The 230,686-nt window shown below is 45.4% G+C and carries 191 protein-coding genes (2 of these 191 only partly in view); 38 read left to right on the plus strand and 153 right to left on the minus strand.

The window, feature by feature from the left end:
* The 5 genes from MHH56_RS26390 to MHH56_RS26410 form a co-directional block, all read right to left on the minus strand.
* Window positions 1–765 carry the 5' portion of an ABC transporter substrate-binding protein gene (locus tag MHH56_RS26390; protein ID WP_339204609.1) on the minus strand. 627 nt of this gene lie to the left of the window's left edge, so the window shows 765 of its 1,392 coding nt (coding positions 1–765); the start codon lies at window positions 763–765; the stop codon falls past the left edge of the window.
* A gap of 293 nt (window positions 766–1,058) precedes the next feature.
* Window positions 1,059–2,141, minus strand: coding sequence for a LacI family DNA-binding transcriptional regulator (locus MHH56_RS26395; RefSeq protein WP_339204610.1), 1,083 nt, complete (start codon window positions 2,139–2,141; stop codon window positions 1,059–1,061).
* A gap of 335 nt (window positions 2,142–2,476) precedes the next feature.
* The gene (locus MHH56_RS26400; RefSeq protein ID WP_076268936.1) at window positions 2,477–4,096 is read right to left on the minus strand and encodes an ATP-binding cassette domain-containing protein; all 1,620 of its coding nucleotides are present in this window, start codon (window positions 4,094–4,096) and stop codon (window positions 2,477–2,479) included.
* A 248-nt stretch (window positions 4,097–4,344) separates the two neighbouring features.
* Window positions 4,345–5,412, minus strand: a complete 1,068-nt coding sequence (locus MHH56_RS26405; RefSeq protein WP_339204612.1) for a Gfo/Idh/MocA family oxidoreductase — start codon at window positions 5,410–5,412, stop codon at window positions 4,345–4,347.
* A gap of 169 nt (window positions 5,413–5,581) precedes the next feature.
* Entirely contained in the window at window positions 5,582–6,688 is a 1,107-nt protein-coding gene (locus tag MHH56_RS26410) for an MBL fold metallo-hydrolase (RefSeq protein ID WP_339204613.1), read from the minus strand.
* Between the two features lie 288 nt (window positions 6,689–6,976).
* Between MHH56_RS26410 and MHH56_RS26415 the strand changes: the two genes are divergently transcribed.
* Window positions 6,977–8,131 carry a virulence factor gene (locus MHH56_RS26415; protein WP_339204614.1) on the plus strand — a complete coding sequence of 385 codons (1,155 nt, stop codon included), beginning with the start codon at window positions 6,977–6,979 and terminating at the stop codon, window positions 8,129–8,131.
* A 90-nt stretch (window positions 8,132–8,221) separates the two neighbouring features.
* Here the strand turns inward: MHH56_RS26415 and MHH56_RS26420 are convergent, their stop codons facing one another.
* From MHH56_RS26420 to MHH56_RS26440, 5 genes are all read right to left on the minus strand, one after another.
* Window positions 8,222–9,406, minus strand: a complete 1,185-nt coding sequence (locus MHH56_RS26420) for a transglutaminase domain-containing protein (protein WP_339204615.1) — start codon at window positions 9,404–9,406, stop codon at window positions 8,222–8,224.
* A gap of 180 nt (window positions 9,407–9,586) precedes the next feature.
* Window positions 9,587–10,564 (minus strand): alpha/beta fold hydrolase, encoded by a 978-nt coding sequence (locus MHH56_RS26425; RefSeq protein WP_339204616.1) that lies wholly within the window; start codon window positions 10,562–10,564, stop codon window positions 9,587–9,589.
* 17 nt (window positions 10,565–10,581) lie between these two features.
* Entirely contained in the window at window positions 10,582–11,214 is a 633-nt protein-coding gene (locus tag MHH56_RS26430; RefSeq protein WP_076268942.1) for a bifunctional 4-hydroxy-2-oxoglutarate aldolase/2-dehydro-3-deoxy-phosphogluconate aldolase, read from the minus strand.
* A 28-nt stretch (window positions 11,215–11,242) separates the two neighbouring features.
* Window positions 11,243–12,484 (minus strand): A/G-specific adenine glycosylase, encoded by a 1,242-nt coding sequence (gene mutY / locus MHH56_RS26435; RefSeq protein ID WP_339204618.1) that lies wholly within the window; start codon window positions 12,482–12,484, stop codon window positions 11,243–11,245.
* Window positions 12,484–13,362, minus strand: coding sequence for an AraC family transcriptional regulator (locus tag MHH56_RS26440; protein ID WP_076268944.1), 879 nt, complete (start codon window positions 13,360–13,362; stop codon window positions 12,484–12,486). Before MHH56_RS26440 ends, mutY begins: the two co-directional genes overlap by 1 nt.
* 169 nt (window positions 13,363–13,531) lie before the next feature.
* Between MHH56_RS26440 and MHH56_RS26445 the strand changes: the two genes are divergently transcribed.
* Window positions 13,532–13,879 (plus strand): cytochrome c, encoded by a 348-nt coding sequence (locus MHH56_RS26445; protein ID WP_339204619.1) that lies wholly within the window; start codon window positions 13,532–13,534, stop codon window positions 13,877–13,879.
* A gap of 77 nt (window positions 13,880–13,956) precedes the next feature.
* Here the strand turns inward: MHH56_RS26445 and MHH56_RS26450 are convergent, their stop codons facing one another.
* The 5 genes from MHH56_RS26450 to MHH56_RS26470 all read right to left on the minus strand — a co-directional run bounded on the left by MHH56_RS26450 (window position 13,957) and on the right by MHH56_RS26470 (window position 19,686).
* Window positions 13,957–14,184, minus strand: a complete 228-nt coding sequence (locus MHH56_RS26450) for a hypothetical protein (RefSeq protein WP_076268946.1) — start codon at window positions 14,182–14,184, stop codon at window positions 13,957–13,959.
* Between the two features lie 61 nt (window positions 14,185–14,245).
* Window positions 14,246–14,644: a holo-ACP synthase gene (gene acpS, locus MHH56_RS26455; RefSeq protein WP_339204620.1), complete on the minus strand. Its 399-nt coding sequence runs from the start codon at window positions 14,642–14,644 to the stop codon at window positions 14,246–14,248.
* Window positions 14,645–14,740: 96 nt separating this feature from the next.
* Window positions 14,741–16,819 (minus strand): copper resistance protein CopC, encoded by a 2,079-nt coding sequence (locus MHH56_RS26460; protein ID WP_339204622.1) that lies wholly within the window; start codon window positions 16,817–16,819, stop codon window positions 14,741–14,743.
* 9 nt (window positions 16,820–16,828) lie between these two features.
* Complete coding sequence (locus tag MHH56_RS26465; RefSeq protein ID WP_339204624.1) at window positions 16,829–17,890, minus strand: DUF4198 domain-containing protein; 1,062 nt, start codon at window positions 17,888–17,890, stop codon at window positions 16,829–16,831.
* Between the two features lie 164 nt (window positions 17,891–18,054).
* Window positions 18,055–19,686 carry a hypothetical protein gene (locus tag MHH56_RS26470; protein ID WP_339204625.1) on the minus strand — a complete coding sequence of 544 codons (1,632 nt, stop codon included), beginning with the start codon at window positions 19,684–19,686 and terminating at the stop codon, window positions 18,055–18,057.
* A gap of 211 nt (window positions 19,687–19,897) precedes the next feature.
* On the opposite strand from MHH56_RS26470, the gene MHH56_RS26475 reads away from it, so the two are divergent.
* Window positions 19,898–20,815 carry an amidoligase family protein gene (locus MHH56_RS26475; RefSeq protein WP_339204626.1) on the plus strand — a complete coding sequence of 306 codons (918 nt, stop codon included), beginning with the start codon at window positions 19,898–19,900 and terminating at the stop codon, window positions 20,813–20,815.
* A gap of 40 nt (window positions 20,816–20,855) precedes the next feature.
* Here MHH56_RS26475 and MHH56_RS26480 read toward each other — a convergent pair whose 3' ends face one another.
* From MHH56_RS26480 to MHH56_RS26520, 9 genes are all read right to left on the minus strand, one after another.
* Window positions 20,856–21,236, minus strand: coding sequence for a DUF2809 domain-containing protein (locus MHH56_RS26480; protein WP_339204627.1), 381 nt, complete (start codon window positions 21,234–21,236; stop codon window positions 20,856–20,858).
* A gap of 7 nt (window positions 21,237–21,243) precedes the next feature.
* On the minus strand, window positions 21,244–22,083 hold the full coding sequence (locus MHH56_RS26485; RefSeq protein ID WP_339204628.1) for a hypothetical protein: 840 nt from the start codon (window positions 22,081–22,083) through the stop codon (window positions 21,244–21,246).
* A 175-nt stretch (window positions 22,084–22,258) separates the two neighbouring features.
* Window positions 22,259–23,068, minus strand: a complete 810-nt coding sequence (gene nadE, locus MHH56_RS26490) for an ammonia-dependent NAD(+) synthetase (RefSeq protein WP_339204629.1) — start codon at window positions 23,066–23,068, stop codon at window positions 22,259–22,261.
* A 14-nt stretch (window positions 23,069–23,082) separates the two neighbouring features.
* Window positions 23,083–23,517, minus strand: coding sequence for a BrxA/BrxB family bacilliredoxin (locus tag MHH56_RS26495; RefSeq protein ID WP_076268955.1), 435 nt, complete (start codon window positions 23,515–23,517; stop codon window positions 23,083–23,085).
* Between the two features lie 102 nt (window positions 23,518–23,619).
* The gene (locus MHH56_RS26500) at window positions 23,620–23,997 is read right to left on the minus strand and encodes a DUF3905 domain-containing protein (protein WP_339204630.1); all 378 of its coding nucleotides are present in this window, start codon (window positions 23,995–23,997) and stop codon (window positions 23,620–23,622) included.
* A gap of 15 nt (window positions 23,998–24,012) precedes the next feature.
* The gene (locus MHH56_RS26505; protein WP_339204631.1) at window positions 24,013–24,153 is read right to left on the minus strand and encodes a hypothetical protein; all 141 of its coding nucleotides are present in this window, start codon (window positions 24,151–24,153) and stop codon (window positions 24,013–24,015) included.
* A gap of 81 nt (window positions 24,154–24,234) precedes the next feature.
* Window positions 24,235–24,687 carry a GNAT family N-acetyltransferase gene (locus tag MHH56_RS26510; protein WP_339209739.1) on the minus strand — a complete coding sequence of 151 codons (453 nt, stop codon included), beginning with the start codon at window positions 24,685–24,687 and terminating at the stop codon, window positions 24,235–24,237.
* A 24-nt stretch (window positions 24,688–24,711) separates the two neighbouring features.
* Window positions 24,712–26,397: an ATP-binding protein gene (locus MHH56_RS26515; RefSeq protein ID WP_339204632.1), complete on the minus strand. Its 1,686-nt coding sequence runs from the start codon at window positions 26,395–26,397 to the stop codon at window positions 24,712–24,714.
* Between the two features lie 111 nt (window positions 26,398–26,508).
* Window positions 26,509–27,345, minus strand: a complete 837-nt coding sequence (locus MHH56_RS26520; RefSeq protein ID WP_339204633.1) for a lysophospholipase — start codon at window positions 27,343–27,345, stop codon at window positions 26,509–26,511.
* Window positions 27,346–27,407: 62 nt separating this feature from the next.
* On the opposite strand from MHH56_RS26520, the gene MHH56_RS26525 reads away from it, so the two are divergent.
* Window positions 27,408–28,664, plus strand: a complete 1,257-nt coding sequence (locus MHH56_RS26525; RefSeq protein WP_339204634.1) for an NAD(P)/FAD-dependent oxidoreductase — start codon at window positions 27,408–27,410, stop codon at window positions 28,662–28,664.
* 77 nt (window positions 28,665–28,741) lie between these two features.
* On the opposite strand, the gene MHH56_RS26530 is transcribed toward MHH56_RS26525, so the two are convergent.
* Window positions 28,742–29,152, minus strand: a complete 411-nt coding sequence (locus MHH56_RS26530; RefSeq protein ID WP_339204635.1) for a hypothetical protein — start codon at window positions 29,150–29,152, stop codon at window positions 28,742–28,744.
* A 181-nt stretch (window positions 29,153–29,333) separates the two neighbouring features.
* Between MHH56_RS26530 and MHH56_RS26535 the strand changes: the two genes are divergently transcribed.
* Window positions 29,334–30,239, plus strand: coding sequence for a helix-turn-helix domain-containing protein (locus MHH56_RS26535; protein WP_339204636.1), 906 nt, complete (start codon window positions 29,334–29,336; stop codon window positions 30,237–30,239).
* Between the two features lie 129 nt (window positions 30,240–30,368).
* Here MHH56_RS26535 and MHH56_RS26540 read toward each other — a convergent pair whose 3' ends face one another.
* From MHH56_RS26540 to xylA, 4 genes are all read right to left on the minus strand, one after another.
* Entirely contained in the window at window positions 30,369–30,893 is a 525-nt protein-coding gene (locus MHH56_RS26540; protein WP_339204637.1) for a methyl-accepting chemotaxis protein, read from the minus strand.
* Complete coding sequence (locus MHH56_RS26545) at window positions 30,844–31,305, minus strand: methyl-accepting chemotaxis protein (RefSeq protein WP_339204638.1); 462 nt, start codon at window positions 31,303–31,305, stop codon at window positions 30,844–30,846. Before MHH56_RS26545 ends, MHH56_RS26540 begins: the two co-directional genes overlap by 50 nt.
* Window positions 31,306–31,389: 84 nt before the next feature.
* Complete coding sequence (gene xylB, locus MHH56_RS26550; protein ID WP_339204639.1) at window positions 31,390–32,886, minus strand: xylulokinase; 1,497 nt, start codon at window positions 32,884–32,886, stop codon at window positions 31,390–31,392.
* A gap of 19 nt (window positions 32,887–32,905) precedes the next feature.
* Window positions 32,906–34,219 carry a xylose isomerase gene (gene xylA, locus MHH56_RS26555; RefSeq protein WP_076268964.1) on the minus strand — a complete coding sequence of 438 codons (1,314 nt, stop codon included), beginning with the start codon at window positions 34,217–34,219 and terminating at the stop codon, window positions 32,906–32,908.
* A 231-nt stretch (window positions 34,220–34,450) separates the two neighbouring features.
* On the opposite strand from xylA, the gene MHH56_RS26560 reads away from it, so the two are divergent.
* Together MHH56_RS26560 and MHH56_RS26565 are read left to right on the plus strand one after the other, a co-directional pair.
* Window positions 34,451–35,617 carry an ROK family transcriptional regulator gene (locus MHH56_RS26560; protein ID WP_339204640.1) on the plus strand — a complete coding sequence of 389 codons (1,167 nt, stop codon included), beginning with the start codon at window positions 34,451–34,453 and terminating at the stop codon, window positions 35,615–35,617.
* Between the two features lie 432 nt (window positions 35,618–36,049).
* A complete protein-coding gene (locus MHH56_RS26565) occupies window positions 36,050–37,798 on the plus strand; it encodes a sugar-binding domain-containing protein (protein ID WP_339204641.1) in 1,749 nt (582 codons plus the stop codon).
* Between the two features lie 97 nt (window positions 37,799–37,895).
* Here the strand turns inward: MHH56_RS26565 and MHH56_RS26570 are convergent, their stop codons facing one another.
* The 6 genes from MHH56_RS26570 to MHH56_RS26595 form a co-directional block, all read right to left on the minus strand.
* Entirely contained in the window at window positions 37,896–44,189 is a 6,294-nt protein-coding gene (locus tag MHH56_RS26570; protein WP_339204642.1) for a CARDB domain-containing protein, read from the minus strand.
* A gap of 266 nt (window positions 44,190–44,455) precedes the next feature.
* Window positions 44,456–45,436, minus strand: coding sequence for an S-layer homology domain-containing protein (locus tag MHH56_RS26575; protein WP_339204644.1), 981 nt, complete (start codon window positions 45,434–45,436; stop codon window positions 44,456–44,458).
* Window positions 45,437–45,766: 330 nt separating this feature from the next.
* Window positions 45,767–47,011, minus strand: a complete 1,245-nt coding sequence (locus MHH56_RS26580; RefSeq protein ID WP_339204645.1) for an MFS transporter — start codon at window positions 47,009–47,011, stop codon at window positions 45,767–45,769.
* A 34-nt stretch (window positions 47,012–47,045) separates the two neighbouring features.
* Window positions 47,046–48,407: a DUF2087 domain-containing protein gene (locus MHH56_RS26585; protein ID WP_339204647.1), complete on the minus strand. Its 1,362-nt coding sequence runs from the start codon at window positions 48,405–48,407 to the stop codon at window positions 47,046–47,048.
* A 144-nt stretch (window positions 48,408–48,551) separates the two neighbouring features.
* Window positions 48,552–49,778 (minus strand): MFS transporter, encoded by a 1,227-nt coding sequence (locus MHH56_RS26590; protein ID WP_339204648.1) that lies wholly within the window; start codon window positions 49,776–49,778, stop codon window positions 48,552–48,554.
* 70 nt (window positions 49,779–49,848) lie between these two features.
* A complete protein-coding gene (locus MHH56_RS26595; protein WP_339204650.1) occupies window positions 49,849–50,946 on the minus strand; it encodes a lactonase family protein in 1,098 nt (365 codons plus the stop codon).
* A 167-nt stretch (window positions 50,947–51,113) separates the two neighbouring features.
* On the opposite strand from MHH56_RS26595, the gene MHH56_RS26600 reads away from it, so the two are divergent.
* The 4 genes from MHH56_RS26600 to MHH56_RS26615 all read left to right on the plus strand — a co-directional run bounded on the left by MHH56_RS26600 (window position 51,114) and on the right by MHH56_RS26615 (window position 53,968).
* Window positions 51,114–51,476, plus strand: a complete 363-nt coding sequence (locus MHH56_RS26600) for a LytTR family transcriptional regulator DNA-binding domain-containing protein (protein ID WP_339204652.1) — start codon at window positions 51,114–51,116, stop codon at window positions 51,474–51,476.
* Between the two features lie 144 nt (window positions 51,477–51,620).
* Window positions 51,621–52,619: an aldose 1-epimerase gene (locus MHH56_RS26605; protein ID WP_339204653.1), complete on the plus strand. Its 999-nt coding sequence runs from the start codon at window positions 51,621–51,623 to the stop codon at window positions 52,617–52,619.
* Between the two features lie 177 nt (window positions 52,620–52,796).
* Window positions 52,797–53,282, plus strand: a complete 486-nt coding sequence (locus tag MHH56_RS26610; protein ID WP_339204654.1) for a hypothetical protein — start codon at window positions 52,797–52,799, stop codon at window positions 53,280–53,282.
* Complete coding sequence (locus MHH56_RS26615; RefSeq protein WP_076268977.1) at window positions 53,279–53,968, plus strand: AIM24 family protein; 690 nt, start codon at window positions 53,279–53,281, stop codon at window positions 53,966–53,968. The genes MHH56_RS26610 and MHH56_RS26615 overlap by 4 nt, the downstream gene beginning before the upstream one ends.
* Before the next feature lie 50 nt (window positions 53,969–54,018).
* On the opposite strand, the gene MHH56_RS26620 is transcribed toward MHH56_RS26615, so the two are convergent.
* From MHH56_RS26620 to MHH56_RS26645, 6 genes are all read right to left on the minus strand, one after another.
* Window positions 54,019–57,126, minus strand: coding sequence for a glycoside hydrolase family 2 TIM barrel-domain containing protein (locus MHH56_RS26620; protein ID WP_339209740.1), 3,108 nt, complete (start codon window positions 57,124–57,126; stop codon window positions 54,019–54,021).
* 220 nt (window positions 57,127–57,346) lie between these two features.
* Window positions 57,347–59,209, minus strand: coding sequence for an ABC transporter ATP-binding protein (locus MHH56_RS26625; RefSeq protein ID WP_339204656.1), 1,863 nt, complete (start codon window positions 59,207–59,209; stop codon window positions 57,347–57,349).
* A gap of 83 nt (window positions 59,210–59,292) precedes the next feature.
* Window positions 59,293–60,057 (minus strand): helix-turn-helix domain-containing protein, encoded by a 765-nt coding sequence (locus MHH56_RS26630; RefSeq protein WP_339204658.1) that lies wholly within the window; start codon window positions 60,055–60,057, stop codon window positions 59,293–59,295.
* Between the two features lie 81 nt (window positions 60,058–60,138).
* Window positions 60,139–60,969 (minus strand): carbohydrate ABC transporter permease, encoded by an 831-nt coding sequence (locus tag MHH56_RS26635; RefSeq protein ID WP_339204659.1) that lies wholly within the window; start codon window positions 60,967–60,969, stop codon window positions 60,139–60,141.
* 3 nt (window positions 60,970–60,972) lie between these two features.
* Window positions 60,973–61,863 carry a sugar ABC transporter permease gene (locus MHH56_RS26640; protein WP_076268981.1) on the minus strand — a complete coding sequence of 297 codons (891 nt, stop codon included), beginning with the start codon at window positions 61,861–61,863 and terminating at the stop codon, window positions 60,973–60,975.
* 86 nt (window positions 61,864–61,949) lie between these two features.
* Complete coding sequence (locus MHH56_RS26645; RefSeq protein WP_339204660.1) at window positions 61,950–63,263, minus strand: extracellular solute-binding protein; 1,314 nt, start codon at window positions 63,261–63,263, stop codon at window positions 61,950–61,952.
* A gap of 315 nt (window positions 63,264–63,578) precedes the next feature.
* On the opposite strand from MHH56_RS26645, the gene MHH56_RS26650 reads away from it, so the two are divergent.
* Genes MHH56_RS26650 through MHH56_RS26660 form a run of 3 tightly spaced genes read left to right on the plus strand, consistent with a single transcriptional unit; the run spans window position 63,579 to window position 66,945 of the window.
* On the plus strand, window positions 63,579–64,553 hold the full coding sequence (locus tag MHH56_RS26650) for a 1,4-beta-xylanase (RefSeq protein ID WP_339204662.1): 975 nt from the start codon (window positions 63,579–63,581) through the stop codon (window positions 64,551–64,553).
* A complete protein-coding gene (locus MHH56_RS26655; RefSeq protein ID WP_339204663.1) occupies window positions 64,550–65,761 on the plus strand; it encodes an AGE family epimerase/isomerase in 1,212 nt (403 codons plus the stop codon). The genes MHH56_RS26650 and MHH56_RS26655 overlap by 4 nt, the downstream gene beginning before the upstream one ends.
* A 14-nt stretch (window positions 65,762–65,775) precedes the next feature.
* Window positions 65,776–66,945, plus strand: coding sequence for a glycosidase (locus tag MHH56_RS26660; protein WP_339204664.1), 1,170 nt, complete (start codon window positions 65,776–65,778; stop codon window positions 66,943–66,945).
* Between the two features lie 110 nt (window positions 66,946–67,055).
* Here the strand turns inward: MHH56_RS26660 and MHH56_RS26665 are convergent, their stop codons facing one another.
* Together MHH56_RS26665 and MHH56_RS26670 are read right to left on the minus strand one after the other, a co-directional pair.
* On the minus strand, window positions 67,056–68,375 hold the full coding sequence (locus tag MHH56_RS26665; protein WP_339204665.1) for a DUF4179 domain-containing protein: 1,320 nt from the start codon (window positions 68,373–68,375) through the stop codon (window positions 67,056–67,058).
* Entirely contained in the window at window positions 68,302–68,904 is a 603-nt protein-coding gene (locus tag MHH56_RS26670) for a sigma-70 family RNA polymerase sigma factor (protein ID WP_339204666.1), read from the minus strand. The genes MHH56_RS26665 and MHH56_RS26670 overlap by 74 nt, the downstream gene beginning before the upstream one ends.
* A 406-nt stretch (window positions 68,905–69,310) precedes the next feature.
* Here MHH56_RS26670 and MHH56_RS26675 point away from each other — a divergent pair, with 406 nt between their 5' ends.
* Complete coding sequence (locus tag MHH56_RS26675) at window positions 69,311–69,823, plus strand: acyl-CoA thioesterase (RefSeq protein WP_076269129.1); 513 nt, start codon at window positions 69,311–69,313, stop codon at window positions 69,821–69,823.
* A 16-nt stretch (window positions 69,824–69,839) separates the two neighbouring features.
* Here the strand turns inward: MHH56_RS26675 and MHH56_RS26680 are convergent, their stop codons facing one another.
* The 11 genes from MHH56_RS26680 to MHH56_RS26730 all read right to left on the minus strand — a co-directional run bounded on the left by MHH56_RS26680 (window position 69,840) and on the right by MHH56_RS26730 (window position 88,342).
* The gene (locus MHH56_RS26680; RefSeq protein ID WP_339204667.1) at window positions 69,840–71,039 is read right to left on the minus strand and encodes a benzoate/H(+) symporter BenE family transporter; all 1,200 of its coding nucleotides are present in this window, start codon (window positions 71,037–71,039) and stop codon (window positions 69,840–69,842) included.
* 1,716 nt (window positions 71,040–72,755) lie between these two features.
* Complete coding sequence (locus tag MHH56_RS26685) at window positions 72,756–74,942, minus strand: hypothetical protein (RefSeq protein WP_339204668.1); 2,187 nt, start codon at window positions 74,940–74,942, stop codon at window positions 72,756–72,758.
* 15 nt (window positions 74,943–74,957) lie between these two features.
* The gene (locus MHH56_RS26690; RefSeq protein WP_339204669.1) at window positions 74,958–76,634 is read right to left on the minus strand and encodes an extracellular solute-binding protein; all 1,677 of its coding nucleotides are present in this window, start codon (window positions 76,632–76,634) and stop codon (window positions 74,958–74,960) included.
* Between the two features lie 54 nt (window positions 76,635–76,688).
* Complete coding sequence (locus MHH56_RS26695) at window positions 76,689–77,585, minus strand: carbohydrate ABC transporter permease (RefSeq protein ID WP_339204670.1); 897 nt, start codon at window positions 77,583–77,585, stop codon at window positions 76,689–76,691.
* A gap of 13 nt (window positions 77,586–77,598) precedes the next feature.
* A complete protein-coding gene (locus MHH56_RS26700; protein ID WP_076268992.1) occupies window positions 77,599–78,510 on the minus strand; it encodes an ABC transporter permease subunit in 912 nt (303 codons plus the stop codon).
* Between the two features lie 5 nt (window positions 78,511–78,515).
* A complete protein-coding gene (locus MHH56_RS26705; RefSeq protein ID WP_339204671.1) occupies window positions 78,516–81,590 on the minus strand; it encodes an alpha-mannosidase in 3,075 nt (1,024 codons plus the stop codon).
* A 256-nt stretch (window positions 81,591–81,846) separates the two neighbouring features.
* On the minus strand, window positions 81,847–83,004 hold the full coding sequence (locus MHH56_RS26710) for a GntR family transcriptional regulator (protein ID WP_339204672.1): 1,158 nt from the start codon (window positions 83,002–83,004) through the stop codon (window positions 81,847–81,849).
* Window positions 83,005–83,316: 312 nt separating this feature from the next.
* Window positions 83,317–84,390, minus strand: a complete 1,074-nt coding sequence (locus MHH56_RS26715; RefSeq protein WP_339204673.1) for a LacI family DNA-binding transcriptional regulator — start codon at window positions 84,388–84,390, stop codon at window positions 83,317–83,319.
* Between the two features lie 12 nt (window positions 84,391–84,402).
* Entirely contained in the window at window positions 84,403–85,692 is a 1,290-nt protein-coding gene (locus tag MHH56_RS26720) for an ABC transporter substrate-binding protein (protein ID WP_339204674.1), read from the minus strand.
* A gap of 17 nt (window positions 85,693–85,709) precedes the next feature.
* Window positions 85,710–87,560 carry a sensor histidine kinase gene (locus MHH56_RS26725; protein WP_339204675.1) on the minus strand — a complete coding sequence of 617 codons (1,851 nt, stop codon included), beginning with the start codon at window positions 87,558–87,560 and terminating at the stop codon, window positions 85,710–85,712.
* A gap of 20 nt (window positions 87,561–87,580) precedes the next feature.
* The gene (locus MHH56_RS26730; RefSeq protein ID WP_339204676.1) at window positions 87,581–88,342 is read right to left on the minus strand and encodes an SDR family oxidoreductase; all 762 of its coding nucleotides are present in this window, start codon (window positions 88,340–88,342) and stop codon (window positions 87,581–87,583) included.
* A gap of 290 nt (window positions 88,343–88,632) precedes the next feature.
* Between MHH56_RS26730 and MHH56_RS26735 the strand changes: the two genes are divergently transcribed.
* The gene (locus MHH56_RS26735; RefSeq protein WP_339204677.1) at window positions 88,633–89,565 is read left to right on the plus strand and encodes an ArsR family transcriptional regulator; all 933 of its coding nucleotides are present in this window, start codon (window positions 88,633–88,635) and stop codon (window positions 89,563–89,565) included.
* Between the two features lie 92 nt (window positions 89,566–89,657).
* Here MHH56_RS26735 and MHH56_RS26740 read toward each other — a convergent pair whose 3' ends face one another.
* The 7 genes from MHH56_RS26740 to MHH56_RS26770 form a co-directional block, all read right to left on the minus strand.
* Window positions 89,658–94,067 carry a DUF4855 domain-containing protein gene (locus MHH56_RS26740; RefSeq protein WP_339204678.1) on the minus strand — a complete coding sequence of 1,470 codons (4,410 nt, stop codon included), beginning with the start codon at window positions 94,065–94,067 and terminating at the stop codon, window positions 89,658–89,660.
* 870 nt (window positions 94,068–94,937) lie between these two features.
* On the minus strand, window positions 94,938–96,212 hold the full coding sequence (locus tag MHH56_RS26745) for a Gfo/Idh/MocA family oxidoreductase (RefSeq protein ID WP_339204679.1): 1,275 nt from the start codon (window positions 96,210–96,212) through the stop codon (window positions 94,938–94,940).
* Between the two features lie 89 nt (window positions 96,213–96,301).
* Window positions 96,302–97,993, minus strand: coding sequence for a response regulator (locus MHH56_RS26750; protein ID WP_339204680.1), 1,692 nt, complete (start codon window positions 97,991–97,993; stop codon window positions 96,302–96,304).
* Between the two features lie 13 nt (window positions 97,994–98,006).
* A complete protein-coding gene (locus MHH56_RS26755) occupies window positions 98,007–99,740 on the minus strand; it encodes a histidine kinase (protein WP_339204682.1) in 1,734 nt (577 codons plus the stop codon).
* A 39-nt stretch (window positions 99,741–99,779) separates the two neighbouring features.
* On the minus strand, window positions 99,780–100,664 hold the full coding sequence (locus MHH56_RS26760) for a carbohydrate ABC transporter permease (protein ID WP_076269004.1): 885 nt from the start codon (window positions 100,662–100,664) through the stop codon (window positions 99,780–99,782).
* Window positions 100,665–100,697: 33 nt separating this feature from the next.
* Window positions 100,698–101,603, minus strand: coding sequence for an ABC transporter permease subunit (locus MHH56_RS26765; protein ID WP_339204685.1), 906 nt, complete (start codon window positions 101,601–101,603; stop codon window positions 100,698–100,700).
* Window positions 101,604–101,679: 76 nt separating this feature from the next.
* The gene (locus MHH56_RS26770; RefSeq protein ID WP_339204686.1) at window positions 101,680–103,320 is read right to left on the minus strand and encodes an extracellular solute-binding protein; all 1,641 of its coding nucleotides are present in this window, start codon (window positions 103,318–103,320) and stop codon (window positions 101,680–101,682) included.
* 376 nt (window positions 103,321–103,696) lie between these two features.
* On the opposite strand from MHH56_RS26770, the gene argH reads away from it, so the two are divergent.
* The 7 genes from argH to MHH56_RS26805 all read left to right on the plus strand — a co-directional run bounded on the left by argH (window position 103,697) and on the right by MHH56_RS26805 (window position 111,669).
* Window positions 103,697–105,208: an argininosuccinate lyase gene (gene argH / locus MHH56_RS26775; protein WP_339204688.1), complete on the plus strand. Its 1,512-nt coding sequence runs from the start codon at window positions 103,697–103,699 to the stop codon at window positions 105,206–105,208.
* 13 nt (window positions 105,209–105,221) lie between these two features.
* Window positions 105,222–106,190, plus strand: coding sequence for an amidohydrolase family protein (locus tag MHH56_RS26780; RefSeq protein WP_339204689.1), 969 nt, complete (start codon window positions 105,222–105,224; stop codon window positions 106,188–106,190).
* A 34-nt stretch (window positions 106,191–106,224) separates the two neighbouring features.
* Window positions 106,225–107,574, plus strand: coding sequence for an extracellular solute-binding protein (locus MHH56_RS26785; RefSeq protein WP_256710943.1), 1,350 nt, complete (start codon window positions 106,225–106,227; stop codon window positions 107,572–107,574).
* A 63-nt stretch (window positions 107,575–107,637) separates the two neighbouring features.
* Complete coding sequence (locus MHH56_RS26790; protein WP_339204690.1) at window positions 107,638–108,570, plus strand: sugar ABC transporter permease; 933 nt, start codon at window positions 107,638–107,640, stop codon at window positions 108,568–108,570.
* A 15-nt stretch (window positions 108,571–108,585) separates the two neighbouring features.
* Complete coding sequence (locus MHH56_RS26795; protein ID WP_339204692.1) at window positions 108,586–109,449, plus strand: carbohydrate ABC transporter permease; 864 nt, start codon at window positions 108,586–108,588, stop codon at window positions 109,447–109,449.
* 16 nt (window positions 109,450–109,465) lie between these two features.
* Window positions 109,466–110,776 carry an LLM class flavin-dependent oxidoreductase gene (locus MHH56_RS26800; RefSeq protein ID WP_339204693.1) on the plus strand — a complete coding sequence of 437 codons (1,311 nt, stop codon included), beginning with the start codon at window positions 109,466–109,468 and terminating at the stop codon, window positions 110,774–110,776.
* Window positions 110,777–110,787: 11 nt separating this feature from the next.
* Window positions 110,788–111,669 (plus strand): rhodanese-like domain-containing protein, encoded by an 882-nt coding sequence (locus MHH56_RS26805; RefSeq protein WP_339204694.1) that lies wholly within the window; start codon window positions 110,788–110,790, stop codon window positions 111,667–111,669.
* 69 nt (window positions 111,670–111,738) lie between these two features.
* Here the strand turns inward: MHH56_RS26805 and MHH56_RS26810 are convergent, their stop codons facing one another.
* The 13 genes from MHH56_RS26810 to nfsA form a co-directional block, all read right to left on the minus strand.
* On the minus strand, window positions 111,739–112,626 hold the full coding sequence (locus MHH56_RS26810; protein WP_339204695.1) for an ABC transporter ATP-binding protein: 888 nt from the start codon (window positions 112,624–112,626) through the stop codon (window positions 111,739–111,741).
* A 3-nt stretch (window positions 112,627–112,629) separates the two neighbouring features.
* Window positions 112,630–115,521, minus strand: coding sequence for an ABC transporter permease (locus tag MHH56_RS26815; RefSeq protein WP_339204696.1), 2,892 nt, complete (start codon window positions 115,519–115,521; stop codon window positions 112,630–112,632).
* An 81-nt stretch (window positions 115,522–115,602) separates the two neighbouring features.
* Complete coding sequence (locus MHH56_RS26820) at window positions 115,603–116,628, minus strand: biotin/lipoyl-binding protein (RefSeq protein ID WP_339204697.1); 1,026 nt, start codon at window positions 116,626–116,628, stop codon at window positions 115,603–115,605.
* The gene (locus tag MHH56_RS26825) at window positions 116,612–117,304 is read right to left on the minus strand and encodes an ABC transporter ATP-binding protein (protein ID WP_339204699.1); all 693 of its coding nucleotides are present in this window, start codon (window positions 117,302–117,304) and stop codon (window positions 116,612–116,614) included. Before MHH56_RS26825 ends, MHH56_RS26820 begins: the two co-directional genes overlap by 17 nt.
* Before the next feature lie 135 nt (window positions 117,305–117,439).
* Window positions 117,440–118,372, minus strand: coding sequence for an AEC family transporter (locus MHH56_RS26830; protein WP_339204700.1), 933 nt, complete (start codon window positions 118,370–118,372; stop codon window positions 117,440–117,442).
* Between the two features lie 1,124 nt (window positions 118,373–119,496).
* Window positions 119,497–120,441 (minus strand): cysteine synthase A, encoded by a 945-nt coding sequence (cysK, locus tag MHH56_RS26835; protein ID WP_339204702.1) that lies wholly within the window; start codon window positions 120,439–120,441, stop codon window positions 119,497–119,499.
* A 73-nt stretch (window positions 120,442–120,514) separates the two neighbouring features.
* Complete coding sequence (locus MHH56_RS26840; protein WP_339204703.1) at window positions 120,515–122,398, minus strand: ABC transporter ATP-binding protein; 1,884 nt, start codon at window positions 122,396–122,398, stop codon at window positions 120,515–120,517.
* On the minus strand, window positions 122,373–124,136 hold the full coding sequence (locus MHH56_RS26845) for an ABC transporter ATP-binding protein (RefSeq protein ID WP_339204704.1): 1,764 nt from the start codon (window positions 124,134–124,136) through the stop codon (window positions 122,373–122,375). The genes MHH56_RS26840 and MHH56_RS26845 overlap by 26 nt, the downstream gene beginning before the upstream one ends.
* Before the next feature lie 27 nt (window positions 124,137–124,163).
* Window positions 124,164–126,005 (minus strand): ABC transporter ATP-binding protein, encoded by a 1,842-nt coding sequence (locus tag MHH56_RS26850; protein WP_339204705.1) that lies wholly within the window; start codon window positions 126,003–126,005, stop codon window positions 124,164–124,166.
* Entirely contained in the window at window positions 126,002–126,592 is a 591-nt protein-coding gene (locus MHH56_RS26855) for a PadR family transcriptional regulator (RefSeq protein ID WP_339204706.1), read from the minus strand. Before MHH56_RS26855 ends, MHH56_RS26850 begins: the two co-directional genes overlap by 4 nt.
* 149 nt (window positions 126,593–126,741) lie before the next feature.
* Window positions 126,742–127,716, minus strand: a complete 975-nt coding sequence (locus MHH56_RS26860) for an aldo/keto reductase family protein (RefSeq protein WP_339204707.1) — start codon at window positions 127,714–127,716, stop codon at window positions 126,742–126,744.
* Window positions 127,717–127,797: 81 nt separating this feature from the next.
* Window positions 127,798–129,156: an LLM class flavin-dependent oxidoreductase gene (locus MHH56_RS26865; RefSeq protein WP_339204708.1), complete on the minus strand. Its 1,359-nt coding sequence runs from the start codon at window positions 129,154–129,156 to the stop codon at window positions 127,798–127,800.
* 405 nt (window positions 129,157–129,561) lie between these two features.
* On the minus strand, window positions 129,562–130,314 hold the full coding sequence (gene nfsA / locus MHH56_RS26870) for an oxygen-insensitive NADPH nitroreductase (RefSeq protein ID WP_339204709.1): 753 nt from the start codon (window positions 130,312–130,314) through the stop codon (window positions 129,562–129,564).
* A 287-nt stretch (window positions 130,315–130,601) separates the two neighbouring features.
* Between nfsA and MHH56_RS26875 the strand changes: the two genes are divergently transcribed.
* Window positions 130,602–131,726 (plus strand): NAD(P)-binding domain-containing protein, encoded by a 1,125-nt coding sequence (locus MHH56_RS26875; protein ID WP_339204711.1) that lies wholly within the window; start codon window positions 130,602–130,604, stop codon window positions 131,724–131,726.
* A 136-nt stretch (window positions 131,727–131,862) separates the two neighbouring features.
* Here the strand turns inward: MHH56_RS26875 and MHH56_RS26880 are convergent, their stop codons facing one another.
* The 22 genes from MHH56_RS26880 to MHH56_RS26985 form a co-directional block, all read right to left on the minus strand.
* Window positions 131,863–133,248: an extracellular solute-binding protein gene (locus MHH56_RS26880; protein ID WP_339204712.1), complete on the minus strand. Its 1,386-nt coding sequence runs from the start codon at window positions 133,246–133,248 to the stop codon at window positions 131,863–131,865.
* A 73-nt stretch (window positions 133,249–133,321) separates the two neighbouring features.
* Complete coding sequence (locus MHH56_RS26885) at window positions 133,322–134,644, minus strand: LLM class flavin-dependent oxidoreductase (RefSeq protein ID WP_076269023.1); 1,323 nt, start codon at window positions 134,642–134,644, stop codon at window positions 133,322–133,324.
* A gap of 25 nt (window positions 134,645–134,669) precedes the next feature.
* On the minus strand, window positions 134,670–136,040 hold the full coding sequence (locus MHH56_RS26890) for an extracellular solute-binding protein (RefSeq protein WP_076269024.1): 1,371 nt from the start codon (window positions 136,038–136,040) through the stop codon (window positions 134,670–134,672).
* A 28-nt stretch (window positions 136,041–136,068) separates the two neighbouring features.
* Complete coding sequence (locus MHH56_RS26895; RefSeq protein ID WP_339204713.1) at window positions 136,069–137,385, minus strand: LLM class flavin-dependent oxidoreductase; 1,317 nt, start codon at window positions 137,383–137,385, stop codon at window positions 136,069–136,071.
* A complete protein-coding gene (locus MHH56_RS26900) occupies window positions 137,385–138,719 on the minus strand; it encodes an LLM class flavin-dependent oxidoreductase (RefSeq protein ID WP_339204714.1) in 1,335 nt (444 codons plus the stop codon). Before MHH56_RS26900 ends, MHH56_RS26895 begins: the two co-directional genes overlap by 1 nt.
* 199 nt (window positions 138,720–138,918) lie before the next feature.
* A complete protein-coding gene (locus MHH56_RS26905) occupies window positions 138,919–139,893 on the minus strand; it encodes a carbohydrate ABC transporter permease (protein ID WP_339204716.1) in 975 nt (324 codons plus the stop codon).
* Window positions 139,894–139,916: 23 nt separating this feature from the next.
* On the minus strand, window positions 139,917–140,783 hold the full coding sequence (locus MHH56_RS26910; protein ID WP_076269028.1) for a sugar ABC transporter permease: 867 nt from the start codon (window positions 140,781–140,783) through the stop codon (window positions 139,917–139,919).
* Complete coding sequence (locus MHH56_RS26915) at window positions 140,780–143,050, minus strand: DUF5696 domain-containing protein (protein ID WP_339204717.1); 2,271 nt, start codon at window positions 143,048–143,050, stop codon at window positions 140,780–140,782. The genes MHH56_RS26910 and MHH56_RS26915 overlap by 4 nt, the downstream gene beginning before the upstream one ends.
* The gene (locus MHH56_RS26920; RefSeq protein WP_339204718.1) at window positions 143,047–145,200 is read right to left on the minus strand and encodes an SMP-30/gluconolactonase/LRE family protein; all 2,154 of its coding nucleotides are present in this window, start codon (window positions 145,198–145,200) and stop codon (window positions 143,047–143,049) included. Before MHH56_RS26920 ends, MHH56_RS26915 begins: the two co-directional genes overlap by 4 nt.
* A 12-nt stretch (window positions 145,201–145,212) precedes the next feature.
* Complete coding sequence (locus MHH56_RS26925) at window positions 145,213–146,016, minus strand: carbohydrate ABC transporter permease (protein WP_339204719.1); 804 nt, start codon at window positions 146,014–146,016, stop codon at window positions 145,213–145,215.
* Between the two features lie 48 nt (window positions 146,017–146,064).
* Window positions 146,065–146,994, minus strand: coding sequence for a sugar ABC transporter permease (locus tag MHH56_RS26930; RefSeq protein ID WP_339204720.1), 930 nt, complete (start codon window positions 146,992–146,994; stop codon window positions 146,065–146,067).
* Window positions 146,951–149,905: an extracellular solute-binding protein gene (locus MHH56_RS26935; RefSeq protein ID WP_339204721.1), complete on the minus strand. Its 2,955-nt coding sequence runs from the start codon at window positions 149,903–149,905 to the stop codon at window positions 146,951–146,953. The genes MHH56_RS26930 and MHH56_RS26935 overlap by 44 nt, the downstream gene beginning before the upstream one ends.
* A 36-nt stretch (window positions 149,906–149,941) precedes the next feature.
* Window positions 149,942–151,051 (minus strand): sn-glycerol-3-phosphate ABC transporter ATP-binding protein UgpC, encoded by a 1,110-nt coding sequence (gene ugpC, locus MHH56_RS26940; RefSeq protein ID WP_339204722.1) that lies wholly within the window; start codon window positions 151,049–151,051, stop codon window positions 149,942–149,944.
* Window positions 151,052–151,149: 98 nt separating this feature from the next.
* The gene (locus MHH56_RS26945) at window positions 151,150–152,118 is read right to left on the minus strand and encodes an aldo/keto reductase (RefSeq protein ID WP_339204723.1); all 969 of its coding nucleotides are present in this window, start codon (window positions 152,116–152,118) and stop codon (window positions 151,150–151,152) included.
* Between the two features lie 95 nt (window positions 152,119–152,213).
* Window positions 152,214–152,522, minus strand: a complete 309-nt coding sequence (locus MHH56_RS26950; protein ID WP_339204725.1) for a hypothetical protein — start codon at window positions 152,520–152,522, stop codon at window positions 152,214–152,216.
* A gap of 25 nt (window positions 152,523–152,547) precedes the next feature.
* Window positions 152,548–152,730: a YezD family protein gene (locus MHH56_RS26955; protein WP_076269036.1), complete on the minus strand. Its 183-nt coding sequence runs from the start codon at window positions 152,728–152,730 to the stop codon at window positions 152,548–152,550.
* Between the two features lie 104 nt (window positions 152,731–152,834).
* Entirely contained in the window at window positions 152,835–153,620 is a 786-nt protein-coding gene (locus tag MHH56_RS26960) for a nitroreductase family protein (RefSeq protein WP_339204726.1), read from the minus strand.
* A 737-nt stretch (window positions 153,621–154,357) separates the two neighbouring features.
* Window positions 154,358–154,885: a nucleoside-triphosphatase gene (locus MHH56_RS26965; RefSeq protein ID WP_339204727.1), complete on the minus strand. Its 528-nt coding sequence runs from the start codon at window positions 154,883–154,885 to the stop codon at window positions 154,358–154,360.
* A 1-nt stretch (window position 154,886) separates the two neighbouring features.
* Window positions 154,887–155,303, minus strand: coding sequence for a hypothetical protein (locus MHH56_RS26970; RefSeq protein WP_076269040.1), 417 nt, complete (start codon window positions 155,301–155,303; stop codon window positions 154,887–154,889).
* A 177-nt stretch (window positions 155,304–155,480) separates the two neighbouring features.
* Window positions 155,481–156,536 (minus strand): phosphotransferase, encoded by a 1,056-nt coding sequence (locus MHH56_RS26975; RefSeq protein ID WP_339204728.1) that lies wholly within the window; start codon window positions 156,534–156,536, stop codon window positions 155,481–155,483.
* A gap of 299 nt (window positions 156,537–156,835) precedes the next feature.
* The gene (locus MHH56_RS26980) at window positions 156,836–158,317 is read right to left on the minus strand and encodes a methyl-accepting chemotaxis protein (protein ID WP_076269042.1); all 1,482 of its coding nucleotides are present in this window, start codon (window positions 158,315–158,317) and stop codon (window positions 156,836–156,838) included.
* A gap of 42 nt (window positions 158,318–158,359) precedes the next feature.
* Window positions 158,360–158,941, minus strand: coding sequence for a hypothetical protein (locus MHH56_RS26985; protein ID WP_339204729.1), 582 nt, complete (start codon window positions 158,939–158,941; stop codon window positions 158,360–158,362).
* 419 nt (window positions 158,942–159,360) lie between these two features.
* Here MHH56_RS26985 and MHH56_RS26990 point away from each other — a divergent pair, with 419 nt between their 5' ends.
* Window positions 159,361–159,717: a YtxH domain-containing protein gene (locus MHH56_RS26990; protein ID WP_339204730.1), complete on the plus strand. Its 357-nt coding sequence runs from the start codon at window positions 159,361–159,363 to the stop codon at window positions 159,715–159,717.
* 4 nt (window positions 159,718–159,721) lie between these two features.
* Window positions 159,722–159,862 carry a hypothetical protein gene (locus MHH56_RS26995; protein ID WP_339204731.1) on the plus strand — a complete coding sequence of 47 codons (141 nt, stop codon included), beginning with the start codon at window positions 159,722–159,724 and terminating at the stop codon, window positions 159,860–159,862.
* A gap of 80 nt (window positions 159,863–159,942) precedes the next feature.
* Here MHH56_RS26995 and MHH56_RS27000 read toward each other — a convergent pair whose 3' ends face one another.
* The 3 genes from MHH56_RS27000 to MHH56_RS27010 are packed head-to-tail and all read right to left on the minus strand — an operon-like array spanning window position 159,943 to window position 161,632.
* Window positions 159,943–160,725, minus strand: coding sequence for a sigma-70 family RNA polymerase sigma factor (locus tag MHH56_RS27000; RefSeq protein WP_339204732.1), 783 nt, complete (start codon window positions 160,723–160,725; stop codon window positions 159,943–159,945).
* Entirely contained in the window at window positions 160,722–161,162 is a 441-nt protein-coding gene (gene rsbW, locus MHH56_RS27005) for an anti-sigma B factor RsbW (RefSeq protein ID WP_339204733.1), read from the minus strand. The genes MHH56_RS27000 and rsbW (MHH56_RS27005) overlap by 4 nt, the downstream gene beginning before the upstream one ends.
* Window positions 161,163–161,200: 38 nt before the next feature.
* Complete coding sequence (locus MHH56_RS27010) at window positions 161,201–161,632, minus strand: DUF948 domain-containing protein (RefSeq protein ID WP_076269047.1); 432 nt, start codon at window positions 161,630–161,632, stop codon at window positions 161,201–161,203.
* A 162-nt stretch (window positions 161,633–161,794) separates the two neighbouring features.
* On the opposite strand from MHH56_RS27010, the gene MHH56_RS27015 reads away from it, so the two are divergent.
* Both MHH56_RS27015 and MHH56_RS27020 read left to right on the plus strand, forming a co-directional pair.
* Window positions 161,795–164,545 carry a response regulator gene (locus MHH56_RS27015; protein ID WP_339204734.1) on the plus strand — a complete coding sequence of 917 codons (2,751 nt, stop codon included), beginning with the start codon at window positions 161,795–161,797 and terminating at the stop codon, window positions 164,543–164,545.
* Entirely contained in the window at window positions 164,542–165,408 is an 867-nt protein-coding gene (locus MHH56_RS27020) for a protein-glutamate O-methyltransferase CheR (protein ID WP_339204735.1), read from the plus strand. The genes MHH56_RS27015 and MHH56_RS27020 overlap by 4 nt, the downstream gene beginning before the upstream one ends.
* Before the next feature lie 99 nt (window positions 165,409–165,507).
* Here the strand turns inward: MHH56_RS27020 and MHH56_RS27025 are convergent, their stop codons facing one another.
* The 11 genes from MHH56_RS27025 to MHH56_RS27075 all read right to left on the minus strand — a co-directional run bounded on the left by MHH56_RS27025 (window position 165,508) and on the right by MHH56_RS27075 (window position 172,729).
* Window positions 165,508–165,759 (minus strand): hypothetical protein, encoded by a 252-nt coding sequence (locus tag MHH56_RS27025; RefSeq protein WP_339204736.1) that lies wholly within the window; start codon window positions 165,757–165,759, stop codon window positions 165,508–165,510.
* Between the two features lie 12 nt (window positions 165,760–165,771).
* On the minus strand, window positions 165,772–167,046 hold the full coding sequence (locus MHH56_RS27030) for a hypothetical protein (RefSeq protein WP_339204737.1): 1,275 nt from the start codon (window positions 167,044–167,046) through the stop codon (window positions 165,772–165,774).
* Between the two features lie 11 nt (window positions 167,047–167,057).
* On the minus strand, window positions 167,058–167,900 hold the full coding sequence (locus MHH56_RS27035) for a hypothetical protein (protein ID WP_339204738.1): 843 nt from the start codon (window positions 167,898–167,900) through the stop codon (window positions 167,058–167,060).
* Window positions 167,897–168,586 carry an ABC transporter ATP-binding protein gene (locus MHH56_RS27040; RefSeq protein ID WP_339204739.1) on the minus strand — a complete coding sequence of 230 codons (690 nt, stop codon included), beginning with the start codon at window positions 168,584–168,586 and terminating at the stop codon, window positions 167,897–167,899. The genes MHH56_RS27035 and MHH56_RS27040 overlap by 4 nt, the downstream gene beginning before the upstream one ends.
* The gene (locus MHH56_RS27045; protein WP_076269054.1) at window positions 168,579–168,980 is read right to left on the minus strand and encodes a GntR family transcriptional regulator; all 402 of its coding nucleotides are present in this window, start codon (window positions 168,978–168,980) and stop codon (window positions 168,579–168,581) included. The genes MHH56_RS27040 and MHH56_RS27045 overlap by 8 nt, the downstream gene beginning before the upstream one ends.
* Before the next feature lie 189 nt (window positions 168,981–169,169).
* Complete coding sequence (gene rsbW, locus MHH56_RS27050) at window positions 169,170–169,604, minus strand: anti-sigma B factor RsbW (RefSeq protein ID WP_339204740.1); 435 nt, start codon at window positions 169,602–169,604, stop codon at window positions 169,170–169,172.
* A complete protein-coding gene (locus tag MHH56_RS27055; protein WP_339204741.1) occupies window positions 169,601–169,951 on the minus strand; it encodes an STAS domain-containing protein in 351 nt (116 codons plus the stop codon). The genes rsbW (MHH56_RS27050) and MHH56_RS27055 overlap by 4 nt, the downstream gene beginning before the upstream one ends.
* 59 nt (window positions 169,952–170,010) lie before the next feature.
* A complete protein-coding gene (locus tag MHH56_RS27060) occupies window positions 170,011–170,625 on the minus strand; it encodes a hypothetical protein (RefSeq protein WP_339204742.1) in 615 nt (204 codons plus the stop codon).
* A 129-nt stretch (window positions 170,626–170,754) separates the two neighbouring features.
* On the minus strand, window positions 170,755–171,891 hold the full coding sequence (locus MHH56_RS27065) for a fused response regulator/phosphatase (protein WP_339204743.1): 1,137 nt from the start codon (window positions 171,889–171,891) through the stop codon (window positions 170,755–170,757).
* Window positions 171,892–172,092: 201 nt separating this feature from the next.
* Window positions 172,093–172,491, minus strand: coding sequence for a general stress protein (locus MHH56_RS27070; protein ID WP_339204744.1), 399 nt, complete (start codon window positions 172,489–172,491; stop codon window positions 172,093–172,095).
* Window positions 172,492–172,564: 73 nt separating this feature from the next.
* A complete protein-coding gene (locus MHH56_RS27075; protein ID WP_076269061.1) occupies window positions 172,565–172,729 on the minus strand; it encodes a DUF1328 domain-containing protein in 165 nt (54 codons plus the stop codon).
* 234 nt (window positions 172,730–172,963) lie between these two features.
* On the opposite strand from MHH56_RS27075, the gene MHH56_RS27080 reads away from it, so the two are divergent.
* From MHH56_RS27080 to MHH56_RS27100, 5 genes are all read left to right on the plus strand, one after another.
* Complete coding sequence (locus MHH56_RS27080; RefSeq protein WP_339204745.1) at window positions 172,964–173,845, plus strand: alpha/beta hydrolase; 882 nt, start codon at window positions 172,964–172,966, stop codon at window positions 173,843–173,845.
* Window positions 173,846–173,956: 111 nt separating this feature from the next.
* Window positions 173,957–174,100, plus strand: coding sequence for a hypothetical protein (locus MHH56_RS27085; RefSeq protein WP_339204746.1), 144 nt, complete (start codon window positions 173,957–173,959; stop codon window positions 174,098–174,100).
* A gap of 167 nt (window positions 174,101–174,267) precedes the next feature.
* On the plus strand, window positions 174,268–174,945 hold the full coding sequence (locus MHH56_RS27090; RefSeq protein WP_339204747.1) for a GntR family transcriptional regulator: 678 nt from the start codon (window positions 174,268–174,270) through the stop codon (window positions 174,943–174,945).
* A gap of 19 nt (window positions 174,946–174,964) precedes the next feature.
* Entirely contained in the window at window positions 174,965–176,056 is a 1,092-nt protein-coding gene (uxuA, locus tag MHH56_RS27095) for a mannonate dehydratase (RefSeq protein WP_339204748.1), read from the plus strand.
* On the plus strand, window positions 176,053–176,907 hold the full coding sequence (locus tag MHH56_RS27100) for an SDR family oxidoreductase (RefSeq protein ID WP_339204749.1): 855 nt from the start codon (window positions 176,053–176,055) through the stop codon (window positions 176,905–176,907). The genes uxuA and MHH56_RS27100 overlap by 4 nt, the downstream gene beginning before the upstream one ends.
* A 107-nt stretch (window positions 176,908–177,014) precedes the next feature.
* Here the strand turns inward: MHH56_RS27100 and MHH56_RS27105 are convergent, their stop codons facing one another.
* From MHH56_RS27105 to MHH56_RS27210, 22 genes are all read right to left on the minus strand, one after another.
* Complete coding sequence (locus MHH56_RS27105) at window positions 177,015–177,302, minus strand: 4a-hydroxytetrahydrobiopterin dehydratase (RefSeq protein ID WP_339204750.1); 288 nt, start codon at window positions 177,300–177,302, stop codon at window positions 177,015–177,017.
* Window positions 177,303–177,491: 189 nt separating this feature from the next.
* Entirely contained in the window at window positions 177,492–178,253 is a 762-nt protein-coding gene (locus MHH56_RS27110; RefSeq protein WP_339204751.1) for an IucA/IucC family C-terminal-domain containing protein, read from the minus strand.
* Between the two features lie 37 nt (window positions 178,254–178,290).
* Window positions 178,291–179,304 (minus strand): iron-siderophore ABC transporter substrate-binding protein, encoded by a 1,014-nt coding sequence (locus MHH56_RS27115; RefSeq protein ID WP_339204752.1) that lies wholly within the window; start codon window positions 179,302–179,304, stop codon window positions 178,291–178,293.
* 226 nt (window positions 179,305–179,530) lie between these two features.
* Window positions 179,531–181,312, minus strand: a complete 1,782-nt coding sequence (locus MHH56_RS27120) for an AraC family transcriptional regulator (protein ID WP_339204753.1) — start codon at window positions 181,310–181,312, stop codon at window positions 179,531–179,533.
* A 178-nt stretch (window positions 181,313–181,490) separates the two neighbouring features.
* Window positions 181,491–181,715: a helix-turn-helix transcriptional regulator gene (locus tag MHH56_RS27125; protein WP_339204754.1), complete on the minus strand. Its 225-nt coding sequence runs from the start codon at window positions 181,713–181,715 to the stop codon at window positions 181,491–181,493.
* A gap of 122 nt (window positions 181,716–181,837) precedes the next feature.
* Window positions 181,838–183,166: an LLM class flavin-dependent oxidoreductase gene (locus MHH56_RS27130; RefSeq protein WP_339204755.1), complete on the minus strand. Its 1,329-nt coding sequence runs from the start codon at window positions 183,164–183,166 to the stop codon at window positions 181,838–181,840.
* 63 nt (window positions 183,167–183,229) lie between these two features.
* Window positions 183,230–183,766, minus strand: coding sequence for a GNAT family N-acetyltransferase (locus tag MHH56_RS27135; RefSeq protein ID WP_339204756.1), 537 nt, complete (start codon window positions 183,764–183,766; stop codon window positions 183,230–183,232).
* 63 nt (window positions 183,767–183,829) lie between these two features.
* On the minus strand, window positions 183,830–184,309 hold the full coding sequence (locus MHH56_RS27140; RefSeq protein ID WP_076269073.1) for a DinB family protein: 480 nt from the start codon (window positions 184,307–184,309) through the stop codon (window positions 183,830–183,832).
* Between the two features lie 37 nt (window positions 184,310–184,346).
* Entirely contained in the window at window positions 184,347–185,504 is a 1,158-nt protein-coding gene (solA, locus tag MHH56_RS27145) for an N-methyl-L-tryptophan oxidase (RefSeq protein ID WP_339204757.1), read from the minus strand.
* Complete coding sequence (locus MHH56_RS27150) at window positions 185,467–186,657, minus strand: amidohydrolase (RefSeq protein ID WP_339204758.1); 1,191 nt, start codon at window positions 186,655–186,657, stop codon at window positions 185,467–185,469. The genes solA and MHH56_RS27150 overlap by 38 nt, the downstream gene beginning before the upstream one ends.
* Window positions 186,654–187,664 carry an LLM class flavin-dependent oxidoreductase gene (locus MHH56_RS27155; protein WP_076269075.1) on the minus strand — a complete coding sequence of 337 codons (1,011 nt, stop codon included), beginning with the start codon at window positions 187,662–187,664 and terminating at the stop codon, window positions 186,654–186,656. The genes MHH56_RS27150 and MHH56_RS27155 overlap by 4 nt, the downstream gene beginning before the upstream one ends.
* A gap of 21 nt (window positions 187,665–187,685) precedes the next feature.
* On the minus strand, window positions 187,686–188,438 hold the full coding sequence (locus tag MHH56_RS27160; protein ID WP_076269076.1) for an amino acid ABC transporter ATP-binding protein: 753 nt from the start codon (window positions 188,436–188,438) through the stop codon (window positions 187,686–187,688).
* A complete protein-coding gene (locus tag MHH56_RS27165) occupies window positions 188,435–189,145 on the minus strand; it encodes an amino acid ABC transporter permease (RefSeq protein WP_339204759.1) in 711 nt (236 codons plus the stop codon). The genes MHH56_RS27160 and MHH56_RS27165 overlap by 4 nt, the downstream gene beginning before the upstream one ends.
* On the minus strand, window positions 189,135–189,923 hold the full coding sequence (locus MHH56_RS27170; protein ID WP_076269078.1) for an amino acid ABC transporter permease: 789 nt from the start codon (window positions 189,921–189,923) through the stop codon (window positions 189,135–189,137). Before MHH56_RS27170 ends, MHH56_RS27165 begins: the two co-directional genes overlap by 11 nt.
* Window positions 189,924–189,950: 27 nt before the next feature.
* Complete coding sequence (locus MHH56_RS27175) at window positions 189,951–190,787, minus strand: transporter substrate-binding domain-containing protein (protein WP_339204760.1); 837 nt, start codon at window positions 190,785–190,787, stop codon at window positions 189,951–189,953.
* 102 nt (window positions 190,788–190,889) lie between these two features.
* Window positions 190,890–191,015, minus strand: coding sequence for a hypothetical protein (locus MHH56_RS27180; RefSeq protein ID WP_339204761.1), 126 nt, complete (start codon window positions 191,013–191,015; stop codon window positions 190,890–190,892).
* A gap of 64 nt (window positions 191,016–191,079) precedes the next feature.
* Window positions 191,080–191,991, minus strand: a complete 912-nt coding sequence (locus tag MHH56_RS27185) for a LysR family transcriptional regulator (protein WP_339209741.1) — start codon at window positions 191,989–191,991, stop codon at window positions 191,080–191,082.
* Between the two features lie 164 nt (window positions 191,992–192,155).
* On the minus strand, window positions 192,156–192,689 hold the full coding sequence (locus MHH56_RS27190) for a TQO small subunit DoxD (protein ID WP_339204762.1): 534 nt from the start codon (window positions 192,687–192,689) through the stop codon (window positions 192,156–192,158).
* A 25-nt stretch (window positions 192,690–192,714) separates the two neighbouring features.
* Window positions 192,715–193,629: an L-lactate dehydrogenase gene (locus tag MHH56_RS27195; RefSeq protein WP_339204763.1), complete on the minus strand. Its 915-nt coding sequence runs from the start codon at window positions 193,627–193,629 to the stop codon at window positions 192,715–192,717.
* Between the two features lie 2 nt (window positions 193,630–193,631).
* Window positions 193,632–194,414: a formate/nitrite transporter family protein gene (locus MHH56_RS27200; protein ID WP_076269082.1), complete on the minus strand. Its 783-nt coding sequence runs from the start codon at window positions 194,412–194,414 to the stop codon at window positions 193,632–193,634.
* Window positions 194,415–194,914: 500 nt separating this feature from the next.
* Window positions 194,915–195,202 carry a HesB/YadR/YfhF family protein gene (locus MHH56_RS27205; RefSeq protein ID WP_076269083.1) on the minus strand — a complete coding sequence of 96 codons (288 nt, stop codon included), beginning with the start codon at window positions 195,200–195,202 and terminating at the stop codon, window positions 194,915–194,917.
* Window positions 195,203–195,364: 162 nt separating this feature from the next.
* Window positions 195,365–196,303 (minus strand): VanW family protein, encoded by a 939-nt coding sequence (locus tag MHH56_RS27210; RefSeq protein WP_339204765.1) that lies wholly within the window; start codon window positions 196,301–196,303, stop codon window positions 195,365–195,367.
* Between the two features lie 144 nt (window positions 196,304–196,447).
* Here MHH56_RS27210 and MHH56_RS27215 point away from each other — a divergent pair, with 144 nt between their 5' ends.
* A complete protein-coding gene (locus MHH56_RS27215) occupies window positions 196,448–197,617 on the plus strand; it encodes a hypothetical protein (RefSeq protein ID WP_339204766.1) in 1,170 nt (389 codons plus the stop codon).
* Window positions 197,618–197,690: 73 nt separating this feature from the next.
* Here MHH56_RS27215 and MHH56_RS27220 read toward each other — a convergent pair whose 3' ends face one another.
* Window positions 197,691–204,578, minus strand: coding sequence for an S-layer homology domain-containing protein (locus MHH56_RS27220; protein ID WP_339204767.1), 6,888 nt, complete (start codon window positions 204,576–204,578; stop codon window positions 197,691–197,693).
* A 707-nt stretch (window positions 204,579–205,285) separates the two neighbouring features.
* On the opposite strand from MHH56_RS27220, the gene MHH56_RS27225 reads away from it, so the two are divergent.
* A complete protein-coding gene (locus MHH56_RS27225) occupies window positions 205,286–205,642 on the plus strand; it encodes a helix-turn-helix transcriptional regulator (protein WP_076269086.1) in 357 nt (118 codons plus the stop codon).
* A gap of 55 nt (window positions 205,643–205,697) precedes the next feature.
* Here the strand turns inward: MHH56_RS27225 and MHH56_RS27230 are convergent, their stop codons facing one another.
* The 20 genes from MHH56_RS27230 to MHH56_RS27325 all read right to left on the minus strand — a co-directional run bounded on the left by MHH56_RS27230 (window position 205,698) and on the right by MHH56_RS27325 (window position 228,615).
* Complete coding sequence (locus MHH56_RS27230; protein ID WP_339204769.1) at window positions 205,698–206,561, minus strand: hypothetical protein; 864 nt, start codon at window positions 206,559–206,561, stop codon at window positions 205,698–205,700.
* Window positions 206,562–206,646: 85 nt separating this feature from the next.
* Window positions 206,647–209,889, minus strand: a complete 3,243-nt coding sequence (locus MHH56_RS27235) for a hypothetical protein (RefSeq protein WP_339204770.1) — start codon at window positions 209,887–209,889, stop codon at window positions 206,647–206,649.
* A 28-nt stretch (window positions 209,890–209,917) separates the two neighbouring features.
* On the minus strand, window positions 209,918–211,258 hold the full coding sequence (locus tag MHH56_RS27240) for a UDP-glucose/GDP-mannose dehydrogenase family protein (RefSeq protein ID WP_076269089.1): 1,341 nt from the start codon (window positions 211,256–211,258) through the stop codon (window positions 209,918–209,920).
* A 29-nt stretch (window positions 211,259–211,287) separates the two neighbouring features.
* Window positions 211,288–212,655, minus strand: coding sequence for a sugar phosphate nucleotidyltransferase (locus MHH56_RS27245; RefSeq protein ID WP_339204771.1), 1,368 nt, complete (start codon window positions 212,653–212,655; stop codon window positions 211,288–211,290).
* A 73-nt stretch (window positions 212,656–212,728) separates the two neighbouring features.
* Window positions 212,729–213,682, minus strand: a complete 954-nt coding sequence (locus MHH56_RS27250; protein ID WP_076269091.1) for a polysaccharide pyruvyl transferase family protein — start codon at window positions 213,680–213,682, stop codon at window positions 212,729–212,731.
* A gap of 1 nt (window position 213,683) precedes the next feature.
* Window positions 213,684–215,036 carry an oligosaccharide flippase family protein gene (locus MHH56_RS27255; protein WP_339204772.1) on the minus strand — a complete coding sequence of 451 codons (1,353 nt, stop codon included), beginning with the start codon at window positions 215,034–215,036 and terminating at the stop codon, window positions 213,684–213,686.
* 9 nt (window positions 215,037–215,045) lie between these two features.
* The gene (locus MHH56_RS27260) at window positions 215,046–215,945 is read right to left on the minus strand and encodes a glycosyltransferase (protein WP_339204773.1); all 900 of its coding nucleotides are present in this window, start codon (window positions 215,943–215,945) and stop codon (window positions 215,046–215,048) included.
* A gap of 3 nt (window positions 215,946–215,948) precedes the next feature.
* Window positions 215,949–216,980: a glycosyltransferase family 4 protein gene (locus MHH56_RS27265; RefSeq protein WP_339204774.1), complete on the minus strand. Its 1,032-nt coding sequence runs from the start codon at window positions 216,978–216,980 to the stop codon at window positions 215,949–215,951.
* Between the two features lie 15 nt (window positions 216,981–216,995).
* Window positions 216,996–217,568, minus strand: coding sequence for a DapH/DapD/GlmU-related protein (locus tag MHH56_RS27270; RefSeq protein WP_339204775.1), 573 nt, complete (start codon window positions 217,566–217,568; stop codon window positions 216,996–216,998).
* Window positions 217,565–218,698, minus strand: coding sequence for a glycosyltransferase (locus MHH56_RS27275; protein ID WP_339204776.1), 1,134 nt, complete (start codon window positions 218,696–218,698; stop codon window positions 217,565–217,567). The genes MHH56_RS27270 and MHH56_RS27275 overlap by 4 nt, the downstream gene beginning before the upstream one ends.
* A gap of 1 nt (window position 218,699) precedes the next feature.
* Complete coding sequence (locus MHH56_RS27280; RefSeq protein ID WP_339204777.1) at window positions 218,700–219,869, minus strand: glycosyltransferase family 4 protein; 1,170 nt, start codon at window positions 219,867–219,869, stop codon at window positions 218,700–218,702.
* Complete coding sequence (locus tag MHH56_RS27285) at window positions 219,866–221,251, minus strand: hypothetical protein (RefSeq protein ID WP_339204778.1); 1,386 nt, start codon at window positions 221,249–221,251, stop codon at window positions 219,866–219,868. Before MHH56_RS27285 ends, MHH56_RS27280 begins: the two co-directional genes overlap by 4 nt.
* A 21-nt stretch (window positions 221,252–221,272) precedes the next feature.
* The gene (locus tag MHH56_RS27290) at window positions 221,273–222,388 is read right to left on the minus strand and encodes a glycosyltransferase family 4 protein (protein WP_339204779.1); all 1,116 of its coding nucleotides are present in this window, start codon (window positions 222,386–222,388) and stop codon (window positions 221,273–221,275) included.
* 134 nt (window positions 222,389–222,522) lie between these two features.
* Window positions 222,523–223,212: a sugar transferase gene (locus MHH56_RS27295; RefSeq protein ID WP_076269100.1), complete on the minus strand. Its 690-nt coding sequence runs from the start codon at window positions 223,210–223,212 to the stop codon at window positions 222,523–222,525.
* On the minus strand, window positions 223,209–224,117 hold the full coding sequence (galU, locus tag MHH56_RS27300) for a UTP--glucose-1-phosphate uridylyltransferase GalU (protein ID WP_076269101.1): 909 nt from the start codon (window positions 224,115–224,117) through the stop codon (window positions 223,209–223,211). The genes MHH56_RS27295 and galU overlap by 4 nt, the downstream gene beginning before the upstream one ends.
* A gap of 189 nt (window positions 224,118–224,306) precedes the next feature.
* Window positions 224,307–224,999: a CpsD/CapB family tyrosine-protein kinase gene (locus MHH56_RS27305; RefSeq protein ID WP_339204780.1), complete on the minus strand. Its 693-nt coding sequence runs from the start codon at window positions 224,997–224,999 to the stop codon at window positions 224,307–224,309.
* The gene (locus MHH56_RS27310) at window positions 224,980–225,735 is read right to left on the minus strand and encodes a Wzz/FepE/Etk N-terminal domain-containing protein (RefSeq protein ID WP_339204781.1); all 756 of its coding nucleotides are present in this window, start codon (window positions 225,733–225,735) and stop codon (window positions 224,980–224,982) included. Before MHH56_RS27310 ends, MHH56_RS27305 begins: the two co-directional genes overlap by 20 nt.
* A gap of 163 nt (window positions 225,736–225,898) precedes the next feature.
* Window positions 225,899–226,183: a hypothetical protein gene (locus MHH56_RS27315; protein WP_339204782.1), complete on the minus strand. Its 285-nt coding sequence runs from the start codon at window positions 226,181–226,183 to the stop codon at window positions 225,899–225,901.
* A gap of 862 nt (window positions 226,184–227,045) precedes the next feature.
* Window positions 227,046–228,095, minus strand: a complete 1,050-nt coding sequence (locus MHH56_RS27320; RefSeq protein ID WP_076269105.1) for a M42 family metallopeptidase — start codon at window positions 228,093–228,095, stop codon at window positions 227,046–227,048.
* A 43-nt stretch (window positions 228,096–228,138) separates the two neighbouring features.
* Entirely contained in the window at window positions 228,139–228,615 is a 477-nt protein-coding gene (locus MHH56_RS27325; protein ID WP_339204783.1) for an effector binding domain-containing protein, read from the minus strand.
* Window positions 228,616–228,779: 164 nt separating this feature from the next.
* On the opposite strand from MHH56_RS27325, the gene MHH56_RS27330 reads away from it, so the two are divergent.
* The 3 genes in view from MHH56_RS27330 to MHH56_RS27340 are tightly spaced (at most 1 nt apart) and all read left to right on the plus strand, a layout consistent with a single transcriptional unit that may run on beyond the window.
* Window positions 228,780–229,373 (plus strand): bifunctional transcriptional activator/DNA repair enzyme AdaA, encoded by a 594-nt coding sequence (locus tag MHH56_RS27330; protein WP_339204784.1) that lies wholly within the window; start codon window positions 228,780–228,782, stop codon window positions 229,371–229,373.
* Window positions 229,357–229,872, plus strand: a complete 516-nt coding sequence (locus tag MHH56_RS27335) for a methylated-DNA--[protein]-cysteine S-methyltransferase (RefSeq protein ID WP_339204785.1) — start codon at window positions 229,357–229,359, stop codon at window positions 229,870–229,872. The genes MHH56_RS27330 and MHH56_RS27335 overlap by 17 nt, the downstream gene beginning before the upstream one ends.
* 1 nt (window position 229,873) lies before the next feature.
* Window positions 229,874–230,686, plus strand: partial view of a radical SAM protein gene (locus tag MHH56_RS27340; RefSeq protein WP_339204786.1) — the 5' portion only. Its footprint extends 6 nt past the window's final position; 813 of the gene's 819 nt are visible here — the first part of the coding sequence; its start codon is at window positions 229,874–229,876; its stop codon lies off the right edge, out of view.

Below are 230,686 nucleotides of genomic sequence, written 5' to 3' on the forward strand. Positions count from 1 at the left end.
ATAATTTTCAGGCGTAGTCGTGCGGAGCATAATATCCTCCATCCAGTCTGTAGCCGGCCAGCCAGTCGCTGTACCGCTCTCGATGCCGATGCTCCAAGCTGGATCGCCGTCTTTCGCGATTTGATCAGTCAGCGCCATAAGCTCTGTCCATGTTTTTGGAACGGTATAACCTGCTTCTGCAAATGCTTTTTTGTTGTACCACACTAAGCTTTTTACGCTGCTGCGTGCCCAGATGCCGGACATTACGTCTCCGCTAGTACCTTTCATCGTAGCCATGTCAAGCCAGCTTTGGTTGTATTGTTTCTTCAAATACTCATCGCTAAGGAATGATTTTACATCAATTACCTTACCAGTATTCACAAAGCCCTTCAGCAAACCCGGCTGCGGGAAATCCGCAATATCAGGAGCGTTTCCGCCGTTTACACGTACCGAAATCGTTGCTTCGAACTCTTTAGAGCCTTCATACGCGATGTCGATTCCAGTCTTATCTTCGAACGCTTTAATGCTTTCGTTAAATTTCACTTCATCCGCATCCGTAAACGGACCGAACATCGTAACCTTTTTACCTTTAAAATCGCCATTTAATGCTTTAGCCAGCGCGCTGTCGCCCGCTCCTGCTCCTGCATTCGTTCCGCCCTCTGCTGGCTTCTCTGTCGGCTGGTTCGTTGTATTATTATTTTTCCCTCCGCAAGCCGTAATCGTCATCACAAGCGCTAGCGTTAGAATAAAGACAGTCGATGCTTTTTTTGTTTTTCTCGTGTACATAGACCTCATCCTTTCATGTTTAAGTAATCAGTAATTAAATTACACTTACTCGGCCCTTTTGAAACGTTAAATTAACGTCAGATAACAAGTTGTTGCCTCACCTCCTTTAAAGTGCCAATGTAGGTTGTTTTTATGCTCAATAGGTATCGAAAACAAAATCTTCTAAATAGATAACGCTTCCATTGCTCTGAAAAGCTTTTCAGAGAGGAGTTAAAGCGAACGACCAAAGCCAAAATGTAGAGGCAAAGCCGTTTCACTATTAATATTCGAATCTAAGTATTATCGTTTCACACCTATGATGAATAGGACTTGGTTGACTCCCGTACAATTAAATGATGTGGAAGCTTTTCTCTGAGCACTTCAACTTTCCCCGTTGTAATCAGCTCATGCAGCTTCTCAACGGATCGATACCCAATATCATAGGTTGGCTGGTCTATCGTCGTTAGCTTAGGTATAAACATATGAGCCATTCGGATATTGTCAAAACCTACGACAGACATTTGCTCAGGTACGGATTTGCCATTGTCGCGCAAATATGAAATCGCACCCATCGCGAATTCATCCGAAGCTGCAAAAACGGCCGTCAAATCGGGACAACGAGTGAACAGTCGTTCAGCTGCATCATAAGCATGCTCAAATCGATGTATAGCAAATTCAATGCAATTCTCGTTTTCTGAGAGGTTATATTCCTGAAGCACCTTCTTAAAGCCCGTATATCGCGGCTCACCGGAGATTGTGATTCCTAAAGGAAAACCAATCATACCTATGCGGCAATGTCCTGCTTCAATTAAATGTTTGACCGCATCATACGCACCCTGCTCATCATCAATATCAACAGAAGGAATATCATACTCCGGAGCATTGGTAGAAGCTAGAACGAATGGCAGACGATAGCGCTGCATCTCCTCGTAATATTCTTCATGCAATGAATCACTTGTAAATATGATGCCATCTACCTGCTTCTCAAAAAAGCTTTGCACATAAGCGATCGTCCGCTGCTTGTCGCGGTCTGTATTACAGATCATCAGACTATGGTTCAGCATAACAGCCGCATCCTGCATTCCGCGTATTAAGCCGGCATAATACGGATTTTCTATATCCGGAATCATAACGCCAAGCGTGTCTGATTTTTTGTAAATCAAACCTCTGGCAAATCCATTCGGCTGGTATTGAAGTTCCTCAATAGCTTCCAGCACCTTGATACGTTTCTCTTCCACTACGGTTTCCGGCGCATTCATGACCCGGGATACGGTGCTTATGGACACGTTAGCGTATTTTGCTACATCGCGTATAGTCGATTTCATAATGGCACGCCTTTCTTGATGAGTAAGAATGATGTAACATGCGCTAGTTTGAATTTTATTATAATGAGTCATGTTTCACATTTATGAAAGTGCTTACTGAAAAGCTTTTCTGAAAACCTTTTCAAACGTAGTATAACTCCCTTTTACGCATAAATCAACCAAAAAATTTTCAAGTTTGTCCATCTTATTTTATGCCAATAGTTGCACAACTTTAGATAAGGCTGCTCCCGAGCTTAACGGTATTTTCTACTAATGAAAATAATAACGTGGCCATTGAGGCTTCATATCTGTATATTGTGAGCAAATGAAATGACATCTAGACTTGAGAATTTTATTCGGTTCTCCATATAGACAAAAAAAGCGTCAATCAGCGAGACTATCCTCACTAATTGACGCTCTATAGTAAATTAAACAGCGTACATACGTTCACGAAGCGCTTTAACCTCAGCACTTTCAAGGTACTCGTCATAAGTCATCATCCGGTCGATTACACCGTTCGGCGTAATTTCAACGATGCGGTTAGCGATCGTTTGTACGAACTGATGGTCATGCGAAGTGAACAAAATCGTACAATCCGTATCTGTCAGACCATTATTCAAAGCCGTAATGGATTCAAGATCCAAGTGATTCGTTGGCTCATCCAAAATAAATACGTTCGCGCCCTCAAGCATCATCTTGGAGAGCATGCAGCGAACTTTCTCGCCTCCGGACAACACGCTTGCTTTCTTCATTGCATCATCGCCCGAGAAGAGCATACGGCCAAGGAATCCGCGAATAAAGGTTTCATCCGGATCTTTTGAATATTGACGAAGCCATTCCACAAGGTTCAAATCAACACCATCAAAATATGGTGAGTTGTCTTTCGGGAAATAAGCCTGCGATGTTGTTACACCCCATGAGTAGCTGCCAGCATCTGCTTCAACTTCACCAACAAGCAATTGGAAAAGCAAAGTCTTAGGCAAGCTGTTCGGTCCAACAAATGCAACTTTATCGCCTTTATTAAGAGCGATCGTCAGATTGTCGATCACTTTCTCGCCGTCGATCGTTTTGGTCAAGCCATCAACAAGCAGGAGCTGCTTGCCCGCTTCACGCTCACCTTTGAAGAGGATAAACGGATATTTACGGTTAGATGGACGAATATCATCAAGCGAAATTTTCTCAAGAAGCTTCTGTCTCGAAGTTGCTTGTTTCGCTTTCGATTTGTTCGCACTAAAGCGTTGAATAAACGCCTGCAATTCCTTGATCTTATCTTCCTTCTTCTTGTTCTCACCGCGCATCAACTGCAAAGCAAGTTGGCTTGATTCGTACCAGAAGTCATAGTTGCCGACATACATTTGGATTTTACCAAAGTCGATATCCGCAATATGTGTACATACCGTATTCAGGAAGTGCCTGTCATGGCTGACTACGACAACAGTTCCTTGGTAATCGGCAAGGAAATCTTCCAACCAGCGAATGGACTCAATGTCCAAGTGGTTGGTAGGCTCATCGAGCAATAGAATGTTCGGTGTGCCAAACAATGCTTGAGCCAGCAATACGCGGACTTTCTCATTGCCGCTTAGCTCAGCCATTTTCTTATCATGCAGGTCAGGAGTAATACCAAGTCCATTTAGCATCTCTGCTGCTTCAGACTCAGCTTCCCAGCCGTTCATGTCTGCGAAGTCAGCTTCAAGCTCACCTGCACGCATGCCGTCTTCATCAGTGAAGTCTGCTTTTGCATACAAAGCGTCCTTCTCCTTCATTACTTCATAAAGACGCTTGTGACCCATCATTACCGTCTCAAGTACAACGGACTCGTCATATTCATAATGGTTCTGCTTTAGAACGGCTAGCCGTTCACCCGGCGTTATATGCACTTCTCCGTGCGATTGCTCAACTTCACCGGATAATATTTTCAAAAAGGTCGATTTACCCGCGCCGTTAGCGCCGATCAAGCCATAACAGTTGCCTGGCGTGAACTTAATGCTAACATCTTCAAAAAGCGCCCGCTTCCCGTAACGGAGCGTTATGCCACTTGTACTAATCATTCGTTTAATCCCGTCCTTCACTACAAAATCACTTTATCTTGATCTATTATACCACAGTATGCAAGGAAACCGAACCTTCTTTTGCCTTTGCCTTAGCATTTGGATAGACAATCCAGCAACGAGGATTACTTTTAATTCATCGATCTCACGATAAAAAAACCTTCCTCCATGCGACTTTGATACAGTTGTCGCATTAAGGAAGGTTTTTATCAATACACTATGAAGCAGTGATGTCTTTTTTTAAAAGATTAATCCCACTTCAGCTTAACTTCATTGCCCGTGCGGGATGATTCATATATTGCGTCAAGAATACGGTTATTTGTGTAGCCCGAAAGTGCAGACGTAATCGGCTGCCTGCCTTCGCGAATGCAATCGACAAAATGGCGGCTCATTAGAATCCGATCCTCTTCGCCCTCTAGCGGATTGATGTCGCTTTCAACGACTTCATTGTTCTCATGCGTAACATACTTCCCATTATTGCCAATGATCGCTACGCCGCCCTCTGTTCCCATCAAATGAATGAACGGGTCTTCCGGCAGGAAGGCTGAATGTGCTGCCCAGCTTACCTCAAGCGACAAGGTTGCTCCATTATCAAGTTTAATAAGCGCCGAGGCAAGGTCCTCAACGTCATAGTACCCGTCCCAATTTGGCGTACCCCATGTTCCTGTACCAAGACGGTTAGGACCAAATTCTGCATAAGTCGAGCCGTATACGGAAACAGGCTTCGGATTGCCCATGAGATAAAGCGAAAGATCGAGCATATGAACTCCGATGTCAATAAGCGGGCCGCCGCCTGCTTGGTCTTTGCGAGTGAACCATGAGCCCCAGCCGGGAATGCCCTTTTTGCGGAACCAGCCTGCTTTTGCATTATAGATATGGCCTACATCGCCGTTATCAATTCGCTGCTTAAGTGCGCGGCTTAGTCCAGTCCAGCGCATTTGATGCGACATCATTAGTATTTTACCTGATTTCTCAGCTTCCTCTACGATTAGCCGCGCTGCTTCGGAATCAATGGCCATCGGTTTCTCCAGTAGAACATGCTTGCCTTGCTTTAGTGCTTCAATAGCAAGCTCGGCATGAAATTGGTTAGGCACACCAATAACAACTGCATCGATCGATGAGTCTTCAAGCAGCGATTGCGGACTTGGATGAACCGTTTCAATACCGTACTCAGCAGCACGCTGCTCAGCAAGCGGAAGGTAAGCGTCCGTTACAGCAACAACATCGATACCTTCGACTTTATTGAATGTCTGCATATGTATACTACCGATTGCACCTGCACCGATAACGCCTAGACGAATGTTTGCATGAATCATTCCTTGCTCCTCCTTATAGGTACCTTGCTTCGTAAGATAAGCTTAGATTTGCGCAAGCAAACCTAAGCTCCCTAAAATTATTCCACTATGCATACTTATACTTAGCAAGTATAACGGTTTCGTTTACCGTCGTCATTGCTCGAATTTGGCAAACCTTTGTCCTCGTTTGTTATTTCCCGGACATACGCCATGTCTCGCCATGCGGCAGAACTAGAATTCGCTCGTCAGAAATACATCGTTTTCTGCGTTCAGCCTCCAAGCGATCGAGCGCTTCACGAGGCGTATCATCCGCAAGCTTAAACGCACCATAGTGCATAGGAATAAACCACTTGGCATCCAAATCATCGAAGGCTTGGAGCGCTTGCTCCGGCGTAATATGCTGCGGCGCCATGAACCATTCCGGTTCATACGCTCCAATCGGCAATAACGCTACATCAACCGGGAAGCGGCGGCCGATCTCCTTGAAGCCTTGAAAATAACCGCTGTCCCCCGCGAAATAAATAGTCGGAAAATCAGATATGACTGGCCGCTCGACGGAAGCTGTACCGCTAAAAAACGGACAACTCCGAGCAGCTGCCGGCTCGGACGCGCTTGCGATTTGCGCTCGCGACTCTGCAGCTGATTCCATTCCGTCACCGGCCTCAAAAGTATCACGAACATGGCTTACAAGCTTCTCGCTGCGTGATGCTGGACGCTCAATGACAAAGCCTCCCCAATGCGAGCTATTCGTATCCCATGGATTTCGGCGAGTCGAATGCTGTGATGGCACAAAAGTGAATTTCACGCCGTTATACATAACGGATTCCCACCAGTGCAGCTCCTTAATTCTAAGAAAGCCCTTCTTGCGAAGCTTGGCACCTAGTCCTGCAGGCACAAGCAATTGTCTAGCGCCAACCAGTCTGCGCAGCGAATTTATATTTAAATGATCATAATGAGAATGCGATATAAGCACGATATCAATAGGCGGAACGTCCTCTACCTTGATACCCGGCGCTGAAAGTCTTTTTTGAAATGCCATTTGAGTCGACCACACAGGGTCTGTAATAATGTTCAATCCGCCGAACTGAATAAAAAAAGTGGAATGCCCTACCCAAGTAATAGAAGGCCATTTTCGGTTATTCTCCAAGTATGCGATGTCAGGTTCAACATTCGGAACGGTGAATGAATAATCTTTCATTCTCAGCTTGCGAATGCGTTCCTGACGCCATCTTTTGAACTGCTTCATTGAAGTGTGCTGCTCGATAGGATCTATATTAGCAAATCGTTTTAACTTCAACCGTCCATCCCTCCTTCGCATTCATTTCTTGTTTTATTAAGATACCAAGCCAGCGGTACTCAATGCAAATATGTTATTTATGCGAAATCATCCACGCACTCGTATGACAGTCTATCCAGAAATGTGAATTAGAGACAATCTCTCGTTTCATCGTTCGCATCCTAACATAAAATCAGTTACACTTGGTTATAAAGCATTTACACATAAGATTACGCTTTCGACGCAGCATTTGTTACATAAATGAAGCAGATGAGCGTCTAAATATCAATTAGCCCAGGAGGTTTCCTTATGAAACTAATTTCAATAGAACCAACGCCGAGTCCCAATTCCATGAAGCTGAACGTCGATGAGATGCTCCCTCGCGGACGCAGACTCACCTACAAAACGAGTGAAGCAAGCGACGCTCCTGAGCTGCTTCAGCAGCTTTTGCAAATAAACGGAGTGAAAAGCTTATTCCGTACAGCTGACTTTATTGCGCTTGACCGCAAGCCTGGAGCAGATTGGGCAGCTATACTCGCTGAAGCAGGACAATTGCTGCAGAAGGTTGCTGATGGCGACAACGGCGAGAGCAGCGGGAAAGGACCTTCAACTAGCTTTGGCGAAGCGCAGGTGCTCGTTCAAATGTATCGCGGCATTCCGATGCAGGTGCGCGTAAGAATGGGAGACATAGAGGCACGTTCAGCGCTACCGCCACAGTTTGGCGAGGCGGTTAACCTTGCCGCTGGCTCTGGCATGATTCGCGAGCGCAAGCTGGAGGTGTTTGGCGTTCGCTACGGAGAGCCTGAGGAAATTGCAGCTGAAATTGTACGCGAGCTGGAAGCTTCCTATTCGAGTGAGAGATTGGACACTCTTGTGCAAGCAGCTATTGAGCAAGGGAATGCTGGTGCTGAAGGAGAAGCTCCAGCTGTCGTAAGGCCAGCTCCGCTAACTTTTGAACAAGCGCAAGAGCAGTTCGCCTCACCGGATTGGCAGGTTCGTTACGCAGCATTGGAGAGATACGTTTCCGCTATAGAAGGTTTGCCTCTGCTTGCACAAGCGATAAAGGATGAGAACACATCCATTCGTCGTCTTGCCGTTATCTATCTTGGCGATCTGCGAGCGCCTGAAGCGCTGCCGTATTTGTTTATGGCGCTGCGTGATTCCTCAACTTCCGTTAGAAGGACGGCTGGCGACACGCTGTCTGATCTTGGTGATCCCGCTGCGGTTGGACCGATGATTGAATCGCTCCGTGACAAAAACAAGCTTGTCCGCTGGCGCGCGGCACGCTTCCTCTATGAAGCAGGAGATGAATCTGCGATCGATGCGCTGCGCGAAGCTGCTAACGATAATGAATTTGAAATTCAGCTTCAAGCCAAAATGGCGCTTGAACGTATTGAACGCGGTGAAGAAGCAGCCGGCTCTGTATGGCAGCAAATGACCGCGGCGAGAAAAAATGAGCAATAATTGATTTACTCCAATAGGAAAGGGGGTGCAGAGATGCACCCCCTTTCCTATTGGAACAAAATGAGGTGCAGCCCACTGCACCTCATCCTATTATTTCGTATATTCCAGCTGAAGATTAACAAGAAGTGATTGATCGCCAGCATAAGGCTCATAGCTTGCCCGATAACCGACTGCTACGTTTATACGTTTGAAGGCAGCCTTTAAAGCTGCTGGGAATTGATCACCTTGCTCATATCTGAATGACAAGCTCCCTGCCTTGGAATCAAGCGCCGATTGTATAACTTGATTCAGCTGCGCTGAGCTTGATACCGTATATTCTGGTTCTAGCCAGTGCAAGCCAAGTGCGATCTTCAGCCTGCTGAAGCGGCTGCGCTCCGCCTTTCCCCCTTGCTTCTCCAGCTCACGAATCGTATCCGCATAGGAGACGTTTGCAGCAGGATAAGTTCTAGTCCACTGGTGATCAACGCGCAGTTCCTCATCCGTTCTCAAATAATAGTTATAACGAATCGTACTCTCGCTTGGCGAAACTTTTTGTGCCGTGATTTGGCTGCCTGCTGATGCTGCTGCGACCGGATCATCCCAGGTTAGATCCAAATGGTACCAAACACCGTCTACCTGCACCATATTCCATGCATGCTCGCCCGTATTCACAGTACCCTCTGCGATTAAAACTGTCAGTCCCGCTTGTTTCAGCATTTTATAGCCTAGCAATGAGTATCCTTGACACACGGTTTCTCCGAGTGTCACCGCATCATAAGCAGTGTAATGCTTCAATGTTTTATCATACTCCACATTGCTGACGACCCAGTCGTGAATGGCTTTTATTTTCTCATGCTCATTCATACCCGGCTCTATTATAGATTGGAGCGCTTTTGCAACGGTGCGATCTACAACTGCCGTTTGTTCCAGTGTCTCGCGGTATCTGGCTTCCAGAGCAACCGTCGATTTATTTCCCCAGCTGCGAATGGTGTAGATGTAGGATTCAAGAATGTAGGCTGAATAATCATCATGCTTTAAAGCAGCACGAATGACCTCTGTCATTTTCTTCGATAGTTCCTGCTTGTCCCCCGTGTATGTCACTGAAAACCGCTCGGACCTGGCTTTAAAATGTTTAGCAAGCTCGAGCTCCAAGCGCTCTATCTTATTCGTTTCATCCAAGGCGGCCACCTCCTCCGACTCTGCTGCCGCCGGAAATAAATCCAGCTTGAGGTCAAGACAAAATGCAGCTACTACGATAACGACAACCACCAACAATTTAGAAGCTACTCTACGCATTCGAACCTCCTTAACAATAAGTGAAAGAAAGCAACCATTTATCGGAAACTTCTTCACATTTATATTTTCAACTATAAGGGATGCCCGCTTATAAGCTAGCAGCCTTGTAATCAAACTGTAATATTTCTCTCATCTTGGTTTCATCTTATGCTTATATAATAAATTCATGACCCCCCTTTATTATATATTCTCTCTTGAAGCCTGCAGCCTCGTGCCGCGGGCTTCCTTTTTGATAGAAGCATATTCCATGGATTCCAGCAAAAAAGGGATAACCTTCTCCCAAAAGCTAGAATCTTGCTCGGAAGTGCTATGTCCTTTGGTCGATACGAACAGTGTTTTTATCAGATGATCTGGCAATTGCTCTTTCAGCTGCTTCAGATCCTCCGCACTAATAAACTCATCACCATTCGAATGAATCATCATAATCGGTGTACGGCCAATGTCGGAGCTGCCGGCATGTTTAGCTATTACAGCAGGAATGCTGGCCTCTTTAAACTGCGACCACGATATGCGTGAACGAATAAGCCATATCATCGGAATCAGATAGGCTAACGGGAAAAGCGGCAGTTTTTTGCGTCGCAATTCCGATTTCATCATCGTATCGAAATGGACGGGCATTGAATCCGTTACGACCGCTCTCACCTTCATGCCTTGATCAAGCGCAAGCAGCGCTCCAAATCCGCCAAGGGAATGACCTAGTATGGCAATTCGGTCTGGATCCATACCTGGCAAATTTTTGGCTGTATCAAGAGCAGCGAGCACATCATCCCGAAACATGAGCGCGGAAGGCGCAGAAATCGAATCGCTGTTGCCGTGGCTGCGCGCATCATACATCAATATAGCGAACCCTGCTTCATAAATCGGACGCGTATACCTAAGCACTCTCGTCCGATTCGATCCCCAGCCATGCGCTATAATAATAAGAGGCGCAAGTCCGTCCTTTAACAAGTCGTTGGAAGCAGGCTGAAGCAGCCAGCCTTCCAGCTTAGAGCCATGATTAGTGAACGTTAAGGATTGCCACTGCGTGTCGACAATGGGAGTCTCCGCATTCATAATCTTTCGAGGCTTCTGGCTGCGCGCACCCATTTGCCAGATTAGCGCAGCAAGCAGCAAAACAATAATAAAGAAGATGATAACGATCCATAAGACAACGTCCATGAGATAACCTCCTTGCTCTATAACTTGCTTACGATATCTACGAATTGCCGTGCTCGCTCCGTTACTTGAGCGAATTTCCCTTCGCGAACCCATTCCAAATTAACGAGCTTGCTGCCCATTCCAACAGCATTTGCTCCTGCCTTAAAGTAATCTGCAATATTATGTAAATCCACTCCACCAGTAGCAATCATCGGAATATCGTTTAAAGGTCCGCGAATTTCCTGCAAGTAACCTATGCCGAGCGTGCCCATTGGAAAAATTTTCACAGCATCCGCTCCTGCCTTCCAAGCTTTCACAATTTCAGTCGGTGTCATAACACCGGGCCATACAGAGAGGCCGTGCTCGCGGCCATATGCAATAACTTCCTCATCTAGGTTAGGCGATATGAGATATTGGGCACCTGCCGCCACAGCCTCCTTAGCAAGGTCTACATCTGTTACTGTGCCGGCACCTACTGCAGCCTTTCCATCAAACTTCGAACGCCAACGCTCTATCATAGCCGCTGCTCCGCCCGTGTTCATCGTAATTTCCATCATATGAATGCCGCCGTCTATTAAAGCCTGCGCTGTATCGTCTGCATGCCGATCTTCAATTCCTCGTAAAATGGCTACGATTTTGTGCTGCAAGAGCAGCTCCAGCATATTGCTCATTTGCTTCTCCTCCGACTCTTATATTCATTTATTCCCAAAATTGCTTTAAAATGCGCAAAAATAAATTCGGAAACGGCAGCGTGTCCATATCTTCCTTTGAAATCCATCGGTAAGTGCTCGGCTGATCATTATGCTCCTCAGTAGAATCATCTATTGCTGCCGCTTTTTGATTCACTTCATAAGAGGACGCTGCCTCCGCAGCAATAGCTGCGTTGTCCGATGCAGCTGCGATGTCTGCGTCTACAGCTGAATAAGATATTTCACCCAAATCGGCTAAATAAAAACGCATTTTCCAATGAATATGACTAAAAATATGATCAGCATCTGTAAACCAGCTGCGCGGACGAATAAGAAGTCCCGTGTCCTCATCAAGCATGCGGCTGATCATCTCGGCGAGCTCGCCCTGCTCCTTCGGAGCTGTTTCATCCAGCCAGTTCACCTTATCCGGCGGCAGCAGCAAATGAGGAAGCTCCCACATTTGGGCGAGAAGGCCTGTAGCTGGACGCTGCCTTACGAGCACTTTGCCGGCATTTTCCCCGCTGCCAACAACGATCACTGCCGCCCTAAACTCTGGACGAGGAGGCTTAGCCTTTGTCTTAATCGGCAATTCCATCTCTCTGCCTGCTAGTCTCGCCTCACAATGCTCCATTACAGGGCAAGGCAAACAGCTTGGCGATTTTGGCGTACACACGAGAGCACCCAGCTCCATCAGCGCTTGATTGAAGTCGCCAGCGGCGCCTTCTGGAATAAGCGAAGCAGCCAGCTTCTCAATGCCTACTCGCGTAGAAGCTTTTGCGATATCATCCTCCAAGCAAAAATATCGCGAGAGCACACGCATCACATTACCATCAACTGCCGGCTCTGGACGATTAAATGCGATGCTCATAATAGCCCCGCTAGTATAAGGGCCAACGCCCTTTAATCCAGCAACGGATACTTTATCATCTGGGACGATTCCCCCATATCGCTCAACGACCTCTTTGGCACCTGCTTGCAAATTGCGGGCACGCGAGTAGTAGCCGAGACCCTCCCAGCTTTTGAGCACTTCCTCCTCAGGAGCTTCAGCAAGCGCTCGTACTGTGGGGAATTTACTCATAAATTGGTTGTAATATGGAATGACAGTGTCTACCCTCGTCTGCTGCAGCATAATTTCGGATACCCATACCCGATAAGGATCTTTATTAATCCTCCATGGCAAATCGCGTTTGATAAGCCGATACCAATTTAGCAGCTCTGTACTAAAATACGTCTTTACATCTATTTCTCCCATTAGCTTTTCTCCTCGTTCATTCTTGTTGTAAGCGTCTTTCGATTGGTTCCGGTATTTTTTCCAATCCGTCTATACTGAACCGGCGTGATGCCTGTATATCTTTTGAACAGCCGTGATAAATAATGATTTTGCATGCCAACCTGCTTCGCAACAACGGCTACAGGAAGCTCCGTTTCCATAAGCAGCTGCTTAGCGATCGCGATGCGGCGATTCGTCACATATTGGATCGGCGAACAGCCCATGATGTTTTTGAAGGATGTAATGAAATAGTTTGGATGAAGAAAAGCAAACTTAGCTAGCTCTTCAATTTGTATATTCTGATGCAAATTTGCTTCAATATAGGCGAGCACTTCATTCCATTTTACCTCAAAATCCGATTGCTGGAATGTTGTTCTCTGCACATGGCTTTCTTCTAAATAATAGGCAAGCAGCTCCAGCAGCACCGACTTTAACCGCAGCTCTCGTGTAATCGATTTACGATGCTGATATTCGTTCATTTTTATAAAAAGGTTTTTCATCATTTCTTTGTCTTTCACATAAACAAATGGCGGAAGCTGCAGCGCATTAATAACTTGAAAATCGCTAAGCTCCAAACGGAAATGGCACCAATAAAGCCCAAGCTTCTCATTTCCCTCTGTACCAAAAGATTGTTTTGTACCCGCTGGCAAAAAATAAAGAGTACCCGGCTGTACGAAATAGGTGTCATTTTGTATGTTAAGCCGGGCTTCTCCCTTGACTGTATAACCGAAACGGAAAAAATCCGGCTCGGTTTTTTGCTCGAACCAGCCCGGTTCAAATTCGTTATAGGCAGTCATAATAACCTCGGCTTGAATGTTGTTCAACTGATTTTGCAAAATACTTTCTATTGTCGGTTTCATGAATTCTCCTATAAGTAAAACTGAGATATAATAGTTATATCTTCTCTCTAGTGGTTAACATCTTCTCTATTATACGAACTAACGATTCAAATTCATATGGAAGTCTTATGAATATCCTAAACAAGACCGAATCTTCCATAATAAAGAATAAACGAAAGGATTGCTATATATGAATCGGAACCGAGGTTTTTCTATTGCAACAACATTCTTTATAGCCGTGTTACTGCTGGCAGGCTGTGGAAGCAAAGAAAACAGCTCTCCTGAGAAAACCAACGCGCTGATTGGGCCGGAAGAAGTTATTTCGGTTTATAAGGCCAATTGCGTCAGCTGTCACGGAACCGGGCTTCAAGGCAGAGTAGGCCCGGCAACAAATCTCCAAAAAGTTGGAGAGCGCATGAGTGCTGCTGATATTACGAAACAGATTGAAGAGGGCGAAGGCTCGATGCCTGCTTTTAAAGAGCGTCTGACTGCTGAAGAAATTGCTGGGCTCTCTAATTGGTTGGCAAGCAAAAAATAACAAAGGCTTAGCGAAAAAAAAGGATGCCTGAGCAGATTATGCTGCTCAAGCATCCTTTTTTTCTTGTTCATGTTCGCTTAATAGCCGATATGATGGCCGTTTATTTTTGGAGAGCTCATGAAATGAAGTGCCGCTTGGCCGGCGTAGGTCCAATGCGTTTCACCCATTTGGGGATGCATCGGAAATAAATCACCCTGTACAAGCACTAGATCTCCGCCCCAATCGTCTGAATACAACCCGTCGAATTCAACCCATTGTCCGGTTTTAAACCGACGCTTCGTTTTTTGCAGCCGCTGCTCCTTCATTGTCGACATCCCCTCTCGACTAGCTAACTTGGTATATTACATTCCAAGTATAGGCAAAAGGTTACTCCGATATCCGTTCCGCAACAGCAAAAGCTGAAGCAAGCTTTCGTTCATGCGTAATCGTAACATGAATTCGAACAGCCTCTCTGCTAAAGCCTAGGCGATTCCAAGCTGCCACCGTTAAGTTGCACTCGGGTTTGCCACAGCTTCCTCGCAAAATTTCGATGTCTGTGAATCCTAATATATTCCCTATTCCACAGCCAAAAGCTTTCACAACCGCTTCCTTCGCAGCGAAACGTCCAGCCGTGAACTGATAAAGCCGCTCCCCTGTATACTCCGAAGCCAGCTCTCGCTCGCCCGCAGACAGCACCCGCTCCAAAAACCTTCTTCCTGTGCGGCCATCCACTATTTTCGCGATTCTTGTAATATCTGATAAATCATGTCCGATGCCGATGATCATGCTAACACCCGCCTTTTCCCTGATGGTGAGATTAGCAGAAGCATGAAGCGAAGTCAAGCATGGACATGCCTTTCCCTCTTCATTTTGCCGTAACAACTATTCCGTTAACGAGTCGCCTATCGCTCGCTCATAATGAAAGTTGTTTCCTTTTTCGTCTTTTACATCAACCGTAATTAACCCTTTTTTCTGATCATCGATAAACTCACCTGATGAACGATACGTATATTTCGTAAAGCCTGGAAATTCAAACATCTCTTCCCCCATCGGCTGCAATTCCAGCGGAATCACAATGTTGTTTCCTTGCTCGGTTTCCTTTTCCGCTTCTGCTTGATTCGAGTCTGTCTTAACAGCTACTTCCGCGGATAAAGGCGTTCCCTGATCTTCAGGAAGCCACAAATCAAGGCGTACAGCCTGATCCCCAGTCTGATCATTCTCCGAAATACGCAAACTCATATGCGCCTGCTCACCCATCACATGCCAATAGATCGGTTCAGCCAGCTTCGACTCCACGCGTGCTTCCGGCGGAGAAGTTGTAGATAACCAGCCTGCCAGCACGAATAGAGCAACAGCAAGCAGCATCTCAATTCGGATGCCAACCAGCAACCCTCTTGCGGCGCTCGCTTTCGCGATTTGCGGCATGAATACAAGCTTATGAAGTGCTGCAATGACGACGACAAGCAGCATGAGAATGGTTTTGGCGAGGATTAGCTTGCCATACGCTGTAGTGAACAATTGTCCCCATTCTGAGAGCCTAGCAGCCGAAAGCCATATTCCGCTAATCAAAATAACGATCATGCTTGGCAGCGCCCACTTTGCGAAACGCACAGCCGCTTGGTTCAAGCGCTCCACGGCATTTCTATGGAAAGTTAATGATAGCAAACCCGCAAGGCCACCAAACCATATTGCGGCAGCAGACATATGGATTGTATGGGTCACTATTCCAAATACGACATCGGTTAAAGCAGCATTCGCATGGCCTGTGAGCGGGAAGCTCACTATCAATGCCGCTGCAGCTATCCATTTAATCATATTCGCCCATCGTCTCTCCCGAATAGGGGCAAATGCGAGAAGAAGTGCGATTAAAGCAAGCCCAACTCTTAACGTCGCTATCTTTCCAATCATTGTTCCATTAGCTAGTGCATAGATGGATACACCGCCGAATTGGTCTGCAAGCATCGACAAGCGAAGCAAGCCGGAAACCAGCCAAATAAGCGCTGCGGCTCCCATCACTAGTCTCTCGGCTCGGACGGAGAAACCAAAGGGTGCCTTTGATTCTTCATCTCTCCAGATGACATATCGGAAAAACAATATTCCAGCGAGAATAACAGCCGTCAAAATATCGAGTATGCGCATCAGCACCATGAAGCCTTGGCCACCCGCATGATCGTGCTCGGCCTCTCCTGCGCTGCTGTCGCCGCTGTGATTGCTATGGCTGCTGTGATCAGTAGCCGTATCCTGTTCGATCTGCGGAGCAGCATTATCATCTTCCACAGCATCCGCATCAACATCTTTTGTATTTGTATTTGTATTTATATCCGGCTCTGCTGTCTCCACCTCTTCACTGCTTGAAATCGTGGGAAACGGGGGAGCGGCCGTCCCTTCACTGACTTCTATAGACTCAGCAGTCGGAGTGGGCGATGCAGATGGCGTAGGCGTTATATCCGGCTTCTTTGTAGGCTTAGGTTTAATTGTGGGCTCTGGACTCTTTGTAATTACTGGCTTGTCAGTCGCTTTTGCTTCATTTCCAGAGCTGTTCCCTGTATTACCAGCAGAAGCACCATCCAGTGAAACCGTATCATCCGGTTTCACAGCCTCAAGCTTCACGCCTACCGCAAATTTAAAGGAACCGTCTGTTATATGAGAATCAAGCGATAACACCTGCCAGCTTACTTCATAAATGCCCTTATCCAGCTTAGGAATGGTATAAACAAGCGTAAGATCATCATCACTGCTTAACTTGCCAGTTATGTCAGTGCCGCTACTGCTTTTTAGTGAAATATTACTTAGCTTCGTATCGATTTTCTCTGTAAATTTTATTCGAATGGCAGGCGGAGCTTCCGCCAGCTCCGCATCCCCATAAGGTGTCGATTGCGCAATATAGGCATGCGCCGAGACGAAGCTCGGCAGGCATGCCCATATTATTACTATTGCAAATATCAATCTTATTTTTTTCATCTGCAATCCTTATTTCGTGTAAATGGCGACAGCTGCTTGATTACCGCCTACGGCAGGGAAGTATTCAACAGAAGCACCAGCTTCCTCAGCTGCGGAACGAAGGGTTACTGCACCTGTGCCTTTATATGCTGCGTCTACGTATTGCTTAATGAACGCTGCATCTACTTTTGTCGTACCATTTGAAACGGTCAAACTGCTTACAGCTACTACGTTTCCGTTTACGTAAACATGTGGTTTAGCAGACACGGCGCTGCCTGGGAGCTTCACTGATTTATTTTGAACCGTGAAAGTCATTGTAGCTTCGTAATTTGTTGCGCTGTATTCGCCTTCCTTAGCTTCCGTAGTGCTTGGCTTCGCACGTACTAAGTAATAATCGGCAGCACCCGTCGTAAATGAAACCACGCCCTTATCATCGGTCTTCAGCTCCACTGCTTCAGAATTGCTGCGACGAATAATATCAACGGCTGTATTAGTAAGCGGTTTGCCCTTTAGAAGCAGCTCAATCGACACTTTTTCACCCGGTGTAACTGCAGCAGGATTGAACAGAGGGATGAGCTCCGCTCTATCCGGGCTTACTTCCTTAGAGAAACCTGTAAGTGCTTTAACCCGATCAATGACAGGAATATCGCTAATCGCTACGAATGATTTGGCACTGCGCAGCGTACGAGTAGCAGCGTCTGCACCTTTGTACACGCTGTCTGCTTCGGTTGATATAATATACGCGCCTGGAACATTTGATTTAAAAGACGCAACAAAGAAATTATTTAGCGCTGGCGTTGTTTCCGTAGCCGGTTCTCCAGTGTAGAAACGAGTGCCTGTAATATCTGACTTCTGCCCAGCCGGCGTAGTCACATATACTTTTGAAGTGCTGCCCCACTGTCCTTCCAACCGATAGCTCTTGTGCTCGTTGGAGTGGTTTCCATACATAAGCTCAACATAGGAAACTTGACCAGGCGCTACGATTGGTGCACTCGTCTGAGACCAACCGTCATGCGCGAATACTGGAGCCGCCGCTCCTAGTGTCAACATAGCTGCCAGTGCGACACCTGCGATTTTTTTCTTAAGCTTCATAAAAATACCCCCATCGATTTGGATTCACTGTCCAAATTGTATCAATGGGGGAGCTGTATCACATGACTCGTTAGAGCTATATAGTGGTGAACGATATGTGAATCATGACTATGCAATTATAGAGAGTGAAGCTTTCCTTCCGTCTGGAACGATACGCAACTCGTTTAAGTTCTATATTCACTAAAATCAACTGAAAGGCCATTGATTAATTTCTCACTGCTGCCTTCTCCATCAACATTTAGCTCAAGTACGCTCTTATCATGGCTCACATACTTCACACTAAGCCTTTCCTCAGCAGACCAAGCTGGCCTATTGTTTTTTGCCTGTTCCACAAATGCTTCATAGCTGCTTATGCCATTATTCAACGCATCGTTATGGCTGATTACTTCGACAATTACGCCGTTTTCTGAGCCTTTGCTTGTCACGATAGAGCGATCCGAACGATGTTCCAGATCATAAGGCTGCATGACATAAACCGCCAAAAACACATCCTCTGTCTGACCAACAAGCATGCCCGGCTCTTGCAGCCAATCCATACATGGCAATAACCCGATAATCGTATTGTCTTTGTCAGAAGGAATCGGATATAAAGCCATTATTGTGTTTTTGTAATAGAGAACTTCCGTAAATTCGGTTTGATGCCGCAAATCTTCAACCGCATTCGCCTCTGCCGGATGGAAGAAGTAGAGTTGATTCACGCTGTTTTGCAGTCCCAATGGCAAAGAAATATCCCAGCGATGCTGCTCATTGTCAAACTCCGAGAAGCGCTCCCACATTCCGCCCGCTGCAAAATCCGATGTAATGTAGGCATAGCTGTGAAGCATGCTTGCTCCTTCATCCGTTAGCTTCGTAATTGCCTTTTTCACCTCAGTTGGCTCACTGCGATTAAGCGCCGTACGACGAGCTGTTTCAGGCGCCTCATAAAATAAAAATCCTGCATACTCCGTCCGTGGCATTTGCTCTGGAAGCTCGAAATCACCGAATTGCACATAATCATGCAGAACGTTGCTATCAAGCGGGATGTCATGCTTCTGACCGCGGCAATGAGCACCGACAAAGGCCCCTTTCAAATAGAATGCAGCTCGCTCATTCCAAAGAAAATCAAGCATATCGGCGAGTTCTTGTTTAATGGCTGCGTCCTCTATTTCGTACCAAGCACATGTGAATGCCTGCACCCAATGCCAGAACCAAGGCAAGCTGTTGTATTCGGACATGCCATACTTGCGAATATGGGCTAATGTAAGCTGAAGATTGCTGCGACCATCCTCCAGCAAATCAGCATCGGCAAACATTTGTCCAAAAATCAGCTTTGCAGCTGTATATTTTGCATCGTGATGACCAAATACATTTTTATGATGGTAGAAGCCGCTTCGATAAATATGGATAAGAGCAGTATCAAATGCTTGGATTAGCTGTTCATTAAAAAACGTCCTATAGCGTCTCGCAAAAAATGCCATCAAGCTCCCCATCAGCTCTACGGGCAACGTATTTGGCTTGGAGTCCTTCGGAACATCCTCTAGTCTAAGCGGCCAATGTCCATAAGTATCGCTTTCTACATCCTGATCTTGCAGCGCAAGCACCTCTAGAAGCACAGATTCCGCAGTTCGTTTAGCAGCCTCTCTCTCAAACGGCAGTTGTTCTGAGTTATCAACTGCAGCTGCAAGCAAATAGGAAGCATAATAAAAGTTATCGCGTAAATCGTGGTGGAACCATAAACCGCTGCTTAATAATGGCTGGTTATGGGCTGCAATTGCTATTTTTTGAATAGTCTCTTTTTGCTTAGCTGTGAAGCTCATTATACGAATCTCCTCAATATTACCTTTTTTCTTCTAATCATATATAATTTGAATAATAAGTGATACCTCTTCATTATTTTTTGAGTTCAAAACTACAATCATTTTTTCGAATAAGGAGGACATTTTATGTTCAGAAAAAAAATCCCTCGTTAATCTCGTGGTCCGCCTCGTCTCCTCTCTTTACATGATGAAGCTTATATAAATGGAGAGGATGATGGCAATGTGGCCAAAAATCGTTGATTGGAAAGAGCTGCGTTTTGGCGTGGAAATTGAGTTTGTAGGCGGAAATCCAGAAAGCTTGGAGCTGCTGCCTGGTTGGGTTATTTCTTTGGATGAGCGGCAAATTGATGCACAAGGTATGGAATCAGGCAGTGAGCTAAAGCCGCCTCCGATCTTGTGGGAAGACCGTGAGCAAATTCAGATCATGTTAAGCAGGCTGAGGGAACAAGGAGCAACAGCTAATTGGAGCTGCGGACTCCATGTTCATATTGGTCTCGAACCGTGGGGAGAAGATGCTGTCCTCCCGCTTATAGACGCCGCACTGGAATATCAACAAACGATCCAAGCGTTATTGAATACGAGCGAGCACCGACTGCTGTTCTGCCCGCCCGTTACTCCGGACATGCGTGAGAGCTATATTGCAAATCCAAGCGATGAAGCCGTTCTCCATGAAGGACGTCCGCAATCTCATCGTTGTGGAATAAACACAGCGGCTTGGTTTGATATAGGCACGGTGGAAATTCGTTATGCAAATGGCTCAGTGAATGATGAAGAAATTCTCCGTACCATTGAGCTGTGCTTGCGATTCGTAGCAGCGAAAGGTGCCGGCCGTAAGCTTTCAACCGATCCCCTAAAAATGGCTCTTGAGCTTGAAGCACCTATTGATGGTTATCCTTCTGATTTACCACCGCCACAATGGTATCAAGAAAGGTGCTGGCTGGAGGAAGCTCTCATTCCCATCTTGACGCCGCTGGCGGCAGAACTTGTACCGGGTGGAGAAATTCATCATATCGTACCTGTTCAAGATGGTATTATGGTTGCTATTGAGAAATCTGGAGAACACCTATTTAAATTTGTGCTAAAGCCTTCTGCCCAGAGCTGGACAGTTGTACGTCAAGTTGAATCATAAATCAAAAACCCTTCCGCCGCGTTTCGGTGGAAGGGTCTTCTTATTTTTTTAAAATAAAATATCGATCAACAATTATGGCAAACATAATGCCTATGCTGTACCTGATCAAATCCACGGTCAAAAAACCGCTCCCGAGCACTAAAGCTCCAATAAACGTCCTGCGAATCTCATTAATCCAATCCACCTGGTAGAGCTGACTAAACTCGATGCCAAAACAAAAGATGAGGCTAGCGCCAGCAGCCCAAAACAAGTTTTTGTGCACCCCTATGGTACGGAAGCCATAATAAATCATGCATGCCCAAAGCGCATCGCCAAAATGCTCTGCAACAAACCCAGGCAGCGAATCTGCAAAGCTCCTTGAACTGTAGCCAAGCACCATCGTTATAACAACCGCAATCGCGTATCGTATTCTCGGTTTCATTTGATAATCACCTGCTTAAACGATTTTGCAGATCGATTTGGATTTGGCTGTGGATCTTGTCCCAGTCCAAGCTGCTTTTATTAAACAGCATTTTATCGATCGGCAACTCGTTTAGTATCGCTAATTCATAGGCCTTTCGCAGCTCAAGCACCTCGAGAAGACCTTGAGTTCCATTAAGCCCTCTACTTTTGCCGTAGCCCTGCTCCGTGTAATACCAAGTAATAAAGTTTAGCCATTCTGTTGGCCGTTCAGCAATTATTGCAGGAAATGCATGTTTAAAGTCATCCTGATACAAATAGAGCAATACCGGATTTAGCTGCTTAATCAAGCGATTCAGTTCATGAATATAGGTCGATATTTCAACCTCGGAACAATTGTCTCGTACAAGCATGACGGTTAAAGGATTTTGCAAAAAACAGCATTCCAGTATGTATACTTCATCCCCGTTAATAGCCTGTCTCGAAAGATCGCTCCACTTTTCAATAATGAGTTGCTGATGCCTCTCCAAAGGGAGGTTATATACATCATAATCCCCGAAATATTCACTATTAATCGAATCTGTTTCCTTTAGCAGCTTCCCGTAATATACGATATATCCGTCCGCCTTAGTCTCGGAATGCTTAATGATTAACTGCTGTTGTTCCGTATATTTTTGCAGCATTTGCTTATATTGTTCTTCTGTAAAATAAGCCGCGAAATCATAATCGGCCGGGTGCTCCAAATCCCCCTCCAAAAACAAGCGATTGGCAATATTCTGTTCATCTAATAGCTGCTTCACAAAACGTGCCGTACTCGTTTTCCCTGATCCGGGCAATCCTTCAACAAGGATTAACTTCGTATTATTCATGGCATTCAGCTCCTTTCACAACTACTATATTCTATCTTCCAGCCGTTTCTCCTCCATCATTGGCGTGCGCTTAGCTAATCAAATGCTGCTCCACTGCAACAAAAAAAGACTGTCCCCTGCCGAATTCTCGGTTCAAGGGACAGTCTTTTTACTGCTCGAAGCTTAAAGCAGCTCATTAAATACCCGGAATCGGGGAGCGCTTATGCTCGGTTTTCAAATATTGCTTTTCAAGCTTCTCGCGAGCCTCGTCGCTAATGGACTTGCCTTCGAGATAGTCGCTGTTATCACCATAAGTGATGCCTAGCTCGCCCTCGTCGGTTTGTCCGTCCCATAGGCCTGCCGTTGGCGCTTTGTCGAGCACGCTTTGCGGTACGCCGATATGGGAGGCCAGCTCACGAACCTGCCGTTTATTAAGCGTACTAAGCGGAGTAACATCAACCGCTCCGTCGCCCCATTTCGTGTAAAAGCCTGTAATCGCTTCAGATGCATGATCTGTACCAACGACTAACAGATTAAGGTCGAATGCAAGCGCGTATTGCATAACCATCCGCGTTCTCGCTTTCACGTTGCCTTTGCCGCCGCGACTCAAATGACGCGGAATGCCTAACGACTTAAAGCTATGCTCCACTTCAATCGCGATTTCATCCACAGCTTCTTCAATATTCGTCTCCGCGCGGTGCTTTAGCTGGAACGCTTCCGCTACTGCATAACTATCCGCAATATCGGATTGCTCGCCATAAGGCTGAAATACTCCAAGCGTCATATACTCGCGGCCTGTTTCAGCGCTAAGCTCATCTGTTGCCCGCTTGCAAAGACCCGCTGCGACTGCGCTGTCAATTCCGCCGCTAATCGCAATAAGCAAACCCGTTGTTCCCGAGTTCGTTACGTATTCCTTCAAGAAATCAACCCGTTTGCGAATTTCCTGCTCCGGATCGATTTGCGGCTTAACGCCAAGTCTTTGAATAATGGATTGTTGTAAGCTCATAGTTACCTTCCTAATTAGCGGCAAAACCGATCGAAAGCGTCTGTCAGATCGGCTGCAATGTCCGATGCGGAACGATTTTCGATCTGGTGGCGCTCGATAAAGTGTACTAGCTCTCCATCCTTCAACAAAGCGATTGAAGGGGAAGATGGCGGATATGGAGCGAAAAACTCACGAGCTTTTGCTGTTGCTTCTTTATCTTGTCCTGCAAATACAGTGTATAAATGATCAGGAGTAATATCGTGTTGAAGCGCATCAGCCACGCCTGGACGACATTGGCCTGCTGCACATCCGCAAACGGAATTGATAACAACAAGCGCCGTACCTTTTGCATTTGGCAATTTTTCTTCTACTTCTTCAGGTGTGCGAAGCTCCTGAATACCAATTCGAGTAAGATCGTCTCTCATAGGCTGCACCATATCTAACATGTATCGTTCGAATGACATCGACATCGAAACACACTCCTTTAATTACTTTATTTTAGCTACTATTATACCTTCCGTAGTCAAAATAAAGCAACCGGAGCGCTCGCACTCCGGCTGTTCTTTTTCAGCTTAAACAGGAGCGTCTTTCGGCTTGTCCAAACCAAATGCCGCATTTTTGTCAGGATGAGTAAATATGCCTCCTTGCGGCTGAAGGCCCTCCTCAAAAATATCCCGATTTTCAGCGGTTAGAAAACCTACATCCTTAAAAGGATGCACCCATTCATCGCCAGCCATCACAGCTGGATCTGTTTCCTCGCTCCACTGCGACAATGGTGAATCCGGAGACTCATATTCATGATCGCCTATAACGATGCCGTGTGAGTTCACAAACGGCGTACGGCTTCCTCGCCCTTCGCGAAACTGAGGCAGAAATTCGATTTCAAAAGGATCTAATGCGGGATCATCTTTAAGTATTTCATCTTCATTCTTGTGCTCATGATCTGGCATATGAACACCTCCGCGCTAAATTGAAGGACGATTAGGTCCATCAAGCTTTTTGTCAAAACCAGCGGATTCGGGTGATTTGCTGTCAGCAGCCGTATTATTCTTTGCCTGCTTCGCTTGCTCAGCCGAACGATCTTTTTCCTCATTATGCTGCGTCATTGTGAGCGCTCCTCTCGTCATAAAATGTAACCGCAATTGCCGGTTATCTTTCAGAGGTAGTATGCTCAGCTGGCGCTTTCCTTATAAATCCTGAGATAAACGAACCATATCAACAACCTGTATTCCGTTCTCATAAATCGCTTCCGGATAATGTCTAATAAAGAAGTCTCGGTCAATACTCGTCATTCGAAAGCCGCATTTCTGATACAATGCAAGCTGGCTGACCCCTGAATTGCCCGTTCCAATTTCAATCGTTTTGTAGCCTAGAAGCTTTGCATATGAAATCGCATAAAGTACCATTTGCTTCCCAAACCCTTGGCCTTGCTTTGACTCCGCTACTGCTACATTTACGATCTCGATCGTCTCGGGCCTTGTTGGCAGCAGTACAAGTACTGCAATAATTTCATTGCTTATAACACCTACAAAAACTTCCCCGCGTTTTATGTATTCTTCTACGAGCTTAATCGAAGGATCTGCTAACAAGAGCAGTTCCATTGGGGGTTGTTCGTTTGCTAACAACTTACGCATTTCCATTTCCACTCTAATTTGCTCCTTCATTCAACTCGCGCGTTCCTCCGGCACTGTGAAAGTAACGATAAACGCTGTACCTTCACCTTCCTTCGACTCAACGTCAATCCGGCCATTATGGCGCTCAGCGATGCTTAGGCATAACGGCAGGCCAAGCCCTGTTCCTTGCGTCTTCGTCGAGAAAAAAGGCTCGAACAAATGCTGCATTTGCTCTGGAGGTATACCGACACCCTGATCGGCAATCCGCAGCTCAATTTTATTTCCATTATTACGAGTACTAATATGTAATGAGCCCTTATTGCCCATAGCTTCCATTCCGTTACGGGCAATATTAAGAAATAGCTGCTTAATTTCTCTGTCGTTCATCATAATTAAAGGTATATCTTCGCAAAGGCTCACTTCAATAGATTGGCCTCGCAAATTCGCATCCGCACTAAGCAGAGGTATAAGTTCATTAACAACATCATGCAGGGAAGTCAGCTCCATGGCTAGTTCCCTATTTTGAGCAAGCGATAGAAAATCACTAATAATCATATTCGCACGATCCAGCTCATCGATCACAATCTGAAAGTATTCCTCTTGATTTTTTGGACTGCGCTCCTGAATCAATTGGACAAAGCCGCGAATAACCGCCATCGGATTGCGTATTTCATGAGTGATGCTTGCAGCCATTTGACCTACCAGGCTTAATCGTTCCATTCGCCCAACCTCACTCTGAAGTTGACGAAGCTCCGTTACATCCTGAACGATAAGTGATGCGCCTGCATTTTCAGCATTAACCGATGTACGCATCGAAATCGTCGACAAGAGCAGCATTTTATCGCCGCTAACGTACGGAACGAGTGTGTTCTTCCTGCCGTTTAACGCCTGAGAAAGCAGCTTTATGCAGACATCCCCATGTCCATCCTGAAAAATAAGCGGGAAGGAGACGCCAAGCAAGTCCTTCACTTCCGAATCCTTTGAAGGCAGGCTGAGAACTGTTTTGGCTATATCATTAAAATGTGTGATTTTGCCTTCTCGATCAACAATGACTACCCCAAATGAAGTCTCATCTATAAATTGCTGAAGCTTCTCCACTTCATTGCTATAATTAACCGACATTCGTTTCACTTCATCATAGAGCTGCTGCTTCTCCTTAACATTTTCGATCATAAAGATAGAGAGCCAAGTTGCCATTAAAGATGCACAAACAGAGATCAACTGCACGTAAATCATCACATTCGACCACCAAATACCATTAAATAACATAATTCCAGTAACGGAAATAATGTAGTATAGGATCAAAATGGACATGATCACTAAGCCCCTGCGTTTTTTCTGTTCTTTGCCTAAAACAGAAGTACGCTGGAAAGATGGAATCGCATACAACATCAGCGGGACAAAACCAATGACAAAAATGATAAAGTTAATGACTTCCAAGCTGCCTTCGAGCATAGATACTCTTACTACAATGTAGATGACGGTTAAGACGGCTAATGTTGGCACGCCTCCATAGAGAGACCCTATTACATAAGGAATGAGACGAAAATCGACTTCATAACCTAATAAATCAGGAGCAGTCACCATACACAACACCATCGATCCACCGCAAAAAAGGCTCATAAAAATAGGTATTCCCTTCCATCTTTGGTCTTTGTCATACCAAAGCTGAAAGGCGAAAACAGGCAATAAGGACACAATGAATTGTAAGAGCAATTCCTTTAACACAGACGTCACGTCCGATCCCCCTACTACGCTCTGAATCTATTCCATATTATGTTTTTTACGTGAAATAGCTTACTATTTGAAACAATCTATTAATCCGATTAAAACATAAAATACATCTATTTACAATTGTTCTTCCAGCCAAAAAACTAGCTCTTGAACAGCCTCTTTCCCCTCCACGTCATTGTGCAACTCGTGATACCCGCCATCCCAGCGTCTAAAATAACATTGGTCTCCGATTCGCTCAGCAACAAGCGCGCTTGCTTCAAAGGATGTTACGCGATCAGAAGTGCCATGCATAAGCAGCAGTGGAACCTGCAGACTGGATGCATGAGCGATCGCCCACTCGCCGGCAGCGGTAATCTCCATATACGTTTGGAGAGTAATTTTGGTATGACATAACGGATCTTCCACGATAGGCGCAGCAAGGTCATAGCCAGGACGAAATAAATCGGCAGGATTTAAGCCTGTTGATTGGTGCATCTTCGGGACAACCGCTGCCAATTTGCGTCCAAACCACTCCACAGCTGGATGCGGTTTGAATGCTAGCCGAAGCCAAGGGCTTGTCAGTATGAGTCCACGAATTGGAGGCTGAAGTCGCAGCGCACAATTAAGCGCCACATTGCCGCCCATACTGTGGCCGTATAAGAAGATCGGCGTTCCCGGGTGCCGTTTGCCAGCCTCTTCAATCATAAGCGCTGCATCGCTTACAGCTGCGCCAAGTGAATGCAGATGCCCCCGTTTGCCTGAAGAGCGGCCATGGCCTTGCTGATCCAGCGCTATAAGTACAAAGCCAGCAGCAGTAAGCTGAGCAGCTACATGTCCATAACGATCGCCATGCTCCCCCATCCCGTGTACGAGACAGACGACAGCTTTTGTCTCTCTCGTTTCTGACGTCCATTCCCGCAAAAATATTTGCGACCCCTTAGCTCCAGTTATGACCCATTCATCTCGCAGCATTCAAACGCCGCCTTTCTTTTGTGGTATTATAATACTACTAATAATATAGCAGGTGGAAAGCGATGCAATATGATGCAATTGTAATTGGTGGAGGCTCCGCAGGACTAATGGCGGGTATTGCTGCAAGCAAGGAAGGCGCTAAAGTGCTTCTCCTAGACAAAGGCGATAAATTAGGACGCAAACTAGGCATATCCGGCGGCGGCCGATGCAATGTAACGAATAATAAAGAACTGGATGAGCTGATCAAGCATATTCCCGGTAATGGGCGTTTTCTTCACAGTACCTTCTCCAATTTCAATAACAAGGATATTATCGCCTTTTTTGAGAACCTTGGCATTGCTTTAAAGGAAGAGGATAACGGGCGCATGTTCCCCGTATCAGATAGAGCTAAAACGGTCGTAGATACGCTTGTTAACCAGGTACGCAAACAAGGTGTCAAAATCATACTGAACGCTCCTGTCGATCATATCATGTATGACAATGGAAGGGTCACAGGCGTGCGTACAAAAGCTGGTGAAACATTCCGTGCCCGCAGTGTCATTGTAGCTTCCGGCGGCAAGTCCGTGCCCCAAACCGGCTCAACCGGCGACGGTTATGCATGGGCAGAAAAAGCCGGGCATACGATAACTGAGCTTTTTCCAACTGAGGTTCCGCTTACGTCAAATGAGCCCTTCATTGTAAGCAAGGAGCTGCAAGGGCTATCTCTGAGAGACGTTGCACTGTCGGTTTGGAACCCGAAAGGGAAGCAGATTATTGAGCATCAAGGCGATATGCTATTTACGCATTTCGGTATTTCCGGACCGATTGTGCTAAGATGCAGTCAATTTGTAGTGAAAGCTCTTAAGCAATTTAAGACGGGCAATATTGAGGTTGCGATTGACTTAGTGCCTGATAAAAGCAAAGACGAGGTCTATAAGGAAACACTGAAACTCTCCGAGCTTGAACCGAAAAAAACGATTAAAAATGTTCTTAAAGGTTATTTGCCGGAAAAAATGATACCAATCTTGCTTCAAAAGGCGGGTTTGCCGGATAGCCTTACTTATGACAATATTCCAAAACAGGACTGGATAGCCCTTTCGCTGCTGATCAAACATTTTCCGATTAGAGTGTATGGCTCTTTATCCATTGAAGATGCTTTCGTAACCGGCGGAGGCATTCAGTTAAAGGAAATCGATCCAAAGACGATGCAATCCAAGCTCATGAGCGGCTTGTTTTTTTGCGGAGAAATATTGGATATTCATGGCTACACCGGAGGCTACAACATTACTGCGGCTTTCTCCACAGGCTATACGGCAGGACTTCATGCTGTCATTCAGTAAGGATATAAAAAGGCTGTCAAACGTCGTTAAACGTTGAGACAGCCTTTTTTTATTGCAATTATGTACGTGAAGTACGGCTAAATTCGAACATCTCCTGAAAAATGATCATACGTCCCGGGATCAGGAAGAAATTCCTCAGAATAATCCGCAGCTTCATCCCGATTGTGCAGCTCCTCAGCGTCATTGCCTTGTCCACCCTCTGTAGCCCAGTCCTCATTCACAAGATGTGCCGGAATTGCAATCGCATCATGCGAGTATGCAGTGCCGGTAACTGCATCCTCATCGATACTTGCTTGCTCGACGAGCTGACCGCCATGTGATTGTGCAATTTCGAGTGCTGAAGTTAGATCGCTTCCTTCTAAATGAACATGCATGCTGCTTCCTTCATGAAGAACCGTCTCATATCCGAGCTCCCTCAGCGTCTCGCAAGCAAGAGCCGCACTTTGAGCATCGTTAAAATCAAACAATAAGGCTGAGTTCGTAGACAATAGCGATCATCCTTTCTAACGTTTTGTTTAACATGCCCTATTCATACAAAATCATGTAAAAAAAGAATACGGCAAGGCGTCATGATATATAATTACAAATAACTATTTTATTATGTTATGTTTTGTGACATAATCATTACATAAGTGTGCAGCTAGGCTATTGATAAGGAGGATGTCATCGATGAACCATTTATTTTATTTACTTTCAGATCCTATGCTTATCGTCGAGTGGGACGAATCCCGTTGGTCTATTGTAGACGTCAATCAAGCTTTTGCAGCTTTTTCCGGTTTTAAGAAATCAGATCTTATGCTCCTCGATCCATCTACTATTATATCGACGGATGAGACAACTCTCTCCTTTGATGAAGCCGTACATCAACTTGCTGATGAGCAAGCCCTATCACCGCTTCTTGAATGCAAGCTTGTCACGAAGTCATCGACTCCTGCAGATATACGTTTGTCCTGCCGCAAGCTCCAACTCGAAGACCGCATTGTTTATGTCATCATTTGCAAGGATTTACGGGAAGCCAAATGGATTGACGAATATATTTTGCATCATAAAATAATGGTATCTGCCGTTGTGAATGAGCGCTATAACATTATGAGCTTTAAGCATTATTATGCTCCTGTACAGCAGCCCTCCTCTTCCTATTTGAACAAATCCATATTTGAGCTTGTTCCAGACCATGAACGAAGCAAGCTTAAGAGGGTATTAGAATATGCGAAAAACAACCGAACGGCTGAATCCGTGGACTTTCATCTTAAGCTTGGGGATCGTTGCTATAATGCTGATGCGGTTGTTCAGCCGTTTTACAATGGCAATCGGACGTTAAAAAACTTTGTTGTCATATTAACCAGCCTTCATATGAATAATCAGGATGAGGACCCCTCCTATAAGCTTCGTATGCTTATGCTCAGTAAAAATATATCCGTCACTTCACTCGCTCAGTCAACGCTTATCTCTCTTACGACCATTTCCAAAATTCGCAATGGGAAAATAAAAAAGCCCCAGCGTCTAACGGCAGAATTGATCGCCGGAGAGTTGGGTGTTAGACCCGAAATGATATGGAGCAGCTATAAACGATAATAGCTGCTCCACGTTTTATTTAAAGCTTGAATTTTTGAGCCACTTCGTTCATTTCCATTGCAATTACACGCAAGCCGTTAGCTGCAGAAACTTCGCCGGCAATTGCGGAGGTTCTAGAGGCAATTCCTGTCATTTGGGAAATGGATGAATTGACCTCCCGTGCACTTGCTGCAGCTGCTCCGAGGAGGATACTGCCTCCTGAATTTTTTCAAGCACATCTCTTGAAGCATGTGCGATTTGAATGAATGCATCTCCTGTATCTGTTATACTTGCCAGTCCTTCTATCGATTCAGCTTCACTCATTCTCATAGCCTTCACGGCAGTTTCTGTATCATTCTGAATTTCATTGATCAAATCCTGAATTTTCACAACAGATTCCGCTGACTGTGTAGAGAGCTTGCGCACTTCTTCCGCTACAACCGCGAAGCCCCTTCCATGCTCTCCCGCTCTTACCGCCTCAATCGCGGCGTTCAGCGCCAGCAGATTTGTCTGCTTTGAAATATTTCCAATCAGCTCAGATATGGTTCCAATATTTCGGGTGTGCGCTGCGAGCTGCTGTACACCGAGAGCCATTTCTTCTGAGGCGTGACTTATTTCTAGAAAGCTATGCAGCTGCTCCTGCGAACCTGCGGCTACCTCTCGAAAACTGTTCATTGCATGCTGCGCTGAGTTGCGATTTTGCTCTGAAATAGCCAGCATCTCTTCTGATGAAGCGGTTATGTTCATCCAAAGCATGCTGTACACTCGTAATGGCAGAACGAAGAGAGGCAAGCATTTCAGCGGAAGCACTGACCATTTCTCCAATTTCATCACGATTTTTCACTTTCGGGACGATAGCGGATAAATTTCCTTGGGCTACCTCTGAAAGGAATTGCGCCGTTTTCTGAATCGGAATGGAGATCGCTCTGCGAACGTACCAGATAAGAAATCCGACAAGTACCGTTGCCGCTGCAAGACCGCTAATGATCTCAATGTTGTTCTGTTTATGTATATCCCCGCTAACGTTTACCGCTCTCTCTGCTCCTTCACGATAGAATGTTAGTTTAAATGTTTTAATAAAAGGCATTTTTCTGAATCACTGGTCCAAAAAAAAAAAAGAAAGGACCGTCACCCTCAAATCGAGGATAACAGTCCCTTCTATTGTATACGACTAGCCGCGATAAGGCGCTAGCGCCTCATTCAAGCCTTTTGTTTGCTCATAAACCTGCTGGTACACTTTGAAAATGCCTGCATAAGCAGCAACCGCTTCAGGCTGCGGCGAATACGAATCTGCATGCTTAACGAATTTATTCGCACAGGACTCCAAGCTGTCGAACCAGCCTGCACCATATGCAGCAAGCATCGCAGCGCCTAAACCAGGTCCTTGCTCATTCTCTAATGCGACAACCCTTGCATTGAAAATATCAGCCTGCATTTGCAGCCATACTGGGTTTTGCGCGCCGCCGCCGATCGAAATGATCGTATCGACCGTCTTGCCGGCGCTTCTAAACATATCGACTGACTCATTAAGCGAGAAAGTAATGCCTTCCATCACCGCACGAGCAAAATGAATGCGTTCATGTGAGCCGTCAACGCCGATAAAGCTTGCACGAATGAGCGGATCCGCATGTGGGGTGCGTTCGCCAACGAGATATGGCGTGAACACCAATCCGCCAGCTCCCGGCTTCACTGCACCTACACCTTCGAGCAATTGATCAAAGGATTCATTCGGAGCGAATGTTTTCTTAAACCAGCTCAAGCTGTAGCCAGCAGCAAGCGTAACTCCCATTGCATAAAAGGAGTCCTCTTTGCCGTGATTAAAGAAATGCACCTTGCCTGCAAAATCCTTCGTCTTATCATTCTCATAAGAGAGAATAACACCGGAAGTACCAATGCTGCAAAGCGTTAAACCTTCGGATAAAATACCTGAGCCAATCGCCCCGCATGCATTATCCGCTCCACCCGCGAACACCTTCGTCGTGCTTGGCAGCCCTGTGCTGTCAGCATACAGCGGCAGCAGCGTACCTACGAGTCCATGCGACTCAACAAGCGGTGGACAAAGTTCGGCCGGGATTCCAAACGCTTCAAGCACTTCTTCGCTCCATGCTTTGCCAGCCACATCAAGAAGAAGCGTTCCCGCCGCATCGGAGTAATCCATATGAAGCTCGCCTGTTAAGCGGTAGCGAAGATAATCCTTCGGCAGAAGGAACAGCTTTGCCTTTGCGAAGGCATCCGGCTCGTTCTCGCGAACCCATAAAATCTTAGGAAGCGTAAAGCCCTCCAAAGCTGGATTGCGAGTAATGCTAAGCAGCTTGTCTCCAAGCGTGCGTTCAATTTCACGGCATTGCGCCGTTGTACGCGTATCATTCCATAAGATAGCGTTGCGAACAGGATTTCCTTCACCGTCCAGCAGTACAAGTCCGTGCATTTGGCCGGAGAAGCTAATCCCTTCAATTGACTGGGCATCGATGCCTGCTGTTGATGTCAATTCACGCAAAGCCTCAACTGTACCTTCTACCCAATCATCTGCCCGCTGCTCGCTCCACCCGGAGTAAGCATGAAACAGCGGGTAGCTGCGGGAGACTTCCCCAGCTACCGTGCCATCACGGTCAACAAGCAGCACTTTAACGGCGCTCGTTCCTAAATCTATACCGATTACATAGCTCATTTGTCAGAGTCCTCCCGACTTAAACGCTGAAAATAACTTCGCTCAAGATAAGGCGGATTCGTTCTTGACGTCCGGACTCATTTTTAATTGGATTGTTTTGAAGCGCATATTGCTCAAGTGAAGCAAGCGTTGCTTTGCCGGAAACGATATCCGCGCCGATGCCTTCTTTAAAGCTGCGGTAACGGTTGTCAACGATGTTGTCGAGAATTTTCTCTTCCGTCAATTTGGCAGCTGCTTTCAAGCCCCAAGCGAAGCTGTCCATACCAGCGATGTGAGCAAGGAACAGATCATCCGTTTCGAATGATGCACGGCGAACCTTCGCATCGAAGTTAACGCCGCCGCGGCCAATGCCGCCAGCTTTCAATACTTCAAACATCGTTAGTGTAGTTGAATATAGATCGGTTGGGAATTCATCTGTATCCCAGCCAAGAAGAAGGTCGCCTTGGTTCGCATCAAGCGATCCAAGCATGCCGTTGATTGCAGCCGTACGAATCTCGTGCTCGAACGTATGGCCTGCAAGCGTAGCATGGTTCGCTTCAAGGTTAAGTTTGAAATGATCCTTCAAGCCGTATTTTTGCAAGAACGAAATCGTTGTTGCTGCGTCATAGTCGTACTGATGTTTAGTTGGCTCTTTTGGTTTCGGCTCGATCAGGAATTGCGCGTCGAAGCCAATTTCCTTCGCGTAAGCGATTGCCATATGATACAAGCGTGCTAGGTTATCAAGCTCAAAGCCCATGTCCGTGTTAAGAAGTGTTTCGTAACCTTCGCGGCCGCCCCAGAAAACATAGTTTTCCGCACCAAGCTCTTTACCCACTTCAAGACCTTTTTTCAGCTGCGCACCAGCATAAGCATAAACGTCAGCATTGCAAGTTGTGCCAGCGCCATGAACAAAGCGCGGATTCGTGAACATATTAACAGTGTTCCAAAGCAGCTTTTTACCGGAGGATTTCATATTGTCCTTCAATAAAGCTACGATAACATCAAGATTTTTGTTCGTTTCTTGCAGCGTTTCGCCTTCAGGTGCAATGTCCACATCGTGGAAAGCAAAGAAAGGAATATTCAATTTAGTCATGAATTCAAAGTTAGCTTCAACACGCGCTTTCGAGCGGTCAAGGCCTGTATATTGATCCCAGCCGCGAACCATAGTAGCTGATCCGAAAGGGTCCGAACCATTCGCATTAAATGTATGCCAGTAAGCAACTGCGAAGCGAAGATGCTCTTCCATCGTTTTGCCCATAATAACTTGGTTTGGATCGTAATGTTTGAATGCAAGCGGATTGTCTGAGCCCTTACCTTCAAATTGGATTGTGTTAATATTTTTAAAATAAGTCATCGTAATCAAAATCCTCCTTCATGGATTAGAAGTTTATGATAGTGCTTACATAAAGAATAACATGCCTCCACTTAGTTTGTCTATTAAACAAACTAAGTTTTTGTGTTAAAATAAATGCAGTACTTATTAGGCTTAGATGTCTCAAAATCCGCATCCCCATCTAGTAGGCTCTAGATTAGGCTTTTCATGATACAATAATAAATATTTTTATTTGGACGGAGGCACTCTTTTTTGAAAAGGAAACCAACAGGCGACTTAGCGCTCATCAAAAAAATAAATACAGCCATCGTGCTTGAAGCGGTGCTTGGTTATGCCCCGCTCTCTCGAGCTCAAATATCGGAGTTGACCGGATTAAACAAGGCGACTGTTTCCAGTCTCGTTCAGGATTTGATCGACACCCATCTCGTCGTTGAGAATGGTCCCGGACTATCCAGCGGCGGGCGCAAACCTGTCATGCTGCTCTTTAATGGTACGGCCGGTTATGCTGTCGGCATCGATCTTGGTGTCAATTATATTCGCGGCCTGCTCGTAGACCTCGAAGGCAATGTGATTGCCGAGCAGCAGCGCAGTCTGAAGCAGCAGGATGCTGATCATGTCATTGGGCAGTTAATTTCATGTATTGAGCTGCTTATTAATGATGCGCCAGAGAGCTCATACGGGATTGTCGGAATCGGCGTCGGCGTACCAGGTATCGTGGATGACAATGGCACGATTCTTTTTGCACCAAACTTAAAATGGCGACAAGTTGAGCTGCAGCAGCAGCTCGAAGAGCGCTTCAATCTTCCAGTTACGATAGACAATGAAGCAAATGCGGGTGCGCAAGGAGAGCAGAAATACGGCGCAGGACAAGGCATCGCTAACCAAATTTATGTCAGCGTCGGAATCGGTATTGGAACAGGCATTATTTTGAACAAGGAATTATATAAGGGCGCGTCAGGATTCTCGGGTGAGCTCGGCCATCTCTCGATTGAGTATGACGGCAAACCTTGCAGCTGCGGCAATCGTGGCTGTTGGGAGTTATATGCTTCGGAGAATGCTTTGCTTGAGAGTACAGCATCGTTAGGCTTTGAGAACTTGGAAGATCTGCTGCTTGCTGCAACAGCTGGAGATGAACGCGTTATCGCGCATATACGCTCGATTGGCGATTATTTAGGCGCAGGCATTGCTAATATCGTCAACGTATTTAATCCTGACGTTGTCATTATTGGCAACCGTATGAGCCGTGCTGCTCAGTGGCTGGAGCCAGCCGTACAAGCTGCCGTCGATCAGCGCACACTATCGTATCATCGCGAACGTATGCGAATCTTGTTTGCAGAGCTTCAAGAGCAGTCAGCTGTACGCGGCGCGGCATATTACGCGATTAGCACGTTTTTCACGAAGATTAAGAGCGGGCAGTAGCATCGTTATGCATTGCTGAACATTGTTTTTTTCTCATGGCCTGCAGCAGACTAACTCTGATGCAGGCTTTTTTTAACAGGACAGCATTACAATAATATTCACCCGGCTTGATCAGCTCCTTTTCGCCCCTCTTTATTTCTCTTTGCACGATACATCTTGGAAAATATGAAGTGCTCACATTTAGGTTTAGTACGGCTACTTAGGTTATTGTATGGCTGTAACTTTGATCAGTATTTTTAATCAGTTAATAGCTTCGATTTAATACCATCTTCTTTTAAATTGGTGTTTTAAATAAGCAATTTATTAATTTAAAAGTTAATTATAAAAGATTTAAATTAATTATTCATTGACAATTCGGTCTAATATTCATTAAAATCAATAATATAAGAACTTATTATTAACTTTTAAATTAACATAATGGAGGAATGAAAAATGGAACAGCAGCAAATCCCTCGCCCTGAATACCCAAGACCCCAGTTCACTCGAAATTCATGGCTCAATTTAAATGGTGAATGGCAATTCGAAATGGATCCTGGAAAAAGCGGTATCTCGCGCGGATTAAACCAAGACGAGCAAAAGCTAACTCAACGCATCATCGTCCCCTTTTGTCCAGAGAGCCGGCTGTCAGGCATTGGGCATACTGATTTCATTCCAGCCGTTTGGTACAAACGAAGCTTCAAGCTTCCTGACAACTGGAACGGCGGACATACAATATTGCATTTTGGAGCGGTAGACTACGAGGCTCAGGTGTGGGTTAATGGCAAGCATGTAGGCAAGCATCGAGGCGGTTACAGTTCTTTCTCATTCAATATTACAGATGCCCTCCAGCAAGGTGAAAATATGGTTACCGTATATGCCGAGGATGATACTCGCTCTGGCTTACAACCGCGCGGCAAGCAGAGCGGTACCTACCATTCACAAGGCTGCGACTATACCCGCACGACTGGCATATGGCAAACAGTTTGGCTTGAGCATGTGTCTGAAACATATATAGAATCTTGCCGTTTCGTTCCAGACCCGGAGAATAGCTGCCTGCATGTGACTGCCAAGCTGTCTGGCAACACAAAAGATGTACAGTTCCGATGTAATGCGCTGCTCGATGGCCTGTCCGTAGGAAAACAAACGGCAAACGCCGGCTCGATGTCCGTTTCATTAACGCTGCCCCTCTCTAAAATCAAATTATGGAACACCGATTCACCTGTTCTTTATGATCTTGAGCTTGAACTCATTCGAGATGGCGAAGTATTGGACTCAGCTTCTTCATATTTTGGTTTGCGTTCCATTCAATTGGATGGTAAGGCGTTCCGTATTAATGGCAAATCCGTATTCCAACGGCTCGTTCTTGATCAAGGCTTCTATCCTGAAGGCATTTATACAGCACCTACTGACGATGATTTAAAACAAGATATTGAAATGTCGCTCGCACTTGGTTTCAACGGTGCAAGATTGCATGAGAAAATGTTCGAGCCTAGATTCCTATATTGGGCAGATAAGCTTGGATATTTGGTTTGGGGAGAGCATGCTAACTGGGGTCTCGATATATCAACAGCTGCCAGCCTTGCTCAATTTCTACCGGAATGGATTGAGGGTGTGGAACGAGACTTTAACCATCCAAGCTTGATCGGATGGTGCCCATTTAATGAAACATGGGACTCATCGCGCGGCACTCGTCAAGATAATGACGTACTTCGCGTCGTTTATGAGACGACTAAAGCTATTGATCCAACGCGTCCGGTCATCGATACAAGCGGCAACTTCCATGTTGTAACGGACATTTTTGACGTCCACGATTATGATCAGAATCCTGTTACATTCAGGGAACGTTATCAGCCGCTTGCCGAGAAAGGCGAGGCGTGGGTTTCCTTCCCCGATAGACAAAGCTATAACGGCCAACCTTATTTCGTCAGTGAGTATGGCGGAATTTGGTGGAATCCTAACCAGTCCGATGAGAAAAGCTGGGGCTACGGGGATCGTCCACAAAGTGTCGAGCAATTTATTGAAAGATATGACGGCTTGACCAGTACTCTTCTTGAGAATCCTAATATGTTCGGGTTCTGTTATACACAGCTTTATGACGTGGAACAAGAAGTGAATGGGCTTTATACTTACGATCGACAACCGAAGTTTGATGTTGAACGAATTAAAGCGATCAACAGCAAAAAAGCCGCTATCGAGGATTAGTGCTCATTAGTCTCAAACATAAAACAGGCATGCTGCGATGGCAGCATGCCTGTTTTTATTGCTTTTCTACTTACAATTGACCTAATAACCCGCTCCATTATTGAACGCGATGTACGCCAACAATATCTAATGTTTGTCCATCGATCGTTATGTCTACTGATTTCGTTTTCACTGTGCCATTATTGTAGTAAGCAGAAAATGTGAATGTTAAGGTGCCTTTAGCAAGCTTTGTGAATGATGCATCCCAAAGCTCACCCTTCCAGTTGGTTTGCCCTGCGTTTAATGCGGTTAGAGACGTTTCGTAAGTATGCATATGCACCTCTACCCGATCCGCTTTTGTAGCCGTACCTGTAATGGTCGTATCTGCCTCCAGTATAAATTTCTCTCCCGCCCAAAATATCGAATAACCGCGCGGCGAATTCTCATCTCCTGATTGTTTTAAATTAAAAGCCTTACGATGCTGATCCCATAGCTCAGTATGCCGTACATAAGCATTGACATGTAGCGGCAGCACCTGCAACGTTTTGGTTACGCTAACCGGCTCAGCTATACCGTCGCTAACCGTTAGCTTCATACTCCAAAGCCCTACCGTTGTTAACCTCAGTGAAGGCCCTTTTACCGGATAGTTTGGACCATTAACGGTATAGAAATAGCTGTTCTTCACGCCGAGCGGACTTGTCAGCTCATAAGCAATCGTAAGCGTATTGCCATCAGCATCTGTCACATTCGATAGAAACGTTGTCATATCTCCTTCATATACAGGTTTGGGCGTCCAATCAAAGTCAGCCGTCGGAGGTCGATTGGTAACGAAATAAATATATTCATAATGCCCTTCATTGCCGGCAACGTCATAATCGATTATGGTAAGGCGATATGCTTGTCCAGAAATCAACCCAGCAACTTTGTATGATTGCTTAGAAAGTGCTAAAGGAATGCTGTATTCTATTTTACCGTCACCATTTAAATCAATATTCGTCACACTGCCGCTCGCGTTCACTTTTTGCAAATAGAAAGTGCGAGCAGCATGTCCCGAGGAAGGCTCGGCATCATAGAAGGTATTGAACTGAACCGTTACGGCCGTAGGTTCAACAGTAAGCTGTTCATTCACATCTGCAGGTTTAACCGTATCGACAAAGAAAAACCCGTTGCTTGAATACGGTCCCCATATATAGCTGTCGTTCGCTCTCGCTCTCCAGTAATGCAGCCCCTCAGCTAACGCAGGTGTTGTGTAATTATCAGCAGCCAAAGCTGAGTTTGTGTCCACTACCATAACACCGCTTGATGCTTTGAACACCTCATAGTCTATCGCTTTAATGGGGTGGTTCTCTGGATCAATCGTAAACGCGTGCAGCTGTGGGCGATTTGAGTTTGTATAAATAGGATTATTAGCATCTAGCCCGTTAAACGAAAGTAAATAGGTTTGCGGCGGGAGATCCAGCACAAAATATTTAATATTGCTTAAATTAGACCATACCCCTACTGAGTAAACCTGCCCTTGCACCTTAACGACGCGACCTGGAACGATGCTTTCCGCAAGCATAGGATACGTAAGTGCATTTCCTTCATGCTCAATATACAAGGCCGTTTCATTGTTATCGACATAGGTTAGTGTTAAACGATAACTTTCTTGCGGATCATTCTCCTTGTCATAATACGTCCATCGAATCGTCGGTTCTTTAATCAGCACCGTCGGTGTTGTTGGAGTCGTTCCAGCAGGTACCGTAATGGTCATAACAGGCTTCGTTTGGTTAACTGGCGGTATTCCGTCCTTATAGACTATCGATTGCCCCCAATAAGACCATGCTCCGTGTATATCTCGAACTTGCTCCTGTACAATCAGCTCCACTCCAGGGCGATTATAGTACTCCCGTTTCCCGACTGTCCATGTGCTTTGATCAGCCCATCGTGTACGGAATAACTTGTCTGATAAAATATGAGCAATATCAGGATCATAAGAGGTATCAAATGTTTCATAATCTAGTGCTTCACCTTCTGCAAAAACCTTGCCTGTAAACCTAACATCCGGCTGTGCGACCGGTCGTCGATGTACATAAAGCAGCTTTTTCACTGGCTCTGACCATTTGCTATAAGCAGAAAGACCAGGATTGTCTTTAGCACGGAAGGTGATTTCATATACCCCAGGTTTCTCTAGCTCGTTTATGGTTGATCCATACGTTTTTCCGCTATAAATGCTCAACCCTTCTGGATTTTCAAAGAAGTTTGGATTATGGCTGTAGCTCCACTCTTCTGCTCCCATTGGATCTTTTTCAACGTCATTGAATAGTTTCTCATAAGAGATCGGATCATTGACGAGAACAGAATCATAGGTTTGTTCGATGTAAGTGTCACCATAGTTCGTTTTCTTTACATTAGAGAATACAGCGTTGGATTGCCCAAGTGACATTAATCCCGCGTAGCCTCTTGTATACGTACCATCGGCAACCTCTAGTACTTTCGCATAATTCACATATACACGCTGAATGCCATTAACCGATTCTACTTTAATCGGATACGTGTTAAATGCAGTTCGTGTCATTGGTGTAGATTGCAATAATCTTTTCGCACCATTGACTACACGGAATAGCGACAGGGTGTTCTTGCTCCACTCCATTGCATACATATTTTTCTCATTCTGAATCTGAAAAGCAGCTCCGATAACCTTGTCGTTTCTTATATCACTTACATTTGCATGAAATTCTAAGGCGTAGTTTTTCATAGCACTTCCAACATCATAGAGCAGTCCGCCCCAATCGTCACTCGTAATTTCAACGGTATTTGCATCTATTTCCTTTAATGTTCCATTAGCGTTAGCTGAAACAAACGGCATGACATTTTTATCGTAAAAAACATAAATGGAGCCATCCGGTAAAATAGGTGTTGATGATGATCCTGATAGCTTTTGATTATTTCCTGGTTCTGCTCCGGAATATGGCGTCTGGGCAATGACACTATTGGTTGTTGCGTTATACAACGTGGCCCATATTTTTTTAGGTGCATCGGGATCACCCCAAGAGGTTCCCACAGGCATAAACACTGGATAAATAATCTGATCGTATTGATTGATAAATATTTTACCAAGGTTTGCACCATAATCTACACCTTGAAAACCGCCGTGTTGGTCTCCATAGTAATTAAAAAATGCATTATACGATTCGTGCGTTCTGCCTTGGGAATACGTCAATAAATTGGAAAAAACGATTGGATTTGCATTGGGTGCTACATCTGAATAACCTAATGGATGTGAACTTTCGTAACTGACAATCCTTCTTCCAAAAGCGCTCTTAAATATTTCTTCACCGTAATAGTTAGTACCGCTCTCAATTGCCTCAAACATAGTAGTACCTGTTTTACTGCTACCCATGGACACATAATTTACATAGACAAATCTTTTTGAATCAGATATGGAAGCCGCAGATAGTCCAATTGCACCCCCTACAGTAACGTTACGAGTTACACCATTTTTTTTCACTTGTACAACGAGACCTCTCACTCCTCCTAATCCAGAAGAATAGCGATCTTCAAAGTTATACGTAACGTACGTATCTCCGTTATCATCTTCGGTCAAGTTAATGTTTGAAATAAATCCACGATCCAAGTTCTCCCCTGGTGCTTCCCACACTAAGCTTTTCGTTTTTAAGGAGTATTTGAAAATTCGCAATTGATTATTGTAATTATAATTATATTGCTCAGGCACATCATACGAGAATTTACTAGCCACATACATATATTCGCCATCAGATGATATTTGGACAAGAGCCGGTCCAATTCCGCTGCCTAGTCCGCTAGGTGATGTTAAACTAGATTGCAAATTAATCGAATCAAGATATACACCATTTTTATCGTACCTCGCAATGACCGCTAAATACGGGTTGGCTGCATTTTGTCTTCTATCTGCAAAGTAAAATGTTTCATCTCCGCCAATTTCCATAAGTGTGAAATTGCTAGGTGTATCAAAATTAACCGTCCTCAAAAGCTCACCTGTAATTGAATTTCGTTCATAAAATGTATAGGGATAGTTAGGCAAGCTATAATTCTGACTATAAGAATATAGACGATTCCCACCGAAAACCTTGTTAAATATTATTTCTGAATTTGGCACACTCCAAGTGGGTTTAGCAACAATATCAGCAGCAAGCTGATATTTTGTTCGTGAGTTCGCTCCATTTCCTGAGTTCGGGTATCCAACTGAAAAGTTTGCGTACACTCCATTTTTTGTCGATAGTGTAGTAGCATCCGCTTTCCATGCCGCTTTTTGGGCATTTCCGCCTTTGTATGGCGTCTTAACCGTCCACGAACGGAAAATCGATTGTGTTGAGTAGTTCGTAACTGGTGGGCCGCTGTCTTCTCCCTGTCCTGGCTGCTGTGTAGTTCCAAACACGTTGAAGTTTGCAGACGGCTTGTAGTTCAGAATATCAGTAATGGCAATGCCCGAACTACCTTTTAACCCATAGTCTTCTGTCACGGTAGCACGATACTGCCTCTTCCCTACTTTAGAGTAATTGAGCGAATGCGTTGTTTTAAAAACTCCATTATATAAGGGTTTCCACGCTTCTTCCTCAAAGTTTCCATCACCATCTTGGTCATATCGCTCTTCGAGAAAAAGATGATTTAGAATATCGCCGTCAGGACTCTCTGCATCGATATAAAGCATGAATCCGTTACCTCGATATGATTCTTCAGGTGCTAGCACTTCGACTGTAGGTGGTGCATCAGGAATAACCTCCATAATTAAATCATCCCAATCACTAGCTCTTCCAGTCGTGTCATAAACCTTTCCTTCGATACTATATTCGCCTAAATTAGCAGGCGTTACGGTGAACCAACCATTTGTATAGGCTGCATCTCCTACTTTTTTATAGCGCATCTCCGACTTGCTAAAATCTATTTTTTCGCCTCTATCCTCTAATGGTGTATACGAGTTTAAAAGATTGTAAGGTCGCTCTAAAGGCCTTCCTTGTATCACACGCGTTATTCCCGATACGATGGCTACTGGTTTGGGATCGACAACCCGAAGCAATGCAGTATCCTTTTGCGATCCGCCAAATCCATCGGTTACGGTAATTTCAGCCGTATAAAACCCAGGATTTGAATAAGTCTTGTACAAAAACTCAAAGTCTGTATTATTTGGTAGTACTGCGCTCAAGTTGTTCGTGAATGTCCATGTGTAGCCGTTCAGTCCTTTTGACCGATTTATAAGCGAGGACTTTTCCCCTGCAATAATACTAGGAGGATCAAATTCTATATCCGCTTTCAAATCAGGCTTAGGTGTAGGTGTTGGCTCAGGAGTTGGCGTAGGGCTTGTGCTTGGATTTGGCGTTGCTTTATTTGCCACGTTTATTATCAGCTGCGCCCACTCCGAAACTTTTTTTGCGCTATTGGTGACACGCAGCTCAATTATGTATTTCCCTTCAGCAGCAAAATCTTTTGCTGTTGGTTTTGTTGCAATCGTTTTACCTGTTGGGTTTTTATATTTCCAATCTCGAATGGTGATAGATTCCTTGCCTGGCGAATAGGAGAGTTTGTCATCAAGCTTCGGCTCTGTTGCCGGCTTCATGGTTATTTCGGGGGTTGTTCGATGGTCTCCCTCTTTATGAGAGATGATAGCTATTGGAGTAGTGGGTTCGTTCTTTTTGTTGAATGCAATTTTAAAATCTTTGGTATTGTTATTTTCGTTTGATTCGATGACGGCTTCACCAAAATCAGTCTTCGCTGTGAAGGTCTTAATTCCGCTTGATGTAGAGGATACATTGACGGTAACTGTTTTGGTTTGTCCGGGTGGTATGTTTGAAATGATTTCTGATTTAATTGTTGTCCCAACTATACCTACCGTAAATGCTCCGCTACTTAACGTTTTACTTTTATTCTCTGAAGTAATTTTAATTGGTATAGAGTCGCCAACCCATGCATCTGCCGGATTGACTATTGCGCTAATGATAAGATCAGGTTTTGAGGGCGGTGGCGGAAGCGGTTCAGCTGGAATAGTAAAGATTTCATACCACCACGAATCATCAGGCTGCCATATATTCCACATTTGAACGACACCAGGAGAAAATTTTGTTCGAGCTTGCTGTATTATGACATAGTCTAAGAGTGTATCCCCCGTCCAGCTCGTTCCTTTTAATTTATTGTAACTTTCTAAAAATGTTTTTGAATGACCATACGGATCTATTATTTCTTTCATCCATTGTGCTGCATCAGGATTACTATTAAGCACTGTCGATTCCCTTATATTTTTTGATTTTCCTACACTAGTGTCCCATGGTGTCTTTACCCAATTCTTCGCCACACTTTTGGTTGCATTTGAATCACTTTCAAACATCCAGTTTCGATATAGATTTCCTTCATAATCCCAACCAAGATAACGAGATTGTCCCTTTTTTTCATCTTGCACTAATTTGTCAACATCTGATGGACAACCATAAACTATAACACTTGAACCAATGTTGGATTGATTTAATAAAAATTTTTCGTTTAAAGCACCTTTAGAGTTTTTCAACGGTATATTATAAAAATCAATATATTCTTGCGCCAAATCGCTATATTTAGCTGGTGCTGGACAATTCGTAGCTGCACTAACATGTAGAGGGAATGAAGTTATGAAAACCACAAAACATAAAGCTATGATAAGTAAATTCTTAACGACTTTCATTATAAAACTCACCCACCAATCCAAAAGGATACCCCTGTATCATCTGAACCTTTATATACAACAAAACTTCTTCCATCGTAAGTCGTTTCTATTTCATCCGTAGCGTCCCCGGCTTTAGAACTATCCACTTTAAGATAGTTACTATAGGCTTTTTCAAATGATATAGGATAATAATATTTTAAAATATCTTTGACAAATTCTTTTACATCCGCTGAACTTTCAAAAGTGTTAAGTGTAGTTCTTTTTAATTCAGCCTTATATTCAATTGTCACTTTATTATCTTGAAATGTATCCGTTCCTTTAAGGTTAATTAGAATGGTTTGATTTCTACCATAAGTCGTATTCCCCTTAAAACTAGGTAAACTCTGAATCAATGTATTCAACTCTTCCTTCGTCTTCGGATAAGCCACCGGCTTCCCATTCTTCGCCATCAACGTATTCAGAATCATCACCACTGCCTCAGCACGAGTTGCATTCTTCTCTCCGCCCATCGAACCATCAGGATAACCCTTCATAATCTCCAGTTTTTTTGCCACAGCCAAATAACCTGACTTTACGCCTTCGGCATCTTTGCCTAGCGCACGGATCGTCATACGCGCGATCTCTTCTCGCGTAATCATACGATTTGGATCAAATGTATTTTCAGGATAGTCGCCAACCTTAATAATCGATTGTTTTAAACCCGTAGCAATATAAGTTCGGAACCAACCCGTATCATCAACAAAAGGCGTATCTGTATCTTCCACTTTCACCTTCATCGCCATCGCAATCGACTTCAAAAACTCTGCACGCGTCATGTTCGCATTTGGCTTAAATGTTTTTGCATCATAACCATTAATCCATCCTTGGTTAATAGCCGTCGCAATTTCATCCTTTGCCCAATGCGTTTTTGTATCTGTAAAAGCAACTGCTGCCGCAGCTGTCTCCGTATTTATCAGAAACGTCACCAATAACGTAATTGCGAGCAAGATTTGTCCTATTTTCCGCATATTTAACCACTCCATTTATTAGGATGATAAAAATTCACCAGCGATAAAAAAACATTTTTAACACATTTTTTTACAGCAGCTTCATAATCATTCTTCTTGCCTGTCTCTTTCCCCTTCTTTTCTTATCCCCTTTCCCTCCACTATTTCCCGTATTTCGACAACATTCCTTCCCCCATCAGCAGGCAACTCTCCCAAGAAACACTGCTGAAGCAACGCAAAAAAAGCACGCCCCTCCCTCTACCGAGGGAATAAGCGTGCTTCGCTATCCTACATATCAACTACAGCAAATGTTACTTCACACCGGAGAATCTGTCAATAACCCGCAGCCAACTAAGAACTAGACTGAACAACAAGCGGTTTATGCTTGAACAACGGAACAAGGAGCAGCATTCCCAAAAACATAATCGATCCTGCGACGCAATAAATGCCGACGAGCGGAAACACCGTTTTGAGCTGTCCGGCAACAAGCGTCATAATAACCATCATCCCCATAAACATCGGGGTAAGCACGCCATTGACCCGTCCCGTATAGGACTCCTCCGAATATTGCAAAATCATTGTGCTAATACCGATTTGAATCATCGGGAAGCCTAAACCGCTAATAAATTGCAGCACTAATGTAATGGGTATGCTTGTTGATAAGCCTACACCAATCATACAAAGCGAGCTCATTAATAGGCCAATTGCGAGCAGCTTTTGCGGAGCTACTTTTTTGGCTATAACCATGACAGCCCCGCCGCCAACCAGCATCGCTATCCCGTTAACCATCAGAATATATTGCAAAAACTCCTTAGGCTGACCCAGACGTTCAAGCACGATGAACAAGCCAAGCGTCTGGGCAATTCCTACTGCCGTACCCGCTAGTGCAAACGTACCTCCAAGTGCTTTCAAGACTGGACTGCGCCATACATACTTGAATCCATCCTTGAACTCTTTCCAGAAATGCTTCTCCAATGCAGCGTCTGTTTTCTCCACTTCACGATCACGCGGAATTCTGAACAAAACGACAGCGGAGAGCAAGAACGCTACGCCCATGACTCCAATGGAAACTTCGATGCCGAACTTTTGATACGATATGACACCAAGTGACGGACCAAGCACCATGAATATCGCCATAAGCGATTGGAACATCGCCATCGCCGATTGCAATTGCTCTGCCGGAATATGCTGCTTAAACAGCTTCATCGCAGAGGGCTGTGAAAATTGTGATAGGATTGCCGATACAAACGTTGCAAAATACACCATATGCCATGAACCGTAAAGCAATGTAATCAGTACAACAAACACAGATAACGCTGATAAAAAGTCACACCAAATCATCGTGAGCCGCGGCTTCCAGCGATCTGCAAACGTTCCTCCGATGAACGAGAACACGAAAATCGGTAAAAATTCCACGAAGCCCATCAAACTAATCGCAAACGGGTCCTCGTTCGTCTTGTCTGTCACATACATTAGAATAGCGAAGTTCCTTACCCAAATTCCAATTTGAAGCAATACGTTTGAAAATATAATCGTTTGAAAAAACTTGTTTCGAAGCAAACTTTCTCCCGCTCCTGTTACTTCTTTAGCAGACATTTCAATCAGCACTCTCCCTCAACCAAAAAATGATTTATTTCTCCACCTTCTCGGCAGGGCCATGATAACCCTTTTCACCATAAGGCTGCAGCTTCTCGGCCCATAGCTCCTTTAAATCGTTGACTTCTCTGTTGTATTGCCGCACCATGTCAACGGGCTGACGGCCTTCCGGGTCCAATACGTCTTTATAATCATAACGAATCTTTTGTTCCAATTTAACGGTCTCTAGAACGAGAAAAGAAAAGTTTTCGCCGCCAAATTGCTTCCATTCCTTCTGTAGCTCCTTATTCGCATGACCATTCATATTCAGTACAAACTGCTCTTTTCCCCAAAGGGCATCTAAATTAGTGGAGCTTCCTAAATAAATTTTTCCGTTCACATTATTTTTGATCTGAAAAACACCCATCTGCCGCTCACGCTCTTGATATTCAGCTGTCAGCTGCTTCCTCTTTGCCTTATCCATTTTTGGTTCACCCTTTCGTTCTTCCTCTTGCTCCTGCACTTTGGCCTGAGCTTTCTGTTTATCCGTTTTTCCTTGCTTGCCTTTAGCAGATTTCTTTTGGGCTGTCATTTGCTCAACCTGCTCGGTCGACCCACTCTGTTCAAGCTCATTTTTCTTAATTCCTGAACCCTTCACCCAATACACTTTGCCATCATCTTTACGATCCAAGTAGCCATAATCGATCAGATAGCGGCGCAGTGTTGCATAATCTTCTTCCCAAAAAGAAATTAACCGCTCATTCACTTCTTTCTCTGTATAGCGGACTCCGCTTTTGAAATAAGAGGCAATATGACGCAGCACTGCTACTTTACGTTTCTCCTTGCGCGGAAATGAGGCGAGTGGACCTTCAGGACCATCTGGAAAATATTGCTTCAAAAGATCTGCGTATTCATCCTCTGTAATTGCATAACGTTCATCGATTTGTGTAGCCGTCCGATGTACAGGCACGAATCGCGGAGCAGCAGTGTTGCCATGGTCCATCATTTCAATAATCGCGAGCAGCAGCTTTGCTTGCTTGGCCTTTTCCTTCAGCACGAAACGATGATTTCGAATGGTCGAAGCGCTGCCTATACCAGTACGGCTCATCATCTCGTTGTCAGTCAGCTGATCGGCAAAACCTTGAATAAGCTCCTTCTGCAAGTCGGTCAGACCCGTCTGCCGCTTATCCAGCTCAAGTAAATAATCAAGCATGGAGCCATGCTCCTGCTGCACATGATAGGCTGCATATTTACGCGCCTCATACCAGCGTCCAGACTGCTCATCCCGAAAAATCTCTCCATCCTCAAAGCTTTCTCCGCAAATGAGGCAATAATAAAATCCTTCCGCTTCCTCATATACATAACCTTGCTTCAGTTCTTCTAGCGACGCCGACCAAAATCGTTCCTCAGTAACCATTTATCTAAACACCTCTCAATAACGTTTGCTTATTTTATAAACATTATATAATTATGTTTGGTTTTTATCAAATATTATTTTCAACAAAAAAAGTCGCCTTAAGAAAATATCCTTAAAGCGACTATTCTGTCATTCCTATTCGAGTTACACCGATTCTTTCCTATCCTTTGGCAGCATAAGCGCCAGCAAACCCATTAGCGGTAACACGCTGCAAGCGACCATAACAAAACTGAGTGAACGGGCGTCCGCCAAATATCCGAGAACAACCGCACCAAGTCCACCCATTCCAAAAGCAAGACCCGTTATAAGCCCTGAAGCCGTGCCTACCTTGCTGGGCATTAGCTCCTGCGCGTACACGACGCTGACCGAGAAGCCCGATTGCAAAACAAAACCAAGCACTACGATTACTGGATATACCCAGGCTAGAGGCAGATGCGGCAGAATGAGAGCGAATGGTGCTGCACCTAGAATGGAAATCAGCATCATTTTTTTGCGTCCGATCCGATCCGCCAATATGCCACCAAGAAAGGTACCAGCAACACCAGCTGCCATAAATAGAAACAATGGAATCTGTGCTTGCTTAATCGTCAGATGATAGGCTTCCACCACATAAAACTGATAAAAGTTACCGATCGCTGCAGCATACCAGGATCGTGCAAATACGATCACGAACAAGATAGCAAGTGCAAACGCAACAACCTTGGGTGCAAGAGCGGGCTTCGCGCTGCCTGCCGCTTTGCGCTGCATTTTGCCATCATGTACAGCTAACTGCGTCTTATACCAAGGAACGACTTTCGTCAAAATAATAATGGCTGTAGCAGCAAGCAATGTCCCCCATATAGCACCCTTCTGTCCAAACGGCAGGAAGATCAGCATCGTCATCAACGGGCCGAGCATTTGACCAAAATTACCGCCAACCTGATAGATCGACTGGGAGAAAGCTCTGCGATTGCCTGCGGCCAAATGCACAACCCGAGAGCCCTCCGGATGGAACACGGCTGAGCCAAGCCCCACAAACACAACCGCGAGCAGCACCAAGTAGAAGTTCGATGCGAAGGCTAAGCCAACCATCCCGAGCATGCTGGCACACATCCCGACAGGAAGCATCCAAGGCGCGGGTCTCTTATCCGAGATCAAGCCCACAACAGGCTGCATAACGGATGAAGTCATATTGAGCGTAAAAGCAATCCAGCCGATTTGTGCCAAGCTTAACCGTAGAGATTGCTCCAATACGGGAAACAGCGCGGATACAACCGACTGCATCATATCATTCATGAGATGAACGGAGCTGATGCAAATGAGTATCGAGTATACAGTAGCTGATTTTATCGCTTCTTTATTGATTTTTCTCGTTTCTTGCTGTGCAGACATGTTTAGTAGGACCTGCCTTTCTTAACGAAAAACACTCGTTCCCCTCAACGAAACGAGCAGCAAGCATGAACTAAGCTATTGCAAACTTCATGCACACAGGACTAGGCAGCTCTAGCTCCGAATCCAGCTTGGACAGCAGCCCACTTTCCGCATTTACTGAGAATACAGTAATATTGCCTGTCTTCTGATGAGCAACGAGTAAATGATCGCCGCTTGGCGTAAGGACAAAATTTCGCGGTGACTCTCCGCCGCAATCGATATGCTGAATAAGCGAGAGCTGTCCGTTTCCTTGATCCACTGCAAATACAGCAATACTATTATGACCACGGTTAGAGCTGTACAAAAAGCGTCCCGAAACTCCTAAATGAATATCCGCTGAATCGTTATATCCATTGTAGTCCGCTGGCAATGCTGATATCACCTGGTTTGCTGTTAATGCGCCCAGTTCCGCATCCACATCAAATTGTGTAATCGTCGAATCCAGCTCATTCATCACGTAGCCTGTTTTTAAATGAGGATGGAAAATCAAGTGACGTGGACCAGCACCACGGTGGACCTTGCTAATCCCATGAGGAATAAGCGAGCGCCGTTCCTCATCATAGCGATAAATAACGATCGCATCGATACCCAAATCGACTGCACATACATAAGAAGAACCAAACGGAATGATGCAATGAGCATGCGGTGCATCCTGCCTTGCTGCGTTTGGTCCGAGCTCACCAGCATTTTGCTGAACAGATGTTGCCGCCTCCAGCCCGCCATCAGCCTTAATCGGTAATAATGCAACGTTTCCGCCTGTATAATTGGCAGCTAAGAGCACCTGCCCCGCTTTGTCCGTGCTAATGTAGCAAGGATGAGCGCCATATGTAAGCAAGCGGTTGCCTGTAGGTTTCAGCAAGCCCGTTGCTTTATCAATCTCAAACGAAGCGACTGAGCCACCGCTGGCATCACCGGTTACTTCAGTTTCACTAGCCGCATATAAGCTGCCGCCATTTGGATTTAAAGTCAAATAAGAAGCGTTTTCGAGCCCGCTAAGATGCTGCAATATCGTTAACTCACCTGTCGTTTCGTCAAACGCACACACATGAATCGTTGATTCCTCCGCTGTTCCATATGACCCGATATAAAGGATATTTATGGGTGTCGGTTGTTCCTTTAAATTGCTCATTTTTTACCCTGCCTCTCTGACTTTTTGGCTTTACAGTGACCATAGCATAAGCGGCTTCATCAAACAATGTCTTTTTTTTATAAAAGACTTCACAAATACTATTGTGACATGTTACAATGTAAGCGCTAACAAATTCAGCGATTCACATTTCTAAAGGGGGAATTGAGATGATGAATGTTGTAATGAGCGAACGGAATGTGTATGAGGATTTCGATTTGGAGACGGACGTGCTCTATTTCAAGCTCGGTATGCAAGGACTCGTTAGCTTCCATGGCAGAAACTATAATATAAAGAGACGAATGACTGCCGAACAGATTAGCCAGTTGACTAACGAACACAGCTTCTATCAAGTCAGCTCTAATTGCTACATCAATATCGGAAAAATCAAGACGATTGATGCTGGTACGATTTATTTTGACTCCGAAATAACAGACTCTAAGCAAGTAACCGTAAATCGCCGCAAGCAATTCGTCATCCAACAGCTGTTTTCACAGCGTGCTTCAAACAAAGAATATCGGATAACAAAATAGTTGTACATACAACCGCCCCATTTTTCGCTATTATCGGAATAGGGCGGTTGTTTGTTGTCTACTGTCCTGCTATTCTAAAGTTGAATATTATTATATTTTTCGCACAAATGAAGTCAATTATTAATCACTTTTAGGAGGACTACCATGTCTACGCAAGGACAAGCATTTGAAAAATTATTTCATGATGAGCAAGCTGTATGGCTGCAATGGGGCGCATATGAAGCAGCTGTATTGCCAGCAGTTGGTGCCAATCTTATTGCGTTTCGCGATAAAGCAAACAACTATACCTTCCTTCGCGAACCATCCCTAGAGGAAATGGATAGCTTCAGAGAGAATCCGGGCATTCACGGCATCCCAGTTCTGTTCCCTCCAAACCGTTATGAAGATGGTACTTTTACATGGAACGGCAGAACGTATAACTTTCCAGTTAACGAAGCAAAAACGGGCAACCATTTGCACGGATTTTTCCATACAGCAGCTTGGAGTGTCGAGGATTTTGGGACAAACAAAACGGAAAGCTACGTATCGCTCAAAATTTCAATCGATGAAAGCCACCCGATCTACACGTATTTGCCGCATCGCTTCACCATTAAACTTCGTTATGCATTAAATGATACTGGTCTACTGCAGCATGTATCGGTACATAATGAAGGAACGGACGCTATGCCTTGCTTGATCGCTTTCCATACAACGATCAATGCTCCGTTCGCAGCGAATAGTACAGCAGATGATTACCGCTTCACGCTAACAACCGGCAAACGCTGGGAGCTTAACGAGCGTATGCTGCCAACAGGCAATTACCAGACGCTAGTTGCAGACGAGGAAGCCATGAAAACAACAGGCATCTCCCCATTCTGGGAGCCGATGGATAATCACTACACAACCGAGCCGCAAAATGGCCGCAACGCGATGGAGCTGACCGATACACGCAATGGCGTAACATTAGTCTACGATATTGGAACGGCTTACAAGCAGTGGATGATTTGGAACAACAACGCTACGCCAGGCTTCTTCTGTCCGGAGCCGCAGCTGAATCTCGTCAATGCGCCAAATGTGAACTTGCCAGCTGAGCAAATCGGGCTTGTCTCACTTGAGCCGGGCGGCATTTGGGAAGAAACGAGCCGCTTGTACGTTAGAAAATAGGAACTGATCAAAGGATAGCAGCCATTGCGCTGCTATCTTTTTTTTTATGTAGAAATTGATTTTTAACGAAGCCGAATCATTTTTTCCATCCAAATACAGGACAGGAGTGACTATTGTCGAGAAAGGCTGTAAAATGTAAGCATCAGCCCCTCTTATGTCGAAAACTGAAGGGAGAATATGATGCGGCAATCATTATGGAAAGCACTTGTCATTACAAGCTTCTTATCCTTTATTCTCATCATCATTCCACAACCAACTGTCCACGCAGGTTTAATTGATCGAATCAAAGACATTTACAATACACCTGAGAAAATAAGCGAGCTTCAGCAGCAGTATATTGAAGCCACAGAAGCACTTGCTGAGCAGCAGCAGCAGCTTGAGGAATCCGCAAAGGCTGCGGCAGAATATGCGCTTAAGCAAAAGGAACTGCTTGAACAAAACAATCAGCTTATCGCGCAAAATGCCGAGCTGCAAGCCGAGATGGATCGCATGAAGCAGGACAAACAATCGTTTATAAGCAAGCTTATTAATACTGTCATTATAATCGCAGCTGTTTTTGTTGCTTATATCGTATCCCTGAGAGTTTGGCGTTATGTCGTATGGCGCAAGCAGCGCAGCACAAGCAGTAGAGACAGCAAAGGCAGCAGAGGAATTAGCGGATGAAAATAACCGTTCCTGCCCAAGTCGGCCATGTGCATCTCACCCTTGATACTGCGGACAAGCTTCATGTTCTGCATCCAAAATCAATCATCGCCTTCCAAGGCGATCCGCAAAATCGCGAGGATCGTTTCATGGATTTGGCTGGCATGTATCGCAAGAAACGCTGGATTCGCTCCCTTATTTCTGGACCGGCCGAATTCATTGTCGGCTTGCCTGCAGGCTGCTCGCTCGAAACGCTGCACATCGATGAGAAAAGCGACTTGCTGTTCGATTTCAGGCATATTATCTTTTTCTCGGACGGCATGAAGCTAAAGTCTGTCGTGCAGAAGCTCAAAAACGCATGGATTACGAAGGAATTTGTGCGAATGCGATTTTCCGGACCAGGCTTGCTCGGAATCATTACCGCTGGAGATGTGAAATCCATTCAGCTCCATCCGGATCGTCCTTTGTATGTTGAGACTGGAGCACTCGTCGCATATCCAGAGCATGCTTCCATCCAGCTGTCCGTTTACGGCAACAAGCTCGCAAGCCAGCATATGAATGTGCAGTGGGAAATTCGCGGCACCGGTCCAGTACTTATCCAAACAGGCTCCCGCGATGCCGAACTGGAGGAGCAGCTGCAAAACGGCGGCTTTATCAAAAGAATTCTTCGCGAAGTGCTGCCGTTTGGCGGCATCTATATCAAATAAAACAGAGGCCAGCCGACCGTCAGCAGACGGAAGACAAGCCTCTTTTTATTTTATATCCCTTTAATCGAAAACTGATGGGAGAATGCTTGGTTCGCAAACAGAATGTATTCCTTCTCCGGAAGCTGTCCCCAGCTATCATGTCCGCCCACGCCGGTTTGCTTATGGTTGACGCGCACGACTGTTTTGTTGCTTGGTGGCAGCAGATGAATATGATCATGCGCCTCCAGCTCCAATGGCGTATAAGGCAGTACATTTAGTTCAAAATGCGGCGCGCCCTTCAGCACGAGACCCTCGCCCTTTGCATTCGTAACCGCAGCATGGCGAACGTCCATCTTATTGCCGCATTCCTGTGGCCTGATATACGATACGAGCTGATCCTGAACGCTGCCAGCGTAAAGCCCAAGCTTGCCTCCCGTTTGGCGATCCCAATACGTCTCGTCTGGACCTTTGCCATACCAGCTTACTTGATCAAATGATGCTGGCATCTGGAAGAGCATGCCGATTTCCGGAATTTCCGGTAAATCTGCCCCAGGCTGCAGCTTCTCGTATATATTGATCTCACCATCTGCACTTACTTTGTAAATTAACGACAGCATGGATTCCGTTGTAGTAGGCAAGCTATACTGCACATTAATTGTTACACTGCTTGCCTCAAGCTCCCAAGTCATCGCTTGCAGAACGCGCTCTGTCCCCGCTTCTCGCCATGTTGCACAGCGTATATGCTGCTGATTGCCGCGATCATTATCCGTGTAGGCACGCCAGAAGTTCGGAGTCAATCCTTGCAATAACCGCTCTGAGCCATTCCACACATAGGAAGTAAGGCTGCCATTTGCTAGATCAAATTGCGCAGTGAAGCATTCACCGCTTACAATCACCGCCGCTGCCGACTGTTCAGCATGAACAGCAGGCTTAGCTTGTACAAGACCAATAATCGGCTCAATAGGCGCAGGCAGCACAAATTGCTCAAACGCGATTTCATGACCCGCTTCTGCCCAGAGGGTTTGCTCCTTCAGCAGCAGCTGTACCGTTAATACAGCCTCTTCCGAAATGGAAGAAAGCTTAGGCAGCGTGTAAGGAATCGTTAACGTTTCCTCACTCTCAGGTTGTGCGGCCGCTTCTACCGTGCCTGCTTCCACAGAAACACCGTTAATCACTACTTGCCAAGCAAGTGTAAAGCTATTTAAAGCGCTGAATAAATGACGATTGGTCACCTTAATGGTGCCATTCTTCAGATCAATCGCTTCAAACTTGGCATTTTGGTATACCTTCTTCACCTCTTGAAGCTTAGGCGACACTGTACGATCTGCGAAAATAAGGCCGTTGCCGCAGAAATTGCCATCATGCGGCGATTCGCCAAAGTCGCCTCCATACATCATTTTCACTGTGCCGCTCTCGTCTGTTACTCGGATGGCCTGATCGATCCAATCCCATATGAAGCCGCCCTGCAACACAGGATACTTCTCAAAAACCTCCCAATACACATGCAAGCCCCCGCAGGAATTGCCCATCGCATGACTGTACTCGCATAAAATATAAGGTTTTTTCGGATTGCTTCGCGCATACTGTTCAACGCCCTGAGGACTCGTATACATATGGCTCTCGATATCAGAAGCTGCATCCGATTCGCGGTAGTGAAACACTCCCTCATAATGAACGACGCGCGACGGATCAGCTTCACGTAAAAAATCATGCATTTTTACGAAATTGTCTCCGCCAAATGCTTCATTTCCAAGCGACCAGATGACGATAGACGCATGGTTTTTGTCTCTTTGCATCATCGAATTGCAGCGATCGAGCACAGCCCCTGTCCATTCCGGTCTGCTTCCTGGCACAGTCTCGCCAAGCTCCTTCTGTCCATAAGTCCAAGAACCATGCGTTTCCAGATTCGTCTCGTCAATGACATACAGCCCATATTCATCACAAAGCCTGTACCAGAGCGAGTTGTTCGGATAATGTGAAGTGCGGACGGCATTGATATTATATTGCTTCATGAGTTCAATATCTTTGCGCATATCCGCTTCATTAATCGCACGGCCTGTATCGCATGAAAATTCGTGGCGATTTACCCCTTTGAACATGATCCGGCGTCCATTGATTTGCATCAGGCCATCTTTAATCTCAAACTTGCGGAAACCGACCTTGCAGCTTATCGCTTCAAGCAGCGTGCCGTCCTCTGATTTCAAGCTAAGTATCAACGTATATAAATTCGGCTGCTCAGCACTCCATTTGAGCGGATTTGAAACAGCGGCGCGCAGTTGAACAGAAGTAAGATCCTCGCCTTCCACCTGCGTTTGGATCGTCAGCGGGCTTGGAAATACGGCAGCTCGATTCACATCATATAGCGCTGCCTCTAGCGTTATTTCGCCAATTGGCCTTAAAAAATAGTTAAGCAGCTTCGCATCAACAATCAGATCTGCGTCAAGGCACTGCTCATCAAGCTCTGTATGTACAAAATAGTCATAGATATGTGCCTCTGGAGTGGAGTACAAGTAGACATCTCGGAAAATACCGCTCATTCGCCAAAAATCTTGATCCTCCAGCCAGCTTGCGTCGCTCCAACGATAAACCTCTACGGCCAGCTTATTCTCACCGACTGCAAGGTAAGGGGTTAGATCGAACTCGGAGGGTGTAAACGTATCTTGGCTAAAACCAACAAGCTCTCCGTTCAGCCATACATAGAAAGCCGACTCCACACCTTGGAAACTGATAAATACAGGTTTACCATCCCACTCGGAAGGTACTGTAAAAGTACGAGCATATGAACCAACTGGATTATATGCAGTAGGGGCAAACGGCGGCTTTATGTCCTCGTTGCCATCCCAAGGATATCTAACATTCGTATATTGCGGATAATCATAGCCCTGCAGCTGCCAATGCGCGGGAACCGTAATGCTGTCCCACTGGCTATGATCATAATCAGCTTTATAAAAGTTGGCGATTCGTGATTCGGCATTCTCTGCAAATGCAAATTTCCACTGGCCGTTCAGCGACAAATAATTCGAAGACTTGTTATGATCGCCATCCCATGCCTCCTCTATCGTATCGAAGGGCATTAACGAAGCATGCGCATCCATACGGTTCAAACGATAAATCTCAGGGTTATTGTTCCACTCCGGGTAACCGTTGGCCGGCGGCGAATATACTAGCTTTTTTCGCATAAAATCAAGCACCTCATCACTATTAATGGATATGATATTCACATTATAAGGCATTGCTATTTCTCATATCATAAAACAATTTTCATATCTTCTATAAAAATATGAACATTACGATACAAACGGCGCTCGTGATTGGAAGCGTAAAGCCAAAAAAAAAGCTGACCGGGGTAAAAACACCCGATCAGCCTTAACCGCCATTTCAGAAGCAGACCTGCCTCTTCTAGAGCTGCAGCTGCTTCAAATTATAAAACTCGCCTTTGCTTGCCATCAGCTCATCGAAAGTGCCTACCTCAACAATACGTCCATGCTTCATGACGACAATACGATCTGCATCACGAATCGTCGACAGGCGGTGAGCGACAATAAATGTCGTGCGGCCTTTAATCAGCTCCTGCATCGCCTTCTGAACATGAAATTCTGACTCGTTGTCGAGTGCTGAGGTGGCTTCATCCAAAATAATAATTTTTGGCTCGCGTACAAGCGCACGTGCAATCGCAATCCGCTGACGCTGCCCGCCAGACAGCTTGCCGCCATGTTCGCCAACCATTGTGTCGAGGCCATCCGGCAGCTGCCCGATAAACTCGGATAGGTTAGCCATCTCAACAACACGATTCACTTGCTCATCAGTAATGTCGCGAAGGCCATACGTAATATTGTCTCGAATCGTACCTGAGAACAAAATATTCGTTTGCGGCACGACCGCCAAATGCTTGCGATAGCTGCGTAGATCAATGTCCGCCAAATCAATGCCGTCCATCAGCACTTTCCCGCCCGTTGGCTGCAGGAAGCCGATAACTAGATTGAGCACTGTTGATTTGCCTGCGCCGGATGCGCCAACAAATGCAATACATTCCCCTGCTTCAACTTCGAGGGTAACATCCTCAAGCACATGATGTTCACTGCCCGGATATGAAAGCTCTACACCCTCGAAAGAAAATTCGCCTCGTACATCGGCAACTTTTCTTTTGCCGCTATTATTTTCAATATCGGTCGATACCAAAATCTCTTTAATGGAATGAATCGATTCAAGACCTTTTGCAATTTGCGGATAAATGTTAATGAGACCAGTAACGGAAGCCAAAATCATCGCAAAAAAACCTTGGTACATAACGACGTCGCCAACCTGAATTTGCCCATTGTAAGCTAAGTATGCCGTGAAAATTAAACAAAGCACCTGGAAAATTTGAAACGTCACCCAGTTTGTTGAGCCAAAATACGCCTCCACCAAATCCAGCCGATACCCTTTGCCTTGAATGTTGTTCAGTGTCTGGTCAATACGTGCGATCTCTACCTTCTCCAAGCCGTGTGCGCGCGTAATCGGAATCATCTCGACCATCTCTGACACGCGAGAGGACATTTGTTCTATTTCTTTACGGAATTCCTTGTTCGATTTACGGATTTTGCGCCTAAAAATCGTTACGATCGTTATGGACATTGGAATGGTCAGTATAAAAAACAACGACACAATCCAGCTGCTGTTCAGCGTTATAATAAACGATACGATAATGTTAACGACAGCCGGCGCCAAAGCAATCATGAACTGCTTTGACATCATCTCAACCGCTTCGACATCGCGCAGCACTTTCGATTGCAGCTTGCCCGCAGGCAGTTCCCTGTGTTGATTAATGGACAACTGCTGCAGCTTGCGCACAAGCGCGCTGCGAAGTCCCGCTTCTACATATCTTACCGCACGGCTCAAAAAAGAAATGTAAGCAGCATGGGTTGGTATGTTCTGCAGGATGACGATCAAAATAATAACAAAGTTAATCCAAATGCCGCTTAGCGGATATTTTGCTGGATTCGTCGCAATGTTGATAATATTAGCTGTTACAATTGGCAGCACATAAATTGGCGCGCTTTTGATGAACAAAAATAATAATGAAATCAATAGATTGGCAAAGTTGCCTTTGTATAATGACAATAAAAACTTCAACGGGCTGGCATTTTCCTCTAGTGCCGCGTTTTCAAATGTGCTCGCTAGTCCCTTTGCAGCACCAAGCTGAGTTTTTACAACCCTCTCTGACATTTCTCTCTCCATCCTTCTGCAGCTCTGCATGCTGTCCAACCATTCTAAATCCGGCAAGCTACCGCATCATCTTACGCTCATTCCACCTTCCTGTAAATGTGCGATATTGCACTTCTTATATTCAATTTTGTTCTTCAATGCTAGTGGTGCTTAGCTTTATAATCCTTTGGCGTTTCACCGACCATTTTCTTAAAAAGCTTGTTAAAGTAAACAGGATCACTATAGCCGACCAGCTGTGATATTTCGTAATTTTTCAAATTTGGATGATCGCTCAAAAACTGCTTTGCCTTCTCTATTCGAATGTCGATCAAATAGTCTGTCAGCGTCATGCCCGTCTCCTGCTTAAATAAGCGGCTCAAATAATTGGCGCTCATGCCGACGGTGTCAGCGATACGCTCCATTTCGAAGTTTTTGCCGTATTCTTGCTCCAAAATCGTTTTCATTTGCTCAATAACATGATGCTCTTTTTCCTTCGAGATCGTCTCTTGTGCTGGAGCAGATACCGTTGATTCCGATGTTTGCCCGTTTTCGCTGCGCTCCTGCTCAATCTTAACCAGTATGTCGTACAAGTTCGCCTTGTCCACCGGCTTGAGCAAATAATCCCGCACGCCCGAGCGAAGAGCCTTGCGCGCATATTCAAATTCACTAAATCCGCTGAGCACAATCGTATCAATCGACTTATCGCGCAAGTGCTCAATAAGGCGCAAACCGTCCATCATCGGCATCTTTATATCGGTAATCAGCACATCCAGCTCGCCTTCACTGAGCTTCGAAATTTGCGCCCAAGCGTCCATTCCGTTGCTGTAGGAGCCGATAACTTTGATGTCCAAATCCATTTTCGTTAATATTTTTTCTAGACCCAGCCTTATGAATTCTTCATCATCCGCGATCATAATGTTCAACAATCCTGCTCGCTCCTCCCCGCGTGTTCCTCTTCTAGTTTGTGCTAAAATCGGTACATCTGCAATGAAAAGAAAGCGGACGGTTTATTTAACCGCACCGCTTGTCACACCCGCGAAAATATATTTTTGCAAGAACACATAAAGAATTGCGGTAGGAATCATAATGATAAGAATGGCTGAGGATATCATTTGCCAGTCCCCGCTGTTGACCCCGAAGAAGCGCATGAGTGACGTTGATACGACGACATGTTCGGCCCTAGGCAGATACAGGAGCGGAATAAACATGTCATTATAGATGCTGATTGTTTTCAAAATAATGATTGTCGCTGTCGCTGGCGCAAGCAGCGGGAAGATGATGGAGCGGAAAATACGAATCAATGAAGCACCCTCGATCATCGCGCTTTCATCTAATTCATAAGGGATATTTCTAATGAATTGCAGATAAATGTAGATTTGCAAAATATCTGCGCCTACATAGATTAGTACAGGTCCCATCAAATTATTCGTTAAGCCAAGCGCCTGAATCGTTTTGTAGTTGACGACTTGCGTTGTAATCGCTGGAATAATCGTGGCGAATAGGAACAAGCCGACTAGCGGTCCTTTAAATCTGAAATTGAAGCGCCCAACGGCATAACAGAACGCCGATCCGATTAATATGTTCAAAATTAGCGTGATCGCGATAATGAACAGCGTATTCCCGAACGCATGGAGCATATCCGCCTGCTTAAAGGCTTGCGCAAAGTTTTTAAAATAGAGAAAACTGTCTGGCATGGAGATGGTCGATTTCGTGTGAAATTCATCCTTCGTCTTAAAAGCATTGACGACGATGATGTAAGGCGGGAACAAAATCGCAAACGCAGCCAATAGAAGGCTTAAATACTTGATTGTGTCCCAAAGCTTATTGGATTTATTCATCGATTATTCCCCCTTTCCTTTCAACAAAAACCGCTGAATCGATAATACAATGACAACAAAGAGTAACAAGACGACGCTCATTGCGGATGCCAAACCATAGTTGTTGAACTGAAAGGCGGTCTCAACAATTTTCATAACGAAGGTTTCACTCGATCCTGCCGGCCCGCCCTTGGTTAAAATATAAGGCAGATCAAACACCTCTAAAGCCCCGGTGACCGTTAGGAACAAATTGAGCTCGATAATTTTATAAATGTTCGGCAGCGTGATGCTAATAAATTTTTGCCAGCCGTTTGCCCCGTCAATCGATGCCGCTTCGTAAATATCACTTGGAATCGATTGAAGCGCCGCCAAATAAATGACCATATTGAAGCCCATAAAGCGCCAGAAGCCAATTGAAGCAAGAGTATAGTTTACAAACGATCCACTGCCGAGCCAGCTTGTTTTGGAGAGTGCATCAAAGCCGAGCTGTCCTAGCAAATAGTTTAATGATCCGTTTGTCGTATCGAATACGTAACCGAATAAGTATGCTACAGCAACGCCATTTAGGATGTACGGTAAAAAAAGCAGCAGCCTGAAAAAGTTTTTCCCCTTCAGCTTGCTGTTCAGCACCACTGCGAAATAAATCGCGGCGATATTTTGTACAATTCCAACAGCGAAATAGGCAAAGTTATGTTTAAAGACACCAAAAATAGCTGGATTTGAAAATACTTCCTTGTAGTTCGACCAACCAATCCACGGTTTGTTTTGACTTAAGCCGTCCCAGCTCGTAAAGCTTAATCGAATGAGTTCCATTGCCGGATAATAGGCGAATGTCAGCAGCAGCAGCAGCGGCAATGCGACGAAGCCAATAATGACATAGTTCTTCTGTGTTTTAAAAGGCAATCTGCTAAACATGAGACAACCCCATCCTCCCTGCGTCTATCTAATCGGAAGGTGCAGGATAGACAACCGTTAAAGGTAATCCATCCTGCACGCAGCCCTTACAATCCTAAATCTTTTTTCGCTTTCGCCCACGCTGTGTTCACTTTATCCAATACCTTTTGCGGGTCTTTAGCTAATACGAATTCTTGTACAACTGCAGCTTGATCAAGCTGAGCTTTGTTTTGAATTTCTGTCGCTGCATCTACTGGTGCAGCTGGCTCGAAAAATTTAGGGGTAAAGCTGTTGAATTCCGAAAGCTGTGGAAGCTTCGATTCTTTGGCTTTCAAAGTTGGAATGAAACCTGCGAAATCATCATAACCGGATTCTTCGATCATCCATTGTACGAATGCTTTGCCTGCTTCAACATTGCCGTTTTTGTTAACTGCATAGAAGAAATCCGGGTTAAGCGGTGCTTTCGCTTCGCCAGTGTTGTCGACCGGGAATGGGAAGAAGCCAATGTCCTCAGCAGGAGCGCCGTTTTCAATTACTTGGTTAATTACCCAGTTGCCAAGCAGATACATACCGAATTTGCCGGTTGCTACGTCTTTTTTCGATTGCTCCCAGTTCGTCGAGTTCACGTCTGTTTCTAGGAAACCTTTTGTGTACAGCTCACGAAGAATTCCCCATGATTTGCCGTAAGCATTGTCAAGCGTGTATGGTGTTTCGGATTCAGCACGTTTGTTTTGGTGATCAGAAGCTCCGCCGATTAGCGTTGGAATATCGTATACCCAAGTATCAAGCGGCCATTTATCTTTGAAGTTTGATGCAAGCGGCACGATGCCTGCGTCTTTAAGCTTTTGCGATGCAGCTAGAAATTCGTCGTATGTTTTTGGAAGAGCTGTAATGCCTGCTTTCTCGAATGCTTTCTTGTTGTATACGATACCGACTGTCGATCCGCCGGAAGATACGCCATACATTTTGCCTTCTTGCGCCTTCAAATCCTTGAAATGAATTTCACCTGAGAATGCAATGTCGTCAAGCGGAGCGAAATAATTAGGCAGCTCTGCGTTTGGAATGGTTGGTACAAATACGACATCAGGGAAGTCTCCGGAAGCGATGCGGATTTTCAACGTTTTATCATAGTCCGTTATGGCTTCAAATTTTAGATCGACACCAGGGTATTTGTCTTCAAAACGTTTTTCGTAATCGACGTACTGTTTGTCAATCATGTCAGTACGGTTTGTTAAGAATACGACTTCACCTTTAATCGTTGATGTTTCTTCTGTTCCACCGTTTTCCGGTTTGTTTGTTGCGGTGTTATCCGTGCTCGGCTTGTTCGTAGGTGTATTCGTGCTTGCGTTATTCCCACCACATGCAGCTAACGATGTTAGCATAACTACAGAAACAAGTGCTAACGAAATGACTTTTTTCATTTTCTAAATCCCCCTCAGCTCGTTTTGATTCCGCTTACATGTCGATAATACCTCATAAAATGTGGTTCTAAAATGGTTTAAAATATGATTTATAGTCTTCAACTGTCATTTTGTGAAAACGCTTTTTCACGCATATTCACTCATTATTGTGCATATACGTGCCGCTTTCCGTGTTATTAAATGAAGCAATTTTATGAAGTTGCCTGCTCTTCAAGAAAGGTATTGCAAACAAGACTAGAATCATGTTTACTTGTTATATAACAAAAATATTATTAGTAATAACAAAAATACCAAATATAAAGTGAGGGGAATCCAATGACAACGAAAGCAGCCTATATAGGCGGAATGACATGGGGCTGGACAGGTATTCGAGGCACATGGACTGGCGAAAAAGCGGATCGTTCGATGGAATTAATGGCCGAGCGGTTAAGCGTGAACTGGACAGCTATTGCACTTGGCGCACTTCAAGATCATGCCCACTCCACCGAAATTAAGTTTCGCGAGGCGCCTACGGTTACCGATGAGGAAGTTCTTAGCGCCATTCACAAAGCGAAAGAACTAGGCCTTAACGTTTGTTTGAAGCCGGTCGTCAATTGTGCGGATGGCACATGGCGTGCTCATATTAATTTCTTTGATCTCGATGTGCCTTGCGAGCCAAAATGGTCTGACTGGTTCGCTTCTTATACCACATTCATTTTGCACTATGCCAAAATTGCCGAAGAAACAGGTTGCGAAATGTTTTGTGTTGGATGCGAAATGGTTCAAACCGATCGCAGAGAAACGGAATGGCGTGAGCTCATCGCAGAAGTTCGCAAAGTTTATTCCGGCATCGTTACGTACAACTGTGACAAATATCAAGAAGGCCAAATTAAATGGTGGGATGCTGTTGATGTCATTTCTTCCAGCGGCTACTACCCTATCGATGCTTGGGAAGAGCAGCTGAACCGAATTGAAAAGGTCGTATCCGAATACGACAAGCCTTTTTTCTTCATGGAAGCAGGCTGTCCTAGCCGCGAAGGCTCGCAGTATATTCCGAACGATTGGGGACTTGCAGGCGCGCCAAGCGAAGAGGTTCAGCGTCAGTTCTACGAGACGATGTTCTCCCATACGGACAAACGTGATTGGGTTGGCGGCTTTATGCTTTGGGATTGGCCAGCGAGACTATATGAAGAGGCCGATGCGAGTGCTAACGACGATTATTGTATGTATGGCAAGCAAGCAGAACAAACCGTTCGTCAATATTATGCAGCCAAAATAGCTGAATCGATTGACGGAGGTTTGGGCGAATGAACGTAAATAACGAGCAGTGGCTGGCAAGCATCAAGCAGGAGCTGGAATCCAACATTCTCGGCTTTTGGATGAAACATACGATCGATGAGCAAAAAGGCGGTTTCTACGGCAATATCAGCAGAGATCTAACCGTTAACGATGAAGCTGGCAAAAGCCTGGTGCTTAATACACGTATTTTGTGGACCTTTGCCTCCGCTTATCGCATGACTGGCAATGAAGACTATCTTGAAATGGCTAACAGTGCCTATCAATATGTAAATAAATACTTTGTAGATCAAGAATACGGCGGATTATACTGGATGGTCGACGCAGCTGGCAGCCCAGCCGAAACGAAAAAGCAGGTATACGGTCAAGCCTTTGCTATTTATGCTTACTCCGAGTATTACCGTGCAACCGGAATTGAAGCTGCGCTTCAGCAAGCGATCTCACTATTTCATACGCTTGAGAAATATAGCTATGATGAGCAATATAAAGGTTATTTTGAAGCTCTTACACGCGAGTGGCTGGAAACCGACGATAATAGCCTGAGTGAAAAGGATTTGAACGAGAAGAAATCCATGAATACTCATCTCCACATCATGGAGGGTTATACGAACCTTTACCGGGTATGGAAGTCGGATGTGCTGCATGCCAAGCTGAGAGAACTAATCGAAATCACGATTAAACATATTATTAATCCAGATAACGCGCACTTTATCCTTTTTTTCGATGAAAAATGGAACGGCAGATCCGAGCACATTTCTTACGGTCACGATATCGAGGGCAGCTGGCTGCTAGTCGAGGCGGCTGAGGTGCTTGGAGATGCAGCATTGCTGGCTGAAGCCAAAGCTATTGCTATTCGAATGGCAGAAGCGACACTGAATGAAGGCGTTGACGAGGACGGCGGTCTTCTTAATGAGGCAGGTCCTGATGGGATCATCGATTCACACAAGGATTGGTGGCCGCAAGCAGAGGCTGTTGTTGGTTTCTATAATGCTTATCAAATGACGGGCGATGAGAAATACCTTGAGGCTGCCTTGAAATCTTGGCAGTTCATTGAAAATTTCATCGTCGACAAACAGTATGGCGAATGGCACTGGAGCGTAACTCGCGATGGAACTCCAAGCGATAATTTACAAAAGGTTAGCCCTTGGAAATGCCCGTATCATAATGGTCGTGCATGCTTTGAAATGATCGAACGCTTGTCTGGTACAGCAACTTCACACTAATGGAGGTATATTCAATGAGTAAATTTAATGAACGCAAGCAAATGCTAACGGACCGTTATGAGGAGCTCGTACAGCGTAAAAACGAGCCTGCAGAAGTTAGCAACGGCGTTTTTGATCGTTACGTACACCCTGTTCTAACAGCAGAACATGCTCCGCTGATTTGGAAATATGATTTTAATCCTGAGACGAACCCTTATTTCATGGAGCGCCTCGGCGTTCATTGCGTATTCAATCCAGGCGCAATCTTCTTAAATGGCAAATACCATCTCGTAGCACGCGTTGAAGGCAATGATCGCAAATCATTTTTTGCCATTGCAGAGAGTGACAGCCCCGTTGATGGTTTCCGCTTCTGGAACCACCCTATTTTGCTTCCAGAAACAAGCGATCCCGATATTAACGTCTATGATATGCGCCTCGTTCAACATGAGGACGGCTGGATTTATGGTCTGTTCTGCACAGAGAGAAAAGACCCTTCCGCTCCAAAAGGAGATCTGTCGAGCGCGATTGCACAATGCGGTATCGTAAGAACGAAGGATTTGAAGCAATGGGAGCGCCTTGCCGATCTAAAAACAGCGTCCAACCAACAGCGCAACGTCGTGCTTCACCCTGAATTTGTAGACGGAAAATACGCCTTCTATACTCGTCCACAGGACGGCTTCATCGATACGGGTTCAGGCGGCGGCATTGGCTGGGGACTATCCGATACGATCGAGAACGCAGTTGTAGAGCGTGAGATCATTATTGATGAACGCCATTATCATACAATCAAAGAAGTAAAAAACGGTCAAGGTCCCGCTCCAATTAAGACGGACAAAGGCTGGATTCATATTGCTCACGGCGTTCGCAACACTGCGGCTGGCTTGCGTTATGTACTTTATGCATTCCTATCCGACTTGCAGGAGCCTAACAAAGTAACGCATCGTCCAGGCGGCCACTTGCTTGCGCCAGAAGGCATTGAACGTGTCGGCGACGTATCGAACGTAGCTTTCTGCAACGGTTTTATCGCACAAGATAACGGCAACGTCTATATTTACTACGCTTCCTCCGACACACGCTGTCACGTTGCTGCAACTACCGTTGATCAACTGCTCGACTATTGCTTAAACACACCGGAAGATCCGCTTCGCTCCTTCGCATGTGTAGAGCAGCGCATCGCTTTAATTGATCGCAACTTGCAGCTATAATCCGCTTCACCAAGCAAGAAACTTTAAGTCTTTCCAGCCTAAAGGAAAGGGCTTCCCAGAGAGCATTTCTGCTTTTGAGAAGCCCTTTTTCATTTATTGTTTGATACAAATTACTTTTTGATTTCCATAGGAATAGAGATGGTCTTATCGTAGGTTTTAATATAGGAAAATCCGTTAAGCAGCAGCTGTGCCGGTTCCTCTTCCGTGTTAAAAGAAAACGTCTGCTCCCACAAGATGTTGCCATTTTTCAAATCCCACGGGCGTGATGAGGAAATGGATGAGACGGGAACTACACTATCACCCGATTGAACAGATAAGTTTTCCGTTTCCAAGATTGTAAATTGTTTTCTGGCGATAACAATATCATAACCTGTATCGGTTTTTGTAACGCTGCGAATCCATAATTTCTCATTCCCAATTTTTATGGACAGATCTGATGGTGAAGCTAAGGAGATCGGTTCTTCTATTTTCTGATAGCCAGCAAAATTTTCAAGTACGAGCTCGATGGTTTCCAGCTTGTCTGTAGGCAGCACATCAAATTCAAGTTCAAATGCCGCCTTGCCCTTTTCACCCGAATGATCCGACTGCATTCCCCATGATTTCACTTCTGTTCCATTTACATAAAGCTTTGTTATACCTGAGAACCTCGGGTATCCCCCATCATTCATTTCATAATGTCCCTTTACGATGGTAGAAGTAGGTGAAGCTGTGATGGCGTCATAGTGGACCAATCCCTCATCGACCGAAACGGATTTTGAGATATCCTCTTTAAGCATGCTTTTCATCGCTTTATTCGCTTCAAACTTGAAGGAGATTGGGTAAGATGCCCGTTCCCCATTTTCTAGCCACTCACTAAATGTAACGGTTAAAGTTCTAGAGAATGGACTAACCGGTTCAAATTTATAGATACCCTCGTACTGGGTCTCATCTTTGCTATAATTGCCGCTTCCTTCTTTGGGATCGGAATCCGTCAAGAACCCTTCCATTTGACCTACGTTATAACGTAGTGAACTATTGTCAGTAAATACAGAGCCTTCGGGTCTATCAATGCTATAATACATGAGCAAAGCGTTATCGTCAGCAATAACCCCGTTGATGGTAATGACAGTACCGTCCTCAAGCGTTTTGCTTTTGTTGACCGATTGTCCATAGCCTTGCTCCGCCACTTCAGAGAAGCTAAGAGAGTTCAGCTCGATTTTGTTAAACAACTTGCCTCCGTAATAAGCGAATGCAGGATATTGATAAGTTCCGACAATCAGAAGGAGTGCTGCAGCTGATGCTGCAACCCATGTCATCGCTCTATTTAGCTTTCTTTTCTTAGCAGGAACATGCTCAAGAGCATTTCGAAGCCTGTCCTCAAGTCCTGACGGTGCCTGCACGATATTCAAGGTCTGTCTGTGCTCCTGCAATCTCTCCTCGATCGTTTTCATTACGATCCCCTCCGATCATCGCTTTCAGTTTTTGCATGCCTTGCGAAATTCTTGATTTGATGGTTCCAATCGGTGAACAGGTCATGTCCGCAATCGTCTGATACGGAAGATCATGTACATAGCGAAGCTCGATAGCTTCCCGCTGCTGTGCGTTTAGATTCGAGAGCAGCACCTGCATGTTCATCTCAGACTCCGTGTTGCGGTAAGGGTTATCTTCAGTTAATCCAGCAAAAGATGATTCACCCTCGTCTCCCAGTGGAACAAATCGTTCTTTTTGGCGGAGCAGTTTTTTGCAACGATTGACGAGAATGGTTTTGCTCCAGCTGTAGAAGGCTTCGCTCTTTTGCAATTGATCCAGCTTTTCATAAAGCGTAACAATCATGTCTGCCATGGCATCCATCGCGTCATGCTCATTTCTCAAATAGCTGTAGGCAAGACGATAATAAGCGTCCTGATCGGCTATGATTAGTTGTAATAAAGCTTCTTTGTTGCCTTTTTGAGCTTGTTTGACAAGACGGCTTACATTCATGTTCTCCCCCCTTTCATAGATAAGAGATCACAGAGGCTATTAAAGTTCATTTTGCGAAAAAAAATCTCAACTACCACGTCACTGCGATGTTATTAGAGGATGTTGACATCAACTAAACCTGCATAATAACATCCATATAAATCTAATTTTACGGAGGCTCGCTATTATGGAGATTTCAAAGAAAATATTGCATCCGTTGTTTGTTATCACGGGGAATTAAGCACCGAAAATGTTAATGATCAATTGTTAAAGCTCAGCCAAGAGTAACTATATATAAAGGGTTCCACATACTAATCAAGCATAATATGTGAAACCCTTTTAAGTTTTATTTTAGAAGCATAACCTATCCATAAAGGGGAGAAAATACCCAAAGATCAGCCACTTTCTAGAAAGTTGTGTGAATGCTTTGGAAAATAAATATGTCAAAGAAACGCGATCCTTTAAGGTTTCAAGAGTATTCCCAACCGATGTAAACAATCACAATACGTTGTTCGGCGGCAAACTTATGTCTTATATCGATGATATTGCTTCGATATCCGCTTCCAAATTATGCAGAGTTACCGCGGTAACAGCTTCGACGGATTCCGTTGATTTCTTGCATCCAATCCGCCCAACAGATTCCGTTTCCCTAGAGTCCTTCGTTACTTGGACGGGCAAAAGTTCAATCGAGGTTTTTGTGAAAGTGATACGAGAAGATTTAAGAAGCGGCGAGCGAAAAATAGCAGCAACCTCTTTTCTTACTTTCGTTGCCCTTGATGAACAAAATAAGACAATACTTGTACCTCGTATTGTCCCTGAAACGGAAGAAGAAATTAAATTATATGAAACAGCCGAGCATAGAACGGCAATGAGGAAGCAGCGCAGAGAAGAGAGCAAAAAGTTTGCAGACTTTTTGCTGACGAAGTTTCCGTGGGAATAATCGTCCCCTTTTATTACTATTTATTTTGACGAACAACATCCTTGCTATTGCTGCGTGTTCCCTCGCCCAGCAATTTCATCGTAACCATGCCGATTGCCAAGCACCAAACAGGCGCAGAAACGCCAAGAAAGGCGACATTCGCTACCGCAATCGCAAATGTAAAGGCCGTTGAGTAGCGGTAGGCAGATTCCGAAAAGGCTGACTGAAGGCTTTGAATGAATACCCCCATCAATGAAAAACCCGTTAGAAGCCAAATAAATGAAGACGGAAGAATATTAATAAAGGCAATAACCTTCCAAGCAAATAATCCAAATAGCGCCACTAATGTACCCGAGACAATTGCTGCATAAGGACGAGATTCCTTTGCACCAGCTTCTTCGCTGCTGCAAAGCATACTCATCATTCCTCCAACATTTACACTATGTCCGCCAAGAAACGCTACAGCAGTCGTGGCAAAACCAGTTATCGTAATTGTCTTGGAAGCGGATGGCTCATAGCCATTTTTGCGAAGTGCTGCCAAAGCTACAAACAAATCGTTGCTAAGCACGAGTATCGACAAAGGGATAGCTAACGATAACAGCCCATTAATCGAAAACTCAGGGCTCACCACATGCGGCAGCGCAAACGGCAGCACCTCCATTGGAGGCAAATCGTAGCCAATCCATAGAGCAAGCAGCCCCATGCAAACGACGCCGAGCACGGGCGGAAAGCCCTTGAATAAACGGGGAAATAAGAAAAAAACGACCAATGCCATAAACCCGACAAAGGGAGCATCCTTGACCGCGGGAACGATTTTTACAATATGGTTGAATATTAAACCGGCAAGCATCGCATCCATCAGAGGCTTAGGCAGGAAAGCCAGCAGCTTATCGGACAGACCAGATAAACCAAATACAGCGATAATAATCCCGGAAATAATGCTCGCACCAGCTAACTCCTGCACTGTAAATTGTGTCGCAGAAGTGCTTAAGAAAGCAACGGCGGTTATCGAATGCGCGCCGCCAAACGGTATTTTATAAATCAACGTCAAAGCTATGTTCAGCAGTCCGCCAAAAAAGTAAACGGCGAACAGCCACGCGACGAGCTCTAAGGTTGAAAAACCTGCTTTTTCAGCGCTGCTAACGATGAGTACGGCTCCGCCTGTACATGCCAGCATCGCAGATAATATACCAGTAAACACATTTTGCCGATTGAGCTTGGATTGGGTTTTTATCATCAAATCGCTTCCTAATCGTATAATAATATTGCTTTCGAGTTGTTCAAGTGCTTAAGTATAACCGTTTCTATGCGATTTGTACCCATCCACTGCTCAATCTTTTTTCAGCCATTTCTGCGCATAACATATCAAGGCATCCCAAGACATCCCAAGATCAACTCTCTAACGAACTGTATTATTCTTATTGTGATGAAAACTAACTTACTTATGTTTTTACGAACCTCATGAACGTTATAGCAGGCTGAATTGAGTGTCATAAGCTATTTTTCTCGAAATAACGATTCTGGAGTTCGTTAAACTTTTAATCTATTACTTTTGATTAAAATAAGAGCTACTAGGTTCGTAAGTTATAGGTCCGAAAACGTTCACTCTGTCTGAGCTCCAGCTCCATTTCCTACCTTGATCATACGCCGCAGCTACTCTATAAGCGCATATTTGTGCTTACAGACAACAAACCTAGCCCTTTCTCTCGCTGTAAGAACATATACGTGCTTATTGCTCCATTTCCCACCTCGATCATACGCCACAGCTACTCTATAAGCGCATATTTGTGCTTACAGACAACAAACCTAGCCCTTTCTCTCGCTGTAAGAACATATACGTGCTTATTGCTCCATTTCTTACCTCGATCATACGCCGCCGCTACTCTGTAAGCTCATATACGTGCTTACAGACAACAAACCTAGCCCTTTCTCTCGCTGTAAGAACATATACGTGCTTATTGGTCCATTTCCCACCTCGATCATACGCCGCAGCTACTCTATAAGCGCATATATGTGCTTACAGACAACAAACCTAGCTTTTTCTCTCGCTGTAAGAGCATATACGTGCTTATTGCTCCATTTCACACCTCGATCATACGCCGCAGCTACTCCATAAGCGCATATACGTGCTTACAGACAACAAACCTAGCCCTTTCTCTCGCTGTAAGAACATATACGTGCTTATTGCTCCATTTCCCACCTCGATCATACGCCGCCGCTACTCTGTAAGCTCATATACGTGCTTACAGACAACAAACCTAGCCCTTTCTCTCGCTGTAAGAACATATACGTGCTTATTGCTCCATTTCTTACCTCGATCATACGCCGCAGCTACTCTATAAGCGCATATTTGTGCTTACAGACAACAAACCTAGCTTTTTCTCTCGCTGTAAGAACATATACGTGCTTATTGCTCCTTTTCCTACCTCGAGCATACGCCGCAGCTACTCTATAAGCGCATATATGTGCTTACAGACAACAAACATAGCCCTTTCTCTCGCTGTAAGAACATATATGTGCTTATTGCTCAATTTCTTACCTCGATCATACGCCGCCGCTACTCTGTAAGCTCATATACGTGCTTACAGACAACAAACCTCCCCCTTTCTCTCGCTGTAAGAACATATACGTGCTTATTGCTCCATTTCTTACCTCGATCATACGCCGAAGCTACTCTATAAGCGCATATTTGTGCTTACAGACAACAAACCTAGCCCTTTCTCTCGCTGTAAGAACATATATGTGCTTATTGCTCAATTTCTTACGTCGATCATACGCCAAGATTCGATTGTCCACCATTTGCTTAAGCAAACATCAATAGACCAAAATAGAAAAATGGCGTCACAGAAACAAGTCTCTGTGACGCCATTTTTTTCAATATTCATATCGAGCTATCTCTCCAGTGAGTTCATCACTGTGGAACAGCCCCTTCAATCGTTCGTTTGTTATCGCATTACCATTCCACGCTTACTGCAATTCCTTCCGGAACGCCCGGATAGCGAAGAAGCACCGTTCCTGACTCTCCATCATACTCGTATGATGCCGCTTGATCACCAGCTGTGACGCTGCTAGGCTCACTTGGTACACGCAGGCGCGTACTAACCGTGATGTCCAGCGGTGCCTCTGAAACAAAGGAAATTCGGTTTTCAGCCGACAGCTCCTCACGAATGCGAGATGAACTAACAAGAATACTTGTTTCCCCCTGCTGTTTATCAGAGTAGTTCAAATCAAACAACAAGCTGTCCTCTCCCGATTTGATTTCCACGGAATGTTTCACAGGCATGCTCGCTTCGAACAAATCAACGAACAATCCTTCAAGAACAATTGAATCATCCGCTTCCCTCTCATCCAGCACATGAGTAATGACATAAGGCCCCCGTCTCATATGCAGCGAGGTGCTTTCCTTATAATCAACCATTTCTCCGCGGATCTCGAGCGACCTTTTTACAGCACTCCGTATAAGAGCTGCACCCGCTTCAGAGCGGGACAATTCCGCCGGATTCTCACGGTAAAATAAAACAGCACCGCTGCCTACCGTAAACTCTCCTTGCTCCGGGTTTCTACCTAAGCCAAGCGACTCGAATAAATGTTCTTCCGGACGCATGTAAGAACGGCGGCTGTTCTCACGGTTCCACCATTCCCGTACTTCATGATAGGGGTCCGAGCCGTCACCGACATAGATGAGTATGCCGCCCTCCCTTACCCATTGTCCGATAGCTTGATGAATGCCCGGATGCTCCGGCTTCATAAATTCGTAGCTGAGCAGCAGCACCCGGTAATGATCCAAATATCCTGGGAAGGTCAAAATATTGTCCAGCTGTACCGGTCTAAGCGGAATGCCTACCTTCACGAGCGGAAGCGCGAGTCCGTAAAAGGATGACCAGTCAAGAAGCTCCTTCTGCTCTGCACTCAGCTCTTCAGCTGAACTCGTTCCGTCATATTTGGCAGCTTCGCCTTCCTGCTCGTTTTCACGGATAACGTCCCCGCGTTGATACATCGCAGAGTTGGATAAGCAAAGGCCAATGCCAGCTGTATAGGCGTCGTCTCCAGCAACCTCATCATGGTTATGCATGTCGCGCAGTACATTCATGACCGTCAGAAGCACGGTCGCATAGTCACCCGGGATCATTTCTTTTCCTTTCCCGTCCTCAGTCGGGTAGCTGCCCTCGAATACACGGCGCGGCCATGGGCATACCTCGTATTGCTTCACCTCAGGATGCAGCAGGGAAGCAACAACAGTAGAACGATAGTTTTTACGATAGTCGCTCCAGCTGTATCTAGGGTTATCCTCAATCGGATCGTGAAGGAACCACATTTCACGCCCCGTCCCACGAGTCAGCTCCTGCATAATTCCATATTCCAAATATGCCGTCTCGAAGGTTCGCTCTCTGCGCAGCCCCTTATAAACGTTCGGAGTACGAGCCGTTCCCGTCCAGATCTGAGCAATGAAACCGTCACAGCCAGGCATCGAAACGAGCAGCGCCTCAGGACTAATAATTCTCCACTGCGTGTAATTGATCAAGCTGTGAGTTGGGACATAGAAACGCACCGTTCTACCGTAGGTTACTAACGAATATTCCTTCATTTGACTGCAAAGCCGGTCAAGCGCACGATAGTACATTGCCGCCTTCAGCTTGGATGCTCTATACTGAGCGTCCGGTGAGGAGTGGGGAGGAATCCAATCCTCCCCGTAATAGTTCAGCCACTCCCGCTTGAACGCATCGGAATAACCCGATGCCGCCCAAAATTCCGGCTCTTCCAAATGAATCGCTTCTGCGCCAGAGTCGATTGCCCGTTTAATATGAGAAGCCAAATATTCAGCGAAGGCAATGGTCGGAACCATATAAGGAACATCCTTGCCATGAAGCAGATGATTTCCGCTGCGGTCCATTTGAGCTTCATCCCAGTGCTCCCGTCCGTCGAATCGACCGTACAAGTAGTCCTGATACTCCCCCCAAGATACACCTGTCATCAAATGAATCTTATAGCCGGCATTTCTCCAGCCTTCGATCCGCTCAGGCAAGTCATCAGATATTCCGTACACCATGACAAAATCGGTCCGCAAATCATACTTCGGGCCATACGGCCTTGATTCCTGAAAACCGGTCCACTCTGCTCGTTGTCCCAAACCCTTCGTCAAAGCGAGAAGCCTCCTTTAGTTTGCCATTCCAAACAAAGCTACTTCCTTGCCTTTCAAGTTGTCATTAGTAAACTGCATCGCTTCTTTATAGCCTGTTTTATTCATCTGTCCGCGAAGATCATTAATGATTTTTAGTGCCGCTTCATCCGATTTCGCATAAATCGCTTCTTTCCAGACGTCGCCTATTTTGTCCATGGATGGCTTCAGCATTTCCCACTGTGGAGACTTAATCATAACGTCGCCAGGATTGTATGCCGAAATAACACTAATACCGTTAGGACGTAAAATTTTACGCGCATTGTCCATCGCTGCCAGACGATCCTGATCAGACCAGATGTCTCCAGCGCCAACGGAGTTGATGCGGTCTTGGCCAGACATGCTCTCAAGGCCAATGCCCATGCCTTCGTTTTTCTTCATCTTGCCAGTTGTATCCGCTGAGAATTTATCAAACCATTCTTTTTTGGCTACAGGCTTGCCGTTTTCCATATCCCAATGTTCGCCTTGAATGCCGTAACGTACGAGAAGGAAACCTTCATCAGAAGCAAGATAGTCCAGCAGGCGAAGCGCTGCATCTACGTTTTTCGATTTTTTCGGAATAACGGTTACGTTGTTTCCTTGAATAGAAAGGTCAGCAGGACGGTCAGCAGCAGCACCAGCACGCTCAAGCGGGCCGACTGGAATATAATCGCTGCCTGGATGCGCTTTCACATAGTCCTTGGAAGCATCGAGAATCGCTGGATAGTGAGCAGCCAGCACTGCAATACGACCTTGCTTGATTTTCTCATTCGCGATTGGATCGGTTTGCGTAAACGCTTCAAGATCAAGCAGACCTTCGGAGATCAGCTTGCGGTAATACAGCGTATAATCCTCGTATTGTTTCGAGAAGAAGCTGTTTTCCAGCGTTCCATCACCTTTATCTACATAACCAGAGCCATAGAACATCGTATTACCAATACCAACAGCCCAGCCGTTATGGAAGCCTCCGAGAGGAATAACAGACATGCCATTTTCCTTCAGGTCAGCGTCCTTGATTTTTTTCAGGAAGCTGTAAAGCTCTTCCTTTGTACGTACGGATTGCGGATCTACTCCAACCTTCTCAGCAATATCCTTGCGGACATAGAAGCCATAAAGCCAATCCATTGCATCCTCAGGTGTTGCAGGGTGGTTCTGGTAAAGCAAGAACTGCTTGCCGTCATACACATCAAAAGCTTTCTCATAAAGCGCTGGCGGAACATTGTCTTTCTGAATCGCTTTTGCTAGATTTGGATATTTGTCCAGCTTATCCGAAAGATCGACCAATTGGTCTTCCTTCGCTGCTTTTATAATTCCATCTAGCTCTCCGCCCCAAGCTGGACCTGTGTAAATATCAGGCATATCTTGAGTTGCAAAAATGGTGTTCACTTTCTCAACTTCACTGCCCTTTGTATATTCCCACTCGATCGTAATCCCCGTTTTTTCTTTAATAACCTTCTCGATCGCCGTCGTATCTGTGTCGCTGCCGCTGGAGCCGTTCCAGTTGTGAAGAACTTTGAGTTTCACCTCTTTTTGCTCTGTACCGCTGTTAGTTGTGCCTGCGTTGTCCGAAGGCTTATTGACGGCGCCACCGTTGTTGTTGCTGCAGCCAAACAGCGTAACCGCCATCAGAGTTACTGCGAGTAACAACGAAGTGCTTTTTGCTCTTTTGTTCTTCATAAAAACCCTCCCGTGAACTGTAATGAAATATGATAAAGTCCCGAATGCGGACGATTATCCTTTGACCGAGCCAATCATAACGCCCTTGACGAAGTAACGCTGCAAAAACGGGTAAATACACAAGATCGGAAACACCGTGATAACGAGCAAAGCCATTCGAAGCGATTCCGGTGTTGCCCCAGCCACATTGACGCTGACGGTCTGACCGCCTTGCTGCGCCGCTCTCTGCATGGAGGATGATAGCGCTTCCGCTTCGGTCAGCAATTCTTGCAGCAGCGTTTGAACTGGTATCAGATTTTTATCCGACACATAGTAGGCGCCTGTAAACCAGTCGTTCCAATGCGAAACCCCGATAAACAAAGCGATAGTCGCAAGAACTGGACCCGATAACGGTAGTATGATTTTAAGGAATATTTGAAAGTCACCGTAGCCGTCAATTCGTGCCGATTCCTCTAGCTCCTCCGGTATGCCTTGCAGGAACGTTCGAAGAATGACGATATGCATGAAATTGAACAGCATCGGAATGACATATACCCAAAAACTGTTGATCAGATGCAGCTTCTGCAAAGTGATGAAATACGGAATGAATCCAGCGCTGAATATCGTTGGCAAAAAGATGTAATACGTAAAAAATGTTCTTCCTGGCAGCGTTTTTTTGGAAAGCGCATAAGCCATCAGCGTACAAAGACCTACGTGCAGGAATGTGCCGAGCACCGTTCGAAGCAGCGTAATTTTATAGGCCTGCCAAATGCGGGCATTATCAAAAACCTCTACGTAATTGTCGAGTGTAAATTTACGAGGGAAGAAATAAAGCGCACCCATCATCGAATCTTTTCCATCGTTGAGCGAGTAGACCAGAATGTAAATAAACGGGTAGATCATCGACAATCCGAACAATGTTAAGAAAATATAATTACAAATGCTAAATATAGAAAATCGGCTTTTCGCCATATCAAACCACTCCTTAAAACAGGGATACGTCGCTAACCTTGCGAGCAATTCGGTTGACAGTCACGATGAGAATGAGTGCAATGACACTCTGGAATAATCCTACAGCAGCCGCATAACTTAATCGGCCTTCACCTATACCGGAGCTGATAACATGCACATCGAGTACGCTGCCGATTGCGGCGGTAGCCGGACCGTTCAGCAGGAGCAGCTGCTCATAACCAGCGCTCATTAAGCTGCCGGCCGAGAGTATGAACAAAATAACGGCAATGTTGCGAATACCAGGAAGCGTTACATGCCACATTTGGCGAGTGCGCCCAGCGCCGTCGATCTTAGCCGCCTCGTAAAGCTGCTGGTCAATGCCGGCGATTGCTGCCATATAGATGATCGAGTTCCACCCGATGTTTTTCCAAATATCTGAGCCTACAACAATTTGATAAAACCATGTTGTATTGTTCAAGAACTGAATCGGTTCTACACCAAACACACCAAGCAATTCATTGATTGGACCTCCAGATGGAGTAAGAAGACGCTGCATCAGCGTAACAACGACAATCCATGAAACGAAATACGGTAAATAAGAAAGCGTTTGCACGGTTTTCTTAAATTTAATGTTGCGAACCTCGTTCAATAGGATTGCGAGACATATAGGCATTGCAAATCCGATAAGAAGCTTCATGAGACTGATGATAATCGTGTTGCGGATCAACTCGAATGACTGATAATAGGAGAAAAACTGCTGGAAGTATTTCAGTCCTGCCCAGGGGCTTCCAGTGAAGCCCCCAGAGAACATGAAATCACGAAATGCCACTTGTACGCCAAAAAGTGGAACGTAGGAAAAGAGGAAAAACCAGATGATGCCGGGCAGCATAAACAAATAAAATAGTTTGTGCCGCCAAATTCGTTTCCACAATACAGACTCTGTCATATGCTCTACCTCCTTGCCAAACGGATCGTTTTTATTTCAAATGGAGTAAAGGCCAGGTGGTATGCCCCTTCCTCCGCATGGATTCTATCGATGGGTGTTTCCATCAAATCAGTAAGCCAAGCATCCGCTTCGTTCATAGCTGCAATGAGTTTTGCCTTAAGATGTGTTCCTGCGGTTTCATATAAACGGATGATCAGATCATCCCCGTCCTCTGCCTGCTTCACCGTTTCAACCATCACATTGGAATGGTCAACGCTGAAAAATGATTTTGCTGCTGGCAAATGCTGTGCCTCGTCGCTTGCTGCCATGCTTACCGAACGCAGTGGTACGTTAAGCTCATATCCACGCTTATAAACCTCTGCCTGAACATGATCCCCTTTATGCGGGTACAAGGAGTACGTAAACTGATGCTCTGCTTGATCGGCTTCTGGATCTGGATACGATGTACTGCGCAAAAGATTCAAATCCAGCACATTCTGCCAAGCACGATGTCCGTATTTGCAATCATTGAGAAGTGCGACGCCATAATCCGACTCTGAAAGATCGATCCATTGATGAGCGCAAATTTCATCCTTCGCATAATCCCACAGTGTATTGCGATGTGTAGGGCGTTTCAAGTAGCCGAACTGAATTTCACAGCTCGCGCTGTCCGATCGAATATTGACAGGGAAGGATGTACGCAGCATCTTCGCTGATTCCTTCCAATCAACGTTCGTAACGAAATCGATGCGGCGGCTGCCTTGAGTCAGGATGACCTTCTGTGTCATTGTTGATTGACCAAACCGATATACAAGCAGCAAGCCTACCATTGGTCCATCTTGGAAAGCTGATGATTCAGCTGGCTCAAGCGGTACTCCTCCCGAGAGGCGATAATCTTGTTTAATATCCCATGCATCGCCCTCATCATGATACAGGCTGAGTTCATTCGCCTTCTGGCCATGCGGGATGATTTCCCGGCCAAGCTCTTTATCAATGATGGATATAATTGTGAAGTCTTCAGCGAACGTAACCGATAACAAATCATTTTCCATTATCCGATCGATAGCTGATGCCCTCATATCAGGAAAGAGGTTATTTGCCGCTGTTTTCTCTTGCGTCCGGGCAGCTGCAATTTCTGCTTCAGCTGCTGCCGTCTCAGCAAGCGCTAGTGAACCATTTGCAACGGCATATCCCATAGCAGGAATACGAACCCGCTGCCATGCGCCATTGTTTTCATACCATTCTTCCCGATCCCATGACAGGGAGTTAAAGATTACCTCAGAGCCTTTCTCAGCAGATACGGATTGTGCAACCGCTTCGTAAGCTTCGGAAATTAATTGCTCGACACGGTCCAGCAGTATAGCGTATCTCTCCAGCGATTCATCGTATACGCGCTTGATAGAGGAGCCTGGCAATATATCATGGAATTGATAGAGCAGCACTTCTTTCCATATCGTTTCCAGCTCCTGCGCAGGATAAGGTTTGCCCTTTGTTCTTTCAGCCAAGACAGCTGCATATTCAAGCTCACGCAAAGCTTTCTCAAGCTTACGGTTATACCGTTTATTGCGCGCTTGGCTGGTCAGCGTTCCTTGATGGCGCTCCAGATAAAGCTCCCCGGACCACACTTGATAACGATCAGAACCAACTGCAAGCTTCTCAAAAAATTGTGAAGAATGCTCTTGAACAACTGGGCTAAGGCCAAGTAAATTTTTCTCCCGCTGCAATCTCTCGAGATGCTCCTCGCCAGGACCGCCTCCGCCATCGCCGATTCCGAACAACATGAGACAATTCTCCGATACGTTTTTGTCCATATATTCATTCTCTGCCTTCACAATGGAACGAGGTGCAGCCGGGCTGTTATACGTATCCTCAGGCGGCATATGAGTCAGGACACGCGAGCCGTCGATTCCTTCCCAGTGGAACGTATGGTGGGGATGACGGTTGTAAATGCTCCATGACAGCTTCTGCGTCATCATGTAATCAACGCCTGATTTTTTCAAAATTTGAGGCAGGCTCGCTGTGTATCCAAATACGTCCGGCATCCAAAGCGACTTCATCTCTTGACCAAACTCTGCTTGGAAATACCGTTTTCCGTAAAGGATTTGACGGATCAGCGCTTCTCCGCTAGGTACGTTTGTATCCGATTCAACCCACATCGCGCCTTGCAGTTCCCAGCGCCCTTCTTGCACACGCTCTTTGATGCTTGCATACAGCTTCGGATAATGGATTTTCATCCAATCATAAAGCTGTGGCTGGCTTGCTCCAAAGATGTAGTCGGGGTAACGTTCCATCATCCGCAGCACCGTTGAAAACGTGCGTGCTCCCTTACGGATGGTTTCGCGGATTGGCCATAACCAAGCCAGATCCATATGCGCGTGGCCGACGGCACTAATTGTAAGCACTGGATCTCCGCCGCGTTTATCAAGCTGCTCACGCAGCAGTTTCGATGCCTTAGCTACTCTTTCTTCACTCAAAGATGTAAGGATATGAGAGGCTTCATACAAAGACTGCAAAATGCGTGCTCTGCGTGCTGACCCTTCAGGCAAACGATCCGCCGTCTCCAGAAGTACCTCAGCGTCATAATAAAGCTGATGGATATTCTCGTGGCAGATTGCGACTTGGGCTTCCTTCAAAGTGCCGCTGCGGAAGCGACCGAACAGGTCGTTGCAGCCTGCATCGCCCCACAAATCAATTTCTTCATCCCCCTGCGCGCTTTCACTAATGTGTACAACACGTTTGCCAGGAAGGCCAAGGCTATAATCAAACTCAGAATTTATATTCGTTAAACCCTGAATAGGTGTTCCCTCTTCATCTACTAAACAAAGCTCACCATTCACATCGATAAGAAGCACAATTTTGAAGCCCTTCGCCTCTTGCGGTACTTTTCCGCTAAAGTGAAACCAAGCGCAGTCCCAAAGATTTCCCCAGCGGTCTCCCGCAGCGAGTTCAATCTTCCGGCCTGACTCCCTATCCTCGTAAGAAACCGGCTCCTCAGTAACCCAAGCGGTTACTTTCAAATCCGTAAGCGGCTTGTAGATTTGTTCCTTCAACCGGTCCAACAGCGACTTCAACTGCTCCGTTCTCACTTTTTCGTATGGCATTTGTAGGTCTCCTTTATCATCCAGTTCTATATTTCATACAGGCTTTTTCCCATACATGCCTATCGACTTCAAATTGTTAGCGTTTTCAGATCGTACTCGCGAAACTATTCAAAACTTCGCTATATGACTTTTGAAACCAAGCTTTATAAACATTTGTCTTATTCATAATATAATATATAGATTCAATATATTCAATATATAAATAAAAAAATCTTTTCCTTAGCGGAAAAGATTCTCAATTTTATCGCTTATTCAATTATTGAACTGGTCTTGGTCCAGTCGTTTGGCGGATAACCAGCTCAGGATTAAGCAGCGTTTTGCTATATCTATTGTTTGGGTCTACCCCATTTTCAATAATGTTGATCAGTGTGCTTGCTGCACGATAACCCATATCATGCTCAAACTGATTGATATGTGTAAACAAGCTGAACTCATCTACGATAGATGTCGGGTCATCGAAGCTGATAATAGACAAATCCTCAGGCACGCGAAGCCCCGCTTGCCTAGCCATTTGATAAATTCGAACAGCCAGCCTTCCGTTAAGCGTAATATACGCTGTAGCCATTCGGTTGCGAATATAGCGGTATAACGGGTGCTTCTCAGCATCCTTAAGACTACCAACATTAAAATCGGTAATAATATGAGCCGGATTAATGAGTGCGCCTTTGTTTTTCAAAGCGTCCATATAACCTTCAATCCGCTCCTGTACCGTAACCGTTTGCAGCGGAGAATCTGAGCAAATCGCAATTTCCCGGTGCCCAAGCTCCCACATATATTCGACAGCAAGGCTTGTTCCAAGCCTTCCATCCGCAGCGATATAATTGGTTTCTACGCCAGGCAGGAAACGATCGATAAGTACAAAGGGGTAGCCATTGAACTTCATATTTAATATTTCTTCGTTATAATTCTCTTCATCTACGGGAAATACAAGCAAACCGTCCGTACCGAATTCCTTTAGCGTCTTAAACGCTTCTTTCTCTTTATCCACATCGCCCTCAGACAGCAAAATCATGCTTCGGTAGCCCTTTTCTCTTAGCGCCCTCTGCACTCCCTCAACTAAACGGATGGCAAAATAATCATAAATAGATGGCATAACGAGACCAATCATACGCGTTTTATTCTGGGTTGCCGCTCTTTCTAAACCAACTGTCGGCGTAACCGGCACTGTCTCATCCACTTCTACCGGCCCATCATTGCTGACGAAGCTGCCCTTTCCCGGTACCCTTGAAATGATTCCATCGTTCGCAAGTCCGACCATCGCATTCACTACAGTTATTTTACTGACGTTAAACAACTTCATTAGATCTTTTTCGGTCGGAATGCGGTCCCCCGCCTTCAAGCCTTCCGTAGCAATCAACTCGCGGATATAATCCTGGATTTTCTGGTAAAGCGGCGTACGGACTGTTGAATTCATTTGCTATCACCAAGCTCCATATTAATATTTGTAATATATAATATAGGTTAGCCTCTTTTTAGGCAATACCCACATCTTTGTCGAATGAAGTAAATTACCCTTCTTTAGAACTAAGGAAGACGCTAATTCACAGCTTTTTTCCTATACATCGGGCGTTTTCAACCACTTTTCTTGTCGAATATCGCGAATTTTGTATATATAATATATACAATATATATTTTTAATTGTATTCGAAATCGCTATCAATATGACAAATCATAAGCAATTCATCCATTTAAACCTCATTGTTCATACATCAACCTATGTCCTAAGTCATGCTTTCACCTGCGCCGTTGACTCTCGGTACAAGATCTCTCCAGCTACAAGCAGCTTCTCCATCGGCTCCTGCTTGTTCGTTATTCTGCTAATCAGCCTCTCTACCGCACGCTTGCCAAGCGCCTCCTTAGGCACATGCACCGTCGACAAAGAAGGTGTCATGCGATAGGAATCGTCAATGTTGTCATAGCCTGTAATGGACACCTCTTCCGGCACCGCAATACCTAGCTCCTTCATGGCATCAATCGCACCGATACCGATCATGTCATTTGCACATAGAAGCGCCGTTGGCATCGTTTTTGCCTTGAGCCTTTTGATTGCCCACTGTTTTATCGGCTCTTGAAACTGCTCATGCTCAAAACCTTCAACGGGAAGATAACAGTCATTGCTCATTTGGAACCTAGGCTCCACCAGAGCCTGCTCCTCCAGTACACTTCGGAACCCAAGAAACCGATCCTTAAAGCTCCGCGAATAATTCATATCCCCAATAAAGCACAGCTGCGTATGTCCTTTACCAATCAAATGTTTCGTCAAGCGATACATAGAATCATAATTGTTCGTAAACACCGTATCGCTAGGAATTAACATATCCTCATGATCCACGAGCACCATTGGCAAGCCGATGCGATGCACCTCTAACAGCAGCGGAGTTGAAATTTCTCCCACGCCGATAAGCCCCAATATGCCATTCGGGTTCAAGAAATGAAGGAAATGATCAACGCTTTGCTCTGACACAATGACCATGCCATAACCATCTTCCTCCAATCGCGAAGCAATCCCATCGAGGATTCTTCCCCAATACAGCGACTCCTTCGTTTGGAAGCGAATATTAGGCATAAGCACAAGCACCGATTGTTTGTGGGCGGCAGGCGTTTTGGGAAGCTGCTCAAGCTTCATTGTTTTCACATAAGCATTCTTTTGCGTAAAATAACCCAGCTGCGATGCCGCTTGAATAACCCGCTCCTGTGTTGCCTCACTGACGCCGCCTTTGCCAGAGAGCGCCTTCGAGACAACAAACTTTGATACGCTTAAATAATCAGCAATTTGCTGCATGGTAACCTTGTTTGACATCGGTAGTCCACCTTAGCTTTCAGTAATGGTTCGCGCTTCTTTCCAGCGCCTATTGTATTCGGTAAACACCTTCTGCAAATCTGGAGAGGCAATCCACTCTTGAATATAATCGCCGGACCAAAATGCAATTTGAGCTGTATTCGCAATTTCAAGCAAGAGGTCGTCTGGCACTCTTCGCTCCAGAAATTCGATGTTGAACGATAGAAACTGTTGAAATTGCGGCAAGGAAGGCTGCTTATCCTCAATCACAGGCAAGAAGCCCGAATCATCAACATAACCAGATTCGTTTACAAAAAATTTGACCCACGCCTCGGCGAGCTCTTTGTTCTCGCTAAATTTGCTTACACCCACAAACCAATCCGGGCTTAGCGGCGAGAAGCGCTTCTCGCTATTGTCGTAAGGGAATGGGAAAAAGCCGATATCTTCCGATTTCGCACCCGCTGCAATAACTTGATTGATGACCCAGTTACCCATTAAATACATGGCGGCTCTACCGTCAGCAAGCTCTTTTTTGGATGTTTCCCATTGATTCGAAAGCAATTGGTTTTCCACATAACCTTTTGATATTAATGTTTTGACAATGGAAATTGACTGTCCCCATGCATTATCAATAGTCCACGGCTCGTCCGTGTTGACCATATTATTTAAATAGTCGGCATTGCCAGTCATATAGCTGACTAGATCCTCGCCCCAAGTCATAAGCGGCCACTGAGCGCCATAATTCAGATAGACAGGTACAATGCCGGCTTTCTTCAGCTTCTCGCATGCTGCATAGAACTGCTCCAAGGTCGTTGGGATTTGTGTAATGCCTGCCTTTTTGAAAGCTTGCTTATTATATACGATCCCTGTCGTGGAAGCGCCGGTAGCAATACCAAAGCGTTGTCCAGCATGTGCTTTAAAGTCTGCAAAATGAATATGCTCAAACAAGCTGTCGCTTAGCGGCTCAAAATAATCAGGCAAGTCTTCATTTTTAATATTGTTCGGAAGCAGCAGCACATCGCCTAAGCTGCGAGTGGATAAGCGCAGCATAATATCGCTGGCATAATTGGTTATGCCCTCAAACTTGACCGTTACGCCAGGATTCAGCTGTGCAAATTGATCGGCATATTTTTGAAACACGCCATTCTCCATCAGATCAACACGATTGGTCATCACATTAATCGTCACATTTTGACCAACTTGTTCCTCTTTGCTAACGGGCTCCTTTTCCTTTTCGCTGTTGCCTTGTGCCTTCTGGCATCCCGTCAAGCCTATGCTGGACAAAAGAACAATAAGCAGCAGCATACAAATGTATTTGTTCATGCAGCGTCTCTCCCTCTTTATAGTGGAAACTGTAAAATAACCTCGGTGCCTTTACCCCGTTCACTGGTCACCTTCAAGCCATACGCGTTTCCGTAGTGGAGCTTGATACGCTCGTTTACATTTTTCAAGCCGATTCCGCCTGATTTGCGCTTGACGACCGCTTCCTCCGATCCTGTAAGTGAACGGTTTAAGCGATCTAATGTATCCTCATCCATGCCAAGCCCATCATCTTTTATGCGAAGCAGCACACCATGCGGCGTACGCTCGCTGCTCATCACAATTCTCATCGAGGCCTTATTGTCATCCATGCCGTGATAAATCGCATTCTCGACAATGGGCTGCAGCACAAGCTTAATCATAGGATACTTCAGCATGTCATCGGTTATATGCGTTTCTAAATGGAAGCGGTTCGGATAACGATAATTAAGCATTTCCACATAGTTGCGCATATGCAGAACCTCATTCTCCAGCGTTACTTCCTCATGCAAATCGCTTATGCTGTATCGCAGCAGCTTCCCGAGTATGGCAATCATGTCGGCTGCGATCTGATCGTCGTTCAGCTCAGCCGCCATTCGGATCGATTCGAGCGTATTATACATGAAATGCGGATTGATCTGGCTTTGCAGCGCGTGCAATTCAGCTTCCTTCTTCTTTGTCTCCATCAAATAAATATCCTGAATGAGGTGATCAATTCGGACAATCATTCGGTTGAACTGATTGCCTAGCTGTCCTACCTCGTCCCGATATTTCACTTGAAACTGAACGTTAAAGTCACCCTCCTGCACGTTCTTCATCAATCGCATCATTTTGCGTAGCGGATTCGTTAGTGCAAAGGAAAACACAACAGAAATAAAAAGCGCGACGATAATCGTAATAATTGTAGCGATCCAGGTTACGTTGCGAATGACAACGGCATCTTTCGTCAGCTCACTATCCGGAATGGAGGTCATTACCTTCCATTTCGTATTGGGCGAGGTCGTATAAATGTATAAACGATTAACACCGTCACGCTCAAAATAAAAGCTCCCCTTCGTGCCCTTTGCTTGGACTACCGTAGGATCACTCATAATGTTTGTGGCCATTCGCTGCTTGTCGCTGTCATAAACGACATTGCCAAGCTCATCGATAATGACCGATTTTCCATTTGTCACCTTGTCGAGCTCACTCATTTGATCCTCAATGACGCTAATATTCGCATCCACCGCAATCATGCCGATAGGCTTAAGCGATTTATCAATCACCTTGCGAACGACGGTAAATGCATATTTGACGCTCTGCAAATTGCTCGTATATTTTTGCGTGCTGAACAGTCTCGCTTCACCGCCGGAAGTATTAATGAGCTCTCGCCATTTCTCATAGCTCTCCTTCACGTTCAGCCGAATGCCTCCGCCTGCTGTAGAATAATAGCCATTGCCGAACTGATCAAATATATAAACCGAGTTGGCGCCGCGTTTTATCGTATTGATGAACGAAATATTTCCCTCTATGCCTCGCTGGATTAAGAGCAGAAGGTCAAAATCGTCAGGCACCTGATTGCTATTATCGATCGATGTTTGCTGCCTTTTCTCGTAATAGCTGTTCGAGAGAATCAGGTTTTGTTTGATATCGTTCTGGTACGCAGGAATAGAGGAAATACGAATCATATCCTCGATATAATCGTCAACACGAACCATCATGTTCTCAAGCATCTTGGTCGAATAAACAATCGTTTTCTCCTCAATCGAACGCGAGTAATTGCTATATGAGATGTAGCCTATAAACGATAACGGCAGCGTGATTAGAAGCAGGAAAACGATAAACAGCTTCCCCTCCATTCTCATGCTGCCTAAAGCTGCCCATATGCGCCACAATCGTTTTCTGGGGCTCATCCTCTTAACTCTCCCTTATTCTAGATGGCAGGCATAACGTTTCCGCCGTTTACAGGAATGTAAGCGCCAGTTATAAAGCTTGCTAGATCCGATGCTAGAAAAGCGACCGTATTGGCAATCTCTTGGTCCGTTCCTCTGCGTTTTAGCGGAACGTTTTGTGAATAAGCAAGGTTCTCCTCCGTACCGGTGGCACGATCGCGATCACTGATGGTCCACCCTGGCGCCACCTGATTAACCGTAATTTGATGCTCTCCAGCTTCTTTGGCTAACACACGATAGACGCCATCCATCCCGCGTTTGCCAGCTGTATAGGCTGATTGTCCTGCAAAATTTTGCATCGCGCATTCGGTGTTGATGCCAATGACTCTACCGCCGCCCCGCTCGATCATTGCCGGCACAAAAGCTTTCGCTAAAAAGACGCTTTGCAATACGCAGGATTCGAATTGGCTGACATAATCAGCAACAGGCTGTTCTAGTATGCTTGTCCATTGGTACTGAATGACCGCGTTAGCGACAACGATGTCTACATGGCCGAGCTCCTCTGTTACCTTAGCTTTCATTTCATTAATATGCTGCTCACTCGTTACGTCTGCCTGTACGATCATTGCTTTTCTGCCCATAGCTGTAATTTCCGTCTGCAATTCTTTGGCCTTTGCTTCGTTATTATTGTAGTGCAGAACGATGTTAGCGCCGCAGCTTGCCAGTGTACGTGCCATTACCCGTCCTAAATCGCCAGTAGCTCCTGTGATTAACGCTGTTTTATTAGAAAGATCAATGTGCATGAATAAGGTCACCTTTCTTTATGGAAACAGATTTGTTAGATCATTTACTAATAATTATGCTACCAAAAAATATTCATTTTATAAAGCTTATCCAAAAAAAATGAATTTGTACACACAAGTAAACGATACGGTGAATTAATTTACAATATGGTTATCTTCTCCATGGCTTGCAGCGGCTATTTCAAGCAATATTCCTTGTGATTTCGACTATTTTCATGTATATTACAGACTATAGCCTACTCTAAACATTCACATATGTATTAATAATAACTCTTATTCGGAGGTAACCCTTGAAAATCGAGCTATCAGAGCAAAGCCTGCCTATATTTGAGGCTATATCGAGTAATGTACGCATTCAAATGATTCACCTGCTCTCCAAAAAATCAATGAACATTCGCGAGCTGGCAGAGGCTTTAGGCTTAAGCAGTGCAATCATGACAATGCACGTAAAAAAGCTGGAGAAGGCCGGAATCATCAAATCCGAAATGACCCCCGGCAAAGGCGGTGCCGCTCAGAAGGTGTGCTCGCTTAGCATGGATGGACTTGAAATAGCATTCCCCCGCAAGGACGTCGTACAGCGCGAGTCAAGAAGAACCGAGGTTTCCATCGGACACTATACCGATCTCAACATCGTTCCTACTTGCGGCATTTGCACGACGGAAAAGGTTATCGGTATTTTCGACGACCCCCGCTACTTTCTTGATCCCGATCGCGTGAACGCCAAAATATTATGGTTCTCGCAAGGCTATATCGAATATAAAATTCCTAACTTCCTATTAACGAGCGAGAGTCCAGACGAGCTCGAAATTTCGATGGAAATTTCGTCTGAAGCGCCTCTCACCAATATGAACTGGCCTTCGGATCTTACGTTTTTCTTTAATGGTGTAAATGTTGGCACGTGGACGAGCCCTGCCGATTATGGCGGAAAAGGCAAGCTTAATCCACCTTGGTGGTTTGATGATGTCAACCAATTCGGTTTATTGAAGCGGTTGATTATTAAGAAGGATGGCACTTACATGGACGGCCTTAGGCTTTCGGATGTCAGTCTCGACCAGATTGATATTAGCAACAGCCACTGGACGTTCCGCATTGCGATTTTGGAGGATGCTGAGCATATTGGCGGCTTTACTTTATTCGGCTCCGGTTTCGGAAACTATAATCAGGATCTCATTTTCAAGCTGTACTATACGAAGCTGGCGCAAGAGGATCGGACAACCGTCTAATCTGCTATATACGAAGAAAAGAAGAGGAGCCCCGCATGGGACTCCTCTTCTTTAGCTTGATTAAGCTGCTTCCTGTCATATTGCCTCGTAATCTATTCTTTCGCTGTTAGCAAATTCAATATTCGGTAAAGAAACACTGCTGTTTCAGCACGGGTAGTATGGCTGCTTGGCTTGATCATGCCGCCATCGCCTTGAATGAGCCCTAGCTCAATCATGCCTGCTATGCTGCTGGCTGCATAATCTGGCACCTTATCTGAATCCTTGAAGCTGCTGAGCGATGCAATATCGCCAGGTAGCTCTAACGCTTCCGCTGCCTTTAATGCCCGCGCTGCCATAACCATCATATCTTGCCTTGTCATCTTTGCCTTCGGCTCGAATCGTCCCCCCTCCATGCCGGTAACGATACCTAGCTTCTTGGCAATAGCCACTGCATCATAATAATAATCCTGTGGCTGAACATCTATGAATGCATCGCTTGCCTCCGCTTTCAAGCCTAACGCTCTTACAAGCATTAGAATAAAGTCTGCTCGGCTTACCTGTACAGCCGGGCTGAAGGTTGCAGCCGATGTTCCTTTTACGATGCCTAAGGCAGCCAACTTCTCAACCGCTTCCTGCGCCCAAGAGTATTTGCCGAGATCTGTAAAGGCTGCTGCGGGCTGTTTATAAAATACTGCATAAGTGCCCATACGGTCTGTTTGGAACCTGATATGTTTATCTGAGTCGGAAAAGGCTGCTGCCGCAATTGCTGATGCTGTGCCTTGTTCATTAATGGACAATATACCGATGCTTGACGCTGTCTCGCTGCCTGTTAACAAATACGGGACCGTAACGGTAATCGGTGCCTTTGCATTGGTCCATGCATAAGCCTTTCCGTCCAATAACGCCGAAAGCTCAACGACTGCTCTTTCACCTACCTGGATCTGTACATCCTGCTTCAACGTTTTAAGGTCCCGCTCGCCGATGATAAGCCGCAGCTCCTTGCCAAGCTCTGCTGACTTCACCAGCATCTGTCCAGAAAGCAAGATCGTTGCTTTAGGCGTCGTTACTTCAATAAGCAAGTTAGGATGCTCAGACAAGAAGGATACAGGAAGATCCAAAGCATACTTCGCTGCCTCGCCGTTTTTCTTAAGCACAATCATTGCTTTCAGCTTTCCATCTTTATCTGCTTTAGCCCGAGCTAACGCCTTCTGCAGGTCTTGTTCACTGACTACACCGACTGCCATCGTTCCACTAGGATCAAGCTTTGTGTTCATTTCCGCTTTGACAGAACCATCTGATTGCAGCTGGAACAAGTCAGGAGTGGAAATGACCGAGTCCCCGCCTCCTCCGCCAGTCGATGCTTTCTTGTACTCAAAAGTAACCCGTTTAGGCTTGCTCATATCATCTAATGCTAGATATGCCTCATAGGTACCCTCTAATTCACCCGTAAGCGTAAATGCAAATTGGAAGTTTCCAGCTTCTGTACTCGTCGTCTCCGCTGTGTAATGAACCTTGCCTTGCGGATCAAGCACCTTCAAACTTACTTTTGTATGATCGCCATTTACCACTAACCCATCGATCGTTACTTTTTTGGTTGCAGCATCTAGTCCAGCTTTAACTCCTTCTATCGTCTTAATAACCTCGATTTCTTTCTTGTACTCAAAAGTAATCTTCTCAGGTTCACTCATATCATCTGTTGCTAGATATGCCTCATAGATACCCTCTATTTCACCTGTAAGTGTAAAGTCGAATTGGAAGTTTCCGGAAGCTTCACTCATCTTCTTCGCTTCATAATGAACCTTGCCTTGTGGATCGATGACTTTCAAACTTACGTTTGCAAGATCGCCATTCATCACCAGACCGTCTAAAGTTACTTTTTTGGATGCCGCATCTACCGTAGTTTTAATGCCTTCAATAGGCTTGGCTTCCTCTGTTCCCGATAAGTGATAAACGCCAAATTCATAGAACGAATATCCGTAAAATGTCGCTCTTTCGATCCCTTCAAATTTAATGTATCTAGCCTCGATAGGGTCAAAATGAACGGTTTCTTTGCCGTCTTTCGCCGTAATCACGCCGTCATTTTCCTTGATTACACTCTTCCAATTTTGCTTATCATCGGAGACGAGCAATCTGTAGGTTTTCGCGCGAGCGTATTCCCAATCAATGGTTACGGTGTCCATCTCCGTCACTTCACCGAGATCGACCTGGAACCACGTATTGTTGAGCAGTTCGCTTGCCCATCTTGTTGACGGGAATCCATCAACAGCTTTCCCCGGAGCATAATTTGGACTATCGGCTTCTACTGTAGATGCTTCCGCAGCTTTATTCAGCGCCAAATTTCCAAGCAGATAATAGATGTCTTCCTTCAGCGTGTTATAAGCCCCATCTGTAATCATCTGATCCTTTTTCAGAAGCTCCAGCTTCGCATTAAAGCCTTTCAAGTACATAGTAAACTTCGCCTTATCGCTTCCTTCGAACCGGCTCATCATCTCCAAATAATTGTTCAGCGACCGAGCCGCTTCCTCATTCGTGATTTGTTTGGTTTCCTTATAGCTTTGAATTAAAGTTTTCAAATTGGAAGCGTTAGTTCCAGCCTCAATCACATAAGTTGTTTTCTCCGATTTGCCTGCTGCTACGGTAATGACAAGCTCATGTTTTCCTGGCTTGCCAGCCAGATTAATAACGGTTCCTTCCGTATAAGGCTTGCCGTTAAAGGCAGCCGTTACTTTATTAAGTCCGCTTCCAGCATCATCGATTAATTTCCACGTAAAGGAAACGGGCTCTCTTTCTGAAATAACGACTCCGCTTTGAAGCACTTTGCCATTCATTTGTACTTCTGCCTTTGGAGGGGCAGCGTTGTTCGCTTGATATGTTCCATTCACAAACTGATAGAGCCAATCGTATAAAATACGTGTTGCAGGATCAGAGCTTACCGCAGTATCAAACACGGCATTATTACCTTGGTAATAGGCTTTAAAGCCTGATTTCATAAAACCAGCTTTAACACCGCTGTTTAAATAATCAACATACCGCTCCCTAAACACACCATCTGTCAGCATTCGATCATCAAACTCAAGCTCAACGCCCATCCCATACTGCTTCGCTATGTTCGTGGCGTCTTCCAGACGATCCTCATCCAATGGCTCGAAAAAGTAGTTTGGCTGGAAGGCTACTGCATCTATCCCGACATCCTTCCACATATGGCTTTTGTAAGCTAAGAAGTGCGGTATCCAGAAAAGCTTCAAGTTCTGGGCATGCACTTTATTACTCGTCGAACGAATTAAATCCGGCCCTGTCGCGCTTGTACTGATTTGTTCCTCCAGCCAGTACATGCCGGCAAGCTCAAGATGAGAGTAATGGTTTGATGCCCATTTTTGTTCCGCTTCATTTAACCACCACTGTATCGCTTTCTCTCTATTTGCATACGCTTTCATTTCTCCGACTTCAGAAGCATTGAAGCTTTCAGATATACCATCACCGTCAATATCTCCGAAATCGTTCACATACTCACCTGGGTCTGGAATCATTAAAACAACCTTTACCTTATGATCAGGCTGATTCAGCTTGCTTCCAACTTCCATCGCCGCTTCGTTTAGCTGCTGCATATCGCCTGTTTCTGCAAAAGTTTTGTTCAGGTACCATTTCCAGTCCTCCAGCGTAGCTCCTCCGCCAAACGCATTTCCGGCCGGCGATGTAAGTCCAAGATAAAGAACGCCGTCAAAAAGCCAATCCACTGGTTCCCCGGCCCGATCTACGTAACTGATATTAGGAATAATCCGATCCTTCGTCCAAGTTCCCTTATCATTCGCATATTGTCCGTTATAGAGCAATCCAAGATTACGAATGCCAGCCGTTGCTTCTCCCGGCTCTAAGTAGCTCGGCTGCTCAGCGGCAACTTCTTCCGCTCCTTCCACTTTTCCATCTGCGCCCCAAATTTCGATTTCATCAATGAAGGTCCAAGCTCTCGTATGCATCGAGAAGGTTACTTTCACATAACGGGCATAAGCCATCTCCGCATCAGAATTCCCGCTTTTGATGCCATCTCTGCTTCCATTCCAGTCATATACCTCTTCTCTTGGCGGACCATCCCCCCAGAGCAGTTTGGTTGAATTGTGTGAAAGTGTTCCCCAATTTTCTTTGTCGTCGGATACGTACATTGAGACCGTCAACGGCACAAGCATAGTGTTGTCAGGCCAATCCTGCAAAAATCGCGCTTTAATGCTCGAGATAGATTTCTTCTCCCCTAAATCAAACACAACCTCGCGTGTCATCTTCTTCACATGTCCTACCCAAGCCGGGTCCGACATATCCAACTTGCCATAAATGCCATCCGTCAGCTTATTATGATCATCCGGGTACTTGGCCTCCGGTGCTTCGGACCATTCATATCCAAGCCCCGCAGCAAGATTACGGAACTCTGGCTGTCCCTGATCTTGTCCCTCTTCCGCTTGTACTGCCGGAACCAGTGTCAATAACAGGGCACTTATCAATGCGATAGCTATCCAGCTTTTACTTCTTTTCATTAATGACAGCTCCCTTTCTATTCTCAAATAAAAAAACTACTAAACATGTAATACAATAGGTTTCATTTCAAGCCTGCTTTAAGTCTTTTGCAGCACTCAATCCCCCTTCCTAAGATTCCATCGCAACCGATGTAGAAGCTTGCAACCATGTTCTTACTGTTACTTTAAGAAACTTGACCCGACTTTCAAAGAGATAACTTATGACTTTGATATACATTTGTTTACTTGTCTCATTTCACCGCTCAGTTTGCTCTTGTCATGGACAAATAAATGGGCCTATCTCAAAATAAATAGACCCAAATAGGGAATGGCGTCACAGAAATAAATTTCTGTGACGCCATTTTTTTCATCAGCTGCATGATTATTAATGAAATCGAGCTATCTCTCCAGTGAGTTTATCTCTTTTGAGACACACCCTATTTCATCGTGCCTTGTATGGAAGCGATAGGTTTAATTTTGCAACGCAATCTACTTTCGCATTTATGCGTATTCACACAATCCGCCTCAACTGTTGACGCTCAAAATGCTCTGTTGCTAGCGGTCATCGTTAAAGCATATATCGCTAACGAACCTAGCAGCTGTTATTTATGCAATTTCTAATGAATGCAATTTCTAACGAACTCCAGAATCGTTATATCGAGAAAAATGAGGCATAACATCTTATAAAGCATGAAATAACGACAATAAGGTTCGTTAAAACTTAAAAAAGGCAATTTTCTGTACAATAAGCTTAATACAGTTCGTTAGGGGAGTGCTCTTAGCATGTTGTGCGCCGCTGACGGCGGCACAATGATTAAACACAAAAGGGTACTTATTGCTCCAGCGAGCTGACCACTATTGAGACACCTTATCTCAACCTGTCTGTTTACCTTATGCAGGCAGCTCTTGCTTCTCAAGCATATCCGACATTTTGATCGCAAGCCCCTCATGCAGCCTCGAATGCTCCGACGCAAATGCTATCAGATGGCTTTGCAGCGACGCCGTTGCAGAGGTCAAGCCATGTGAAGGATTGCTGTCAAATTGGCAAACGTTTCTCAGGAACGAGCTGACCATCCGATCATCTCCGCCTCCGTGGCCATCCCCTTGGACACTGCAGCGAATTTCAAGCTGTTCTCCCGTTGCATAACGATACAGCGTAAAAGAACCTTTCTCCATATCGCCAATAATTTCACCCTTTGTGCCCATCATTTGAACACGGCGTGTACCGCTTTGCGTCAATCCTGACATAATGAACGATGCATTCGCTCCATTCTCGAATTGCATATTCACAACCTGATGGTCAACGACATTGTTATCGCAGCGGTATACACAACGTCCAAACGGTCCTTCCTTCAGTGCTTTCAAAATACCCTCTTGTGACAAATCATTCGTCATATATCTCGCCCAAGCATGATCCGGCGCCTGCATATACATCTTTATCGCTGAGAAAGCACATTCCTTCTCGACGGCGCAGCCATCAATGCAGCGTTCCGCTGAACCATCCGGAGCATTCTCCGATCTGAAATGCAGTAAAGAGCCGTACGAGCTAACGCTTATACAAGGCTGATCCATAAGCCAGGAGATAATATCCAGATCGTGGCACGATTTGGCCAAAATCATTGGACTAGTCTCCTCTGAATTCCGCCAATTGCCGCGCACATAACTATGCGTCATATGCTGATAACCAACATTCTCCGTTAATTGAATCGTACCCACCGTGCCAAGCTCGCCGTCCTCGATACATTTTTTAATCCCAGACCAAAATGGTGAATACCGAAGCACATGCGTAACAACAAGCAGCCTTTTATGCCGCAGTGATGCCTGCTCAAGCTGAATGCATTCCGTAAGTGAAGGCGACATCGGCTTCTCAAGCAGAACGTGATAACCGAGCTCCATGGCCTTCATCGCCGGAATATAATGCATCCGATCGAGTGTACAGATGATCATGACATCTGCTATACGCCCTTGCTCAAATACTTTTTCCCAGCTGTCATACACATGCTCTTGGTCGATTTGATGGATTTCTGCAAACCGATTTCTGCGTTCTTCATTTGGTTCAGCTACAGCAACCATTTTTAATTCATTCGGAAATTTCTCCGCATACGGCCCGTAAATATATCTCCCTCTGCTGCCTGCGCCTAGTAATACGGCTGTTAATGTTCTCAAATTTTCTCCTCCTCTTGTGCGCTTTCTATACCTCAATTGTAAGGGGAGCGTTCAGGAGGAGACAGAGATCGTTGTTTACAATCCATATACTATTGTTGACCTTGCATTTGCGAATGGCACCTTGCCATGCGGAAATCCTGCGGCGTCGTCTCGTTCTGCTTCTTGAAAAACCGAATAAAGGCAAGCGCGGAATTGTACCCGAGCGCAGCCGCAATTTCATTAACTTTCATGGATGTGTTCAGAAGCATGTCTTTGGCAACCAAATTCCGATAGTCGTTTACGTATTTCGATAAGCCTATGCCCGTTATTTGCTTATAAAGCCTGGACAAATAAGAAGGATTTAAGCTTACGTAATCCGCTAAAGCGGTTAAGGAAATATCGGTAGACAAATTCTCTTCGATATAGCGATGTACTTTATTTACAACCTCAGTCGGTAATTGCGATCCGCGCAGCGTATTCCATTCAAAAAAACAGTCCGCCATTTGCCTATAATACTGAATCAATTCCGTCCATGAGGTAGAGTCCCCGTAGCGGTATAACTTCTCCAAGTCGAGCTGCGTATTCATGTAATCCCGAATGTCCCGGTTTTTGTGTATATAGTAAAGAAACACTGCCGAGAGGGAATGATACATTTCTATTTTGCGCTCATTAGGCGTTCCTGGGACATTCCAAATTGCAGTAAGCTCCATATACAATTTATTGAACTGCTCCCGATTGTTATTTTCTAGACAGCTCATCAGCAATTGCACCCGAGCATGGTAAAAGCTATCATGAATGCTGCCAGCTTTATCGTCTGTCTCTTGATTCTGAATGTCCTTATCGGTCATAATGACCTCATTAAACAATCCATGCCCTTGCACCAAACCATATTTGTTCGCATGAAAACGATCCGATAGATCATTCCATTCCGTCACTTCGCTGCCAAGGAGAAAAGAAACGGTCGTTCCGAGCAGCCTCTTGCATGTGCCTTGAATCGTTTCCAATATGCCGCTCGTATAGCGATAGGCTCTAACAAAATCCATATTGCTGGAACTGGTATCAGCAGATAACTCATCAGAGTTTTTCGGTTGAATCAGCCAGACGATCTTTGACAGCTCAAATACAACGGAATAGCTTCTTACCTGTGCAGACAAATATTCGTCGCCAATATTTTGCAGCGCATAAGTTAACAAAGCTTTATCCGGCGCAGTGAACATTTCCTTCCATACATCGATTCTGGCAATGAGTACATAAACCGGCAGGGCAGCATCGAGCGGAATATTTAGTTCATTGAAGGCCTGCTTTAACTGATTCTCCGCTGCATGCTTGCCCTGCAAAAGCCCCCATATATACTCTTTTTGCAATGAGGGCAATGCCAGTCTCATACTGGTTTGCGCTCTCGTAATCATTTGTACTTGATCTTGCTCCTCTTCTATTTTCTCGATGGCTCGTTCGACAGACTGGATGATTTTCTCGTCGCTTTCTATTTTCAGAATATAATCAAAACCACCGTAAGTAATGGCGTTTCTTGCATATTGAAAATCGTTATATCCCGTTAGAAAAATAACTTTGCAGGCAGGCCACTGTGCCTTTATTTCCTGCAACAGCTCGATTCCTTCAATTCCCGGCATTTTAATGTCGGATACGACGATATCCATGCGATGCTGGGATAATACCTCCAATGCTTCTTCCCCTGAATAAGCTTTCATCACTTCGAGCTGCAAATGCTCTGTCTGCTCGAACAGCTCTACTAATCCATCAACAATAATGGGCAGGTCATCTACAATGAGCAGTCTGTACATGGTGTTTCCTCCTCTAGCTCGCACTCAGTTTGATTGTGACCATCAATCCGCCTAAATCAGATCGTGACAGCGCAATGCCGTAATCCTCTCCGTAACGCAGTTGAATTCTACGATGCACATTAATAATTCCTGTTGTTTCCTCGATATGATTTGTTGAATGCCGCAGCTTCTTCTGAAGCTGTTCAATCTCTTTATCCGTAATGCTCTGGCCATTATCTTCCACATAAATCGTGAATTCATTTTCCGTTTGGTCACTGTGTACCTTCAATTCGCCGCGCTGTACCATATTGCCTAAAGCATGCTTATAGGCATTCTCAATAATAGGCTGCAAAATCAGCCTTGGTACGTGAATAGCTGGGACATCTCCTGCAAAAGAAACCTGTATCCGTTCTCCGTAACAGATCGATTGCATGTCAACATAAGTACGCGAATGCTCTACCTCAAGCTCGAGAGGGATCTCATCCTCATCATCGCGAGTAATAAACTGAAAGTATTGCCCAATGTATAAACAAAATTGATAGGCCTTATCCTTCTGACTGTCCAATTTAATTAATCGGCACAGAACAAAAAAACAGTTATATAAAAAATGAGGATTAATTTGCGATTGCAGTCGTTTCAGCTCCGAGCGCTGATTCCGAATTTGCTGCTCGTAATTTTCCTTAATTAACGTATTGAGCGATCGTACCGTGTCATTAAAGGCTTTGTACAAATATCCAAATTCATCTCCTCCACGGTCAATCACAATCGGCTCCAGCCTATTCTGCTGAACACGGCGAAAGGCTTGCACCAGCTTCATAAGAGGCCGGTAAATAAAGCGCAATAGGAAATAGGTGAAAAATAAGACGATACCTACCGAAAGAGCACAAGCCCATAAAAATAATGTTCTGTACATTTGCAATGATCCAAGAACCTTCTCTTCGGGAATACAGGTAATCGAATAGGAATTCCAAAGCGTAGAATATTTATATACAGTAAGAAAGCGCTTACCATTGTAGATAACCGTTTCGTAACCTTCATTGGACTTTGATTCTTGTTTTTTAACAGCCAAAGCTTTCATTTGTCCCAGTAAAGCCGGGTCTACCCCGCTTTCAATTTCCCAGCCGCGTTCCAAATTAAGCAGCACGCTGTGTCCGTCTCGCGTTCCGCCAATTTGCGATAACGTGTCCTTTATTTTGCTCGTTGAGAGCTCAACCCCTACAATATACAACGGATTTTTAACTGAAATAATAGGATATTGCATCGTTATAAACAATCGGTTCTCCCAATAAATGAACGGCTCTTCATACAATTTCACATTAGCCTGCATGGCGGTATACTCCGATTCATTCAAAGAGGTCTCAAAATCATTGCTCAGAATCGTGCGCTTGATTAAAGGAATATACGCCTTAGCTTCTTTAATAAACGGACTTGAATTTTTCATAAGCTCAAGCCTTCGCTGGATATCCAATATTTTGCGCGAACGCTCATATGAGCTCATGTCATTGCCCGTTGTAGCAATTTCCATCAAATCTTTGTCCATTACATAGTTCGGCAAGTAACGGCTAATTCGATCCGCTTCCTTGTCGAGAGAGTCCATATAAAACCTAGTCGTATTCAGTATCGATTCTGAGATCTCGCTGCGAATATTTTCCGAGCCCTTCTCTACTATCATCCAAGTAATGGCCATCAGCGGCAGCAAGGCCGCCAAGAAGGCAGCCATAATTTTTTTGAATATGGAGGAATCATGCAAAAAGAATAGGTTTTTCATCGTTTTTACTCCTGCTAGTAGTAGTAGACCATTCCGGCACTATTCTTTTACGCTCCCCATTACGATTCCTTTTATGAAAAACCTCTGTAAAAAAGGATACACAATCAGAATCGGAAATGCTGCGACAAAAATTTGTGCCGCTCGGCTTGTGCGATCAGACAGCTTAAGCATCAATTCGGCATTCTCCGCTTTAATAAAGCGGAAATCCATCTTGATAATGACCGTCTGCAGAAACGTCTGAAGCGGATAATTCTCAGTATGATTCATATACAGCATGCCGTCAAACCAACTATTCCAATGCCCCACCATCGTAAGAAGTCCCGTCGTTGCCAAAGCTGGTAACGATAGCGGTACATATATTTTCCATAATGTAGTGAAATGGCCTGCACCATCTATTCGCGAGGATTCCTCTAGTTCTTTAGGCAAATTACGATAGAAGTTAAGCAATAAAATAACATTAAACACCGGAATAGCCGTTGGCAGGACGAGCGCCCACATCGTATCGATTAAACCTAGCGATTTTACAGTCAAATAAGAAGGAATCAGACCGCCGCTGAACAAAATCGTAAACACGAATAACCAAGCATATAAGGTTCTAAGCCGAAATTGACGGGGATCTTTGGATAATGGATAAGCGGTTATAATCATCAAAACCATACTAATGGAGGTTCCTAGAACAACGCGCTGAATCGATACCCAGAACGCACGCAAATATTCTGGTTTTCCAAATACATTATCATAAGCCGCAGTGGTGAATTCAACCGGCCATAAAATAACCTTCCCAGCAGCCGCGGCAGCTCCAGAGCTGAATGAGATCGCCAAAATATGAATAATAGGCATGAGGCATAAGAAGGATGTAAGCATGAGAAAAGTAAAGTTGCACGCTACAAATAGCCGTCTGCTAAATGATCGGTTTGTAATCACGTAATGTCTCCCTTCTGAATTACGAACGCATCGTTAGAAAATGCGGTAATTCGCTACACGATAAGCTAACAGATAAGATAGAGAAATGAATATAAAAGAGACGATAGATTTCAATAAGCCTACTGCCGTGGCGAAACCAAATTGCGCTTGCTGCACACCCATTCGATAGACAAAGGTGTCAATAATATCTGCGCTTTCATAGACAGGCGGACTATACAAATTAAAGATTTGTTCGAAGCCTGCGTTCAGTACATTCCCGATATTAAGCGTAAACATAAGTACGATAATCGGCATCATTCCAGGCAGTGTGACATGAAAGGTCTGTTTGATACGCCCTGCACCGTCGATTTCGGCTGCTTCATAAAGCGAAGGATTGATGCCCGTCAGCGCAGCCAAATAAACAATTGTACCAAATCCAAACTCCTTCCATACATCCGAGGCGACCATAACATATGGAAACCAATCATTGCTCCCTAAGAAAAAAATAGGCTTTATCCCAAACAAGCCTAATATTTGATTGAAAACGCCTGAGGATGGAGAAAAAACATCAACGATAATTCCGCTTAGCAGTACCCATGATAGAAAATGCGGCAAGTAAACAAGCGTCTGAAACGTCCGTTTTATCCATTCTCTCCGCAGCTCATTAAGCAATATCGCAATCGTGATCGGTACAATGAGACCTACTATGATTTTCATCACGGCGATATAGACCGTATTAAAGAAAATACGCCCGATATCAGGGTAATCAATCAATAGCTGAAAGTTTTTCAGTCCAATGAAGGGGGACCCGAATAATCCTTTGTTTGGTACATATTTCTGAAAAGCCATAATGATGCCGACCATCGGGACATAGCTAAAAATCAAAACCAAAACGATTCCCGGAAGCAGCATCAGATGAAGAGGCCATTCCCTCTTCCACATCCGTGTTAGTACATTCAAGCCATTCACCTCGTTGTTTAAGGTTAATAAAAAGAGGGATTGCTTTAACCAATCCCTCTACTCATTCGTTTTGCAATTATTTCAGAGCAGCGTAAAACTCGTTTACTTCTTTTGTAATTTCATCGCCGCCAAGCTTTTTCCATTCCACGACGAATTTATCGAATTCATCCACCGATACTTGATTCATGATAATTTTGAAGAAAACTTCATCGCGCTTCTTGAGCAAAATTTCTTGTCGGTCTACCATAGTTGGAGTTGGCGCGCCGTAAAATTTATTTTGCAAATATTGCTTATTCTTCTGGATTTCCGGTACATGAGAGAACGCGCCGCCTGGGCCTGAGATCAAATACTCCCACCACATGCTCGTATCACCGTCAACATACTTCATTGCCCGCTCATACCGCGTTTTATGATCCTTCGTCACCAAAATGCTAGTGTCTTTATTGGCAATCGCTTTTGGCAGTATTTCGCCGTTGTTATCCAGTTGTTTACCTACGCGCAGTGGACTAAGCAGCCAGTAGTTGTTGCCCTTCTCTTTCAAGTCTTTACCGAATTCGTATACCTTTTGCTCATCGGTTGGATGATTGTCGACGGCAATCCACTGGTTCAGCAGCCTAATAACGCCTTCTGGATGCTTCGCCTTCTTTGAGATGACATAATATTCATCAACACCCAGCCCGATTTGGGATAATGCAGGGCTGCTGTCTACCGTTGGAATCGGGAATGCTCCCCACTCCTGAACCACTTTTCCATCCTTCACAGCACCTTTCACAAGCTGAGCTGGTGTCCAAGATGCGCCATAAACCATACCAATGCTATTGTTGTAAACGAGTTCTGCCGCTTTCTCCACATCTTTTACAGCGAACTCAGGATCAATCAGCCCTTTTTTGAACATATCCTGCAGTGCAGCAAGCGCATCCTTTACTTGCGGCTGAATGTCGCTGTTAACCAAGCCGCCTTTGCCATCTTCGATCCAAATATTTTCATAGGCATGATAGCCATTGAGGAATGCACGTAGTCCCGTTACTCCTGTATCCATACTGAATGGATTTTTACTTACGGCAAGCCCGTATGATGTGCCTGTGCCGCCTGGATCTTTGGCTTTGAAAGCTTCAGCAATCGCCATGAAATCTGCCATCGTCTTCGGCTCAGGCAAATTCAGCTCCTTCAGCCAGTCTGTACGCACATACAAAAACTGATATTGGTACGGATTGTATGAGCTCGGAATACCCATCAGCTTGTTGTCGAACATCGCTGTTTTCATCTGCATGCCGCCATCCATCGTCAAAAACTTTTTCGTTTCCTCTGTGGCATTCTCGTCATACACTTTGGTCAAATCCATAATCATATCCGCTTCAGTCAGCTCTTTCAATTGCGTTGCGTTAACTAGGAGGAAATCGGGAAGATCATCGGATGCGATCGTAATCTTTACCTTTTCCTTGAATTGGCTCGTATCGGCTACCCACTTGTTCGTAATCTTGACGCCAATGTCTTTCTCATAAGCATCGTATACGGAATTTTTCTCGAAACTCTCGCCCTCATCAAACTTCAAATATTGATCGCTTGGCGAAACCGTCGATACTTCAATCACTTCATTTCCTTTTTCAACGGGCGTGTTAGTCGATTTTTCCGGTTCATTCGTGTTTTTGCCACACCCAGCAACGGCCAAGCTAAGAACCAATGCGATACTCAAGAGCGCCTTCCTTTTCTTCTTCATACTACCCCTCCACATGGTCTTCATAATAATAATGCGGCTGCTTTTATGCAGCTTTCCTTCTTAGTTCTAGTATAGAAAGGTGAGCAATGTTGATCCATATACTAGTCTTTACTTTCGTATACACCTCTTGACTCGGGCGAGCTCCTGCCTGTACCAAGCGATGAATTGCTGAAGAGCCAAAGGACAATAAAAAGAGTTGCGCTCCAAATAAAACCGTGATACTATACTAATCATACAATTCCACTAGGAATAATATGGAAAACGACCGGACAGCCGGAGAAATCGCTTTATGCGATAGCTCCGGCTGTTTTTATATTCTCATGCAATTTCAACATCCGCCAATTTAAAATTTATTTCACGAAGGAGGGCGTACACGATGACGATTAGATGGAGCGATTCAGCTGAAGGCAGCTCGTTCCCTGGCAGAACCTATGCTGAAGCGGTACTTGCGCCAGCCTATGACCAAGCCAAGAAGGAGCTTCTGCTTCCAATGATCTCCGTGCATAAAGCGCATCTCATCATGCTGCTTGAGCAAGGGCTGCTCAGCAAAGAAGAAGGCCATAAAATCGCCAAATCATTATTTTCACTTGATTTGGAGCAGTTAAACAGCGGTACCTATACCGGCCAATTTGAGGATTTGTTTTTTGAAGTGGAACACCAGCTGCTTACATTATCGGATGAAGCCTCCGGCAGCCTTCATCTGGCTCGAAGCCGCAATGACATGGGTATCGCCATATACCGAATCACTTTACGAGAGAAACTGCTTAGAACGATCTCGTCTGCCCTGCAGCTGCATACTGAACTGTTCGCTTTCGCCCAGAAACATACGGAAACGATCTTTATCGCTCATACGCATACCCAGCAAGCACAGCCGACGACAATCGCCCACTACATTGCAGCGGTAACAGACTCGCTCGCAAGGGATATACGCAGATTGCAGGCGGCCTACGCAAATTGTAATTTAAGCAGCATGGGAGCTGCCGCTCTGACAACGTCGGGCTTTGCCATTAGCCGGGAACGCGTTGCCGAGCTGCTTGCTTTTGACGGGTTAATTGAAAACTCTTATGACGCTGTAAGCGGAGCAGATTATGTAGGTGAAATCGCCGCTGGAATCTCGCTCGCAGCGATTAATCTTGGAAGATTCACGCAGGAGCTGCTGCTGTGGTGCACACAAGAATTTGGAGTCGTTCAAGTAGCCGCCCCATACGTCCAGATCAGCTCCATTATGCCGCAAAAAAGAAATCCAGTTTCCGTTGAGCATATCCGTTCACTCTTATCCAGCATTGCAGGCAATGCTCAGACCGTCCTTACGATGATTCACAATACGCCTTTTGGCGATATTGTGGATACCGAAGACGATATGCAGCCCTATGCTTGGCGCAGCCTAGAGACGCTTGAAGTTGTGTATCGATTGTTGTCCAAGGTCATCTCCACCTTGCAGCTAAACGAGGATGTTCTGAGGCAGCGCACTGCTGCAAGCTTCGCTACTGTGACTGAGCTTGCTGATACGATCGTCAGAGATGAAGGATTATCTTTTCATAACGCACATTCAATCGTAAGCAAGCTCGTCACGCATGCCGTTCAGCATGGTAACAAGATAACTGACTTGAACCTTCAAGCATTAAACGAAGCTGCGATCCAAACCATTGGCTTCCCGCTTGGGCTAACTGAGGAGCAATTAAAGCAAGCGTTGGAGCCTGTGCATTTTGTAAATATACGCAGTCTGCGGGGCGGTCCTAGCCCTGCCGAGATAAACCGGGCGCTTACCGTTCAGCAAGATAGATTATCTGAGCTTGCGCTATGGCTGGAGGAACGAGAATCCCGATTGGAAGCTGCTGCTGCTGATATTGATTTAATTTTAACTGATTGGATCATCAAGGAATTATGAATGGAGTGAAGCTATGTTTCGCAGCCAATTTAAAGTATTTGATGTACATGGACATCTTCCTTACCGATTAGCGCTAGGAAATAACAAACGACATGAATCCGTTGCTCGCTATGGTGCAGAGAGAAGCGAGCGAATGCGGCTCACTTGGGATTTTCCAGATGCAACGATTGCAGACAACGATAGTGAAAATGAAAACACGCCGTTAATTGACCGATGGGTGAAGGAGCTTGATAAGTACGGGATCGGAGGACTCAACTTCCTCACCGCGCTTGATAATGACAATTTGGCCGATCATCTGGCCAGTCATCCTGATCGTTTTACCGGCTTTGCCCATCACGCCATCGAGGATGCTGGCGCAGAGGAAGAACTTCGAAGGGCAGTTAATGAGTTAGGGCTTAAAGGTTATAAGCTGTTCGGCCCGCTGACTTCCATCCCTTTTGATGATCCGTCCCTCACGCCCGTATGGACCTTTCTCGCAGAGAAGAAGCTTCCTGTGTTGATCCACTTCGGTTTACTCGGCCATGCGGGAGGAATTGCACATCATCCGAATATAAGTCCTCTAGCAATTTTTAACACAGCAAGAGAATTTCCGGACATTCCGTTCATCATTCCTCACTTTGGCGCAGGTTATTTCCAAGAGCTGCTTCATCTGTGCTGGAGCTGCCCGAATGTATATGTCGATACTTCCGGCTCCAATCAATGGATGCGCTGGATGCCTTATGAGCTCACCTTGGAATTCGCCCTTCGCAAAACCTATGAGCTGATCGGGCCTGAACGTATTATTTTTGGAACGGATGCTAGCGGGTTTCCTCGAGGTTACCCTTATCGTTATCTGCAAGATCAAGTTCGTGCCTGCCGCGAGCTGCGATTCGGAGAGGACGATATCGAGAATATATTCGGCAATAACGCTAGGCGCCTGCTCGGTCTTGAGCTGCCGCCAAACACGATTACCAAGAAATCCGACATCGCAAGCCAAGCATAAGCACCGTTTTTTATAAAAAAAGGAGTGGATACCATTGAAGAAAAAAAGCTCAGTTTCTATCGTTACAGGATCACTTATCATCGCACTTGCTCTAGCAGGCTGCGGCAGCAACAATCAAGCAAACAGCACAGAACAAAATAAAGCAACGGAAAAACCAACCGATAAGGCAACAGACAAAGAAACAGATAAAAAAGTGACGATTGAATATTGGCAATATGAATTTCCAGCCAAGGTTGAACTGATCAACGAACTCATAAAAGAATTCCAAACCTTACATCCGAACATTACCGTAAAACAAACCAACTTCCCTTATGATCAATACAATCAGAAGGTTGCTACGCTGGTGCCAGCCGGCAAAGGCCCAGATGTTATTAACCTCTACTATGGCTGGCTGCCGAAATACGTCTCATCCGGTTACTTGCAGCCGCTGCCTGAGGATCATTTTCCAACTGCGGAAATTGAAAGCAATTTTTACCCATTAGTCAGCGCCGCAAAAATTAATGGCTCTTATTACGCTATTCCTACTGCCGTACGCACACTCGCCTTGTTCTACAATAAGGATCTATTGTCCAAAGCCAATATTACTGAGCTTCCTACGACATGGGAGCAGCTGGTAGACGTATCCAAGAAACTGACAGAAACAGATGCCAAAGGGCAGTTTGTCACTGAAGGTTTCGCATGGGAGCCCGGTGCGCAGCTGCATCACTGGTATCGAGATGGTCTGCTGCATCAAGCAGGCGGTCAAGACTTAAGCGATGATCGACGCAAAATATTATGGGCAGAAACACCTGCAGGTTTGGAGGCATTTCAATATTTAATCGATTTTGCCGTGAAGCATAAGGTTGGGATTAACGGATTTTATGAGAATGACAGCAATGCCTTTATGACCGGTCATGCAGCTATTAATATCGACGGTTCCTTCCGACTTGGCTCCATTAAGAAGGACTTTCCAGATTTAAACTATGGCGTTGCACCTCTTCCATCCTACAAAACCAAATCAGCTCCGTCCTCCTTCTGGGCGAACGCCATTCCCAAAAATGTTGAAGGCGACAAGCTGAAGGCTGCTTCTGAATTTTTGGAATTTCTAACGAGCAAAGAGGTTCAGGAGAAATGGGTAGAGCAAATCGGAGAGCTTCCAGCACAAAAAGCGGTTGCGACGCAGGATAAATACGTAAACGACGAGAAGCTAGGGCCATTTATTTCCCAATTGGACGATAGCCGCGCGCATTTCTTCATCGACGAAACCCAAGAAAAAACATTGTTTGTTGATGCGACAAATGAAGTGCTCCTCAATAAAGTTCCGGTCGAGAAAGCCTTTCAAGACCTTGTAGCCAAAACGCAAAAGCTCTATGACGACTATTGGGCTGCTGCAGACAAAAAGTAATAATAAGGGCGCTCGGCCTAGAGCGAGCGCCTTTCTTTTGATGAAATGGAGGTGAGTTCCATTATGATTGCACATGCCTTAAAGCTAACCGTACGCAAAAGCCGAGAACTGTTCCTCACACGTTTATCCTACCGCACGCAGCGTTATTTGTTTATTTATATTACGCTTGGAATTCCTCTGCTTTATTTCCTCAGCACGCGGTTGCTCCCCATCCTGTATGCCTTCAATGTGAGCGTTCGTGAATGGGATTTATTGTCCCCGAGCAAACCTTATGTTGGACTGGCGAATTTCAAGGCGCTGTTCACAGATGAAATCTTCCTCAAGTCGATCGCCAATACGTTCAAATTTGTTGTTATTGGTGTTCCCGGACAGCTGATCGTTGGGCTATTTGTCGCACTGCTGCTTCACAATATCAAGCGGCTGCGCGGCTTGTTCCGTACCGTGTACTTCATCCCTTACGTCACAAGCATCGTCGCAGTAAGCTGGGTATTCCGGTGGATTCTCATGCGCAACGGCTGGTTAAACGAGATGTTATTAAATCTCGGTCTCGAACCGCAATTGTTTCTGCAATCGCCGCGTCAAGCGCTTATTCTCATTACATTAACGATGATATGGCAAAGCACCGGCTTTCAAATGCTTATCTTTATGACAGGGCTTGAAGCGATTCCACGCATGTATTATGAAGCGGCAGCTATCGATGGCGCAAGCGCATGGCGGAAATTCCGTCATATTACGCTTCCGCTGCTTAATCCCGTCATCGTTTTTTCGGCTGTCATTGGCGTTATTTCTTATTTACAATCATTCGGACAGGTGCTGAGTATGACAAATGGAGGACCGCTGAACGCGACAACGACGATGGTGCTCCATATTTACAATTTAGCGTTTCAGCAGTTTAAGATGGGCAGCGCCGCAGCTGCTACTGTTATTTTGTTCGTCGTCATTTTGGTGCTTACGCTGCTTCAATTAAAAGTGTTGAACAAAAAAGTAGAATATTGATGGGAGGACGAATCAGTGAGCACACAAAGCGTTTACAAAACACAGAAAAACGCAAAGTCCCCCGCAGAGAGGCTGCGCACGCTTGTCATTTATTTGCTGCTAACGCTCGGCGTCGGCATCATGTTGTTTCCGTTTTTATGGATGGTCGCTACCTCCTTCAAGCTTCCTCAGGACGTTTACAATCTACGCTTAATTCCTGAGACGATAACCTTTGACAACTACGCTGCCATATTCAAAAAGGCTCCTTTTGCACAATGGATCAAAAATACGCTCATCATCTCTCTAATTGCAACCTCTACTGTTCTAATCTTCGATACAGCGGCAGGGTACGTGCTTGCCAAATTTTCATTCGTCGGCAAACAGCTCATTTTTCTGCTCATAATCAGCACCTTAATGGTTCCAACAGAGATGCTCATCATCCCTTGGTATTTAATTGCGAATGAATTAGGCTGGTCCGATACTTATTGGGGCGTGCTGTTTCCCGGTATTATTACGGCCTTCGGCATCTTTCTTATGAGGCAGTTTATGGACTCCATTCCTTCTGATTTGCTGGATGCGGCTCGCATTGATGGACTTAATGAATGGCGTATTCTGCTGCATATCGCGATCCCACTAGTCAAGCCAGCTATTATCACTTTGATTATTCTTACCTTTATCGGGAACTGGAACCAGTTCATCTGGCCGCTCATCGTGCTGCAAACGGAGGAGAAATTCACACTGCCCGTCGGGATTGTTTATTTTTCCAGCGAGCTGAAGGATACGAGCAATTGGATCTTAATTATGGCAGGAACAACGATTTCAATCGCTCCGCTTATTGTTATTTTTCTTATTTTCCAGAAGCAAATCATTCGTGGAATTACGCTTAGCGGCATGAAATAAACAGGAGGTGATCCAGATGAGCGAGCCTAATCGCAGAATGATTTTAAATTTGTTTCTACACAATGCGGGCGCTCACAAAGGAGCTTGGCGTCATGCAAGCACGAAGCTGGATGAAATTCATGACGTCAGTCATTTCCTGCGGATCGCCAAAAAAGCGGAAGCCGCCCGGATAGACTCCCTATTTATCGCGGATGGTCTGTCTATTGAAGCAAAAGCAGTCCAGCATGGTCCGATCTTCGGCTTCGAACCACTAACATTATTATCTGCAATTGCGACCGTAACGGAGCGAATCGGCCTAATTGCTACCGTTTCTACAAGCTTCACCGAGCCCTATAACACAGCTAGAATATTCGCCTCGCTTGATCATATAAGCGGCGGGCGAGCTGGTTGGAACATTGTAACTACTGGCGTAGAACGTACAGCCTTCAACTTTGGGCTGGAGCAATTGCCAGCTCATGCAGAACGTTACGAGCGAGCGCGGGAATTCACAGAGGTCGTGCTCAAATTGTGGAGCAGCTGGGAAGCCGATGCGCTCGTTCAAGACAAAACATCCGGTGTGTATGCCGACGTGAACAAGGTTCATGATATACAGCATCAGGGGGATTATTATTCCGTACGCGGTGCGCTTAATATGATGCGTCCTCCACAGGGAAGGCCTCTGCTTATCCAAGCCGGAGCCTCAGAGGATGGCAGAAATTTAGCTGCTCAATATGCCGAGCTTATATTCACCGTCCAAAACTCATTTGAAGACGCGCAGCTGTTTTATCAAGACATCAAAGAAAGAACAGTCAAAGCCGGACGTTCCCCGCATGATATTAAAGTATTGCCGGGCATTCATGTTATTGTTGGTGAAACGGAGGCTGAAGCTCGTGACATTGCGAGAGAGCTGCAGCAGCTCGGTTCAATAGAACGTTCCGTCATGTCTCTTTCCAATTTGCTTGGCATCGATTTTTCGGGATATGCACTGGATGATCCTTTTCCGAAGCTGCCTGATATGGGCCAAGTTAATGCGTATCAAACCTTCTATCAGATGGTCAAAAAGATTGTTGATAATGAACAGCTGACACTCCGGGAGCTGCTCGAGAAATATTGGGTAGGCAACGGTCAGCTAAGCATTGCTGGAACACCTAACCAAGTAGCTGATATTATGGAGCATTGGTTCGTAAATGGTGCTGCTGATGGCTTTAGCGTTATGCCTCAGCTGGCATTTGGCGGTATTGATGCCTTTCTCGAACTAGTCGTTCCTGAGCTGCAAAGGCGAGGATTATTTCCTAGCGAGTATGCTGGACAAAATTTGCGTGAAAACCTCGGCTTCAGTCCGTTGTAACTTATTAAGATGTGGAGGGTGCTCACATAACGAATACGAGCGATTTACATTACCCCAATGAACATCTTCTGGCAGACGCCCATTGGCTTAAAAACCATTACCAAGAGCCGAACGTCATTTTATTAGATGTCAGAGCCAGCGGATATGAATCAGGCCACATTCCAGGGGCGTACTGGCTGGACGCTAAAGCATTAAAGGATAGCTCACGCTGCACTTTTGCTGCCGCGGATGCTCTTGCTTATTTGCTTGAAAATGTTGGCGTCAGCAATGATTCAACTATCATCGTCTATGATGATGGAGGCGGAGTGTTAGCGGCACGCGTCTTTTATGTGCTGGAGTATTATGGTCTGAAGGACCAAGTGAAGCTATTGAATGGCGGCTTCGCAGCGTGGGCAGCGGCGAGCTATGAAACAACAATAGATTTGCCGCTACCCTCTAAAGGAGCACTGACGTTATCTGCTCATTCAGAGCTGGTTGCCACGAAAGCATCTATCCAAGCTGGGCTCGATAATTGCCTTCTTGTCGATACACGTTCCGCTTTAGAATACACCGGAGCTGATCAACGCTCGAATCGTAAGGGCGGGCATATTTCTGGCGCAGTTCATCGAGAGTGGAACGATTCCCTTGAAGGGGCAGATCAAGATGGCGTCGTGCGTTTCAAAGCTTATCGAGATTTAAAGCAGCAATTTGATGCTCTTGGCATTGACCCTGCAAAAACAATCGTGCCTTATTGCCAGACAAATCAACGCGGAGCGCATACTTATTTTACTTTACGACTAATGGGCTATCCTCATCTTCGCCCCTATGAAGGCTCTTGGGATGAATGGGGCAACGACGAGTTTACCGAAGTGAGCCAATCGAACGCCTCATTCTCTAGCTTATCTAACTTGTAGGCTTGCAAGAAAAAGAGCTGTGCAGCGGTCATTGCAGACCATGCACAGCTCTTTTTGCCACCCAATATTTTACTCGGCTTTTTCTTTCTCCTCAGGAGGCAGCAGGATAATCTTGCCTTCTCCAAGCTCTACGCGCAGCTTATTCGAGTTTTTCACACCGATGGATTCCAAATAGTTGGAAGGCACCTGCAATCGGCCCGCTTTATCAAGCACCGCATATTCTACATGCGTGCCTTCCTCATCCTCCTGCTCAAGCTCCGCCATCTCTTCCGCGTATGAACGTTTGCGCAGCATTTCGGATGAAATCTTGCCGTCTCGGATGGCCGCTACACGATCTACCTTCTTCGCAAGCTCTGGATCATGCGTAACGATAACAACGGTAATGCCAATCGTACGATTCAGTTCACGGAATAAGTCCAAAATCTGATTAGCCATTCGCGAGTCTACCGACCCAGTAGGCTCATCCGCAAGCAGCAGCTTAGGATGATTGGCGAGCGCAATGGCGATTGCCACCCGCTGCTGTTCTCCCCCTGATAATTCATATAGCTTATTTGAAGCACGGTGGCTTAGGCCAACGGCGTCAAGCAGCTCCTTTGCTCTCCAGCGCTTGCGACTGCCTGTTAGCAAAATAGGCAGCTCTACATTTTCAAGCGCGGTTAAATAAGGAATCAAATTTCTCGCATTATTTTGCCAGACGAAACCTACGCTCTCTCGCTTGTACCGAACGAAGTCGCGCTCCTTAAACTTCAGCATATCTCTTCCGTCAACGGTCAGCTTCCCCGCCGTCGGACGGTCAAGCCCGCCAAGCATATTCAGCAGCGTTGATTTGCCGCTGCCGCTGTTGCCAATAATGGCCATCAGCTCGCCGCTTTCAATTTGAAGATCGAGGCCTTGCAGGGCGAATACCTCTAGGTCGGCTGTTTTGTATATTTTGACAAGCCCTTCGCAATGAATCATCCGTCAATCCTCCCCTAGCTTGATCGCTTGATGAATACGCAGCTTCGATAGCATATAAGCTAATATGCCTAGTCCAATGACCAACATAAAGCCGACAAGCACATAGATCCGTATTAAATCCGTTGCATCGAACATGACCTTGAATGGCGGTACAAGGCTGCTTGGATTGAACGCAATTTGGAAGTTAGGCACATATAATCGACTCGCGATATTTCCGACACCTATTCCAATAAGAACGGCAACGCCCGATGTTAACAGCTGCTCAACCCCAAGCATGCCGATAAGCTGTCTCAGCGATAGGCCAATCGCGCGCAAAATACCATTTTGCAAGGTCCGGCCTCGGAGTGATAATACCCAATATAATAGAAACCCGATAAAGCTAACCAGAATCGACAAGACGAAACCTAATGTCAAAATACCGTTTAGTGCCATGAGGAACGGATCGTTTTTGGCAGTTACCAGCTTCTCTCTTGTATTGACAATATTCGTAATCGGAAGCTTCGATTCCTTAAGCCCCTCATAAAACTCGGAAGTGCTCACCTCCGGCTTTAATTTAAGCCAGACGTCGTAAGGCTCAAGTGCAAGCTGAACTTGAATACGCGGCAAATGGCCAACGATCAGCATCGGAGCACGGCCACCCGATGTATCTTTATCTTCACTAACATTTACGCTGCCTACAGCAGGATTCGGATTAAAGGTTGGGAAATAATTAATGATGCCATACACCTTGAACGGTTGCTGCGGTACATCGCTCCAGCCTACCCAAATCGTGTCGCCAGGCTTCACTTTGTTCTGATCGGCTAACGTCTGCGATATGAGAACAGCCTGCGGATCTGCTGCAAGCAGGTTCAAATAATCATTAAGCGGATAGTCAAGCAAGCTGTCACGGAACCACGTTGTTTCACCAAACTCATCGGAATCAATACCAATTAACGTTGCAGGGCCATTGCTTTCATTTACGCTAAAGGCGACCTCTTTCTTAAATACTTTAGCTGCATGCTCTACGCCTTTGAGTGCTTTAAAGGGCTCAAATGCCGGCTCCAAGTAATGGACTGGCGCGAGCATAGCTAAATCCTGCGCTGGCGTTGACGGTGCTCCCGGAGGTGGAGGCGGCGGTGCATCGTTCATCCATTGTGTAGTCAATACGACCTCTGCGCCATTGCCATACCTGATTCGATCCTCTGTGTTATTGTTGATCGTTCTTGCTGCTGAAGCGCTAAATACCCCGGTAGCAATCGTCATAATAAGAAAAATCATTAAAAACTGATATTGCGAACTGGAGCGTCCAACCTGAATTAGTGTTGCATATACGGAAGGCGGCCACCATTTCTTGCCGATCCAATAGATGAGTCTAAGAACCCACGGGTACAAACGAAGCAAGAGCAAACCTGCACCCATAATAAACAAAGCAGGAACAACAAATTGCAGCGGATCGATGTTCAGATCATCTGCATTTAAACCTAAGCTTTGCAAATCAGCAAGCCTTTTCCGGAATGTGTATAAGCCATAAATAGCTAACGCTAATGCAATCACATCAAGGAACATTTTGTGCCATAACGGTGATTTCAAAAGTCTAGCCAGCTGCTGCTTATGACCAACAATAGAAACGCGAGTAGCCATAATGATAGGAATCATCATAATGACAAAACAAACGCCGGAGGCAATCGCTCCATAACGGAAAGACTCGTCCGTAAGTTTGACAGGCAGTCGAACGCGCTGTACAAATTCAAGGAAACCATTGGATGCACCAAGCATCTCGGTTAGGATGACGCCAAGCAAAGGACCCACACCAAAGGCGATGCCGCATAAAATAATGCCTTCCACTGCATAAGAGCTAATAACCTGCCAACGTGCAGCTCCTCTGCTTCGCAGAACAGCAATCTCATTTTTTTGCCGATCCGCAATTAGATTGGATACCATGAACATGTAGAACCCGAGCATAATCAAAACAGGAACATTAAGCGACCACATGAGCGTCTTCAGCTGTTCTGCCCGCACCATGTATTTCGAAATCGTATCCAGAGCCGGTGTTTCCGAGACTGCTTGATACATCGTTACATTATTAAGCATAACGTTGCGAATTTTATTCGTTGTTTGTATGAAGCCATCTACCAAGCTTAGCTCAAGCTTAGAATAATCCAATACAAAAAACCAACCAACGGACGCTACCGGAATCCGGCTTTCCTGCATGAGCTGCTGCTTAGCGAGTTTATCACTAATGACAAAGCTTGAGCTTAGCTCACTTAGATCCGTATCTCTAAAATAGGGGTCGTCATCCTGCTTTTTCTTAAATACCCCTACCGGCTTAAATGCTATTTCCCCGGCAATTTTATCGTCGTTCACATAAAACTTTGAATCCAGTACTGTTTTGAACTGAACTAGGCTTCGTTCTGTAACAAGTACCTCATAAACGCCATCAACTGGCTGCTGCTCAGCCGGCATTCTGCCGTCCGTCAGCGTAATATGCTCTTCAAGATCACTGAAGGAGCGCAGCGACATCGTCTTGAGATTTTTTTTCGTATCTGGCTCTGGATCATTCTCCGGCCTGATCTTCATTGATCTGGATTGAAAATCAACGATAAGCTCCTGCACCGGTATGCCAAAGTTGGATTGTGCTTGCTCACGTATGTAGCGATCTACTTTTGTATAAATCTTATTTACTTGCTCCGGTGTTTCTTTCGTGTAAAAAAGTTTATTGTATTGATTGCCGGGATATATCCCCCGCTCGCTCTGCATAGTCTCTAAATCCTTGACCAGCATCCTCGATAAAATGGCTTCCGAATAAATCGGCATACTGCTTACCAAGGCTACGGACATGACTAAGCCTATAAACAAGCTCCCGACCAACCACTTATTTTGCACCATTTTACGAATAATCATAATAAACAAAGCCACTTCAAAACCTCCCAAGCGTAAACGGCTCATAACCTTCCTATGAAGCTAGTTGATGGTTATCAATCGTTCTATACAGACTCATTATTGAAGTACAACAATCGCGCCTTCTTCCAAGCCCTTCGTAATTTCAATTTCCGTCGAGCCTTTTATGCCCGTTTCGACATCAATCTCACGAATTTTATTGCCATCCTCAAGCGTTCTTACGAAGGTTCTGCCAAGGAAGCTGCGCACGCCGCTGCGTGGAATTTTGAGTACATCATCACGCTGCTGCAAAATAATTTTGACATCAGCAAACGCTCCGATTGTGGCGTTTCCAGGCACTTTCGGCACTTCAATAAATAATGTTTTGGAGTAACGATCTTGAAGCTGCTGGTTCAGCGTTGAAGGAGCCGATGATGGTGTCTGTACAACTTTCCCTTTCACTTCTTCAGACCCGAAGGTAACCATTGCTGGGAAACCAACATCAACGCTGCTAATTTCCGCACCTGATTCAACTCGCAGTGCCAGGCGCAGCTGAGATGGATCGGATATGACAACAAGCGTTTGATAAGCCTCAACAAAATCGCCTTCCTTCAGATCCTCTACGAAAGTTACTTGGCCGTTCATTTCGGCAACAAGCTGCTTGCTGTTAAAGGTCGCCGTCAAACGATCCAGCTTTAACTGTTCAATATCCATTTGCAGCTTAGCGATATCGATCGCATCATTGTCACCGCCTAATTTGGCCTGTTTAAATGAAAGCTTAGCTTTGGCATGGGCGAGCTGCTGTTCCTTTAATTGAATGTCCAGTCCATCTACATTAAGCTGAACCAAGACATCTCCTTTCTTCACCTGCGCTCCCGAGGTAACCATCATCTTCGCAATACGGCCGCCTTGTCCTTTAAACTGTGCAATCTCCGATTGCGTTGACTCCAGGCTTCCGCTTCCTTTAATTTCTTGTGTGATTGTCCCCTTCTCGACCGTTACCGTGCGGTAATTCTCTTGCGCCGGCTTAACAAGAGGAGGTTTCAAGGCAGCCTCCTCGGCAGGAAGCAAGGAGCACCCTGTTAGTGAAGCGCTAAGAAGCAGCGCGAATGACCAGCCGAGTATCGGCTTAAGCTTTTGCGACAATTTGTCCATCCTCCAATTCATAAACATGGTCAACAATTTCCATTATTGCAGGATCATGTGTCGTCATGATGATTGTCATTCCTGCCATTTCTACCAAATCACGAAACACTTTCATAATTTGCAAGCCTGTGCGGCTATCCAGTTCAGCTGTAGGCTCGTCTGCCAAAAGAAGCTTCGGCTTATGGGCAATTGCCCGTGCTATTGCTGTTCGCTGCTGTTCGCCGCCCGATAGCTCGAATGGCCGATGATGCATGCGGCTTTTTAAGCCAACTTGCTCTAAAGCGTTAATCGCTGCTTCCTTCCGGCCGTTTGCCGCCATACCTGAAACTCTTAATATAAACTCCACGTTCTCATAGGCGGACATTAGAGGAATGAGTGCAAAGGATTGAAAAATAAGCCCCATTTCCTTGCGGCGTACCATATCTCTCTCATGATTCGACATCGCCGTCAAATCGCGTCCAGCAAACGTAATATTTCCTTCGGTCGGACGATCCAGTGCGCTTAACAAATTAATAAGCGTCGTTTTTCCAGAACCTGATCTTCCTTTAAACGCAATAAGCTTGCCGGATGGTATCGACAAATCAACACCTTTTAATACGGTAACTGCACCGCTTCCACGTCCAAATGTTCTTTTTAAAGCGCTTGCATGAATAATATCATGCGTGATAGGCAGCATCTAGTAATAGACCTCCATTTCCAATAAATCGATTACCCTTGTATCTTTTTCCATTTTAACCTTGTCCATCTTGTTGCACAAGAAATAAAAAACCTAACAAACTCAAAATTAAGAGGTTGATAGGTTCACTAATTTCTAGATATCAAGATTTAAGAAAAAAATGACTGCAGTAACGGTGATTATACTTAAAATGGTAGAGACAAAAACAGATTGCGAGGCAAACTCTGGCTCGTTGTCGAACTCTACAGCGAGCAGCACACTGCTGAGTGAAGTGGGGACAGCTGATGAAACGATGAGGGCAGCTGCCGTCAGCTTGTCGAGTCCCATCAGCCAGACGATCAGCCATGCGAGTAAAGGACCGGCAATCAGTCTGAGTATGCCCGATATGCTGACATCAATGAGAAGTGACCGCTTTATTTTCCACTCCATATTGCCCAGCTGCACGCCCAGCGTAATAAGCGCTGTACCGATAAACGCTGCTGATAAATAACCGATCGGTGTAGCTATAGGCTGCGGGATGGGAACGTCGAACCCTCTGAGCAGGAAGGCAAGTGGAATGACATATATAATCGGCATTGAGATAATTGTCCGCCAAATCGCCCGCATATCGGCTTTGTGCGCGTTGACGTTATATATGCCATACGTGTTCGGTATAAGAGATTGCATCATCATAATTAATATCTGAATAGCGAGTGTTTTCTCGTTGCCTGCAAAAGCCAGCTGATTGAGCGGTATGCCGTAATTTGCGCTGTTGTAGAACAATACGCTGTTGCGCATCGCGCTTTTCATGCTTGGCTGATACCCTCTTATTCTAACAACCAGCTCAACGATAATATATTGCGTAACCATAAACAGCACAAAAAACAATAAGATTCTCCCTACCACTTGGGCAGAAATGTCCGTTTTATATAGGAGGTCGAACATAATAGCTGGTGAAAATAAATAAAAATTAAGCTTCGATAACGTTTTAATATCCAGCTTGAACGCTCTTTGAATAATAATGCCAAGCCCAATCATGATGACCATCGGAAGCACGTTTGTCATTAAAATGTGAAAGAAAATATTCATCGCTGCATCTGCTTCTTTCTATTATATAGTGTGAAAAATGATAGTGTCGGAAATGGCCATGACTGCGACTAAGATCGCTTCCTCATTTTAATAGGTTCATGCTTGATAAGGCAAGCATTCATGTGGGGCTCGCTGTTATGACTAAGCGGTTGATCTTCAGTGAGTTGCTGTGAGTTGCTGTGAGTTGCTGTGGTTTGTGTGATTTGCAGTGATTGGCTGTGATTTGCAGTGATTTGTAGTGACTAGCTGTGATTTGTGTGAATCTGCGATTTATGTGACTTGCTGTAATGTCCGATGCTGCAAATCAATTCACATGCTCATCCATTCGGTGAATCAGCCCATATCCCCTCTAAGCCGCGAATCGGCTGAAATAGATCTAGAAACTAGTTCTATTTCCATCAAATTAGCTGGTTTCGTGCGAATAAGTCAAGAAACTAGTCTTATCCGTAAATAAATCGCCCCATATCCTCGCCAAAGTACCAAATCAGCAAAAATAGAACTAAAAAATAGACCTATTTCCATCAAATTAGCTTGTTTCGTGCAGATAAGACTAGAAACTAGTCTTATACATAAATAAATCGACCCAAAATACCCGTCCAAGCAACAAATCAACAAAAATAGAACTAAAAAATATACCTATTTCCATCATATCAGCTTGTTTCGTGCGAATAAGACTAGAAACTAGTCTTATTCATAAATAAATCGATCCAATATACCCGCCAAAGTACTAAATCAGCAAAAATAAAACTAAAAACTAGATCTATTTCCATCATATCAGCTTGTTTCGTGCATATAAGACTAAAAGCTAGTCTTATCCTAATGTAAATCGCCCCAATCTCCTCATCTAATCGGCAAATCAGAAAAAAAAATTAGAAACTAGATCTATTCCCACCAATCCAGCTTGATACGTGCAAATTAGTCTAGAAGCTAGACTTCCCCCCATATGCGCTCATTCAACAAAGCAAACAATCGCTTAGTCAATTAACCAGTCACGTTAACCTAACCCCTCACTCCAAAACGGTCTAAGCCTGTTACTGCCTTACTCTCCCATCATACGCAGCAAATAAAAGACAGCCTATGGCTATATCGCCTCGGGCTGTCCGTCCTTCTACTATTACCAAAGCTTAAAGCTGCTGTTCCTGTTGATACAACACCGTTGACAAGTAGCGCTCGCCGTTGCTTGGGATTACAGCAACTACCCGCTTGCCGGTGCCCAGCTTCTGCGCCAATTGAATAGCGGCATATATAGCTGCTCCTGAAGAAATGCCGCCTAAGATTCCTTCCTCCTTGGCCACTCTTCTAGCTGTCTCGAATGCATCATCATTGCTCACTTGAATGATCTCGTTATAAATATCGGCATCCAATATCGAAGGTACAAAACCCGCGCCAATGCCTTGAATTTTGTGCAGGCCAGGCGCTCCTCCCGATAAAACCGGCGATGAGGACGGCTCAACAGCTACAATATGGATATCGGGGAAACGATCGCGCAGTACTTCGCCAGCGCCCGTAATCGTGCCTCCTGTGCCCACACCTGCTACAAAACCGTCCAGCTTGCCATCAAGCGATTCCACCGCTCTTACGATTTCAGGACCCGTCGTTTCCCGGTGAATTTTCACATTTGCCGGATTATCGAATTGCAGCGCTGGAAAATAATCGGGATGTTTCTCTTGCAGCTCCTTCGCGGTGCGAATCGCTCCTTTCATCCCTTCGGCTCCAGGCGTAAGCACTAGTTCCGCACCGTATGCTCGAAGCAGATTGCGGCGCTCCAAGCTCATCGTCTCCGGCATAACAAGCACCGCTTTATAGCCCCTAGCTGCGGCTACCAATGCAATGCCAATACCCGTATTGCCGCTCGTCGCCTCAATAATTGTATCGCCCGGTTTCAGCTTCCCTTCCCGCTCCGCCTCTTCAATAATGCTGATGGCAATTCGATCCTTTACGCTGCTGCCTGGATTAAAAAACTCCAGCTTCAAATAAATTTCTGCACTTCCGTCCGGCACGACCCTGTTCAAACGAACCAAAGGCGTGTTTCCTATCAAATCCGTAATATGATTGACAACATGACTCATCTAATCTGCCTCCTATATGATGAATGGCCTAGCGGCTCGTGCCGAAAAAAGTAAATATGGCGCAAAAAGAGTTTTATACAGCAATATTGCCTTGCGAATGCTCATATAGCTCCTTGTAATGTCCATCATGCTCCAGCAGCTCCTGATGATTGCCTTGCTCCACGATTTCACCGTGGCTCATCACAATAATCCGATCCGCCTGCATGATCGTCGACAAGCGATGCGCAATTACAATGGTTGTTCGATCCTGCGATACGACCTGAAGCGCATTTTGAATCAATTGTTCCGTATGAGAATCCAAGTTAGCGCTCGCTTCATCCAAAATAAGCACCTTAGGCTTGAACACAATAATTCTCGCAAAAGAAATCAGCTGCCGCTCACCAGCGGATAAACCGCTGCCGCGCTCTGACAGCATCGTATCATAGCCATCCCTAAGCTTATGGATAATCGTATCCGCGCCTACAAATTCACAGGCACGAATAACCTCCTCGCGAGAAATGGATTCGTCGAACATTCTTATATTCTCGATAATGCTGCCCGAATACAGATAAGGCTCCTGCTGAACCAAGCCGACTAGTCGATGCAAGGTTGCTTGCGGGATATCCCTTACATCGATCTCATCTATTCTTATGCTGCCTTCCTTCACATCATAGAATCTGCACAATAAGCTGATCAGCGAGCTTTTGCCCGCTCCTGTCGTACCTACGACGCCAATCAGCTCACCCGAATGGATATGCAAATCCAAATCTTTTATGATCGGAATCCCTTCTTCATAGGAGAAGGAGATCCGATTAAAATCAATTTGGCCCTTCACCTGCTCCAAGCTCAAAGTGGATATAGACGCTTGACGTTCATCCGCCTCTTCTTCGCTATCCGTCTTATGCAGCTCAATCGAATCAAGCTCGCGGTCTGTAATGTCCGGCTTATTCGCGAACACGCCCCAAATTCTTGTAATGGCAACGGTAGCAGACTGCAACGTATTCCATTGCTGCGTGATCGTATTAATCGGCTGAAAAAACTGGCGGATATACGTAATAAACGCATACAATACGCCGAATTCCAGCTGGTGGCCAAGAACAGCATTCCCGCCGAGCCATGTCACAAAGGCAATCGATAAATTGCTCAAAATATCAAAGGTTCGGCCAAACACAACATTCGTCCGAATTTCCCGAAGATTTGCTTTAAAATATAAGCTGTTTCTCTCATTGAATTGCTTCTCTTGCTCCTTCTGCTGATGAAACACCTGTACAAGGTTCATCCCCGACAGGTTCTCGGCAACAAACGCTACAAGCCGAGATAGCCTCGTTCTAGCAAGCTGATAGGTCGTGCGCATAAACGAGCGGAAGGCAATTGCAATCGCCCATATGATCGGCAATAAAATCAAGCAATAAAGCGCCAGCTCCGTGTCTAATTGAAACATCATCACCATGATAAAAATGAGTGTAAGTCCATCCCTAAACAGGCTCAGCAGCACCTGATTAAAAAACTGGTTCAGCGCCTCCGTATCGCTTGAGACATGCGTAATTAAGCTGCCGCTCGACATCCGATCGAAATACCGCATAGACTGCTTCAAAATATGACCAAACAGCTGCTTGCGAATGCGCGACACGATGCTTTGCCCAATATTTTGAAGCAGATTGTTTTGCAAATAGCTAAAAAGCAAACTAGACATGGATAAGCCCAGATATATGAAACAAATGGTTAACAATCCTTTGTAGTCATTTTTGCCGGATAATAAATTGTCATCGATCGCTATTTTCATTAAAAAAGGCTGGAACAAATCAGATAAAATCGCGATTAACGTACAACAAAACACACCAATAAAAGCCCATAGATGAGGTCTCGCATACCCGAACAATGTGCGGAAGGCCGAGACATATTCCGGTTTCTGCTCCGGTTGATTCGGATCAGCCTTCTGATCTGCCTGCCAATTATGAATGGCTTGTGCCGGTCGCATGTTGACTTCCCTCCTCCTGTATCGCATGAAGCGTCGCATAGAGTCCTTGCTGCGAGAGCAGCTCTATATGAGTGCCCCGCTGCACAATCAAGCCGTCATCCATCACAATGATTTCATCCGCATGCTTGATTGCACTAATTCGGTGCGCAATAATGATCGTCGTTTTGCTGTCTCTTTCCGTTTGAATCGCTTCTATAATATCCTTCTCTGTCATCGCATCTACGGCACTGACACTATCGTCCAAAATCATAATCGGAGCATTCTTAATCATTCCGCGGGCTAAGCTTGTGCGCTGACGCTGACCGCCGGATAAAGTTAATCCGCGCTCGCCGAGCCTCGTTTCAAACTGATCAGACAGCTCAGCAATATTATTATAAATTTGAGCTTGCTTCGCAGCTTGCTCAACCGCTTCAAGCTCAAGCTCTCGGTTAGAGAAAGCAATATTTTCTCTAATTGTGGTACTGAACAAAAAGCCGTCCTGCGGTACGTAGGCAACTTGAGTTCGCAAGCTTTCAAGCGACATTCCTCTTATATCTGTTTCTCCATACCATACCGTCTCTGGAGGCGGGTCATAGGTGCGAAGCAGCAGCTTCATCAATGTTGTCTTGCCGCTCCCTGTTCGCCCGATAATACCAAGTGTTGAGCCTGATTTAACGTTAAGGTTAATATTTTTCAGTACTGGACTAGACAATGGATCGTATGAAAAGGATAGATTACGAATCGTAATGCCCGCGTCTGTCAAATTCACTTCTTTCGCATTAGGAAGCTCCATAATTTCGGTTTGCTGCGACAATAAGCCGTTTAGACGCTCAAGTGAAGCGCGAGAACGTTGAATGGAATTAATGACATTGCCGATCTGCTGGAGTGGATTCATCAGCATTCTAATATAAAGCGTCAATGCAACAAAGTTGCCCAGCGTAATTTGCTTCGTGATCGTCATGTATCCGCCAAAAGCAAGCGCGACGATTAAAGAAATTGCTCCTAGAAACGGAATCAACGCTTGGAAAAAAGAAGAAACGCGCACTAGCCGCAATTGCTTCAGCCTGATCTGGTCGACCGTTTTGCCGAAGCGTTCATTCATAATGTCTTCTACCGCAAATTTTTTCGTTACACGAATGCCGCCGAATTGCTCCTCTGCCGTCTCTGTCATGAGGCCTAGAGATTCCTGCACCTCAAGCGACCGTTTTCTAATAATAGGTCCGAGATATACGACGATAAAAGGGATAAGCAGCAGCGGAAATATCGAAGCCAAAATCAAATAATAAGGAATATGGCTGACAAGCATCATCGTTATGGAAGCCACGAGCAGCATCGACGCATTCGCTGTTGAATTGACCCCCATTGAGATCGATTCCCTTACAGCTGTAACATCGTTCATAAAGTAGCTGAGCAGCTTGCCTACACCATTTTTTGAATAAAACCGTTCGCCCATTTGTGTAAAATGCTTGAATAGCCCTCTTCGAACAACAAATTCAAATTTTCTTCCTACATACATAACCAAATACATCGCGATGCCGTTAAACAGTACCTGCCCAACGCCAATAAGCAGCAGCAATAAGCTGTAATCCACAATAAGCTTGCTTGTTAACCCCCCGATTTGCAGCTTATCCGTGAATTGTCCCAGTACCTTTGGAAAAAAAACGTTGATCAGGTTAGAAATCAAATGAAAAAAGAGAGAGAACAGGTAAATATGCCACGTACTCCGAAAAAAATCGGCCAACAGCCTTTTTGATTTCAAGAAGCGACCACTTCCTATTTTTCAAAATTATTGTTCCGAAACATCCTTTTGCGGGAATTGCAGCTCATAGAGCTGACTGTACCGGCCTTGATGATTGAGCAGTTCATCATGCGTTCCATGCTCGACGATTTCACCTTGCTCCAGCACGTAAATTCGATCTGCCTTCTGAATCGTAGACAGACGATGCGCGATGACGAGACAAGTCCGGCCTTGCAATAATTGTGCGAGCGCGTCTTGAATATGCTGCTCTGATTCAGTATCAAGTGAAGCTGTAGCTTCATCCAAAATAATAATCCGCGGATTTTTTAGAATCGCCCGCGCAATAGAAAGCCGCTGCTTCTGCCCGCCAGACAGCTTCACGCCTCGCTCGCCAATTTGCGTCTCATAGCCCTGCGGGAACGATTCTATAAAGCCGGCAGCATTTGCCGCTTTTGCCGCTGCCAACACTTCCTGATCTGTCGCTTGCAGATTGCCGTACCGAATATTCTCTTCAATAGAGCCATTGAACAGCACGATATCCTGTGATACGATGCCGATTTGCTCCCTAAGAGACGCGATCGTTATATCCTTTAAGGAATAACCATCAATCGTGATGTCGCCAGACTGTGGTTCATAAAATCTAGCGATGAGATGTGCAATGGTTGTTTTGCCAGAGCCCGAAGATCCAACAATCGCTGTCACCTTGCCTGCCGCAAGCTCCAATTGAAAATCGTTTAACACAGCCGAATCCTTTGAATAAGCAAAATCAATATGATCAAAAACAATATGCCCGCTCACTGGCGGAAGCTTCACAGCTCCTTTCTTTTCAATAATTTCAGCCTTCGTGTTCATAACCTCCATAATGCGTTCATAAGCGGCGGCCGATTGCTGAATCGTATTAATAATGCGGCTGAAGTGACGAATCGGGTTTTGCAGCAGTCTGAGATAAGCTATAAAAGCAACGATTGTACCCACTGTCATTTGTTCTTTCATCGCAAGCCATGCGCCAAAAACAAGGACGATTGCAAGGCCAAGAAAATTAAGAAAATCAATAATAGGTTCATAAGCAGCTCGCAGGCGAGTCACCTGAATATTCGCATCCATATTTTTCTGTGTTCGTTCGGAGAATCGTTCAGACTCGTAATTCTCGGCAGTAAACGCTTTAATAAGGCGGATGCCGGTTAACGTATTTTGCAGATGATCGCTTACATCAGCCACCGATTCCTGTACCGTTCGGAACGAGGAGCGCATTCTTTTGCTGAAAAATCTAGTTGTCAAAATCATAAAAGGGAAGGTCGCAAGCAGCATTAGCGTCAGCTTCCAATCGATCCACAGCATATAAACCGCAATGGCCGTAAAGGTGAAAAAATCGGTAAACAACTGCATCATGCTGGAGGAAATCATTTGCTGTAGGATGCTAACGTCATTCGTAACCCGAGACATTAAATCACCGGTACGATTGCGATCGAAGAAAGAAATATCAAGGCTTTGCATATGGCGGTACAAGTCGTTTCGCAAATTGTAAAGCACCCTTTGACCGATAGACGCCATAAGGGAAGTGCTAATATAGCGCAAAGCACCGAGCGCAACAGCTGCTCCCATGACGCCGCCACCGATAAGCAGAAGTTTATTAAAAAGCTTATTCGGAATGATGTGGTCAATCGTCAGTCTCGTTAGCTGCGGAACGATGAATTCAAGCAGCGATATGGCGATAACGCAAGCAACTGCTGCAATTAATGCGGGCAATTGTGTCCGCGCATGCGCATATATTCGTATAAACATGCTGTAAATGCTGGCAGGCTTTACTTTCTCGCCTGTTCCGAATTTTCTCATGCCGCCCATTCCTGCCCCGCCTCGAAACGCCGGCGCTGAATTGTGCTGCTCTCTCATATCGCGCCGCCTTCTCTGCAGTCACATTCGGATTGTGTTGTGATTTGGCGAAGCGATACTCGAAGGTCATCCAGGATGACGCGCAGCTGCGCAGCTTTGCTCGGATCAGTGACAGCCGCTCGTTCTGCAGCCTTCAGTAAATGCAGCAGCTCCTTGCCAGCAGGCGTTAATCGACGGTTCGGCTTTCTTCTCTCAAAGGGAGCGCCTTCGTCTTCGGATTCACTCTGCTCAGGGCGTTCCATTCCCGTTGCAGCATTATCGTTCTCCTCCAGCAAATAAGCTCTGCCTTCCTCAGTAATCTCAAACACCTTTTTGCCGTCTTGCTTGGAGGACTCTACAAATCCTTGATCCCGCAGCATTTGCAGCGTGGGATAAATGGAGCCAGCACTTGGTTTATAGGTGCCTCCTGATTGCTCCTCAAGCGCCTTCATCATTTGGTAGCCGTGCATGCCCTCCTGTTCAAGCAGTGCCAGCAAAGCATATTTGACTCCGCCGCGGCTGAAAAAACGTCTGCCCGAGCCGTGTCCCTCCCTTTCATTCGCATGATGTAAAAACAACTGTTCCTCTGGCTGCCATTCTTTCGTCATAGTGTAATCTCCTTCGTTAACGATATATCGTATTAATTTACATACTATACGATATATCGTTAACTGGCAATTACTTCTTGCGATTTCATGACAAAGTCCAGTAACGAGATGCTCTTTACTGGACTTTGCTCATTTTCGGCCAGAGATGATTAGAATGAACCTCGTGTAGATACAGGGCCGTTATCGATAACCGCTGCAATACGTTCTAGTGTCTCATGATCAAGTTCAATACCTGATGCCTTCACGTTTTCTTCGACCTGATCGGGACGGCTTGCACCAATCAAAGCGCTGGATACGTTCGGCTGGCGCAAAATCCATGCTAATGACAGTTGGCCTACCGTTAGCTCCAGTTCAGATGCGATTTCCTTCAGCAGCTCAACCTTCGCCAGCTTTTCCTCCGTTATGCGGTTTTTAAAATTTTCTTGCTTGGCGGCTCGCGACTCTTCTGGCACTTGTTGATTGGAAGAGTACTTCCCTGTGAGCAGCCCCTGCGCAAGCGGCGAGAACACGACCTGCCCGAAGCCTTTTCTAATGCCTAGCGGTATAATCTCCTTCTCGATGTAGCGCTCGAACAGATTATAGATAGGCTGATTCACGACAATACGATCTAGTAAATATTTGTCTGCTATGGCGAACGCTTCAGTTATTTGAGCAGCCGTCCATTCGCTGACGCCGACATAATGCACCTTGCCTTGACGGACCAAATCCTCAAAGGCGCGCAGTGTTTCTTCAAGCGGCGTCTCATGATCAAAGCGATGGCTGTAGTATACATCTACGTATTCAAGCCCAAGCCTCTTCAAGCTTGCATTTGCCGATTCGATCACATGTTTGCGAGAGAGCCCGCGATCATTCGGTCCATCGCCAATTTTTCCATAGACCTTGGTCGCCAGCACATAGGATTCACGAGGATAAGCACGCAGCGTTTCTCCGACTACTTTCTCGGCTTCGCCCTTCGCATACACATTAGCTGTATCAAAAAAATTAATGCCAAGATCATACGCCGTTTGAATCGACTTCACTGCATTTTCACGCTCGACATAACCGCCATACGTCAGCCAGCTCCCGAGACTAATCTCACTAACCTTTAATCCGCTTGCGCCTAAATTTCGATATTGAATCGCCATATGAAAAACCTCCTCAAATGTATACAAACGTTAGTTTGCTGCTGCAGCAGCGGAATGAGAGCTGCTGCCTCGTTATGGAAATCAGCCGTTTATCTTTTCTGCTTCTCTGCTTAAAGCCCATATCGCTTTATGTTTGTTTTCTGGCTTTTCCAGCCCTAAATTCTCGCGCAGCGTTTTGCCCTCATAGGCCGTTCGGAAGAGTCCGCGATTTTGCAGCTCAGGAATGACCTTATCAACAAATGTCTCCAACCCGCTGTAATAAATATGCGGCAAAATATTAAAGCCGTCCGCGCCGTTATTTCTAATCCAGCTTTCAATGAAATCAGCCGTTTGCAATACAGAACCCGTAAACGATACATGACCATGGCCGGCTGCGCTTCGAGCAAGAAACTGCCGAATCGTCATCTTGTCTCGTACCGCGGCATCCACCACTACCTCCTGCCGGCTTGTAATGCCTGTCGTTATCGTTCCGTACGGCTTTGCTTTATCGACTGGAACAAGACTATCAAGCGGATATTCTGACAAATCGACTGTAAAATAGTTTGAAAGCCGCTTTAACGCTTGCTTCGTATTCAGCAGTCCGTTAAACTCATCCTCGATATCGCGGGCTTCTGCTTCCGTATCGGCCACAATCGGACTAAGCCCTGGCATAATGATCAGCTGCTCCGGCGTCCTTCCATGCTTCTGCAATCTCCCCTTCACATCCGCATAAAACGCCTGAGCAGCGCCTAATGTTTGCTGTGCTGTAAAAATAACATCCGCTGTTTTGGCTGCCAGCTCCTTGCCGTTTTCCGAGGAGCCCGCTTGCACTAGAACCGGATATCCCTGTGGTGGCCGAGGGATGTTGAGCGGTCCTTTTACCGTGTGATATTTGCCCTTAAAGTTAATTTCATACACTTTGCTTTTGTCCAATGAGACATCTGCGGCTCTGTCATAGATCAGCGCATCCTCTTCCCAGCTATCCCAAAGCTGCTTCGTCACCTCAACAAATTCATCGCCGATTTCGTAGCGCTTTTGCACGTCTGGGTGCTCCGTCTTATTAAAGTTCTCAGCATCATCTTGCGAATGCCCCGTTACGATATTCCAAGCAGCCCGCCCTTTGCTGATATGATCCAGCGAAGCGAATTTGCGCGCTACATGGTAAGGATCGTTATAGGTTGTACTAACAGTTGCGATAAGTCCAACATGCTTAGTCAGCGCAGCAAGCCCAGAGAGAAGCGTAAATGGCTCCAATCTCCTGCCAAGTCCGGAATAGTTGTCGGCTGTAAACAATGAATCAAACAGCCCTCTTTCCGCAATCTTTGCAATGTTCGCATAATACTCCAAATCCAAATCCTCCTTTGGATTCGAATCCGGGTGTTTCCACGCGGCAGAATGATGACCCGCTCCACGCAAAAACACGTTAAAATGCGCCTTCTTGTCCCGCTTAATCTCGCTCATTTGCCATCCCTCATTTTCGGTTCATTATAAAAACACTTTAAGTTCAATGTTGATTCTCAGGCTTCGTTTCTTTAACACACTTTTCGGTGCCACTTGAGTAATTAACAGGAATTTCTCCTGTTCATTCAGCGGAATTCGAAGAGAAAATGGATTTAACAGGAATTTCTCCTGTTATTTTAGGCATTTTCTGATAAAACCGCTTATTTCCGCCCAATTAACAGGAACTTTTCCTGTTAATTGAGTCCTTTTTGAATAATTCGCAAAATTAGCTGGAGTTTTTCCCGTTAGTTTAAAAAACAAGATAAGATTCCAAATAAAATGAGCCTAACTAATAAAAAAAGAGACTTAGCTTATCGTCAGCTAAATCTCCGGTGGTCCGGTCGTATTATATTTTATTAAACGGGCTCATTTCAGCTTGAACCCTTGACCTACAAGGAAGTCATGCAAATGATCACGCAGCCGATCCGAGTTAAACCTTCTTAACATTTCACGAGACCACCTTGTTTCCTGCTCTCCGCCTTTGCCTCCACCTTTGCGCGTAGCATAATACTCCCGAGTGATCGAATCGTAAGCAATAATTTCATCCTCCAACCCGCTCTGCTTATACGTTTCTTGATGATAGACAGCTGCGAGCGGCAATCTTGGACGAAGATCGGGCTCTTGATCAGGAACGCCAACGCACATGCCAAACACCGGATAGACAAGCTCAGGCAGTTCAAGCAATTCAGTTATTTCTTTAGGATTATTGCGTATTCCACCGATATAAACGATCCCATAACCAAGCGACTCCGCAGCGATTGCCGCATTTTGAGCAGCCAGAGTCGCGTCAATCGTTCCGAGCAGAAACAGCTCCACGTTCTGACGAAGCTCTACATCCTCATGCAGCCTTGCTGCCAATCTGACTTTATTTAGATCGGCACACCAGATGAGAAACACCGGACTTTCAACTATTTGCTGCTGATTGCCGGCAAGCTTCGCAAGCTTTCGTTTCCGCTCAGAGTCCTTTACAGCAATTACGCTGTAAGCTTGGATATTGGATGAGGTGGAGGCTGCTTGCCCTGCCAATATGATTTGTTCCAAATGCTGCTCAGGAATGGGCGAGTCTTTATATTTGCGGATGGAGCGATGGTTTTTTAATAAAGCAATAACTTCGTTCATTGCTATACCTCCTCTACATGAATAAGTGCTCTTGAAACAAAAAAACCGAAGACACAGATCAACTGTTGTCTCCGGTTTTCCGGTAGAACTATAATTCCGATTATTCAAACTGTTTTAGTGCGAAAAATGTACTGAAAATTTATCACGTAATAAATCTTTTGTCAATCATCATTGTTGTTCGCAATACGATCTATCGTACCTTTTAGAAAAAAGTGTATTGCAAAACATATTATTCTTAGTATAATACTCGGCATAAAATCAAAACAACTCAAATGGAGGTGATATCTGTGGTTGATCTCATCATTATTGGCGCCGGCCCCTACGGAATTTCACTTGCCGCTCATGCAGCCGCAAGCAAAATGTCCTATGTCCTTCTGGGCAAACCTATGTTTTTCTGGAAGGAGCAAATGCCGCAAAATATGTTCATTCGCACCCATCCCCGCTACATCAGTCTCTCCGATAAGAATGATGAATTCACCATTGAACGATTTAGCTGCGAAACCGGCATAGAACTGCAGCCCCCCTTTCCTCGTCCTCATTTTGTTGATTATGCCTTATGGTTTGCCAAACAAACCGATATCTCCTTCACTTCGGAGCACGTATCAGAGCTTCATTATTCATCCTCAGGCTTCAGCGTGATCACTCACGAATGTAAGCAATATCAAGCCAAACATGTGGTCATAGCTACAGGTTTGCAGCATTATAGCTACATCCCTCCAGTACTAAGCACATTGCCGCCTCAGCTTATTTCTCACACCTTCGCTCATCGTGATTTTAAGCCCTACGCAAACAAGAAGATAGCTGTTATCGGCAGCGGCCAAAGCGCTTGGGAAGCTGCCGCACTGCTTCATATGGCTGGAAGCGAGGTTGAGCTTTTGTTCCGGCGTGACGCCGTTCAGTATGCAAGCGAGGATAATGTCGAATCTGGCCAGAAGCTTATTGACTCCGCTGAACAGTTCTATCTACAGTCCGACCAGCTCAAGGCGGAGCGGCGAAATACACCGCGTCAAAGCAGTGTTGCTCCTTTCTTAAAGCCCTACGTAGAAGGGAAAGTGACGATGACTTGCGGCGCAGCCATTGCACATGCAGAAGCTACGATTGATGGCAAGGTGCTGCTTCAGCTTGGAAACAATGAAACTCGCCTCGTCGATCATGTTATTGCCGCTACCGGCTATCAGATCAATCTTGACCAAGTTCCTTTTCTGCCGCCCCATGTATTGCAGCATATCGAGCGAGAGCCTAATTCTAATGCAAAATTCCCTCTGCTAAACGCTCAATTTGAAAGCAGCATACCTGGACTTTACTTTGCCGGCCCACTAGCGACCTTTACTCATGGTCCCGCTTTCGGCTTCGTTGCAGGCTTGCGCCAAGCATGCCGATCCATTATTCCTCATATCCAGCAGCATACGTAATAAAGCCGGAGCAAATGAATGCAACATTCACTTGCTCCTTCGCTTTCCTTCCTTAACCCATTCCAATCCGCTTAAATGAACAGCACAAAACAAAGGGGCCGCATTTTACGCTGCACCTTTGCTCTGGCTCTCTAATCTACTTTTCTCCTATTGTCGTTCGGAGCGTTTCAACATCTTTATTGATGGCCTCCGTTGCTTTGCGAATTGCAGAGTTCACATCCAACCCGTTGATGGCTAAATCCTCTGCCGCCTCTGTCAATCTTGTCGTTATTTCCAGTTCGTAGGGATGAACGTAATGCTCCTGCAGCGGCTCGCCAATAAACACATTTTGCACCGTTTTACCCTGCAGCACTGGAATGTCCAGCCCATATTCCTTCTCCAGCTCTGGATTAATAACAGCCGGAACCCGGCCATTTCTAGATAATATCCGCTGGCCCTCATCCGATAAAATTTCAGCAATGACTTGGAAAGCTTCATCCTTATGCTTGCTCTGGCTGTTCACCGAAAGCGAATGAATTTGTGCTTCCCTTGTTTTGCCCAGCTGGTCGCTAAAGTTTGGTGCCGGAGCGAAATCCCAATTAAACTCAACACCCTGCTGACGCAGCTCCTCCAGCGGACCGATCATATTTGCCAGCCAAGTCACCCGCATGCCGATAATTTGATCCTTCATAAATTGATCGCGTCCCCAGTTCCATGTATGGTCTGGCGTTACGTAACCAGGAATTTCAAAGATGCGCTTGTTAAGCTCAAACACGCGCAGCCAGTCGGGCGTATCGAGTGCAGCATTTCCGGTATCATGATCGACATACGGCAGTCCCAGCCCTTTGGCTAGCCCCGTTAGGTTATCAACCGATAGACCGATATACTGCACGCCATTCTCCGTACGAGTCAGCTTTGCAGCAATATCCAGCACCTCATCCCAGGTCAGCTGTTTTTCTGTAGGATACGGAACACCAAACTTATCAAAAATATCTTTATTATAGTAGAGGATATGCTGATTGGAGTTAAACGGAATCGCATAGATTTCGCCTCCCTTGTCTTTCGTTATATCTTTGATGTAGTCATACAAAATCGGTTTGATCCGGCTCTCATCAAAATGATGGCGTTTAATCAGCTCTCTCAAATCCTCATAGGCGCCCGTTCGAATAATGCGCTGATGGGACGAAGAGGAGGAATAAATAATGTCTGGAACATGTGTGGAAAGCACTTCTTCATTTGTAGTTGTTGCCGCAGGCGTTATTCTTTCGATTGTTACATTTGGATATTTTTTCTTAATCGGGTCCGCGATAAGCGTATTAAATTCCACGTCTGGAAAAGTACCGCTCGTGCTGAAAAGGGTTAACGTGAGCGGCTCGTCGCCAAGCTTTTTGAAGTCCGCTTCTTCCGCTACGGCTGCGTTCGTTTCTTGCTGCTTATTTGCATTGCTCCCAGCCTTATTGGCCGGTGTATTATCCTTACTGGCACAAGCCCCCAATAAAGCTAACAACATTAAAATAACTACGCCTATTGTAAGTTTTTTCATGATTATACTCTCTCTCCTCTATCATGAGGTACAGCTGTGTCGTTTAATAGCCAACAAGCTCTCACCTAGTCTTTTAAAGTACAGCTTTGCTCTCATAACGAATATTCGCCGGCCGCTTCAATCCAAGTTGCTCTCGCAAGCTCGTTCCCGAATATTCCGTCCGAAACAATCCGCGATTTTGCAGCTCTGGAATCACCTTATCTACAAATTGCGTAAGGCCGCTCGGAAAAATCTGTGGCATAACATTGAACCCATCAGCAGCCCCGTTAACAAACCAATTTTCAATCACATCTGCAAGCTGAAGAGGTGTACCTGTAAACGTAAAATGCCCTCTGGCTCCTGCTAGGCGATTAATCAATTGCTTCAGCGTTAACTGCTCATGGCGGACGAGATCCAGTATGAGCTGATGCCTGCTTTTGTTGCCATTAACCTCATCCGTTTCACGCACACCCTCCAATGAAAGCGGCTCATCAAGCGGATACTCGGATAAATCAATGCCTAATCGCTCCGATAGCTGTTTAATTGCACCATCTTTATTTACATAATTGAATAATTCGCTCTCGATTTCTCTCGCTTCCTCCACCGTGTCTGCCAATATCGGGCTAATACCCGGCAAAATCTTCAGCTGGTCGGCCTCTCTTCCATACTTCGGCAGTCTTGATTTTACATCCTTATAAAACTGCTGAGCACTTTCAATGCTTTGATGCGCGGTAAAAATAACTTCCGCTACCTTTGCCGCAAATTCCTTGCCGCTCTCCGAGGAACCCGCCTGCACCAGCACAGGATAACCCTGCGGCGGCCTTGCGATATTTAGAGGTCCCTTCACCGAATAGTATTTTCCTTTAAAATCAATCGTATGGACTTTGTCCTTATGGACGCGAGTTCCTAACGTTTTATCATTAATGACCGCCTCATCCTCCCAGCTGTCCCACAGCTGCTTGGCGATTTCTACGAATTCATCTGCTTCCTCGTAACGCAGCGCATGATCGGGATGATCCTCCCTCCCGAAATTATGTGCGGCTGATCCAGCCCCCGTAACGATATTCCAGCCCGCTCTCCCTTTGCTTATGTGGTCTAGGGAGGCAAACTTTCGCGCCACATGAAAAGGTTCATTATACGTAGTGCCAACCGTAGCAATTAAACCGATATGCTTCGTCCTGCTTGCCAGCGCAGCCAGCTCCGTGAATGGCTCGAGCTTATTGGAGCGTCCGATATATCCATCAGCCAGAAATACGGAATCCATTAGTCCTCTTTCAGCCGTCTGAACAATTTGCAGCACATGCTCGAAATCAAGGTTGCGGCTCGGCTCCGCCTCCGGCAGCCGCCATGAAGCTTCATGATGGCCGGTCCCGAACAAAAAGGCGTTGAGGTTTAATTTGCGCTCCGATTCTCCCATATTTAATCCCCTCTCCATCGTCTGCTTATTGACCGATCGTCGTTTTTAAAGTCTCTACATCTTTATTAATCGCGTCCGTAGCTTTGCGTATAGCCGAGTTAACATCTAGACCATGGATAGCAAGATCCTCTGCTGCTTCGGTAAGCCGTATCGTAATGCTCGACTCATAAGGATGAATGAAATGCTCTTGAATGGGCTTCCCAATAAAAACATTCTGAACGGTTTTGCCTTGTAGAACCGGTATTTCTAAGCCGTAGTCCTTCTCCAGTTCCGGATTGATAATAGCTGGAACACGTCCGTTCTTAGCAATAATCCGCTGCCCCTCATCTGATAAAATTTCCGCGATCACTTGAAACGCCTCATCTTGATGCGGGCTTTGGCTGTTGATCGCAATAGAGTGGATTTGCGCTTCTCTTGTATTGCCAAGCTGATCGCTGAAGTTTGGCGCTGGCGCGATATCCCAGTTGAACTCCACACCTTGTTGGCGCAGCTCCTCAAGCGGACCAACCATATTGGCAAGCCAAGATACCCGAATGGCTATGTTTTGATCCTTCATGAAATGGTCACGAGTCCAGTTCCATGTGCCGTCTTGAGCTACATAACCCGGTATTTCAAAAATCTTCTTCTGCAGCTCGAATACACGAAGCCATTCCGGCGTATCGAGCGCAGCCTGCCCCGTCTCGCGGTTCAAGTAAGGAATGCCCAGCGATTTACCCAAACCAGTTAAATTGTCTACAACAAGCCCGATATATTGAATGCCGTTTTCTGTTCTGGTCAGCTTCGTGCCAAGCTCGACCGCTTCGTCCCATGTCAACTGCTTCTCGGTTGGATAAGGAACGCCGAATTTATCAAAAATATCTTTGTTATAATACAAAACATGCTGATTGATATTGAAAGGAAGCGCGAGAACTGCATCTCCTTTGCCCTTCGTTATGTCCTTGATATAGTCGTAGCCAATCGGTTTAAGACGGCTCTCGTCAAAATGATGTTTTTTGATTAATTCTCTTAAATCCTGATATACACCCGTCCGAATAACTCGCTGCTGCACACTGCCAAATATAATGTCCGGCACATGTGTGGACAGCACTTCCTCCGGAGTAGTCGTCGCGGCCGGCGTAATTCGTTCAATGGTTACGTTCGGATACTTCGCATGAATGGGACCTGCAATCATCGCTTCGAATTCCACGTCCGTAAAGGTAGCGCCAGTGGAATAAAACGATAATTTCAGCGGCTCATCCCCAAGCTTCTTGAAATCAGCCGTTTCGGTCGCACTGTTCGTTGCATCCTTCTTGCCCGATGCATCATTCTGCTTTGCAGGTGCGTTATTGTCTCCCCCGCATGCAGAGATCGATGCAGCAAGTACAAATATGACAATAATAACCCCTAGTTTCTTCATCCTATACCCTCTCATTTCTATTATTTATTTATATTTGCTGAAGATGGCGCGTATTGGCGGGACGCTGTAGCCCTAAGCTGTCACGAAGCGTTTGGCCTTCATATTCGGTACGGAAAAGTCCACGGTTTTGCAGCTCTGGAATGACCTTGTCTACAAAGGTCTCAAGTCCCGTTGGGAAAAGCTGCGGCAGCACATTGAAGCCATCAGCCGCATGGTTTTTAAACCATTTTTCAATAAAATCTGCGGTTTGAAGCACAGACCCAGTAAACGTGATATGTCCATGTCCTCCATTGCTGCGATAAAGAAGCTGGCGAATCGTAAAGCTTTCTCTGCGCGCCGCATCGATAATAACCTCCTGCCTGCTGCGAATGCCGTTGAACTCCTCAGCAGGTTTTGCTTTATCAAGCGGTACCGGCGCATCCAGCGGATAATCATTCAAATTCACCGTGAACCGCTCCGATAAGCTATCAAGCGCACGCCTTGTATCTACAAAAGCATGCAGCTCCTCCTCGATCTCTCGCGCTTCCGCTTCCGTATCAGCCACAATCGGAGCGAGCCCTGGCAAAATAACGAGCTCATCAACGGTTCTCCCATACTTCGCTAAGCGTGATTTCACATCGTAGTAGAAGGCACGGCCTGCATCGAACGTTTGCTGCGCCGTAAAAATAACCTCCGCCGTTTTTGCTGCCAGCTCCTTGCCTTGCTCGGAGGAGCCTGCTTGCACGAGCACCGGATACCCTTGCGGCGGACGCGGAATATTGAGCGGTCCCTTCACCGAATAGGTATGGCCTTTGAAATTGATCTCGTGCACCTTGTTTGCATCCAGCAATTTACCCGCTTTTTTATCGAAAATAAGGGCGTCGTCCTCCCAGCTGTCCCATAGCTGCTTCACCACTTCCACGAACTCCTCGCCCGTCTCGTAGCGCTGCGCATGCTCTGGATGTTCGTCTCTGCTGAAGTTATGGGCAGCTGATCCCGCACCCGTCACGATATTCCAGCCAGCTCTGCCGCCGCTTATATGATCCAGCGAGGCGAATTGCCTTGCGACATGGAACGGATCGTTATATACGGTCCCGACTGTCGCAATCAAGCCGATATGTTCCGTTACAGAAGCAAGTGCTGCGAGCAGCGTAAACGGCTCCAGCTTGCTGCCGCCGCCTGCATATCCATCTGCTAAAAATACGGAATCCAGCTTGCCACGCTCAGCGATTCGAGCAAGCTGCCCTAAGTAATCAATGTCCAGCTCCAAATCCGGACGCGCATCTGGATGCCGCCAAGCTCCCGCATGATGGCCTGTCGCTCTCAAAAAAACGTTCAAATGAACCTTTCGACTCGCTTCACTCATTAGGAATGCACCTCTTCTTCCGTTTTTTTGGCCTGCCAGCTATTTGCAGGTCTCGCTAAACCTAGATTTCCGCGCAGCGTTTGCTCTTCATAGGAGGTACGGAACAATCCGCGATTTTGCAGCTCAGGGACAACTTTATCGACAAAGCGCTCCAGCCCGCTCGGATACACCTGCGGCATCACATTAAAGCCGTCGGCCGCCCCATTCTTGAACCACTTTTCAATGACATCGGCCAGCTGCAGCGGTGTACCCGTAAAAGTAAAATGCCCTCTTGCCCCTGCTAAGCGATTGATCAATTGTCGAAGTGTCGGCTGTTCGCGTTCTACTAAATCCAAAATAAGCTGGTGGCGACTCTTCATGCCGCTTACCTGATCTGTCGTTTGTGCACCATCCAGATTGACAAGGTCATCAAGTGAATGATTAGACAAATCAACGCCTAAGCGACCCGATAACCGCTTAATCGCTCCTTCATGATCGATAAGCTCAAACAGCTCATTTTCCAGATCCTGCGCCTCTGCTTCTGTATCCGCCAATATCGGACTAAGTCCAGGCAATATTTTCAGCTGATCCGTCGTCCTGCCATACTTCGCCAAACGTAACTTCACGTCTTTATAAAAAGCTGCTGCCTCCTCGAAGGTTAGTTGAGCAGTAAAAATGACCTCCGCCAGCTTAGCGGCAAATTCCTTGCCCGTCTCAGATGAGCCCGCTTGAACGAGTACAGGATAACCTTGCGGCGGCCGCGCGATATTTAGCGGTCCCTTTACTTTGAAATACTTCCCAGCATAATCAATCGTATGAACCTTGGCTTCATCGATCAGGATGCCGCTTATCTTGTCATTTGGCAGCGCATCATCCTCCCAGCTGTCCCATAGCTGCTTGACGATCTCTACAAATTCCTCCGCTGATTCATAACGATCATGATGCTCCGGATGCTGTTCCCTGCTGAACTGTTCTGCAGCAGGTCCCGCTCCCGTCACGATATTCCAGCCTGCACGACCCTTGCTAATATGGTCTAAGGATGCAAACTTCCTTGCGATATGAAACGGTTGATTATAGGTCGTTTCGACCGTTGCAATTAAGCCGATATGCTTGGTTGCTGCTGCTAATGCTGACAGCATGGTGAACGGTTCAAGCGATCCCGATCCCGCCCAGTAGCCATCCGCCAGAAATACAGAATCGAGCAAGCCGCGTTCGGCAATTTGAGTCAATTTCAAGTAGTGCTTAATATCAACGCCTCGCTCCGGCTGCGTATCCGCATGCCGCCACGATGCTTCATGATGGCCTGATGCGGCCAGAAACGCATTAAGATTTAGTTTTCTCTCCGATCCACTCATCGCACGACTCCCCTTAAGTCATTTTCGAATTACATACCGTTGCTCAATTCCCCAAAAAAAATAGCCAGAGCTGCCCTAAGGCAATCTCCGGCTATCCGGTCGATTATTTCCAATTAAATCAATTGGTTTTATAAGGATTGTAGTAAGTGCTAAGAATTTATCATCTCAACTTCGTAATGTCAACGTTTTTTTTGATTTATTATTCTACCAATCCTGTCCGTTCTACCCCTTCAATGAACCACCGCTGAGCGAACAAATACACAACAAGAAGGGGCATAATAATTAGGAAAGAGGCCGCCATCTTGATCGCTTCGGCATAAACCGTAATCTCCCCTGCCCCTTCAGCCAGCTTCATCTCGCCAGCCATTCTTGCCAGCGTAATGGAGAGAGGTACGTTCTCCGCAGTAAACATAAAGAGTGACGGAAAGTAAAAATCATTCCAGTTCCAGACGAAGGAAAATAGTACGACCACAACGGTAGCCGACCTCGACAGCGGAAACATGACGCGAAAGAACAGGCGGAAAGGGCCTGCTCCGTCCATACGCGCAGCCTCGTCCAACTCTTTGGGCAGCGTGGAATAGAAGGATCGATAGATGATTACGAACATCGCTCCTTTCAAGCCATGGCCAAATAAAGCGGGGACAACCATCGGCAAAAACGTGTTCAGCCAGCCGAATTCTTTAAAGAGCATGATCGATGGCAGAATCGTAATTTGCGGCGGCATAATAAACGTAAACAACAGCAAAGCTCCCCATACTTTTTTGAAGGGGAACTCCAGCCTTGCGAACGCATAACCGGCAATTGCACAGGAGAATACCTGCAGCACCGCTACGGAAGAGGCCAGCGAGACGCTGATGAGGAAACTCTTCGTGTAATTCAGCATTTCACTCGCCTGCTGCAGATGCCCCAAAAATATGGACCGCGGCACCCAAATAACGGTTGGGTCAAGAATGTTTCTCGCATCCTTCACCATCGTCGTCACCATGTATAGAATGGGCTTCATATAGATGAAGGCGACATTGATCAGAATAATATAAACAAACAGCTTGAAGAGAATGCCCTTATCTATTTCTGCTCCAAGAAGCCGATACCTGAGACCAATCAAGCTTCTTCGCAGCTTTTCATCGCTATATAGATTAGCCGCAATCTCATTTCCTTTTTTCACAATTTTCATGAACGCTCACCTCTCTTTCCCACTTATCGTTTTCCTGAAAGCGACTTATCCACTCGGCTGTATAGCAATAAGGTCAAGAGTACGAAGGTTAGGATGATCAAAAAATAGATCCATGCCAAAGCGCTGGAGCTGCCATAATTGCTCGTATTCACTCGGCTGACAATCGGATTGGATGGGAAGGTGAATAAATCGACTACCGTGTACATTAAGTTCAAGAAGATATAAGGCACAAGTCCGGGCAGCGTTATTTTCCAAAACGTATTCCAAGGTCCCGAGCCATCAATACGGGAAGCCTCGTACACAGATGCCGGCAGCGTCTGGCGTCCAGCAAGGAAAATAAGGATTTGCACGCCTGAATACCAAAGGACGAGCACAAATGAGCTCATGACCTTTTGAATCGGAGCCGCCCATGATCCCGGAACATATTCACGCAAATAATAGTCGATACGCAGCGTCTCCATAATGCTGAGGGAGCCTTCTCCCTGCGCAATAAACTCCTGCACGATCTGGCCGGAGGAGAAAATAACAGGCAAAAAGAAAATAACCCGAAACAGCGTTCTGCCTGGAAAACGCAAATTAAGCAAGATGGCGACAAACAGGGAAAAGACAAGAATGATCGGAATCATCATGGCTGACTCCCTTAGAAACGGGAACAGCTCCTCATAGAGCAAGCTTCCGTTCGCGATCAATATTTCCCGGTAATGGCTAAGTCCAATAAACGTATAGTTGACGCTGCTCACCGTAATTTTCACCTGATGAAAGCTCATGTACAGCGAATAGCCGAGCGGGAACGCCACAAAAACGAGGAAGCCAAACACCCAAGGCGCGATAAAAAGGGAGCCTTCGAGCTTCCTAACTGTCGTATTTTCCAGCTTGCGACTCCATCTCATGGCTTCGTTCCTCCTTTTATGACGACAAAGTCTTTTGCTGGAACGATAATGCCATCCTTGCTGTAATCGGTCTGATTATAATTGACGATGATACGATAATCGCTGCCATACTCTGTTTCCTTCACATTTGGAGCAAGCGTACGATGTCCCGTAATAAACTGCTCCTGCACAGCTGCAAGCGCCTCATTTGTTTTGGCATATTCAGCTCGTAAATGATCGATCCAATCCTTATAGTTCAAGCTGTAATACCAGTAGGAATAGGAATTTTTCAAATCAGCTGCCTTGTCGCCGCTAAGCACATACGCAGGGTAAGCCCCATATTCAATGCTGCGGAGCAGCTCATCATCGAACTCATCGCGCAAATTAGACCATTCCAGCGAATACGTGCGCAAGCCGTGAAGAACGATTTGGGCAAAAGGAATCGCTTCACTGATGAAGACATCATACGAATAATCAGCGGTTAGGCGATGGACATGGTCGATTTGGGCTAGCGCATAGAAATTCACATTATTCGCCGCAAGCGAACCGAGAACTTCCTTGCTTTTGTTCAAAATGCTGCGCTGTACATCGACAACCTCTGCCCTGCTCGCCGAGTATCGGCTGTTGAAATCCGTATTGACCTGCTTGCCGATGCCATCCTCGAAATAGATGCCGTCTGCTCCCAAGCTCTTATAGCTGTTCAAATCGGCCGAGACCACCTTCTCATAAAACCTCGGGCTTACAAACTTCGCTGCGTCCTGGTCCTCATTTCCCCTTTCCTCCAGCACCGTTCCTGCCAAATTGCGCAAGCCGTCGCGTCTCCACCAGAACCGATCATCGCCATTCGTATTGAGCGTATAATTCGCCGTCAAATAAACAGGAATATCCAAGGTATGAGCGAAGGAGATAAAGCTTTTCATCCCTTTGTTTCCACCTAAGCGCTTATCTACAGGAAAGTAGCCGCCATGCGTGCTGTAACCGTCCTGCTGCCACCCTGAGAATTGAATTTGAAGATGCTGAATGCCGCTGTCATATATCGAACGAACAAGCTCGGTCGCCTCTTCTGTCGTGGTCGCTTTTAAATATGAATCTGCAAAAAGCCCCTTCTCAATGTCTGCGCCTACGATATCCACAAACAGTGGAATGTCCTTTTTATTTGTTTCCAGCGGTTTTACACCCTGCTCTTGAATCAAATAATTGCGATAAACCTCTGCCATGCCAGCATAATCACTTTTATTAGGGAGCAATGGATAATAACGCGTTGCGCGAGCATTCGTTATAAACTTATCGCCGCTGTATGTATAGAAGCCTTCACCCGTGCTCTTGCTTACACTTTGGAAAAACTTCTTCCGATACTGCCATTCGGTCGTCACCCAGTTCGAGCGGCCCACAGCACCTGACGGCGCTGCATAAACATTCGCGAACGACTCCCCTTCGGAGATGATCGCAACAAACGCCTGATCCCCTGACTTTAAGCCGAATACAGGCATCGTAATCCCCTGTCTGCCTGTATTTTCGTTGTAATAGGATAGATCCTGCCCATAAACACTCTCATTGTAGGTCAACTGCTGCATCAAGCGATCTGCCTCAAAATGGATCAACGAGCCGGAGCCGTCCGGCAGCAAAAGGTAACCCTCCTGGCCAGCAGACGGCTGTGCCCCAAACAAAGGGTATAGCTTAATATTCAATAAGCTTAAAGCGCCTTCGACGATTCCCTCATCCAAAATTCTCGCCTCTACATAGTCCTTGTGCAGACGCACCTCAATCGGAATTTTCAACTGCACCTTCGGCAGCGCGAAGGTCACTGTGAATCCATTTTCCTTAACCTGAAGGTTTTCCAAGTAACCTTGGTTCTCGATTAATCCGGCAGTTACAGAGGAGGATTTGTAGTTTTTAGCATTTACGTATTCAATAATGACGGGAGAAGTTAAATTATTTTTCCACGTATTCGGTACCGTTTCTTCCTCCCAATACTTCGGCTCTGGATAAGAACGCCATATCTTCCCTGTTGCTTTATTGATGACTTGGAAGTGAGCTGATGCCTTATCTACAAGCAACAGTAATTGGTCTGATTCTGCGATTTGCTCGAAATTTGCTTCAACTGGCAATCCCGCCTTATAGGGAACGGTGCCTTTCGTATCAAATGGATTTGCAGCAACTACGGCCACGGCAGCGGGTTTACCCCATAACCCGACCGCCACAAGAGCAAACCATCCTATACCGGTCAGCAAAACAGCAAAGAGCAGCAGCTTCATAACGAGCTTTATGTTTATTTTGCGTACAGTCATCGGATGATCACCTCCTGATATAAAGAATTAATAAAGTTGACCAATTCTATGCTTAGGCTAATTAAAATGAAAATAAGAATGACAATTATCGCAAGCGCAAGCAGCGACAAGAGGATAATAAAAATAGCTTCAATAAAGGTATAGTTGTGTATGCCCTGCACCATCCATATGAACAGGAAGACTACCCATAAAACGATAAACAGCTTCAAAAATTTAAAGATCGCCAGCTCGTTTAAGGTCAGCACATTGGATAGCAGAGTTACAGGTATACCGATGAGAATAATCGGAAATAACGCGTAGCAGCTGCCATAAAATACGTCTCGGAACCGTCCCTCACCTCTAAGAAGCGAGCTGATTAAATAGTTGGAGACGACAAAACCCAGCCATATTCCAATAAATTGAATTGTAATGGGAAACAGATCAACACCGACATGCACAGCAGGGTTAAAGACAAAGCTTGTGCCCGCCTGTATATATCCGTACGATGCTAATGCAAATACAAGTATCAGTATGCTGCTTAACCATCCTGCTTTGTTTTCGTACCGAATAGCATAGAAGCCGTCTACAGGATGCTTTATTAAATAGAACATATGCTGCAGCTGTTCAAGTATCGGATGCCTAGCACTGCGTTTAGCTGACGATTTGCCTTTTAAGCGAAGCTTTTTGGATAAAGCATTCCATAGAAGATACACAACGCCAAGCACGAGCGCCACATTCATGAGGACGCCAAAGTGCTTCTGGAACCACGTCAACCGATTTTGCCAAAAGGATTCTGAATAACCGCCTACTACGCCTGCCTGATAAAACAGCTGCTCCGACCTTGCGTACTCTTCTTTTTTGTAAGCGGCCTTCGCCAAACCGATCAGTGCCGGTATATATTGCGCATTTAAACGATGAACCTCGCTCCAGAGCGGCTCGCTTTGCTCGTATCTGCCTTCCTGCGTTAATTGATTCGCTTCGTGGACGAGATGGCCGAACTCAGACAGCCGCAGCACTTGAATGAAATTATTGACGCTGTCCAGCACGAGCAGCTCACCCTTGGAATTGCTCGCAATAGCTGCTGGCGCTTTGACGATTCCTGTCTTGGACGTAGCGGTAATGACATCCCCGCCCCAGAAAAACAACAGATTGCCATTCGAATCATATTGGCTAATCATATTGCTTACAGAGTCGATCACAGTAAAGTTGCCGGCAGCATCCACCGTAATATCATTGAGCTGAGGACTTACACTTTGCCTAGTTCTGTGAAATACCTCTCCGTAAGAACGCACCGGCTGCAGGGCAGCGAATTCACCTTTGCCTACCAGCTGGTCGAGACCCGCGATGTTAAGCTTCTTCACCTGATCCGCGCTAATTTCCTTCGTCACCGTATAAATAAATCCGTTTTTGTCTATCGTTGAGTTGGCGATAGCTCCAGGCAGCTTCTTCAGCTCCCTTTGATACATTTCCCGCGTATATACAAATCGCTTAAATGCGTCAAACAAAGAGAAGCTTACGCGATTCGGCCCAAAAAAACTAATGAAATTGCCCTCTGGATCCAGCTGCACCAAGCCTTGAAAAGCGCCAAGCGTCGTTACATAAATAAAACCGCGCTTATCTACAATGAGGTTAACCGGGTCATACTTGAAAGCCGGCGGCAAATAGCTGGACTCCGGACGGCCAAATTCTTTTAGCAGCTTGCCTTCTTGATCGAGCCTTACGACCCGGTTGTTGCCCGTATCTGCAACGTAAATCTCTCCAGCTTCATCGACATAAATGCCGCTTGGCTTCTTGAGCGGGCTTTCTGTTACTTTGATTTCACGAATATATTGGCCGTGCTCATCCAAGTGTACGATTCGATTATTGCCCGTGTCTGCGATGTAGATATGGTCCTTATCATCCACAAATAGATCCTTGGGCTGATTAAGCTGCAGCTTTGTTTTCCCTTCGGCTCCCGCAGCTTGGTTTGCTTCCGTAATCTCAACATCCGTACCAATAATGCCAGCAGGAATGTAAGCCGCTTGCGTCTTCACCAGCTGTCCGAATCCATCCTTATAGTAGGTTTCGTACGGTAACTGCGAGGCTGTGGCCGGTGAGATGGGCCAAGCTATGTAAATCGCCGTAATCAGGATTATAATGATCGGACGAATCCGCAGCCTCCTGTTCTTCAAACGATTTCCCCCTTATTTAATACCGGAATGCGCCATTGTCGAAATGACCTTGCTTTGCAAAATAACAAAGAAAATTAAATTCGGAACGAGCATAATAAGCGCTGCTACAGCAGCGGCACCTTGACGTGCCACATTGTTCGCCAAGTTATTGGTCAATGTTGATAGGAAAAACGGAAAGTTTTTCATTTCATCGTCCTGCATAAACAGCATCGATGTCTCCACATTGCCCCAAGAGTTCTGAAAGGCGAGGATCGCAACGGTCGCGATGGCCGGCATACACATCGGAATGACGATTCGAGCAAATACGATAAATTCGTTTGCCCCGTCTATTCGTGCAGCCTCCAGCAGCGAATCAGGTATCTGATCCACGAATTGCTTGAGCAGGAAAACGCCTACCGGCAAAGCAAGTACGGGCAGCAAATGCCCCCAGTACGTATTCATAATGCCAAGGTGGCTGACGACCAAATACCTCGGAATTTGAATAACCTCCGGCGTAAACATCAGCATCAGAATAATCGTAGCAAAGAGGAATGCGCGGCCCGGAAAAGGATGTTTTGACAGCGGATAAGCGCAAAGCGCACTCACAGTCGTCACGCCAACAACACTCGCCGCCGAAATGAACAAGCTATTGAACAAATAGCGCGATACCGGAACGATCGAATTGGACGTTACCCAAAAGAGCTCAACAAAGTTCTGAATGTTCGGCTCCTTCACAAAGAAGGTCGGCGGATAGACGAACAATTCATGATATGGCTTGAAGGCATGATTAAAAATATAAATGATCGGCAGGATCATGATGACAGATATGATAAGCATGAACAGATTAAAGCTTATTTTTATACCTAGGCCTGATTGTTTCAGCTGTTACTCCTCCTTCGTACCGAACAATCCCCAGCTGAGCTTGTTCGCGAAATACATAAATATAAGAAGAAACACCGAAACCGTCGCCGCATAACCCATTTCAAAACGGATGAGACCATAATCGTTAATATGGTTCACGATCAAATGCCCGGCATATTCGGGCGTCGGGTTTTGACCGGATAGCTCAACACCAATTGATCCGGTCTTAAAGGTCGTAACGATCGCCATTACGGCGCCAAACAGCATTTGCGGCTTCATGGACGGAATCGTAATATACCATAGCTCCTGTATGTTGTTTCTGATGCCATCGATTCTTCCTGCCTCATAAAGTACCGTATCCACGTTAAGAATTCCTGCCAGCATCGCTAGAAAGCCTACACCCATGCTCGACCACAATGTGACGACGATCATCGAGTTCATAAGAAACTCTGGACTTGTCACCCATAACTTTGGCACGTCGATAAGGCCTGCTTTTAATAGAAAGCTGTTCAAATAGCCAATGCGATCGCCCGACAACAAGGGAAGCCAGATAATCGTCATCGCTATGCCAACGGTAAGCGATGGCGTATACATCGCAAGCGCCACCCACTTGCGAACGCCGCCGCGCAGCCGTGAAATAAGCCATGCGAGCAGGAAGGCGGCAGCATAACCGCCGGGACCAACAATGACAGCAAACTTAAATGTATTGGGCAGCGCATATTTTAGGAACAGCAGATCCTGCGCAATCAAATACTGAAAGTTGCTCCAGCCAATAAAGCGAGGAGGCTCAATCCCGTTGTAATAGGTAAAGCTTAAGCCTACAGCTGCAAGAATCGGAATAACGATAAACAGAGCGAAGCATATCAGAAACGGCGCGATAAACAAATACGAAATACGATACGACCATAATCTACTCCACATAACGATCAATCCCTTCCCAAGGCTGATCGACAATAGGAATGTCCAGCTTATTCACCTGTTCGCCTCGCTCATTGATGTAGCCAAATTCCTGCTGCTTCCTTAGAAGCTCGCGGTTAATGTCCCGAACGGCTTGCTCCAAGGAGGACATATAATTCGCTGTTCCAACAACGGATCGATTCCATGCATTATGAATCTCGCGTTCCAAGAAATATCCGCCGGGCACATTCGGAATATCCTTATACCATTTCCACTGGTTCAAAATAATTTCAGCATCCTCCTTTTTCCACGGCAGATGCGTGAAGGCTTCCACGTTGGACGTATTCCAGCGGAAAGCGACGCCATTGACCGCTTCCAAGTCAGAGCCGTATTGCTCCTGCACCTCAGCTGACAGCCACCACTTCAGGAATTGCCATGCCTCTGCTTTTTTATTGGACTTGTCAAAAATGACACCCGTACGTTGCCCCCCGCCAGCCCAGCGGCTTATCGATCCGTCCGCTTGCTTCGTACCGGGAATAAGCGCGATGCCCCAGCGGCCATTCAGCTCAGGCGCAGCAGCCGAAAGCTGCACATACATGTTGTAATCCGATATGCCGATTGGCATCGTTCCGCTGCGGAAATGCTGATAGAAGCTCGGCACCTCCCGCTCCACAGCGTATGTATTAAATAGATCCGTCCACTGCTTGAAGGCACGATAAGCTTCTGGACCATCGAGACCTGATTTCACACCGCCGGGTTCATAAAACTCCACGCCGTTTTGATAGAAAAAATGCGTAAACTCCTTCGGATTTACGTAGAAGTTCATAAAGTTTTGCTGCAGCGTTGGCAATAGCTGATATACGTCCTCCCATGTCTCGGGAATTTCAGCTCCAATACGCTTCAAAATATCCTTGCGATAATAGAGAACTTGAAACGACTGCGTTTCCGGCACGCCATAATAACCGCCATCGTAGTGCAGCGGCAGCCATGAACCCGGACTAAACTTCGGATACAGCTGATCAAAATCTTCAAAATCGCTTAAATCCTGCAGCGTACCGCGAATGGCATAATCGACTGGCAAATCCTGCGTCAAGCCAAGGGCAATATCCGGCTGCACGCCAGCTGCATTAGACATAAGCAAAAGCTCAGCATTTGGAAGCAGGTTCACCTTTACCTCAATGCCTGTTTCTGGCGTGAACGACTCATCAGCAAGCTGCTGCAGCTGATCTACATAATCCCTGCCGCGCTGAACCCAAATGTTCAGCTTCTTGTCATCTAAATCGTTAAGGCTATCCCTCGCATCGAAAGAGTAAATAAAGTTTTGAGCGCTACCCCATATCCGGCCAAAAAAGCCAGCTTCCATTTTCGGAGCATCCGTCTTCTCGGGAATAATATAAACCTCATCCAGCTGCAGCGATTGCTTGAGCAGCGTATCGATAAAAGTGCCGAATTTCTCTCTCATCGAAGAAATCTCCTCGACCTGATAAGGAATTTCTTCAGGCTTCTTAAGCAATGCACGCAAATCCTTCGCTGATGTATCGAGTCCTTGACTGATTGAATCCTTGTTGCCGTTCGCTTTAACTACTCGCTTCGACAGTGACTCCATGACATCCGCTGCCAGCGCCATCTTATCAGTCATCCCTGGGAAGTCCTGCTCCATATTCCACGTACGATTGCGGTCAATGGTCTTCTTCGAGCTCGAACCTGTTATCGTACGCAAATCCCAGTCAATCGCATCCAAATGAGCGATCAGCTTCTCGACATCTACAACGGTAGACTTAATAGGCGATTGTGTGACGGCTAGCGACAACGTATGTTTGCCCTTCTCAAGCTTAAGCAAATACGGATTCTTTTTTTCATCCTGCAAAATCATTCCGTTCCAACCTGTAGAATAAGGAAAGCCATACGCTAAAAATTGCTTAAACGGTACCTCTCCATCCACTCGAACGACCCGGTAGGAGGTTTTCTGAGCTATCGTATTTTGCAGCGCGCGAAAGCCTATTTTGTACAAGCCGCTCTCCGGCACCTCAAATGACCATGAGATTTCCTGGTTTTGTTCAAGCCAGCGCGGACCGCCGACCGTATTGTAAATAATTCTTCCTGTATACCGCGGCAGCGTGTGTGAATTTTTATCCGAAAATAGCTTTATTGCCGTATCATTCTTGCTCGTAAAATCCTCCGCTTGAATCGTCAATACATCGCCCGCAAGAGAAGGCGTATCGGCATACGCAGCCTTAACCTCAGCATAATCAGGTATTTGCTTGCTCGGAACAAGCTTAATTTGCTCAAGCGCAACGGGGTCAAACCCTTGCAATCGAATGGTATGCGTTCCTTGTTCGAAATGCCATTGCAAAGGCTGCGCATATGCCCCTCCTGAATCCGTTAACGGCTTCTCGCTCCAGCCCGACACATCAATCGAACGAGGACGAATTTCATCGCCGTCTGAGTTTTTCAGAATAGGGCGCACATCCTCCCATGTCCGATATAAGGATATGGAAGAGGCTTCCCTAAACGGCCTTTGGCCATCTATCGTTACCTCCCACCCGATCGGTCCCTTTCTTCCATCCTTCAGAGGGTTATAAGAAACGTGGATTTCATACAGCGCACTCTCTGCAACGTCAACTTGATATTCAACCCATCCTGTGCTCCTTGTATTCCAAATCAGTATGTTTGATTTACCTTCGTAATCGCCTGCTTTGATCTCCTCTTCATTCGATACACGAGATGGCTTCGCTGCATCCAGCTGAATTGAAGTTGTTGCATTGCTCAGCCCCTTCTCCTGCCATGCTGCCAGCGCATCGCTAAAATAAGGATCAACCTCATAATTAAATGTAGTTACGAGCTTGTCATATTGGACCGTATCGGTTTTGTCTCCAGATTCTGAGTTTACTGCCGCTCCAGCATTAAGCAGCGATACTGCAATGACAATACTGGCACCATAGACAAGCCACTTCCGTTTCTTATTCATAAAGGTTAAGCCGCCTCCCTCCTTCGCAAATACCGATCATTCTGTAAATCTTTCACCCGTATCCTTATGAAAGAAATGAGCCTTCGATAGATCAAGCTCTACCTTCACCTTCTCATTTTCAGCAAAACGATTATCGGGATCGACGCGTGCAATGAGCAGCTTCTCCTGTCCGATGTCCAAATAAAGAAAACGATCAGCGCCCATAAGTTCATTGTCCTTATAGGTTCCGGTAATGATCGTCTCCGAAAACAAGCCTTCCAGCTTCACATTTTCCGGCCTTATACCTAATATTACCGATTTGTTTAGTTGGTTATTTCTGCGTAAAATATCCTCCATCACTTCATTTAACTTCAATTGAAAACGATTCGTATGAAACTCTAATCGCCCCTGCGGATTCTCCTGCACGCGTCCATGAATGAAATTGATTTGAGGAGAACCTATGAAGCTCGCAACAAACGTATTTGAAGGTTTGGAGTAGATCAGCTCCGGCGTATCACATTGTTGAATGACGCCGCCCTTCATCACGACAATACGGTCCGCCATCGTCATCGCTTCCACCTGGTCATGCGTAACGAATATAAAGGTTGTGCCTAATTTTTTGTGCAGCTTCGTTATTTCCATTCGCATCGTAACTCTAAGCTTGGCATCTAAGTTAGACAACGGCTCATCCATCAAAAACAGCTTTGGGTCGCGCACGATAGCTCTGCCAAGCGCCACCCGCTGGCGCTGACCGCCCGACAGCTCCTTTGGCTTGCGATTTAAATACGGCTCAATCTCCAGAATTCGGCTAGCATTTTTTACCGCCAAATCGATCTCATGCTTCGGAAGCTTGCGCATCCTCAGTCCAAACGCAATATTCTCGTATACACTTAGATTGGGGTAGAGGGCATAGTTCTGGAAAACCATCGAAATATCACGGTCCTTCGGAGGTAGCTTATTGACGAGCTGCTCTCCAATATAAATCTCGCCTTCGGAGATCTCTTCAAGCCCCGCAATCATTCTTAATGTCGTCGATTTGCCGCAGCCGGAAGGACCGACGAATACGATAAATTCCTTATCTTTAATTTCCAACTGAAAATCCTGCACAACCGCGTGCTTGTCTTTCCCATATCTTTTGTATAGATGATTAATCGTTACTCCCGCCATGCTTACCGCCTCCCATCCGAACTTGATAAAAAAATGAGGATATCACACACTGCTCTGATATCCTCCATTGATACGGTAGAATGTATTTAATTATAGAATTAGCTCGGAATGGCTTCTTTTGCCGGCTCCAAATTGGAGGTTGCTTCATCAGCCTTCGCCAGTTCCTCAGCGCTTAGTTTAACATCCCAGCTTTTTGCAGCTTCCGTAATATGCTCAAGCTTCGAAGCGCCTAGAATCGCCGAAGTAATGCCAGGACGACTCAGTACCCAAGACAATGCGTATTGCGCTTGAGTAAGACCCTTTTCTTCCGCCAAAGGTCTAATCGCCTCAGCAACTGGAATTGCATTTTTCTTCAAAAGCTCCTCCAGCCTTTGCTCGCCTGCCGCAAGCCGTGATCCTTCAGGCGGCGCTTCTCCAGCCCGGTACTTGCCAGAGAGTATTCCTCTGCCAAGCGGACTATAAACGATGACGCCTACTTGCTCCGATTGCACAAAAGGTATAATTTCCTTCTCAATTTCACGCGAGATGATGCTGTATTCCGGTTGGAGACTTTCGAAGCGATGCAGGGTATGCAGCGCGCTTATACCGTGAGCCTTCGCAAGCTGCCATGCAGCAAAATTAGAAGCGCCTATGTATCTTACTTTCCCTTGACGCACCAGATCATCTAAAGCTCGAAGCGTTTCTTCAAGGGGGGTATTAGGATCAAATCGATGTACCTGATACAGATCCAAATAATCGGTTTTCAACCGTTTCAAGCTGTCTTCAACAGCCTTGTAAATATGATAGCGGCTTTGCCCCGAATCATTTACCCCTTCGCCTACGCGGCCATGAACCTTGGTTGCCAGCACGATTTGATGACGCCTTTCTTTTAACAAATTGCCCAGTATACGTTCCGACTCGCCTTCCCCGTATACATTAGCAGTGTCAACGAGGTTAATGCCATGATCCAGAGCGGCATCCAAAATCGCAGCAGATGCCTCCTCATCAATCCATCTTCCAAACGCCATTGTACCTAAGCTCACCTCAGATACTTTTAGTCCTGTTCTTCCCAATTTACGATATTCCATGTTCGTTATCCTCCTCAAATTTTGTACAAAAAAAACCGGAGACAGGTTTTGCATTTGCAAAATGTCTCCGGTTTTCCGGTCGAATATATTCATTATTAATATGCGGCCAACGCTCTTATTACTGGAACTTCGTGTTCAGCAGCAAATTGGCTAAGCTGAGCGACCAAATTTCCTTTGCCAAAAGATAAATACTTATGGCCTTCTTCCGCCTGCAGCTTGATCATGTGATCTAGAAACTGAATAATCATCTTCCGCCGGCCTTTAATTCCAGCATAACCGTTGTCATACAGCCATTGATCAATGGTATTGTAGACACCACGGTTCAGCCTATACATTTGCAAGCAGTAATGATGAAAGGCAAGATCTGGCCATTCATATAAACTGGAGCTCCTATCGTTCTTCATACGCATCCTCTCCACTTATAAACGGTTATCTTTGCTTGCGAGCAGCAGATGGCAGCTTCTCCACCTCGTAACGGCTGCGCTCCGTCCGATCAATTTGTACAATTTGACCATTATGAATCGTAATTTGAACGATGCCATATTGAACGCCTGCCAATTGATCCTGTATTCGCTTTAACCATTCATCAGCAACCTCAACCGTTCTGGACATATTCAACATCCTCTCCAAATTTATGAGTGTTTTCAAACTAAATTTATAAGTGCCATCAAACCAAATGCATGGTCACACGGGTTTCCAGAAATGCGATTAGCCGTTTAATCTACCTTAATCTCCAATAGACTCTCAGCCAAGGGACGACGCCCATTCGGAATTTCTTTATCGCGAAACTTTTCATCGAGCGTATCAAGTCCTCCACGATGACCGAGTGCAATGACGGCATGCAGTGCAATATGTTCGGGTACTTCTAAAATCTTGCGAGCTTCCGCTCGGTCGAATCCTCCAACAGCACGAGTCGATAGACCAAGCAGCCTCGCTTGCAGCGCCAAAGTTGCCCAAGCAGCTCCTGTATCGAAAGCATGCGACACATTCGGATTGCCATCTTGCTTAACCGCTTCAGAAGCTAGAAGCAGCAGCACAGGTGCGTGGTCTGTCCACAAGCGGTTGCCAGGCACGATGAACTTGCGGAACTGCTCATGCTCGGCTTCTTCCCTTGCCACATAAAATCTCCAAGGCTGCAGATTGCTCGACGATGGCGCCCATCTTGCAGCTTCCAAAACCGTATAAAGCTCTTCATCGCTCACAAGCTGCTCCGAGTAGGATCGTGGCGACCATCGATTCAGAATAAGCGGGTGTACAGGATAATCAGGGCTTCTTGCATCGGCAACCTCTTTACTGTATTGCTGCTCAAGTGACTGAGCATTAGCTCCAAAACCAACATGACTCACTATCCCCATCTCCTCTTCCTTAGAATAAAAAGAAGGCACACGACAACCGATTCGGCATTCGGTTGGCATGCGCCTCCAGTTTTCTAGCGAGCGCGACTTGCAATCAAATACAGCGAAACCATTGCCATGAATGACGATGCAAGTGTCATTATTCATTTCCGACTAATTCAATAGGATAAATTAAATTTAACATGATGTTTTCCATCCGTCAACACTTATCCGTCTAATTTCCACGACTCTTTTTTTCAAATTGGCGCCACGCTTTCACTGCTGCCAAGGTCAAGCTTGCTTCGCCACCTGTTATTAATCTCCCTGCACCAACTGGAAATTTTCACACTGAACTCGCTCATATATTACCTAAATCCTTAATTAACTAGATTCTTCGTATGAATTTCCCCATGATACGAAACTCCCTATACTAACTCGATTCTTCACACGGGATTTCCTCTCAATTGGTACGAGAATCCCTGCGCTAACTCAATTTTTTACGCGGGATTGACGCAAATGTTACCCAAACCATTTACTAAATCGATTCTTCACACGTAATTCCCTTCAATTGATACGAGAATCCCTATGCTAACGGGAATTTCTCCTGTTAATTCATCAAAAAGAGTTTAATTTAACTAATTACATGGAAATTCTCCCGTTAATTTTCTTCATATTCCTGAATTAGAGCTAATTTCGCCAAATTAACAGGAGGTTTTCCTGTTAATTGAGCATTTGACGTATAAACTGAGAAATTAACAGGAGTTTTTCCTGTTAGAAGATACGATTACTCAAAACACGATTAACCTCACATATACTCACTATCAAGCAGCTTTGCTCAATCAAAAAAGCCTCCCCACCCACTTAGAACGTGGATTAGGAAGCTTCTTTATCGTGCAATGAACCACCTACAACACCCTAAAAAGATCGTTCGCCAATGCCTCTGTCGTTAATTCTCTGTTTTCTTCATTCATTACGTAAAGCTTGATGCCTGGCAGCTCCTTTATCTTGTCAATTTCGGGATGGCTATCCAAGCAAATCGTGCCTATGATGAGATGCTGCGAGCTTGAAACCATGTCATAGACCATCTTCCGAAAAGGTACCGATAACATTTGCATGTAGCCAATTTCATCAATAACCGTTACCTTCTTCGTCTTCAAGGAATGTCTAATTGAAGTTAGAGCTAAATTCTCAAAAGCTTCTAATTCAACGCCATATCTTCCTATTCTTATGGAACTTGTACTATCTACACTTGCTAATCTTTCGCTTACTCCATCCAATGTTACGCAGTTAAATCCAATACGATCCGTTTCGCTCCGTATTTCTTCCGTATAAAATCCTCCAACATGCTCAGCGCCTATTCGGTTAATAAGCTGTACAATGGCAGTCGATTTGCCTACTCGCGGCTTCCCAGTCAACAAAAAACATGTTTCCATATCATTCCCTCATTCGGCGGTGCAGCATATTTTCTGCTAGGGCATATAACAAACCCACAACCGCAAATATTATAATAGAGCTATTTCTATTCAACTCGTATCCCGAGACAAAATTATCATATAAATAATGAAACATATATACGCCCACCAATCCACCAAACAGGATATAGATTGAAGCCTTAATCATTAGTGATTTCACCAGCTTATGAACAACCAAAGAGATGGGCAGCAATGTAATCGGATAAAAAAGGAAGGCGTAAACAACCATCAGCAAAACGAACGTCAGCCCGATATTACGGAGACCATAATATTCGGTTGTCATAATTTTGCTCCCCTCGAATAATTCCAAGACCACCGCTGCCGCAACAAACAATATAATCATAAAAATCCAAAGAAAAAAATGTTTGACTATCTCCAATTAAACACCGCCTTGTTTGCTTAGATAAGTATTAAACGTTTATTTAATTTACAATGTTTCACAATTGCCTTATCTGTTTTATTATTTTGATGCTTCGCTCCATTCACAAAAAAGCCCGCGCAGCGCACGGACTTCACAACGATCAGCCTTTATGGGACTAATATCATATTTTCACCTTCACTCTCCATTATCCTTCCTCCCTAAAATTGCTGTTCTATCGATTTCCACAGGTTCGATAACTTGGAATAAAAACCGTGTATCGTTTAAATAATCTCTTATATACGCCTGAGCATACGGCTGTTCTGCAATTAAACTGGCTGTTTCTCTTGGGTCTGAGGCATGATGGCAGTAATTCTCTATCATGAACATAACGAAAAAACATTCAAGCCTCTTAACATAATCCGTTTCCAGCTTTCTTACACTCTCGTAGCCTTGAATAAACAGCCAGCGATGCTTCGGATAAAGCTCTAATAGCGAGCCTGCCATATCGTACAGAAAATAACCAAAACCGCATCTGCCAAAATCAATGGGATACGGCAGATCCTCGTTAAAAACGATGTTGCCGCTATGCAAATCCGCATGAATGAGACCATAGTTATCGCCGCTTCGTTCCATTACAGCCAGTTCCGATATGATTTTCTCAGCCGCTGCTTGATACGATCTCCATGCCTCACCCGATAAAAAACATCCATAATACTGTTCCAGCTTAGCCATTTGACGACTAAAGCTCTCTGCTCCCCAAACAGGACGAACAAAATCAGAAGGCGGGACAAAATTTACAGCCGCTTTGTGAAGCCTCCCCATCATGACACCCATAAGATGAACCGTATGATCTGAAAACTCCCCGCTAGCGTGCTCGCCATCTACCCATCGCATCAGAGTAACATACGGACGACGATATCCCGCTTCCGTATCGATCTGCAAAACATAAGCGCCGCTGCAGCTTGCCAGCGCTTCTGGCAAATGCAAATCCTCCGATTTATTTAAGGCCTGAAGCAAAGTAACCTCAGAACGAATTTCCTCTATGCTGAGTCGATCCGAATGAATTCGAAGCAAATATTTTCCCGCTGTACCTGTCTCAATTTTATAGGTGATCGTGTCGGATAGCTGAACAAATCGAATGCTCACCCATTCCAAGTCATACTCTTGCAGTGCCGATAACACAACTTTCCTCGCTCGAGCTAGCAGTGATATCCTATTCTCATCTGTATCAAAACGAAAAAAATCAATCATATATTATCTCCTTCAACGGCTATAACCACCATTTCATTGTTCTTGTAATTATAATGGCTATCATGCCGTGAACCTAAGTAATAAACGTTTAGAAATCATTTAGTACACAAAATCACTCCATTATCTGCTCACCGATAACAGAGGTTTGTGATTCCATATTTGTCCGTTAATTATTCATCCATATTCATATAAAACTAACAAAAAAACGCCATTTCAGGAGCCGCCAACCCCATTCGGGGTAAGCAGTACTCCTTCTATTGACGTTTTCAATAAAACAAATGATGTTATGATAAATCAGCTTAATGCTTCGCCGCCATTTGCTTAAGCTCTGAAAGCAATTGATCAAGCTGAGCATATTCTTCTACCATCGTATGAATCTTCATGTCCTGTGTTTCCATGCTGGCATGAACCTCTTCAACAGAAGCCATATTTTGTTCCGTTGTAGCTGCGATATTGAGCATTTCACTCGACATGCTCGCATAACGCTCATGCAGTTCATTGGCAGAGCTGCCAACCGAATCGGAATGCCTTTTTACAAGCTCCGTATTCTCGTTTATCTGATCAATAAGCTTCTCAACCTGCAAAGATACATCTCTGCTCGTCGTCACTGCTGCTTGGCCGCTTTCTACTTGTGCGTGAACAGCACTGATTTGTGAACGAATACCCGTCAAAATTTCAGATATTTCATTCGTCGCCGCTCTCGCATTATCTGCAAGCTTGCGCACCTCGCCTGATACGACAGCAAAACCTCTGCCGTGCTCGCCTGCGCGAGCTGCTTCAATCGCAGCATTAAGTGCAAGCAGATTCGTCTGCTCAGCAATCGTACTAATCGTTTCTACAATTGAGCTTACACGATCATTTTGCTCATTGAGTTCAATCATCATGTCCACGGTATGTGTAATGATAGAGCGAACACTTTCTACCTCGGACGATAACACTGCCATTTTCTCCCGATTGTTCTCCGTCAAATCTGCATTAACCGTAGAAAATTGCTTCAGCTGCTCCGTACCTTCCAAAAGCGTTTTAACCGAAGTATCAATGACCTGCGAGGATTCACTAATGTTCATAATAGTCCCTGTCTGTTTCTCGATAGCAGCCGACATTTCGGAGAATGTTGCCGTTACCTCTTTCGATATTTCTCCAGTGGAACGAACCGTCAGCTGCTGGCTGCTGCTGAACTCCGTTAATACAATAATAGAAGAGTTTAGTTTAGCGAGCAGCGCCTCTGCCATATCCTTAGAAGCTAAAGCTTCCCGCTGCTTGTCTGTTACCTGCCGCTGCAATTTGCCGCTGAAGCCCGCTGAGAATGCGAGCGCAACCGTTGCAAATAAGAGATACAAAAATAAATAAACAAGCGATTCGTTTGGGAATAGCTTAGGCTGCAGCACAGGATCAAAGAATAAATATGTGCTTACTGCGGCTCCCAAAACACCTGTCAAAATAATTGGTCTATAGTCTGCGTAAAGAGTAATGATTGCGAGGTTTACATAAACTAAAAAGTATGTGCTCACAATAGGATTCGGATCCGATACGATTAATAAAGTAACGATAATGGTCAATATAAAGGGTACAAAAAATTTAATAGATTGTGTAAAAATGCCACGGTATGTCATGAAAGTAGCTGCACCGCACAAAAATATACCGACTCCCGCAAGAAGAAGAACCATCTTTGCATCAAGCCCAATAGCAAGATCTGTAACGATCCCGAGAGCAAGCAAGCTCCACAGGATTTTTATTAACAATCGATTCCGTTTGTCTAGTTCTGTTAATTCTTTTTTCATGACATTTCCGCCTTTTCTGAGTTAACTCATGTTTTCATACGTTTAAACGGTACGTCCAGTTCCTCCTGCACCGTTTGCAGCCAAAACCGCTTCTTGCGGATAGACGAGCCATTCATAACTATTTTTGTTGCGATACATCTTTTCCATATCGAACAATACGGGAATGACGTCATCTCCCTTATAGAACACCTTCTCTCCTACTTTTTCTAATGGTACTTGATATGAAATGCGAAGTGCCCTCATAAATTTTGGCTCAAGCAAAGAGACAAAATATTTCAGCTGCAGCTTCTCTGCTATGTAGACTGCCGACGAGAGCAAATCTGAGATATGCCTTCCTCTATAGGATCGGAGCAGTGCAATTTTGTCAATTTCAGCTACAGCGTCGCCTGCTTCAATAATTTTCGGATGCGTTTGAAACGGACCTGCATCGTTAATGGAGCTTGAAGTCAAGCAATAGGGCTTAATTTCAGACGTCCCTACATAATGTCCTTCCTCTGTCACAATGACGAATCTCTCAAGAGCGTGTTCAGAAAATTCAAGTTCAAAACCTTTCTCCATCCAGACGGTTGTCCAAATGCCGTTAAACATAGCCAGCTCCAGCTCATTCTCCACTCGTTTAAACATGATTTCTCTCCTCTATCTCTCTATTTTTGTGAGTTTCTACATAGGTGAAATAGGCAGGCAATTTTTTTATCGGAATAATTAACTCAATAATTAACCAATTTAAGAGAATAAATATATTATTTTAAAAAACTTTTCTAAAGCTTCTTCCAATTTTTCATCTTAATAAATATAAACGCCCTCCTTCTCAATCTTTTTATATAAATTATTCCATGCAATCGATTTACTCAACCGTTCATATCACATAATTCCTAGCAAGTAAGTGAGAAATCGAAACAAATCGTAGCATCGTCTCCCTTTAATTGTCAATAGTTTCCTTATTGTTTTGTTTCAAAACGTTTGTTTTCGTTTATATATAACTAAGAAATTCAAACAACGTTGATCAACTTGATCGACAAATACAAATCGAGGAGAGATGACAAATGTCACGAGAAAACTCTAGTAACGGCGTATTGATTGGCGCAATCGTAGGAGGTGCTATCGGTGCTATTTCAGCTCTGCTGTTCGCACCAAAAACAGGTGCAAACCTGCGGGAGGATCTCTCCAACAAGTTCAAGACGATTAGCGAAAAGACAAAGGAAATTGCCACTACGGTGGGAAATAATACAAAGGATTTAGCAGCTGCCGTCGGACAAAACACGAAGGATATAGCCACTAATATCAAAGAGGAAGCTGGCGACTTGGTAGATCACGCCAAAAAATCAAATCAGCATATTATGGATTCCATTTCCTCTGCTAAAGATGATGTCAAGGATGGACTTGCAACAACTGGGAGGTAATGAAATGAAAGACGAGCTTGAATCAACTACAAATTCAATGGCACCTACAGAAGAAGAGATGATTAAGCTTGGCGAGGATATGGAGAACATGGAAACCAATGCACAAGTCATTGAGAATGGCATGGTACCCGATCCGGTTCAATAACAATAAGGCTTATAACAAAAACCCCCTTTCCATCAAGATGGAAAGGGGGTTTTAATATATTAAAAAATAATAAAAGTGCTTTACATTCCAAATTCAGCACTATGATCTGCGAGCAGTACCTTCAGCTTCTCAATCGCCCGCTTTTGTATGCGAGAAACGCTCATCTGCGATACGCCAAGCTGATCGGCTATATCACGCTGAGATTGACCATTATGATAAGCAAGAATGAGTACCTTCTTCTCCTCTGCTTTCAGTTGATCCATCGCCTCCTCCAAGTCTAGACGATTATCAACATTCTGATAATCGTCCTTGTCTGAGCCAATTAGATCGCCTATAGTAGCAGCGCTTTCCCCTTCGCTTGATAATGGAGTATCAAGCGATACATAATGATAGGATTCGCGGCAAGAGAGTATCTCTATCGTTTCTTCCACCGAAAGACCCAAATGAACCGCAATTTCTTCCATTTTGGGCGAGTGGCCGAGCTCGACGGTTAAGTGATCGATGGCTTGCTGAATCAGCAAGCCTTTTTCTTTAATCCGTCTCGGCACCTGGATATACCAAGACTTGTCTCGCAAATAGTTTTTCAAATGCCCGATAATGCTCTTCATTGCATATCCCTCAAACGGGATTTCACGCGAGCTGTCATACTGCCTAAATAAACGCAGCATAGACAACTGACCGACTTGGTATAAATCCTCATAAAGATCTGGTCTGCTTCGCGACATCTTTGCAGCTGCCATCTTCACAATGGGCTCAAAATGCTGCAGCAATACGGTTGCAACTTCATTACAATTCGATTGCTGATATAATTTTATTTTTTCAATCATATGTTCTGGATCCAGGAAGGATGAATTTGCGTTCATGCCATCTCCTCTTTCCTACCAAATAGCTTGGTCAAAATTACCTCGGTGCCTCTCTCAGAAAACACTTCCACTTTATCCATCAATGCATGCATCATAAACAGCCCAAGTCCGCCAGCCGTTACTTCACTTAATTCTTTATTGTGCAGAGACTCGGTTTTGCTTGCGGATGGCTCATATTTAAAGCTCGTACCCTCGTCCTTAATGCGAATAGAAAGCCCTTCTTCCTCAAGCTCAAAGCTAATATCCACTACACCAGGCTGGCTATTGCTGTACGCATGGAGTACAACATTCGTACAAGCCTCGGTTACAGCAACCTTCATATCTTCAATTTCCTCATAGGAGAAACCTGCTTTGTTCGCAACGCCAAATAATGTAAGTCTAACAATATCAACAAATTCTGCTCTCGCCGGAATCGATAAACGAATGAATGAGTTCATAGTCGCTTCTGTCCTCTCTTCTATGTTCCTATTATAGCTTATATTTTCTTAACTTTATTCCATATCCTTATTGTGGAAATCGCACCATCATATATCGTACTTATTAAGCTAGGTTCTGACGCTGGTTTCTTCTTGCCTTCACCTTTTATGGAAGCAACTACGCTTGCTGCCGATTCCTTAGCCGCTCCAGTAAATGAGTGCAAGGCGTGACCAAGATCATTGACGGATGCGAACAACACATCGAGCGAGCTTAGCTTCGTTCGTACATCAAGTGTCATTGCATTCGTATTATGAATAGCCTCCTTCACCTCAACACTAATTTGCGTCACTTCGGTTCGCAGCGAGCCAACGGTTTGCCTCATTTCATCAAGCGCACCTCGCAATACTTTCAACGTTTGAATTAGTGAATACAAGAGAACAAGAAAAGCAATCGCTATAACCGCAATACTGATTTGCATAAGTAGATCCATCGGTCATCACTTCCTTTTTTTCATTACATACCCGCTATTTCATTCTTTGAAACAAAATGTGGTTTTTCTCATATAAGAGGCAGGAATATTCTATACTCCCTTTCATGCTATAATAAAGAGAGACTGTTACTAGAATTCTTTCATATAAAGGAGTTTATTCTATTGGGTAATTTACGTTTCAAAATCCGCTCAAAGATTTTACTCGGCTATTTTCTGATCATACTCTGCTTGGGCGTTTCCATCCTTGTCGTCAGCGAGAGAATATCATCCTTGCAAACAGAAATCGAGTCAATTACAAGTCGAGACATCGAAGTGCATAATTTGATTACCAGTATTCGCTATAATGTCGTAAGCATGGAGACTAGCCAGCGTGGTTATGTGATTACGGGCAACGACCTTTATTTGGAGCCCTATATTCGTGGAAAAAGCGAATGGGAAGCCAACTATAACGCACTGTACCAGTATTTGTCCGATAATCCAACTACTCTCAAAAGTATGGAAGAAATAAAACTGACCATACAAAATTGGATCGAAATTGCCGGTGAGCCTACTTTAACCATGCGCAAAAATAACGATACGCAAGGTATTATTGATTTCTATAATGACGATATTGGAAAAGACCAAATTGATTCTCTTCGGATACAGTTAGAAACCTTGCGACAGAATGAAATCACTTCAACTAAAGAGCATATTGCTGAATTGGAAAATAGAAATGACATACTCATTATTAGCTTGTATCTCATGCTGCTTATTGTGTCAGTTATTGCTTTCATCATCGTTTCATTTGTTTCCGGCGCAATCGTCAAAACGATCCAACAGGTTGTGAAGACGATAAACGATATCGCATCCTCCGGAGGGGATTTATCCACTCGTATTAAAGTAAATACAAGAGATGAAATTAAAGATCTCGCTGAAGCTACCAATAGTTTGCTTGATAATATAAACGACCAAGATTGGATCAAAACAAAAGTTGCCGAGGTGGCAACGATGAATCAAGGCATTAATGATACCTCAACGCTAGCAGATTCGTTTCTCACGAAGCTTGCTCCAATTCTAGGTGCAGCCTATGGCTTATTTTATCTCCGCCAAGGTGCAGGCGAGCAGCAGAGACTTGTGAAAATGGCTTCCTATGCAGCCCATGGCGATCAGTCAGGACTAGAAAGCTTCCGATTGGGCGAAGGCCTTATCGGTCAAGCGGCAGTGGAGAAACGTACGTTTTTGTTGAACACGGCTCCAGAGCATCGAATTAATTTAACCTCGGGTCTTGGAACGCTTCAGCCTAAGAGCATCCTAATCGTGCCTTTCGAGTATGAAGGCAAAGTAGTAGCTGTCGTTGAATTTGCTTCCACCGAGTCGTTCACTTCTCAGCACTTAAAGCTGCTTGAGCAAATCGATACTCATTTTGGCGTTGCGATTAACAGCGTTGTTGGCCGAATGGAAATCGAGAGGCTGCTTAGCGAATCGCAAGTGATGACGGAGGAGCTTCAAACGCAAACCGAGGAGCTGCAGACACAGTCTGAAGAGCTTCAGATGCAGCAAGAGGAAATGCGCATGACTACCGAGCATTTAGAGGAACAGAATCTATTTGCCGAACAGAAAACAAAGGAATTGGAAAAAGCAAAAGAAGAGCTCGAGGCCTATTCGGAGCAGCTTAAACAAAGCTCGCAGTACAAATCCAATTTCTTGGCTAATATGTCGCATGAGCTTCGTACTCCATTAAACAGCATCTTAATTCTCTCTCAGCTCCTTGCGGAAAATGAGAACCATACGCTTAATTCGGATGAAGAAGGGTATGCTAAAGTCATTAATACATCCGGTAAAGATCTATTAACACTAATAGATGACATTCTTGATTTGTCTAAAGTCGAGGCCGGAAAACTCATCTTGACGATGGATGAAGTAAACGTAAGTGAAATTCCTGAACATATGAAGCTGCTATTCCAACCTGTCGCTGAGCAGAAAGAAATAGCTTTCCATATTAACGTCAATGCTAATGTCCCTCAATTGCTTTATACAGATGGTCAGCGGCTGCAGCAAATTTTGAAAAATCTACTGTCCAATGCTTTTAAATTTACGGAAAAAGGATCAGTTACTCTCGACATCCAAAAGGCTGGCTCGCATGAAGTACAAAAACTTGTACCAGCACATATAAATAAAGACGTTTTGGCCATATCTGTAACCGACACCGGAATAGGCATTCCACTGGATAAACAGCAGCTAATATTTGAAGCGTTCCAGCAGGTCGATGGCGAAACGAATCGTCAATATGGCGGAACAGGTTTAGGTTTATCCATTTGCAATGAATTTACTAAGCTTCTGGGCGGCAGTATCGTCCTTGAAAGCTCGCCAAAAAAAGGGAGTACTTTTACTCTCTACGTACCAAGTTTGCCTGATATGGAGAAAGAACAGCTTGTATCCCTTAATCAAGAGGTTGCAGCAGCTTCAGAAACTGTGGTCATCGATGCCTCACCTGATATTGCCGATGATCATAGCATTTCTGACTTATCAGAAGATGAATGCACTCTATTTAAAGGGAAAAAGGTACTGCTCGTCGAGGATGATTCCCGTAATGTATTCGCTCTCGTCAAAGCGCTTGAGAACAAAGCATTTAACGTAACCGTGGCAAGCAATGGTAGACAATGCTTGGACATTATAAAAGAACAATCCGACTTCGATATTGTGCTCATGGACATTATGATGCCAATTATGGATGGATTTGAAACGATGAAAATCATACGTCAGGATACCGAAATGAAGGATACGCCAATTATTGCGCTTACGGCGAAAGCGATGAAAAGCGATCGCGACAAATGTTTAGAAGCCGGTGCTTCCGATTATATTAGCAAACCTCTAAATATGGACCAGCTTTTCTCGCTCATGCGGGTATGGTTGACGAAGCAGGTGGGCAATTGACCAGTCAAGGAAATGAAGAAGCTGTAGATTATAATGAATTAACGCTCGATGATCTGGAACGAATCGAAATCGATTTGTTATTGGACGGCATTTACCGCGTCTATGGTTATGACTTCCGCAATTACTTGCGTTCATCGCTTCGCAGACGCATTACGCATCGAATGAATCTTGAAGGCTTGCCCACGATCACCTCTCTCCTTGAAAAGGTGCTCCATGAGCCTGGATTTATTCATATATTGCTTAATGATTTCTCCATACGGGTAACGGAAATGTTCCGTGATCCAAATTTCTTTGCTGCGTTCCGCAAGGATGTTATTCCTTTTCTTAGGAACCTTCCTGAAATTCGCATTTGGCATGCGGGCTGTGCGACTGGAGAAGAGGTTTATTCGATGGCTATCCTGCTCCAGGAGGAGGGCTTGCTGGATAAAGCGAAGATTTATGCGACGGATATGAATGAGCATGTTATCGAGAGTGCAAAACAAGGGAAGTTCCCGCTCAAACGAATGCAAGGATTCACCAAAAATTACTTGCAGGCTGGCGGTACAAAAGAATTTTCCTCTTATTATACGACTGATTATGAGCATGCCTTATTCCATCCATATATCAAAGAAAATATGATGTTTGCCCAGCATAACTTGGCAACGGATCGTTCTTTCAATGAGTTTCATGTTATTTTGTGCCGGAACGTTCTCATTTATTTTGACCCGGATCTGCAAAGCCGTGTTCATACTTTGTTTTTTGAAAGCCTCGCTCTACAAGGCTTCTTGGCACTAGGCAATATGGAATCACTAATCTCGGTTCATAAAATCAAATACGAGGATTTTAATCAGTCAGAACGAATTTTCCGCAAAATAAGTAATTAGCTAAAGCTGCTTCAGCTCACGAAACAAATAAGAGCCAAAATCCTTTCCTAAGGATTTTGGCTCTTTCCGTTTTAACGTATGGATGATTTCGTTTGTCTCCTAACGGTTAATCGAAACCGAACCTGCTGCTTTAATCGAGGCGCTAATCGTTAATTTTTTCGCTAGGTATTGCAGCTCCTCCGCCGTTCCCTCGAATGGCTTGAGAGCAAGGCATAATTGCAATAAAGCAGCTTTTGCTGCCTCTTCTGCGAGATATGCATCTTGCAAAATAAAGTGAGCAACCTGATAGGCGTATGGCTCAACTCCTTTTAATTGCTGGAGCTTGCAAGGTGTTAGAATGGCTCTGCTCATAACATTTCCTCATCAATTTATTTTTCCGACAATTTCCATATTGTTTAAATGTAAATTCTCCTTTAATTCTTCTGGTGTTTGCTTGCCATTGCCGGTTTCAACAACACGGCCAGTGTAGAGCAACTCCCCTGTTGCAAGATCGAGCACAGATGCTCCGGCAACATCTGCATGTTGAGTCATAACGTATACACGATTTGATTTAATCATCAGAAATTTGATCTCGTCTACGTTCAACTGCTCTACGGATAATTTGGCATAAGCTTGCTCGAATTTATTAGTTGATAAATGATACCGCGATAAGGTGATGTGTTCAGGTTCACTTTTTGCTACATAATACTCATCGCCTTGCAGGCTCGTCCACGCTTCCTTAATCTCTAAATTAGTCAATTCAGTCATTAAGCCCGTACGGTAGGAATAAGCAAAATATTTCTCGCTTAGCGTTTCTGGCACCTTGTTCGCTTCTCGATCTTCTTGGCTAATTTTCTCTTCCCTTACAATAAAGATTATTTTCTCGAAAGGAGAACTGTATTGGCCACTTGAATCCCCCATATGCCCAATTTGGATTTGAACATCTTTTTTATTACTTGTGGACTTGATGCCCAGTGACTCGATGTTCGTATTACGCAGCAGCTTCCCGCTTTTCATATCGATGACAAATATCTCGTACCTGCTGCTCTCGTTGTCGTAATCATATGTACTGACGAGCAAATGAATCTCTTCATCTACCTTTTGAACATCCACTAAATTCATATAATTATTGCTGAAATTGTTCACTCTTGTCGTTTTCACAGCTTTCGGCAGCTCATAAGTCACTTTAAGCTTCGATACTTTGTCTGTTGATTCTTCAAGCAGCTGCAGCTGAAATACCGCCATTGCGGCTTCTGAGCCCTTTTTTTCTGCTTTAACTTCTGCATAGACAACCCACTCCTCGTCTCTGTAAAAGCCTTGTGCATTAAGTTTACCCCGCATAAATGACTTATGATCTTTTATCATTTGCTTAATGTCAGGCTGCTTATAGAACCATGAGTCTCCGCTAAGCACATTTTTACGCATATTTTCGTTCGACCTGTAATATTCGCTTCCTTTGAAATTAATATTTAGAGCTTCGGAGCGTCTCTCTAAATATTGAGAGCCTGATAATTCGATAACAGCGCCTTCCTTGGCATCGCCTTGTATCGTTTCCAGCTTATAATCAGGCAAGAAATCTAATCTGCCATATGAATAATAAGTGGCTATTCCGCTTACACCGAGCACAACCATTAAGATCGATAACCAATAACGTCTCATGAACATTCTCCTTACACCGTAATCTTTTTGGCCATCAGCCGCATGCCGAGCCACACCGAAATGCCGAGCACAAGAATGCACAAGGTTAGCCCAAGCGCAAATATTTCATAGGGATATAAATAACTATAGTACTGATCCATATACAAAAATAAAAATGGAGCTGCCACAACGAACACACAACCGGCCAAATAAAGCACGCCATACAAAATGCCTAAACGGCGATAGCTTCGCTCCAGCAAAATGGCAGTAAACACAGCGACTACAACGATGGCTCCAAAGCCGTATAAATAAACAAACTGTTCAAACTGCTGCGGAATAAGCCATACAAGTGCTTGATTGCTGATGATCGCTTCAACGATATGGGAGTCTATTCGCTGATCAGCCGGAACGATGAGGTTGAATACGATATGCTGAATCGGGAGCAATAGTAATTGAAACGAAATAAACGCAAGAACGAACAGGAGAAATGCCGATATTTTGGCTAAATAAAGATTCCTTCTAGCCGTTGGCAGCATTAGCAATCGATATACAAAAGTAGAACGGCCAAACCAATCACGGTACCAGATAACAAAAACATATAAGGCAAGTACACCTATACAAAGGAACATCGGCAAAATATAACCCATCTGCGAGCTGAAAATGGCCCATTCAAACGATAAATATTGAGGAGAAAAACCACCCAGGAGACTTTTGTCTACAGTCTCTAACAACAGCTTTTCTCGAAATGACAATTCTTTGGTCGTCGCCCAAATGAGCGAAGCAAATTGGGTAATCGCAACAATGGCCATTAGAATAGCGAGCACCCAGCGGAAACGATGTACTTCCATATGAACAAGCTTCAAATAACGGTTCATCCTCGGTACACCTCCCTCATCACATCAATGACTGATTTCCCTTGCTCGCTGCGCATTTCTTCGCAGTAGAACTCTCGGTTAATTTTTCCGTTCTGCAATAAAATAGCTTTATCAATGAGCTGCTCCATCTCTCCGATTTCATGCGTTGTGAGCAAAACGCCACGCCCCTCAATCAATTCACTCGTAAACACGTCCACTATCGTTTCTCTGCTGAACAAGTCAATGCCGGAAAACGGTTCGTCCATTAAGATATAATCAGCATCTTGTCCTAATCCCAGCATGAGATTGAATTTAGCAGCAGTTCCTTTCGACAGGTTCCCGATTTTTTCCGAATACTCCAGCTTAAAAAACTGCATGAGCTCACTTGCGCGTTTTGGATTCCAGCTTTCATAAAAGTCAGCCATAAACCTGATCGCTTCGGATATTTTCATGCTGGTTGGCATCGTCAAATGATCGGGCACGAACGCTATTTTCTCATACAAGCTTGGACTTAAAAGTTGTTCATCAATAAGGATCGAGCCTGCCGGTATTGGAGTCAGTCCCATGATTGCCTTCAGAATCGTTGACTTACCGGCTCCATTCACGCCGATAAGGCAAGCGATTTCTCCCTTTTGCACGGTAAAAGAAACGCCACTCAGAACATCGCGGCGTCGATACCGCTTATGTATATCTTTTACCTCAATCATGCTCCGGCTCACCTTCCTCATATTTGTTTTTAACCAGCTGCAGCAGCTCTTCGATAGGTACATCAATTTTGCGCACCGACGCCACAAAAGCACCTACCGCCTCGCCAATAAGCTCCGATCTTATTTGATTCAGCAGTTCTTTATCATTCGTAATTCGGCTAGGTGAGTTTCCTTCCGTAATAATCAATTGCTGCTCCTCCATTTCCTTATACGCTTTCTGTACCGTATTGGGATTAATTTTCATAAGCGTGCCCAGCTCCCTTCTGGAGGGAGTTTCCTGGCCAGCGGCAAGCTTGCCCGTTGCGATTCGTTCTTTAAAATGACGGACCACCTGCAAATAAACAGGGTCCCGATTATTGAACGCAACTTCCGTCCAGCCTTCGATCGTGTTCATAGTCATACCTCACATTCATCGCAAATGTGTATTACGCGCGTAATACACTTCATAAGCGTATTATGCATGTAATACACTTGGAAGTCAATGGGAAATTATCCAGCAGTTCTAGATCAGAATCAAAAAAAAAAAGCGGTGCAGGAAATATTCCTGCACCGCTTTTTTTATGTTTTTGTAACCTTAATCACACTAATCCTCTGCTGCATCCAAATATTTGGTTAGGACAACTTCCGTTCCATTCTCCAATGGATGGACCTCTACCTCGTCCATCAGCGCCTGCATTAAATAAATGCCCAGGCCTCCAACCCGAAGCCCGCTAACGTCGGCGTCAGGGAGAGGCGCTGCTTTATCGAGTGCATCCGATAAAGGGAAAGCTGATCCACTGTTCTTTACTTTGATCGTTAATCCGGTTTCAGTTGGTTCAAAGGAAACGTCGATAACCTCTTGCTCGGAGTTCTGAACGCCATGAATAACTGCGTTGTTGCAGGCTTCAGAAACAGCCACCTTCATATCTTCCATTTCTTCATATGCATAACTCATCTTTGAGGCAATTCCGAATAGACAGATTCTGACCAGATCGATATAGTCCGCATGGGCCGGTATTTGTAAACGAATGGCATTCATGCTTGGGCCTCTGTCCCTTCTATTAAATATCTTGAAATGCCTGTGATGTCAAACAGACGCTTAACCGCGGAAGGAATATCCCGCACGAAAAACGGTGCTTTTAGCTCATCACGAAGTTTTAGCACCGAAACGATAATGCCGATTCCGGTACTGTCGATATATTTTAAATGTTTAAGATTTAGAATCAATGCTTTATCTTCGCGGTTCATAACCGGCTCCAGAGCTGCCCGCAGCTGCGGCACTACAGATAAGTCCAACTCTCCGCTTACATGAAGAATAATTTGATTTTGTGTCTCTTCTTGCTTGACTTGAAATTGCTCAGCTTTCATTCCATTCACTCCGCTCACTTTTGTTTAATAAATAGTATCAAGATCCTTCTCCTTGTACAAGCTGTACAAGCGATTTATTACATAGAGAAGCTGTGGAAGTAATGAATGGACGTCAGCTTCTGCGTATCCGCATCAATGAAAAGCTTTAATAAGGCTTCATCTCGCTCGAATACGATACCGTCCTCCGTCACATAATCGGGTTCCCCTAACGCATCCTTTACAGCATCTACTGTCGCTGCAACTTCACTTCCATCAATCAGCAGCGTTTTGGTATTCTCCGCCATTTCAACAGATTGTATGAACTCACTGCTAAAGATGACATTCATATTCGGGTATTCATAGGTGATCAGATCGGTTAAATCCGGGTCAGCCGTTTTGCTTTTTGGTTTACCCAGTTTCTGAATCACAAGGCTTGGATCATCATAAAGCGTGATGCCGTTAACCGTTTGAAGCGTAAATTTTGGTTTTTTTGCCTTCACAACCAGTGTTGATTCTGCTGCATAGGTAACTTCGGTTACAGTAGAGGGAGATGCAGAAGCGATTACAATTTCTTGAGTTGCTTCCTCAGCCTTTATCGCCTTCACTGGGCTTGAAGCAGTCACTGGCGAATACGTTGCGGTGACCTGTCCAATATCTCCCGTGTATGCGAATATACCTCCGATTAAACAACCAATAAGAATAAACGTCCTCATAATTATCTCCCTCCTATGCGGGATTGTCGAGCTTCCTTTTGCTTATACTTACATATAAACCGTTCGGATTGCTTTGAAACAGGTTAAACATTTATTTTTAAAATATAATGATATCTCCAAGCCGCAAATTTATTTGGTTTCAATCATGACTAAGCATATATCATCCTTCTGGCTGACACTCGCATGCTCCGATAAAAACGCACTGACCATTTCCGCATGCTCACTCGCATCTTTTTTTATTAGCTGTTCGACAAGCATATTAAGCTTATCCTCTTCTTTATCTCCAAGAGATTCACTTAATCCATCCGTATAAAGAACGATCTTCATATGATCCTCGTAAGAGATGCTGCCCTTTTGGATGTCGATATTTTCAAACAACCCAATCGCACAGCAGCCTGCAGTCAACAAGGTTGTCTCGTCGCCAATTAGCACTTTTCCCGGAGGATGCCCAGCATTTACATATTCAATGACCCGCTTATTCGTATCCAGCACTAAATAAATGGCGGTAAAATAATAATTTAGCAGTTCTTCCTTTTTATACAGCTGGTTCATATACCGATTCAGCTCGCGCATAACAAGACTTGGATCGGTAATATGCGTAATTGTATCCTTAAGAACCGAGGAGATATACATGCAAACCAGTGAAGAAGAAATGCCATGTCCCATCATATCCAGCAAAATAACGCCGTAACGATTCTCATCAATCGGGTACCATGCGTAAAAATCGCCCGCAAGCTCCGAAGAAGGCTGATATACAGCGCTTATCGCCACATGATCATCGTTGATCGGCTGGCTTAATACATTTCTTTGCACCTTCTTGGCTAACTCCAGCTTTGCTTTAATCTGCCTGTCTCTTTCTTTGTGCCAATCAATTTCTCGTTTGAGCCTTAAAGCAGATCGAATCCTAGCGAGCAGCTCCATCTTGTTGATCGGCTTCATCACGTAATCACTGGCACCGGCATCAAGCGCTTCCGCCATCTTGCTGGAATCGCCAAGCGCAGTAACAAAAATTATCGGAACATCCTTATAGCGCTCCACCTGCAATATTCGTTTGCAAGCTTCTAAGCCATCAATCTCCGGCATCATCATATCCATCAAAATCAAATCTACGTTTGATTCAGTCGATAGCGTACAATCAATGTCCAGCATCGTATAAAGCTCTTTTGCCGAGGACGCGATTTTCAAATTTTTATATCCTTCTTTATTTAAAATAGCTTTAATAATAATCTGGTTAGTAGCATTATCATCTACAATTATAATACTCATATGCAGGCTCCTTTAGCTCCAATAACTACTACTTATATTCTGAGCGTAAGCGGTAGTAGAGTCAAATTTTTATAAGTAAAATTACCAAGCTGCATATTAACTTATAAGCTTACTTATAAAATTGAAACTTAGCTTTCTAATAAAGGGCCTACCCTCGCGGATAGGCCCTGATTGAATTCTTGGTAGTTGTGGAGTCTGTTGTTAGCCCATGTATTGAGGGTAGTAGTATACAGCAGGGTCAAATTCTTCACCTGTATATTCTTTACCGCCCCATGCGATGACCAAGATTTTATCCTGATCCATCTCGCGCTCAAGACGCTGTGACTCTTGCTCCGAAATACCAAGTGATCTCATCTTCGCCCGCAGCTCATCTCCGGTCGAGCGGAAAATGTTTGCGATCGCCGATCCTAGACCTTCCTCGGAAATGCCGATTTTCTCAGCGTCCGTGTTGTCAGCAATACGATTTGTCCGGTCCTTGTCATGCGTCAGTACAAAAATTTTGTCCTTCGCATAACCTTCCGTTTGAAATTTATAAACCTGCTCTTGCACCTCGACAGCGTTGTTTACCGTGTGTACCTTCGTATTGGATAGTTGATTCATAATAAATTCCTCCTCCGTTTTTGTTTGGAATCGTTTTGTTTAGATTAGTGTTGTTCTACATTGTTAGATGAAGTTAACTGACTCGTCTTCTACCAACGATGAGAGAAACAATAAAGAGAATAACGAATACGACGAATAATATTTTTGCTATCCCGGCTAATGCGGAGGCAATGCCTAGAAATCCGAAAATGCCTGCGACAATGGCAAAAATGAAAAATAATAATGCCCATCCTAACATCGGAATCATCCTTCCTTTGAAGCTTTTTTTGTTAATTGGGTAATTTGTTAACTTGTCATGTTATTAACCAGCCTAGTGACCTTTGAAACAACCCATTCTCAGACTTCCGAATTGTAAATAGGGCTATTAATGAAGAAATAAATAATCCGTTTTTTCAAATGTTTCAGAAGCTCTGGAATAGGTTAAGAGACTACACCAAAACAAATCGATAATAGAAAAGGCTGGTGATGATCGATGGAAAAGCAGCGTATACACGTTAATGGCATCGATTTAGTCTATGAAGAATGTGGCAGTAGTAAAGGAGACGTCATTGTATTGCTCCACGGCTTTTGCGGCTCATCTCAATACTGGCAAAAAATCTGTCCTGTATTAGGTGATCAATATCGCGTCATCATCCCTGATCTCCGCGGTCACGGCGGTTCATCTGCTCCTGAGGGCCCATATACAATGGAGACTATGGCCGAGGATATTGCAGCACTTTTGGAAGCACTTGCAATTGAGAAGGTTGTTATGTTCGGTCATTCCTTGGGCGGTTATGTAACAGCCGCCTTTGCAGAGAAATATCCGGACAAGCTCGCAGGTTTTGCCCTTATCCATTCGACTGTGCTTCCCGACTCCGAGGTAACAAAGGAGAAACGTGATACAGATATTGAAGCGATTCACGAAAAAGGCATTTCAAAATACTTGTACAGCATCATTCCTAATCTATTTACCGATGATAAAGTCGGAGAAATGCGCGACGAGGTCAATCAGCTAATTGGAGTAGGTCAGGAGATGGAGGTACACGCTGCTATTGCTACATTAGAGGGGATGAAGATGCGTCCCGACCGCAGCCATGTGCTGGCTGAAGCCAAATACCCTATTTTGCTAGTAGCAGGCGCTGAGGATGGTGTCATTAAACCTAATGATACGTTCACGGTTACGAGTCTGGATCAACCAGAAACGACGTTCAAATACCCTCATATTCTGGAGACTACTTTTGAAAATGTCGGACATATGAGTCTTATGGAAGTATCCGATCAGCTAGCGAGAGTGATGTCGACGTATTTGAAAACGCTATTAGAGCGTGAGAAAACGAGAACTGAAGCAAAAACTGAAAATGCCGCAAGCAGCTAATCTATCTTTTTTCACTACAAAATGTTTCATATTATGCTAAGTGGGGTAAATAAGAATAAGCAGGTAACCCCCTATCTACCTGCTACAAAATAACTGGAGGTGCTAGTTACTATGAGTAGTACGAATACTTCTTATCGAACGGGAGAAATTGTTAAGCATGCTGGGAACTACATTTCAGAGTCAGGCAAGAAAGATAAGCTCCAAAAGGGAGAAAAATTCCCTGCTTGTCCTATTAGCGGTAATGAAACAACTTGAAGTAATGCCGATTAGCGCAAAATAAACGTATGGAACCATATTGAAGGGCTGTCTCAGAAGTAGATTATATACTTTTGGGGCAGCCCTTCTGGCATTTTAAATTTACGCTTACGCACTTGTATACTTGTATGGTAGTATGGTAGTGTGAAGATGAAAGGAATGAGCCGATGGATTACCATGTACGTCAACAGCCCCTATCCACTAGAGACTCCGTTTATATGCAGCTAAGAGAACAGATTTTGAAGCTGGAACTGCCGCCTGGAACAGCTCTTTCAGAGAATGAGACTTCCATTTTGTTCAATGTCAGCCGTACTCCCGTTAGGGAAAGCTTCCTTAGACTCGCACAAGAGGGTCTTGTTCAAGTGCTTCCACAGCGGGGAACACTCGTTTCATTAATCGACACTGCACTCGTAGAGGAAGCAAGATTTATGCGAGAGCATCTAGAGAGGGCTGTCATTCGGTTAGCGTGCAGCCATTTTCCTGCACTCTACCTTCTCAAGCTTCAGAACAACCTTCACCTTCAGCAGGAAAGCATTCACAACAAAGATAACCAAAGTATGTTTTCGCTTGACGAGGCTTTTCATCGCATCTTATTTGAAGGCTGCAGCAAGAGCAACACCTGGTCGAATATGCAGCAAATGAATGGGCATCTCAATCGAAGCCGTATGCTGCGTCTGGTGGATGATCTCCACTGGGAAAATCTTTATTCGCAGCATCGCATGATGGCAGAAGCTGTAGAGGCTCATGATGCGGATACTGCTGAACGGCTCATGACGGAGCATCTTACTCAGAACATATCCGATCAGGCCGTGCTTAAGGAAAAGTATCCTCATTACTACAAATAAAACGGGAGGATTGATACGCATGAAAATGACTTTTAGATGGTTCGGAGAAGGCAACGATACGGTTCCCCTTAGCTATATTAAACAAATTCCCGGTACAGACGGTATCGTCTGGTCGCTTCATGATGTTGCGGCAGGAGAGGAATGGCCGCTGGAGCGAATTTTGGAGGTAAAGCAGCAAGCAGAGCAATACGGTTTGCATATCGATGTCGTTGAAAGCGTTAACGTGCACGAGGACATTAAGCTTGGTTTGCCGTCGCGTGAATTATACATAGAAAATTATAAGAAAACAATTGAGAAGCTCGGCAGCGTTGGCGTTAAAGTTATTTGCTATAACTTCATGCCCATCTTCGATTGGCTGCGCACCGATTTGCACAAGCCGATGGGCAATGGTGCAACCGCTTTATTTTATGAGAATAGCCGAATAGCTGATGCCGATCCATTCCAATTTGTTGAAGAGATTAACGCAAACTCAGCGCTCACTATGCCGGGTTGGGAACCTGAGCGGCTTCAGCATTTGACCAAGCTGTTTGAGGCTTATCAAGGTGTGACCGAAGAGCATCTATGGGAAAATCTTCGTTACTTCTTAAATGAAATTATACCTGTAGCAGCACGCAACGGCATTCGAATGGCCATTCATCCGGATGATCCTCCATGGTCTGTGTTCGGATTGCCGCGTATTATGACAGGACAGGAAAACTTCAGAACTTTCCTTAAGCTTTATGATAGTCCGTTTAACGGAATTACGCTTTGCAGCGGCTCGCTCGGTGCAAATCCTAGCAATGATATTATTTCTATGATTCATGAGTTTGCAGATCGTATCCCATTTGCCCATATCCGCAACGTCCGCGTGTATGAGAACGGAGATTTTATCGAGACGTCTCACCGTACAGAAGATGGGACGGTTGATATCGCCGGCATTGTGAGAGCTTATCACGAGGTGGGCTACACAGGATATGCAAGGCCTGATCATGGGCGTCATATTTTTGATGAGCAGTGCAGACCGGGATATGGCCTATACGATCGTGCACTCGGCATTATGTATTTATGGGGGCTTTGGGACGCGTATCAGCTTGCAGCCGCTTCGACTGCAGGTTTGGAGGGCAAATCATGACACAGCTGCCTAAGCATGAGTCATTTGAAGGCAAGGTCGCTGTCATCACTGGCGGTGCTGGCGTACTTTGCCGAGTCATGGCGCTTGAGCTTGCTAGACAAGGTGCCAAAATCGCTATTCTCAATCGCACCGCTGAGAAAGGGATTGCCGTAGCTGAAGAGATACAGGCTGCCGGCGGGATCGCCATCGCTGTCGCATGTGACGTCACCAACGCTGAAAGCACGAATGCAGCAGCAGCCGCTGTGCTCGATAAGCTTGGTCCATGCGATATATTAATTAATGGTGCAGGCGGCAATCATCCTAGCGCGAATACGACGAACGAGACCTTTAAGCCAGAGCATCTTCACGTAGAAAATATAACGACGCTGTTTAATTTGAGCATTGAAGGATTCCGCAGCGTCATGGATCTCAACTTTATCGGCACACTTATTCCAACGCAAATCTTTACAGAACAAATGCTTGGCCGTCAGGGCGCAACGATCATAAATATTTCATCGATGAGCGCTCCATCGCCGATGACCAAAGTACCTGCCTATAGTGCAGCTAAAGCAGCTATCGTCAATTTCACACAGTGGCTGGCCGTTCATCTAGCTGAATCCGGCATTCGAGTTAACGCTATTGCTCCCGGGTTTTTCCTGACTGAGCAAAACAGAAAGCTGCTATTGGACGAGGATGGTCATTTAACCGAACGCTCGGGCAAAATTATTTCCCATACTCCAATGCGCCGTTTCGGCAAACCCGAAGATTTGCTGGGCACTCTATTATGGCTCGCTGACGAGACAACGGCAGGTTTTGTCACTGGTACAACGATTCCAGTGGATGGCGGTTTTTTAGCGTATTCAGGTGTTTAGTTTTTCATAAAAAAGAGCAGGCTGCCTAATAGACTTATCGTCTGGGGCAGCCTGCTAACCTTTTTCCATACATTTGCTTAAAAAATCCAGCTTAATCAAGGGTATATTCAAGCGCTGGCATAAGCAAGGTCAAAAGCTGCTGCTGCTGTAAAATCCAGCTCCGTAAGGCCGCCATCATGCCATGTCGTTATTCGGAGCGTTACCATTTTATAATCGATAGCTATGAATGGATGATGGTTCAGACGCTCGGATGCTTGCGCTACCTCGTTTACGAAAGCGATAGCACTTGGAAAAGATTTAAAGCGATATTTTTTGATCATCCATTTACCATCCTCCCGCTTCCAGCCTTCACATGCCGCCAAGCTTTTTTCGATTTCGGGCTCCGTTAGCTTCATACATTCCCCACCTTCGTTTCATTATGGCCTTACTCCTGTGTAAGGCCTATCTTATTTCATAATGTTATAGCAAGAAAAAGGATTGAACAAGTTTCGCCACAAGAAAAACGCCGCCCAGGGAGCTGGACAGCGTTATTTTTTTAAGGCTTATGCTGTTTATTGGATGAACGATACTTGTGCCCCTTAACACTACAGCTTCGGGCAGTTGGAGCAGTATTCTTTGTCGCTTGTGACCTCATAGTAGAAGCAGCAGGTTTTGCGAACCCGCATAGGTGTATTAGAAACAGATGAGCAGGTCGGTTCGATATAAAAGCGGCTTAGCGGATTTTGTTTTTCCCCAAATAAAGCACCAGGAGCCTGATGAATCAAATACTGAAAGTCTGCTCGGGCTCGGGATTGCTCTTGCTGTTCACCCGTTAATCCAATTCGTTTCTCGTAGAGCGAGAATATACGAACCGCAACATTTTCCCATAATATCGGTTTTGGCACGTTCGCTGCTCTAGACATGACCGCAACTAATTTTCCTAAGTTCTCAGCAAAAAGAGCTTGCATAACTGTATTGCGCCAAACATGCCGCTCGCTGGCTTCAGGCATTGCAGCATCACTATCGGCAAGACTGACATGCTCCAGCCAAGAGTGGCCCGGTGACGATCCAAGAATACAATTACGTGCAGATAAATTCAGTCCCTTGTTGTAAACTGTCATGGCGTACAGCAGCGGTGCTGTAGTTAAGAAGGCGTACCTTTTAAAAAACTGCGATGCTGTGACCATCCTCGATGGGGAGTGTAGAATGACGGTCAGCCTGTCCAAATAGTCGGAGCACATCTCCATGTCGAGCAAATCCAAAGCGCTCACCGATCCGACTGAGCGGGTTCCATCATATTCACACAAGCCAAAATGTTGGCTCAAATAATCCCTCTCATTCTGCGCGAGCTGCGACTGCTTGTTCATACACAATCCCCCTCTGGCATTTTCGTTCAAAAAGGTTTTAATTGAGCGCCTCCGCGATCTGATCAACAATCAAATTGATGGCAATCGGTCCATAATAACCAATCCACTGCGCTGTGTTTTCCTCATATACCCGATTTTCCTTAACCGCACTCATGCTTTTCCAGATCGATGTGTTTTGAAATTCAGTCGTTAGCTCCAAATTCGTTTCATCCTGAAGTAGAAATAAATGATCGGCAGCCAGCTCTGGGATAACTTCAAGAGAAATCATCATGCTTGAATCCTTGCTGTTAACTGCCATTTTAGGTGGAGTCAGACCTAGATCGTCGTACAAAATCTGTGAAGTTCGATGGGATGTCGTTTGGAGACGAATCATTTCATCTCTAGGCCTAATCAAAGCAACCGTTTGTCCCTTCATTTTATCTGCCAATGCTGCTTTTAGATCGCTTATCTTTTGCTTGTAACCATCAACCAGCGCCTGCGCCTCTTGCGGCTTATTCAAGATTTGCCCAAATTTCAAAAGTACGGTCCGCCAATCCTCATTGCGCTCTAGTGTAATCGTCGGTGCGATTTTAAGTAAATCTTCGTAAATATCATCATGGAATTCTGTTGCAATGATGAGATCCGGCTCAATCGCAATGATTCCTTCCAAATTCGGTTCTACATACGTCCCAAGTAACGGGATATTGCCCATCTTATCGCCCAGATAGGGAGGAAGTCCGTTGTCGGTTTCGGCTATTACGCTGCCCGCCGGCTGAAAGCCCAGCGCCAGCATTTGATCCGCGTACTGGACATCCAACACGACAATTTTCTTAGGTACGCTCTCGAGAGTTAATTCGCCCTTCAAATGTTTGATCGTGACTGGTGCTGCAAAGGCCGGTTCTGTTACGGAGCCGCCTTTTGCGGACTCTCCATTTTGGGCTTGAGGTTGATTCGTCGTACCTCCCCCAGCGTTGCTGCTGCCTTTGTTTGAACTGTCTGAGCATGCGCCCAGAATCATAACCAAACTTACTAACAGGCTAATGGTCCAAATCCATTTGATTTTTGAATACATATGTATAATCTCTCCCCTTTTTCTTGTTGAGAATGACAATCATCTTCACTTACAACACTATAACGACTCTCTCTGTTATCTTCAATGGATATTTGCGCCACTGCCCATGGATTGTGGCGACAAAAAAACACCGTTGCTCGAATACGTAGATTCGGATGCAACCGTGTTTATATAAGAAATGGAAATCGAAGCGCTAGTCATGCTTCGCTATTTCCGTTATATCAAATTATTTGGCGTTTAAGAAAACCTCCGCCACTTGATCGACCACCTGGTTCATCGCGATAGGGCCGTAATAGGCAATCCAAATGCTCGATTTAGCGTGGTAAACATGCTGCTGCTGCACGGCACGCAAATTTTTCCATGTCGCAGTGGTCTGAAGCTCTTCCGACCAAGCTTTATATTTGTTGTCGGTCAATACGAAATAATGGTCAGCATCCAGCTCCGGCAGCCCTTCCAAAGCTATTAAAGAGCTGGTCCTTTTGCGGTCAACCGCTAGCTTCGGCGGTTGAAGCCCCAGATCGCTGTATAGAATGGCTGCCGTACGATGAGCACTTGTGTGCAGCCTAATGATATTATCCCGCGGACGAATCATCATGACTGACTGTCCATGCAGCTTGTTTGCCAGTGCCGATTTTAGCCCGCTGATTTTGTGCCTATACTGCTGTAAGACCTGCTCTGCCTCAAGCTTTTTGCCCATAATTCGCCCGATGGTTCGCAAGGTTTCTCTCCAATCGCGATTTCGCTCTAGCATGATGGTCGGCGCAATATGGGTGAGGCTTCTATAAATGTTTTGGTGGAACTCCGTGCAGATGATCAAATCAGGCTCTAAAGCACGCAGAGCTTCCAGATCGGGTTCAGCCATCGTTCCCAAGGCCTTAACCGAACGCTGCTTGTCTATTAGATACTCTGGAACGCTGATATGATCTCCGGTTACGATGACGCTGCCCGCCGGCAGCTCACCTAGAGCCAGCATATGGTCCATAAACTGCGGGTCCAGCACAGCAATTTTCTGTGGCTGCCGCTGGAGCAGCAGCTCGCCTTTGAGATGAACAATCGTCCGCTGTGAGCGGCGTATAGCCGCATCCAGGGGATCTGATGCCGCCTTCTCTTCGCCGCTTTCCAATTCCAGCTTAGGTGCGAATAACTTATCATTCTCCGAATCATCAACTTTGAGATGATGCATCGTTTCTCGGTACATGCTTGGAGAAACACCCGTATAACGCTTAAATAAACGGCTGAAATAATAGCTGTCCTCATAACCGACTGCTTCAGCAATATTTTTAAGCCCTATATTCGTACGAGACAGCAGCTCCTTGGCCTTGTCTATACGGATTTGCATCAGGTAGTCAATCGGTCCAAGAGACAGCCGCTTATTGAACATCCGCTGCAACGTCCGAGAACTGCAATTTAATAATGCTGCAAGTGTGTCTGCTGTAATCGGTTCGGCATAGTGTGCATTCATATATCTAACAGCCTCAAGTACCGCATCCGGAGAAGCTTGCTCCATCCGCCTGTGCTGCAGTTGCCCCATCAGCTCGCAAATAAACTGATAAAATAATGATTTTACCTGCAGCTTCGCCATCGCTCCCGGCTGGTTCCACTCCTGCTCCATACGGGACAAGGACTGGAGCAGCGGAGCAGCAGGACTCGCCGCAAAACCATATTGGATTTCAAATGGTTCCGTGCTAGCCAGCAATTGAAGTAAATCTTGGCTGCATGGCAGCGGAAGAGTAGCTTTATACTGAATCATATAATATTCTAAATGGTCGGTGATATCACAAATTGTAACAACTGCGCCTTTGCCGGCGTGGCATACATACCCACTCTCCAATTGATGCCCAGCCCCGTCCAGAAGGAGCCGAGCACGGCCATTTATCGCGTATAATAGAGTACTCGACGTAAGCTGAGAGGAGTGTAAATTGTCGCCAATCGTAAGCTCGGCTCGCTGCACATCCAATATTTTCAGCGAAACAAGGTTCCACAGTATAAGGTGATTTTCCATATTCATAATATGATGTCAGCTCCTAAGTTTGTCGCCTCCGTACAATATGTGTGAATTATATCATGAACATCAGAATTTGAGATCAACCCAATCATTCAGACCATTCTTCATCCAGCAGTTATTATATAACGTAAATAGCCCGGCAGGTCGTAGAAGACCTACAGGGCTATTTTTCTTTGAATCATTATTCTACTTCGTTGGATGTCCGCAACTCATAGAGTTCGGGTACATCACATTTAATCGTTGCAGCTATCGATATCGCTATCTTGAGTGGCATGATTCGTTTGTTGTCGATATAGTCGCCGATCCTCTCGGGTCTCACCATCAGTGCATCTGCAAGCTGCGCCTGTGATAACCCGCGTTCGCTTAATCGCTGCTCCAACAGGCAATCGCCCAATTCGTATTTCATCGTATTGCACCTCCATTTAACGGAACGCACAATACAAGTCTACCCAAGCAACCCTCTCTATACCCCCTCAAGACTTGTCATTATCACAATATGAAAGGAAGGACTATTCATTTTAAAATTAATTAGCTGTTCACTTTCTCTTTGGTATAGCGATTCGCCGGAATCTGTAAGCCGAGATTGCCGCGCAGCGTATCCGATTCATAATCAGTGCGATAAATGCCGCGCTCTTGGAGAATAGGAACTACAAGCTCAACAAAATCATTCAAGCCGCTTGGAATCGAAGAATGAATAATGAAGCCGTCTGCTGCTCCCTCTTCATGCCACTCTTGAATCAAATCAGCAATTTTCTCAGGTGTACCGATGAATTGCGGACGCGGAGTCGCGGATTGAAGCGCAACCTGGCGCAGCGTAAGATTTTTCTCTTTCGCTACTTTTTTAATTTTGTCCGTGCCGCTGCGGAAGCTGTTTTGACCGAGGTCACCAAGCTCTGGGAACTGCTCATCAAGCGGATATTGAGAGAAGTCATGATGCTCGAAGAAACGCCCTAAATAGTTCAATGCATTCTCGATCGTCACTAACTCTGCCAGCTCTTGGTACTTGCGCTCAGCTTCCTCTTCCGTGCGTCCAATAATCGGACCAATGCCAGGAAGAATTACGATATCATCCACCGAACGGCCTTCAGCCACCGTACGATCCTTCACGTCTTTATAAAATGCTTTGGCATCTTCGATATTGTCATGGCCTGTGAATACCGCATCTGCTGCTTTGCCAGCCAGCTTCTTGCCGCTCTCAGAAGAGCCTGCTTGAAAAATAACCGGATGCCCTTGCTTCGAGCGAGCAATATTAAGCGGACCTTGAACGGAGAAATACTCGCCTTTATGATCTAGACGGTGCAGCTTAGACGGATCAAAAAACACACCTGACTCTTTGTCTCTGACGAAAGCATCGTCCTCCCAAGAATCCCACAAGCCGCGTGTCACTTCCAAATACTCTTCGGCAATTTTGTAGCGCTCATCATGTGTCGGATGATCCGTTTTGCTGAAATTGCTTGCCGAGCCCTCAAGCGGAGATGTAACGACATTCCATCCAGCACGACCGCCGCTAATATGATCTAAAGAGCCAAATTGTCTTGCAACCGTAAACGGCTCACTATATGAGCTCGATAACGTGCCAACCAATCCAATTTTAGACGTAACAGCTGCCAGCGCGGACAAAATCGTAATCGGCTCAAAGCGGTTTAAAAAATGTGGAATCGATTTTTCATTTATATATAGACCGTCAGCGATAAATACAAGATCAAACTTACCCGCTTCAGCAGTCTGTGCCTGCTCCGTATAAAATTTAAAGTTCACGCTCGCATCAGCCGGCACTTCCGGATGCCGCCATGCCGAGATATTGCCTCCCACACCATGAATCAATGCGCCAAACTTAAGTTGCTTGTGGTTCGCCATAATAAACAGCCTCCTAATAAACATAGTATGATTGATCTTCTGACAGCAAAAGCAGCCGTCCTGCTAAGTTACCTGCAATAACGATGCTTCCTTTAATTGAAGCCGATAGCTCTTAACGAGCGTTTCCCCGTTCATTAAATCCTTATCGAATGCGCGCTCGAAGCCGAGGCGCTCGTACAGCCTTACAGCTGAATCCATCATGTCTGAAGTATGAAGATGCAGCGTCTCCGCTCCCCATTCCTTTGCAAGCTTTGCACTGGCACGGATAAGCTCCGTCGCTACGCCGAAGCCGCGTGCTGCCTGTGATACAGCGAGCAGGCGAATAATCGGTGAATGAATTTGAAGCTCCGGCCGTCCATAGGCCGCTTCAGAGGAATCAAACAAGAACACACTTCCAACGATCTTCCCGCCCAGCACCGCGACTAAACGCGCCTTCGTTGCTGCTCCTTCAACAGATTCCAGTATGCTTTCTTTATATTGATTCCATGCCGCTTCAGGCAGCACTTGCTCATATTGGCCATAAGCATCAATAAGCACTTCCCGTGTAGCATCTAGATCCTCAAGCTCAGCATTACGAATAATGACAGCTGTATCAGACATGCTTCTTCACCTGCTCTCCCTTTATATGATCACAATGGCTATATCTTTTAAAATGGCATTAATCTAATTGCGAGAGTCCAGCTCTCCCTGCTTGATTCGACGAATTTGACCTAAGTGACCTTGCACGTGCTTCACAAATGCCGGTACGATCACAGCTATTGATACGGGCTCACCTTTAAAGTTAATGCCGGTCTTGCTCCATTCTTCCTCAGTCAAACGATTAAACAACAGGCTGTTATATTGAACAAGTGAACGTGCAGCAAGCAAAATATCTTTAACATCGCCTTCATTTGCCCTTTGGCCAGACACCCAAGCATCCTGTTTAAAGGAAGGCAGCCTTGTCTCGGAGCCAGACAAGATTTCACGAATGCGAAAGGATACGATAATGCTGTGATCAACGAGATGAGCGAGCACCTCGGTCACACTCCATGACTCAGGGGCCGCCTTCCATTTCAGCTGGTGATCCGACAGCCCTTCCAATTCCTGCTCAATTTGATCATATACGTTCACAAATGCATGAATATCGACAATGGGTTCGCTCATTTAAAATCCTCCTCGTGAATAACAAAAGTAAATTGCGTTATGCCTTGCTAAAACGATCAAGCTCAAATAATCTCAGATCATAGCCTGTATTCTTTTTTTGTATTTTGTCAGCCAAAATCTCGCCTACCACGCTCGCAAATTTAAAGCCATGACCGGAAAAACCGCCAGCAAGCAGCACATTATGATGCTCAGGATGAGCATCAATAATGAAATCCTCATCAGGCGTAAACTCGTATTTGCATACTGCACCCCGCAAAAGCTTGCCGGCCGCATCCGGAACAAAAGCGGCAAGCGCGCGGCGAAGATCCTCTTCATCTTCCGGATAAGCACCAAATGGAGCAATCGGCTCACCTGGCTGCCATTCCACGCCTGTATCGTGTCTGCCAATTTTAATTCCTGCGCCGCCAATGCTCGGAAAGCCGTAGTAGCCTCCCATCGCGCCTCCCCAAGTGAAACCGGGAAATACGCCTGCATCAAAAGCGGGTGAACGCGTTTCAAACCACCCAACTACCTTGCGAACTGCACGAATGGGAAGCTTAACATGATTCGCGAGCATGCCAAACCATGCGCCGGCGGTAATAATGATTTGCTGTGCGGTATAAGCAGCTTCTTTCGTATGAACGGCGACGCTTGAAGCACTCGCCTGAATATCTGTAACGAAGCTGTTTATCAGAAGCTCTGCTCCGGCTGCTAAAGCTTGCTGCTTATAAGCTGCAACACATTTTTCACTGTATAAGTAACCCGCATTCGGTTCGTACATCCCTTGGAAGGAGTCAGCTAATTGAACACCTGGAAAACGCCGATTAATTTCTTCCGCACGCAGCAGCTCCACTTGAACGCCATTGGCCATAGCATCGCCTAATCTGCCTTCATAATTATAAAAGCTCGTTTCTGCCATATTCAGTACGCCCGATCGCTCCAGCAGCTTTTCCCCCGTTGCTTTCTCGAGTGCCAGCCACCTCTCATCAGCACGAAGCGCCATCTTTACATAAGTATCGCCGCCATGATAGGCATGCCGGATTAGACGCGGCTCGCCGTGATGGCTTCCCATATTATGCGGCGGATAAAAAGCATCAATGAGCAGTGTCCTTGCTCCGCGGGCTGCAAGCTCATAACCTGCGCTCATCCCCATGGAGCCTGCCCCAACGATGATCACATCATATGATTTCGGAATGTTGTCGTCCTCCCGGCGCATTCTCGCCCGCCAGCTTGCGCAGAGCATCCACAGCAAGGGAAGCAAAAAAAGAAGCAGCAATCGGCAATGCTTTTTCATCTAAATCAAAGGCTGGATGATGCCATTCCTGTGAGCCGGCTGTGCCAAAAAACACAAACACCCCTTCGGACTCCTTCAAATAAAACGCAAAATCCTCGCCTGCCGGAGAAGGCGTCGGCTTCACCACTGCAAGGCCAAGAGCATTCGCTGTTATCGAAGCTTGATCGGCCCACTTCTGATCATTGACAACTGCCGGCGGCCCTTCCAGCCACTTCACTTTCGCACTCGTTGCAAACGCCGATGCTACACCATTTACGACCTGATCAAAGCGCTCGCGCACTGTCGTACGGACATGCTCTTCAAACGTACGCAGCGTACCGTCAAATACCGCTTTGTCCGAAATAATATTCCAAGCGGTTCCCGCATGAAGCCTTGTCACACTAACAACCGCACTGTCCAGCGCACTTACGCTGCGGCTTACGATCGATTGCAGCGCCGTAATCATATGCGCCGCGGTTACGATCGGATCAAGACCCGCTTCAGGTACTGCGGCATGACTGCCGCGGCCTTCCACTTCAACGACAAAACCATCAGCTGCCGCCATGATTGGCCCACCTGTAATTCCAATCGTTCCAACTGGGAGATCCGGCTTGTTATGCATGCCGAACACCGCGCTCACGCCTTCCAAAGCTCCGCTTGCAATAAGCTTCTGAGCACCTTTTGCTTTTTCTTCCGCAGGCTGGAACAACAAGCGCACCGTTCCTTGCAGCTCCTGCTCCCGTGCCTTGAGCAAAAGAGCAGTTCCTATAATCGACGCCGTGTGAAAATCATGTCCGCAGGCATGCATTTTACCCGGAATTTTTGAAGCAAATGCAAGTCCCGTCTCCTCCTGTATCGGCAGTGCGTCTATATCCGCACGAACCGCGACAATTGGACCGCCATGCAATCCTCCAATCTCTGCAATGACACCGGTTTGAAGTCCATAATCAACAACTCGAATGCCCGCCTCCGTTAACCAGCCCCGTATGGAAGCCGTCGTCTCGAACTCCTCATGAGAAAGCTCAGGATGCTGATGCAGCTGCCTTCGAATGGCTATCAACTTCTCCTCTATGAATTGGGCTGAGAAATCGCTCATACCAATTCTCCTTCAAAGGCTTCCTTAAGCAGCTCGAAGGATCGTACACGCTTGGCGAAATCAGGAATAATCGTCGTAAAAATAAATTCATCCACACCATACTGCTCCCCAATTTCAAGCAGTCGTTTGCGAACCGTCTCCTTGGTGCCCCGAGTAATATCGGCATCCCGTTCCTCCGCTGTAAACGTCTCTCCCGCCTGCCTAGCAAATTCCTTCGCTTGTTCCAGCGTGCCAACGTTTACTGTTTTTCCGCTTGCCAGTGTAACTCTCACATTTTTAAAATGACCTGCCAGCTCATTCGCTTCTTCTTCCGAATCGGACGCTATTACTGACAACGCTAGAATCGCTTTAGGCTCTCCGCCAAAGGATCGATTAAATTTATTCCGATACGTATTTATCGCCTTTTGAGCCGTATCTGGATCGTTATTAATGAATAATGCAAAAGCATACGGATAACCCTTCTCCGCAGCCAGCTCCGCGCTTGATAAGCTTGTGCCAAGCAAAAAAATGTCAGCAGGCTGCTTCGGCAGCGGACTTGCAACAAGCCCAGCCAGCGGATGCTCTTCGCCAGTCTTATCATGGAGCAGCTGCTCCAGCTCTGTCAGCTTCTCAGCTAAAGTATCGGCTTCCGCTACGCCCTTCTGCAAAGCTTTCGTAGAACGCGGCAATCCGCCTGGTGCTCGCCCGATGCCAAGTTCAACTCTTCCTGGCGCGAGTGAAGCAAGCACATTAAAATTTTCTGCTACTTTATAAGGGCTGTAATGCTGGAGCATTACGCCGCCTGAACCAATGCGAATGGATGATGTTTGAGCCAGCAAATAAGCAATAAGCACCTCTGGCGAGGACCCCGCCATCCCGGGAGAATCATGATGCTCGGATACCCAGAAGCGCTCGAAACCAAGCGTTTCTGCCAATTGCGCCAGCCTCACGGTATTCGCCAAAGCTTCAGCAGCAGTTTGACCGGGAAAAATTATACTTTGATCCAGAATGCCAATTTTGAGTGACATATTGATTCGCTCCTCTATGTGTTAGATGGAATAGACACCCTCAGGTGTGATCCGTTTCAAAAATTGTTTGGTTCGTTCTTCTTTTGGATTGGTGAAAATATCGTTAGGCCTGCCCTCTTCAACGATCGCTCCGCCATCCATAAAGACAACATGGCTGGCAACATCCTGCGCAAAGCTCATTTCATGGGTCACAATAATCATCGTGATGCCTTCTTTTGCGATTTTGCGAATTACGCTAAGCACCTCGCCAACCAGCTCTGGATCAAGCGCCGAAGTTGGCTCATCGAACAAAATAACTTCTGGATTCAGCGCCAGCGCACGAGCGATGCCTACACGCTGCTGTTGTCCGCCAGACAGCTCGCTCGGATAGGCATGCAGCTTATTGCCAAGACCAACCTTTTCAAGCAGCTCCTCGCTTTTTTGCCGCGCCTCTTCCTTCGGAAGCTTCTTAACGATGAGTAGACCTTCCATTACATTTTCAATTGCCGTCTTATGCTTAAATAAATTATATTGCTGGAAAACCATTGCGCTTTTTTGCCGAAGCGTATGGATTCCTTTTTTATCGGGACGCTTGCAATTAACGGTGAAATCACCAATCGAAATTTGACCGTCGCTAGGCTTCTCTAAATAATTGATGCAGCGCAGCAGCGTTGTTTTCCCGGAGCCGCTTGGCCCGAGTATCGCAACGACCTCGCCTTTTTTGACTGTAAGATCGATTCCTTTGAGCACTTCATTGCGTCCAAAGCTCTTCCTAATTTGCGTCAGCTTAATCATGAGACACCGCCTCTGTTGTACAGGTTAAAGCGCTTCTCGGCTAACGCGGTCAGTCGCTCGATGAAAAAGGTTAATCCCCAAAAAATAAGAGCTGCGGCAAGGTAAGCCTCAAAAAACTTCCAGTTTGTTGAAGCAACGATTTGCGCTTTAGCATTAATGTCAACGACGGACACTGTAAAAGCCAGCGTTGATCCGTGCAGCATGCCAATTACCGAGTTCGATAAGTTAGGCAAGCTGGCAGCAAAGGCTTGGGGCAAAATAATTCTGCGCATCGCTTGCGGGGTCGTCATTCCGATTGAATACGCTGCTTCCATTTGTCCGCGGTTAACCGCAAGCAGTCCCGATCTGACAACCTCAGACATGTATGCGCCAGCCGTAATCGAGAAAGAAATATAAGCGAACCCTATCATGGGAATCGAGACCGAACGGAACGATAAGCCTAACGCCTCAGCTATACCATCAACGATAATCGGCAAACCGAAATAAATAAGCAATAAATGCGTTAGCATAGGAGTTCCGCGGATGACGGTAACATAGGAAACGGCGATAGGATAAAGGACTGGAATCTTATAAAGTCTAATGACAGCTACAGATGTCCCAATGAGAAAGCCGCAAAAAACAGAAACGAACGTAATCGCCAAAGCCGTTGGCACCGCGCTCAAAAGCTGAACAAACGCCGTCCATATGAATGCGAAATCAAGCTTCATTTTCCCTTCCTCCTCTGCCAAAGCCTATTCCGGCTGCAAACCGCCTTGATTTATCTTTTTTGATAAGTGGTTCTTTGTCTTCTACCGCGATGCGGCGCTCATGCTTCAATAACCTGCGTTCGATCAAATGGAACAGCTTCTCAAGCCCAAAGCTCAAAATAAAGTAGATAATCGCTAGCGAAACATACGTTTCAAGGAAATGCCTGGACATAACAGCCAGTGTCTGTGATTTTCCTGTTAATTCCATAATACCTAATGAAAAGGCGAGTGATGTATCCTTCAAATTTGCAATGACAAGATTAGAGAATACCGGCAATGCAATCGAAACGGCTTGAGGTAGTACAATTCGGGTAAAAGCTTGGAAACCCGTCATTCCTACCGCGTAAGCTGCTTCAACCTGGCCCCGATCCACTGCCCCGACAGCCGCGCGAATCATCTCCGCTATATAGGCTCCGCTGTGCAGCGCATAAGTAAGAATGACAAAATATAATGCCGGCACTTTAGCTACATCCAAATGAAAAAGCTTCAAAACTTCAGGCAAGCCGTAATAAAACAGAAATAGCTGAATGAGTATAGGCGTCCCTCTAAAAAAAGATAAATACACCTGCGAAAACCGTCTTAGAACCGGAATCTTATAAAGCTGGGGAAAGGCGACAATAAATCCGACGCCAACCCCAAGTACGATGGAACTCACCACAATAAGAAGAGTGACTTTCAAGGTAGGCAGCAGCTTTATTAGATACTCGAACACATAGCTGATATCAAAAGGTTCTCCCACCTTAGCCATCTCACCTTTCAATTGGGTTTATTTTTCTTGGGATGTAAAATCATCGCCCAGCCATTCTGAGCTAAGCTTAGCCAGCGTACCGTCTGCTTTCAGTTCTTTGATTACCACATCAACAGCATCAGAAAGCTTTTGCTGCTCCGGATCGTCCTTGCGGAACATGAACAAGATGTCTGCTTCGCTCAGTGCCGGTCCTACTGCTTTAAGCTCTTTCTTCGGATCAACTAACGATAAAGTAAAGTCAGCAGCGAGGAAGGCATCCACTCGGCCCGAGGTTACTTGCGATACGTTGTCGTTTGCACCGCCATTTTGATACACAAGCTCAAGCGCGTTTCCGTTTTCCTTATTGTAATTCTCAAGAATCGTTGCCGCTGCGCTTGTTGCCGTTGTTAGCACTTTTTTACCTTTTAGATCAGCCAACGTTTGAACTGAATTATTGTCTTTGTCTACAATGATCTTATTTCTCCAGTGCGCATAAGGCTCTTTATTAAAGAGGTACTTTTGTACGCGTTCCGGATTTTGCTCCATCTCATGTGCAATCATGTCAATTTTTTTCGTTTCCAAGCTTAACAGCAGGTTCGTAAATTCAAGCGTTTGAATGTCAAATTCATAATCTGGAAGACGTTTATCAATTTCTCTTACAAGCTCTACATCGAAACCAGTAAGCTTACCATTCTCATCTATAAAGCAAACTTTAGGGAATTGTGTTCCTGTGCCAACAACAATTTTAGTTACGGATTTGGAAGCCTCTCCGCTTCCTGTTTCCGCACTGCCGCCGGTGTTGTTTTTATTGCTTCCGCAGCCAGCAACGGTAAGGGCAAGGACGAGTACAATCGATAAAACGAAACGTTTTTTCATTTTCTTTTTCCCCCAAATCATCAAATGTTTAAATCCTTATAATTCCTACCTGTTAAGTAAGGATTATGTTGAATTCACTTTACCACCGGACTGCCAGCTTCGTCAATCCTCTAGCTTATAGAGATCTTCTATAAGAAAATTGAATAATCCAATGATACTTTTATCAACAAAAAACGTCCGCTGCTTCAGTAGGAGCAGCGGACGAATGCGATTAAGTGCACTATTCATATCGGCTTAACTGTAATTATGAATGTACCATACCCATCGCTTTTCGAATAATAGAGTTTTTGTATTACAGATTTATATTTGCTGATAAGCTTAGCTCCGCCTCAGCTAATTGCTTGCCTATTTCGGTAATGGCATGTACAAATTCCAGATGCTCTCCATGATGCGAAATGAGGTTCGTCTGTAAAAAAATCCCCTCCGTCTCCGGGACGCGTATCGGATAAAGCTTCCCATCCTGCAGCTCCTGCTGGGCGCATAAGCCTGGAAGAAACGCGATGCCAGCTTTCTGAATGACAAGCTTTTTGGCCATCTCAGAATTATCCGTCTGAATTTGAATGTTGGGCGGCAGCTCCAAATTCTCGAATATACGATGAATGCGAAGCCAATCCAATGAGCCGCATTCAAAAAAAACGAGCGGCTGCTCAGCGATTGCCTCAACCGTCAGCTTATCCGTTGTTAAGAACGGATGCCCATGATACACATGCAGCCGTATTGGATCTTCAAAGAACTTGGTCGACTGCAGGTTAGGATGATTCACCTTGCGAACAAAGCCAATATCTACTTCCTTGCTCAGCACTTTATTCACAATCTCATCCGTGGTGCTTGTGACGATTTTATAGTGAGTGTGTGGGAATTTCTTCTTTAAGCGAGGTAATAAGTCAGGAATAATATAATTGGAGACAGACACGGTACAGCCAACTCTGAACTCGTTCGGCAAAGACTTCTTCTGATTAATATGCTGCTTGCCCTTCTGATAGATGAGCAGCAGCTGCTGGGCATAAGGGAGAAATCGTTTACCGTCTTCCGTTATTTGAATCTGTTTGCCATTTCGATCGAACAGCTTGCAGTCGAGCTCCTGCTCAAGGGACTTAATTCTTGCTGTTACAGAAGGCTGAGACAAATACAACGCGTCAGCTGCTTTATTAAAGCTACCACAATGGATGACATAGACAAATGCTTCTATATTCTCAATGTTGATTTGACACACCTCCACTCACTTAAATCCAACTAAACCAATACGAATATATATAATTAAAGTAACAAACTAAAGAGTTCATGTCAATCGAGCAAAAAAAACAGGTTGCCCCAAAAGCAGATAAACCTACTTTTGGAGCAACCCTTATTCCTTACATTCGTTCCGCTCTAACGAGGGATTGTCTTGTTGTCAGCATAGCCGCTATCGCCGCGGTTGCCGAATTTCTTAAATAGTTTGCGCAGATAAGGAAGGGCAAAGTAATCAATACCGAATTTGCCTGCGTTCGTGCCACCGATGAATACGATAATTCCGATCAGCAGCATCCAAGGGTTAGTCGATACCGTACCTGCAAACATAAACATGAAGTTCATTAATAATCCGAAGAATGCTGCAGCTGTCGTAAGTGCGCCAACGATAAGTCCAAGCCCTACCAAGCATTCACCAACGGGAATGAGAAAGTTAATGATGCCTGCATTCGGAAGAGCAACATGTTCTAGAAATGCAGTAAACGTCGGATAAACTAATTCGTTTGTCGCTTTATCCATTACAGGGTTGCCGATAGCTCCTTTTAAAAATCCGCTGGCATCAAATCCGCCAAGCTTATGCCATCCAGCGCTCAGCCATTGCCATCCCAAGTACACCCGCAGCACAAGCATTAAGCCCGCTGCATATTTGTTTTCGCTTAGCCATTTGGTTACCATGACGATCAGCTCCTCTTATTTTTGTCTAAACCGAGATCGTTTTAATCAGTTCCTTCAATTTGTTCGCCGAACGGTGCAGCAGCGCTTTTTCTTCCTCTGTAATCGGAATGTCCAGCACCTCTCTTACTCCATTGCGATCAACGACACACGGAACACCCATGTATACATCCGATATGCCGTGGTAGTTTTCAACTAACGTGGATACATTGAGTACAGCCGACTCATTGGACAGTATCGCAGTTACAATGCGATCCAGTGCTAACGCAATAGCGTAATAAGTGGCACCTTTCGCTTCTATGATTTCGTAGGCAGCATCTCTCGTATGCGTAAAGATGTCTGACTTTTCTTCCTCGCTAAGCGAGATGGACGAACCAGCTACGTTTGCCAAGCTCCATAATGGAAGCTCGGAATCCCCATGCTCCCCAATAATATGGGCATGTACGCTGCGCGGGTCAAGCTGCAATCGCTCGCCGATCAGGTAGCGGAAACGAGCACTATCGAGCAATGTGCCTGAACCGATTACACGATGAGTTGGCCAGCCCGACTTTTTCTGGCAGAAGTAACTCATAATATCTACCGGATTCGACGCGATTAATAGAATGCCGTCATCATTGTATTTCAGTACTTCGGATACGATGCTTTCATAGATGGCAATGTTGCGCTTTAATAGATTCAGCCTTGGCTCCCCAGGCTTCTGTGCTGCTCCAGCTGTAATGATGACGATATCCGCATCCTTACAGTCCTCATAAGTGCCTGCCCATACTTTAGTCTGACCAAGGAATGGCATCCCGTGATTCATATCAAGCGCATCCCCAACTGCTTTGCCTGCATTCGCATCTATTAACACTAGCTCATCCATCCGGCTGCGAAGCAGCAGCGTATAGGCTGTTGTGGATCCTACTGCTCCTACACCAATAACGACAACTTTTGATTTTTTCATTGTTATTCCACCTCTTCAAATGGTTTGTTTACGAAATAATACATAACGCCCATAAGGACGGAGCCACCAATTAAATTACCAAGTGTAACGGGTACAAGATTATGAATCATGCCTTCGAGTGAAATTGTTCCCGGATGATTCAGCACAAGCGCAATGGCGAAGGTGCAAAGATTAGCGATGCTGTGCTCGTAGCCTGAAATAAAGAAGCAGAATACGAATAGCATCATAGCGAACAACTTTGGCCCATCTCCGCGCAGTGACATCGGAACAAAAAATGCTAAGCAGACCAGCCAGTTACACAATACACCCCGGAAAAACAATTCCCATACCGGAGCGTGAAGCTTCTTCTCTACGACACTGAGTAAAAATCCATTAACGGATGCATCGCTGAACAATCCAGTTGCCCATATGAGAAGGGCGAAAGCGACTGCACCTAGAAAGTTGCCTGCGTAGCTTGCACACCATAGCTTTACAACGTTTAGCCAGCGCATTTTGCCCCTAAGAGCTGCAAAGGTGAAATAGAAGGTGTTTCCTGTAAAAAGATCTCCTCCGCCATATGCGATTAGAATGATTGCTGCACCAAACGTTATCGCCGCCATTGGATAGGTTAGCGGACTATGTGACTCATAGAAAAAGCTGCCTGTCTTAAACGCTACGATTACGCCAAATCCGATAAACATACTCGCTAACATGGCTCGCAATATATATCTCAGCTTGCTTGTCAGAAACACCTTTTGCTTCTTCAAAGCAAGCTGTTCAACCCTTCTCAAAGGAGCATGCTCCATATGAAATCCTCCTAATGTGTGGTGTTAATCGTTTATGCTGTGCTCGCTTTCGTTTGCTACACCTTTAGTTTAGGGGATTCTCTTCCATTTGTATGTCGGGGAACTCCCTGAACTATAGCTAAGGGTTTCTAAGCGAAAGCTGCTTAGCAAATAGGGAGGTTCCCCGATGTGGCCTCCATGATCATTCTTTTATAATAGAAATAAGTAATCGGCAAATGAGAGGATGGCGGTAAACAAAGTGGACATACAGGCATCTTTAAATGAGGATAACAAGGATAATACAGAAAACGGAGCACCGCATGATAAAGACAAGGCTGCTGGTCATCGTCATAACGGCAAATGCTGCAATTGCTCAAAAAGCTCATGCCAGGACAAAACTGAAGCAGAATCGCCTCTTGATAAGTAGCAAATAAGCGCCAACACGCAAAAAAGGAGCAGCTCCTTAAGGTTTATGACCTATTGGAGCTGCTCCTTTTTTGTTGTCCTGCTATGCCATGTGGTTATTCCACAACCATTTTAATTTCTTCATACTTCTCGTCAAAAGAAATGCGAAGCGTCTTATTATCCAAATACCACAGATTATCATCTTCTATAAAATAGGTAATACCTTCTACGACATCACGAAGTCCCGCTGTCTTGGGCTCATCCTTCATAATGCCAAGTGAAAGTCCTGGATGAACGCTGCCGCAGCCGCCCAGGCGAACGTAAATACGAATCGCTTCACCATCGGAAAGACCCATTTCTTTTTTGTACCAGCGAGCTGCTGGTTGTTCCACTATTAAATTCATCTTAGGTCAGCTCCTTCCGCTACATGCTCTACTCCATCATCACGAAATCGCTTAGCGGTGTCAACCCTTACGTACCAAACTGCCTTTGCAATTGAGATCTAGCAATAAATTACATAATAAAAAGACTGCCAATTCGGCAGTCACTAACCTAAACTTTTATGTTTATTTTTTTGGCTCCGAGCCGCCAGCATCCATCTCCAGCTTGATTTCCTCAGGCAATTTTTTTGAAGCGCTGGGCACTTGTCTCGTTTTTGCATTAACGTCTTCCGAAGAGCAAATAACGATGCTAACCTGCCCTCCCTGCGCATAAGCACGAATAAGTATAGGCTGATCATATTTATTTTGAAACACAAAATCCGGCCCATACCAGCTTACCGTCGCATCGCGGCCTGACGGAACATATTTGACATGCCGGCTATGTGAGTAGCGCTCAACAATTTTGAGTCCTGCCCGATCCACCGCATTAAAGAGGGTAGATGAAATTTGACAAATACCACCGCCGACGTCTTCCGAAACCTCTCCCCTCACAATGACTGGAGCACGCAAATACCCTTTTTCCCTTGTCCGCATGCCAACAACCTCATTAAAAGAAAACCGTTCATCCGGGAAAACGACATGGTTATTAATTGCTTTCGCAGCTAATTCAACATTATGAGAACGGTTTTTGTTTCGTGAGTTGTAGTATGTAGCATAGAGTCCAATTTTTTTGGTTTTGATGTTTGAGAGCAGCTCGCTGTCTACTTTCGGATAAGTCGTTAGCATAGGAGCCTCAAGCTTTAATAATTCCCCTTCAAAAATAAAGCTGTAAAACAGCTCCTCGAACGCTTTCCGATTAAGCTTACTTCCTGTCTGCTCGGATATGATTCTCCCCGCTCCATCAAGCGCTGCGTTAATAGGAGGCTTCTGCACTCGTTTATCAAGCTCATCCATAAATTTATCAAGCTTCTCTTGATTAACGAGCGGAATGCCAGTCATCGAATCGCTATACTGTGCACGTTTCATTTCCGAAATCGCATGGCCTTCATGCTCGATAACTAAAGAATCAGAATATGCTCCTTGCTGGAACAAAAACAATATGGCCAGAATCCACGGCAATCCCATTGTCGTTAATCACCCCTATACGGTAGTATCCGTGCTAGTATGAATCATTTTAGGCAGAAGCATGCATACGCGGTGACCACATAATTAACGGGAAATTGGCTGAATATAAAGATAACGACAATTGGGATTGGAGGAGGACAACTTATGACCCGGATCTTGAGACAAGCAGCTGTTGTTATTTTCGTTCTTATATCGCTGTTAACCTTACAAGCCAACGATGCCGCTGCACAGACGATGATGTTGAAGCCCAAAAAATCAAATGAGGAGCAGCAGCAACATATAATGATTATGACTGTCCGCTCTGGTCAACACTCCTCATTTATGAGCGAGCTGCAAATCGAAAGCCAAGAAATGAATGCCGCTTTGCGTCAATCCAAGCATGTTCCTGAAGCTGAAATAGACTATTACTCCGATATAGACATCACACTAAAGTCTGCTGAAACGGTACATTATCGCTTGGATCGCTCTGGACAGCTCTGGAATGAAGCAAAAGCAGAAAAAATAATTTTGCCTGACAAGCTGGCTAAGAAGCTGGTTCGGTTAGCCGAAGGGTTGCGGACACAGCATTACGGGGAATTGTTGACATGGCAGCAAGCAACGGAGCTTTTGCCTAAAAAAAGCATGTTTTCTGTGACGGAGCTGGAAACGGGATTAACCTTCCATGTACAACGGCGCGCAGGCAGCGATCATGCAGATGTACAGCCGTTAACGAAAGAGGATTCCCGTGTTATGAAGCAAATTTATAATGACAAATGGAGCTGGAAAAGAAAGGCCATACTCGTCCACTCCGGCGACACCTGGATCGCTGCTTCTATGAATGGCATGCCGCATGGCGGTGACGGCATTCCAGAGAACGGCTTCTCTGGACACTTTTGCATTCATTTTCTAGGCAGCTCCACCCATAAATCAGACACTCCAGACCCCGCGCACCAAATGATGGTACATAAGGCTGCTGGACAAATCAAACCTTATTTCGAATCTGTTCAGCCGAGCGTTCTGGCTAGAAGCTTCGTTGAAGCGATGTATCATCAAGACCATGAGTTGTTGCTTCCGCTCGCCAATGAAATGCCAAAGGAAAAGCTCGCTTCCATCTTACATGTTATGGAGTCACTCGTTTCCATACGAGAGCAAATCCCGCCAAAATCCAAAGGCCAGATCCACACCGATGAGCTTGGTGATGCTTTAACGACCGAAATAAGATTGCCTGTATCGATCCATCAGCTGAATAAGCCTCGCCGAAGCAGTGTTTATACCTTCATGTTCAAACGAGAAACCGCTAAGTCCCCATGGCATATTCAAGATATTATTGAATAAAAAATCCCTATAGCTGCGGAATCCGAATCATTCGGCTTTCCTTCGCTATAGGGATCTGCTCAGTTGACGTATTTTATTCGAGCATTCTCATCATCGAATAAATGACTTTTGCTGCTTGTGCTCTTGTACTCCAACCATTTGGCATAAATGTATTACCCGACATGCCGTTCAGAATGCCTGTCGACTGCATTTCCTGAACAGCCTTGGCTGCATAATCGGCAATCTCCTCCTGATCGGTGAAAGCAATTGCGCTTCCACTCACAAGCTTCAAGCCAGCCACCTCAGCTGCACGGTAGGCCATAACGGCCATATCCTGCCGTGAGATAAGCTCGTTGACGCCAAAGGTTCCGTCAGACTTGCCTTTTATTATGCCAAGCTTCTCAGCTGCGGCAATTGAGCTGGCGTACCATGCGCCTGCTTTCACGTCGCTAAAGCTGCTTACTCCTTCCCTGTCTTCTAGCTCTAATGCCAGCATCAGCATTTTCACAAATGCTCCTCGTGTCACCTCGCCACTCGGCTGGAAGCTGCCATCTCCATAGCCATTAACAATGCTGCGCGCTGCCAATGCTTCAATCGGATCGATTGCCCATAAAGCTTGATTCAGATCCGTGAATGCAGATGCTGCGTATAGGCTAGAATAATAGCTGAAATGATTTGTTTTGAAGGTGATCATCCCTGTTTTTGCATCATACTTTCCATTGCGAACGATTTCGAATTTGCCATCGTCTGCGATATAATATACGACCACATTGCCCGGCTTCTCACCTAGCTTAAGCACATAAGGAACACTTATCTCAAGTGTATGCTTGCCGCCCGCGAATTCACTTATTTTCTTATCGCCTACATATAGATTGAAATCATAGACGGTTCCATCGCCAACTTTCTCTCGAATAGCCTCGGAGAGTCCAGAAGTATCCATCCTATCGATTGATAGTTTAAGCGTTTCTGTACCTGCGCCAAGCGCACCCTTAAGTGCTTTGTTCGAAAGGGTTACTTTTACCGAGCCCGTATCCATTGTTAAAGAAAATGCATCCTTCGTATTCAAGCCCGCAAACGCACCGCCACGAATGCTGATCTCTACTGATTTGGCAGACCCTACCGCATTCACCTTAATGGTGAGCGATTTTGTTGCTGCTTCGATCGCTTTTTGGAGATCCGCAGCTTCTACCACCGCTGTCGCTTTTCCGTTCACTGTCACTGCTTCAACCGTTACTTGATTGCCAGCAGGCGTTGGAGTTGGCGCTGTACCACCAGGCGGTGAATCCGGTGTTGGACTTGGACTTGGAGTTGGTGTCGGTGTTGGGCTAGGTGAAACGACTGGATCTGCAAGCAGGGTAATTTTTTTCTCCCCTTTTACACCCGATCCATCCGCAGCCGTCGCTACGACGGTTACCTTTCCTTCCGCTGTCGCATGAAGCAGGCCATCTGTTCCGATTGCTGCCAGAGTAGTAGAGCTGCCATCCTCATTCACAACTGACCAAACTACATTTTTGTTAGCCGCAGTATCCATATGAACCTCTGCATTCATCTGGAGCGTGCTGCCCACCTTAACAGAATCGGCTTGCCCTGCCGCTGTTACCGTTATCGAGGTAACTAGCGCTTGAATATATTGAATATTTGGAGCTGCTGGCATCGCCATTCCGTCTCCTAAATAGAAGCTTGGATGCGGCGGCTGGTTATAAGCAACATTTTGCCAAGCTACTCCTAAACGATAGTTCGGATCATGCATCAGCGTGCGAATACGATATTCGGTTTCATCCACAGTAGAGTAGATTCTAAATTCGCTGCTGTCTTCTGAACGCAACATGATCTCCTCACGCCAGTCGCCGAACAAGTCAGCCTGCAAGCTAGAGTTCGCTTTCGTCGAGTTATTTGTAGCGGAGCCAACTGCCGTCAATAAATTAACCGTTTTTGCATTCATATAATCCCATTTATCGATGCGATTATAATCCTGCAGCTCGCGCAGCAGATCGCCATCCCACCATACGCCAAAGTTTGTCGAGCTTGGGATGCTCGTCGTTATTTTCTCGCCTTTGGCGCTGTACAATCCTGTAACCGGGATATGCTCGCTACTTACAATATTGGCGCTCCACATCTCTTCACCCAAATATCTTGGATCGAGATCCGCTGACATCCCGCGGCCCGTATCTACGCCGGTATGAATACCCCAAATAATTTCGCCTGTACGCGCATCCTTCAAATCCATCCCGTATGGGGAGTCGCTATGCTCTTGTACAGCGAATATTTCCAGTCCCGGACGTTCAGGGTCAAGGTCGCCAAAATGCATCGCATCACCGTGGCCAAGTCCCGTATTGTAGAGCGGCTTGCCATCGTCATCAATACCCATCGCGCCAAAATGAATTTCGTCTTTGCCGTCGCCGTCTGAATCGCCTATCGATAAATTGTGATTCCCTTGGCCTGCAAAGGAGCCGTTTCCTTCATCGTTAGAGTCAAATACCCACCGCTTCGTCAGCTGACCATTGCGATAGTCATAAGCAGCAAGCACCGTACGTGTGTAATACCCTCTGCTAAAAACTAAGCTCGGCTTCTCGCCGTCAAGATACGCGACCGCTGCTAGAAAACGGTCCACCCGATTGCCGTAAGCATCTCCCCACGCTGCAACATCACCGCGAGGCGGATCATACTCTGTTGTGGCAAGCGCTTTTCCAGTTAAGCCCTCGAATACGGTTAAATATTCATTGCCTAACAATACATATCCGCTGCTGTTGCGATAATCCTTACTAGGATCACCGATGGCTTTGCCCGTTCCGTCAATCGTACCATCCGCTGTCTTGAACGTGACTTCCGCACGTCCATCACCGTCCAAGTCATAAACCATAAACTGTGTATAATGCGCTCCTGCTCGAATATTTGGTCCGAGATTAATGCGCCATAGCCGCGTGCCGTCAAGCTTATATGCATCCATATACACAATGCCCGTATAACCGGCTTGGGAATTGTCTTTGCTGTTGGATGGCGACCATAACATGACAATCTCATATTTACCGTCACCGTCGAGATCCCCTACGCTAGCGTCACCCGCTGCATACGAGTACGGCTGTCCGTCCTTCGTATAATCATCGGCTGGCTTCTGCAGCGGCACTGATTTGTACTGCTTTTGCCAAACGCCGAAGCTGCTGGTCGCAGCCTGCTCAACACCGCTCAGCACCGATGTAATATGGTACAAGGATGTGTCTGTACCCGCCGTATCCACATAGTTCGTGCTCTTCGTGATCAGCTCATCGTTAAGCTTGATGCCGTCACGATAAACATTGAAGCCGATTGACTCTGGATCAAGTCCTAACATACGCCATCCCAAATAGTTGCCGTTCTCCGTCTTAATGGCGACAGGCGAACGATCCAGATACTCCATTGCGCGAATAAGCGTTGTAATCGCCTGTGTCTCCAAAGCATCCGAGAGCTCAGAAATGCCGCCCTCATTGACAGAAGCCACTTTATAGTAATAAGGAATCGTCGTCAAAACGGTGTTGTCGGTATAAGATGCCGTAGATGACTTTCCAATCAACGTATAAGGGCCATTCGCTTCTTTGGCGCGATACACATTGTACATTCTTGCCTGTGGAACAGCATCCCAAGTGAAGCTAATATCGTTTTTGTGAATGGAAGCAAGTGCAAGGCCTGTTGGAATCGCTGCTTTCTCCACATTCGGATCAATCATGGACACCTGCAGGAAATTAGATGTCACCGACTCAAATCCGGTATTGTCTATTGCCGACACCGAATATACGTACTCAAGGCCAACATCCGCGCTAGTATCAATAAACGTTGGTTGCGTCGTCACGCCTAGCAGCTCAGCGCTGCTTGCGACAGTAGCCTTGCGATAAACATGATATTTTACAGCATCTGCTACTCCTGTCCATGAAAGCTCCGCCTTAATTGGATTGCTGCTCAAATCAAGATCGTTTAGCTCTAGCTTCGTAGGCGCTAGAAGCAGCGGCGTTATTTCAACCCCATTCAAATGAGCAGTCTGACCGCTGAGGATCATGTTCAGCTGTCCGTCCTTAACGGCAATCATGTTGAACACCCGTTCAGCAATATTTTCCTTGCCAGATGATACCGTGCCATAATCCTTATTTTCAATATTAATAATCGTTTTCGTTGACCCGATCCAGTCCCCCGTATAGGTCTTGACTGAATAATAACCGTTTGGCAGGTCTACTTTGAATTCATAGCTATTGCCAAAATAAGCAACAAAGTCTCGTCTGAGCGCATCCGTACCCGCTCCGCGGTCGCGATCTATCATACCTGTGCTATCCGTTATGCCATATCCGCGTTCAGCGGTGTAGATCGTATTGCGAGTAACCTCGGTATAACCAGCCTCAACTACTCCGCCAATCGTTCCGAAATCATATTTGTACAATGCCGATTTCGTTTGAATAAAGATGGGATCGGATGGCGCAGACTCTCCTTTGCCATTCACTGCTGTCACATAAACATGATAGCTGTTCCCTTCAACAAGTCCGCCCATATTCAGCGTCGGAAGTGTAGAAGTACCAATCATGGCATACGCGCTATCCGGCTCTGAGGAAAGCTTGCGATAGATTTTGTAAATATCCGCCGTTGCTGTTTTGTCCCATTTGAGCAATGCTCCTGCATTGCTTATGCTTCCAGCGATAAGGCTGGTCGGCTTAGCTGGCACGTTTGCTGGCAATTCAATTTCTTTTACGGATTGAGCCAGTGGCAAATCCAGCTGCTTGATCGCTGCCGAAAGCATACGCGCGAGCTGAATGGCGCCATATTCTTGGAAATGCGTATCATCAGCGGACCCATTCGGGAATGCTCCGTATACTCCAGCTGGCGTATGAAGGAACACGGATAACGTTGCTGCTGGACCGATTGAATCGTAATACGCAATACTCAGCGTGCTCAAATCGACCACATTAACATCAAGCTCCTGCCCAACTTCCTTCATCGCTTGCACGTATTCTGGGAAGCTGACGTTAAACTTTCCAGTCTCGGCGTTGAAGCTGCGCCTGCCCATCGGCGTCACAAGAATTGGCGTTGCTCCGCGCTGCTTCGCGCCGTTTACATACGTTTTCAAATAGTTTTTGTAATCTGCTGGAGATGCATAACGATCCGGAACGCTAATCGTTGCATCATTATGACCAAATTGCACGAGGAAATAATCGCCCGGCTTAATAGCTCTCAGCACCTCGTCCAAGCGGCCTTCGGATATAAAGTTTTTGGTGCTACGACCGCCGATCGCATGATTTTTGAAAATAACATTTTCAGAGAAAAAGCTTGGAATCATTTGTCCCCAGCCCGCTTGTGGAAGCCAGTACGGATCGTACGTTTGTACAGTAGAATCACCTGCTAGATAAATAGTAGGCAGCTCGCCTGGTGTACGCTCCGCTTTTTTCGTAATGACGAGCGCGTTGATTTTTGGAGCAGTACCCGCAAACTCGAAGTTCAGCTGCCCGTCTACCAACGCAATATCAAAGCTCATTTCAAGAAATTGACCTGCTGGCCTAACCGCATTGCCGTCCAGTCGTTTTACCTTTTCCATGTTCTCGACTGTAATTGAAATATCCGTTACGTCATTCAGATCCCCTGCAATAAGAGACACTGTGTAATCTGCATTCGGCAGATCTACAATGAAGGATGTGTCCTTTACGATGCTGAAGTCCGAGCGCAGCGCATCCGCTGTGCCGCGGTCGACGAAGCTTACCTTTGCCGGATCACCAAACCCGTATTTTCGCTCCGCGGAATAAGCAGCAGCAGAGGAAACGGAAACATAACCATCAGCTGCCCAACCTTTTCCAAAATCAAAACGTTTTACATCTCCATCCGGCAATACAACCGGCGGCACATACACGGTGCTTGCCGCGTAAGCCGAGTAGTCGGACAAGACTTGTCCATTCCGTGCTTTTATTTTGTAATATTGTACGATAGCGGTATTCGCAGTTTGATCGATATACGACAATGCAGCTGATTGGCCAATCTCACCATACGTCCCATCCACTGCATCCGAACGATATACGACATAGTTCGCCGCTCCGACAGAAGCTCCCCAAGCAAGCCGAATAGAGGCGGCATTCACTTCGGTAACTGCTAGATTGATGGGGACAACAGGAGACTGCGGCATCGGAATCAAGGCAGCCTCGCTAGCTGTGCTTAAAGGCGATTGCTGGCCAAAGGCATTGACGGACGAAACATAATACGTATAGCTATCCCCCACACTTACATTAGCATCGGAATAGCTCGTTTCTTTGATTTGCTCAGCAATCGGCGCACTTGGCTCACTGCCGCCAGTCGTACGGTATATATGGTAGTAAACCGCATCTGTGACAGCTGTCCATTTCATTGAAACGCCATTTGCGCTTATACTCGTCAGCATGAGTCCTTCAGGCGCTGAAGGAAGTACTTGCTCGATGATAACAGCGTTCAAAACACTGAATGTTCCATCGCCTGTCAGTTGAATATTAAATTGTCCATCTGCGACTGAAGCATTATAAACCTTGCTCTCTACAGCTCTACGAGAGTTGATAGAATCCCCGGCTACTTCCTCAATCGTTACCTTCGTTTTGTAGGTAGAAGTCGTTTGAAGAAGATCACCGGAATAAAGCGTGACCTTATAGTTGCCATTAGGTATGTCCGCTTTGAATACAAAAGGAACATTGGTTCCTCCCAAAACAAAATCGTTAATTACGTTATCCGGTGACTCTGCCCCTCGAAAACGAGAAGCAAGATTCATATCCAAACCATAGCCCTTCTCAGGTGTATAAAGCGTCGTTCCAGTAATACCGATATAACCATCCGCGACAGGACCACCTGTACTTCCAGCAGGTGCTGGCGCTGAACCAAAATCAAACTTCCACATCTGCGGCTGTGCAGTTTGCGCGGCCTCTGCTTGCTCATTTGTAAATCCAGCAACAACCGTGCAGAAAACCATAACTACTGCCAACACTAACGACATGCTCCGTTTCAATCGCTTACTCATTCAGCATTTGTTCCCCTTTCATAAATGGGCTAAAATAAGCTGTAAACGTTTCTAGCAATCACGCAAAATTTTTGGCAAGAAATATTTACCTCTTAATAGTACTCTTATAAAGAATGCGCTTTCATTAGAAAAAACCATAATGATTGTTCAAATATCCGTGTATTTAGGCAACTTTTGCAAAAACGACAGACTTCGGCGGCGGCATACAGGGCTGTTGATTAGTGAAGGTGACTGTAGGCAAGTCGGTGTTCTAAAAGCCTTAAAGTTATGTTAGTTTGGTAGCTGTAGGTACATATATGCGCTTATAGAGTTAGGTGGGCCGTTGGAGTGGGGATTTATGGTGGCTGTTAGCACGTATATGTTCTTAGAGCCTTGAAGTATCATGAGTTTGGCGGCTGTAAGCACATATATGTGCTTATGGAGTAAAACCAGCGTTGGAATAGTGATCTAAATTGGCTGTTAGCACGTATATGTTCTTAGAGCCTTGAAGTATCATGAGTTTGGTGGTTATAAGCACATAGATGTGCTTAAGGAGTCAATTCGCAGTCGGAGCGGAACTTTTTGGCGGCTGTAAGGTTGCTTACAACAAGCTAGTGTTCGGATTTGTACATGCAATTGGAAAACATGATATAATTATGTGTGCATTTACCTTGCAAGCAATATGATCATTTAAAATAGACATTATGACGTTGGAGAGGGGGATATTGATGTTTGCGAAGCGCCTTAAACAGCTGCGTAAATCGAGGAAATTAACGATGCAGGAAGTTGCTGATTATTTAGGAGTTGCGAAAAGCACCTATGCAGGCTATGAATCCGGCTATCGACAGCCGACTCTTGAATCCATTCAAACCATTTCACGCAAGCTGCGCACTTCCGCTGATTATCTTCTTGGGCTTACTGATTATCCTGAGCCGCCAATTGAGCTCAATCATAATGCGAAGGAATATTTGAATTATGATCAGCTGCACTGGGATGGGGTTCCTTTGGAAAAGGACGACCTGGATTTAATTCGCAACTTGCTCGAACGTGTACTCCGCGATCGCACCTTGCCAAAGGATGAATGATCTATCCACTATATCTATATTTGATTAAAATAAGGAACTCCAAACGTTCTTAGCTTCAACCGCCCATCAATTGCAGCAGCTTCGCCTCGAATTGCCCTTGAAGCTGCAGCATGAGATCGCTGAACGTTTGCTCCCACTTATCCGTAATTTCTGCCTCCACATTATCCTTTTCTGCTTGTGCAATAATTCCCTGCATTTTCGTACTGCATGTCGCTTCCACCTTCGAAAGCCCGTCCATCCATTTCTGGCTTAACTCCTGAAACGCGTAAGGGTCAGACATATCCAATTGCGCAACACTTGTTTCCGCTCCTGCCAATACATCATTCATATCCTGCGTACACTTAGCTTGAATCTGGACAATCTGCTGCTCATACTTTTCCGTTGACGTAATTGGAGCTTCCGTTTCCGGCACATTTGGCTGATCAGGCGAAGGCGTTGGCTTTGGTTTTGTCGTTGGCGTTGACGTTGAACCATCATTCGGCTTCGTCTCCGTCCCTTTGTTCGGTTTAGTTGTACTTGATGGCTTCGTCGTCTGAACGGGCAAAGGATTTTCATTTTCCCCAGCCGGCTTATCCGCCTCTTTCTCCGGCAGTACAGCTTCCCCTCCACTTCCAGCAGGCTTACCCGCCACCTGTTCCACTGGTTTTCCGGTTTTGTCAGTCGTTGGCGGTACGCCATCTACAGTTGGACTCGTTTTCTCAGGCGCTGTCCCATACAGTTCTTCCTCACTCAGCTGTGCTTGCTCGTTTAATGCTGCGCCATTCGCATTCACAATAAGTGATTGTTGTGAGGATTCATTCCAATAGAGACCGCCCCACACAAATAATAGAATAAGCGTTAACGAGCCTAAAATAATATTAATCGTATCCGGCTTCTGAAGCCGCGGACGCCGTTTCTTCCTTGCATGATGCTTGCTCATATTATGCTCATACCACCTTCCGTTTTGAATAGAAAGAAGCCAGTCTCCTTTCTCTTAGACGAGAAAGAAGACTGGCTGCTTTTTGTTAAGATCGCATGATTTCCGTAATAATAGTAGTAAGCAATTTGTTGACCTTGCTTTTCGTTTCGTTTATCGCCTTATTTTTCAGCGCGTTCGTTGTTTTTACTTTATTGATCTCATCAACAGCTACATTTCTAGCCTGTACAACATCCATGATCAGTTGTGCCTTCTGCTCATCGTTGGTCGCTGCTTTCAGCTTTTTCTTAACCTCGTTCAGCTTGCTATCCAATTCTTCAGCTATTCTCTTAAACTCTGCCTTAGGATCAATTTCCACATCTTCATTAACGAGCGTCACCTCTTGCTGGAAAATCACTTTAGCAGAGCCGCCGTATGGATTCACTAAAGTCGCTTGAATAACAGCCGTACCATTAGCAACCTTTTTCGGAATCGTTACTTTCCCTCGCGAATCGACCGTGACATCTTTGCTTCCCGATACTTTCTTCCATTTCAAGAACGAGGATGGCAAAACAGTGCCAAGCAGCTTCAAACTGTATTCATGCTGCCTTCCGCTAGCCGTAATCTTCACCGCCGAAATAACTTCTGAACGGATATAAGCAACTGTTAATGCGTTAAGGGCCCGCTCATCATATTTCAGCTTTAGTTGGAATTTAAAAACAGATAGTCGTACATCAGCCGATTTAACACCTAAGTTGTTCAACGCCTCGCTTAATGCATAATCATCCTTTTTGGATAAAATTTCACCCATGGCTTCCATAATAACCGCATTTATTTTTTCCTTGTTGCCGAGCAGCTGAGCGATCTCCTGCGGCTTCATATCCGAGATAATGTTGCGAACGGTCCCTTCAACACCCGGACGGTCAGCTCCATCACCGAACAACAAAACGAGGAAATCATCCATGCTGAGGCTTGTTACCCCGCCTGCTGCGGCAATCGTCTTCAGTGCAGCACGGAATTCTGGATTCGTTCGTATCGCTTCAAGTCCCTTCGCTTCTGGATCATATTGCAGGGAGCCTACAGACTGAATAATCTGGAACACAGTCTTCTTCAGCTCCGCTTGGTTAACCGATGCGGGAAGCTTAGGAGCAATTTTGACCCAGACTGGATCAATAAGTGATTGATCCTTGGCAAAATCAAGCTTGGCGATCTCATCGCGCAAATTGCGTACATCCTGCACATCCGAAGGATCTCCAGCAAGCAGTGCCGCGTGAAGCTTATTCATTCTCTCAAGGAATTCTTCAGCCGGGAAGTGTTCTCCCTCTCCATTTGTAGCTGTTAACGTAACCTCTTTCTCAAAAATAACTTTAGCTTGTCCACCATATGGGTTAATCAATGTCGCTTGAACAACCGCCGATCCGCTGGCAACGCCTCGCGGAAGCGTAACCGTACCACCAGAAGATACTTTCACATCTTTGCTTCCAGAAACTTTGCTCCACCGCAGCGCAAGCGGCGGAACATCCACGCCGAACACCTTCAAGCTGAATTTTTGCTCACGGCCATCTTCACTGACTTTAACAGCCTCGACAGCTTCAGAGCGCATATGAGCGATAATTAGCGCTTGAATTGCTGGCTCATCCATCTTCAATCGAGCTTGGAAGTTAAGCATGGTTGCAGCAGACTCCTCCGCCGTTACACCCAACTGGCTTAAAACGGAGCTGAACTTATAATTGCCGGTTTCACTTAGCAGCTCCTCTGTCTTCTGGAGCAGCAGTGCGGAAATCGCTTGCTTATCTCCAATCAACTGCAGCAGCTGAGTCGGTGACAGGCTGGCAAGCTTCTGCCTTATAGCGCCATCTACACCTGGGTTAACGCCACCATCGCCAAATAAAAACATGAGAATATCGTCTATTACAAAGCTAGTTTCACCGCCTCCGGCTGCTCCAAGCTCAGCTAACACAGCACGATATTCAGGATTTTTGCGAATCTCCTCTAAACTTGCAGCCTGCGGGTCATATGGAATCAAGCTAATCTCCTTAACCATATTGAATAAAACAGCCTTCAGCTTTGCTTGGTCTGCTTCTGCGGGCAGCTTAGCTGCAATCTTCTTCCAAATCGGATCAATTAAATTGTGATCCTTAGCGAAGTCCAGCCCAGCAAGCTCATCACGCAAATTGCGAACGGCTCCAACATCTGCTGGATCTCCTGCTGCTAGAGCAGAATACAGCTTATTCATCCGCGCAAGGAATGACTCCACAGGAAACTCGGTCTCATGCGAAATTGCAGCGTTTAAGGTAACCTCTTGCTCAAATATGACTTTCGCCGAGCCACCGTATGGATTGATCAGCTTAGCCTGAATAACAGCTGTACCGGTTTTCGCAGCATCCGGTATAGTAACGACACCCGTAGGCAATACCTTTACATTAGAATCACCGGATACCTTTGACCACTGCAGAACTTGTGGGAAAAGATATACGCCGAATACATTTAAGCTATACGAATGTACACGACCAGTGTAGTCTATTTTCACGCTTGACTTCACGCTTGAACGAATATACGCCACAGTCATCGCGCTGATCGCAGGCTCGTCCTTCTGAAGCTTCACCTGGAAGTTTTGTACGGTCGCTCTTACATCCTTCGGCGTCACGCCTAAATTTTTCAAAATAGAGCTGAACTTGTACTCATTCGTCTCACCCATCAGCTTCTCCATCGCCTGAAGAAGAACCGTTACAATGCCCTGCTTATTGCCAAGCAGCAAAATCAGCTCCTCCGGAGACTTCTCCCCGATCAGGCTGCCAATCGTTCCTTCAACGCCTTTACGGCTGCTGCCATCGCCAAACATAAAGACGAGAAAGTCTTCCAATCTAATGTTCTCGTCACCGCCTGCAGCTGCAATCGTCTTCAAGGTTGCTCGAAATTCTGGATTCGTGCGAATAGCCTCCAAATCAGAGGCTTCAGGGTCGTAACGGAAGGAGCCTACAGCCTTGATCAACCGGAACAGGCTCGCTTTAAGTTCCGCTTTGTCGGCAGACTCAGGAAGCTTCTCGCTAATTTTTGTCCAAATCGGATCGATCAGCTGCTGGTTTGTTGCTTCATCCAGACCGGCAATTTCATCTCGCAAATTTTTAACCTCTTGCATGTCCGTCTTGTCCCCAGCTGCTAGTGCAGCATATAGAGCCTGCATACGCTCCAAAAACACGCTTGAAGGCAGCGCAGCTTCTGCAGCACTCGCCGCTTGAACAAATCCCAGCTTCTCGGTCAGCCCTTTCTGGCTGAGCGGTAATCCGCCTAGCGATGCTGTAAGCATGGAGATCGCCAGCGCGGATAAGGTTACTTTTTTTCGAAACGTCATTTCATTCACCTCTGGTCATTAGTTTGGTTTAAAATTGCAATACAGGTATTTGCTGCTTTACGCCTTGATTAAGGCTAGGGCGGCCTACGGAGTAATAAACAAATTCAGTACCAACCAAATGCTCCTCTTCGAAAACATTGCGGCCGTCAATCAGAATCGGACTTTTTAATACTTGTTGAAGCAGTCCAAGGTCAACATGTGAGAACTCCTCCCACTCTGTCAGCAAGCAAAGCGCATCCGCATCTTTTGCCGCTTCCATCGCGTCCTCACACCATTCAACACCGCTAATTTCATATAAAGTACGGAAGTTGTCAGTCGCAATAGGGTCATAAGCCTTGACCTTAACGCCGTTGTCCACCAAATGTTGAATAATTTCCGATGCTGGCGAATCGCGCACATCATCGGTATTCGGCTTGAATGCAAGCCCCCATACTGCAATCGTCTTACCTGAAAGCTCACCTTGAAATATCGTCTCCAGCTTGCGAATGACGTTAAAGCGTTGATCCTGATTGACCTCTACTACCGAGCGCAGCAGCTTGAACTCATAATCAACATGTCCGGCAATTTGAATTAAGGCGCTTGTATCTTTAGGAAAACAAGAGCCCCCGTAGCCGATTCCCGCTTTTAGGAACGATGGGCCAATTCGCTTGTCATAACCCATTCCTTCAGCTACCTTCGTTACATCTGCGCCTACCTTCTCGCAAATATTAGCGATCTCATTGATAAATGATATTTTGGTAGCTAGAAATGCATTGGACGCATATTTAATCATTTCAGCGCTGCGAATATCTGTAATAACGATTTGTTCCGTTAAAGGAATATGAAGCAGCTTCATAATTTCTGCTGCGCTTTGTGAGCTGGCTCCAATAATAATGCGATCGGGATGCAGCGTATCTTGTATCGCCGAGCCCTCGCGCAAAAACTCTGGCAGCGAGATACTGTCAAACAACTCACTCGTGTGGGAGGCGATGACGGTTGCTAGACGTTCATTCGTTCCAACGGGTACAGTGCTTTTTACCGCTATGATTTTATAACCGTTCATCGCCTTTGCAATCTCTATGGCTGCTTGGTCAATGTAAGATAGATTAGCCTCGCCATTTGGCAGCGGAGGTGTTCCTACCGCCAAAATAATAATGTCCGATTGCTGTACCGCGCTTCGCAAATCAGTCGTGAAGGTGAGCATTCCTGCTGCTCGGTTCGACGCTGCTAGCTCCTTGAGGCCTGGCTCATAGATCGGAATGCCGCCAGCGTTTAGTGTCTCAATTTTGCGCGGGTCCTTGTCTACGCAAATGACGCGATTGCCAAGCTCCGCATAACAAATGCCCGACACGAGCCCCACGTAGCCAGTTCCAATAACCGTGATGTTCATGCTATTCGCTCCTTCATTGAATGATTTATTTATACGGTGCATAGTTGCATAATCTCATTCCAATCGAAGGCAAGCCGGACGATGTCCTCTTCAATAAGCTCCGTCCCTGTCTGAATTTCGATAATGTCCATTTCTGTTTCTGCGCGCAGGCTATGAAGGCTTTCTTTCGATATCGTTAGCACATCGCCCGATTTCACTTCAAAGCTTCGACCATTCAGCACCATGACGCCATGTCCGGCAACAATCGTCCATACCTCGTCTCTCAGCAGATGATATTGATAGCTTAAGTTCCGTTCTGGCGCAACGCATATTCGTTTAGTCAGCACTTCCTTGCCGTCGGGATATTTCAAATAATCAAGCACACGATAGCGGCCCCAACGACGCTCCTCATACATCGGACGCTGGTCGGAATGCTTCATGACCTCCTTGATCATAGGACTAGCCGCTTTGTCCGATACCAAAATTCCGTCCGGACTCGCCGCTACAATGACATTCGATACATTCAGCAGAGTAATCGGGATGTCGAGCTCATTAATGACATGCGTGTTCGTTGAATCTCCCGAAATAATCCCTTTTCCAATAAGCGGCGTTTCAATTTCCTCGGTCAAGGTGTTCCAAGTTCCAAGGTCTTTCCAATCGCCCTCATATGGCAATGCCACGATATGATTGGACTTTTCTACGATTTCATAGTCAAAGCTGTTTTTCGGCATCTTCCCGTATTGCTTCAGCATCTCGTCGTATTGAATCGGCAGTTCATTAGCAATCAGAATGTTAATGAGAAAATCAAGCTTGAATGCAAAAACCCCGCAGTTCCAAAGTGCAGCCTGCTCAATCATGGCTGCCGCTTCTTCTTCGCGGGGTTTTTCTCTAAAGCTGTTTACATTGACATAATTGTTCGCCTCAGCTGCAAGCTCAGGAACGATATAACCGTATTTTTCCGAAGGATACGTTGGCTTCACGCCCATAAGCGCTAAATCTGCTCCCGATTCATTCAAAACCAGCTCAAGCTCCTTCGTCTTATGGAAAAACGATTGCTCCACGTAGGGATCAACTGGCATGACAACGACTGTTTCATTCAAGCTTACACCTTGCACCGAATATAAATAGGTTGCTGCGAGCGCGATAGCGGGGAAGGTGTCCCTTCTTTCCGGCTCGACGATCACTTCAATCTCGCTTCCGAGCTGACTATGGATCATATCTACCTGCGGCTTGCTTGTTGCGATATAAGCATGCTCGCGTAAACCCGCCTTCGTGATTTGTCCCCATACGCGCTGAACCATCGATTCACGCTCGCCGCTCTCGTCTTTTAGCACCTTCAAAAACTGCTTGGATCTCGATTCGTTCGACAACGGCCACAGCCGCTTGCCCGAGCCTCCGGATAGAAGAACAATCTTCATGTTGATTCCTCCTAATCGTTTTTATGATACGGTGATTCGATTCGTACTTACTCTCTTCGATATGCCAAGATCATTATGCTTCGTTCTTCACCACCAGCTGCGCTGACTTGATCCCGCTGGTCCATGTATTGTAGTAGTTCGAGTTTTTGCCATATGAGTTATCGAGCAGCGTATTAGGCTTGTCCATCAAGCAGGATAATATATGCCCGTGCAGCCTAGAGGTTTGCACGATGCGATAGCCGCTGAAGCGCTTGACCGCTTTGTCTACGAGATAGTCGGAGTACTTGCCCCATATCGCCTGCATCGGCAGAGGGACACCGCTTTTCGTCATCATTTGCCCGATCATCTTAATTGATTTTTTCTCGACGCGATTGTATAGGGAAGCCCAGTCCAAATAATCGCCTCTCCCTGCCAGTTCAAAGCTCGCCTGCTCGCTTGTCTTCTCGATGTCGGTACGGAAGAAGCAGAGCAGCTCCTTGCCGGGGCTGCTTTTGGGCAAAATCGGCCACAGCTGATGTGCCATATCCGGCGATAAGTATACGCAGCATTTATCAAATTTTTGAGCTGCTATCCCATAGGACAGCGTATCCCGCACAAAAAGATGAACATCCTTATGCGCGTTAAAAATACGCGCCGTGCGATCATACTCCGCTTCCTTCTCGAAGAAAATCGTCTGCGGCAGCAGTACAATTCGGTGATTAGGATAATCCTTTACGATTTTCTCCCGCAGCTTCTGATGAACCGGGTACAAATCACCAAAGTTGCCTCCGCCTTGAAGGACGATAATTTGATCATTCGGAATGGTCAGCTTGTCTGGAAAATCAAGAACGCTATAACGCGCAGCCACGCGGATATGATTGTCTTTAAAAAACGCCTCTGCACCCTTCATAATGAGCAAATCGCCGCCATTGTTGTAAACGGGATAATCGATATAATAAATGCTTGAACCCGGTGGTATCACCTTCGTAATTCGGAGAAGCATCTTTTTGAGCCCCTCCATCGGATGTACCTGTGCTTCAACTTGCATATCAACGCGCTCCTTTACGTTGTTTTTTGTCTTTCAAACGCTCAATTAAAAAACGGAAATCATTTTTATCAAACAACATCCCTGATAGCTTTACTTGGAAAATAATTCTCATCGAGGCCAACGTCACTACTAAACGAATGACTGCGCCAATTAATAAAGCAAGTGCAATTCCATTTAGCCCATACAGGGGTGTAAACAGAAAAAACAATCCAATGGTTGCCGCTAAGGCTATAAGCTGACGGACAAGTACCAACCCAGGTCGGCCCATTGCATTAAACGAGGATGCCAAAATCCATGAGCCGCCACCGAGAATGCATTCGAACGACAGCAGATAGAAGGCTCCGCTTGCTTCAAGGAACGGCGCTCCGAACAGGATGCCCATCAGATAACGCCCGATGAACATGCTCGGGATGACTACAATCGTCATCAGCAGCATCGATAACCGAAACGCCCTGCCTACCGTTGCGATAATGGCTGATTTCTCCATGCCGGTAACCTTCGGGAACACAACATTCGTAATCGCCATCTGTACGACATTGAATACGCGGGACAGCGCATAAACGACCGTGTACAGCCCTAGCTCTCTAGCAGTCAGCATCGATAGAATGACAAGCTTGTCAAACTGTGTGTACAGCGTACCGAGAAGCTCCACTCCGAACACTTTGCTGCCATAGCCGAATAACGCTTTCGCTGCCAGCCGATTGCCGAGTCCCTTCAACCAGTTCATCTGAAGCGTTTCTCTTAAACTATAGAGTGACCATGAAACGACAAGCACGCTGGTTACGAGAAATACAAGCGAAGCATTATGCAGGCTTAAATCACCTATTGCCCATAACCCCAAGAGCCCAACCAGATTGCACAGCGGAACCAATAAACGCACACCGTTATAAATGTTAAACTTGCCAGTACTTTGCGCCAGCGCAGATATTAAATTGATAGCGAGCAGAATCGGCAGCATGAGTACCGTATACCATCTCGTAATTTGAATGATGTCAGCAGGATAGTTGCCAAGCCATACCGGCAGCCATACCCACGCGACCACGCCAATAATGATGCTGACTGGAATTTGAAATAGAAAACCAGCTCTAACAAAATCGCTGCCGCTGCCTTTGTTTTGCTTCATATTATAAATAAGAGAGGTCGGCAGGCCGAAGCCAACAAGACCCGCGAGAAGCGTTGGCCAAAACAAAATGGCTGAAAATTCGCCCTTGCCAACAACGCCGAACATACGCGCCGTCACAATGGAAGTCAGCGTGCTGATAACCATGACTAGCAGGTTCGTTGCACTCGTGCGCATAATCGTTTGAACGAGGCCGTTGCCTCTCCACGCTTTAGAAATAGCAAGCTGTGCCATAGCTTTCCGTCAACCCCTACCGTTATAGCGCAGAATGCCGACTAATGACCCGTTGCGATAACATATTTTCACGACTTGACTGATGAATTTCTTAAAATGAAAAATCGATAGCAAGGATGTTCCAATCGCCTGAATCATTCGGATCACATGTTTTACGATAGCAAAGAGGCTTCGATCCTGCCGCTTAACCGCATCGCTCACGCCTTGCCAGAAAATCCGCTTCAAAAACCATTTTTTTGTCGTTCTCTCCTTGGCAATTTTGTGTTGAACAGATCCATATGGCGTATAATATACTTTGTAGCTTTCACGAATCCGTGCGATGAGCTCGCTTTCCTCACTTGAGAGCAGGTTTGTGCCTACCCGTCCAAGATCCTCTCGGAACGGCTTATACTTATGAAAGACGCTTGACCGAAATGCGACGTTTGCGCCATATGGAATGGACGGTGCAGGCATTTCCTTCACATCGTTTGCATAATCAAGAATCGTGAATACCGATCGATGCTCCTCTGGAATCCAGTCCGGCTCAGCCGCTTCCCAGATCGGATCAATTTTGCCGCCTACGCAGCCTATCGCCGGATCGCTTTCGAACACGTTCACAATATGCTGCACCCAGTCCCGCGAAGCCAACGCATCATCATCCAAAAATAAAATGAATTCACCGTTTGCTTCCTTAATCGCTCGATTGCGGGCTACCGACAAACCAAGCTTGTTCTCAAAAATATACCGAATGCTTGGACCATACCGATACGCAAGCTTGCCTACCACTTCAACCGTATTGTCTGTTGATCTGTTGTCGATTACAACAATCTCGATTTGTTCCCGCTCAAAGCTTTGGGCAATTACGCTCTCTATTGCCTCTCCCGTATCCTTCGCCCGGTTATGGGTGCAGATGGCCACCGTTACCTTCATCCTTTATCCCCATCCTTGGTAAACATTTTTTATCCTCTGTGCGATCGCGCTCCAGTCGAGTTCCTTAAGCACTTCTTCGTACTTAGGCGTCTTATGCTCTCTCTTCACATTTAACGCGGCTTTCATTGCATTTTCGAGACCGTTATAATCGCTTGGGTTGTAGCTCACGACCATATCCTCCATAAAATACTCATCGATAAAATCATTGTCCGGCATGACGATCAGCTTCCTGAACGAGAGGCCAAGTATCGCAGAGCCGGAGGTCGTAATTTCCTTGTACGGCATCACCATCACATCAACGGCGCTAATCAAGTCAGCGACTGCTTCATTTGGAATGAAGCGCAGGTCCAAAATAATGTTTTCCTTATCCTCTACCCGCTTCAAATAGGATTCCATTTGCTTGTCCGCTTTGCCCGCAATGATCAGATAGGTATTTCGAGTTTTGAATGCATTAAACGCTTCAATTAAATCCTCGACACCCTTATACGCTTTGATTGCCCCTAAAAACAAATAAACATCAGCTTCTTCGCTGATGCCATAAGACGCTCTGAAGTTGAAGCCTGCAGGCTTATACACGCCAAGATAATGACCATGCTTTATGACAAAAAGCTTGCTAGCCGGCACTCCGAATTCCATCATAACCTTACGTTTGATCGACTCCGAAGCAACCAGCAGCTTGCTGCAAAATTTGCAAATGATCGTTCGCATGTAACGCTCCAGCCGCTTATACTTCACCTGATGCGGATACAGGTTATGAATCGTCCAAACCAGCTGCACTTTTCGCAGCTTCAAATAAATCATCGTCATTATAAATATGATCGATTTCACCATGAACAACAGCAGATTATCATTCTGATAGGCATGATGCATCCAGTGAATATGGACAATGTCGCCAGCTTTCGCTTGCCCGACCTGAAGTGCTAGCTTGCCATGCTGCAAATCCTTCACTTCCATGCCTGCACTGCTGAGTGAATCGGTCAATAAATCATTGTAAAAGTTCAATTCGCTTGATTTTGGCCACATCCATACTTTCATCGCCGTACGCTCCCTTTAGTTATATCTGCGAACCCATTCCTTCGTAATCTGGAGCTCGCGAATAATCTTTGCGGGTGCACCGCCTGCCAGCACATTATTCGGAATATCCCGCGTTACGATGCTGCCTGCAGCAATGACTGAACCGCTGCCAATCGTTACGCCAGGCAAAATAACAGCTCCGCGTCCAATCCACACATTGTCCGAGATGACGATGTCCTTGCTGCCAGCTCGGTCTTCCATATCTACGGGGTGGAAGTTCGTATCGATAATGTTCACCATCGGACCGATAATCGTGTTGCTGCCAATTCGGATCGACTTCGTGCAGCCAATGTCGAGGCCATAATTAAAAAACACATTATCCCCTACCCAAAGCTCCGCCTGCTTCTCTACGGTAACTGAAGAAGGCAGCGGCTTCGCATGGAAAGAAACGTTTTTCCCAACGATGAACCGCCCTTTGTTTCGTAAGGTCAGCTTTCCAGAAATACGGCCAAGCCTGCCAGCTGAACTCGCCTTAATTGGCAGTATGGCAGCCCCCTTTAATACAGCCAGGAGCTTGCCGAAGCTTAATCGATTATATACGGTGCTCATCTGACCATCCCGCCTGCCGCTTCCGATTTTAAGTTTGGCGCAAGCAGCTCACGATATGTCGACTCCACCTTCTTCGCAATGGAGCTCATGTTAAAGTCGCTCATTACGCTTGCATAACCTTGGCTTGATAGTTCCTCATAATCAACTTCCCCATCGTAAACGCTTCTCATCGTCTGATACAGCTCTTCTACATCGCCGTCCTTCACGATGAAGCCGCCTCTCGTATGATGGATAATTTCTGGCGCTCCGCCCGAATCTGCAACGATAACTGGCGTTTCAACGAGCATCGATTCAATAATAACTCTGCCAAACGGCTCGTTAAGGGAGAAGTTTATCGTTAAATCACATTCCTTCATCACATCTAGCGGTTTTTTGCTGTAGCCATAGAAGACCACATGATGCTCCAAGCCGTAGGACAGCACCTTTTGGATCATGTCATTGTAATAGTCATCCGACCCGTCAACGGATGCATCGCCCACGATGAGCAGCTTCCAATTGTTCCGATTGCTGTCGCTCAGTTTCTTCACTGCCTCGATCATGAGATGGTATCTTTTCCATTCCACAATCCGGCCGAACGTGCCGATGATGAGTGTATCATCCTCCATAAAGGCTCTGCTCTTTCTCGTCAAAGCAAGCTCTGGATCAACACCGTTATAAATGATAGTCTTGTTGCTGCCCTGAATCGAATTGGCTACAAAATGCGAAATGCATATTACCTGATCAAAAAATTTCGGCAGCACTTGGTTGAACATACGCAAATGGGTATAGTCGCGATGATGCCAGATCAGCTTTGACTTCGTCATAAACTTTAGCGGAGCTGTGTACCAAGGTGCGCGCCAGCCGTTGGCATGAACGATGTCGATGCGATTTTTACGAACAAAGGACTGAATCTTAAGCACCGTTTCGATATAACCTAAGCCTAGTTTTTTCTTAATGCTGCCCAGCTGCAGCGGAAAATGAACATAATCCGATCTAATTTCATTTAGATATGTCGCATCGCGAGGACTTAACAAAAAAATCCGATATTTTGACGTGTCCAAATAATTGATGAGATGGATCAGGCTTTGCTCAGCGCCGCCCTTCTTATCCGCGTGGGTAACAAACAACACATTCGTTTTACTTCGACTCATATTAGAGCACCTGCTTTACTGGATAACTGACGTTCAAGGATTGCATATATGTCTTCAATACTTCTTTGTGATTGTAATGGGTGCGCAAGAAGCTTTGCGATGACTCCAGCAATGATTTTGCCCTTTGAGGATCATCGAATAGCTGCTTGATTTTCCCATAAAATTGCTCCGGCCGATCAGCGACCATGATATGCTCGTTATCTACAAGTCCTGTTCCCTCGTAGCCGATGGAGGTGGAAATAACCGGCAAGCCGTTCTGAATCGCTTCAATCGTCTTCAGCTTGACGCCTGCTCCGTTCTGCATCGGGTTAACGAATAAATAGCCGCTTCGGTATATTTCATCCAAACTCTTTGGCGTATCATGTACAATGACATTCTTTAGGTTGTAGCTCTCGAGCCAGCTGAGGCTCTGTTTTCTGCTGTTCCCTGCTATGATGAACTTATAGTCCGGCTCCTTCAGCATCAGCGGGTGGATATGCTCCAGATACCACTGAATTGCTTCTCGGTTGTTCGGCATAAATAGGGAACCAATGAACACGACATGCTTGCTGCGAAAATCACTAGCTTCGAAGTTGACCTTCGTAACCGGAGGCGGAAGGAACAAGCTTTTTGCAGCAGGATGCTGTTTGCGGAAGCTTTCAAATTCCTTGCTCGATATAAACAAGTATTTATCCACCTTCTCCAGCATTTTTTTTTGCAAAATCGTGAATTTGCGGCTCTCCATGTGGTAATACATTTTGTGAACGACGTTTTTAGTGCTATTGGCTAGCGCCTTGAAATAGACCGCTTCATCGTTATGCACTCGTAGGATAACCGTATCATGTTTGATTTTTGGATTTTGCAAAACCGGATACACATAGTCGCCTTCAAGAAGTACATAATCATAATCTCCTGCCAGCTCTACATTACTTAGTTCACTACGCGACTGCACCTGCATCGGAATAACATGCAGCAGATCAGCCAGCTTGCTTCTTCGATCACATAACGTAATCTCTTCCACGTAATTATATACTGTGTCCATTTCTTCCTTAGATGGCATCTGCTTGCCGCAAACGAGCAAGTGGATTTTCCAGCCAAGCTCAGCGAGCACCTTGATTCTTCCCCATGTGTCTACCCTTCCGCCATGATCGGCGGGATAGGGAAAATCACTGCACACCACAAGCATCTTCATTTGGATACCCCCGACCTTTTTGGTTGATCTATATCGTTTTTGCCTAAAAAAAGGCTAATAAAAGCAAATAGCAGCCATATCTCATATTTAATCTCCAAGGAAACAAGAAGCATTGAAAATAAGATAAAAACTAAAGCAAGAAATAATATAGAGCTGGATTTCACTTTGACGATCAGGTTTTTGGCAAGCAGATAAAAGAACACAACTGCGAATAGCCCGCCAAACATAATCCATTGGAAAAATCCCGATTTGACGCCTAAGTTTTTGTCCGAGCCCGAATATTGCAACAGCTCCCCCGCATTAATTTGGCTGATGCCAAATGTATTGTAATAGAAATGGGACATCATGCTGATCGAATCATTCACATACTTATCGAAATACATGAGATATGCTCCTGTGCCAACCCCGAGCGGATTGTGAAACACCGTAATCAGCGCGATGATGATCGTTCCCATACGCGTGTAGGAAGATGTGTAGTTTTCGATGTCATTACTGAACGAGCTGACCAGCCCCGCAGAAAAATTAGTGATGAACATATACATGGCCAGAACGACTGAGATGAGCAAAACAAAATTTTTCTTTTTTCGAAAATCCAAAAACTTAATCATCGTCACGACTAACGTGAACAAGCTGATAATCATAAACCCTTTGGAGCCTGTAATAAATAAGTAAAACAGAAAAAAACCTGAAGCATAAACGATCGTTAGCGTCTTGCCGAAACTGTTCAAATACTTTGTCAGATATACCAAAATGGATGCATATACAACCACGATGGAGCCCGTCGTGCTGCTCTCCGAGGTCAGCATCCGAACCCTCCAATAAGGGCTGCTCCCTGCATGCAAATACGTGAAGGCGTTCGGCATACTCATAAGCTCCAAGATCATAATGACCGTCAGCAGCGTAACGATTGCTAGGAAGCAGCCATACAGCGTCTTAAAGCTTGTAATTTTGGAAAAAATGAGCTGCATATGCCTGATATAAAGCAGGATGAGCACAAAATAAATAAGTACCTTTATCGCTTTGCCAAGCAGACTCTCTGATCCGAAGCTGTAGCTGCCTTGAATGAATTGAATTAGCAAATAGGCAATGCTGATAAAGCACAAATATAAAATAAATCCGAATATATACTTCTGCAGCATGCTGCCATGCATCACCCGCTTATGCTTCGCCAGCAGCCCAATTTCGCATAACACAAACAGCGGAACCAGCAAAATAATGGGTGACCTGCCAATCTCGCCGATTATGTTGACTAACGGGAAATCCTGGTAGACGGTCAGCACCAGCAAGAAGCATAAATAAATCGCCAAAAAGATTTGCTGCTTCTCTTCTTTTTTGGCTAATTTAGCTTTAATCACTAGATTGCTTTGCAAGATTTGGCTCATCTTCTCTCCATCCCCGTAAATCTAGACGTATTTTTTGACGGCGGAGGATAACGGTTTGCTTGATTTCTGCAAGGCTTCCTCGTAAAGCCGCTCGATTTGGTTGTTCATTTTATCCGAATGGAATTTCTCTTGGAAAATGTCCCATCCCGCTAAGCCAAGCGCTCTCAGCTTCGGCTTGTCCAGCTCATGAATGATGTCTGCCAGCTCCTGCTTATTATCGAAGTCGAATACATAACCGTTAACGCCATCGCTAATAATTTCCGGCAGCGCACCTCGATTGCTCGCAATAACCGGTTTCTTATTCCGCAGCGCTTCAATGGCGACGATGCCAAAGCCTTCCCAGCGAGATGGAATAATGACCGCATCACAGGATTGCATATAACGATCGATCTGAGAATTGTCCACCCAGCCGATCTTAATTGTGTTCTCAGGAAACTTGTATTCAACTTCCTTCAGCACAGTATCGCCAACCAAATATAGGCGAACGTTTGTAAACTGATGCTTGTTGAACACCTCAAGCAGCAGATCAAACCCCTTCTGCCGATCGAAGCGTCCTACATAAAGTAGATGAATCATGTCAGGATCAGTCTCGAAAGGCGGCGTGCTTACTTCCGACGTATCCGAAACGCCGTTATAAACGACTCCCGACTTGGCTGCTGGCAGTCCATAATGCATGGCCTTCTCATATTCATGCCTCGAAATATTGATAATGAAATCAGTCCGAAGTGCGAGCGTCTTCTCAACTAAGGCGAATATCCGCTGCTTCCACGGCTTTATATCCATCAGAAAAGCCCAGCCATGCGCATTATAGATGACGATCGGGCGCTTGCTCTTGAAAAAAAACAACGTCCGCAGGAAAACACCTGCGAACGTTCCGTGTACATGTACAATATCAGGCTTGAAGTCCTTTACCTTACGATGAATAGCTTTCATGGCTTTCACAAAATAAGCCGGCTTCCTCTTGTAAGGGTACAAGCACAATCGATCTTGGCTAATTTGAAGCGACTCAGGGCTCGAATTCTGCTCAGAAGCCATAAGAAAAATATCATGTCTGCTCGCTTGGTAGCTCAGCACCTCGTTCAAGTGCGTCTCGATACCGCCCTTCGTAAACTCCGAAATATGCAGGATTCTTGCCATTTTTATCAACTCCTCAAAGTTTTGCGAAGCAAAACTGACTTCGTAAGCATAAGCTAAGTTTTGCGAAGCAAAACTGACTTCGTAAGCATACGCTTGTTTTGCGAAGCAAAAATATCTTCGAAAGCTTTCACACTCTAAAAAGCATCCTGAGAGCCGACTAACGTTTTCACCGTTCTCAGCATAATTTTGAAATCGAACCAAATGCATCGCTTCTGAATATAAGTTAGGTCAAGCTCAACCATTTGCTTAAAGCATAGATTGTTTCTGCCGCTTACCTGCCAAAGTCCCGTGCAGCCTGGCGTTACGGACAAGCGCTGCTTGTCGTACTCCGTATATTCCGCTACCTCCCTTGAAAGAGGCGGCCTTGGACCAACCAAGGACATTTCGCCCCTCAGCACGTTCAGCAGCTGAGGCAGCTCATCGATGCTCGTTTTGCGAATGATTTTACCGATCTTTGTAATGCGCGGATCATCCTTCATCTTGAACATTGCACCGCTAATTTCGTTCTTATCCAGCAGATCCTTCAGCTTGTCCTCGGCACCCGTCAGCATCGAGCGAAATTTGTACATGCGAAACGGCTTTTCATCCTTGCCGATCCTTGTTTGATAGAAGAAGACAGAACCTTTAGGGTCCTCCCACTTAATAAGGATAGCGATGATGATAAACAGCGGGCTTAACAGGATTAAACCGACTAGCGAACCAACAATGTCAATCGTGCGTTTGATAATCGAATACATGCTTACCGTTTGCTGAGCGCTGCGCCTATTCGAATAGTAATCAGAAACGCCGATTACCGCTTCATCCTGATATTGTGGAGGTGTCATCTTCTATCACTCCTTCCAGCTAATAACTGCTTGCTAAGCTCCCGTTCCATTAATTCCTCAAGCTCAGTCATCAACTGATACTTAATTTCATTATTTCTTAAGGCAAAGTCAAGCGTCGTCATAATGAAGCCAAGCTTCTCTCCGACATCATAACGAATGCCTTGGAAATCAAAGGCGTAAACGCCTTTTTCTACGTTAAGCTTTTGAATAGCATCGGTAAGCTGAATTTCGCCTCCAGCTCCGCGCTCATGGCGTCCTAAATATTCGAATATATCGGGAGTGAGCACATAACGGCCCATGATGGCTAGATTGGAAGGCGCTTGTCCTTGCGGCGGCTTCTCTACAAAACGATTAACCTCATAAAGATTGTCTACCCGCTGCCCTGGGTCAACGATACCGTACCGATGCGTCTGATCAACGCCAACCGTCTGTACGCCAATGACCGAGCGGCCGGTTTTCTCATATTGCTCAATAAGCTGCCTTGTGCAAGGGACTTCTGCTTCTACAATGTCATCCCCAAGAAGCACTGCAAACGGCTCGTCCCCAATGAAGTTGCGAGCGCACCATACCGCATGCCCAAGCCCCTTGGCTTCTTTTTGCCTTATGTAGTGAAGATTCACATTTGATGATTTTCTTACCTTTTCCAAAATATCAAGCTTGCCTTTTTCTTCTAATATATGCTCAAGCTCAAATGCGATATCGAAGTGATCTTCAATCGCCCGCTTTCCTTTACCCGTTACGACGATGATATCCTCAACGCCTGATTCAATGGCTTCCTCTACAATGTATTGAATGGTCGGTTTATCGACGATCGGAAGCATTTCTTTTGGCATCGCTTTGGTTGCCGGTAAAAACCGTGTTCCAAGTCCTGCGGCGGGGATAATGGCTTTTCTCACTTTTTTCATTTGATTTCACCCTATCCTATTATTTTTTTATTGGTTGTTAAGGGGCATCTAACCCCTCCTCACGTCACACCCTTGACGATTAACGTCTAAGGTCGGCTGACCCACAGCATGACCGAGTGCCTCCGGTGATAGAGGTGCAGGAGACATTACCTATCTATTTCTTGCTTCTATGAGCTGGAGCAAAGACGATTAAGCTTCTGTCTTTTCTCCGTAGTAGTAAGAGTAGATATCTGAATGATTTCGATTGATCTTATTCAGCACGACGCCGATAAGATTTGCTTTCACATGTTCAAGTGACGCTTTTGCTTTAAGGGCAACATCTTTTTTCACTTTTCCCGAGTCGATCACAAGAACGACCCCATCGCTTTGCGTTGCTACAATTTGAGCATCCGTTACAGACATGATCGGCGGCGTGTCGATAATGACGACATCGTACCGCTCTCTAGCTGTCTTAAGCAGCTCCGCCATTTGCTCCGACGAGAGCAGCTCAGAAGGATTGGGAGGCGTTGGCCCCGCTTGGATAATGGACAGATTGTCCGTATTCGTAAACTGAATGATGTCCTCAAGCTTCAGTTGGTTCAATAAAGCCGTCGTTAAGCCGCTGCGGTTGGACTTCCCAAAAATATGATGCTGCGAAGGCTTGCGGAGATCCGCATCAATCAGAAGCACCTTTTTGTTTGCTTGTGCAAACGCGACTGCCATATTGGCGCATGTCGTGCTTTTGCCCTCGCTTGGCTTGGAAGAGGTGACCATAATAATTTGCAGCTTTTGATTAATTGTCGAGAACTCAATGTTTGTCCGCAGCATCCGGTACCCTTCAGAAATGGGCGATTTGGGATTCAGCTCCGTTATCAAGTTCCACTTAGGAATCAAACGAGACATTTTGTTCCCTCCCTGCATTCGTCTTTAACGTGGCGTTGCCGCTGTGTTCTGTCGCATCCCGCTCTTCGAACTTCGGAATCGATGTTAATACAGGTACTTCCAGCAGTGCCTCGATGTCCTCTTCGGTCTTAACCGTGTCATCCAAGTAATCCAGCAGGAAGGATATGCCTACACCTACCATCAATGCCATCATGAATGTGACTGCAATGTTCATCTTAGGATTCGGAGCAACGGGTCCGTGTTGTTCATGCGGATCAGCTTGGTCCAGCACGGAAACATTATCTACCTTCATCAGCTCTGGAACCGATTTTTGAAAAACGATGGCAATCGCATTCGCGATTTTTGCTGCTTGCTCATAAGAGTCATCACGTACCGATATGGACATGACCTGTGTTTCATTCACTGAGCTTACGCTTACCTTGCCGATGAGCTCGCCGTATGTCACACCGAGATCCGGGTATTGCTTGACAACTCGCTTCATCATTCGCGGCGTTCGCAAAATCTCTTTATAGGTTTTGATAAGTCCGATCGTGGAGTTAATCGATCCAACATCTATGCTCGGAATGAGCGAGCTGCTGTCCTTATACTGGTTAACGATTAACTTAGCGGATGCTTCATACTGTGGTTTGATAAAGTAGCTGGAGTAAATGCCGATGGTTAGACAGCTCACTGAAATAATTAAAGCTATCATCAATAGCCTTCTTTTCACGATGATCCAATACTGTTTTAATTCCAAATCATTTCCTCCATTGCTTTAAAATCATCCGTTGCCGAACTTCACGAAAGTTGTTCTTAATGAATATTAAAATTCTCTCATTATTCGAAACGCGAACTTTTGGGCATCGTTTGTTTACAGGAATAGGTTTATCCATGGATTCCTGCTTAGACATAAAATGTTATCATCTCGTGTTATTAATGAACTCATCCACGGTCCCGCCATTCATTACATGCTCCATCATATCGTCAGAGCAGGCTTGCAGGCCGATCTTACCGAGCAGCTGAGATATCAGCTTCGCCATGTCAATCGGTTCATTATGGATTAGGCAGCCAGTTGCCATAAGCAGCTCAGGCAGCGACCTCACTTCCGATTGACCGTCTTTCAGTAATAGAGAAGGATCCTCGGATAGTATTTTCAAAAACTGCTTCAGCTTCATCTGCTTCTGCTCCTGATTCGAAACATTCATCTCTGAAACCTCCATTCATCAGCTCGCTCATACATTTTGAGTTTTGGAAAGCTTCTTGTCTCTCTTTGCACTCTAGTATGACACAGATGATAATAATTCTTGAGGGAATAAAGACATGGTCACACTTAGACAATCTTGCTCATTTTCATTATGGTTTTCATAAGTACGGACTCCTAATTGATGCGAATAGTGGGATATGTCATGTCATGTTTTTTATCGCCAAATTGATAATTCTGACTATTGAAAGCGCTTAATAAATAATGGGTGAAAGTCCCACTTGGGACTCATGTTTTCCCGCATGCTTTTTCCCTCTAACCCATGTGAAATAAAGGTTTTTTTCCTGTTTGCCACTTTCCAACGAACGAAGAATCCAATTAAAATTCCACTAATTCATCGAAAAAATAAGGGACTATTGACCAGCATCCTACCTAAGCAGCAGTAAAACACCATTCGACATATTTCGCATTCCTCTTTTTCCTGTACGTTTTAACCCCTAACTGCTGCAAATTTACACTTAAAAAACAAAAAAAAGCGGGGTTTGAATTGAAAAAGGGACTATTCGGAGCCTAAAAAGCGGATATTCCATCGTTCTCAGCTAATCGATCATACGTTTCAGCAATCTATATTTTGCACCCTGTCAGGATAAACCAACATCATTCGGGATAAATATAAAGCTTCTAAAGCACTGAAATCATAGAGCATTCCCTATCTTTTTGTCCCAAAATAACGTTTGGCGCTCTTCTACTAACGTCCTACTTCATTGTCTTTCTGACAAGTTTAGTCATCAAAAAAAAGAAGAGCATCGATTTCATCGCCGCTCTTCTTCGCATTTTTTCTACCTATTGTATATTAACTAGAAATCTTACTCCATGACATAAGCCAGAAGCAAAGCAGACGTGCCAACGATGGCATCTGCGTGTGTGCGTTCCATGCCATGGGAAGCGTGAACGCCCGGTCCGATTAATGCCGCACGAATATTGCTTCCGCCGCGCAGCGCAGCCGATGCATCGGAGCCGTAGTGCGGGTAAATATCTACAGCATAAGCTAGGTTCTCACGCTTCGCTAATTCAATTAACTTAGTCGTCATATTATAATCGTATGGTCCAGTCGAATCCTTGGCGCAAATGGATATATCCTGCTCTGTCGCAGAAAGATCATCTCCCAGCGCTCCCATATCCACCGCAATCATCTCCGTTATATCCTCAGGAATATAAGAACTTCCGTGTCCCACCTCTTCGTAGGTCGAGAAGATCAGCTTGAGTGTATGTGCAGGTGTGTTCCCTTCGCGCTTGAACCATTCCATTAATCCAAGCAGTGCTGCTACGCTTGCTTTATCGTCCAAATGCCGTGACTTCACCCAGCCATTCGGAAAGATGCGCACTCGCGGCTCCCACGAAATGATATCGCCTACGGAAATGCCCAGCCCCTCTGTATCTGCTTTGGTTTTCACCAGCTCATCTATGCGAATTTCCATATTCGCTTCTTCGCGCTTCCACTCCCGCGAATCGGAGTATACATGTACAGAGGCTTTCGTAGACAACACCGTTCCCTCATATTTCCGGCCGTCACGCGTGTGAATAACGCAATACTCCCCTTCGACCGTTTGCATATTGTAGCCCCCGATCGACGTGAAGCGAAGCTTCCCATCCGACTTGATCGAACGAACCATCGCTCCAAGCGTATCCAAATGCGCGGTTATGCCGATCACTTTCTCTGAATTGACGCCTGGAATGGTTATCATTCCGTTGCCTTTTGGCGTTATTTCGAGCGAATAGCCAAGCTTCTCTGCTTCCACTCCAAGATGCTTCACAATGTCCATACAGTACCCGCTAGGGCTTGGAATGTTCAGTAAAGCTTCGAGCTGGCTAAGAATAAAATCCCGATTAAGCTGTTTCGAAAGTGGCAATGACATGATATTGTGCTCCTTTTAAAGCTATATTTTTTATAACCTCTCATTACTTCAATGCAATATACAAATCAATTTCATTATCGGGACTTTCGGGTTGATATCGTTCATCCCAAATTTCAAAATCATAGTTTTTGGGTTCATTTCCCGTTTCACTCATCCAATCGCCATAGACATAGCCGTACGAACGACTTAGCTCGGATTCAAGTCCTTTGTGCTTGTATGTAACATACTTACTTTCAGTCACGGTATGACTAGTCATATCTACTGGAACATCAGCTTGTTCACTTACCTCGTAACAGATCAGATTCGTAAACCGATCGACCTGTGGGTCAAAATCATCATTCATGGGGTAGATTTGCATTAAAATCACATTTTCATTTTTTCTATTCATAATTTCCGCTTTTCTTTCAACGAGTAATCGATAAGTATTCTTGCCAAGACCAGACTCAAACTCTGTTATGTTAGATTCAATACGATAACCTACAACATGTAATAAAGGTAATGTTATTACTTTAGCTTCCATAAGCTCTCCTCCATTAGCAGCATTGATCCTTCTATTTTACGCGATTGCGCGTCAGGATCAAAGTATACCCTCTATTCATCCCGCTTTCGTTATCTTGCTTTTACATTCTAAAATACGTACATACGTTCACTTTCGAGGTTATACTAATGATGGAGGTGAGCAAAATGGTGAAACAACACTCAGAAACATTGACCGAGGAACGGTGGCATGCCATCTTAAGCAACAATGCTGCTTATGACGGGATCTTCTTTTACGCGGTGAAAACGACAGGAATATTTTGCAGGCCATCCTGCAAATCCAAACCGCCCAACAAAGAAAATATTGCTATCTACTCTACGGCCGAGCAAGCTTTATCTGCCCGCTTTCGCCCATGCAAACGATGCAAGCCTACCGGGATGCGCCTGCCTGATGATGAATGGATTCATTTGGCTGCCGAATATATCGACAAAAACTATATGAACAACTTAACTTTACAAGTCGTTGCCGATCAATGCCACGGCAGCCCCTATCACCTGCATCGGACCTTCAAAAAAATCAAACACTTGACACCCGTTGAATATATACAGCAATTACGAGTCGATAAAGCGAAGGAGCAGCTGACATCATCCGATTTGTCCATTTCAGAAATCGGTTCAAGCGTCGGCATGCATAACACGCCGTATTTTGTAACGTTGTTTAAAAAGAAGACGGGCTGCACACCCGCAGCCTATCGGCAATTGCACAAACAGGAGGCTGATTCGAATGACCAAACACAGTAAACCGCCCATTTATTGGACATTGCTCACGCACGAGGCTTGGAGCCTATACGTTGCAGCCACAACGGAGGGACTATGTTTTATCGGCTCTCAGAATGAACCGATAGACGAGCTGCTCCAATGGGCAAATACCCGCTATCCAGGCACCCCTTTACTAGAGAATATTGAGCTGCTCCAGCCTTATACAATTGAAATAGCTGAATACCTTCAAGGTTTCCGCAAGCAATTCAGCATCTCCTTCCACTATCAAGGAACAGCTTTCCAACAGGAAGTATGGAAAGCACTTTGCGATATTCCTTATGGGGAAACGAAGTCTTATTCCGATATTGCCCATCAAATCCAGCGGCCCGCAGCTGTTCGCGCTGTGGGCACGGCGATTGGCGCTAATCCGATCTTAATTACAATTCCCTGCCATCGCGTCATTGGAAAGAACGGATCGCTGACTGGATACCGCGGCGGCATAGAAATGAAAACAAAGCTGCTTCAGCTGGAAAAACACTAATATGACGATCGAATATTTATATACACAGCCCAAAACCTTATTGAATAAAGGAACCGGCTTTCTTACCGGCTACAGCCACTCCTTAAATCCTTATACAGGGTGTACGTTTGGCTGTTCCTACTGCTATGTGCGGAAAATGCCTGTTTCTTTATTTCGAGGCGCCGAGTGGGGAACATGGGTCGATATTAAGAAAAATGCTGCTGAAGTTTTTCGCAAACAATTTTCAAGAGAAAAGTCTAAAGGTCCGGTTACTATTTTTATGTCATCCAGCACTGATCCCTATCAGCCGATTGAATATAAGGAACAAATTACTCGGTCCTTGCTCGAGGTGATGGTTGATGACCCGCCTGATTTTTTGTTTGTGCAAACGCGAAGCCCGCTTGTTCAGCGGGATATTGATCTGCTCTTGCGACTTGGAGAGAAGGTTCGCGTCAGTATGACAGTCGAAACAGATCGCGAGGACATTCGAAAACATTTTTCACCGAATGCCCCACCGATTATGGCTAGGCTAAAGACGCTTCAACTGCTAGCTGATGCGGGCGTTCCCACTCAAGCGACGATTGCCCCCATGCTTCCAAGCAGTGAGCAATTCGCCGAAATACTGCGCCCACTCGTTGAACGCATCTGCATAGACGATTATTTTATGGGTGACGGAAGCAGTGGAAAACGAACGCGACAACTAGGCATCAATGCTTTGTATGAGCAGCTAGGTCTTGAGGAATGGTATCATCCGGCTGCTTATCGCGTCGTTTACGAGCGGTTCAAGCAGGTTTTTTCGGAGGATCGCATTTATGTAAGCCAGGAAGGCTTTGAG

The organism is Paenibacillus sp. FSL K6-3182, assembly GCF_037976325.1.
In the GTDB taxonomy this organism is placed as follows: Bacteria; Bacillota; Bacilli; order Paenibacillales; family Paenibacillaceae; genus Pristimantibacillus.

Bases quoted from the DNA above. Each gene is read 5' to 3' on its own strand.
- MHH56_RS26980 (WP_076269042.1), bottom strand. From the start codon at position 158,317: ATGAAAAAAGAATTAACAGAACTAGACAAACGGAATCGATTGTTAATA.
- MHH56_RS27315 (WP_339204782.1), bottom strand. From the start codon at position 226,183: ATGAATGTTTCGAATCAGGAGCAGAAGCAGATGAAGCTGAAGCAGTTT.
- MHH56_RS26850 (WP_339204705.1), bottom strand. From the start codon at position 126,005: ATGAGAGAGCAGCACAATTCAGCGCCGGCGTTTCGAGGCGGGGCAGGA.
- MHH56_RS26415 (WP_339204614.1), top strand. From the start codon at position 6,977: ATGAAACTAATTTCAATAGAACCAACGCCGAGTCCCAATTCCATGAAG.
- MHH56_RS26720 (WP_339204674.1), bottom strand. From the start codon at position 85,692: ATGAACAAATACATTTGTATGCTGCTGCTTATTGTTCTTTTGTCCAGC.
- MHH56_RS26565 (WP_339204641.1), top strand. From the start codon at position 36,050: ATGGAACAGCAGCAAATCCCTCGCCCTGAATACCCAAGACCCCAGTTC.
- MHH56_RS27040 (WP_339204739.1), bottom strand. From the start codon at position 168,586: ATGATTGAGGTAAAAGATATACATAAGCGGTATCGACGCCGCGATGTT.
- MHH56_RS26475 (WP_339204626.1), top strand. From the start codon at position 19,898: ATGATGGCAATGTGGCCAAAAATCGTTGATTGGAAAGAGCTGCGTTTT.
- MHH56_RS27175 (WP_339204760.1), bottom strand. From the start codon at position 190,787: ATGAAAAAACGTTTCGTTTTATCGATTGTACTCGTCCTTGCCCTTACC.
- MHH56_RS26810 (WP_339204695.1), bottom strand. From the start codon at position 112,626: ATGATTCATTGCGAAGGGCTTGTCAAAATATACAAAACAGCCGACCTA.
- nadE (WP_339204629.1), bottom strand. From the start codon at position 23,068: ATGAGCTTACAACAATCCATTATTCAAAGACTTGGCGTTAAGCCGCAA.
- MHH56_RS26695 (WP_339204670.1), bottom strand. From the start codon at position 77,585: ATGGCGAAAAGCCGATTTTCTATATTTAGCATTTGTAATTATATTTTC.
- MHH56_RS26700 (WP_076268992.1), bottom strand. From the start codon at position 78,510: ATGACAGAGTCTGTATTGTGGAAACGAATTTGGCGGCACAAACTATTT.
- MHH56_RS27115 (WP_339204752.1), bottom strand. From the start codon at position 179,304: ATGTATTCAAAAATCAAATGGATTTGGACCATTAGCCTGTTAGTAAGT.
- MHH56_RS27070 (WP_339204744.1), bottom strand. From the start codon at position 172,491: ATGAATCAACTATCCAATACGAAGGTACACACGGTAAACAACGCTGTC.
- MHH56_RS27330 (WP_339204784.1), top strand. From the start codon at position 228,780: ATGGTGAAACAACACTCAGAAACATTGACCGAGGAACGGTGGCATGCC.
- MHH56_RS27045 (WP_076269054.1), bottom strand. From the start codon at position 168,980: ATGAACACGATCGAAGGCTGGACGGAAGTTGCGTTCAATAATCGGGAC.
- MHH56_RS27160 (WP_076269076.1), bottom strand. From the start codon at position 188,438: ATGATTAAGCTGACGCAAATTAGGAAGAGCTTTGGACGCAATGAAGTG.
- MHH56_RS27135 (WP_339204756.1), bottom strand. From the start codon at position 183,766: ATGTCTGATACAGCTGTCATTATTCGTAATGCTGAGCTTGAGGATCTA.
- MHH56_RS26540 (WP_339204637.1), bottom strand. From the start codon at position 30,893: ATGAACAGTTTTCGAGAGGTAGCCGCAGGTTCGCAGGAGCAGCTGCAT.
- MHH56_RS27010 (WP_076269047.1), bottom strand. From the start codon at position 161,632: ATGGATCTACTTATGCAAATCAGTATTGCGGTTATAGCGATTGCTTTT.
- MHH56_RS26395 (WP_339204610.1), bottom strand. From the start codon at position 2,141: ATGACTCATTATAATAAAATTCAAACTAGCGCATGTTACATCATTCTT.
- MHH56_RS26840 (WP_339204703.1), bottom strand. From the start codon at position 122,398: ATGCGACCGGCACAAGCCATTCATAATTGGCAGGCAGATCAGAAGGCT.
- MHH56_RS27320 (WP_076269105.1), bottom strand. From the start codon at position 228,095: ATGTCATTGCCACTTTCGAAACAGCTTAATCGGGATTTTATTCTTAGC.
- MHH56_RS26985 (WP_339204729.1), bottom strand. From the start codon at position 158,941: ATGTTTAAACGAGTGGAGAATGAGCTGGAGCTGGCTATGTTTAACGGC.
- MHH56_RS26690 (WP_339204669.1), bottom strand. From the start codon at position 76,634: ATGAAGAACAAAAGAGCAAAAAGCACTTCGTTGTTACTCGCAGTAACT.
- MHH56_RS27140 (WP_076269073.1), bottom strand. From the start codon at position 184,309: ATGAGCGAACCCATTGTCGATATTCATGCATTTGTGAACGTATATGAT.
- MHH56_RS26975 (WP_339204728.1), bottom strand. From the start codon at position 156,536: ATGATTGATTTTTTTCGTTTTGATACAGATGAGAATAGGATATCACTG.
- MHH56_RS26500 (WP_339204630.1), bottom strand. From the start codon at position 23,997: ATGCCAGATCATGAGCACAAGAATGAAGATGAAATACTTAAAGATGAT.
- MHH56_RS27075 (WP_076269061.1), bottom strand. From the start codon at position 172,729: ATGTTAGGATGGGCATTATTATTTTTCATTTTTGCCATTGTCGCAGGC.
- MHH56_RS26770 (WP_339204686.1), bottom strand. From the start codon at position 103,320: ATGAAGAAGAAAAGGAAGGCGCTCTTGAGTATCGCATTGGTTCTTAGC.
- MHH56_RS26420 (WP_339204615.1), bottom strand. From the start codon at position 9,406: ATGCGTAGAGTAGCTTCTAAATTGTTGGTGGTTGTCGTTATCGTAGTA.
- MHH56_RS26450 (WP_076268946.1), bottom strand. From the start codon at position 14,184: ATGAAGGAGCAGCGGCTGCAAAAAACGAAGCGTCGGTTTAAAACCGGA.
- MHH56_RS26470 (WP_339204625.1), bottom strand. From the start codon at position 19,686: ATGAGCTTCACAGCTAAGCAAAAAGAGACTATTCAAAAAATAGCAATT.
- MHH56_RS26615 (WP_076268977.1), top strand. From the start codon at position 53,279: ATGAAAATAACCGTTCCTGCCCAAGTCGGCCATGTGCATCTCACCCTT.
- MHH56_RS26405 (WP_339204612.1), bottom strand. From the start codon at position 5,412: ATGATTCATGCAAACATTCGTCTAGGCGTTATCGGTGCAGGTGCAATC.
- cysK (WP_339204702.1), bottom strand. From the start codon at position 120,441: ATGAGTCATGTTGTCAATCATATTACGGATTTGATAGGAAACACGCCT.
- MHH56_RS26665 (WP_339204665.1), bottom strand. From the start codon at position 68,375: ATGAAAACGATCGAGGAGAGATTGCAGGAGCACAGACAGACCTTGAAT.
- MHH56_RS27120 (WP_339204753.1), bottom strand. From the start codon at position 181,312: ATGAATATGGAAAATCACCTTATACTGTGGAACCTTGTTTCGCTGAAA.
- MHH56_RS26800 (WP_339204693.1), top strand. From the start codon at position 109,466: ATGAGCGAGCCTAATCGCAGAATGATTTTAAATTTGTTTCTACACAAT.
- MHH56_RS26755 (WP_339204682.1), bottom strand. From the start codon at position 99,740: ATGAAAAACCTATTCTTTTTGCATGATTCCTCCATATTCAAAAAAATT.
- MHH56_RS27000 (WP_339204732.1), bottom strand. From the start codon at position 160,725: ATGAACGCAAATTCATCCTTCCTGGATCCAGAACATATGATTGAAAAA.
- MHH56_RS27210 (WP_339204765.1), bottom strand. From the start codon at position 196,303: ATGGGATTGCCGTGGATTCTGGCCATATTGTTTTTGTTCCAGCAAGGA.
- MHH56_RS27065 (WP_339204743.1), bottom strand. From the start codon at position 171,891: ATGAGTATTATAATTGTAGATGATAATGCTACTAACCAGATTATTATT.
- uxuA (WP_339204748.1), top strand. From the start codon at position 174,965: ATGAAAATGACTTTTAGATGGTTCGGAGAAGGCAACGATACGGTTCCC.
- MHH56_RS27295 (WP_076269100.1), bottom strand. From the start codon at position 223,212: ATGACACCTCCACAATATCAGGATGAAGCGGTAATCGGCGTTTCTGAT.
- MHH56_RS26505 (WP_339204631.1), bottom strand. From the start codon at position 24,153: ATGACGCAGCATAATGAGGAAAAAGATCGTTCGGCTGAGCAAGCGAAG.
- MHH56_RS26510 (WP_339209739.1), bottom strand. From the start codon at position 24,687: ATGGAAATGCGTAAGTTGTTAGCAAACGAACAACCCCCAATGGAACTG.
- MHH56_RS26650 (WP_339204662.1), top strand. From the start codon at position 63,579: ATGACAACGAAAGCAGCCTATATAGGCGGAATGACATGGGGCTGGACA.
- MHH56_RS27025 (WP_339204736.1), bottom strand. From the start codon at position 165,759: ATGAGCAGAGCCATTCTAACACCTTGCAAGCTCCAGCAATTAAAAGGA.
- mutY (WP_339204618.1), bottom strand. From the start codon at position 12,484: ATGGGAGAAATAGATGTAAAGACGTATTTTAGTACAGAGCTGCTAAAT.
- MHH56_RS26670 (WP_339204666.1), bottom strand. From the start codon at position 68,904: ATGAATGTAAGCCGTCTTGTCAAACAAGCTCAAAAAGGCAACAAAGAA.
- MHH56_RS27060 (WP_339204742.1), bottom strand. From the start codon at position 170,625: ATGAGGACGTTTATTCTTATTGGTTGTTTAATCGGAGGTATATTCGCA.
- MHH56_RS27195 (WP_339204763.1), bottom strand. From the start codon at position 193,629: ATGAAAAAATCAAAAGTTGTCGTTATTGGTGTAGGAGCAGTAGGATCC.
- ugpC (WP_339204722.1), bottom strand. From the start codon at position 151,051: ATGGCGGGAGTAACGATTAATCATCTATACAAAAGATATGGGAAAGAC.
- MHH56_RS26640 (WP_076268981.1), bottom strand. From the start codon at position 61,863: ATGTTTAGCAGATTGCCTTTTAAAACACAGAAGAACTATGTCATTATT.
- MHH56_RS26895 (WP_339204713.1), bottom strand. From the start codon at position 137,385: ATGAGTGAAGCGAGTCGAAAGGTTCATTTGAACGTTTTTTTGAGAGCG.
- MHH56_RS26545 (WP_339204638.1), bottom strand. From the start codon at position 31,305: ATGCCTTTTATTAAAACATTTAAACTAACATTCTATCGTGAAGGAGCA.
- MHH56_RS26950 (WP_339204725.1), bottom strand. From the start codon at position 152,522: ATGAAGAACGATAGGAGCTCCAGTTTATATGAATGGCCAGATCTTGCC.
- MHH56_RS26480 (WP_339204627.1), bottom strand. From the start codon at position 21,236: ATGAAACCGAGAATACGATACGCGATTGCGGTTGTTATAACGATGGTG.
- MHH56_RS26520 (WP_339204633.1), bottom strand. From the start codon at position 27,345: ATGCTGCGAGATGAATGGGTCATAACTGGAGCTAAGGGGTCGCAAATA.
- MHH56_RS27250 (WP_076269091.1), bottom strand. From the start codon at position 213,682: ATGCAAGTTGAAGCACAGGTACATCCGATGGAGGGGCTCAAAAAGATG.
- argH (WP_339204688.1), top strand. From the start codon at position 103,697: ATGACGATTAGATGGAGCGATTCAGCTGAAGGCAGCTCGTTCCCTGGC.
- MHH56_RS27205 (WP_076269083.1), bottom strand. From the start codon at position 195,202: ATGAATTTAATAGTGGAACAACCAGCAGCTCGCTGGTACAAAAAAGAA.
- MHH56_RS27085 (WP_339204746.1), top strand. From the start codon at position 173,957: ATGAGTAGTACGAATACTTCTTATCGAACGGGAGAAATTGTTAAGCAT.
- MHH56_RS27245 (WP_339204771.1), bottom strand. From the start codon at position 212,655: ATGAAGATTGTTCTTCTATCCGGAGGCTCGGGCAAGCGGCTGTGGCCG.
- MHH56_RS27130 (WP_339204755.1), bottom strand. From the start codon at position 183,166: ATGGCGAACCACAAGCAACTTAAGTTTGGCGCATTGATTCATGGTGTG.
- MHH56_RS26960 (WP_339204726.1), bottom strand. From the start codon at position 153,620: ATGAATAATGACACTTGCATCGTCATTCATGGCAATGGTTTCGCTGTA.
- MHH56_RS26680 (WP_339204667.1), bottom strand. From the start codon at position 71,039: ATGATAAAAACCCAATCCAAGCTCAATCGGCAAAATGTGTTTACTGGT.
- MHH56_RS26860 (WP_339204707.1), bottom strand. From the start codon at position 127,716: ATGGCGATTCAATATCGAAATTTAGGCGCAAGCGGATTAAAGGTTAGT.
- MHH56_RS27325 (WP_339204783.1), bottom strand. From the start codon at position 228,615: ATGGAAGCTAAAGTAATAACATTACCTTTATTACATGTTGTAGGTTAT.
- MHH56_RS26590 (WP_339204648.1), bottom strand. From the start codon at position 49,778: ATGTCTGCACAGCAAGAAACGAGAAAAATCAATAAAGAAGCGATAAAA.
- MHH56_RS26430 (WP_076268942.1), bottom strand. From the start codon at position 11,214: ATGAGCAATATGCTGGAGCTGCTCTTGCAGCACAAAATCGTAGCCATT.
- MHH56_RS26465 (WP_339204624.1), bottom strand. From the start codon at position 17,890: ATGAAGCTTAAGAAAAAAATCGCAGGTGTCGCACTGGCAGCTATGTTG.
- MHH56_RS27240 (WP_076269089.1), bottom strand. From the start codon at position 211,258: ATGAACATCACGGTTATTGGAACTGGCTACGTGGGGCTCGTGTCGGGC.
- MHH56_RS26905 (WP_339204716.1), bottom strand. From the start codon at position 139,893: ATGAAAATTGTGAAAAAAGGAAATGAGATTGCGGCTAATCTATATAGC.
- MHH56_RS26750 (WP_339204680.1), bottom strand. From the start codon at position 97,993: ATGTACAGACTGCTCATTGTAGATGACCTGCCCATTATTGTTGATGGA.
- MHH56_RS26730 (WP_339204676.1), bottom strand. From the start codon at position 88,342: ATGCACATTGATCTTTCTAATAAAACAGCGTTAATCACAGGAGCTACT.
- MHH56_RS26660 (WP_339204664.1), top strand. From the start codon at position 65,776: ATGAGTAAATTTAATGAACGCAAGCAAATGCTAACGGACCGTTATGAG.
- MHH56_RS27030 (WP_339204737.1), bottom strand. From the start codon at position 167,046: ATGAGACGTTATTGGTTATCGATCTTAATGGTTGTGCTCGGTGTAAGC.
- MHH56_RS27165 (WP_339204759.1), bottom strand. From the start codon at position 189,145: ATGAAGCTTGATTTCGCATTCATATGGACGGCGTTTGTTCAGCTTTTG.
- MHH56_RS26790 (WP_339204690.1), top strand. From the start codon at position 107,638: ATGATTGCACATGCCTTAAAGCTAACCGTACGCAAAAGCCGAGAACTG.
- MHH56_RS27270 (WP_339204775.1), bottom strand. From the start codon at position 217,568: ATGAGCACCGTATATAATCGATTAAGCTTCGGCAAGCTCCTGGCTGTA.
- MHH56_RS27260 (WP_339204773.1), bottom strand. From the start codon at position 215,945: ATGAAGGTAACGGTGGCCATCTGCACCCATAACCGGGCGAAGGATACG.
- MHH56_RS26600 (WP_339204652.1), top strand. From the start codon at position 51,114: ATGATGAATGTTGTAATGAGCGAACGGAATGTGTATGAGGATTTCGAT.
- MHH56_RS27280 (WP_339204777.1), bottom strand. From the start codon at position 219,869: ATGAAGATGCTTGTGGTGTGCAGTGATTTTCCCTATCCCGCCGATCAT.
- MHH56_RS26780 (WP_339204689.1), top strand. From the start codon at position 105,222: ATGTTTCGCAGCCAATTTAAAGTATTTGATGTACATGGACATCTTCCT.
- MHH56_RS26965 (WP_339204727.1), bottom strand. From the start codon at position 154,885: ATGGAAACATGTTTTTTGTTGACTGGGAAGCCGCGAGTAGGCAAATCG.
- MHH56_RS26645 (WP_339204660.1), bottom strand. From the start codon at position 63,263: ATGAAAAAAGTCATTTCGTTAGCACTTGTTTCTGTAGTTATGCTAACA.
- MHH56_RS27080 (WP_339204745.1), top strand. From the start codon at position 172,964: ATGGAAAAGCAGCGTATACACGTTAATGGCATCGATTTAGTCTATGAA.
- MHH56_RS26495 (WP_076268955.1), bottom strand. From the start codon at position 23,517: ATGTCGATGTCATTCGAACGATACATGTTAGATATGGTGCAGCCTATG.
- MHH56_RS26955 (WP_076269036.1), bottom strand. From the start codon at position 152,730: ATGTCCAGAACGGTTGAGGTTGCTGATGAATGGTTAAAGCGAATACAG.
- MHH56_RS26885 (WP_076269023.1), bottom strand. From the start codon at position 134,644: ATGGGAGAATCGGAGCGCAAATTAAACCTCAACGCCTTTTTGTTCGGG.
- MHH56_RS26605 (WP_339204653.1), top strand. From the start codon at position 51,621: ATGTCTACGCAAGGACAAGCATTTGAAAAATTATTTCATGATGAGCAA.
- MHH56_RS27335 (WP_339204785.1), top strand. From the start codon at position 229,357: ATGACCAAACACAGTAAACCGCCCATTTATTGGACATTGCTCACGCAC.
- MHH56_RS27230 (WP_339204769.1), bottom strand. From the start codon at position 206,561: ATGAGCAAGCATCATGCAAGGAAGAAACGGCGTCCGCGGCTTCAGAAG.
- MHH56_RS26460 (WP_339204622.1), bottom strand. From the start codon at position 16,819: ATGAAAAAAATAAGATTGATATTTGCAATAGTAATAATATGGGCATGC.
- MHH56_RS27290 (WP_339204779.1), bottom strand. From the start codon at position 222,388: ATGGCAAGAATCCTGCATATTTCGGAGTTTACGAAGGGCGGTATCGAG.
- MHH56_RS26715 (WP_339204673.1), bottom strand. From the start codon at position 84,390: ATGTCAAACAAGGTTACCATGCAGCAAATTGCTGATTATTTAAGCGTA.
- MHH56_RS26425 (WP_339204616.1), bottom strand. From the start codon at position 10,564: ATGGACGTTGTCTTATGGATCGTTATCATCTTCTTTATTATTGTTTTG.
- MHH56_RS27110 (WP_339204751.1), bottom strand. From the start codon at position 178,253: ATGAACAAGCAGTCGCAGCTCGCGCAGAATGAGAGGGATTATTTGAGC.
- MHH56_RS26995 (WP_339204731.1), top strand. From the start codon at position 159,722: ATGAAAGACGAGCTTGAATCAACTACAAATTCAATGGCACCTACAGAA.
- MHH56_RS26710 (WP_339204672.1), bottom strand. From the start codon at position 83,004: ATGAATTCAACAGTCCGTACGCCGCTTTACCAGAAAATCCAGGATTAT.
- MHH56_RS26890 (WP_076269024.1), bottom strand. From the start codon at position 136,040: ATGAAGAAACTAGGGGTTATTATTGTCATATTTGTACTTGCTGCATCG.
- MHH56_RS26485 (WP_339204628.1), bottom strand. From the start codon at position 22,083: ATGAATAATACGAAGTTAATCCTTGTTGAAGGATTGCCCGGATCAGGG.
- MHH56_RS27265 (WP_339204774.1), bottom strand. From the start codon at position 216,980: ATGAAAGTATGGATGTGGCCAAAATCAAGCGAATTGAACTTTTACAAT.
- MHH56_RS26575 (WP_339204644.1), bottom strand. From the start codon at position 45,436: ATGCGGAAAATAGGACAAATCTTGCTCGCAATTACGTTATTGGTGACG.
- MHH56_RS26740 (WP_339204678.1), bottom strand. From the start codon at position 94,067: ATGAAAAGAAGTAAAAGCTGGATAGCTATCGCATTGATAAGTGCCCTG.
- MHH56_RS26990 (WP_339204730.1), top strand. From the start codon at position 159,361: ATGTCACGAGAAAACTCTAGTAACGGCGTATTGATTGGCGCAATCGTA.
- nfsA (WP_339204709.1), bottom strand. From the start codon at position 130,314: ATGAACGAAGTTATTGCTTTATTAAAAAACCATCGCTCCATCCGCAAA.
- rsbW (WP_339204740.1), bottom strand. From the start codon at position 169,604: ATGAATGCCATTCGTTTACAAATACCGGCCCATGCGGACTATATCGAT.
- MHH56_RS27225 (WP_076269086.1), top strand. From the start codon at position 205,286: ATGTTTGCGAAGCGCCTTAAACAGCTGCGTAAATCGAGGAAATTAACG.
- MHH56_RS26580 (WP_339204645.1), bottom strand. From the start codon at position 47,011: ATGTCTGCTAAAGAAGTAACAGGAGCGGGAGAAAGTTTGCTTCGAAAC.
- MHH56_RS26445 (WP_339204619.1), top strand. From the start codon at position 13,532: ATGAATCGGAACCGAGGTTTTTCTATTGCAACAACATTCTTTATAGCC.
- MHH56_RS26900 (WP_339204714.1), bottom strand. From the start codon at position 138,719: ATGAGTGGATCGGAGAGAAAACTAAATCTTAATGCGTTTCTGGCCGCA.
- MHH56_RS27150 (WP_339204758.1), bottom strand. From the start codon at position 186,657: ATGAGCGATTTCTCAGCCCAATTCATAGAGGAGAAGTTGATAGCCATT.
- MHH56_RS27155 (WP_076269075.1), bottom strand. From the start codon at position 187,664: ATGTCACTCAAAATTGGCATTCTGGATCAAAGTATAATTTTTCCCGGT.
- MHH56_RS27090 (WP_339204747.1), top strand. From the start codon at position 174,268: ATGGATTACCATGTACGTCAACAGCCCCTATCCACTAGAGACTCCGTT.
- MHH56_RS27235 (WP_339204770.1), bottom strand. From the start codon at position 209,889: ATGACGTTTCGAAAAAAAGTAACCTTATCCGCGCTGGCGATCTCCATG.
- MHH56_RS26655 (WP_339204663.1), top strand. From the start codon at position 64,550: ATGAACGTAAATAACGAGCAGTGGCTGGCAAGCATCAAGCAGGAGCTG.
- xylA (WP_076268964.1), bottom strand. From the start codon at position 34,219: ATGACTTATTTTAAAAATATTAACACAATCCAATTTGAAGGTAAGGGC.
- MHH56_RS26935 (WP_339204721.1), bottom strand. From the start codon at position 149,905: ATGAATAAGAAACGGAAGTGGCTTGTCTATGGTGCCAGTATTGTCATT.
- MHH56_RS26915 (WP_339204717.1), bottom strand. From the start codon at position 143,050: ATGACTGTACGCAAAATAAACATAAAGCTCGTTATGAAGCTGCTGCTC.
- solA (WP_339204757.1), bottom strand. From the start codon at position 185,504: ATGCGCCGGGAGGACGACAACATTCCGAAATCATATGATGTGATCATC.
- MHH56_RS27200 (WP_076269082.1), bottom strand. From the start codon at position 194,414: ATGGAGCATGCTCCTTTGAGAAGGGTTGAACAGCTTGCTTTGAAGAAG.
- MHH56_RS27190 (WP_339204762.1), bottom strand. From the start codon at position 192,689: ATGGTAACCAAATGGCTAAGCGAAAACAAATATGCAGCGGGCTTAATG.
- MHH56_RS26525 (WP_339204634.1), top strand. From the start codon at position 27,408: ATGCAATATGATGCAATTGTAATTGGTGGAGGCTCCGCAGGACTAATG.
- MHH56_RS27305 (WP_339204780.1), bottom strand. From the start codon at position 224,999: ATGTCTCGTTTGATTCCTAAGTGGAACTTGATAACGGAGCTGAATCCC.
- rsbW (WP_339204733.1), bottom strand. From the start codon at position 161,162: ATGAACTCATTCATTCGTTTATCGATTCCGGCGAGAGCAGAATTTGTT.
- MHH56_RS26880 (WP_339204712.1), bottom strand. From the start codon at position 133,248: ATGAAAAAACTTACAATAGGCGTAGTTATTTTAATGTTGTTAGCTTTA.
- MHH56_RS26585 (WP_339204647.1), bottom strand. From the start codon at position 48,407: ATGGTTACTGAGGAACGATTTTGGTCGGCGTCGCTAGAAGAACTGAAG.
- MHH56_RS26865 (WP_339204708.1), bottom strand. From the start codon at position 129,156: ATGAGCGAGATTAAGCGGGACAAGAAGGCGCATTTTAACGTGTTTTTG.
- MHH56_RS26910 (WP_076269028.1), bottom strand. From the start codon at position 140,783: ATGAGATGGAGTCGCAAGCTGGAAAATACGACAGTTAGGAAGCTCGAA.
- MHH56_RS26440 (WP_076268944.1), bottom strand. From the start codon at position 13,362: ATGAAACCGACAATAGAAAGTATTTTGCAAAATCAGTTGAACAACATT.
- MHH56_RS27285 (WP_339204778.1), bottom strand. From the start codon at position 221,251: ATGAGCCAAATCTTGCAAAGCAATCTAGTGATTAAAGCTAAATTAGCC.
- MHH56_RS26610 (WP_339204654.1), top strand. From the start codon at position 52,797: ATGATGCGGCAATCATTATGGAAAGCACTTGTCATTACAAGCTTCTTA.
- MHH56_RS27275 (WP_339204776.1), bottom strand. From the start codon at position 218,698: ATGAGTCGAAGTAAAACGAATGTGTTGTTTGTTACCCACGCGGATAAG.
- MHH56_RS26705 (WP_339204671.1), bottom strand. From the start codon at position 81,590: ATGCCATACGAAAAAGTGAGAACGGAGCAGTTGAAGTCGCTGTTGGAC.
- MHH56_RS26400 (WP_076268936.1), bottom strand. From the start codon at position 4,096: ATGATTAGTACAAGTGGCATAACGCTCCGTTACGGGAAGCGGGCGCTT.
- MHH56_RS27215 (WP_339204766.1), top strand. From the start codon at position 196,448: ATGACCCGGATCTTGAGACAAGCAGCTGTTGTTATTTTCGTTCTTATA.
- xylB (WP_339204639.1), bottom strand. From the start codon at position 32,886: ATGAGCTATGTAATCGGTATAGATTTAGGAACGAGCGCCGTTAAAGTG.
- MHH56_RS27220 (WP_339204767.1), bottom strand. From the start codon at position 204,578: ATGAGTAAGCGATTGAAACGGAGCATGTCGTTAGTGTTGGCAGTAGTT.
- MHH56_RS26925 (WP_339204719.1), bottom strand. From the start codon at position 146,016: ATGCTTATCATATCTGTCATCATGATCCTGCCGATCATTTATATTTTT.
- MHH56_RS26830 (WP_339204700.1), bottom strand. From the start codon at position 118,372: ATGAATATTTTCTTTCACATTTTAATGACAAACGTGCTTCCGATGGTC.
- acpS (WP_339204620.1), bottom strand. From the start codon at position 14,644: ATGATCATCGGCATCGGACATGATTTATCAGATATTACAAGAATCGCG.
- MHH56_RS26535 (WP_339204636.1), top strand. From the start codon at position 29,334: ATGAACCATTTATTTTATTTACTTTCAGATCCTATGCTTATCGTCGAG.
- MHH56_RS26620 (WP_339209740.1), bottom strand. From the start codon at position 57,126: ATGCGAAAAAAGCTAGTATATTCGCCGCCGGCCAACGGTTACCCGGAG.
- MHH56_RS27125 (WP_339204754.1), bottom strand. From the start codon at position 181,715: ATGAAATACGAATTGGGCGATTGCCTGTTGGAGCAGCGATTAAGCGAA.
- MHH56_RS26725 (WP_339204675.1), bottom strand. From the start codon at position 87,560: ATGAGCCCCAGAAAACGATTGTGGCGCATATGGGCAGCTTTAGGCAGC.
- MHH56_RS26855 (WP_339204706.1), bottom strand. From the start codon at position 126,592: ATGACGAAAGAATGGCAGCCAGAGGAACAGTTGTTTTTACATCATGCG.
- galU (WP_076269101.1), bottom strand. From the start codon at position 224,117: ATGAAAAAAGTGAGAAAAGCCATTATCCCCGCCGCAGGACTTGGAACA.
- MHH56_RS26825 (WP_339204699.1), bottom strand. From the start codon at position 117,304: ATGCTGCCTATCACGCATGATATTATTCATGCAAGCGCTTTAAAAAGA.
- MHH56_RS27100 (WP_339204749.1), top strand. From the start codon at position 176,053: ATGACACAGCTGCCTAAGCATGAGTCATTTGAAGGCAAGGTCGCTGTC.
- MHH56_RS27255 (WP_339204772.1), bottom strand. From the start codon at position 215,036: ATGGCACAGCTTGCTATTTCTAAAGCGTGGAGAGGCAACGGCCTCGTT.
- MHH56_RS26945 (WP_339204723.1), bottom strand. From the start codon at position 152,118: ATGGAATATCGTAAATTGGGAAGAACAGGACTAAAAGTATCTGAGGTG.
- MHH56_RS26635 (WP_339204659.1), bottom strand. From the start codon at position 60,969: ATGAATAAATCCAATAAGCTTTGGGACACAATCAAGTATTTAAGCCTT.
- MHH56_RS27105 (WP_339204750.1), bottom strand. From the start codon at position 177,302: ATGAAGCTAACGGAGCCCGAAATCGAAAAAAGCTTGGCGGCATGTGAA.
- MHH56_RS26595 (WP_339204650.1), bottom strand. From the start codon at position 50,946: ATGAGCAATTTAAAGGAACAACCGACACCCATAAATATCCTTTATATC.
- MHH56_RS27035 (WP_339204738.1), bottom strand. From the start codon at position 167,900: ATGAACCGTTATTTGAAGCTTGTTCATATGGAAGTACATCGTTTCCGC.
- MHH56_RS27180 (WP_339204761.1), bottom strand. From the start codon at position 191,015: ATGAATAGTGCACTTAATCGCATTCGTCCGCTGCTCCTACTGAAGCAG.